The organism is Siccibacter colletis, from assembly GCF_000696575.1.
In the GTDB taxonomy this organism is placed as follows: domain Bacteria; phylum Pseudomonadota; class Gammaproteobacteria; order Enterobacterales; family Enterobacteriaceae; genus Siccibacter; species Siccibacter colletis.
Genome location: NZ_JMSQ01000004.1, coordinates 1 through 195,128, shown reverse-complemented (window position 1 = coordinate 195,128; position 195,128 = coordinate 1). Strand labels below are relative to the sequence as shown.

182 protein-coding genes, 5 tRNA genes, 1 other RNA gene, 3 pseudogenes and 1 other annotated feature are annotated in these 195,128 nt (G+C 55.4%); of the genes and pseudogenes, 71 read left to right on the top strand and 120 right to left on the bottom strand.

From position 1 onward, the window contains the following. The 14 genes from ET34_RS0104310 to tssH form a co-directional block, all read right to left on the bottom strand. The coding region (locus ET34_RS0104310; protein ID WP_152548346.1) for a type VI secretion system Vgr family protein at positions 1 to 2,198 on the bottom strand (2,198 nt) is incomplete at its 3' end. A gap of 16 nt (positions 2,199 to 2,214) precedes the next feature. Beyond that, positions 2,215 to 2,862, bottom strand: a complete 648-nt coding sequence (locus ET34_RS0104305; protein WP_031519773.1) for a hypothetical protein — start codon at positions 2,860 to 2,862, stop codon at positions 2,215 to 2,217. A gap of 5 nt (positions 2,863 to 2,867) precedes the next feature. After that, complete coding sequence (gene tssM / locus ET34_RS0104300) at positions 2,868 to 6,626, bottom strand: type VI secretion system membrane subunit TssM (RefSeq protein WP_031519771.1); 3,759 nt, start codon at positions 6,624 to 6,626, stop codon at positions 2,868 to 2,870. Between the two features lie 8 nt (positions 6,627 to 6,634). After that, positions 6,635 to 8,011, bottom strand: a complete 1,377-nt coding sequence (gene tssL / locus ET34_RS0104295) for a type VI secretion system protein TssL, long form (protein ID WP_031519769.1) — start codon at positions 8,009 to 8,011, stop codon at positions 6,635 to 6,637. After that, positions 8,011 to 9,357, bottom strand: a complete 1,347-nt coding sequence (tssK, locus tag ET34_RS0104290) for a type VI secretion system baseplate subunit TssK (protein ID WP_031519768.1) — start codon at positions 9,355 to 9,357, stop codon at positions 8,011 to 8,013. Before tssK ends, tssL begins: the two co-directional genes overlap by 1 nt. Before the next feature lie 3 nt (positions 9,358 to 9,360). Next, positions 9,361 to 9,951: a type VI secretion system lipoprotein TssJ gene (tssJ, locus tag ET34_RS0104285; RefSeq protein ID WP_201770418.1), complete on the bottom strand. Its 591-nt coding sequence runs from the start codon at positions 9,949 to 9,951 to the stop codon at positions 9,361 to 9,363. 68 nt (positions 9,952 to 10,019) lie between these two features. Next, on the bottom strand, positions 10,020 to 10,505 hold the full coding sequence (locus tag ET34_RS0104280) for an Hcp family type VI secretion system effector (RefSeq protein WP_031519764.1): 486 nt from the start codon (positions 10,503 to 10,505) through the stop codon (positions 10,020 to 10,022). A 173-nt stretch (positions 10,506 to 10,678) separates the two neighbouring features. Further along, complete coding sequence (tssC, locus tag ET34_RS0104275; protein WP_031519762.1) at positions 10,679 to 12,175, bottom strand: type VI secretion system contractile sheath large subunit; 1,497 nt, start codon at positions 12,173 to 12,175, stop codon at positions 10,679 to 10,681. Positions 12,176 to 12,192: 17 nt separating this feature from the next. Next, positions 12,193 to 12,726, bottom strand: coding sequence for a type VI secretion system contractile sheath small subunit (gene tssB / locus ET34_RS0104270; protein ID WP_031519760.1), 534 nt, complete (start codon positions 12,724 to 12,726; stop codon positions 12,193 to 12,195). Between the two features lie 116 nt (positions 12,727 to 12,842). Continuing rightward, positions 12,843 to 13,415: a fimbrial protein gene (locus tag ET34_RS0104265; protein WP_031519758.1), complete on the bottom strand. Its 573-nt coding sequence runs from the start codon at positions 13,413 to 13,415 to the stop codon at positions 12,843 to 12,845. Beyond that, entirely contained in the window at positions 13,403 to 16,021 is a 2,619-nt protein-coding gene (locus ET34_RS21535; protein WP_236633813.1) for a fimbria/pilus outer membrane usher protein, read from the bottom strand. Before ET34_RS21535 ends, ET34_RS0104265 begins: the two co-directional genes overlap by 13 nt. A gap of 87 nt (positions 16,022 to 16,108) precedes the next feature. Then, complete coding sequence (locus ET34_RS0104255; RefSeq protein ID WP_035890874.1) at positions 16,109 to 16,876, bottom strand: fimbrial biogenesis chaperone; 768 nt, start codon at positions 16,874 to 16,876, stop codon at positions 16,109 to 16,111. Positions 16,877 to 16,975: 99 nt separating this feature from the next. Then, complete coding sequence (locus ET34_RS0104250) at positions 16,976 to 17,527, bottom strand: fimbrial protein (protein ID WP_031519752.1); 552 nt, start codon at positions 17,525 to 17,527, stop codon at positions 16,976 to 16,978. A gap of 103 nt (positions 17,528 to 17,630) precedes the next feature. Further along, positions 17,631 to 20,276, bottom strand: a complete 2,646-nt coding sequence (tssH, locus tag ET34_RS0104245) for a type VI secretion system ATPase TssH (RefSeq protein ID WP_031519751.1) — start codon at positions 20,274 to 20,276, stop codon at positions 17,631 to 17,633. A gap of 388 nt (positions 20,277 to 20,664) precedes the next feature. Between tssH and tssF the strand changes: the two genes are divergently transcribed. From tssF to ET34_RS0104205, 8 genes are read left to right on the top strand one after another with little or no spacing between them, the layout of a single operon-like run. Continuing rightward, the gene (tssF, locus tag ET34_RS0104240) at positions 20,665 to 22,545 is read left to right on the top strand and encodes a type VI secretion system baseplate subunit TssF (protein ID WP_031519749.1); all 1,881 of its coding nucleotides are present in this window, start codon (positions 20,665 to 20,667) and stop codon (positions 22,543 to 22,545) included. Next, the gene (tssG, locus tag ET34_RS0104235; RefSeq protein WP_051640464.1) at positions 22,545 to 23,567 is read left to right on the top strand and encodes a type VI secretion system baseplate subunit TssG; all 1,023 of its coding nucleotides are present in this window, start codon (positions 22,545 to 22,547) and stop codon (positions 23,565 to 23,567) included. The genes tssF and tssG overlap by 1 nt, the downstream gene beginning before the upstream one ends. 60 nt (positions 23,568 to 23,627) lie before the next feature. Continuing rightward, entirely contained in the window at positions 23,628 to 24,689 is a 1,062-nt protein-coding gene (locus ET34_RS0104230; protein ID WP_031519746.1) for a type VI secretion system protein TssA, read from the top strand. 6 nt (positions 24,690 to 24,695) lie between these two features. Then, positions 24,696 to 25,697, top strand: a complete 1,002-nt coding sequence (locus ET34_RS0104225; protein WP_031519744.1) for a fimbrial protein — start codon at positions 24,696 to 24,698, stop codon at positions 25,695 to 25,697. A gap of 5 nt (positions 25,698 to 25,702) precedes the next feature. Beyond that, positions 25,703 to 27,058: a GlcNAc-transferase family protein gene (locus ET34_RS0104220; RefSeq protein ID WP_051640463.1), complete on the top strand. Its 1,356-nt coding sequence runs from the start codon at positions 25,703 to 25,705 to the stop codon at positions 27,056 to 27,058. After that, the gene (locus ET34_RS0104215) at positions 27,052 to 27,672 is read left to right on the top strand and encodes a DotU family type IV/VI secretion system protein (RefSeq protein ID WP_031519740.1); all 621 of its coding nucleotides are present in this window, start codon (positions 27,052 to 27,054) and stop codon (positions 27,670 to 27,672) included. The genes ET34_RS0104220 and ET34_RS0104215 overlap by 7 nt, the downstream gene beginning before the upstream one ends. Next, on the top strand, positions 27,660 to 29,249 hold the full coding sequence (locus ET34_RS0104210; protein WP_031519739.1) for an OmpA family protein: 1,590 nt from the start codon (positions 27,660 to 27,662) through the stop codon (positions 29,247 to 29,249). The genes ET34_RS0104215 and ET34_RS0104210 overlap by 13 nt, the downstream gene beginning before the upstream one ends. Positions 29,250 to 29,279: 30 nt before the next feature. Continuing rightward, entirely contained in the window at positions 29,280 to 29,762 is a 483-nt protein-coding gene (locus ET34_RS0104205) for a DcrB-related protein (RefSeq protein WP_031519737.1), read from the top strand. Between the two features lie 24 nt (positions 29,763 to 29,786). Here ET34_RS0104205 and ET34_RS0104200 read toward each other — a convergent pair whose 3' ends face one another. From ET34_RS0104200 to xerD, 8 genes are all read right to left on the bottom strand, one after another. After that, positions 29,787 to 30,386: a helix-turn-helix domain-containing protein gene (locus ET34_RS0104200; RefSeq protein ID WP_051640462.1), complete on the bottom strand. Its 600-nt coding sequence runs from the start codon at positions 30,384 to 30,386 to the stop codon at positions 29,787 to 29,789. 598 nt (positions 30,387 to 30,984) lie between these two features. Further along, positions 30,985 to 31,058: transfer RNA gene (locus ET34_RS0104195), tRNA-Gly, on the bottom strand. Between the two features lie 90 nt (positions 31,059 to 31,148). Continuing rightward, positions 31,149 to 31,889, bottom strand: coding sequence for an amidase activator ActS (gene actS / locus ET34_RS0104190; RefSeq protein ID WP_051640461.1), 741 nt, complete (start codon positions 31,887 to 31,889; stop codon positions 31,149 to 31,151). Between the two features lie 122 nt (positions 31,890 to 32,011). After that, entirely contained in the window at positions 32,012 to 33,529 is a 1,518-nt protein-coding gene (gene lysS / locus ET34_RS0104185; RefSeq protein WP_031519731.1) for a lysine--tRNA ligase, read from the bottom strand. A gap of 9 nt (positions 33,530 to 33,538) precedes the next feature. Then, positions 33,539 to 34,637, bottom strand: a protein-coding gene (gene prfB / locus ET34_RS0104180; RefSeq protein WP_152548345.1) for a peptide chain release factor 2 whose coding sequence is annotated in 2 segments (ribosomal slippage) — positions 33,539 to 34,561 and positions 34,563 to 34,637 — 1,098 coding nt in all. Because the reading frame shifts where the segments join, the coding sequence is not laid out codon by codon here. A gap of 90 nt (positions 34,638 to 34,727) precedes the next feature. Next, on the bottom strand, positions 34,728 to 36,461 hold the full coding sequence (gene recJ, locus ET34_RS0104175) for a single-stranded-DNA-specific exonuclease RecJ (protein ID WP_031519728.1): 1,734 nt from the start codon (positions 36,459 to 36,461) through the stop codon (positions 34,728 to 34,730). Positions 36,462 to 36,464: 3 nt separating this feature from the next. Beyond that, positions 36,465 to 37,175: a bifunctional protein-disulfide isomerase/oxidoreductase DsbC gene (gene dsbC / locus ET34_RS0104170; protein WP_031519727.1), complete on the bottom strand. Its 711-nt coding sequence runs from the start codon at positions 37,173 to 37,175 to the stop codon at positions 36,465 to 36,467. 29 nt (positions 37,176 to 37,204) lie between these two features. Then, complete coding sequence (gene xerD / locus ET34_RS0104165) at positions 37,205 to 38,101, bottom strand: site-specific tyrosine recombinase XerD (protein WP_031519725.1); 897 nt, start codon at positions 38,099 to 38,101, stop codon at positions 37,205 to 37,207. Positions 38,102 to 38,201: 100 nt separating this feature from the next. Between xerD and fldB the strand changes: the two genes are divergently transcribed. Next, the gene (gene fldB, locus ET34_RS0104160) at positions 38,202 to 38,723 is read left to right on the top strand and encodes a flavodoxin FldB (protein WP_031519723.1); all 522 of its coding nucleotides are present in this window, start codon (positions 38,202 to 38,204) and stop codon (positions 38,721 to 38,723) included. Positions 38,724 to 38,772: 49 nt separating this feature from the next. Here the strand turns inward: fldB and ET34_RS0104155 are convergent, their stop codons facing one another. Then, entirely contained in the window at positions 38,773 to 39,189 is a 417-nt protein-coding gene (locus tag ET34_RS0104155) for a protein YgfX (RefSeq protein ID WP_031519722.1), read from the bottom strand. Continuing rightward, positions 39,170 to 39,436, bottom strand: a complete 267-nt coding sequence (gene sdhE, locus ET34_RS0104150; protein ID WP_031519720.1) for an FAD assembly factor SdhE — start codon at positions 39,434 to 39,436, stop codon at positions 39,170 to 39,172. The genes ET34_RS0104155 and sdhE overlap by 20 nt, the downstream gene beginning before the upstream one ends. A gap of 262 nt (positions 39,437 to 39,698) precedes the next feature. Here sdhE and ygfZ point away from each other — a divergent pair, with 262 nt between their 5' ends. Beyond that, entirely contained in the window at positions 39,699 to 40,682 is a 984-nt protein-coding gene (gene ygfZ, locus ET34_RS0104145; RefSeq protein WP_031519718.1) for a tRNA-modifying protein YgfZ, read from the top strand. Positions 40,683 to 40,721: 39 nt separating this feature from the next. On the opposite strand, the gene trhA is transcribed toward ygfZ, so the two are convergent. Then, positions 40,722 to 41,381 carry a PAQR family membrane homeostasis protein TrhA gene (gene trhA, locus ET34_RS0104140; RefSeq protein ID WP_031519716.1) on the bottom strand — a complete coding sequence of 220 codons (660 nt, stop codon included), beginning with the start codon at positions 41,379 to 41,381 and terminating at the stop codon, positions 40,722 to 40,724. Positions 41,382 to 41,692: 311 nt separating this feature from the next. On the opposite strand from trhA, the gene ET34_RS0104135 reads away from it, so the two are divergent. Continuing rightward, the gene (locus ET34_RS0104135) at positions 41,693 to 42,421 is read left to right on the top strand and encodes a MurR/RpiR family transcriptional regulator (protein WP_031519714.1); all 729 of its coding nucleotides are present in this window, start codon (positions 41,693 to 41,695) and stop codon (positions 42,419 to 42,421) included. 163 nt (positions 42,422 to 42,584) lie between these two features. Beyond that, entirely contained in the window at positions 42,585 to 44,018 is a 1,434-nt protein-coding gene (locus tag ET34_RS0104130) for a 6-phospho-beta-glucosidase (protein ID WP_031519713.1), read from the top strand. 37 nt (positions 44,019 to 44,055) lie between these two features. Here ET34_RS0104130 and ET34_RS0104125 read toward each other — a convergent pair whose 3' ends face one another. From ET34_RS0104125 to ET34_RS0104090, 8 genes are all read right to left on the bottom strand, one after another. Next, positions 44,056 to 44,799: an SDR family oxidoreductase gene (locus ET34_RS0104125; protein ID WP_031519709.1), complete on the bottom strand. Its 744-nt coding sequence runs from the start codon at positions 44,797 to 44,799 to the stop codon at positions 44,056 to 44,058. A gap of 58 nt (positions 44,800 to 44,857) precedes the next feature. Further along, positions 44,858 to 47,731, bottom strand: a complete 2,874-nt coding sequence (gene gcvP / locus ET34_RS0104120) for an aminomethyl-transferring glycine dehydrogenase (protein WP_031519707.1) — start codon at positions 47,729 to 47,731, stop codon at positions 44,858 to 44,860. Between the two features lie 118 nt (positions 47,732 to 47,849). Beyond that, positions 47,850 to 48,236 carry a glycine cleavage system protein GcvH gene (gene gcvH / locus ET34_RS0104115; protein WP_031519705.1) on the bottom strand — a complete coding sequence of 129 codons (387 nt, stop codon included), beginning with the start codon at positions 48,234 to 48,236 and terminating at the stop codon, positions 47,850 to 47,852. A gap of 22 nt (positions 48,237 to 48,258) precedes the next feature. Beyond that, a complete protein-coding gene (gene gcvT, locus ET34_RS0104110) occupies positions 48,259 to 49,356 on the bottom strand; it encodes a glycine cleavage system aminomethyltransferase GcvT (RefSeq protein WP_031519703.1) in 1,098 nt (365 codons plus the stop codon). 423 nt (positions 49,357 to 49,779) lie between these two features. After that, positions 49,780 to 50,982: an FAD-dependent 2-octaprenylphenol hydroxylase gene (gene ubiI / locus ET34_RS0104105; protein WP_031519702.1), complete on the bottom strand. Its 1,203-nt coding sequence runs from the start codon at positions 50,980 to 50,982 to the stop codon at positions 49,780 to 49,782. A gap of 10 nt (positions 50,983 to 50,992) precedes the next feature. Further along, a complete protein-coding gene (ubiH, locus tag ET34_RS0104100) occupies positions 50,993 to 52,171 on the bottom strand; it encodes a 2-octaprenyl-6-methoxyphenyl hydroxylase (protein WP_031519701.1) in 1,179 nt (392 codons plus the stop codon). After that, entirely contained in the window at positions 52,168 to 53,484 is a 1,317-nt protein-coding gene (pepP, locus tag ET34_RS0104095) for a Xaa-Pro aminopeptidase (RefSeq protein ID WP_031519700.1), read from the bottom strand. The genes ubiH and pepP overlap by 4 nt, the downstream gene beginning before the upstream one ends. 27 nt (positions 53,485 to 53,511) lie before the next feature. After that, positions 53,512 to 54,090, bottom strand: a complete 579-nt coding sequence (locus tag ET34_RS0104090) for a YecA/YgfB family protein (RefSeq protein ID WP_031519699.1) — start codon at positions 54,088 to 54,090, stop codon at positions 53,512 to 53,514. A gap of 163 nt (positions 54,091 to 54,253) precedes the next feature. Here ET34_RS0104090 and zapA point away from each other — a divergent pair, with 163 nt between their 5' ends. The 3 genes from zapA to ET34_RS0104080 all read left to right on the top strand — a co-directional run bounded on the left by zapA (position 54,254) and on the right by ET34_RS0104080 (position 55,474). Continuing rightward, positions 54,254 to 54,583: a cell division protein ZapA gene (gene zapA, locus ET34_RS0104085; RefSeq protein ID WP_031519697.1), complete on the top strand. Its 330-nt coding sequence runs from the start codon at positions 54,254 to 54,256 to the stop codon at positions 54,581 to 54,583. Positions 54,584 to 54,632: 49 nt separating this feature from the next. Then, positions 54,633 to 54,816: non-coding RNA, 6S RNA (ssrS, locus tag ET34_RS21525), on the top strand. 61 nt (positions 54,817 to 54,877) lie between these two features. After that, positions 54,878 to 55,474, top strand: coding sequence for a 5-formyltetrahydrofolate cyclo-ligase (locus tag ET34_RS0104080; protein ID WP_031519695.1), 597 nt, complete (start codon positions 54,878 to 54,880; stop codon positions 55,472 to 55,474). A gap of 68 nt (positions 55,475 to 55,542) precedes the next feature. Here ET34_RS0104080 and serA read toward each other — a convergent pair whose 3' ends face one another. Continuing rightward, a complete protein-coding gene (gene serA / locus ET34_RS0104075; protein ID WP_031519693.1) occupies positions 55,543 to 56,781 on the bottom strand; it encodes a phosphoglycerate dehydrogenase in 1,239 nt (412 codons plus the stop codon). A gap of 269 nt (positions 56,782 to 57,050) precedes the next feature. After that, the gene (rpiA, locus tag ET34_RS0104070; protein ID WP_031519691.1) at positions 57,051 to 57,710 is read right to left on the bottom strand and encodes a ribose-5-phosphate isomerase RpiA; all 660 of its coding nucleotides are present in this window, start codon (positions 57,708 to 57,710) and stop codon (positions 57,051 to 57,053) included. Between the two features lie 164 nt (positions 57,711 to 57,874). On the opposite strand from rpiA, the gene argP reads away from it, so the two are divergent. Beyond that, positions 57,875 to 58,768, top strand: a complete 894-nt coding sequence (gene argP, locus ET34_RS0104065) for a DNA-binding transcriptional regulator ArgP (protein ID WP_031519689.1) — start codon at positions 57,875 to 57,877, stop codon at positions 58,766 to 58,768. A gap of 48 nt (positions 58,769 to 58,816) precedes the next feature. On the opposite strand, the gene ET34_RS0104060 is transcribed toward argP, so the two are convergent. The 7 genes from ET34_RS0104060 to tkt all read right to left on the bottom strand — a co-directional run bounded on the left by ET34_RS0104060 (position 58,817) and on the right by tkt (position 67,319). After that, complete coding sequence (locus ET34_RS0104060; protein WP_031519687.1) at positions 58,817 to 59,578, bottom strand: oxidative stress defense protein; 762 nt, start codon at positions 59,576 to 59,578, stop codon at positions 58,817 to 58,819. A gap of 103 nt (positions 59,579 to 59,681) precedes the next feature. Beyond that, positions 59,682 to 60,317, bottom strand: a complete 636-nt coding sequence (gene argO, locus ET34_RS0104055) for an arginine exporter ArgO (protein ID WP_031519685.1) — start codon at positions 60,315 to 60,317, stop codon at positions 59,682 to 59,684. Positions 60,318 to 60,458: 141 nt separating this feature from the next. Then, complete coding sequence (gene mscS, locus ET34_RS0104050; RefSeq protein ID WP_031519684.1) at positions 60,459 to 61,343, bottom strand: small-conductance mechanosensitive channel MscS; 885 nt, start codon at positions 61,341 to 61,343, stop codon at positions 60,459 to 60,461. A gap of 188 nt (positions 61,344 to 61,531) precedes the next feature. Further along, positions 61,532 to 62,611 carry a class II fructose-bisphosphate aldolase gene (gene fbaA, locus ET34_RS0104045; RefSeq protein WP_031519682.1) on the bottom strand — a complete coding sequence of 360 codons (1,080 nt, stop codon included), beginning with the start codon at positions 62,609 to 62,611 and terminating at the stop codon, positions 61,532 to 61,534. A 160-nt stretch (positions 62,612 to 62,771) separates the two neighbouring features. After that, the gene (gene pgk / locus ET34_RS0104040) at positions 62,772 to 63,935 is read right to left on the bottom strand and encodes a phosphoglycerate kinase (protein WP_031519680.1); all 1,164 of its coding nucleotides are present in this window, start codon (positions 63,933 to 63,935) and stop codon (positions 62,772 to 62,774) included. A gap of 48 nt (positions 63,936 to 63,983) precedes the next feature. Next, on the bottom strand, positions 63,984 to 65,003 hold the full coding sequence (gene epd / locus ET34_RS0104035; protein ID WP_031519677.1) for an erythrose-4-phosphate dehydrogenase: 1,020 nt from the start codon (positions 65,001 to 65,003) through the stop codon (positions 63,984 to 63,986). A 324-nt stretch (positions 65,004 to 65,327) separates the two neighbouring features. Next, entirely contained in the window at positions 65,328 to 67,319 is a 1,992-nt protein-coding gene (gene tkt, locus ET34_RS0104030) for a transketolase (RefSeq protein WP_031519675.1), read from the bottom strand. Positions 67,320 to 67,597: 278 nt separating this feature from the next. Here tkt and loiP point away from each other — a divergent pair, with 278 nt between their 5' ends. Continuing rightward, complete coding sequence (loiP, locus tag ET34_RS0104025; protein ID WP_031519673.1) at positions 67,598 to 68,371, top strand: metalloprotease LoiP; 774 nt, start codon at positions 67,598 to 67,600, stop codon at positions 68,369 to 68,371. A gap of 89 nt (positions 68,372 to 68,460) precedes the next feature. Here the strand turns inward: loiP and speB are convergent, their stop codons facing one another. The 4 genes from speB to ET34_RS23230 form a co-directional block, all read right to left on the bottom strand. After that, complete coding sequence (gene speB, locus ET34_RS0104020; protein WP_031519671.1) at positions 68,461 to 69,381, bottom strand: agmatinase; 921 nt, start codon at positions 69,379 to 69,381, stop codon at positions 68,461 to 68,463. 219 nt (positions 69,382 to 69,600) lie between these two features. Continuing rightward, a complete protein-coding gene (gene speA, locus ET34_RS0104010; RefSeq protein WP_072001957.1) occupies positions 69,601 to 71,577 on the bottom strand; it encodes a biosynthetic arginine decarboxylase in 1,977 nt (658 codons plus the stop codon). Beyond that, positions 71,570 to 71,782 (bottom strand): acid stress response protein YqgB, encoded by a 213-nt coding sequence (yqgB, locus tag ET34_RS23175; RefSeq protein ID WP_152548347.1) that lies wholly within the window; start codon positions 71,780 to 71,782, stop codon positions 71,570 to 71,572. The genes speA and yqgB overlap by 8 nt, the downstream gene beginning before the upstream one ends. 91 nt (positions 71,783 to 71,873) lie before the next feature. After that, positions 71,874 to 72,017: a hypothetical protein gene (locus ET34_RS23230; RefSeq protein WP_426447450.1), complete on the bottom strand. Its 144-nt coding sequence runs from the start codon at positions 72,015 to 72,017 to the stop codon at positions 71,874 to 71,876. 514 nt (positions 72,018 to 72,531) lie between these two features. Here ET34_RS23230 and metK point away from each other — a divergent pair. Both metK and ET34_RS0104000 read left to right on the top strand, forming a co-directional pair. Continuing rightward, positions 72,532 to 73,686 carry a methionine adenosyltransferase gene (gene metK / locus ET34_RS0104005; protein ID WP_031519667.1) on the top strand — a complete coding sequence of 385 codons (1,155 nt, stop codon included), beginning with the start codon at positions 72,532 to 72,534 and terminating at the stop codon, positions 73,684 to 73,686. A gap of 402 nt (positions 73,687 to 74,088) precedes the next feature. Next, the gene (locus ET34_RS0104000; protein ID WP_031519665.1) at positions 74,089 to 75,483 is read left to right on the top strand and encodes a sugar porter family MFS transporter; all 1,395 of its coding nucleotides are present in this window, start codon (positions 74,089 to 74,091) and stop codon (positions 75,481 to 75,483) included. 45 nt (positions 75,484 to 75,528) lie between these two features. Here ET34_RS0104000 and ET34_RS0103995 read toward each other — a convergent pair whose 3' ends face one another. After that, positions 75,529 to 76,377, bottom strand: coding sequence for a nucleoside-specific channel-forming protein Tsx (locus ET34_RS0103995; RefSeq protein ID WP_081826897.1), 849 nt, complete (start codon positions 76,375 to 76,377; stop codon positions 75,529 to 75,531). A gap of 269 nt (positions 76,378 to 76,646) precedes the next feature. On the opposite strand from ET34_RS0103995, the gene ET34_RS0103990 reads away from it, so the two are divergent. The 6 genes from ET34_RS0103990 to ruvX all read left to right on the top strand — a co-directional run bounded on the left by ET34_RS0103990 (position 76,647) and on the right by ruvX (position 80,918). Next, positions 76,647 to 77,159 carry a SprT family zinc-dependent metalloprotease gene (locus ET34_RS0103990; RefSeq protein ID WP_031519662.1) on the top strand — a complete coding sequence of 171 codons (513 nt, stop codon included), beginning with the start codon at positions 76,647 to 76,649 and terminating at the stop codon, positions 77,157 to 77,159. Positions 77,160 to 77,253: 94 nt separating this feature from the next. Next, entirely contained in the window at positions 77,254 to 77,961 is a 708-nt protein-coding gene (endA, locus tag ET34_RS0103985; protein ID WP_031519660.1) for a deoxyribonuclease I, read from the top strand. 86 nt (positions 77,962 to 78,047) lie between these two features. Further along, complete coding sequence (rsmE, locus tag ET34_RS0103980) at positions 78,048 to 78,779, top strand: 16S rRNA (uracil(1498)-N(3))-methyltransferase (protein ID WP_031519659.1); 732 nt, start codon at positions 78,048 to 78,050, stop codon at positions 78,777 to 78,779. A gap of 68 nt (positions 78,780 to 78,847) precedes the next feature. Further along, positions 78,848 to 79,795 (top strand): glutathione synthase, encoded by a 948-nt coding sequence (gene gshB / locus ET34_RS0103975; protein ID WP_031519657.1) that lies wholly within the window; start codon positions 78,848 to 78,850, stop codon positions 79,793 to 79,795. Positions 79,796 to 79,938: 143 nt separating this feature from the next. Then, positions 79,939 to 80,502, top strand: a complete 564-nt coding sequence (locus ET34_RS0103970) for a YqgE/AlgH family protein (RefSeq protein ID WP_031519655.1) — start codon at positions 79,939 to 79,941, stop codon at positions 80,500 to 80,502. Next, a complete protein-coding gene (ruvX, locus tag ET34_RS0103965; RefSeq protein WP_031519654.1) occupies positions 80,502 to 80,918 on the top strand; it encodes a Holliday junction resolvase RuvX in 417 nt (138 codons plus the stop codon). Before ET34_RS0103970 ends, ruvX begins: the two co-directional genes overlap by 1 nt. Before the next feature lie 130 nt (positions 80,919 to 81,048). On the opposite strand, the gene ET34_RS0103960 is transcribed toward ruvX, so the two are convergent. Further along, the gene (locus ET34_RS0103960; RefSeq protein ID WP_031519652.1) at positions 81,049 to 81,738 is read right to left on the bottom strand and encodes an IclR family transcriptional regulator domain-containing protein; all 690 of its coding nucleotides are present in this window, start codon (positions 81,736 to 81,738) and stop codon (positions 81,049 to 81,051) included. A 53-nt stretch (positions 81,739 to 81,791) separates the two neighbouring features. Here ET34_RS0103960 and ET34_RS0103955 point away from each other — a divergent pair, with 53 nt between their 5' ends. Continuing rightward, entirely contained in the window at positions 81,792 to 84,050 is a 2,259-nt protein-coding gene (locus ET34_RS0103955) for an FAD-dependent oxidoreductase (RefSeq protein ID WP_031519650.1), read from the top strand. 18 nt (positions 84,051 to 84,068) lie between these two features. Here ET34_RS0103955 and ET34_RS0103950 read toward each other — a convergent pair whose 3' ends face one another. Then, positions 84,069 to 85,070, bottom strand: coding sequence for a type IV pilus twitching motility protein PilT (locus ET34_RS0103950; protein ID WP_031519648.1), 1,002 nt, complete (start codon positions 85,068 to 85,070; stop codon positions 84,069 to 84,071). Here ET34_RS0103950 and ET34_RS0103945 point away from each other — a divergent pair. From ET34_RS0103945 to hemW, 5 genes are read left to right on the top strand one after another with little or no spacing between them, the layout of a single operon-like run. Further along, positions 85,069 to 85,788: a YggS family pyridoxal phosphate-dependent enzyme gene (locus ET34_RS0103945; RefSeq protein WP_031519647.1), complete on the top strand. Its 720-nt coding sequence runs from the start codon at positions 85,069 to 85,071 to the stop codon at positions 85,786 to 85,788. The two genes, ET34_RS0103950 and ET34_RS0103945, sit on opposite strands and share 2 nt — an antisense overlap. Positions 85,789 to 85,796: 8 nt before the next feature. Beyond that, a complete protein-coding gene (locus ET34_RS0103940; protein WP_031519645.1) occupies positions 85,797 to 86,351 on the top strand; it encodes a YggT family protein in 555 nt (184 codons plus the stop codon). Then, entirely contained in the window at positions 86,348 to 86,638 is a 291-nt protein-coding gene (yggU, locus tag ET34_RS0103935) for a DUF167 family protein YggU (protein ID WP_031519643.1), read from the top strand. The genes ET34_RS0103940 and yggU overlap by 4 nt, the downstream gene beginning before the upstream one ends. Before the next feature lie 13 nt (positions 86,639 to 86,651). Next, on the top strand, positions 86,652 to 87,245 hold the full coding sequence (locus ET34_RS0103930; protein WP_031519642.1) for an XTP/dITP diphosphatase: 594 nt from the start codon (positions 86,652 to 86,654) through the stop codon (positions 87,243 to 87,245). Next, positions 87,238 to 88,374 (top strand): radical SAM family heme chaperone HemW, encoded by a 1,137-nt coding sequence (gene hemW / locus ET34_RS0103925; protein ID WP_031519640.1) that lies wholly within the window; start codon positions 87,238 to 87,240, stop codon positions 88,372 to 88,374. The genes ET34_RS0103930 and hemW overlap by 8 nt, the downstream gene beginning before the upstream one ends. 93 nt (positions 88,375 to 88,467) lie before the next feature. Here the strand turns inward: hemW and ET34_RS0103920 are convergent, their stop codons facing one another. The 4 genes from ET34_RS0103920 to ET34_RS22450 all read right to left on the bottom strand — a co-directional run bounded on the left by ET34_RS0103920 (position 88,468) and on the right by ET34_RS22450 (position 91,792). After that, positions 88,468 to 89,775 (bottom strand): MFS transporter, encoded by a 1,308-nt coding sequence (locus tag ET34_RS0103920; RefSeq protein ID WP_031519638.1) that lies wholly within the window; start codon positions 89,773 to 89,775, stop codon positions 88,468 to 88,470. Positions 89,776 to 89,900: 125 nt separating this feature from the next. Further along, a complete protein-coding gene (gene mog / locus ET34_RS0103915; protein WP_031519637.1) occupies positions 89,901 to 90,488 on the bottom strand; it encodes a molybdopterin adenylyltransferase in 588 nt (195 codons plus the stop codon). Between the two features lie 107 nt (positions 90,489 to 90,595). Further along, a complete protein-coding gene (gene tal / locus ET34_RS0103910) occupies positions 90,596 to 91,549 on the bottom strand; it encodes a transaldolase (protein WP_031519635.1) in 954 nt (317 codons plus the stop codon). 60 nt (positions 91,550 to 91,609) lie between these two features. Next, on the bottom strand, positions 91,610 to 91,792 hold the full coding sequence (locus tag ET34_RS22450; RefSeq protein WP_031519633.1) for a hypothetical protein: 183 nt from the start codon (positions 91,790 to 91,792) through the stop codon (positions 91,610 to 91,612). A gap of 59 nt (positions 91,793 to 91,851) precedes the next feature. On the opposite strand from ET34_RS22450, the gene yaaA reads away from it, so the two are divergent. Further along, on the top strand, positions 91,852 to 92,625 hold the full coding sequence (gene yaaA, locus ET34_RS0103900; RefSeq protein ID WP_031519632.1) for a peroxide stress protein YaaA: 774 nt from the start codon (positions 91,852 to 91,854) through the stop codon (positions 92,623 to 92,625). 44 nt (positions 92,626 to 92,669) lie between these two features. On the opposite strand, the gene ET34_RS0103895 is transcribed toward yaaA, so the two are convergent. The 7 genes from ET34_RS0103895 to yjjY all read right to left on the bottom strand — a co-directional run bounded on the left by ET34_RS0103895 (position 92,670) and on the right by yjjY (position 99,432). Next, entirely contained in the window at positions 92,670 to 92,954 is a 285-nt protein-coding gene (locus ET34_RS0103895; RefSeq protein ID WP_031519630.1) for a DUF2502 domain-containing protein, read from the bottom strand. 216 nt (positions 92,955 to 93,170) lie between these two features. After that, on the bottom strand, positions 93,171 to 94,460 hold the full coding sequence (gene thrC / locus ET34_RS0103890) for a threonine synthase (RefSeq protein WP_031519628.1): 1,290 nt from the start codon (positions 94,458 to 94,460) through the stop codon (positions 93,171 to 93,173). A gap of 3 nt (positions 94,461 to 94,463) precedes the next feature. Continuing rightward, positions 94,464 to 95,393, bottom strand: a complete 930-nt coding sequence (gene thrB, locus ET34_RS0103885) for a homoserine kinase (protein ID WP_031519626.1) — start codon at positions 95,391 to 95,393, stop codon at positions 94,464 to 94,466. Position 95,394: 1 nt separating this feature from the next. Continuing rightward, positions 95,395 to 97,857, bottom strand: a complete 2,463-nt coding sequence (gene thrA, locus ET34_RS0103880; protein ID WP_031519624.1) for a bifunctional aspartate kinase/homoserine dehydrogenase I — start codon at positions 97,855 to 97,857, stop codon at positions 95,395 to 95,397. A 25-nt stretch (positions 97,858 to 97,882) separates the two neighbouring features. Continuing rightward, positions 97,883 to 98,000, bottom strand: a sequence feature (Thr leader region). Further along, complete coding sequence (gene thrL / locus ET34_RS21515) at positions 97,939 to 98,007, bottom strand: thr operon leader peptide (protein WP_071789318.1); 69 nt, start codon at positions 98,005 to 98,007, stop codon at positions 97,939 to 97,941. (Overlaps the previous feature by 62 nt.) A 202-nt stretch (positions 98,008 to 98,209) precedes the next feature. Further along, positions 98,210 to 98,896 (bottom strand): tRNA/rRNA methyltransferase, encoded by a 687-nt coding sequence (locus ET34_RS0103875; protein WP_031519622.1) that lies wholly within the window; start codon positions 98,894 to 98,896, stop codon positions 98,210 to 98,212. Positions 98,897 to 99,291: 395 nt separating this feature from the next. Further along, positions 99,292 to 99,432, bottom strand: coding sequence for a YjjY family protein (gene yjjY / locus ET34_RS22445; RefSeq protein WP_152548344.1), 141 nt, complete (start codon positions 99,430 to 99,432; stop codon positions 99,292 to 99,294). Between the two features lie 95 nt (positions 99,433 to 99,527). Here yjjY and arcA point away from each other — a divergent pair, with 95 nt between their 5' ends. Beyond that, positions 99,528 to 100,244 carry a two-component system response regulator ArcA gene (arcA, locus tag ET34_RS0103870; RefSeq protein WP_031519621.1) on the top strand — a complete coding sequence of 239 codons (717 nt, stop codon included), beginning with the start codon at positions 99,528 to 99,530 and terminating at the stop codon, positions 100,242 to 100,244. A gap of 59 nt (positions 100,245 to 100,303) precedes the next feature. Here the strand turns inward: arcA and creA are convergent, their stop codons facing one another. Then, complete coding sequence (creA, locus tag ET34_RS0103865) at positions 100,304 to 100,774, bottom strand: protein CreA (RefSeq protein WP_031519619.1); 471 nt, start codon at positions 100,772 to 100,774, stop codon at positions 100,304 to 100,306. A 207-nt stretch (positions 100,775 to 100,981) separates the two neighbouring features. On the opposite strand from creA, the gene robA reads away from it, so the two are divergent. Next, positions 100,982 to 101,851 (top strand): MDR efflux pump AcrAB transcriptional activator RobA, encoded by an 870-nt coding sequence (gene robA, locus ET34_RS0103860; protein WP_031519618.1) that lies wholly within the window; start codon positions 100,982 to 100,984, stop codon positions 101,849 to 101,851. Positions 101,852 to 101,854: 3 nt separating this feature from the next. Here robA and gpmB read toward each other — a convergent pair whose 3' ends face one another. After that, positions 101,855 to 102,502, bottom strand: a complete 648-nt coding sequence (gene gpmB, locus ET34_RS0103855; protein ID WP_031519616.1) for a 2,3-diphosphoglycerate-dependent phosphoglycerate mutase GpmB — start codon at positions 102,500 to 102,502, stop codon at positions 101,855 to 101,857. Positions 102,503 to 102,554: 52 nt separating this feature from the next. Between gpmB and yjjX the strand changes: the two genes are divergently transcribed. Then, positions 102,555 to 103,070, top strand: coding sequence for an inosine/xanthosine triphosphatase (gene yjjX, locus ET34_RS0103850; RefSeq protein WP_035890870.1), 516 nt, complete (start codon positions 102,555 to 102,557; stop codon positions 103,068 to 103,070). Here the strand turns inward: yjjX and trpR are convergent. Both trpR and sltY read right to left on the bottom strand, forming a co-directional pair. Further along, positions 103,061 to 103,393, bottom strand: coding sequence for a trp operon repressor (trpR, locus tag ET34_RS0103845; RefSeq protein WP_031519612.1), 333 nt, complete (start codon positions 103,391 to 103,393; stop codon positions 103,061 to 103,063). The two genes, yjjX and trpR, sit on opposite strands and share 10 nt — an antisense overlap. Positions 103,394 to 103,455: 62 nt before the next feature. Continuing rightward, positions 103,456 to 105,390, bottom strand: coding sequence for a murein transglycosylase (sltY, locus tag ET34_RS0103840; RefSeq protein ID WP_031519610.1), 1,935 nt, complete (start codon positions 105,388 to 105,390; stop codon positions 103,456 to 103,458). A 255-nt stretch (positions 105,391 to 105,645) separates the two neighbouring features. On the opposite strand from sltY, the gene ettA reads away from it, so the two are divergent. Then, a complete protein-coding gene (gene ettA / locus ET34_RS0103835) occupies positions 105,646 to 107,313 on the top strand; it encodes an energy-dependent translational throttle protein EttA (protein WP_031519608.1) in 1,668 nt (555 codons plus the stop codon). Positions 107,314 to 107,351: 38 nt separating this feature from the next. Here the strand turns inward: ettA and ET34_RS0103830 are convergent, their stop codons facing one another. Next, positions 107,352 to 108,248, bottom strand: coding sequence for a LysR family transcriptional regulator (locus ET34_RS0103830; protein ID WP_031519605.1), 897 nt, complete (start codon positions 108,246 to 108,248; stop codon positions 107,352 to 107,354). A 118-nt stretch (positions 108,249 to 108,366) separates the two neighbouring features. On the opposite strand from ET34_RS0103830, the gene ET34_RS0103825 reads away from it, so the two are divergent. Then, positions 108,367 to 109,368, top strand: a complete 1,002-nt coding sequence (locus ET34_RS0103825; RefSeq protein ID WP_031519603.1) for a zinc-binding alcohol dehydrogenase family protein — start codon at positions 108,367 to 108,369, stop codon at positions 109,366 to 109,368. 222 nt (positions 109,369 to 109,590) lie between these two features. Here ET34_RS0103825 and ET34_RS0103820 read toward each other — a convergent pair whose 3' ends face one another. The 4 genes from ET34_RS0103820 to serB form a co-directional block, all read right to left on the bottom strand. Next, positions 109,591 to 110,094: an REP-associated tyrosine transposase gene (locus ET34_RS0103820; RefSeq protein WP_031519601.1), complete on the bottom strand. Its 504-nt coding sequence runs from the start codon at positions 110,092 to 110,094 to the stop codon at positions 109,591 to 109,593. A 141-nt stretch (positions 110,095 to 110,235) separates the two neighbouring features. Continuing rightward, entirely contained in the window at positions 110,236 to 111,468 is a 1,233-nt protein-coding gene (nadR, locus tag ET34_RS0103815) for a multifunctional transcriptional regulator/nicotinamide-nucleotide adenylyltransferase/ribosylnicotinamide kinase NadR (protein ID WP_031519599.1), read from the bottom strand. Between the two features lie 83 nt (positions 111,469 to 111,551). Further along, on the bottom strand, positions 111,552 to 112,934 hold the full coding sequence (gene radA / locus ET34_RS0103810; protein ID WP_031519597.1) for a DNA repair protein RadA: 1,383 nt from the start codon (positions 112,932 to 112,934) through the stop codon (positions 111,552 to 111,554). Positions 112,935 to 112,945: 11 nt separating this feature from the next. Then, complete coding sequence (gene serB / locus ET34_RS0103805; RefSeq protein ID WP_031519595.1) at positions 112,946 to 113,917, bottom strand: phosphoserine phosphatase; 972 nt, start codon at positions 113,915 to 113,917, stop codon at positions 112,946 to 112,948. A 147-nt stretch (positions 113,918 to 114,064) separates the two neighbouring features. Here serB and ET34_RS0103800 point away from each other — a divergent pair, with 147 nt between their 5' ends. Next, positions 114,065 to 114,715, top strand: coding sequence for a YtjB family periplasmic protein (locus ET34_RS0103800; RefSeq protein WP_031519593.1), 651 nt, complete (start codon positions 114,065 to 114,067; stop codon positions 114,713 to 114,715). Positions 114,716 to 114,773: 58 nt separating this feature from the next. Further along, positions 114,774 to 115,790 carry a lipoate--protein ligase LplA gene (gene lplA, locus ET34_RS0103795; protein WP_031519591.1) on the top strand — a complete coding sequence of 339 codons (1,017 nt, stop codon included), beginning with the start codon at positions 114,774 to 114,776 and terminating at the stop codon, positions 115,788 to 115,790. Between the two features lie 12 nt (positions 115,791 to 115,802). On the opposite strand, the gene yjjJ is transcribed toward lplA, so the two are convergent. The 17 genes from yjjJ to ET34_RS0103710 form a co-directional block, all read right to left on the bottom strand. Beyond that, positions 115,803 to 117,131 carry a type II toxin-antitoxin system HipA family toxin YjjJ gene (gene yjjJ, locus ET34_RS0103790; protein WP_031519590.1) on the bottom strand — a complete coding sequence of 443 codons (1,329 nt, stop codon included), beginning with the start codon at positions 117,129 to 117,131 and terminating at the stop codon, positions 115,803 to 115,805. A gap of 129 nt (positions 117,132 to 117,260) precedes the next feature. Further along, positions 117,261 to 118,097 carry a 4Fe-4S binding protein gene (locus ET34_RS0103785; RefSeq protein WP_160165449.1) on the bottom strand — a complete coding sequence of 279 codons (837 nt, stop codon included), beginning with the start codon at positions 118,095 to 118,097 and terminating at the stop codon, positions 117,261 to 117,263. 29 nt (positions 118,098 to 118,126) lie between these two features. Continuing rightward, the gene (locus ET34_RS0103780; RefSeq protein ID WP_031519586.1) at positions 118,127 to 118,960 is read right to left on the bottom strand and encodes a dimethyl sulfoxide reductase anchor subunit family protein; all 834 of its coding nucleotides are present in this window, start codon (positions 118,958 to 118,960) and stop codon (positions 118,127 to 118,129) included. After that, on the bottom strand, positions 118,953 to 119,582 hold the full coding sequence (locus ET34_RS0103775) for a DMSO/selenate family reductase complex B subunit (protein WP_031519584.1): 630 nt from the start codon (positions 119,580 to 119,582) through the stop codon (positions 118,953 to 118,955). The genes ET34_RS0103780 and ET34_RS0103775 overlap by 8 nt, the downstream gene beginning before the upstream one ends. Beyond that, positions 119,569 to 121,947 carry a DMSO/selenate family reductase complex A subunit gene (locus ET34_RS0103770; protein WP_035890858.1) on the bottom strand — a complete coding sequence of 793 codons (2,379 nt, stop codon included), beginning with the start codon at positions 121,945 to 121,947 and terminating at the stop codon, positions 119,569 to 119,571. Before ET34_RS0103770 ends, ET34_RS0103775 begins: the two co-directional genes overlap by 14 nt. 236 nt (positions 121,948 to 122,183) lie before the next feature. Next, the gene (deoD, locus tag ET34_RS0103765) at positions 122,184 to 122,903 is read right to left on the bottom strand and encodes a purine-nucleoside phosphorylase (RefSeq protein ID WP_031519580.1); all 720 of its coding nucleotides are present in this window, start codon (positions 122,901 to 122,903) and stop codon (positions 122,184 to 122,186) included. Positions 122,904 to 122,973: 70 nt separating this feature from the next. Next, positions 122,974 to 124,197 carry a phosphopentomutase gene (gene deoB, locus ET34_RS0103760; RefSeq protein ID WP_031519578.1) on the bottom strand — a complete coding sequence of 408 codons (1,224 nt, stop codon included), beginning with the start codon at positions 124,195 to 124,197 and terminating at the stop codon, positions 122,974 to 122,976. Positions 124,198 to 124,317: 120 nt separating this feature from the next. Beyond that, positions 124,318 to 125,640 carry a thymidine phosphorylase gene (deoA, locus tag ET34_RS0103755; protein ID WP_031519576.1) on the bottom strand — a complete coding sequence of 441 codons (1,323 nt, stop codon included), beginning with the start codon at positions 125,638 to 125,640 and terminating at the stop codon, positions 124,318 to 124,320. Positions 125,641 to 125,694: 54 nt separating this feature from the next. After that, complete coding sequence (gene deoC / locus ET34_RS0103750) at positions 125,695 to 126,474, bottom strand: deoxyribose-phosphate aldolase (RefSeq protein WP_031519574.1); 780 nt, start codon at positions 126,472 to 126,474, stop codon at positions 125,695 to 125,697. A 402-nt stretch (positions 126,475 to 126,876) separates the two neighbouring features. After that, positions 126,877 to 127,662, bottom strand: a complete 786-nt coding sequence (locus tag ET34_RS0103745) for a TatD family hydrolase (RefSeq protein ID WP_031519572.1) — start codon at positions 127,660 to 127,662, stop codon at positions 126,877 to 126,879. Continuing rightward, positions 127,659 to 128,744 (bottom strand): patatin-like phospholipase family protein, encoded by a 1,086-nt coding sequence (locus ET34_RS0103740; RefSeq protein ID WP_031519571.1) that lies wholly within the window; start codon positions 128,742 to 128,744, stop codon positions 127,659 to 127,661. Before ET34_RS0103740 ends, ET34_RS0103745 begins: the two co-directional genes overlap by 4 nt. 151 nt (positions 128,745 to 128,895) lie before the next feature. Then, the gene (locus tag ET34_RS21510; protein WP_072001955.1) at positions 128,896 to 129,057 is read right to left on the bottom strand and encodes a DUF1328 domain-containing protein; all 162 of its coding nucleotides are present in this window, start codon (positions 129,055 to 129,057) and stop codon (positions 128,896 to 128,898) included. 129 nt (positions 129,058 to 129,186) lie between these two features. Further along, entirely contained in the window at positions 129,187 to 129,828 is a 642-nt protein-coding gene (osmY, locus tag ET34_RS0103730) for a molecular chaperone OsmY (protein ID WP_319640958.1), read from the bottom strand. Between the two features lie 375 nt (positions 129,829 to 130,203). Next, positions 130,204 to 131,793, bottom strand: coding sequence for a peptide chain release factor 3 (gene prfC / locus ET34_RS0103725; protein ID WP_031519567.1), 1,590 nt, complete (start codon positions 131,791 to 131,793; stop codon positions 130,204 to 130,206). Between the two features lie 93 nt (positions 131,794 to 131,886). Next, positions 131,887 to 132,564, bottom strand: a complete 678-nt coding sequence (gene yjjG, locus ET34_RS0103720) for a pyrimidine 5'-nucleotidase (protein ID WP_031519566.1) — start codon at positions 132,562 to 132,564, stop codon at positions 131,887 to 131,889. Between the two features lie 21 nt (positions 132,565 to 132,585). After that, on the bottom strand, positions 132,586 to 133,029 hold the full coding sequence (rimI, locus tag ET34_RS0103715; RefSeq protein WP_031519564.1) for a ribosomal protein S18-alanine N-acetyltransferase: 444 nt from the start codon (positions 133,027 to 133,029) through the stop codon (positions 132,586 to 132,588). After that, on the bottom strand, positions 132,998 to 133,417 hold the full coding sequence (locus tag ET34_RS0103710) for a DNA polymerase III subunit psi (RefSeq protein ID WP_031519562.1): 420 nt from the start codon (positions 133,415 to 133,417) through the stop codon (positions 132,998 to 133,000). The genes rimI and ET34_RS0103710 overlap by 32 nt, the downstream gene beginning before the upstream one ends. A 154-nt stretch (positions 133,418 to 133,571) precedes the next feature. Between ET34_RS0103710 and rsmC the strand changes: the two genes are divergently transcribed. The 4 genes from rsmC to ET34_RS0103690 all read left to right on the top strand — a co-directional run bounded on the left by rsmC (position 133,572) and on the right by ET34_RS0103690 (position 135,047). Continuing rightward, the gene (gene rsmC, locus ET34_RS0103705; RefSeq protein WP_031519560.1) at positions 133,572 to 134,600 is read left to right on the top strand and encodes a 16S rRNA (guanine(1207)-N(2))-methyltransferase RsmC; all 1,029 of its coding nucleotides are present in this window, start codon (positions 133,572 to 133,574) and stop codon (positions 134,598 to 134,600) included. Between the two features lie 128 nt (positions 134,601 to 134,728). Then, a tRNA-Leu gene (locus ET34_RS0103700) sits at positions 134,729 to 134,815 on the top strand. A gap of 28 nt (positions 134,816 to 134,843) precedes the next feature. Continuing rightward, positions 134,844 to 134,930 (top strand) — tRNA-Leu (locus tag ET34_RS0103695). A gap of 30 nt (positions 134,931 to 134,960) precedes the next feature. After that, a tRNA-Leu gene (locus ET34_RS0103690) sits at positions 134,961 to 135,047 on the top strand. Between the two features lie 96 nt (positions 135,048 to 135,143). Here the strand turns inward: ET34_RS0103690 and ET34_RS0103685 are convergent. After that, on the bottom strand, positions 135,144 to 135,416 hold the full coding sequence (locus tag ET34_RS0103685) for a DUF1435 domain-containing protein (RefSeq protein WP_031519558.1): 273 nt from the start codon (positions 135,414 to 135,416) through the stop codon (positions 135,144 to 135,146). 212 nt (positions 135,417 to 135,628) lie between these two features. Between ET34_RS0103685 and ET34_RS0103680 the strand changes: the two genes are divergently transcribed. Both ET34_RS0103680 and fhuF read left to right on the top strand, forming a co-directional pair. Beyond that, positions 135,629 to 136,693 carry a GGDEF domain-containing protein gene (locus tag ET34_RS0103680; RefSeq protein WP_031519556.1) on the top strand — a complete coding sequence of 355 codons (1,065 nt, stop codon included), beginning with the start codon at positions 135,629 to 135,631 and terminating at the stop codon, positions 136,691 to 136,693. Between the two features lie 108 nt (positions 136,694 to 136,801). Continuing rightward, positions 136,802 to 137,590 (top strand): siderophore-iron reductase FhuF, encoded by a 789-nt coding sequence (gene fhuF / locus ET34_RS0103675; RefSeq protein ID WP_031519554.1) that lies wholly within the window; start codon positions 136,802 to 136,804, stop codon positions 137,588 to 137,590. A gap of 313 nt (positions 137,591 to 137,903) precedes the next feature. Here fhuF and ET34_RS0103670 read toward each other — a convergent pair whose 3' ends face one another. Both ET34_RS0103670 and ET34_RS22440 read right to left on the bottom strand, forming a co-directional pair. Continuing rightward, a complete protein-coding gene (locus ET34_RS0103670; RefSeq protein ID WP_031519552.1) occupies positions 137,904 to 139,247 on the bottom strand; it encodes a PTS sugar transporter subunit IIC in 1,344 nt (447 codons plus the stop codon). A 13-nt stretch (positions 139,248 to 139,260) separates the two neighbouring features. Beyond that, positions 139,261 to 139,560: a hypothetical protein gene (locus ET34_RS22440; protein WP_152548343.1), complete on the bottom strand. Its 300-nt coding sequence runs from the start codon at positions 139,558 to 139,560 to the stop codon at positions 139,261 to 139,263. Between the two features lie 200 nt (positions 139,561 to 139,760). On the opposite strand from ET34_RS22440, the gene ET34_RS0103660 reads away from it, so the two are divergent. Then, positions 139,761 to 140,219 (top strand): YbaK/EbsC family protein, encoded by a 459-nt coding sequence (locus ET34_RS0103660; RefSeq protein WP_031519551.1) that lies wholly within the window; start codon positions 139,761 to 139,763, stop codon positions 140,217 to 140,219. Positions 140,220 to 140,290: 71 nt separating this feature from the next. Here ET34_RS0103660 and ET34_RS0103655 read toward each other — a convergent pair whose 3' ends face one another. Then, the gene (locus tag ET34_RS0103655) at positions 140,291 to 140,986 is read right to left on the bottom strand and encodes a helix-turn-helix transcriptional regulator (RefSeq protein ID WP_031519550.1); all 696 of its coding nucleotides are present in this window, start codon (positions 140,984 to 140,986) and stop codon (positions 140,291 to 140,293) included. A gap of 340 nt (positions 140,987 to 141,326) precedes the next feature. Here ET34_RS0103655 and ET34_RS0103650 point away from each other — a divergent pair, with 340 nt between their 5' ends. The 9 genes from ET34_RS0103650 to ET34_RS0103605 all read left to right on the top strand — a co-directional run bounded on the left by ET34_RS0103650 (position 141,327) and on the right by ET34_RS0103605 (position 150,020). Further along, positions 141,327 to 142,100: a threonine/serine exporter family protein gene (locus tag ET34_RS0103650; protein ID WP_031519549.1), complete on the top strand. Its 774-nt coding sequence runs from the start codon at positions 141,327 to 141,329 to the stop codon at positions 142,098 to 142,100. Continuing rightward, entirely contained in the window at positions 142,091 to 142,564 is a 474-nt protein-coding gene (locus ET34_RS0103645; protein ID WP_031519548.1) for a threonine/serine exporter, read from the top strand. Before ET34_RS0103650 ends, ET34_RS0103645 begins: the two co-directional genes overlap by 10 nt. Positions 142,565 to 142,615: 51 nt before the next feature. Beyond that, positions 142,616 to 143,071, top strand: coding sequence for a MarR family winged helix-turn-helix transcriptional regulator (locus tag ET34_RS0103640; protein ID WP_031519547.1), 456 nt, complete (start codon positions 142,616 to 142,618; stop codon positions 143,069 to 143,071). An 84-nt stretch (positions 143,072 to 143,155) separates the two neighbouring features. Further along, a complete protein-coding gene (locus ET34_RS0103635) occupies positions 143,156 to 143,584 on the top strand; it encodes an organic hydroperoxide resistance protein (RefSeq protein WP_031519545.1) in 429 nt (142 codons plus the stop codon). Between the two features lie 147 nt (positions 143,585 to 143,731). Then, on the top strand, positions 143,732 to 144,271 hold the full coding sequence (gene dnaT, locus ET34_RS0103630) for a primosomal protein DnaT (RefSeq protein WP_031519543.1): 540 nt from the start codon (positions 143,732 to 143,734) through the stop codon (positions 144,269 to 144,271). Between the two features lie 2 nt (positions 144,272 to 144,273). After that, positions 144,274 to 145,005, top strand: a complete 732-nt coding sequence (gene dnaC, locus ET34_RS0103625) for a DNA replication protein DnaC (RefSeq protein ID WP_031519541.1) — start codon at positions 144,274 to 144,276, stop codon at positions 145,003 to 145,005. Positions 145,006 to 145,013: 8 nt separating this feature from the next. Further along, positions 145,014 to 145,496: a YjjA family protein gene (locus ET34_RS0103620; protein WP_051640460.1), complete on the top strand. Its 483-nt coding sequence runs from the start codon at positions 145,014 to 145,016 to the stop codon at positions 145,494 to 145,496. Between the two features lie 600 nt (positions 145,497 to 146,096). Continuing rightward, on the top strand, positions 146,097 to 148,388 hold the full coding sequence (opgB, locus tag ET34_RS0103610) for a phosphatidylglycerol--membrane-oligosaccharide glycerophosphotransferase (RefSeq protein WP_031519538.1): 2,292 nt from the start codon (positions 146,097 to 146,099) through the stop codon (positions 148,386 to 148,388). A 90-nt stretch (positions 148,389 to 148,478) separates the two neighbouring features. Continuing rightward, positions 148,479 to 150,020: an HrpF/NolX family T3SS translocon protein gene (locus tag ET34_RS0103605; RefSeq protein WP_236633812.1), complete on the top strand. Its 1,542-nt coding sequence runs from the start codon at positions 148,479 to 148,481 to the stop codon at positions 150,018 to 150,020. A gap of 231 nt (positions 150,021 to 150,251) precedes the next feature. Here the strand turns inward: ET34_RS0103605 and tsr are convergent, their stop codons facing one another. The 4 genes from tsr to ET34_RS0103585 form a co-directional block, all read right to left on the bottom strand. Further along, the gene (gene tsr / locus ET34_RS0103600; RefSeq protein WP_031519534.1) at positions 150,252 to 151,916 is read right to left on the bottom strand and encodes a methyl-accepting chemotaxis protein; all 1,665 of its coding nucleotides are present in this window, start codon (positions 151,914 to 151,916) and stop codon (positions 150,252 to 150,254) included. A 407-nt stretch (positions 151,917 to 152,323) separates the two neighbouring features. Beyond that, positions 152,324 to 153,412 carry a DUF2955 domain-containing protein gene (locus ET34_RS0103595; protein WP_031519532.1) on the bottom strand — a complete coding sequence of 363 codons (1,089 nt, stop codon included), beginning with the start codon at positions 153,410 to 153,412 and terminating at the stop codon, positions 152,324 to 152,326. Further along, entirely contained in the window at positions 153,402 to 154,469 is a 1,068-nt protein-coding gene (locus ET34_RS0103590) for an HlyD family secretion protein (RefSeq protein ID WP_031519531.1), read from the bottom strand. The genes ET34_RS0103595 and ET34_RS0103590 overlap by 11 nt, the downstream gene beginning before the upstream one ends. A 4-nt stretch (positions 154,470 to 154,473) precedes the next feature. After that, positions 154,474 to 154,941 (bottom strand): MarR family winged helix-turn-helix transcriptional regulator, encoded by a 468-nt coding sequence (locus ET34_RS0103585; RefSeq protein ID WP_031519529.1) that lies wholly within the window; start codon positions 154,939 to 154,941, stop codon positions 154,474 to 154,476. 295 nt (positions 154,942 to 155,236) lie between these two features. On the opposite strand from ET34_RS0103585, the gene ET34_RS0103580 reads away from it, so the two are divergent. Both ET34_RS0103580 and ET34_RS0103575 read left to right on the top strand, forming a co-directional pair. Continuing rightward, on the top strand, positions 155,237 to 155,728 hold the full coding sequence (locus ET34_RS0103580) for a hypothetical protein (protein WP_031519527.1): 492 nt from the start codon (positions 155,237 to 155,239) through the stop codon (positions 155,726 to 155,728). Positions 155,729 to 155,834: 106 nt separating this feature from the next. Then, a complete protein-coding gene (locus ET34_RS0103575) occupies positions 155,835 to 157,112 on the top strand; it encodes a DUF445 domain-containing protein (protein WP_031519526.1) in 1,278 nt (425 codons plus the stop codon). Between the two features lie 111 nt (positions 157,113 to 157,223). On the opposite strand, the gene ET34_RS21220 is transcribed toward ET34_RS0103575, so the two are convergent. The 6 genes from ET34_RS21220 to ET34_RS0103545 all read right to left on the bottom strand — a co-directional run bounded on the left by ET34_RS21220 (position 157,224) and on the right by ET34_RS0103545 (position 160,829). Continuing rightward, positions 157,224 to 157,712 carry a DUF943 family protein gene (locus tag ET34_RS21220; RefSeq protein ID WP_051640459.1) on the bottom strand — a complete coding sequence of 163 codons (489 nt, stop codon included), beginning with the start codon at positions 157,710 to 157,712 and terminating at the stop codon, positions 157,224 to 157,226. Positions 157,713 to 157,823: 111 nt separating this feature from the next. Continuing rightward, positions 157,824 to 158,360 (bottom strand): DUF943 family protein, encoded by a 537-nt coding sequence (locus ET34_RS0103565; RefSeq protein WP_031519522.1) that lies wholly within the window; start codon positions 158,358 to 158,360, stop codon positions 157,824 to 157,826. 162 nt (positions 158,361 to 158,522) lie between these two features. Continuing rightward, positions 158,523 to 158,771 carry a hypothetical protein gene (locus ET34_RS0103560; RefSeq protein ID WP_031519520.1) on the bottom strand — a complete coding sequence of 83 codons (249 nt, stop codon included), beginning with the start codon at positions 158,769 to 158,771 and terminating at the stop codon, positions 158,523 to 158,525. A gap of 36 nt (positions 158,772 to 158,807) precedes the next feature. Next, positions 158,808 to 159,074, bottom strand: a complete 267-nt coding sequence (locus ET34_RS0103555) for a hypothetical protein (protein WP_031519518.1) — start codon at positions 159,072 to 159,074, stop codon at positions 158,808 to 158,810. Between the two features lie 14 nt (positions 159,075 to 159,088). Further along, a complete protein-coding gene (locus tag ET34_RS0103550; RefSeq protein ID WP_152548342.1) occupies positions 159,089 to 159,664 on the bottom strand; it encodes a hypothetical protein in 576 nt (191 codons plus the stop codon). Further along, positions 159,651 to 160,829 carry a hypothetical protein gene (locus ET34_RS0103545; protein WP_051640458.1) on the bottom strand — a complete coding sequence of 393 codons (1,179 nt, stop codon included), beginning with the start codon at positions 160,827 to 160,829 and terminating at the stop codon, positions 159,651 to 159,653. The genes ET34_RS0103550 and ET34_RS0103545 overlap by 14 nt, the downstream gene beginning before the upstream one ends. A gap of 487 nt (positions 160,830 to 161,316) precedes the next feature. Between ET34_RS0103545 and ET34_RS0103540 the strand changes: the two genes are divergently transcribed. Then, positions 161,317 to 161,991: a YecA/YgfB family protein gene (locus ET34_RS0103540; RefSeq protein ID WP_031519513.1), complete on the top strand. Its 675-nt coding sequence runs from the start codon at positions 161,317 to 161,319 to the stop codon at positions 161,989 to 161,991. Between the two features lie 37 nt (positions 161,992 to 162,028). On the opposite strand, the gene ET34_RS0103535 is transcribed toward ET34_RS0103540, so the two are convergent. Then, positions 162,029 to 162,757 carry a hypothetical protein gene (locus tag ET34_RS0103535; RefSeq protein WP_031519512.1) on the bottom strand — a complete coding sequence of 243 codons (729 nt, stop codon included), beginning with the start codon at positions 162,755 to 162,757 and terminating at the stop codon, positions 162,029 to 162,031. Positions 162,758 to 163,050: 293 nt separating this feature from the next. On the opposite strand from ET34_RS0103535, the gene ET34_RS0103530 reads away from it, so the two are divergent. After that, complete coding sequence (locus ET34_RS0103530) at positions 163,051 to 163,929, top strand: phosphorothioated DNA-binding restriction endonuclease (protein WP_031519510.1); 879 nt, start codon at positions 163,051 to 163,053, stop codon at positions 163,927 to 163,929. 396 nt (positions 163,930 to 164,325) lie between these two features. Here ET34_RS0103530 and ET34_RS0103520 read toward each other — a convergent pair whose 3' ends face one another. From ET34_RS0103520 to ET34_RS22750, 3 genes are all read right to left on the bottom strand, one after another. Beyond that, a complete protein-coding gene (locus ET34_RS0103520; protein WP_072001954.1) occupies positions 164,326 to 164,601 on the bottom strand; it encodes a hypothetical protein in 276 nt (91 codons plus the stop codon). Then, a complete protein-coding gene (locus ET34_RS21505; protein ID WP_072001953.1) occupies positions 164,588 to 165,769 on the bottom strand; it encodes a PAAR domain-containing protein in 1,182 nt (393 codons plus the stop codon). Before ET34_RS21505 ends, ET34_RS0103520 begins: the two co-directional genes overlap by 14 nt. A gap of 213 nt (positions 165,770 to 165,982) precedes the next feature. Further along, positions 165,983 to 166,258 carry a hypothetical protein gene (locus tag ET34_RS22750; protein WP_201770419.1) on the bottom strand — a complete coding sequence of 92 codons (276 nt, stop codon included), beginning with the start codon at positions 166,256 to 166,258 and terminating at the stop codon, positions 165,983 to 165,985. Here ET34_RS22750 and ET34_RS20825 point away from each other — a divergent pair. Together ET34_RS20825 and ET34_RS21500 are read left to right on the top strand one after the other, a co-directional pair. Next, positions 166,152 to 166,786 (top strand): annotated as a pseudogene (locus ET34_RS20825) (integrase core domain-containing protein). The gene ET34_RS22750 and the pseudogene ET34_RS20825 sit on opposite strands and share 107 nt — an antisense overlap. Positions 166,787 to 166,814: 28 nt before the next feature. Continuing rightward, positions 166,815 to 167,666: pseudogene (locus ET34_RS21500) on the top strand (conjugal transfer protein TraG N-terminal domain-containing protein); the annotation flags it as partial. Positions 167,667 to 167,710: 44 nt separating this feature from the next. Here ET34_RS21500 and ET34_RS0103505 read toward each other — a convergent pair. From ET34_RS0103505 to ET34_RS23080, 6 genes are all read right to left on the bottom strand, one after another. Further along, positions 167,711 to 168,427: a hypothetical protein gene (locus ET34_RS0103505; RefSeq protein ID WP_031519506.1), complete on the bottom strand. Its 717-nt coding sequence runs from the start codon at positions 168,425 to 168,427 to the stop codon at positions 167,711 to 167,713. Continuing rightward, positions 168,414 to 169,568, bottom strand: coding sequence for a hypothetical protein (locus ET34_RS0103500; RefSeq protein WP_031519504.1), 1,155 nt, complete (start codon positions 169,566 to 169,568; stop codon positions 168,414 to 168,416). Before ET34_RS0103500 ends, ET34_RS0103505 begins: the two co-directional genes overlap by 14 nt. After that, a complete protein-coding gene (locus ET34_RS22285; protein WP_152548341.1) occupies positions 169,558 to 170,757 on the bottom strand; it encodes a sensor histidine kinase in 1,200 nt (399 codons plus the stop codon). The genes ET34_RS0103500 and ET34_RS22285 overlap by 11 nt, the downstream gene beginning before the upstream one ends. A 92-nt stretch (positions 170,758 to 170,849) precedes the next feature. Continuing rightward, positions 170,850 to 171,881: an ATP-binding protein gene (locus ET34_RS22280; protein WP_031519501.1), complete on the bottom strand. Its 1,032-nt coding sequence runs from the start codon at positions 171,879 to 171,881 to the stop codon at positions 170,850 to 170,852. Then, on the bottom strand, positions 171,874 to 173,259 hold the full coding sequence (locus ET34_RS21490) for an Eco57I restriction-modification methylase domain-containing protein (protein WP_201770417.1): 1,386 nt from the start codon (positions 173,257 to 173,259) through the stop codon (positions 171,874 to 171,876). Before ET34_RS21490 ends, ET34_RS22280 begins: the two co-directional genes overlap by 8 nt. A gap of 14 nt (positions 173,260 to 173,273) precedes the next feature. Continuing rightward, positions 173,274 to 173,591: an N-6 DNA methylase gene (locus ET34_RS23080; protein WP_201770416.1), complete on the bottom strand. Its 318-nt coding sequence runs from the start codon at positions 173,589 to 173,591 to the stop codon at positions 173,274 to 173,276. Between the two features lie 649 nt (positions 173,592 to 174,240). Between ET34_RS23080 and ET34_RS20810 the strand changes: the two are divergent. The 3 genes and pseudogenes from ET34_RS20810 to ET34_RS22890 all read left to right on the top strand — a co-directional run bounded on the left by ET34_RS20810 (position 174,241) and on the right by ET34_RS22890 (position 176,219). Beyond that, positions 174,241 to 175,061 (top strand): annotated as a pseudogene (locus ET34_RS20810) (phosphorothioated DNA-binding restriction endonuclease). 416 nt (positions 175,062 to 175,477) lie between these two features. Beyond that, positions 175,478 to 175,771, top strand: coding sequence for a hypothetical protein (locus ET34_RS0103475; protein ID WP_031519499.1), 294 nt, complete (start codon positions 175,478 to 175,480; stop codon positions 175,769 to 175,771). An 85-nt stretch (positions 175,772 to 175,856) separates the two neighbouring features. Beyond that, a complete protein-coding gene (locus ET34_RS22890) occupies positions 175,857 to 176,219 on the top strand; it encodes an ArdC-like ssDNA-binding domain-containing protein (RefSeq protein WP_236633811.1) in 363 nt (120 codons plus the stop codon). A 452-nt stretch (positions 176,220 to 176,671) separates the two neighbouring features. Here ET34_RS22890 and ET34_RS0103460 read toward each other — a convergent pair. Next, positions 176,672 to 176,756 (bottom strand) — tRNA-Leu (locus ET34_RS0103460). 229 nt (positions 176,757 to 176,985) lie between these two features. Here ET34_RS0103460 and ahr point away from each other — a divergent pair. After that, on the top strand, positions 176,986 to 178,005 hold the full coding sequence (gene ahr / locus ET34_RS0103455; protein ID WP_031519497.1) for an NADPH-dependent aldehyde reductase Ahr: 1,020 nt from the start codon (positions 176,986 to 176,988) through the stop codon (positions 178,003 to 178,005). Positions 178,006 to 178,081: 76 nt separating this feature from the next. Here ahr and ET34_RS0103450 read toward each other — a convergent pair whose 3' ends face one another. The 4 genes from ET34_RS0103450 to lptF form a co-directional block, all read right to left on the bottom strand. Beyond that, positions 178,082 to 179,719, bottom strand: a complete 1,638-nt coding sequence (locus ET34_RS0103450; RefSeq protein ID WP_031519495.1) for a dihydroxyacetone kinase subunit DhaK — start codon at positions 179,717 to 179,719, stop codon at positions 178,082 to 178,084. A 668-nt stretch (positions 179,720 to 180,387) separates the two neighbouring features. Next, positions 180,388 to 180,885 (bottom strand): hypothetical protein, encoded by a 498-nt coding sequence (locus tag ET34_RS0103445; protein WP_051640457.1) that lies wholly within the window; start codon positions 180,883 to 180,885, stop codon positions 180,388 to 180,390. A gap of 118 nt (positions 180,886 to 181,003) precedes the next feature. After that, the gene (gene lptG, locus ET34_RS0103440; RefSeq protein WP_031519492.1) at positions 181,004 to 182,086 is read right to left on the bottom strand and encodes an LPS export ABC transporter permease LptG; all 1,083 of its coding nucleotides are present in this window, start codon (positions 182,084 to 182,086) and stop codon (positions 181,004 to 181,006) included. Next, positions 182,086 to 183,186: an LPS export ABC transporter permease LptF gene (lptF, locus tag ET34_RS0103435; RefSeq protein ID WP_031519490.1), complete on the bottom strand. Its 1,101-nt coding sequence runs from the start codon at positions 183,184 to 183,186 to the stop codon at positions 182,086 to 182,088. The genes lptG and lptF overlap by 1 nt, the downstream gene beginning before the upstream one ends. Positions 183,187 to 183,454: 268 nt before the next feature. Between lptF and pepA the strand changes: the two genes are divergently transcribed. The 3 genes from pepA to ET34_RS0103420 all read left to right on the top strand — a co-directional run bounded on the left by pepA (position 183,455) and on the right by ET34_RS0103420 (position 188,386). Further along, positions 183,455 to 184,966 (top strand): leucyl aminopeptidase, encoded by a 1,512-nt coding sequence (gene pepA, locus ET34_RS0103430; protein ID WP_031519489.1) that lies wholly within the window; start codon positions 183,455 to 183,457, stop codon positions 184,964 to 184,966. A gap of 100 nt (positions 184,967 to 185,066) precedes the next feature. Beyond that, a complete protein-coding gene (locus ET34_RS0103425) occupies positions 185,067 to 185,525 on the top strand; it encodes a DNA polymerase III subunit chi (RefSeq protein ID WP_031519487.1) in 459 nt (152 codons plus the stop codon). A gap of 5 nt (positions 185,526 to 185,530) precedes the next feature. Further along, on the top strand, positions 185,531 to 188,386 hold the full coding sequence (locus tag ET34_RS0103420; protein ID WP_031519485.1) for a valine--tRNA ligase: 2,856 nt from the start codon (positions 185,531 to 185,533) through the stop codon (positions 188,384 to 188,386). A gap of 132 nt (positions 188,387 to 188,518) precedes the next feature. Here the strand turns inward: ET34_RS0103420 and ET34_RS0103415 are convergent, their stop codons facing one another. After that, positions 188,519 to 189,553 (bottom strand): M48 family metallopeptidase, encoded by a 1,035-nt coding sequence (locus tag ET34_RS0103415; protein ID WP_031519483.1) that lies wholly within the window; start codon positions 189,551 to 189,553, stop codon positions 188,519 to 188,521. Then, positions 189,540 to 190,724, bottom strand: a complete 1,185-nt coding sequence (locus tag ET34_RS0103410; protein ID WP_031519482.1) for a YjgN family protein — start codon at positions 190,722 to 190,724, stop codon at positions 189,540 to 189,542. Before ET34_RS0103410 ends, ET34_RS0103415 begins: the two co-directional genes overlap by 14 nt. A gap of 205 nt (positions 190,725 to 190,929) precedes the next feature. Between ET34_RS0103410 and ET34_RS0103405 the strand changes: the two genes are divergently transcribed. Continuing rightward, complete coding sequence (locus ET34_RS0103405) at positions 190,930 to 191,439, top strand: GNAT family N-acetyltransferase (protein WP_031519480.1); 510 nt, start codon at positions 190,930 to 190,932, stop codon at positions 191,437 to 191,439. A gap of 14 nt (positions 191,440 to 191,453) precedes the next feature. Here the strand turns inward: ET34_RS0103405 and ET34_RS0103400 are convergent, their stop codons facing one another. The 3 genes from ET34_RS0103400 to rraB all read right to left on the bottom strand — a co-directional run bounded on the left by ET34_RS0103400 (position 191,454) and on the right by rraB (position 193,610). Beyond that, on the bottom strand, positions 191,454 to 192,284 hold the full coding sequence (locus tag ET34_RS0103400; protein ID WP_031519478.1) for a hypothetical protein: 831 nt from the start codon (positions 192,282 to 192,284) through the stop codon (positions 191,454 to 191,456). Positions 192,285 to 192,377: 93 nt separating this feature from the next. Then, positions 192,378 to 193,136 carry a tRNA isopentenyl-2-thiomethyl-A-37 hydroxylase MiaE gene (miaE, locus tag ET34_RS0103395; RefSeq protein WP_031519476.1) on the bottom strand — a complete coding sequence of 253 codons (759 nt, stop codon included), beginning with the start codon at positions 193,134 to 193,136 and terminating at the stop codon, positions 192,378 to 192,380. A 45-nt stretch (positions 193,137 to 193,181) separates the two neighbouring features. Further along, a complete protein-coding gene (gene rraB, locus ET34_RS0103390) occupies positions 193,182 to 193,610 on the bottom strand; it encodes a ribonuclease E inhibitor RraB (RefSeq protein WP_031519474.1) in 429 nt (142 codons plus the stop codon). Between the two features lie 51 nt (positions 193,611 to 193,661). Between rraB and argL the strand changes: the two genes are divergently transcribed. Further along, positions 193,662 to 193,802 carry a putative translational regulatory protein ArgL gene (gene argL, locus ET34_RS23170; RefSeq protein ID WP_413783763.1) on the top strand — a complete coding sequence of 47 codons (141 nt, stop codon included), beginning with the start codon at positions 193,662 to 193,664 and terminating at the stop codon, positions 193,800 to 193,802. After that, on the top strand, positions 193,772 to 194,773 hold the full coding sequence (argF, locus tag ET34_RS0103385) for an ornithine carbamoyltransferase (protein WP_031519472.1): 1,002 nt from the start codon (positions 193,772 to 193,774) through the stop codon (positions 194,771 to 194,773). The genes argL and argF overlap by 31 nt, the downstream gene beginning before the upstream one ends. Positions 194,774 to 195,128 lie beyond the last annotated feature (355 nt).

The window sequence follows — 195,128 nt, the reverse complement described above, 5'->3', positions numbered from 1 at the left end:
GTGGGCGCATCCGTCGGCGTCTCGGTCGGCGTCTCGGTCGGCGTATCCGTTGGCGCATCCGTCGGCGCATCCGTTGGCTTCGGCGGTTTTGGCGGCCAGACAGGGTATGGCGGCAGCGGGATCGGCAATGCGATCAGGCCAAATGCTAATCCGGCAAGGCTGGAAAGTGCTGCCAATCCACCGCCGCCGCCGCCGCCGGAACCACAACCGTCACCAGGGTTCAACTGTACCTGCCCCCCCTGAATAACGACCTTGCTGGAGCCAACAATTTTGATCACGCTGGCGCTGATGGTGAGTTCCCCACCGGCGCTCATGCTGATTGCACCGCCTGCGACCAGCGTTGCGGCGCCACCCACCGCAATCTGGTGGGCGCCACCTACCGACATGGCGTTATATCCCCCCACATTGGTGAGATTGGCGCCACCGACATTAAGCGAGTTTGCACCGCCCACTGAGAGTGCATTGGCGGCACCAACGACCGTAGAACGTGCCAGTCCCACTTGCAGCGCGGAAAATCCGCCGATGCATTTGTTGTAATGCAGCCCAACCGATACATCGCGACTCACGCCGACTTTGAGCGTTGAGTTGGCACCGATGGTCTGCACCTCATTATTCTTGGTCAGGCGATCCATGTTGCGTTCGGCCTGTTCCCAGTACTGCTCTCGTCCCGGTTTATCCTCAAAGCGGATGCCGTTGAAGTTAGTACGCCCGCCTCCTACGGTACGGCTGACGATCCCGCTCTGGGTGCTGTTGACCGGCAGATCCCACGGCGGCATGGTGACGTTGTTATAGAGGCTACCAATGATAAGCGGGCGATCCGGATCGCCATTGATAAAGTCGACGATTACCTCGTGACCTACGCGCGGAATATAGATCCCGCCAAAATTGTTGCCCGCCCATGCCTGACTGACGCGTAGCCAGCAGGAATCTGATTCAAGGTTTTTGCCATAGCGATCCCACAGGAAACGTACCTTGACCCGGCCATATTCATCAGTCCAGATATCTTCACCCGGCGGCCCGACAACGATTGCCGTTTGCGGCCCATGCGTGCGCGGACGTAACGTTGTTTGTGGATGACGATAAATTTTCGTGGTCGGCTGAACAGTAAACGCAGCGTCATAATGAAAAGCGTCGACACCACTGGATTGTTGGTTTTCAGTGACCGTTAGCCGGCTCGAAATCACCATGTATTCGCGGTTAGCCTTATCGACCGGACAACCCTTCAGTTCAAAATTGCAGCCGCATACGATGCCACGGATCTCACCCGATCCGACCGCACGCGAGCCGATCGCCCCCCGCTCCTCCGCCCTGATGCGCGCCAGCTGTTCACCAATGGCCGGTTTGTCGTAATCTCCCGGCCAGTGGAAGATCTCCATATCGTTAAAGCTGGTCTTACGTGGTTTATTGTCGAGCGCCATGATATCGGCACGCGACTTCTGAAAGTCGTAATCATTCGTTACCCAACGCCCGCTGGTAATGGTCTCCTGGGTATAAAACTGACTGATGTACTCCTGGTCCGCTTTGGGATCGTCGGATTGATAATGAATGACGTGATATGCCTCGCTGAAATAGGGCTTATGCGCGCCAACATTGTCCACCAGCACCAGCTTATGCTTGTGGTCCTGATGTTCAAAAAACCAGTAAATCCCCCACTCTTCCATCAGGCGCTGAATGAAATCGAAATCTGTTTCTCCGTACTGCACCTGATAATCAAGCTGGGGATAGCTGCCTGACAGGCGCTTTTCGAAGGGAAAGTTGTAGTCGCCCAGGATCGCTTCAATGATTTCCACGACGTTTTTTTGCTGGAAAATTTTGAAGTCCGCCGTGAGATCCGCAAGATAAAGCCACGGACGAATCACTATCTCAAACATCGCCTGATTGGCATCCCGGCCAATGAAGCGCGCCTGCTGCACCAGGCCCGAAATTTCACGCGTGCCTTTGCCTACCCCGCGCGCATCGTCAAGCCCGTTGCCATCCAGCTCCAGCTCGACGGTCATCTCCTTGCCGATAAGCGCTTTCAAATCCACATTCGAGGCGGCCTGCCAGGGAATATCCGGGTTAGCAGGCGTCCTGACCATGATGTGATAGGTATAAAGAGTGGAAAAAGCCTCCTCACCCGTAAGCGTTGAGAGTACCAGCGCAGGCTCGCCCAGAAGCGACGGCATCGCCGGAGAGGTTAAGGTAATAGTACGCGACATCATGACACCTGACTTTTCATTGAAATATCCCTTTTACTGGCACGTGTGCCCCCCTGGTGACGGATAGCGGAACACGGTGTGACGCGACGATCCGCCCATGCTGGTTTTGTTTCCACAGCCACAGATACCCTCCCTTATTGATGCATGCAGGCCAGCCGGCCCACGGCATAAACTGCACCCCGCCACTTTCAGTGGCGCTATAGTCCTCTTCGCAGCAGTCACGGAGCCACGCCAGTAGCGGCGGCGACTGTTTCAGCCCGGCGCAGGCGCGATAGTGCCTTGCTACGTGTCGGCAAACCCGTCCTGACGTGCGTCCGACCATCCGGGGCTGCGCAACCAGCGCGCGGGCCAGCCAGAATGCCAGCGAATGCGGCTCCTGCAGGCACTCCTGCAGCGCAACATCTGACAGCGAGGCGTACAGCACGGTCTCGCTTTGCATGGCGACCGCGCCTGTCAGCGTCTGCGACAGGCCGAGCGCCTCGCCGGGTAGTGCAAAACACCACGGATAGCACTCAGCCTGTAGCCCCTGCTGCGCGCCCTGGGCGATGAGAAATGTCGCGAGTGCGCTACCGGTGGCATCACGCCGGTGAAAGCGATGCGTCCACCGCCCAATCGTCGGCGTGACCGCCTTCACCGCGAGCGGTATTTTTTTGCTGAACAGCATCTCGCTTACCCCTCCTCCGGGCAGCGAAAGTTCTGTAGCAGCGCAATCAGACTGGTATCGCCGTAGCGCAACCCGGAGACCTCAAGATCGATACGTCGCTTATCCAGGTCATAGCTCAGCCGTTCGTTCCCGGAGGGCAGAAGCTCTATATTGACGGCGCGCTCGCGTAGCCGCAGCAGCGCCCATGGGCCGTTAATCTGGAGACGACTGAGCGGGGCGGCAATTTCATCGCCACGAACGGTGACCGGTTTGGCAAACAATCCCGCTCCCGGGCACGGTCCAGGCCACGTCACGTAGAACGGCGTCACCGGGCCATGCGCGTATTTATACTTGTTCCCGTCGACGGCTAGCGTCACTTGCAGCAGTGCGGGCGAAAGGTGCGGAACGGAGAATGTCAGGCCGAGGTTGAGTTTTCGCCCCTCGTCCTGCTGGAAAAAGGCGTTACGGATTTCCGCCGCCTGTTCGAATACGGCCAGGCCGGTGCTGTCAGAGGTGCCTTTGTAGCGCCACGGCGATGAAGAGGTGTCTACTTTTGCGGCCAGATTTTTGGCGAAGTAAGTGTCTACCAGTCCGCCGGCGGCGAAAAAGCGGCTGAAGGCGCTGAGAGTAACCTCCTGCCCATCGTCAGCGAAGGGGTACTTCCCTTCCAGCGTGGCGCGGCAGACGGTACCAATGCCTGTACTGATAGCATCGTTGTTGAGCGCCACCTGCTGTATCTCAACATTGTCGAACGCGCTGGCCAGCAGAGGCTCCACCATCTCCCGGAAGGGATCGGGCCATGTCTGAGCCTCTGCGAGTAACTTTTTTCCAGCGTCCGTTACCGGCGGAGTATCGCCGTCTGCCATCGCATTTTTTGCGATCACCAGCATGGTGTACTGCTCGTTAAGCAGAGCAGTCATGCGATTAAGTGGGGTTACGCCGCCTGTCGCCCCTCCACCGCGTACAAATTCATGCAGTGCGCTGAAATGCTCATCCACTCCGGCACGCACCAGTTTCTTCTCCTGCCGCGCCATCAGCGCATCAAATTTTTTCATGCGCGACAGCGTCTGGCTGCGCGGCGTCACGTTCAGCACGTCGCCGAACGTCTCGCCCGGTTCACTCAGCGTGGTCTGCCGCGCCACTTCTTTGGCAAAATGCGTCAGCGGCGACGGAGAGGAGGCCAACGTACGTAACAGCCAGAGGTCAACCGACAGACCCGATGAGGCGTCTTCCGGGGCCTCGCGTGAAAACGCCAGGTGGACATCGGTCAGGAAACGTTGCCAGTAGTGGGTGTAATCACGCAGATAGCGCGACAGCACCCGACCATAAAGCTCCATCTCCTGAGCAGTTCTGACAGGCTGTCCCATCACCCAACCATTCTCCGTGGCGAAAGAGGCCACCAGCGGTAACCCTTTTTTTTTAACCACGTCGTAATAGCCTTCGAGCGTGAACAGGCCGGGGATGCCGTCCACCCGCAACGTCTCATCTTCCAGCGCAAAGACCGGTGCAGCGTCTTCGCCGCTCAGCGTGGTCAACGTGAGGTTTGGCGGCGCGTCCCGGTAGAGCAGCGTTTTAACCTGCTGGTAGATACGCTCCTCAGGAGTCTGTTGTGCCAGCCGGGCGCGGGCTTCACGAATCAGTACCGGATCGGCGGCCTGACCATACTGCCGCCAGTCGCCAGCACCGAATAAGCGCCGCAAATGCCCGATAAACACCGCAGGGCTACCGTAAGCGTCCATTTTATGGGTGCTTTCCCAGCGTGCTGATAGTCCGTCCTCGACCGTGTCACGATCGAATTTGCCCTCGCCAAACACCATCAGATAAAGCTTCAGCGCCTGATAAAGATCGTCGCCTTCTCCCGTCGCGATTGCATCGCGCAGCGCCTGACTGGTCTGCTGCTCGATCTGCGGCAGCAGTAACTGGTGTAACAGAGACTCATAAAGTCCGGTGGCGTTATCCACCATATGAAAACCGACGTACAGACCGTAGCGCCAGTCCAGGGTTGGATGGTAGACATCCGCCGTCGGTACCTGGGGTAATGCCTGACTGAGCGCCAGTAGCTGCGGCACCAGGCTGTCGCTTTTTGTTTTCAGAAAGCGCGACGCCCTGTCTTCAAGCACGCTGAGCCGACTCTCAACCACGTCCAGGTAATCATCGTTGTGCATGAAGCTGGTCATCATGCCGTTAAACAACAGCGCAGCCAGCAGCAGGCAGAGCGCGTGTCCGGCAATGTTCAGCAGGCGGTTGCGACCAGCCGCCTCCAGGTTGTAGCGCACCAGACCGGCATCCTTGACGATCACCTCGGCAAATAGCTGTTTAAGAAAGTAATGACGTCCGCTCCAGCTGGAAATGAGCATGTCGTCACGATCCGGCCGTTCCATTGTGTCGTGAGAACGGTCAGTGAGCGCCTGGCGCCAACGCTGGATGAGTGTTGAGGGATTGATCAGCGGCGGTTCATTCTGCTGGCACGCGCTGGAGAAATAGATGCCGCGCAGCGTGCTGTAAAACTGAGTCTCGTCGTAGCGTGACGCGAAAAAGATGTTCTGCAGCATAGCGGTAACCCCTTCTGCAAGGGTGCGGAAATCGAGCGACAGGGCGTACATCCGACGACGTTCGCCCACGGCATACTCCTCTTGCTGACGCGCGGCGATATTACCGTCAATACGCGATGCCAGCAGCGCAAGCTCGTCTCCCACTTTTCGCTCTGCCAGCGTGGCGCTGATTTTTTCGCCCCAGGGAAAGGTCACTCCCCAAATCTGCTCCCGCGCCTCGGCGGTGAGATCCCGAAAATAGGCTTCAAAACCTGCCAGCCGATCCATACCGGTGACGATCACATAGGCCGGAAAGCGGATGCCGAGCGTTGTGCGAATGTCGTTCAGCCGCTTACGCAGCTGTGCGCTCATCTCTCGCAGTGCGCTTTTTTCAGCCCCCATGATGTCAGCCGCGCTGATAGCAATGATCACGCCATTAATCGCGTTAACCGGTCGATATTTGCCGATGGCGTTCAGGATGCCTTGCCACTCCGGATGCGCGTCCCCTGCGTCAGAAATGAAGCGGCCCGCGGTATCCACGAACAAGGCATCGTTGGCATACCAGCATTCGCAGTGTGACGTCGGTACTGTCCTGGCCGTAGTGCGCGCCAGTTGTTCAGGCAGCGGAAACTCCTGCCCTGAGGAGACGATAAGCGACGTTTTTCCCGCCTGCTCGTTGCCAATAACCATAAACCAGGGGAGCGCATCCTGAGAAAACATGAAAAAGCGGCGCCAGCGTGATACCCCGGTGCGCACGCCCCGCGTACGCACCGCGGCTTTACGGATGATGCCTGCCACTTCCGTCATCTCGCGGGCAGGCTTGACCTTACCTTTGCGAAATTTATGAAAATCATCCAGCAAATGAGGATTGCGGGACAGTGCCAGCAGGAGCAGCCAGCCGGCATAGATCAGCGTCACGAATGCGATAACAGCCACGATGACCAGCCGGCGCAGCGTACTGGTGAGCGGCCATGTATCGCCGAGCAGTATAAAGGGCCCTAACTCCCAGACCAGCACGCACAGTGTGACGGCAACCAGCACAAAGAAAGGAATGCGCCAGAACAAACGTGCAAACCACCCAAGCGCCAGCAAAATGAACACCACGCGCGTTTGCACGCCCTCCAGCGGCCGCGTTTTGCCGAACCCGATAAACGGGCCCAGATACCAGATAGCCGCCGCCAGGGTAATAAAGCAGGCGAACAGCAACAGGGTTTTTAACGATCGCCCCGAAAAAAGCCGGTTTACATAAAACATGAAGGCACTCATTTGTAGGTCACGAAAATTTCAACGCGCCGGTTCGACGCACGTCCCTGGGCATCATCGTTCTGGCTAACAGGCTGGCGATCGCCCATACCTTCCACGCGTATATAAGATGCGGGCACCCCTTGTGCTTTCAGCACGTTTGCTACGTCCGCTGCGCGCATTTCAGAGAGGATTTGGTTATTCGCGATACCGGGTTTATGAATAGGCAGCGAATCGGTATGGCCGACAATGGCTACGCGCCCGTTGACCCGCCGTATTTCCTCTGCCACCCGTTTCAGGATGCCCATCATCTCCGGGCGGACTCTGGCCGAACCGACCGGGAACATTGCATCGCTATGGAAAATCACTTTGCTCCGGCTGGTGCTCTCATCCACCGAGACCAGTCCCTGTCGAATCTCTTCTTTCAGCAAAATGGCTAGCCGCAAACGCTGGGCTGGCGGAAGCGCAAAACCCCGCAATTCGCTCAGCGCATCGATACGCAACCGGGCCACGCTTTCACGCGACGCAAGCAGATAACTGGCGGTGATAAACGTTCCGGCGACCAGCAACGCGGCAAACAGGGCGGTAACACGCACCGGGAGCGCATAGCGCAGCCGCTTGCCGCCCTCACGCTGAACGCGGGCATGCGGTGAGAGCGCAGCCGGCACGGAGTCACGGGTACTTTGCAGCAACGTGAGCAACTGCTGCCGGATTTTAGTGAGCTGCCGCTCGCCGTTTTCAATAATGCTGTAGCGTCCTTCGAGGCCTAACCCCAGGATACGCAGCATGATCTCCAGCACGTCGGCATAGTCATGCGGGTTCACCGACAGACGACCAACCAACAGGAAAAATTTATTACCGCCGTCGTTATCACCTTCGAAATGGTTTAGCAGATTGCTGCGTGACCAGGCGCAGGCGATCCCCCATGGCGTTGCATGCGCTGCCTCGTCCAGAGCGGTACAGAGGCAATAGCGCACAATGGCCATTTTTTTCCACGGGATGTTGGTTTCATCACACACGACGCTGAAGAGATTGATCTCATTGATCAGGGTCCGCTTCAGCACGCCGGCATGAGCGGGTGAACTTACCGACTCCGGCATTTCACTCAGAGCCCGCAGCAAGGGCTGGGCAGCTTCCAGCAGCGGCATCGCCGCAGCCGCCACCGCATTAACCCGTTGCCGCACGCTTTCGGTTTTAACGATAACTTCCTGCCCGGCACCGGCGAATATCTCTGCCTCAGGCGTGGTCGCTGCCGACGTCGTGGGTGACGTAGCGGAGGAAAAACTTTGCGACTCACTCATCAGAAATTTACCCAGCGCCTGGAGACTGTCATCGTCCTGCGGCGTCAGGTCTGACGCTGGTGAGATCGGTGAATCGGTCATCGGGACGTCACTCATTACTCACGGATCCCCCACATTTCCATGCGCAAGCCCGGGAAATCTCCGGCTACGTGAAGTGCAATCGCGCCGGTGGCAGCGATGTGCTCCCAGAAGGTTCCGTTTTTTTGCAATTCAAAGTAAACGTACCCGGCGCTATACGGGATCTGTCGCGGCGGCACCGGCAAACTTTGCAGCAGCAGTCCGGGCAGATGCGAGCGAACCAGATCCTGCAGTTGCTGCGGCGCGCTGATTTTGACCTGGGCGAAAAACTGCTGCTGCAGTACGTCAGCGTGAAGCTGCGCGTTCACCGCCAGCACCAGGTTCGAGAAGGAACGCAGCTCGTGCGGCATTACTGAGGCGGACCAGATACCGTGCCCTTTTTCATACAGCGGAATCACCTGTCCGGCGCGTACCAGAATCTGATTGAGCAGATCGTGAATCTCCTCCACCAGCGGGCGAATCGATGGATAAAGCCGCGCATGATCGTAACCCGGTGCCGCTTTTGGGCGACGGGTCTGGGTACGCAGAAAGGTGGACAGCTCGCCGGCAAATTTGGCCAACTCCTGATAGAGCACAATCGGCGGCATCTCAGGAATGGTGCGCAAATGATTGAGAATGGGTTCGTACTTATTAAAAATTTGCAGCAGCAGATAATCGACGATTTCTGCGCTGGCACTGGCCTTGCCGGTACTGCCGGTCAGATGCCCCGCCAGCATCCCGGCGCGGATTTTTACCAGTCCGCTAAGATGCGTCAGCCATTCGGCAAGCAGCGGGCTGGCTGCGTAACCGGTGACGGGCGGAATGAAATCGTCCTGATGCAGCAGCACGCTGCCATCTGGCTGCAGTGCGCGAACCCGGGTCAGCGGCAAACCGATCCAGGATTCCGTCATCTCCCGTTCGCACACCAGACACAGGCGAAGCTGCGCCAGCTGAACCGGTTTTGGTCCCTGACGGATCGCGTTGGTATCGGTGATCTCATCTTCAAACGCGCAAAAACGGGCCAGTGAACGCGTGTCCCAGGGATCAAAAATCGTCTCGTCGCTGTTGTCCAGCCGCAGCGGCACAGCAAGACAGATAACCTGACCAAGGTGTTCAGGAGTAATGGTTAAGGGTTCCGGGCTTTCGGCATGACCGGGAAAATCGAAAGGTGTCCCGTCAGGCAGTACGCCCCGACCAGAGCGCAACACCAGTTTGCCGTAGGCAAGCGCCTCCTGATCGATTTCATATTGAGCAAAGCCCCAGAAAAACGGAGTGATTGTCGCTGCGCGCTTATGGGCAAAATATTCAAAATAGCGCTCCTGCTGCTGGAAAAGCTGCGGGCGCAGAAATAATCCTTCACTCCAGATAACTTTATTTGTTCTCACGGCTTATTCCACTTCCTTGACAGAGAGAGCTAACGATCCGATATCTACCTGTAATGCCGGCGAGGGAGGTGTAAACCACCGGCTATACCAGGCACGTTCATCATTGCGATTGACAGGCCAGGCCGTTACGGCTTGCGCATGATTAATATCCCGATATGCCGCCACAATACCCAGCGCCACGGCATCTGCCGCGGGCGTTATTTCCAGCTCGCGTTTTTCGCCCGGTTTAATCATTACGTCGGACACTTTTTTAATTTGCGTAAGCAACTCGGGATCGCTTCCGTCTGTAATAGTGAAATAGTCACTCATCGCAAAAGCGTCAGTACCTGTTAATTCATAAATACGAATACCAACCGGGCTAGGCTGCCCTTTTTCATTCGGGTTAACTTTCTTGTCGGCGACAAGCGTAATATCAACCTTATTTTTCTCCTGCGGCTCAACGGAATGGCAGGAGGATAAAAAAATGGCCAGAGTTAAAATTTGACAGTAGTTAAAAGCCAGGCAGCTACGCCTTACTCTTATTTCCATATATCGATATTCTCCATGCGCAGAAGCGCCATCCGCAATGCGAGGCCAGCTGAGCGCACCATCCATTGCGTGATAGAGCCTGAGTAGCGCTCCCGTCAGCATGCGCGAAACGGAAGCGCTTCAGACGTTATTTATTAACCGTGCAGGTTAGCTTTAACATCATAAGTAGCAGAAATAACGCCTGCTTTATGCCCTTCAGCATTCTGCATAACGTAGTCCTGCGTCATCTTCGTAAAGGAGAAACGCACCTGCTCGCGCGGGCGCGCTTCATCTTCAAGCGAGCCTTGCATACCGACATGGGTAATAATGACATCGGTGAATTTGATGATTAAATATTCCAGCGGATCGCCACCTGCTTTACGGATCACGAACTGAATATTCTTGATATGCTTACCGGTCAGACAGTAATTAAGCAGATTCGGGCTCGCTTTATCCGTATAGTGAACGAAAATAAAGTCCTCAACGGTGGCACGACCAGAGCCGCCGCCGGAACCGCTGTGCATATTAGAATGTTGTGAAACATCCCATTTCCAACTCAGAACCTGAATTTCATTTTTATGAGTGGCATCTAAAGACTCCCCTTCGATGCCATCAATTTTAATAAACATATCTTGTGCCATAAAATCCTCTTAAGCACTAATTTGGTGTTCAGTTGACAACCACATAAATAGAGGAAAAGCGAATAAGGATATTATTCGGCTAATCCTTTCCCATTTGTAATACTGCTATTACAAACACATGGCTATCCAAACGACGTCCGAAAGGACCTCGTCTGACAGCTCGCTATTCGTTATTACGCTTCTTTAAGCGATGGCAGTTTGGCGACCATACGCAGCGAAACGGTCAGCCCTTCAAGCTGGAAATGCGGGCGCAGGAAGAACTTCGCCTGGTAGTAACCCGGATTGCCTTCCACATCCTCTACAACCACCTCTGCGGCTGCAAGTGGACGACGCGCTTTGGTTTCCAGCGTTGAATTCGCCGGGTCACCGTCCACATAGTTCATTACCCAGTCGTTGAGCCAGCGCTGCATCTCATCGCGCTCTTTAAAAGAGCCGATCTTGTCGCGTACGATGCACTTAAGGTAGTGCGCGAAACGTGAACAGGCGAACAGATAGGGTAGTCGTGCGGATAAGTTCGCATTCGCCGTTGCATCGGCATCGTAGTACTCAGTCGGTTTTTGCAGTGACTGCGCACCAATAAAGGCCGCGTAATCGGTATTTTTACGATGAATGAGCGGAATAAAGCCATTCTTGGCCAGCTCCGCCTCACGGCGATCGGAGATAGCGATTTCTGTCGGGCATTTCATATCCACCCCGCCGTCATCGGTCGGGAAAGTATGGGATGGCAACCCTTCAACAACGCCTCCGCTCTCTACCCCGCGGATCAGGGTGCACCAGCCATACTCTTTGAAAGAGCGGTTGATATTTGCTGCCATGGCATAGGCGGCGTTAGACCAGACGTATTTGTTATGGTCGGCGCCATCCGTGGTTTCTTCAAAATCAAAAGCATCGACCGGATTCGTACGCACGCCATACGGCAAACGCGCCAGGAAACGAGGCATGGCAAGCCCAATGTAGCGGGAATCTTCGGACTGACGCAGGGAGTTCCAGGCCGCATACTCCAGGTTTTGGGTAAAAATCTTGGTCAAATCGCGAGGATTAGAGAGTTCTTGCCAGGAGTCCATCTGCAGAACGCTGGGGGCAGCACCAGTGATAAAAGGAACGTGTGCGGACGCCGCGACTTTCGCAATAGATGACAACAGATCGACATCCGGTGCGGTGTGATCGAAGTAGTAATCGGCCACGAGGCAACCATAAGGCTCACCACCCAACTGACCATATTCCTCTTCGTAGACCTTTTTAAACAGCGGACTCTGATCCCATGCCACGCCTTTGTAGCGCTTCATATTGCGGCGCAGCTCGTTTTTGGAAATATCCATAAAACGCAGCTTAAGCTTTTCATCGGTCTCGGTATTGGTAACCAGATAATTCAGCCCGCGCCAGGCGCTTTCCAGCGACTGAAATTCACGATGATGCAGGATGAGGTTTATTTGCTCGGTTAATTTACGATCGATTTCCGCAATGATAGCAGCGATGCTCTTATAAGCATCTTCAGAGATCGTAACGGTATTTGCCAGAGCCTGTTCGGCAAGCGTTTTCACCGCCCCTTCAACGGCCGTTCTGGTTTCATCGGTCTTAACTTTGAACTCCCGGGAAAGCAGGGAGTGAAAGTCGTTATGTTCAGCTACAGCAAGCGCCGCTTGTTCTTTAATAGTTTGAGCAGTAGACATGGTTATTCTCTTCTTAATTATTCTTCATCTGAGGTATCAGCGGCTTGTTGAATAGCCTTCGGCGCAGATGCAAGCGTATTAAGCAGAGCTTTATCCTGAAGCAGTTTCATAACCAGTTCTTCTGCACCCGCTTTGCCGTCCATATAAGTTTGCAGGTTGGCAAGTTGGGTTCTCGCTTCCAGTAAACTTGCCAGCGCATCCACTTTGGTGGCGATAACGTCCGGGGAAAAATCATCCATGCTTTCGAACGTCATATCGACCATTAGCTGCCCTTCACCCGTCAATGTATTAGGCACGGCAAAGGCAGCGCGTGGTTTCATCGCTTTCATTCGTTCATCGAAATTGTCGATATCAATATCAAGGAACTTTCTGTCAGCTACGCTGGGAAGTGGCTCAAGGGGTTTACCAGACAGGTCAGCCATGACCCCCATAATAAAAGGCAGCTCGACCTTTTTTTCAGAGCCGTAGATTTCTACGTCGTACTCAATCTGGACGCGAGGTGCACGGTTTCGTGCAATAAACTTTTGCGAACTACGTTTATTAACAGCCATGATGGTCCTTTTCACTGTGTAATTTAAAAATTCACAGTATCGTCAGGAAGTTGAAGATACTGTGAACAAATATTCCTCTGAATAAATATTTCAGAGAGAAATACTAAAAGCCGCCATTAACGATACGTCAAATTAATACTTGCCAGAGAACTCACTAATCCAGGGGTAACGGCCGCAGCCCCCTTAGCGTAATACATTGCCTGATAGTCATGCGCAATATCGCCGCCAGCCGACGGAATAATATAATCCTGAGTGCTATTTCGATCGTTTACTATCATTTGCGCTCCCGCTGCATTACGTAAACGCACCTGGACATTGCTACTGTATTCAGCGCCTGTAGCATTAACAAGATTGCCAGTTGTACTGTCTGCATCAGTACTGGCAAACCATAACGAAATAGTTTTTGCTGTCGGACATCCTTTCAAAAGAATAGTAAACGTTACGCTGCCCGCTTCTGCGCCATCGGACTTCAGCGTAGCCGTGGAGAGTACCGGCAGCGCGACTTTTTCCGATGATGAGCCATTGTTGATCACAACGTCACAGGTATCCTCCAGATAGGTTCCTTTGAACAGCACCTCGACCTTACAATTTGTCCCCGAACAGGATTCAGCGCTGGCAACGGAGCATAACCCCACCGCACCCGCCAGCAGCAGGCAGCACGCCTGCACACTTTGCATTACTGGATACATGTCATCTCCCGCTGTTCAATAGTGCTGCTTTCAGCGCTCATCAACGAAGGGCGCGTACTACTGTTCACTAAACGGCACCGTGTACGCCCGCCGTTCAGTACAGCAAACAGTGACTGTGATAGCGGGTCCCAGCCGCGAATGAATGCCATCCCCCCCTGGCCGATTACGCTTTGGGGGATGTTTTTATCATCAACCAGCGGCGTGCCGATGGGTAAAAACGCATGCTGCTCATTTCGCGCGATGATAATGACCGGTTTGCCGACCAGCGTTTCCATTTTTACGCCAATCGCTGACCCCATACGAGGCACAACGACTTTCTGGTTCTCCATCACGTCCACGTCAGACGGCAAACCTTTGGTATCCACCATTACCGTATTTTCACGATACGGCGTCAGAGATGGCATGATGGCGTACCCGTTACCGTCGATATGCGTTCCGTAACCATTCATGACGGCAGCCCCTTCGGCCCCTTCTGCGTGAATAATGGCAAAGGGGAAATCGCCCAGCTGTGAGCCGGCAGTAATTCCCCCGCGGTGCGCAACCAGACTGCCATTGGCGGAAAGTGATACCTGACGTGACGACGTATTATTTGCCGATGCGGTTATGCCGAACTGGCCAACCGGCGTACGGTAATTCATATTGCCCGAAAGCGTCTCCTGCCCATCCGAGCCATGAATCCCGGACGCTGCCGTACCGATGCCATACGTTAATTCACTCTGCTCGCCCTGGCTTCCGTTCGCGTTGAGCTGGAACGTATCCCGCCCATCAGAATCATGACTGACGGTAGAATAAATAGAACTGAACAATGGTTGTGACGTTAGTGAATCACCAATCGGGATATTAAGCCCTAGCATGATGCTGTCGTCGTACTCGCCCTCACCGTCGTCACTACGCATGGCCGTTAACGACCAGGAAAAATAACGCTGCGCTTTATTGAAGGTGACGGAATACTGTTTGCCAGTCTCTCGCGAATCCCAGTAGTCATACAGGCTGGCTGATAATGCCAGCGAGCTGTTAGCCCACAGTTGCTGGGATAAATTTGCGGTAAACCGTTGCTTAGTGCGATAGTCAACCGCGAGGTTATCTTCATCAAGATTATTCCCGTAACGCTCAAGGGTTGCGTCTCTGAAGGTATAAAACCCTTCTGAGGAGTAGCGATAAGCAGCCAATGTCATATTGGTATCTGTTTGATTCAGATATTTTGTATAACCCACACTGATGCTATTACCTGACGCAGTTTTACCCGTGCTTAATTCACTCTCCGCATGGGTGATATCAAATGAAACACCCCCAAATGGAGTGTTAATGGCATTACCCACCGCAGCCGATTTATAATGTTCTGCGATTTGCATACCGGCATAGACGGTATAATTATTCCCGATACCGTAGTGATACACGCCCTGTAGTATCTTTGCTTTTTCACGCACCGTATCGTCGTGCAACTCGCCGACAGACACACTGAAACGGGATATGCCTTCGTGTAACAGCATCGGTGGTGCTGAAAAAGGAATAGTCTGTACGCGCTGCCTGCCATCGGCCTCGGTAATGGTCATTTCCATGTCGCCGCCATACCCCATGGCACCGACATCATCCAGCCTAAAGGGGCCCGGCGGGACGACAGTTTCATACACTTTTTGGCCGTGCTGAGTAACCGTCACCCGTGCGTTCGTTTCTGCTGTGCCTTGTAAAACAGGGACATAATTACGTAGCCCCTCAGGCAGCATGCGATCGTCAGACTGCAGCTGAGCCCCACGAAGACCATAGCTGTCAAAGAGTTCGCCGGGCGTGTTGGTATCACCGATCGTGAGACGGCTACGCATAGCAGTTATATCTCGTTCGGCATAACCCAGCAGGCTTTGTGTACGTCTGTCGTCGCCTTTAATCCAGCTACTATTGATGCGTTTACGTAAACGCCACTCACCTGCATTGAATCCCATCAGTAAACCTATATTACCGCTGTAATTCTCCTTTTGAGCGTCTGAGCTGGCGTTATAGATATTAGCGTTATAGTCAATAAACCCGGCGGTTTCCCCGGACTCCCACCGCTTTGGGTCGATATAGCCGCGAGGAACCGCAACCATATTGGCCTGAGGTATAATAATATTAAGTTCCAGATCGCCGTCGTTATAAACTACCCTGGCGTCAGAAATAAGCGAATCCAGACGAGCACACGGCTCGTTCTGCGCGTTTTCTTTATTTTTCTGGCCTTTTTGAGTCAGCTTGATACCCAGCGCTGTAAGATCATCTTTAGAGAAGCACGCAATACCGCTTTGGCTGTCTCCTTCAGTAACAAAATTAATATCATGTTTGCCTCTATTATCGCCATTAACAATAGCAGTGACGGTATGAACTCCTGGCGTTACCAGATTGCCCTTTTCATATTGGCTAACATCAATGCCTGAGCCATGAACAAACCCTGCATTATATTCCACATCCGCTGGTGACTGGCCATTGTCTCTATATTCCGGAGATACTGCCCAGCCCCGCTGAATTAATAAAAAAGAATAAAAAACTGTACATGCAAAGCGCCTGGATGGACGTTTCGGAAAAAATAGCAGGTGATTATAATTTATTATTTCTTTATCAGTTTTATTGAAGCGATTCAATTTTCGTTTCCTTCCTGACAATACCGCTGCAAGTACGATGCAGAAAGCGACAACTTCCTTATGCCGCCAGTGTTAATCAGCGCATGACTATTTATTATTCGCGCTAAGCTTCAGGGTATTTGACGATGCGCTTTTTAGTTCTCGAACCATTGCCGCCCCGTAATCATTTATGATCCTGAAAGTCGCATCGCTGACCGGGCTGCCAGCTGGCATAGCGGGTTTCGCATAAAACTCTTTGGTTTCGAGAGGGGCAAGCATATCAAGATCGATCTTCCATATCTTGCCATTTGCTTTAAATTCACCGCCGTCAAAATTCATATAATATGCGGTAGGATTACTCACTTTTACGCCGCGACCGTACTGTGGATTATCGATAAGTTGCCAGGCAACATTATCCAACTTCCCTACGCCACTGTATCCCAATGATGAGGGGCGATATATTATTTTTATACGTGTACGGAATGCCAGTTCGAGCCGATTTTTATTTTCCGAGTTAATGGCCTGGACAGGAGGTATTTCTAGCATATTGAACCAGTAGAGCGATTCACGATCCTGTGGAAGCGGCATGCCATTATAAATAACACGGACCGTCTGGCCTTTACCCGGTTCAACACGATAAATCGGCGGCGTGACTATGAATGGTACCTTCATATTATTCACATCGCCTGTGGATTTCCCATCATCAACCCATACTTGCACCAGCGGCGGATGATCACCTTTATTGTTCGTTCTGACGCTAACTTCTTTCTGCCCGCCGGGAAAAATGATACGCGTACCGCTGATTGTCATCGCAGCAGACACTGAAAATGATAACATTACTGATAATACTGCTACAGCAATTTTGCTAGTCGACATAAACAGCGCCTTAATTAACATGTGTTAAATACACACCAGTTAAATATACGAACTACGTTATGAATGTATGCCCCGCTATTATTTAGCGGGGCATGATCCTTATGGATACGCCAGGGTATAAGTAACCTGTGCTTTCACATCGCCTGCAGTAGCTTGTGCAGTGGCATAGTAACCACCCAGATATTCCATTGTTGCAGCCTGAGTCGTACTATCAACCGGGAACGGTTTACCTGTTGAACCGATACGGATTTGAGTTGAATCGGTATTGTACAGACGAACCTGAACCTTCGTCGCAGAGTTATCTGGATCGTCAACTTCTAACTGGTTGATCAGGTTACCAGTGGATGCATCGTACTCGCTGTTTAATACTTCAAAATGGGCGGCTACCTGAGTGATGGCCGCCGGGCAATCTTTCACTTTAATCTGAAAAGATTTTGAACCCGCTTCAACCCCTGCAGCATTCAGTGTTTTTGTAGAAAGAGTCGGCAACTGAACGATGATATCTTTAAAACCATCCTCGATAACGCAGGTTTCATCAATGAGTTTACCATTGAAGGTGACAGTACCCTGCCCAACGACATCTGCTGCGTTGACGCTTACAGAAGCAAGAGATAAAGCGATGGCGCACACAGCAACTTTCATTTTTGACATAACATCTATTCCTTAGAATGTCGTATAGTTTATATCAGTAAATCTTACCGATTTACTGTTTTCCCAAAGTGCTAGTTAATCACTGCTAATTTTGCGACTCCCCTTAAACTAAGCGTAATCGCAAATTCTTTTTTGCATCCAGCCCAACATTTAATTTTTTATCAGAAAGTAATTCATTTTGCTTAAGAATAAAAGCACCTAATTGCGGCATGATGTTTTTTTCAATATAGCGCACGAGTGTTCTTACGCCGGTTTCAGCAACAGGAGCATGTTCAATGATATGTAATACGATGTTCTCTGAATACTCAAAGGTCACTTTATAATGATCGTAGAGTCGCTTACCTAATCGATTTAGATGCAGCGCGACGATACTTTTCAATGAGGTCGTATCCAACGGCTTATAGGGAATAACACTCACTCTTCCCATAAATGCCGCAGGGAAAACTGTCATAAGTTCAGCCTGTAAGGCCTCGTTTATCTTTGCCTCATCCGGTATGGCATTTTCATCACTCCAGGCACTACTCAGGAGCTCACTTCCCGTATTACTTGTTAACAGGATGATGGTATTTTTAAAATCTATATAACGCCCTTCGCCATCTTCCATCCAGCCTTTATCAAAGACTTGATAAAATAACTCATGTACATCAGGATGCGCTTTTTCAATCTCATCAAGAAGCACGACGCTATAAGGTTTGCGACGTACGGCTTCGGTCAAAACGCCTCCTTCACCATAACCCACATAGCCCGGCGGCGAGCCTTTTAAAGAAGAGACCGTATGCGCTTCCTGATATTCACTCATATTAATGGTGATAAGATTTTGCTCACCACCGTACAGACTTTCTGCAATAGCCAGAGCGGTTTCCGTTTTACCTATGCCTGAAGGACCGACCAACATAAATACGCCGATTGGCTTTTGTGGATCCCCCAGACCTGCGCGCGCCACCATAATGCTTTCGCCTATCTGGCTCAGCGCATGATTTTGTCCGATAACGCGAGCCGCCAGACGCTGCGGGAGTTCCATCACTGCACGAACGTCATCTTTAAGCATCTGTCCAACCGGAATTCCGGTCCAGTCCGCCACAATACCTGCTATGACGTCAGCATTAACCTCAGCCTGCACCAGCGTTTGCTCTCCCCGTAAAGATAAAAGCTCCGCCTCGACTCGAGAGAGATCCTCTTTTAAACCTGTAACAGATTTATGATTCTCAGCTTCATTATGAATCGCTTCGTAGAGCGTATTACGCGTTGTGATGAGTTGCTGCACTAATACATTTTCTTGCTGCCAACGGCTCTCAAGCGCCTCAGCTTCGCACTGGTAATCAGCAAGTTGCTGTCGAAGCAACGTGCTGCGTGACACATTTTCCTTCCCAAATTGCTGTGCTTTTTCCAGCAAAGACAGCTCGTTCTGGATAGTTTCCATTCGGAACTTCATATCTTGTAAGGCTGCCGGTAGCGCATGTTGCGCCGCTGATACACGCGCACAAGCTGTGTCGAGAAGGCTAATTGCTTTATCAGGCAACTGACGCGCCGGTATATAACGGTGTGATAAACGCACCGCCGCCTGAAGGGCTTCATCCATAATCCAGACGCCATGATGACGTTCAAGCACAGGGACAAGACCGCGTAACATGGCGGCGGCAGTCTCTTCAACAGGCTCGTCGACCTGAAGAACCTGGAAGCGGCGCGTCAGAGCCGGATCTTTTTCGATATGCCGTTTAAACTCGCTCCAGGTTGTGGCGCCAATCGTCCGCAACTGACCGCGCGCCAGCATGGGTTTCAAAAGATTAGCCGCATCACCAGTACCGTTTGCTCCGCCAGCGCCGATCAAGGTATGCACCTCATCAATAAACAGTACAATCGGATCTTTAGACGAACAGGCTTCTTCAAGTACCGATTTCAGGCGCGCCTCAAATTCGCCTTTCATACTGGCCCCGGCAGCCAGAGCGACAATGTCCAGTGCCAGCAAACGTACCTGAGCAAGGGCTGGAGGCACATTGCCCGCAATAATGGCCAGCGCAAGCCCTTCAACTACAGCAGTTTTACCCACCCCCGCTTCGCCAGTTAATAACGGGTTGTTTTGACGACGGCGCAGCAAAATATCGATCATGGTGCTAATTTCGCGATCGCGCCCCAGAACCGGATCGATTTTTCCTTCCCGCGCCATCGCTGTCAGATCGGTTGAATAGTTTGCCAGGTTTCCACTCTGGTGGACTGAGATCGCCTTAATTGACTCACCTGGGGCGAGGCCATTTTCCTGCGCGGTCTCGAAAACTTCAGGTGATGAAGCTGTTATGGATGAAAATTCGCGGTCGAGCGTATCAAGCGTAATGCGGTCTAACGATGGTGCGATGGAAAGCATTGCGCGACGCAATTCCGGATTCTCAAGTATCGCAAGAATAAGCTGTCCGCTACGGATACGTGACTCTTCGCACTGAAGACTTGCATAAATCCATGCGCGTTCTATTACCTGTTCAATTTGCCAGGAGAAATCGACGATTTCATTTGCGCCGCCGGGCAGGCGTGTAAGCGCCCCAACCAGTTCTCGCTCAAGTGTGTTGCTATCAATATGAAACCAGGAAATGATAAGTTTAAAGTCGTTATTTTGTTCCTGATTCCATAACTGATTAAACCAATGGACGAGCTCAACATAGGGATTTCCTTTGAGTTTACACAGCGCAGTAGCACTCTCAATACTTCTGAAGAGCGTGGTATTAAGCTTACCAAACAAATTTTTCCTTGTAATAGCCATGCGCGTACCTGAGCGTCCTTTTTAAAATGAGAAATCAATCAAAAAATCTATTTCAGCCATAAGCGATCAGGGTGAAGAGTAGCGACAAACAAACTGAAACAAAAGCCTAATCATTTACCCCAACAAATATTAAGAATAATGATCGATGATATTTCCGTTAATCCACAAAAGAGAGCACCGGAAGGCATTGAAAGGAAAAGAAAACAACTAAAATCGGGACGTATAATTAGTTTGATAATTTGAAAACGCTAAACATGGATGAGATAGTAGCCAGTAATAAGTGGGATAACGCTATTTTCAAAGATCATCTTTCAGTTGGTATAACACAACAAAATATAATTACAAAATATATATCAATTTGATTTAAGCAGGCTAATAAGGTAGTAAAATGAATCAGACCTTCCTGGATTATTACAATAAAGAACTCACATTTATGCGCGAAATGGCAGGTGAGTTCGCTGAAAAACACCCTAAGATCGCGGGGCGTTTGGGCATGCATGGTATTGAAGTCGCCGATCCGTATGTAGAGCGGCTGATTGAAGCGTTTTGCTTCATGTCTGCACGTACTCAGTTAAAACTGGATGCTGAGTTTCCGCACTTCACGCAACGCCTGCTTGATGTAATTTATCCTGGATATAATTCCCCTACACCTTCAATAGGCGTAATCAAGCTTCATCCGGACGTAAAGCAAGGGGACCTCACGCAAGGGTATAATGTTCGTAAAGGCAGCGCATTCTGGTCCCGAATCTCGCCTGGCGAAGCAACACGCTGCGAGTTTCGCACGGGTCAGGACGTGACGTTATGGCCGTTGGAAATTATTGATGCACGCCTGACTTCATCTCCACCGGATATTCCGGCAATGGAACCGTGGCGAATTAAACAAAGCACACTGAAAGGCGCATTACGTATCAGGCTCAAAGTGCCGGGAGATTTAGTGTTTGCTCAGTTAGCAGACTTTGACCGGTTGCCAGTCTATATACATGGCGATGAACGCATCGTTTCGCATATATTTGAGCTAATACACGCGCACACGATCGCAATGATAATTCGTTCAGGTAAAGAGGGCTCGTCACAGGATGTCGTCATCAATAAAACGCCATTGATGTTCGAAGGCGTGGACCCTTCACAAAGCCTGCTGCCGGTATCATGGAATATTTTCCATGGACATAATCTAGTTCATGAATACTTTGCCTGCCGTCAGCGCTTCTATTTTTTCACCCTTACTCAACTCAAGAAGGGATTAAGTAAAAATAACAGTAATGAAGCTGAAGTGATTATACTACTTGATCATCTCACGCCGGAACTTGTTGGGCACGTTGATGCTTCTCGCTTTTCCCTATTTTGTACGCCAGCAATTAATCTTTTTCCCAGACGCCTTGATAAAATTGAAATCAATCGGGCGCTGAATGAATTCCATGTGGTTCCCGACCGCAGCAGGCCTCTTGATTACGAAGTCTATTCTATTGAAAAAGTAAGAGGCCAACAGGCCGAAAGCAGCGAAGAAATTGTATTCAACCCGCTTTTCCAAACGCGCCAGGAAGATAATGGGAATTATGGGCGTTATTTTTCGCTCACCCGTAAACCCCGCGTTAAGGATAAAAATCAGCGAAAATACCAGACCCGGACGCCTTACACAGGCACCGAAGTTTTTATCTCACTGGTGGATCAACTGGAAGCACCCTACAGCGATCATATTCGTTACCTTTCAGTAGATGCGATGGTTTCCAATCGGGATTTACCCCAGCTGATTGCCCATAGCAGCGGCGTGGATCTGACGACGTCGGATGCTGCGCCTCTGTCAGGCGCAACCTTCATTTGTTTGCCGGGTGCGCCTCGCGCGCCGTTTGCCGCTGGCGAAGCAGCGTGGCGGCTAATACGACAACTCAATTTCAACTATCAACCTCTGTCGCATATTGAACATAAACCCGGCGGCGAGGCGCTACGGAGTATGTTGCGCTTATTTGTTGATACCGCCGATCAAGATTCCAATCGGCAAATCAGCGGGCTGGTAGGGTGTAAAACAGCACCAGTTGTGCGTCGCCTGCCGGGGGACGGTTTATTGATCTATGGTCGCGGCATTCGCTGTGAGCTCACAGTTGACGAAGAGTGCTTCTCTGGCATAAGTCCTTATTTGTTTGGACTCATTATGGAAAATTATATTGCCAGGCATGCCTCAATCAACGTTTTCACCGAGATGGAACTGCGCTCTATGCAGCGCGGGATTATTGGCACATGGCAAGCACGCCCGGGAAGGCGAGGGGCAGCTTAATGAAAGGGCGAGTTTTTCCGTATGACATCTCATCTGGTGAGATGCCCCCGTGGTGCTTCAAGAGCGAACCCTGGCGTACAGGTTTTATCAGCATGATGCGTATGATTGCTGCCAGAACGCCAGCGTTCCCACCGCCGGGGAGAGCAAGCTTACCGGAGCAAGAATGTTTCCGAATCGGTCAGCAGGCGCATATGGTATTTCCTCCCCGCGAGGTGGCTCAGTTAAGCCTCGAACAGGACAAAATTAATATCATGCTGTTCGGCCTGGGTGTGTGGGGCCCTCAGGGTGCGATGCCGCTTCATATGACAGAGCAGGCTTATACTCGCTCAGAGCTTCACGATCAGACGCTGATTGATTTTCTTAATATTTTTCATCATCGCTCCTTATCGCATTTATACAGAGCATGGTTTGTAGCGCAGGATACCGCATCGCTTGACCGGCTGGATGATGAACGCTTTTCGCGTTACGTAGCGAATCTTGTCGGGCTGAATCCTGAGGAGTACAGCACCAGCCCCTTACCTGGTCATGCTCGCCTGGCTTCGTCGGCCCATCTGGTAAGGGAGTCGCGTAACCCTGAAGGGCTATCTGGTGCACTTCATTACTACTTTGGTATTCCGGTCATCATTGAGGAGTTTTCACCACAGTGGATATTCCTTGATGCAGTCGATCAATCGGAACTCGGAAACAACGAAACCTCACTGACGCTGGGTGAGACGGCGATTCTTGGTAATACCGTTAAGGATAAACAACATAAATTCAGGCTCATTTTGGGGCCGTTAACCCTGAAGCAGTACATGCGTTTTAGTGTATGGGGACAAGATCTTCCCGTACTTCGTGAATGGGTAAGAAACTTTGTCGGATTTGAATATGCCTGGGACGTAAAACTCATTCTGGCCTCCGACGAAGTGCCAGAAGCAACGCTAAACGGTTCACATCAGTTGGGATATGCCACCTGGCTTGCCAGAGAGACATCTGACGAACCCGTATCTGGTATGAGTTTCGAACCGGAACTCAGCCTGTAGCAATGCCCTATCAGCAGGCCCAATGGAATCGGCGCGCTAATAAATAGTAAGGAAACGCCAGTGAATAACCAAAACAACAACCTGTCGCCCTATTATCAGACAATCTTAAACAGCTTCTGTGGTTCTGCACCGTGCGGGGAAAGTCTTGAGTATGATCCCGCATTTTTACTGTTGCAATCCCGACTACAGCCTCGAATGGAAGCCGAGTATGGTGACTTTATCGAAGCAGCTGAACCCATCAACTGGAGCGAGGTTGAGCGAGACTGCCGGACGCTGCTGCTTAAGTCCCTGGATGTAAGGCTTATCATCACGTTGATCCGCTGCCGTATGCGGCAGCATGGTGCCGTTGAACTCGCCGCAGGGCTCAATATGCTGAACATGCTGTTGCAGACCTGGCCTGACGATCTTCACCCTCAGTTGATGGACGAAGGCGACTATGAACCCCTGATGCGTGCCAATGCGTTTTCAGAGCTCAATGACAGCGAAGGATTTATCGCTGATGTTCGCAATCTTCCGTTACCAACCCGCTCCGGGCTATCGGTCAACGTCAGAGAGTTTGAAAAGGCCTGTATCGGTCCCCGGGATGGCAGCGCCCTGCCTGAAGCGGCTATTGCGGCGCTTCGCCAGGAGTGGCAAGAAAATTGGTGTAATGACATCGCCGCGTTTAGCTTCGCCCAGGACGAGTTAGGCATGCTCCGACAGCTGTTGAGCACGTTGCCTGATGATATCGCACCCGATTTCGATCGACTGGCGCAAATACTGGCGCTGTTCTCCCAACAGAGTATTCATTCAACCTGCGACGAACACTTATCACCCGCGCCCAGCGTGCTGTCGATGGTTGAGCCAGAAGCTACCTCAGAAACTGCCGCTGCTGTTATCGAACGGGCAGACACAATGCCCGTCGCCAGTGCCCCAGTCCCATCGAGATCAGTACCCGTTAACAGAGATGATGCGCTGGCGCGTCTGCGAGAAGTTCGCGCCTGGTTTCGCGCGGTAGAACCCAGCAGCCCAATCATACTGCTGCTCGATTTTGCTGAGAAAACGGCGGGAAAAAGCTTTGCCGAATTAATACGCGTTATCCCTACGGATATGGTTTCTCAATTAGAGAACGACAAGGAGTAAACTGACATGCATAAAACAATAATTATGATGGCCGTGTTGTATTCCCTGGCAGCAAACGTACAGGCAGAGTGTGATTTAGACCCTGCCAGCCCAGGCGGGCCGTGGATTGCCAATATCCCTGCAGCGCTGATAACCATCGATGCCAGCCTGCCTGCTGATACTGTTAATCCCATTGCACAATTTGATAGCCCGGTACAAGGCTATAATCAGGAGTATATCGACTGCCATAAAGGCACCCCATATGGTAAAAGCGCTTACGGGTTATCTGGGCAGGACTCCAGTACTCGAATTTATAAAACCAATATTGATGGCATCGGTATAAAACTGTTATGGAACAATGGCGGAGCTTTTGGACAGTATCCATCAAATCAGACTTACACGCCTTCTGACGGCGCGAACGTCGGCAGATTTATTTATCCATCAGCCTCTTTTTTCCGGGTGCAATTTTTTAAAACCGCGGATTCGCTTATGCTTACAAACCCTGATGGCGAGCAGGCATTGCCTGCGGGTGAAATAGCGTATAACTGGCTGGTTAATAATTCACCTGCGCAATATACCCAGCAATTAAATATCGGGCGAATCACCGTCATTAGTACCCCTTCATGCATTTACACGCCTTCACAGACGGTAGATTTCGGTACCGTAACGTCGAATACGTTAACCACAGAGGGTATACAGCGTCCGCTGCCTTTCGAAATTAATTGTCGCACCGATTACGGTTATTACTCGGCCAGCGCAACGCTGACCACCAGCACGCCGTCATCTGATAACAGCTATATAAAAGTGATGGATGCGGGTGGGCATGACGATCGTATGGGGATAAAAATTCGCAATGCACAGGGTCAGGATATGAAAGTGGATGGCTCATCCAGCGAAAATATCAGTAATAAAGCCAGTATGATCCCAGCCCAGTTTAACTGGACCGCGATATTAATTCCGACAGGGAGCTCTCATCCGACCGACGGTGATTTTACCGCCCGGGCTGAAATCATTTTGCAGCTACGTTGATTATTATGCCTATCCATAACGTCGTTACACCACAGCCAGACTCGATTTTTGTCAGTATCGCCAGCTATCGCGATCCGGAACTGATACCTACCCTGCGGGACATGATTGCCCATGCGGCAAATCCCGCTGCGCTGCATATTGCAATATGTTGTCAGCATGACAGTGATGTTTCACCCTTCATTGACTTCGGTATGAAACTTCTGCACACGGAGAAAATTGAGAGTTATGACGTCTCTTTTTTTGAATACCGTGATGCGCGTATTAGCGTGATCAGCTTGCATTATTATGAAAGTAAGGGGGCTTGCTGGGCTCGCCATATGGCGGAGCGGTTATATCGTAATGAGGCGTGGTTTTTACAAATTGATTCTCACTGCCGTTTTGCGCCTGACTGGGACCGTGAAGCTATAGCCATGCTTCGTGAACTACAGGCTGACGGTACGTCACCAGTATTATCCACCTATCCCCCCGCCTACGATCCTGAAGATGAAAGTAAACGCACGCAGTTTATCAGCCGGCTGGTATTTCGGGAGTTTTCTGCAGATGGAATTCCGATGCTGAGTTCAACACCACTAAAAAGCGATAAACCTGCCCGCTGTGGTTATCTGGCTGGAGGTTTCATTTTCGCACCCGGCAGTTTTGTACGCGATGTGCCTAACGACCCAGATATTTTCTTTGCGGGAGAAGAGATTGCCATGGCGGCGCGAGCCTTTACCCATGGCTATGACATTTATACACCTAATAAAATATTGCTCTGGCATTATTACCAGCGCAGCGATGCCAGTAAAATATGGAGCGATCATACTAACGATGCAAAAAAAACTGGTAGCGTCGATCTTGCCTGGTGGGAACGCGATAAAATATCTAAAAAGCGGGTACGCTCAGTATTAGGCATAGACGCCTCGCCCTACGATTTAGGCTGCTACGGTCATGGCGATATCCGAACCCTGGCGGATTTTGAACAACGACTCGGCGTCCATTTTTTATCGCAGACTGTCATGCCGGACGTTATTGGCCGTGAGCGGGTAAGCTATTTTCCTGGCGAGAGTTTTAGTAAAGAGATGTGGCTTACACAACGCGTCCATCCTAATAAGCGAAAAATAACCTTTACCATTGATGAAATCATGGCTGATATCGATAACGACGGGTGGTGGCACATCGGTGTTTATAGCGAAAATAATACGCTGCTGGAGAAAAAAACTTTCACACCGCAGGAGATGGCGCAACGCTTTAGCGACAAGAAAAATGTCTACGAAATAGAACTGACTTTCACTACGCCCCCTTCACTAAAACCTGCCGTTGTCAGAGTTTGTTCTTATACCCAACGGCAGGGCTGGGGAAAAACCGTGGAGAAAATGTGGTGACGAGCGCTTTCGTCTTTAACAGACTTATCGCTATCGATACGCTGCTGCAGCTGGATGCCGTTATCCCTTCGCTGTCAGATCTTCAGTCGCAACTGATTGATTACCTGCATACGTTCACGCGTGCGCTGGCTGATGAAGGCATACCAGCAGAAGAAGCAAAGACGCTCTCCAGACTCGTATGTATCTGGCTGGACAGCACTATCGAACGGCAACTTACGCGCAGCTGGCTGACCTGGAAACATTACGCCCTGGAGCCGTGTTTTTTCTCTGACCGATGCGATACAGAGGCACAACTCGCGGCGCTTGCGCAGCTATTCGATAGCACCCATGACACCATGCGGAACTATGCATCCGGGATACTGTTACTGCTCTCTTCGGCTTGTGCACATAAATCCGCGTTTGAAACACTGCTGACTACGCATTCATTGCGCAACGCCGCACCAGCACCGCAACATGCTCTTCTCAGCGAGACGGTGCAAACTGAAATGCTTTCGTCCCGAATCCCGTTATCGGCTCATGTAATTATCGATTTCACGCTGTTAACTGGCTTACTGGCCACACTGTGGGTCTGCTGCTCTCATTCTCTGGAAGCACTTTATCAATGTCTGTTTTAAAACATCCCGCCTGTGCCCTGCTGCTGTGGTCTACGTTTCTCATCGCCCTGTTTGCATGCACCCTGCGTTATACCCATCCGCTGACCGCTTTTTTACCGTGGTCGACAGGCGCATTAAGCGGTGCGTTACTGCTTCGGCGTAACTATCTGGCGCGCCGGCAGCCCGTGATTACCACCACGACCAGTGATGAAACGCGTGAAAGTGTGGTTTTTATTTTAGGACCCTGGGCAAAAACCTGGTTTTCCGGCGCGCTGGAAAATGATGGCATTCAATTTGTGAGGGGCAAAGCATGGTTTCTGGTATCCAGCCCCGCTGAATTAACGCGCCATCTGCACCGGCTCGAGAGCCAGCACCCTGAAGTCATCCCTCTGAGTTTTTTCCCGTTGATGCCTGATGCTCACGCAACGTCCGCGCTGACGTATTCACAAATAACCATGTGGAAAAATACGTTCGCCTCGCTTTCACTTGATAAACCGCTACCCTGCACGTTTGCACTGTATGGACAAATGAGCGCAGAGCGGCATGCACAGGACCCTGACGTGGCAATATGGAGCAGCGGCTTTCCGGCGGCAGATGCTCCACAATATGGCTTTTGCGAAGCGCTGACCGCGGCGCTGGCGAACATTGCCTGCCCGGGGGGTAATCACCATGCGCTCCGCCGGTACGCTATTGCCTCGGGATTACACGACTGGATGAAGGATGCCAGATTGCACCATGCGCTGGATACGCTGTTTTCCACACTGCCGCTCAGGCTTAATGGCGTATTGCTGGCCGATTATGGCAGCGGATTTATCCGCCACGGCGCATGGTCGTCATGGTGTGAACAAAACTATGGGCTCTTACCGGGTCTGGCCGCATCGCTCCCTACACCGCCACTACCAGAACCGCCGTCGATTTATCGCACGACGAAAATAACCCGGGTAGACCCGCCGGGCCTCTCCGTCGGTTATAAAAGCGCGTTTGCCGCTATCCTGATTTGTGCTCTGGGGTTAATGACGGTCAGCGGCGAAGCAGCCTTGCGCGCATGGCAAATTGCTCAGCTCATGAATGGGTTGTCAGTAACCGGTGAGTCCGGCGTGCAGGAAAAAGCGCATCTTTATACCGCCCTGGAGCAAGAAAAACGGCAACTCACATCGTGCCATGTGGCAAACCGACTTTGGCCCCATCTGCATCACTGTGAAACGCTTGAGCGTGAAATCGCGCTGCAGCTTCATCCTGAGTCATACATCATCGGACGCGCCGCAGCGGGGATAATTTCGCCGTTTGCTTCCTCCAGCGCCACGCTGCCCCCCGGGCAGGAAAAAACGCTGGCCTCACTCTCGCTGCCGTTACGCCGCGACGACGCAGCGCGTATCGTCATTGTTGGTTACTCAGATAACACGGGCAGCGAAGAACAGAACAACATGTTGTCCGAAGCACGAGCCCGGAACGTACGGGACTGGCTGGTCAATCACAGCGGATTGCCAGCCGCACGTTTTACTCTCTATGGTGCCGGAGCCCGGCATCCCCTTGCCAACAACGAGAGTAAAACAGAGCGGGCAAAGAACCGACGGGTTGAGATATTTATAGTGAAATAGCCGTCATTGATAACACGGAGAGCGTATTACATGGAAAAAAACCTGGCAGCCTATGCTTTATTTGAAGGTTCATTTATTACAGAGGCACCGGTCATTGACAGGACCGTAAACATACTTATGTTCAAAGATCCGGACGACAATGAATATCAGATCCTGATTAATCGAGCCTTGTTAGAGGAGGATCAGACGCCCGATGCCTGGTGTGAACAGCAAATCGACGTCCAGCGCAATCAGCTGCCCGGTTTCAAACCCGAGGGTAAAATGCTGACGCATGAAATAGGCCCGGCAAGGCTCCCGGTTATTCAAATCGCAAATAATTTTCTGCAGGATGGAAAAACCATTCGTCAGGTGCAGTCCATTATTCGCTTACCGTGGCACAGCGATGTTAACCCTGTACAGCGCGGACTTCTTATTTTTACGCTACGAGCCGATGATGAATTCAGCGAGTATCAGCGCAAGCATTACGTTCAGGTGATAAATAGCTTTGATCCACAAACTACCCTTCCTCGCTAAAAAAAGGGCCGCTCAGGCCCTTTTTTATATACATAGGGTAATACCATTGCCTTCTCCATATTTAGCAAGACAAGAGGCGTACTTGTAAAATTCCAGCCGATTTTCCATACCCATTTTCTTGATCGCATTTCGACAATGGGTTCCAATCGTACGCTCGGAGCGATGCAAAAGTCGTGAGATTTCACTGGTATCGTTGCCTTGTCCGGTAAGCAACATGATATTGTTTTCCGTTACGGAAAGCTGTAAATAGCGTTTAAGACCCGCGGATTTGTAGAAATCAGTGTGGGTTGCCGCACCATAGCCAGCGCTGGCCACAAGGAAAATTTTACGCACCTTCATTGCTATCTCTTCTATCGTAAGCCCTCGACAGGTAAAAGGAATATGTATAACCTGTCCTCGCTCTTGCCGCGCCTGGACGTTACGGTAACTCCTGCTGCTTGTCATATTGATAGTAACCATAAAATCCCGAAATATTATATCCGGCACGGTACAGGGATCATGCTGAAAGGAAAAGCTTAATGGCGACGTGTCACCTGTATCATTGCCGCCGGTCATTCCTGCCAGCAGGTTACGTAGACCTGATTTAAAATAAGCATTATTACTAATAATAGTAACTTGTAACATGACTACTATCCCTGATATGAACGAATGAAATGTAGATTCACGCACATGCATTTAATAGATGGCCTGAGCCAGAGGTTAAGGTTTATCAATGTACAGATATTGATAATCAAATCGAAAATATAAACAACAGGAATATACCTGCCTGCATTAATACAAATGCTTTAACTTTCAGATTAATTTAAAGCCTGTGAAGGTTACTACAGCGATAAATAAAAGTGAAACACAGGCGCATTGGCGTATTCTTAAATTTCACTAAAAAAATCAATATATTCATGCTTTTTATAATCCTGAAAAAGCGGGAAGGCTGTAAAAGGTTGTAAGAAGGATTGTCAACAGAGTTCTGTCATTATTCATTCATGCATCTATCTAAAAACAAAGACTGTAATGACAACGTTTATAAGTATGCTGGCTTCAGACCTTACTCCACCTCATTGTTACTACATGGCAACTGATGGTGAACGTCAGGCGACAAAACTGATTGAATGCAGCGGTCACGGGATTGTGATCAGAGCTTACTCATCCTTGAAAGGACAAGTTGATGATGATGTTGGCATCATAATGAATAAAGGATAGGTTCTGAATATGAGGAAAGAAATTCTGGAGCGGGCGAAGGGAATCGAACCCTCGTATAGAGCTTGGGAAGCTCTCGTTCTACCATTGAACTACGCCCGCATAAGGTGCGTAAGGGATTATAGACCTTCAGTGTCTTTAGGCAACCCTTACGCACGCTAACTGATGGATAAATCAGCGTTTGCTCAGCCCTTAACAGGAGGGCGAACGCCCCGGCGGCGGCAGATAACGCTGAGGGTCAATTGCCGTGGCGCGATAGCGGATCTGGAAATGCAGCCGTACCGAGTCTGCGCCCGTATTCCCCATGGTAGCGATCTTTTGACCGGCTTTGACCTGCTGGCCGTTATTTACCTGGGTCGTATCGTTATGGGCATAAGCGGTGATGTAGTCCTCACCGTGTTTGATCATAATGAGATTGCCATAACCACGCAGCTGGTTGCCGACGTAAACCACACGTCCCGCGCCGGCGGCATAGATGGCCTGCCCGCGCTGCCCCGCAATATCGATACCTTTATTTCCGCCGTCAGCATCCGAGAACGGCATGATCACTTTACCCGATGCAGGCCAACGCCAGCAGCGCTGACCGACCGGTGGGGCTGCTGATTTTGCGACCGCTGAGGAGGCGCGGGATTTTGCCGGTGTGGCGCGGGCCATTGCTGTGCTTTTCGCACTACCGCTCCCCTTGACCCTGACTTTTTGCCCGACCTGGAGCGTATATGGTGCCGAAATACCGTTCATTCTTGCCAGGGTTGCTACGCTGGTATTGGTCATACGCGAAATACGATACAGGGTATCGCCGCGTTTGACGGTATACACCGAGCCGCTGAACGTGCCATAGTCTGGCGATTTACTGCCGGAGCAGCCTGCGATAAAAAGCGTCAGGCTCAGACATACCGCCGCGCCCCATCCTGTTAACTGGCCACCCAAACTCAAAGCACATCCTCTACGCTAATTCACTGATTATTCAAGCAGCTTATATTATCAGCATCTGTTCAATCGCCCAAACAGAGCAAAAAAAAACCGCGCGTGCGCGCGGTTTCTGTTATCAACAGGACTTACTTCACCGGACGCATGGCCGGGAACAGGATCACATCACGAATGGTGTGGCTGTTGGTGAACAGCATCACCATACGGTCGATACCAATTCCCAGACCGGCAGTTGGCGGCAGGCCGTGCTCAAGCGAGGTGACGTAATCTTCGTCGTAGAACATCGCTTCGTCATCCCCGGCAGCTTTCGCATCAACCTGATCCTGGAAGCGCTGCGCCTGATCTTCAGCATCGTTAAGCTCAGAGAATCCGTTACCGATTTCACGTCCGCCAATGAAGAACTCGAAGCGATCGGTGATTTCAGGGTTTTCATCATTGCGGCGCGCCAGGGGCGACACTTCTGCCGGATATTCGGTAATGAAGGTCGGCTGGATCAGGTGGGCTTCTGCTACCTCTTCGAAGATCTCGGTCACGATACGGCCCAGACCCCAGCTCTTCTCAACCTTAATACCGATGCTTTCGGCGATTGCTTTCGCAGAGTCGAAGTTATCCAGCTCCGCCATGTCGGTTTCCGGACGGTATTTCTTGATCGCTTCGCGCATGGTCAGCTTTTCAAACGGCTTACCGAAATCAAACATGTAATCGCCATAAGGCACTTCGGTTGTACCCAGCACGTCCTGAGCCAGGGTGCGGAACAGGGATTCGGTCAGTTCGATCAGATCCTTGTAATCCGCGTAGGCCATATAGAGTTCCATCATGGTGAACTCGGGGTTATGGCGCACTGAAATACCTTCGTTACGGAAGTTACGGTTGATTTCGAACACACGATCGAACCCGCCTACCACCAGACGCTTCAGGTACAGTTCCGGCGCGATACGCAGGTACATGTCCAGGTCCAGGGCGTTATGATGAGTGATAAACGGACGCGCGGACGCACCGCCCGGGATCACCTGCATCATCGGCGTTTCCACTTCCATAAAGTCGCGGTTCACCATGAACTGACGGATACCGGCCATAATCTGGGAGCGAATTTTGAACGTTTTGCGGGACTCATCATTAGAGATGAGATCCAGATAACGCTGACGATAGCGCGCTTCCTGATCCTGTAGGCCGTGGAATTTATCCGGCAGCGGACGCAGGGCTTTGGTCAACAGACGCAGCTCGGTGCAGTGAATGGACAGTTCGCCGGTCTTGGTTTTGAACAGCTTACCGCGCGCACCCAGGATATCCCCAAGGTCCCACTTCTTAAACTGCTCGTTATAGATGCCTTCCGGCAGATCGTCGCGCGAGACGTAAAGCTGAATGCGGCCGCCAACGTCCTGCAGCGTAATGAATGACGCTTTACCCATGATGCGGCGAGTCATCATACGACCGGCAACCGCAACTTCGACGTTCAGCGCTTCCAGCTCTTCATTCTCTTTGCCATCGAATTCAGCATGCAGTTGGTCAGAGGTACGATCGCGACGGAAGTCATTAGGAAACGCGACGCCCTGCTCACGCAGCGCTGCCAGCTTCTCACGGCGCGTTTTCAGCTCGTTATTAAGATCTGCTGCTGCGTCAACGCCTTGTGATTGTTGTTCAGACATGTTGGTTCCTCATAACCCTGCTTTCAAACTTGCTTCAATGAATTTGTCCAGATCGCCGTCCAGCACCGCCTGCGTGTTGCGGGTTTCAACACCGGTACGCAGATCCTTGATGCGGGAATCATCAAGAACGTAAGAACGGATCTGGCTACCCCAGCCGATATCGGATTTGTTGTCTTCCAGCGCCTGTTTCTCAGCATTTTTCTTCTGCATTTCCAGTTCATAAAGCTTCGCTTTCATCTGCTTCATGGCCTGATCTTTGTTCTTATGCTGGGAACGGTCGTTCTGACACTGGGTCACGGTACCGGTTGGAATGTGCGTAATACGTACCGCAGATTCAGTACGGTTAACGTGCTGTCCGCCCGCGCCGGAAGCGCGGTAAACGTCGATACGCAGATCCGCCGGATTGATTTCGATATCGATGTTTTCATCCACTTCCGGATAAACAAACGCGGAACTGAAGGAGGTATGACGACGGCCACCGGAGTCAAACGGGCTTTTACGCACCAGACGATGCACGCCGGTTTCGGTACGCAGCCAGCCGAACGCATACTCGCCCTGAATGCGGATGGTCACGGATTTGATACCTGCGACTTCGCCTTCAGACTCTTCGATAATTTCGGTTTTGAAGCCGCGCGCTTCTGCCCAACGCAGATACATGCGCATCAGCATGCTTGCCCAGTCCTGCGCTTCGGTACCACCAGAGCCTGCCTGAATATCGATATAGCAGTCGGCGCTGTCATACTCGCCGGAGAACATACGGCGGAACTCAAGCTGCGCCAGTTTCTGCTCCAGCTGATCCAGCTCGACGACGGCTTCATTGAAGGTCTCTTCGTCGTCAGCTTCAATCGCCAGCTCCAGCAAGCCGGATACGTCATCCAGCCCCTGCGTCATCTGATCGAGGGTTTCAACAATGGCTTCCAGCGAGGAGCGCTCTTTACCCAGCGCCTGTGCACGTTCTGGTTCGTTCCAGACGTCCGGCTGCTCAAGCTCAGCGTTTACTTCTTCGAGGCGTTCTTTCTTAGCATCGTAGTCAAAGATACCCCCTAAGAACGTCAGAGCGCTCCGTGAGGTCCTGAATGCGGTTTTTTACCGGATTAATTTCAAACATGGTTTGCGGATCTTTAAGTTGGCTAGTCAAAATGCGGCATAAGGGCAAAAGTTTACCGGATTCATGCCGCTTTTTATAGCGATTATGGCCTCAGAGCGGCCAGATGTTGTCGATAATAAGCTGAACGCTGCGGTTACCGCGAAACTCATTTACATCAAGCTTATACGCAATTTCTACCTCGCGTACGCCGTTATCCGGCCAGCAAGCGGTATCGATATTGAAGGCGATACCGTCCAGCAACGGGCCGCCACCGACGGGTTCCAGCATCAGCTTGAGATGGCGCTCGCCCACCAGGCGCTGCTGCAGCACGCGAAAACGTCCGTCAAACAGCGGTTCCGGGAACATTTGCCCCCACGGGCCGGCATCACGCAGCATCTCCGCCACGTCAAGCGTCATCTCCTGCGGTTGAAGCGCTCCGTCAGACCAGATTTCGCCCTGCAGCAGCGCCGGATCGAGCCACTCGCCCACCAGCGCGGCGAAGCGCTGCTGAAACTCCTCAAAGCGATCGCTCTGCAGCGACAGGCCCGCAGCCATGGCGTGTCCGCCAAACTTCAGCATCATGCCAGGATAGAGCGTATCCAGCCGCTCCAGCGCATCGCGCATATGCAGCCCCTGGATGGAGCGCCCTGAACCTTTAAGCGTTCCGTCACCTGCCGGGGCAAAAGCAATTACCGGGCGATGGAAGCGCTCTTTGATACGCGAGGCCAGAATACCGACTACGCCCTGATGCCATTCCGGGTGATAGATAGCGATCCCGCCAGGCAGCGCTTCACCGCTACGTTCCAGCCGCTCGCAGAGCGTCAGCGCTTCCGCCTGCATCCCCTGCTCAATCTCTTTGCGGGTCTGGTTGAGCGCATCAAGCTCGCTTGCCAGCATCCGTGCCTGCACGATGTCATTACACATCAGCAACGCAACCCCGACAGACATATCGTCCAGACGACCCGCTGCGTTCAGGCGCGGGCCGAGCGCGAAGCCCAGATCGCTGGCGGCGAGCTTTTGCGCGTCGCGGTTGGCAATCTCAAGCAGCGCACGGATCCCCGGACGGCACCTTCCGGCGCGAATGCGGCTCAGCCCCTGCCAGATGAGAATGCGGTTATTGGCATCCAGCGGCACCACGTCTGCCACCGTACCCAGCGCCACCAGATCCAGATGTTCAGCCAGGTTCGGCATCGCGATGCCCTGCTGTTCAAACCAGCCGGCCTCACGCAAATGGGCGCGCAGCGCCAGCATCAGGTAAAACGCGACGCCAACCCCGGCGAGGCATTTCGACGGAAACGCGCAGTTGGCCAGATTAGGATTGATAATGGCTTCTGCAGGCGGCAGTACGTCACCGGGCAGATGGTGATCGGTGATCACCACCGGAATGCCAAGTTCATGCGCCCGCGCCACGCCACTGTGCGACGAGATACCGTTATCAACGGTCAGGATCAGCTGCGCACCGCGGGCATGCGCCTGATCGACAACTTCGGGACTTAACCCGTAGCCATCATCAAAGCGATTCGGCACCAGGTAATCGACGTTGCCCGTCCCCAAGCTGCGCAGAGCCAGTACGCTCAGAGCAGTGCTGGTCGCGCCATCGGCATCGAAGTCGCCGACAACAATGATGCGCAGGTTTTCACGCAACGCATCAAAGAGAATAGCGACCGCTGTATCCACACCGGCCAGTTGCTGCCAGGGCAGCATGCCCTTCACGCTGCGCTCCAGATCGGCGGCGCTTTTAACGCCGCGGCTGGCATACAGACGACGCAGCAGCGGCGATAGCTCAGCTGGCAGCTGCGCCGTGTCGTCCACCGTTCTGCGGCGGAGCTGTGTTTGCTGTTTCACCCGTTACTGTGCCTGTTTCTTGTGTTCATCCAGCAGCGCTTTCAGCTCTTTTGGCCCCTGGTAACCCGGCACAACATAGCCGTCGTTCAGCACCAGGGCTGGTGTACCCTGCACACCAAACTGCACGCCCAGCGCATAGTGTTTTGCGATATTGATATCGCAACTTGCGGAAGGCACTTCACCATTTTTCATAGCTGCATCAAAGGCTTTGTTGCGATCTTTAGCACACCAGATGGCCTGCATGCCTTTTTCGGCTTCGCTCTGCGGCCCCTGACGTGGGAAGGCCAGATAACGCACGGTGATACCCAACGCGTTATAGTCCTTCATCTCTTCATGAAGCTTGTGGCAGTAACCACAGGTGATGTCGGTAAACACGGTGATAACGTGCTGCTCTTTCGCCGCCTTGTACACGATCATCTCTTTATCGAGCGCGTTAAGACGGGTCATCAGCATTTTATTGGTAACGTTCACCGGCTGCGCGCCGCTGACGTCGTAGAGCGGCCCCTGGATGATGTGCTTACCGTCGTCAGTGACATACAGCACGCCGCTGTTGGTCAACACGCTTTTCATCCCGGCAACCGGTGCTGGCTGGATGGACTCACTTTTCACCCCCAGCTTTGCCAGAGAGGCTTCAATCGCGGCATCATCTGCTTGCGCGGTAAACGTGGAGAGCGACACGGCGAGCAGGGAAAACAGCACGATACCTTTGTTCATTATCTTTCCTTAATCTGTATGTATGACACTCACGCCCGCGGGTGGTGCTGTTGATGGAGCTGCCGTAAGCGCTCGGTTGCAACGTGAGTATAAATTTGTGTGGTGGACAGATCGCTGTGTCCCAGCAGCATCTGGACCACGCGAAGATCGGCACCATGATTCAACAAATGGGTCGCAAAGGCATGGCGCAAAACGTGCGGCGACAGTTTCTCACTGTCAATGCCAGCCTGCGTGGCGTAATGCTTAATGCGATGCCAGAACGTCTGGCGCGTCATCTGTTGTGCACGTTTGCTTGGAAACAGCACGTCGTTGGACTGCCCGTTCAGCAACCAGTGACGCCCATGGGTAAGGTAGTATTCAACCCAGTAAACCGCTTCTTCACCCAGCGGCACAAGACGCTCTTTGTTACCTTTACCCAATACTCTGACCACACCCTGCCGCAGACTGATATCGCTCATGGTCAGGCCGACCAGCTCTGAGACACGCAGGCCGGTAGCATAGAGCACCTCAAGCATCGCTTTATCCCGTAATTCCACCGGCTGGTCAACTACTGGTGCCTGCAGGAGGCGGTCAACCTGCGCTTCGCTAAGATCTTTCGGAAGACGCTGGGGTAATTTGGGCGATGCCAGCATCGCGCTCGGATCGTCGGGGCGCACTTTCTCGCGGTACAGATGCTGGAACAGACGGCGCACGGCGCTGAGCATTCTGGCAGAGCTTGTCGCTTTATAGCCGCCTTCAACCCGCTCGGCGAGTAGCGCCTGCAGGTCAGAGGCCTGCGCCGTTTCAAGCGTAAGGCCGTGACGTTCCAGCCACTCAACCAGGCTTTTTAGATCGCGGCGGTAAGCCTGAAGCGTGTTCTCAGAGAGATTGCGCTCAAGCCAGAGCATGTCCAGAAACTGTTCAATGCGAGCAATATCCTGCTCCACGGTAACCTCCCGATAACTGCCGTTGCGGCATTATGCCTGATTGCGCCGCGATTCTGATACACTAGCCGCTCAGTACAGAATGAGATGAGACGTTATCGTTATGAACATTGGTCTTTTTTATGGTTCCAGCACCTGTTACACCGAAATGGCTGCCGAGAAAATTCGCGACATTATTGGCCCGGAACTGGTTACGCTTCATAACCTGAAAGATGATGCTCCATCGCTGATGACGCAGTACGACGTGCTGATTTTAGGTATTCCCACCTGGGATTTTGGTGAGCTTCAGGAAGACTGGGAAGCGATCTGGGACCAGCTTGATGACATCAATCTCAACGGCAAAATCGTTGCGCTCTACGGCATGGGCGACCAGCTGGGCTACGGCGAATGGTTCCTTGATGCGCTTGGCATGCTGCACGATAAACTGACGCCGCGCGGTGCAACCTTTATTGGTTACTGGCCAACCGAAGGATATGAATTCACCAGCCAGAAACCTGTTATCGCGGATGGTCAGCTGTTTGTAGGCCTGGCGCTGGATGAAACCAACCAGTATGACCTGAGCGATGAGCGTATTCAGGCCTGGTGCGAGCAGATCCTTGGCGAAATGGCGGAGCGTTTCTCCTGAGCAGCAGCGACCACTCGACTGCTGCCTGTCCCGGTAACACCACACCACATTAATAATGGCTGCGCGTCGGCGTTTGCAAAATCAGCCTGCGCAGATTACGCCACTCCCGGTCATCCATACTGTCTGCCGCCAGCCATAAATGTTTACACCGCCGTTTACCCGGCTTACGCAAACGCAGCATCATGCCGCTCTGGATTGTCCAGGGCTCACCGACGATTTCCCATTCCGCTCCCTGCCATTTAAAACGATTCTCCATCAGCAGCTTAACTTCGCCCTGACGCGCATTAATGCGGCGCTGACTGCGAACGCAATCAAATACCACCAGAGAAAGGAGCAGCATCCAGACGGGGGTATAGCTCAGCGGCCAGGGTACGAACAATACGATAGCTGCCACAACGCCATGAAGCAGCAAAGAGAGCCACTGCGAGCGCCATGAAACGCGTAAATCAGAGTGCCACAGGACCACGTTCCTGATTCCGTTTCTGAATTAACAGCACCATCCGCTCTAACTCGGCGTCCGCAGGCTTACCATGATTCATCAGCCAGTTAAACAAATCGGGATCGTCACACTCAAGAAGGCGAACGAAAAGCCGTTTGTCGTCATCGCTCAACGAGTCGTATTCATGCTCGAAAAACGGCATGACAGAAATATCCAGCTCCCGCATTCCGCGACGGCACGCCCAGTGAATTCGCGCTTTATTCGTTATATCCATCTTTATATTCCTGTTTAAGCCGGAAATAAGGTACGGCGACTAGTGTATCGTGTTTTTGACCACGCCATCACAGGATTGTTTTGAATTACGAGGCGTTTTCCTGAAAATTTTCCCACTACTGCAAGTTACAAAAAATCCTTCGAAGCGGTAAGCAAAGCCGTGTTTACCGCACGAATGGCCCTCTTAAAGCGCTTGCAAAGGCTGGCAGCTCTTTTACCATTAGGTTTCATTAATATTGCGAAGTGACATTCGGGACTTAGTTATGGCATCTACACCGTTTCCACCGCGTCAGCCCGCTGCCTCGGCGCGCCTGCCGCTCACGCTGATCTCGCTGGATGACTGGGCGCTGGCCACCATCACCGGTGCTGAAAGCGAAAAATACCTTCAGGGCCAGGTTACGACCGATGTCGCCGCGCTGGCTGATAACCAGCATCTGCTCGCCGCGCACTGCGATGCTAAAGGTAAGATGTGGAGTAATTTACGTCTGTTCCGCGATGGTGAAGGCTATGCGTGGATCCTGCGCCGCAGCCTGCGTGACGCGCAGCTGACCGAGCTGAAGAAATATGCCGTTTTCTCAAAAGTAACTATCGTACCGGACGACAGCCGCGTACTGCTTGGCGTCGCAGGTTTCCAGGCACGCGCTGCGCTTGCTGGCCTGTTCACTACGCTGCCGGATGAACAGAACCAGGTAGTACGCGAAGGTGATACCACTCTGCTGTGGTTCGGTATGCCTGCTGAACGTTTTCTGCTGGTCACCACACCTGCACAGGTGCAGGAATTAACAGAGAAGCTGCAGGGCGAAGCGCAGCTTAACAATAGCCAGCAGTGGCTGGCGCTGGATATTGAGGCGGGCATCCCGGTAATCGAACCGGAAAACAGTGCGCAGTTTATTCCTCAGGCCACTAACCTCCAGGCGCTGGGCGGTATCAGCTTTAAAAAGGGCTGTTATACCGGGCAGGAGATGGTCGCCCGCGCCAAATTCCGCGGAGCGAACAAACGCGCGCTCTGGTTCCTTGCTGGGCAGGCGAGCCGTGCTCCACTGCCGGGCGAAGATCTGGAAATGCAGATGGGTGAAAACTGGCGCCGGACCGGGACGGTACTCACGGCAGCCCAGCTTGATGACGGGCGCGTGCTGGTGCAGGTGGTGATGAATAACGATATGGAAGCCGGAAGCGTATTCCGCGTTCGCGATGACGCTGCGCATACCCTGTCTATCGAACCACTGCCTTACTCTCTCGACGAGTAAAGGCCTGTCAGGTGCGGCTGCGTTTGCCGCACCTGCATCCTACACCTGACCGATATACAGATAGATGGCCAGGAAGTGGCAGACGCTTCCGCCAAGCACAAAGCCGTGCCAGATTGCGTGGTTATAGGGGATGCGTTTACAGACGTAAAAAATCACCCCCAGTGAATACACGATGCCGCCTGCGGCGAGCAGCGTCACGCTGGCCGGAGCCAGTTTGATGACCATCTGGTAAATCACTACCAGCGACAACCATCCCATCGCCAGATAGGTCACCAGCGACAACACCTTAAAGCGATGAGCGAAAGTAAGCTTAAACAGGATGCCCAGCAGCGCGAGGCTCCAGATGACAATCATCAGCCCTTTCGCCAGCAGTGAGTTAAGCCCCACCAGCAGAAACGGCGTATAGGTACCGGCTATCAACAGATAGATGGCGCAGTGGTCGAACTTTTTCAGCCAGATTTTCGCCCGCGCATGTGGAATAGCGTGGTAGAGCGTCGAAGCAAGAAACAGCAAAATCATACTGCCGCCGTAGAGGCTATAGCTGACAATTGCCGTTGCGTTGGCGTTGGCGTCAATGGCCTGGACCAGCAGCAGCACAAGCCCGACGATGCCGAACACCAGCCCGATGCCGTGGCTAATGCTGTTGGCGATTTCCTCAGCCAGTGAATATCCCTGTGTGATGGAGGGTTGACGAACCATGATGCAACTCCTGGAAAGCGACTAAAAGTTAAGCATCACTAGCGTAACTGAGAATGATTTCAGTGAACACCTGTTAGCTGAAATATATTTGGCCTGCGCAACCTGGAACCGGCAGAGGTAGCGGTTCGGGAGCGGCGGCGGGGCCAGTTCGGGGCCGGTAGAGTTGTATGGTCAGGGCTGGCGGCGGGGTCAGAATAGCCGTGCGCCTTACGGCGATTCATTTATCCGTAGCCATGAAAAGGGATGGTTGCTGTAATACATCGTCTGGTAATCTACAGGCGCGCTTAATAAGGGATACCAGCACTGTGACCATGTTTACCCACTCCGCTATTGCCAGCCTGAATAATCTTGAAATGATGGTCTACAACTATGTCATCAAGAACCCTGACAAAGTCATGTACATGACCATCCGCGAGCTGGCGGACGAAGCGGGAGTCTCTACCACCACGGTGCTGCGCTTCTGCCGCAAGCTCAATTGCGAAGGCTATTCCGAATTCCGCGTGCGCTTCAAATTATATTTAGAGCAGAATGAACCGCAGCAAGCGAATTTCGGTGCCAGCGAGATAATGAGCTTTTTCCGAAGCGTAAATAACGAAGAGTTTGATAATTTACTGGATGATGCGGTAAATATTATTCTGCAATCGGAACGTATTATATTTGTCGGAGCGGGCACCTCAGGCGCACTGGCGAAATATGGCGCGCGCTTTTTCTCAAATGTCGGAAAATTCAGCAACCATATTGACGACCCTTATTTCCCGGTCACCAGCGACATGGCGAAAAATGCGCTGGCTATCGTACTCTCCGTATCCGGCGAAACCGAAGAGATCCTGCGCTTTGCCAGCCAGTTCAGCCTGCACCGCTGCAAGGTGCTCTCCGTCACCAGCCATGAAAACTCCTCACTGGCTAAGCTTGCCGACTTCAATCTCTCCTGGCATGTGCAGCCCATGCGCATTGCGGGCGTCTATGACATCACCACGCAAATCCCGGTGATTTATATTCTTGAATCTCTGGGCCGTAAACTGGCACGTCGGCTGGCATAAAAAACATATTGTTTTTTGGGTGTAACAAATCACCGGCTGCGTTATTTGTTATATCGTGACTTTTCATCTTCCTTTGTTAGACTCGTTGGCAGACTTTATTAAAGGCCCGGTAGTAATTGTTTTATTGACATTTATTTACCAACCGACAACGAGACAATGAAATATGAAAAAGCTGACATTACCGAAAGATTTTTTATGGGGCGGCGCGGTTGCTGCACATCAGGTTGAAGGCGGTTGGGATAAGGGCGGCAAAGGCCCAAGCATCTGTGACGTACTGACCGGGGGCGCTCACGGCGTGCCGCGCGTCATCACTGAGCGCGTAGAGCCGGGCAAATACTATCCGAACCATGAAGCTATCGATTTCCACGGCCACTACAAAGAAGATATCAAGCTGTTCGCCGAGATGGGTTTCAAATGCTTCCGTACCTCCATTGCCTGGACGCGCATCTTCCCGAAAGGGGATGAAACCCAGCCAAATGAAGAAGGGCTGAAATTCTATGACGATATGTTCGATGAACTGCTGAAGTACAACATCGAACCGGTCATTACCCTCTCTCACTTCGAGATGCCGCTGCACCTGGTGCAGGAGTACGGCGGCTGGACCAACCGCAAAGTGGTGGATTTCTTTGTGCGCTTCGCTGAAGTGGTATTCGAGCGTTACAAAAACAAAGTTAAGTACTGGATGACCTTCAACGAGATCAATAACCAGCGTAACTGGCGCGCGCCGCTGTTTGGCTACTGCTGCTCCGGCGTGGTCTACACCGATCACGACAACCCGGAAGAGGTGATGTATCAGGTACTGCACCACCAGTTCGTCGCCAGCGCCCAGGCGGTGAAGATTGGTCATCGCATCAATCCGGAGATGAAAATCGGCTGTATGCTGGCGATGGTGCCACTCTATCCGTTCTCCTGTAAGCCGGAAGACGTGATGTTCGCTCAGGAATCCATGCGCGAGCGCTATGTATTTACCGATGTGCAGCTGCGCGGCTACTACCCGACCTACGTGCTGAACGAGTGGGAGCGTCGCGGGTTTACGATCAAAATGGAAGATGGCGACGAGCAGATCCTGCGTGAAGGCTGCTGCGACTACCTCGGCTTTAGCTACTACATGACCAACGCGGTAAAAGCCGAAGGCGGTTCCGGCGATGCGCTTTCCGGTTTCCAGGGCAGCGTGCCGAACCCGCACGTGAAAGCCTCCGACTGGGGCTGGCAGATTGACCCGGTTGGCCTGCGCTATGCGCTGTGCGAACTTTACGAACGCTATCAAAAACCGCTGTTCATCGTTGAAAACGGTTTTGGTGCCTACGACAAGGTGGAAGCCGACGGCAGCATCAACGATGACTACCGCATCGACTACCTGCGTTCCCATGTGGAAGAGATGATGAAAGCCGTCACCTACGACGGCGTGGATCTGATGGGCTATACCCCGTGGGGCTGCATTGATTGCGTTTCCTTCACCACCGGGCAGTACAGCAAACGCTACGGCTTTATCTATGTGAACAAGCATGACGACGGAACCGGCGATATGTCTCGTTCCCGCAAGAAGAGCTTCAACTGGTACAAAGACGTTATCGCCAGCAACGGCGAGCAGCTCTGAGTCCTCATCCTCCCCCTGCTACAGGGGGAGGTCGTCATTACTTCCCGCCAGCCATATCAATAAAGCTCCCGGTCACGTAAGAAGCTTTATCGCTGAGCAGCCAGGCAATTGCCTGGGCCACCTCTTCCGGCTGACCGCCACGCTGCATCGGAATCGCGGTTTTTACCCGATCCACGCGCCCCGGCTCGCCGCCTGAAGCATGCATCTCGGTATAAATAAATCCTGGCCGCACCCCGTTCACGCGTATCCCCTGCCCTGCCACTTCCAGTGACAGACCTGTCGTCATAGCGTCAACGGCACCTTTCGAGGCGGCATAATCCACATATTCACCCGGCGCGCCGAGACGCGAAGCGGCGGACGAGACGTTAACAATCGCCCCACCCTTCCCACCGTGCTGGTGCGCCATGCGCTTCACCGCTTCGCGACAGCACAGGAAATAGCTGGTGACGTTCGTGGTAAGCACCTGATTGATGCGCGCCGCGGTCAGCGTCTCCAGACGGGCCTGCTGAAACAGAATGCCGGCATTGTTCACCAGGGCATCTACCGGGCCGAACAAACGATCGATCTGCTCGAACATCGTCACTACCTGCGCCTCGTCCGATACATCAGCCCTGATTGCCTCCGCCGTACCACCCGCGAGGCGAATTTCATTAACCACCGCCTGCGCAGCCTCTGTGTTAGTGTGGTAGTTCACCACCACGCTGTATCCTTCCTGCGCCAGCAGCAGCGAGGTCGCGCGTCCAATTCCCCGGCTTCCACCGGTCACCAGTGCAACAGTCATCATTTTCTCCATAACAAAAAGGGCACCGAAGCGCCCTCAAATTACAACAGGATAGTTATTACTGGTATTCACTCATCGGCACGCAGGAGCAGAACAGATTGCGATCCCCGTATACGTCGTCAAGGCGTTTTACGGTCGGCCAGTATTTATTGTCGAAGCCTGCCGGGAAGGCAGCCAGTTCGCGGGTATAGCTGTGATCCCACTCGCCAACCAGCTCTTTCTGCGTGTGCGGCGCGTTCACCAGCGGGTTGTCTTCCGCCGGCCATTCGCCTTTTGCTACACGATCGATTTCGGTGCGGATCGCCAGCATCGCATCGATAAAGCGATCCAGCTCAACCTTACTTTCGGATTCCGTCGGCTCAACCATCAGCGTACCCGCCACCGGGAACGACATGGTCGGGGCGTGGAAGCCGTAATCGATCAGGCGCTTGGCGATATCCAGCTCGCTGATACCGGTCGTTTCCTTGAGCGGGCGAATATCGAGGATGCACTCGTGCGCCACACGACCATCGCGGCCGGTATAGAGTACCGGATAAGCCGACTGCAGGCGGCTGGCAATATAGTTGGCGTTGAGGATGGCTACCTGGCTGGCCTTTTTCAGCCCTTCCGCGCCCATCATACGGATATACATCCAGCTGATCGGCAGGATAGAAGCGCTGCCAAACGGCGCGGCAGATACCGCGCCCTGACGGGTGAGCATCCCTTCAATTTGCACCACGCTATGGCCAGGTACGAACGGCGCCAGATGCGCTTTGACGCCAATCGGCCCCATGCCCGGACCGCCGCCGCCGTGTGGAATGCAGAAGGTTTTGTGCAGGTTAAGGTGCGACACGTCTGCGCCAATGTAGCCCGGCGTGGTGATGCCGACCTGAGCATTCATGTTGGCGCCATCCAGGTAAACCTGGCCGCCGTACTGATGCACGATGTCGCACACGTCCCGGATGGTTTCTTCATACACGCCGTGGGTAGACGGATAGGTCACCATGATGCACGACAGCTTCTCCCCGGCCTGTTCGGCCTTCGCGCGCAGATCGGTCAGGTCGATGTTACCCTGCTTATCACAGGCCACCACCACAACCTGCATGCTCGCCATTTGGGCCGAGGCTGGGTTGGTGCCGTGTGCGGAACTCGGGATCAGGCAGATGTCACGGTGGCCTTCATTGCGGCTTTCATGATAGCGGCGAATAGCCAGCAGGCCGGCGTACTCGCCCTGAGCGCCGGAGTTCGGCTGCATGCAGAGGGCATCGTACCCGGTGAGCTTCACCAGCCAGTCAGAGAGCTGACCGATCATCTGATGATAGCCTTCCGCCTGATCCGCCGGGCAGAACGGGTGCAGTTCGGCAAATTCCGGCCAGGTGATCGGGATCATTTCCGCGGCGGCATTCAGTTTCATGGTGCAGGAGCCGAGCGGGATCATCGCCTGATTCAGCGCCAGATCCTTACGCTCCAGGCTGTGCATGTAGCGCATCATTTCGGTTTCGCTGTGGTAGCGATTGAATACCGGATGCGTCAGGATCGCATCATCGCGCAGCATCGCCTGCGGAACAGAGCGGCTGTCGAGCGCCACCTCTTTATCCAGACCGTCGATGTCCAGACCGTGATCGTCGCCCAGCAGCACGTTGAACAGCGTCGCGATATCGTCGCGGGTGGTGGCTTCATTCAGGGTGATGCCAACCGCGTTAAGCACGTCGCTGCGCAGGTTGATCTGCGCAGCTTCGGCGCGCGCCAGCACTGCGGCTTTGTCCGTTGCTTCCACGCACAGGGTATCGAACCAGTGCGCGTGACGCAGTTTCAGGCCGCCTTTTTGCAGGCCCGCCGCCAGAATATCGGTAAAGCGATGAATACGGCTGGCGATACGTTTCAGTCCTTCCGGGCCGTGGAATACCGCATAGAGGCTGGCAATGTTGGCCAGCAGCACCTGGGAGGTACAGATGTTGGAGTTGGCTTTCTCGCGGCGAATGTGCTGTTCGCGGGTCTGCATCGCCATACGCAGCGCGGTGTTGCCCGCCGCGTCGCGGGAAACGCCGATAATGCGTCCCGGCATCGAGCGTTTGAATTCATCTTTGGCACCGAAGAACGCCGCATGCGGGCCGCCGTAGCCCATCGGGACGCCAAAGCGCTGCGCGGAGCCAAAGACGATATCCGCACCCTGTTTGCCCGGCGCGGTTAACATCACCAGCGCCATAAAGTCGGCAGCCACGCTGACGATCACGTTGCGCGCTTTCAGCTCGCCGATCAGCGTGCTGTAATCGTGGACCTCGCCGGTGGTGCCAACCTGCTGGAGCAGCACGCCGAACACGTCCTGATGATCGAGCACCTTCTCAGCGTCATCGACAATGATGTCAAAGCCGAAGGTTTCCGCACGGGTACGCACGACATCCAGCGTCTGCGGATGCACGTCTGCCGCCACGAAGAAGCGGTTGGCGTTTTTCAGCTTGCTGACGCGTTTAGCCATCGCCATCGCTTCCGCCGCTGCGGTGGCTTCATCGAGCAGCGAGGCGGAGGCAATATCCATGCCGGTCAGATCCAGCGTGACCTGCTGGAAGTTGAGCAGTGCTTCGAGGCGGCCCTGAGACACTTCCGGCTGATACGGCGTATAGGCGGTGTACCAGCCCGGATTTTCCAGCATGTTGCGCAGGATCACCGGCGGGAGATGAACCGGGGTGTAGCCCATGCCAATGTAAGACGTAAAGCGCTTGTTGAGCCCGGCGATCGCTTTCAGTTCCGCCAGCGCGGCAAACTCGGTGGTGGCGTCGCCAACCTGCGGCGGCGTGGCGAGCTGAATGTCCTTCGGCACGATCTGTGCAATCAGGGCGTTTAATGAATCCGCGCCAACCGTGTTCAGCATCTCCTGCTGTTGCTGAGCATCCGGCCCGATGTGACGGTCGATAAACGCGCCACGGTTTTCAAGCTGGCTTAAAGTCTGTGTCATGAGCGATGGTTCCTGAAACGTGCGGTGAATAGTGGTCGCCTCTCGCAGCCGGAGAGGTTAAGGGCGAGGGCTGTTTCGCCCCCGCCCAGCCCTCTTCCGACGAAGAGGGAGAAAGCAGTTACTCGTCCAGCAGTGCTTCGTACGCAGCGGCATCCAGCAGCGCAGCAATCTGCGACTCGTCGCTGGCTTTAATCTTGAAGATCCAGCCTTCGCCATAGGGCGCGCTGTTAACCAGCTCCGGCGCATCGCCAAGGGCGTCGTTGACCGCCACAATCTCACCGCTGACCGGCGCATAGATGTCGGAGGCCGCTTTCACGGACTCCGCCACCGCACAGTCGTCCCCCGCGCTGACGGTAGTGCCAACGCCTGGCAGATCGACAAACACCATGTCACCGAGCAGCTCCTGCGCATGCTCGGTGATCCCCACGGTGTACGTGCCGTCGGCTTCTTTACGCAGCCACTCGTGTTCTTTGCTGTATTTCAGTTCTGCTGGAACATTGCTCATTTTTTTTCTCCTGATATCGACATCACTGTGCGACGGCTTTTCCGGCGCGAACGAAAACGGGTTTGGTCACGCGCACCGGCATTTCACGGTTGCGGATCTGGACAATCGCGGTCTCGCCAATGCCCTGGGGTACGCGGGCGAGCGCAATGCTGTAGCCGAGCGTCGGCGAGAAGGTGCCGCTGGTGATGATCCCTTCCAGGGGGTTGCCCTGAGCATCGGTAAAGCGCACCGGCAAACCACCGCGCAGCACGCCTTTTTCTGTCATCACCAGGCCGACCAGCTGCTCGGTGCCGTGTTCGCGCTGAGATTCCAGCGCCTCACGCCCGATGAACTGACGGTCGGCAGGCTCGAAAGCGATGGTCCAGCCCATATTGGCAGCGAGCGGCGATACGCCTTCATCCATCTCCTGCCCATACAGGTTCATCCCAGCCTCCAGGCGCAGCGTGTCGCGCGCGCCGAGGCCGCACGGCTGTACGCCAGCCTTGACCAGCGCCTGCCAGAAGTCGGCGGCTTTTTCATTGGGCAACGCGATTTCATAGCCAGCTTCACCGGTGTACCCGGTGGTGGCGATGAACAGATCGTCGGCCTGGACGCCAAAGAAGGGTTTCATGCCGTCAACCGCCTGGCGCTGGGCCTCGCTGAACAGCGTGCCCGCTTTCTCTTTCGCCTGCGGCCCCTGAACGGCAATCAGCGCCAGATCGTCGCGCACGGTAATTTCAACCCCGTACCCGGCAGCATGTTCCTCGATCCAGGCCAGATCTTTTTCCCGGGTGGCGGAGTTCACCACAAGGCGGAAATAGTCTTCGGTAAGGAAATAGACGATCAGGTCATCGATGACACCGGCGGAAGCGTTAAGCATACCGGTATAGAGGGCTTTGCCAGGGACAGTGAGTTTAGCGACGTCGTTAGCCAGCAGAAAACGCAGGAATTCGCGGGTACGGGTGCCGCGCAGGTCGACGATAGTCATATGGGAGACGTCAAACATACCGGCATCGCGGCGCACCGCGTGATGCTCATCCAGCTGGGAGCCGTAGTGCAACGGCATCATCCAGCCGTGGAAATCGACCATGCGCGCACCGCAGAGGGTGTGCTGTTCATACAAAGGGGTTTGTTGAGCCATCTTTTCCTCGGGTTGTCAGCGGGTACGAACGGGGATGCAGCCCTGAAAAAAGCCCAGGTTAAACCCCACCGCCACGGTCACTCCCGACCGCGACGCAAACGTTACCTTTTGCCTGAACTTATCACCGAAGCCTGGGATTAACCATAAGTAAAAATGGGTCATCAGATTAGCTTATGGCCGTAAAACCCGAAAAGCGCGACAGAGCTTTCGGTTGCCATTAGCGCAGTAAAAAGCTGATAAACAATGAATGCACCGGCCTGGCACCGCGCAATGCAGCATTTATTGTTGAAAGCGGAAAAAATTCACTACATTGCCAAAAACGTCAGATGAGTAAATCTAATCCGAAAAAATGGGTGAAATTAGAATATTTCAAACGAGGAGGATTTCCCTTTCCGCTGTCGGGAAAGGGAAAGTGTGACGCAGTTAACGTAACCACTCAGGCAGATCGTTCAGGCCCATCGCCTGACGGATCAGCTGCGGTTTAACACCCGGGAGAGTATCAGCAAGTTTCAGTCCAATATCGCGCAGCAGCTTTTTCGCCGGATTGCTGCCGGCAAACAGTTCGCGGAACCCCTGCATGCCCGCCAGCATCAGCGCGGCGCTGTGCTTGCGGCTGCGCTCGTAGCGGCGCAGATAGAGGTGCTGACCAATATCTTTACCCTGACGCTGCAGACGACGGAGTTCGTCAATCAGTTCAGCCGCATCCATAAACCCGAGGTTCACGCCCTGGCCCGCCAGCGGATGAATGGTGTGGGCGGCATCGCCGACCAGCGCCAGACGATGAGACGCGAACTGCCGCGCGTAACGGCCGACCAGCGGATAGACCTGGCGCTCACTTTCGACGTGGCACAGCCCAAGGCGGTTATCAAACGCTACGCACAGCGCCTGATTGAAGGCTTCATCGCTGGCCTGCTGCATCTGCTGCGCTTCATCAGGCGACAGCGACCAGACGATCGAGCACAGGTGCGGATCGGCCAGCGGCAGGAAGGCGAGAATGCCGTCACCGTGAAACATCTGGCGCGCCACCTGACCGTGAGGCTCATCGGTGCGAATGGTTGCCACCAGGGCGTGATGGCGGTAATCCCAGTATGTCAGCGGAATATCGGCGCGCTCGCGCAGCCAGGAGTTCGCCCCGTCCGCACCAATCACCAGCCGCGACGTCAGCATCGTGCCGTCGGTCAGGGTGAGAAAGGCGTCGTTCTCGCCGAAGGCAACCTGCTGCATCTGCGCCGGGGCAATGAGCGTAACGTCTGAACAGCGCTGGGCTTTATCCCACAGCGCCTGGTGGATCACCGCATTTTCAATGATATGCCCGAGATGGCTGTAGCCGAGGGATTTATCATCAAAAGCAATATGACCGAAGCTGTCCTGATCCCACACTTCCATGCCGTGATAGGGACTGACACGCCCCTGTTGCAAATCGTTCCACACCCCGAGCTTCGCCAGCAGCGTTTCGCTGGCGGCATTGATTGCCGAGACGCGCAGCGCGGGCGGCGCGTTCGCGGCTAACGGCTCGGGCTCATGCTGCTCCAGCACCGCAACGCGAAGGCCACTGCCCTGCAACCCGCAGGCAACCGCGAGGCCGACCATACCCCCGCCGACAATTGCCACATCTACGCTTTGCACATTCGTCTCCTTAACGTGCGACCCAGCCAAGGGTTCGCTTTGCCAGCGCGTTTCGCGCCGGAGTAAACAGTTCCATCGCCGTCAGACCGATATTGCGGCCTGCCACCAGCGGTGCCCAGCGGTTGGCAAAAAGGTGCACCAGCCCGTCCGTCATGCCGATGGTCGCGGCTTTGTCCGCCTGACGCTGCTGCTGCCAGGCGCTTAATACAGTGTAGCGACCGCAGTCCGGATCGTCGTGTAGCGCGGCGGCCAGACACTCCGCCAGTGAAATCACGTCGCGCAGGCCCAGGTTAAACCCCTGCCCGGCAATCGGATGCAGGCTCTGGGCCGCGTTCCCCACCAGCGCCACGCGATGCGAAATGGGACGGCGTGCGCGGGTGAGCGTCAGCGGATACACGCTGCGGGCGCCCGCATGGACGATGCGCCCCAGTCGCCAGCCGAAGGCACGCTGCAGCTCAAGGCAAAATTGTTCGTCACTCCCGTCGAGGATTGCCTGCTGTTTAGCGCGCGGATGGCACCACACCAGCGAGCAGCGGTTGCCCGACATCGGCAGCAGCGCCAGCGGGCCGTGCTCGGTGAAACGCTCAAACGCCCTTCCCCCATGCGGAATGGCGGTTGTCACATTGGCGATCACCGCCACCTGATCGTACTCGTGCGCTTCATGCACAATGCCGCTCTGGGAACCCAGCGCCGAGCGGGCGCCGTCAGCGGCAACCAGCAGCTGCGCGCTGAGGGTTTCGCCGTTATCCAGCGTGACGCTGACGTGCTGCGGGTCGCGGTCAAACGCCGCCACCCGGGCCGGACAATGCAGCGTGACACCGGGCGCTTTGCGCAGCAGCGCGAACAGGCGCTGGCCGACGTCATGCAGCTCAACCACCTGCCCTAAGGCGTCGATACGGTAATCTTTGGCTTCAAGGGTAACGAAGCCGGCATGGCCGCGATCGCTGACGTGCACGCTATGGATGGGCGTCGCGCGGTCGGCGATCGCCTGCCAGATGCCGGTACGCGCCAGCTGCTGCGTGGTACCGTGCGCCAGCGCGATGGCGCGGGCATCAAATCCGGGGTGGCTTGCCGCGGCAGGATCCCGGGCTTCCACCAGATGCACCGGCAACGTGCCGTTGGTGAGATGCGACAGAGTAAGAGCCAGGGTCGCGCCCGCCATGCCGCCGCCGGCGATAATCACGCTCATGACTGCCGTGCCGCCGCCATCAAGGCTTCAATCTCATCCGCATGTTTCACAACGCTGGCGGTCAGGTTCTCATTACCCGCTTCAGTAATAAGGATGTTGTCTTCGATGCGAATGCCGATCCCGCGGTACTCCGCAGGGACGTCGGCGTCCGGCGCGATATACAGGCCCGGCTCCACGGTGATCACCATGCCCGGCTCCAGCGGACGCGAGCGATCCGCGCCATAAGCACCGACATCATGCACGTCCAGCCCCAGCCAGTGCCCCAGACCATGCATAAAGAACTGGCGATGCGCGTTATCCGCGATGAGCTGTTCAACCTCGCCATGCAGAATGCCAAGCTTCACGAGGCCACGCACCATAATGCGCACCACCTCGCCGGTGACGTCCTGAATAGAAGTGCCGGGGCGGAACAGGGTCAGGGAGGTTTCAAGCGATTCAAGCACGATGTCGTAGACCGCACGCTGCGCCGGAGAGAATTTACCGCTCACCGGGAAGGTGCGGGTGATGTCGCCGGCGTAGCCCTGATATTCGCAGCCGGCATCGATCAGCACCAGGTCGCCGTCGCGCAGCACGCTTTCGTTTTCGGTGTAGTGCAGGATGCAGCCGTTTTCCCCGCTGCCAACGATGGTGTTGTAAGCCGGGTAACGCGCGCCGTGGCGGTTAAACTCGTGGTGGATTTCGCCTTCGAGATGGTATTCGTACATCCCGGCGCGGCATTTTTCCATCGCGCGCGTATGTGCAAGGGCGCTGATCTCTCCGGCGCGGCGCATTACCGCCAGCTCCTCTTCGGATTTGAACAGGCGCAACTCATGCACCCACGGCCGCCAGTCGGTGAGGGTAGCCGGTGCTGCCAGGTTCTGGCGTGAGCCTTTACGCAGCTTGTCCAGCGCGGTGAACACGATGGTGTCGGCATACGGGTATTCACCCTGCGCGTGATACACCACGTCCAGCCCGTTTAACAGCTGATAGAGCTGTTCGTCGATCTCATCGAATGCCAGCGCGCGGTCAACGCCCAGTTTTTCAGGCGCAGCGTCCTGGCCGAGACGACGTCCGAACCAGATTTCAGCATTTTTATCGCGCACGCGGTTAAACAGCACGCTGTGGTTATGGTTGTCATCGCTTTTGATTAGCAGCAGCACGGCTTCCGGCTCATTAAAGCCGGTGAAGTACCAGAAATCACTGCTCTGACGATACGGGTACTCGCTGTCCGCGCTGCGCGGCGCTTCTGGCGCGGCGAAAATCAGTGCGGCGCTTGCCGGAGCCATCTTTGCCAGTAACGCCTGGCGACGTCGACGATATTCCTGGGGTGTCATGACATCTCCTCAAAAGCGATGAAACAATTAGTGTAGCGTGGGTTTCTGCACTTCCGGCGCCGTTGGCGGCTGGCGGTTAAAACGGTCATGGCACAGCAAGGCTGCTACGCGAACGTACTCCACGATCTCTTCGAGCGACATCTCCAGCTCTTCCTGATCTTCATCCTCGTCATAACCAAGCTGAGCAATGTTACGCAGATCGTCGATGGCTTCACCCGCTTCGCCGGTGACCTTATCGAGTTTCGGCTGCGTGACGCCCAGCCCCAGCAGGAAGTGATTCACCCAGCCTGCCAGCGCATCAGCACGGTCAAATACGGTCACCTCGTCGCCATCCGGCAGGTAAAGCTGGAACTGGAAGCCATCATCTTCCAGCGCAATATCCGTGGCGGCGTGCATCTGACGCAGCATCTGTGCCAGGTTTTGCCCGAAAGCCAGCCCTTCGTTGGTCAGATCGTGCAGCAGCGGCTGCCAGGTGCTGTCGTTGTTTCCACCGCACAACATACCGCTGATCAGTCCATGCATTTCCGCAGGTGTTAAGCCGACATCCTGCTGGTTAAGTAACTGGCCAAGTTCCGCGTAGCCAGGTAAATCGGTATTTGTAGACATAGCATTCGTCGTCGTTGGGAGGATAAGATCGTGATATGCTACCACTTTGGACCCTGGTGAACCAGAAAGGGCTTGTGCCATCAAATCAGGGTAGCTATAGTGTCGCCCCTTCGCAGCCCAGCCCGGCGGCGAGCGACGCGCAGTCAAACAGCAGGAAGGTGTCATGTCTGCACAACCAGTCGATATCCAAATTTTTGGCCGTTCTCTGCGGGTGAATTGTCCTCCTGAACAGAGAGATGCGTTAAATCAGGCAGCAGAAGACCTGAATCAGCGGTTGCAAGATCTGAAAGTTCGCACTAGAGTCACAAATACAGAACAACTGGTCTTCATCGCCGCACTTAACGTTTGTTATGAGCTGGCACAAGAAAAGACTAAAACCCGCGATTACGCCTCCAGCATGGAACAGCGTATTCGGATGCTACAGCAGACCATTGAGCAGGCATTGCTTGACCAGGGTCGCATTAGCGAAAGAACGGGTCCAAAGTTCGAATAACGGATAACACTTCAGGGTTCTTTATGTTAGAGTGACCGTGAAGTACAAAATTTCTCTGAGATGTTCGCAAGCGGGCCAGTCCCCTGAGCCGATATTTCAAAAAAACAGAATGTGTTGCTCCACGGTTGGTGAGCATGCTCGGTTCGTCCGAGAAGCCTTAAAACCGTGACGACGCATTCACCTTGAACCACGGGTTCAAGGGTTACAGCCTGCGGCGGCATCTCGGAGATTCCTTCTCTTTTCACCACACGTTTGTTATTGCGCTTCGCGCGACCTTTCAGATAAGCGTATAACATGACGCAACATCCTCTCCCTGCTTCATCCCGACAAGAAATACGCAAACATATCAGGCAATTACGCCGTGCTCTGACCGCTGAACAGCAAACCCATTTTGCCGAACAGGCCGCCGACCGCATGATGGCTTACGCCCCGATGCTACTCGCACATACCGTGGCAGTATTTCTGTCGTTTGATGGCGAACTGGATACCCGCCCGCTGATCGATCGCCTGTGGCGCGCCGGAAAACGGGTTTATCTTCCGGTGCTGCACCCGTTCAGTCCCGGCAATCTGCTGTTTCTGCATTACCATCCCGAAAGTGAGCTGGTGGTCAATCGTCTCAACATCAGCGAGCCTGAGCTCGACGTGCGCGACGTGCTGCCGCTGGAGCGCCTGGACGTGCTGGTGACGCCGCTGGTGGCATTCGATACGCAGGGGCAGCGGCTGGGCATGGGCGGCGGCTTTTACGATCGCACGCTGCAGAACTGGCAGCAGCATGGTTTGCAGCCGGTAGGTTATGCGCATGATTGTCAGCAGGTTGATGCCCTGCCAAGCGAAGAGTGGGATATACCGCTTCCGGCGGTGGTTACGCCTTCGCGCCTCTGGGTGTGGTAATCAAAAAAAGCCCCCGCATCGCGAGGGCTTTTCTGTTTTCAGCGCGTATAAATGTGAAACAAAACTAATCAATACAGCAGGCGTGCACGGATAGTGCCCGGAATAGCCTTCATGCTCTGCAGCGCTTTTTGCGCTACGTCCTCTTCGGCATCAATATCAATGACTACATAACCCATCTGCGGCGTGGTCTGCAGGAACTGGGCTGCGATGTTGACGCCCTGCTCGGCGAAAATCTGGTTGATGGCTGTCAACACGCCCGGACGGTTTTCGTGGATGTGCAGCAGTCGGCTCACGGTCCCACCGTGCAGCGGAAGGGATACTTCCGGGAAATTCACCGCTGAAAGCGTAGAACCGTTGTCGGAGTACTTCGCCAGCTTGCCGGATACTTCAATGCCGATATTCTCCTGCGCTTCCTGAGTCGAACCGCCGATATGCGGCGTCAGGATCACGTTGTCGAACTCAATCAGCGGCGAGGTGAACGGATCGCTGTTGGTGGCCGGCTCTTCCGGGAAGACGTCAATGGCTGCGCCCGCAAGGTGTCGGGTGCGCAGCGCATCGCACAGCGCAGGGATATCCACCACGGTGCCGCGTGCGGCATTAATCAGCAGCGATCCCGGCTTCATCAGCGCCAGCTCTTCGGCACCGATCATATCTTTGGTAGAGGCATTTTCCGGCACGTGGAGACTCACCACGTCGCTCATGTTCAGCAGGTCGGAAAGATGCTGCACCTGGGTCGCGTTCCCGAGCGGCAGCTTGCTTTCGATGTCGTAGAAGAAGACATGCATACCGAGGGATTCCGCCAGAATACCCAGCTGGGTGCCGATATGCCCATAGCCGATGATGCCAAGCTTCTTACCGCGCGCCTCAAAAGAACCGGTGGCCAGCTTGTTCCAGATGCCGCGGTGCGCTTTGGCGTTCGCTTCCGGAATGCCGCGCAGCAGCAGCAGCAGTTCACCGATCACCAGTTCTGCGACCGAGCGGGTGTTGGAGAACGGGGCATTAAATACCGGAATACCACGGATCGCGGCGGCGGTAAGATCGACCTGATTCGTGCCGATGCAGAAGCACCCCACCGCCACCAGCTTTTCAGCCGCGGCGAAAATTTCTTCAGTCAGATGGGTACGGGATCGGATACCGATGAAATGCGCATCGCGGATCGACGCTTTCAGCGCCTCGCTGTCCAGCGCGCCTTTATGAAACTCGATGTTGGTGTAACCCGCGGCGCGCAGGTTATCGATTGCTTTCTGGTGCACGCCTTCCACCAGCAGGAACTTAATTTTGCTTTTATCCAGCGATACTTTTGCCATTTCCCGACCCTGTTTGTCTGTACTGATAATGTGCTGAGCTTGTAACCAGCTTTGTTTCAACATATCAAAAAAAACTATTGCAGCAATATGAACGTTTGCGCGGGCCGCGTGAGGAAACGTCATGCAGCGCAGCTCAGTAGCACAAAACACTGGTCCGAAGAAACTAAACGGAATGAATTTGAGAAAGGGAGGCAAGGTGTGACAGATGTCACCAAATTAAGCGATAACGAATTTTTTTACTGGGGGAGCGCCGCAGCGCTCCCTTCAGATCATTTTACGATGGTTTTTACACCGTCTGCGCTGCCGATAAGCGCGATGTCTGCACCACGGTTGGCGAACAGCCCGACGGTTACCACGCCCGGCAGACCGTTGATCGCATTCTCCAGCGCGATCGGGTCGAGGATTTCCAGACCGTGCACATCAAGAATGATATTGCCGTTGTCGGTGACCACGCCCTGACGGTACTCCGGACGACCGCCCAGCTTCACCAGCTCACGAGCTACCGCGCTGCGCGCCATCGGGATAACTTCAACCGGTAGCGGGAAACTGCCGAGGATTGCCACCTGCTTGGAGGCATCCGCGATGCAGATAAACTTATCGGCGACGGAGGCGATGATTTTCTCACGGGTCAGCGCCGCGCCGCCGCCTTTGATCATCTGCATCTGCTCATTGATTTCGTCGGCACCATCGACATAAATGCCCAGCGAATCAACGTTGTTCAGATCGAACACCGGAATACCGAGGCTTTTGAGTTTTTCGGTAGAGGCATCCGAGCTGGAAACCGCGCCCTCAATCTGGTGACGCACGGTACCCAGCGCATCAATAAAATGTGCCGCGGTGGAGCCGGTGCCGACACCAACGATAGTACCTGGCTGCACGTACTGGAGCGCCGCCCAGCCAACGGCTTTTTTCAATTCATCCTGGGTCATGGTTTGTTATGCCTGTGGTGAGAAAACTGCCGCGGATTATACCCCCATCCGCAGGGACATTCCCGCCTGGAATCGCCGCAGTGTGATTTGACCGAAAGGGTCTGTATCAAAGGCAAATTTATGTCATAGTGCGGGGCATAATAAAATCAGGAGTGCGCAGAGCAATGAAACGCCCGGATTACAGAACATTACAGGCGCTGGATGCGGTTATCCGCGAGCGTGGATTTGAACGCGCGGCCCAGAAGCTGTGTATTACGCAGTCCGCGGTCTCTCAGCGCATCAAACAGCTGGAAAACATGTTTGGTCAGCCGCTGCTGGTGCGTACCGTGCCGCCACGTCCGACCGAGCAGGGTCAGAAACTGCTGGCGCTGTTGCGTCAGGTCGAGCTGCTGGAAGAGGAGTGGCTGGGCGACGAACAGACGGGTTCCACGCCGCTGCTGCTGTCGCTGGCGGTCAACGCCGACAGTCTGGCGACCTGGCTGCTGCCGGCGCTGGCCCCGGTGCTGGCCGATTCCCCTATTCGCCTCAATCTGCAGGTTGAAGACGAAACCCGCACCCAGGAGCGGCTGCGTCGCGGAGAAGTGGTGGGTGCGGTGAGTATTCAGTCTCAGGCGCTGCCAAGCTGCCTCGTGGACCAGCTCGGCGCGCTCGACTACCTGTTTGTCGGCTCTAAAGCCTTTGCCGATCGCTACTTCCCGAACGGCGTTACCCGCTCGGCCCTGCTGAAAGCGCCAGCCGTCGCCTTCGACCACTTAGACGACATGCACCAGGCGTTTTTACAGCAGAACTTTGACCTGTCGCCGGGCAGCGTGCCCTGCCACATCGTTAACTCGTCTGAAGCCTTTGTGCAGCTCGCCCGCCAGGGCACTACCTGCTGTATGATCCCGCATCTGCAGATCGAAAAAGAGCTGGCCAGCGGCGAGCTTATCGACCTGACGCCGGGCCTGTTCCAGCGCCGGATGCTTTACTGGCATCGGTTTGCGCCGGAAAGCCGCATGATGCGCAACGTCACCGATGCCCTGCTCAGCCACGGCCATCGGGTTTTGCGTCAGGACTAATAACAAAAAAGCCCCGCCAGACTGCGCGGGGCTTTTTTTATCCGGCAATTACTGCGCCGGCGTGGTTGCAGGCGTGGCCGGGGTTGCGGCAGTGTTGCCGCTCTGGCCTGGCTGCAGCTCAAACACCACATCCACCTGATCGTCAAACTGAATCGTCGGCTGCTCGTAGCTCTCCTGGGCAGAAGCCGGTGCGGCGTCGGCTTTCATCATGCGCACCATCGGCTGCGGCTGATAGTTGGAGACGTGATAGCGCACGCTGTAGACGTTGCCCAGCTTGCTGTTAAAGCCGGAAGCCAGCTGCTCAGCCTGGTGCATCGCGTCCTTAATTGCCGCTTTACGCGCCTCATCCTTGTAGGTTTCCGGCTTCGCGACGCCCAGCGAGACGGAGCGGATTTCGTTCAGGCCTGCTTTCAGCGCGCCATCCAGCAACGCATTCAGCTTATCCAGCTCACGCAGGGTAACTTCAACGGTGCGCACCGCGCGGTAACCTTTGAGAATGCTTTTCCCGTCCTGATAGTCGTAGTCAGGCTGGGTACGCAGGTTGGCCGAGGCGATGTCTTTCTTCTCGACGTTATTTTTTTGCAGGAAGGTCAGGTATTGCGCAACGCGGTCATCCGCCTGCTTTTTCGCGGACGCGGCATCTTTCGCTGCCACGTTCACTTCGATGGTCAGGGTCGCGATATCCGGTACGGCATCAACGCTTGCTGTGCCGGTAGTAACAATATGCGGGCCGTTTGGCAGTTCGTTTGCCAGCGCCGGGAAGGTGCTCAATCCAATCACGGCCGCGAGGGCCATCATCTTAAACTTCACTGTTATTTCTCCTTGCTGTGTGCCGGGAAATGCAGCTCGTCGCAACAGACGAGCCTCTGCGCAGAGAGTAAATCCTGCGCAGGTTAAGTCTATCGGATTAAGATTAGTTAATTAACGCCGAAAGGTGTGAGAAACCGTCCTGCGCAAGCTTAATGGCGATGACCCACATTACGATGCCGACCAGACCGTTGATGATGCGCTGCGCCGTGACGGTGCGCAAACGCGGGGCAAGCCAGGCGGCGAGCAGCGCCAGACCGAAGAACCACAACACCGACGCGCTGATGGTGCCGAGGGCAAACCAGCGCTTTGGCTCCTCCGCCATCTGTCCGCCCAGACTGCCCAGCACCACGAAGGTGTCCAGATAGACGTGCGGGTTGAGCCAGGTCACCGCCAGCATGGTAGCAATCAGCCGCAGCCGCCCCTGCTTCAGGGTTGCAGCATTCTCCATTTCAATATCCCGACTGAACGCGGTACGCAGCGCTCCCCAGCCATACCACAGCAGAAACGCCACCCCACCCCAGGTGACCGCCGTTAACAGCAGTGGCGACTGCATCAGCAGCGCGCTGCCGCCAAAAATACCGGCGCTGATGAGCAGGATATCGCTGAACGCGCACAGCGCCGCGATCATCAGATGATACTGACGACGAATCCCCTGGTTTAATACAAAAGCATTTTGCGGCCCCAGCGGAAGGATCATCGCGGCCCCTAAGGCAAGCCCTTGAAAATAATATGCAATCACAGCCAATACTCTGAATAAGGAAAACTGGAGCAGACTATAACGCCGTAAGGTTATTAGCGGAAATTGATAATTTTAATCATTAATCAGTATTGCTAATAATAAGAGTTATAAAAAAGCCGACGCGATGTCGGCTCTGCGTAATTAATGGTTAACCGGCGTATGTTCGGCGTCGTCCTGCGGTGCCTTAACGCGTTTAAAATTAACGTCCATCTGCGGATACGGGATGCTGATACCGTTGGCGTCGAATGCCTTCTTAATGCGCTCCAGTACGTCCCAGTAAACTGCCTGTAAATCACTACTGTTGCTCCAGACGCGGATCACAAAGTTTACCGAAGAGGCGCCCAGTTCGTTCAGACGCACCGTCATTTCACGATCTTTAAGAATGCGTTCGTCAGACTCGATAATTTCGGTCAGGATCTGCTTCACCTGATCGATATCTGCTTCGTAAGACACCCCGATAATAAATTCGTTGCGGCGCACCTGCTCGCGCGAAAAGTTGATGATGTTGTTGGCGATAATTTTCCCGTTCGGGATCACCACGATACGTGCGTCCACGGTGCGTAAAGTGGTGGAGAAGATCTGCACATTAAGCACCGTACCGGCTACGCCGCCAAGATCGACATACTCACCGGCACGGAACGGGCGGAAGGTGACCAGCAGCACGCCGGCAGCCAGGTTTGAGAGCGAGCCCTGCAGCGCCAGACCGATGGCCAGACCGGCGGCACCCAGCACGGCGATCACGGACGCTGTCTGCACGCCGACGCGACCCAGGGCGGCAATCAGCGTAAAAGCGATGATACCGTAGCGCACCAGTGCCGACAGGAAGTCTGCGACCGTAGCATCAATGTGCCGTGCACGCATCACACGGTTAACGCCGTTAGCCACGGCCCGGGCGATAATCATCCCGATGATGATGATGGCGATGGCGGCCACGATGTTAACCGCGTAGCTCAGCAGCAGCGCCTGATTCCTCACCAGCCAACCACCGGCGTTATTGATGCTGTCTACCACGTTCAAATCATCCATTTACTGTTCCTTCAAACTGGCCCTTGTGGGCAAAAAATATCCGCGCCAGGCGCGGTATGTGCAGGTATTTAAAGGGTAAACAAAAAGCGTGGAGTTTGCCAAACCAATGGCGGGATTAGCTGTTACAGAGCGTGAGCAAATAAAAAAGGCCCGCGAATGCGGGCCTTAACGTCAGGACAGAAAGCAGATTACAGTACGTCTACCGCGTTCAGCTCTTTGAATGCCTGCTCCAGACGAACCACCATGCTGGCCTGCGCGGCACGCAGCCATACGCGCGGATCGTAGTACTTCTTGTTCGGCTGGTCTTCGCCTTTCGGGTTGCCCAGCTGAGCCTGCAGGTAAGCTTCGTTCTCTTTGTAGTACTTCAGAATACCTTCCCAGGTTGCCCACTGGGTGTCGGTATCGATGTTCATTTTGATCACGCCGTAGCTTACGGAGTCTTTGATTTCCTGCGCAGAAGAACCGGAACCGCCGTGGAACACGAAGTTCAGGCTGTTGTGCGGCAGGTTGTGTTTCTTAGAAACGTATTCCTGAGAATCACGCAGGATGGTCGGGGTCAGTTTTACGTTACCCGGCTTGTAAACGCCGTGTACGTTACCGAAGGACGCCGCGATGGTGAAACGCGGGCTGATAGCGTTCAGTTTGGTGTACGCGTAATCAACGTCTTCCGGCTGGGTGTAAAGTGCAGACGCGTCCATATGGCTGTTGTCCACGCCGTCTTCTTCACCACCGGTGCAACCCAGTTCGATTTCCAGGGTCATGCCCATTTTGGACATACGCTCCAGGTACTTAGAGCAGATCTCGATGTTCTCTTCCAGAGACTCTTCAGACAGGTCGATCATGTGGGAAGAGAACAGCGGCTTACCGGTTGCAGCGAAGTGCTTCTCGCCCGCGTCCAGCAGACCATCGATCCACGGCAGCAGTTTCTTGGCGCAGTGGTCAGTATGCAGAATAACCGGAACACCGTAGTGTTCAGCCATCTGGTGAACGTGATGCGCACCGGAGATAGCGCCCAGGATTGCAGCACCCTGAGGAACGTCAGTTTTAATGCCTTTACCGGCGATGAACGCCGCGCCACCGTTAGAGAACTGTACGATAACCGGCGCTTTTACTTTCGCTGCGGTTTCCAGAACGGCGTTGATGGAGTCAGTGCCCACGCAGTTAACTGCCGGCAGTGCGAAATTGTTTTCTTTAGCTACCTGGAATACTTTCTGAACGTCATCACCAGTGATCACGCCAGGTTTTACGAAATCAAAAATTTTAGACATATTCGTTGTCCTGTATCTTCGGCCGTTATACCCGTTGTGTTTCGTGTTGAAGCCGCATCAATGTCGCGCTGTAACGAGCGTCGCTGGTGTGCCTGCAATCCGAAACCCATAGGGTGGAAAAGGTGTAAACATCAGGCGAGTCGCCTCGCCTGATGAAGGATTACTGCTTAGCGCGCTCTTCGAGCATCGCAACCGCCGGCAGAACTTTGCCTTCCACAAATTCGAGGAACGCGCCGCCACCGGTGGAGATGTAGGAGATCTTGTCCTGAATGCCGAACAGATCGATTGCGGCCAGCGTGTCGCCGCCGCCAGCGATAGAGAAGGCTTCGCTGTCTGCGATAGCGCGGGCAACGATTTCGGTGCCTTTACGGAAGTTCGGGAATTCGAACACGCCAACCGGGCCGTTCCAGAGAATGGTTTTGGCATTCTTCAGGATTTCAGCCAGTTTCTCAGCGGACACATCGCCCATATCCAGAATCTGCTCTTCATCTTTAATTTCGGAGACAGATTTCAGGGTTGCCGTCGCGGTTTCAGAGAACTCGGTTGCAACACGCACGTCGGTCGGCACCGGGATATCACAGGTAGTCAACAGGCGCTTCGCTTCTTCAACCAGATCCGCTTCGTACAGGGATTTACCCACGTTGTGGCCCTGAGCCGCCACGAAGGTGTTGGCGATGCCGCCGCCGACGATCAGCTGGTCAGCGATTTTGGACAGGGAGTCCAGCACGGTCAGTTTAGTGGAAACTTTAGAACCGCCCACGATGGCAACCATCGGACGTGCCGGCTCTTTCAGCGCTTTACCCAGCGCGTCCAGCTCTTCTGCCAGCAGCGGGCCTGCACAGGCGATATCTGCAAATTTGCCCACGCCGTGAGTAGATGCCTGAGCGCGGTGCGCGGTGCCGAACGCGTCCATTACGAATACGTCGCACAGCGCGGCATATTTTTTAGACAGGGTTTCGTCGTCTTTCTTTTCGCCTTTGTTGAAGCGAACGTTTTCCAGCACAACCAGTTCACCTTCTGCGACTTCAACGCCGTCGAGGTAATCTTTTGCCAGACGAACCGGGCTGGAGATTTTGTCTTTCAAATAGTTAACTACCGGCAACAGAGAGAATTCTTCGTTGTATTCACCTTCGGTCGGACGGCCGAGGTGGGACGTTACCATCACTTTCGCACCCTGTTTCAGGGCCAGCTCGATGGTCGGCAGCGAGGCGCGGATACGAGCGTCAGACGTTACTTTTCCATCTTTAACCGGCACGTTCAGATCAGCACGGATCAGAACGCGTTTACCAGCCAGATCCAGATCGGTCATCTTAATTACAGACATGGTGAATCCTCTCGTTGATTCTAAAGTTTTGCAGACGCAACCCGCGTCCTACCTGAAACCTTGAGCGGCCATTGCTAACGTTGTGTCGAGCATACGATTCGCAAAGCCCCATTCGTTATCGCACCAGACTAGCGTTTTAATCAGGTGCGCTCCACTAACCCGCGTCTGCGTGCCGTCCACAATGGCACTGTGCGGATCGTGGTTAAAATCTGTTGAGACCAACGGTAATTCCGTATAGTCAACTATACCATGAAATGTATCCAGCGCCGCTTTTTGCAGCAACTGGTTGACATCACTGGCTTTTACTGAATTCTTCACGGTGACGCTCAGGTCAATCGCCGTCACGTTAATGGTGGGTACGCGCACCGCAATTGCTTCAAATCGGTCATTAAATTTCGGAAAAATACGAGTTATACCCGCTGCAAGACGGGTATCGACCGGAATAATCGACTGGCTCGCGGCGCGGGTACGACGAAGATCCGGGTGCCAGGAGTCGATAACCTGCTGATCGTTCATGGCAGAATGGATGGTAGTTACCGTACCTGAGTCAATGCCGAACGCATCGTCGAGCAGTTTGATAATGGGGATGATGCAGTTGGTGGTACAGGAAGCGTTAGAGACGATGCGATGTTCTGGCCGCAGTTCGTCGTGGTTCACACCATATACCACCGTGGCATCAAGATCGTTGCCGCCCGGATGTGAAAACAGCACCTTCTTCGCGCCAGCTTCAGAATGCGCCACCCCATCGGCGCGGCTACCGTAGACGCCGGTACAATCGAGCACCACGTCAACACCAAGTTCACGCCACGGCAGGTTTTCGATCTCAGGTTCGTGAAGCAAACGAATGATATCGTCGCCAATCCACAGCTGCTCGCGCTCCTGGCGTACATCCCAGGCGAAACGTCCGTGAGTGGTGTCATATTTCAACAAGTGCGCCATGCCCGCAGCATCTGCCAGCTCATTGATTGCCACCACGGTGATCTCCGCCCGTCGTCCGGTCTCGTACAGAGCCCGAACCACGTTACGTCCGATGCGACCGAAGCCATTTATCGCCACGCGTATCGTCATATTACTCCTGCAAGATGTACCCATTTCGCCAGTGGCAAACAGAGTAATGCAGCCTCTGGCGGAGGGAAACCTCGCCCGTCACAAACTCTCGCTGTCCGGTCAGTTATCGAACAAATGTTCAACTGAAACGCTTCAGCTAGCATAAGCGAAGCGTGGAATAAAAGAAACGTTGCCACCGCCTGATGAGCGCAGCTTCATGACGCAGGTCACATTTTTACTGGAATAATTGCAGGAAATTACACGGGAAAGATGAATAAAAAAGCAAGGCAGGAAAGAACCGGATAAAAAAACGGGCCGCCTGAGCGACCCGTTTCAGTGACGTGATTAGAGCAGCGCTTTCGCCTTGCTCACCACGTTATCGACGGTGAAACCAAATTCTTCGAACAGCAGCTCAGCCGGTGCAGACTCACCGAAGGTGGTCATGCCAACGATAGCGCCATTCAGGCCGGTGTACTTAAACCAGTAATCGGCGATGCCGGCTTCGATAGCCACGCGTGCGCTGACGGCTTTCGGCAGTACGGCCTCGCGGTAAGCGGCATCCTGCTTGTCGAATGCATCGGTAGACGGCATGGAAACCACGCGCGACTTGATGCCTTCGGCAGCGAGTTTGTCCCAGGCAGCCACTGCCAGCTCAACTTCAGAACCGGTAGCGATGAAGATCACCTGCGGCTGACCGTCGCAATCTTTCAGGATGTACGCGCCGCGCGCGATATCCGCCAGTTGCTGCTCGGTACGATCCTGCTGCGCCAGGTTCTGGCGAGAGAAGATCAGCGCTGTTGGGCCATCGTGACGCTCGACCGCGTATTTCCACGCCACTGCAGATTCAACCTGGTCACACGGACGCCATGTGCTCATGTTCGGGGTTACGCGCAGCGCGGCAAGTTGTTCTACCGGCTGGTGCGTCGGGCCATCTTCACCCAGACCGATAGAGTCGTGGGTATAGACCATCACCTGACGCTGCTTCATCAGCGCAGCCATACGCACCGCGTTACGGGCATATTCCACGAACATCAGGAAGGTAGAAGTGTACGGCAGGAAACCGCCGTGCAGTGCAATACCGTTGGCGATAGCGGTCATACCGAATTCACGCACGCCGTAGTGGATGTAGTTCCCGGCCGCGTCTTCGTTGATGGCTTTCGAACCAGACCAGATAGTCAGGTTGGAAGGTGCCAGGTCCGCAGATCCGCCGAGGAACTCCGGCAGCAGCTTGCCAAACGCTTCGATCGCGTTCTGAGAGGCTTTACGGCTGGCGATTTTCGCCGGGTTTGCCTGCAGATTCGTAATGAACGCCTGCGCTTTCTCCGCGAACTCCGCCGGCATTTCACCCTTCATACGACGGGTGAATTCCGCGGCTTCCTGCGGGAAGGCTTTGGCGTAGGCAGCGAATTTCTCATTCCACGCGGCTTCTTTCGCCTGGCCTGCTTCTTTCGCATCCCACTGCGCATAGATGTCCTGCGGGATCACGAACGGTTCGTGTTTCCAGCCCAGCTGTTCACGCGTAGCGGCAACTTCCGCCTCGCCCAGCGGCGCGCCGTGAGAGTCGTGGGTGCCCGCTTTGTTCGGGGATCCGAAGCCGATGATGGTTTTGCACATCAGCAGGGACGGCTTATCGGAAACGGACTTCGCTTCTTCAATGGCGCGTTTGATGGCGTCGGCATCGTGACCGTCTACGCCACGCACCACGTGCCAGCCGTAGGCTTCGAAACGTTTTGCGGTGTCGTCAGTGAACCAGCCTTCAATGTGACCGTCGATGGAGATGCCGTTGTCGTCGTAGAACGCCACCAGCTTGCCGAGGCCCAGGGTACCGGCCAGAGAGCACACTTCATGGGAGATGCCCTCCATCATGCAGCCATCGCCGAGGAAGGTGTAGGTGTGGTGGTCGACAATCTCATGACCCGGACGGTTGAACTGCGCCGCCATTGTGCGTTCCGCAATCGCCATGCCCACCGCATTAGCGATGCCCTGACCCAGCGGCCCGGTGGTGGTTTCAACACCCGCGGTGTAACCCACTTCCGGGTGACCCGGCGTTTTCGAATGCAGCTGACGGAAGTTTTTCAGCTCTTCAATCGGCAGATCGTAACCGGTGAGGTGCAGCAGGCTGTAAATCAGCATTGAGCCGTGGCCGTTAGAAAGTACAAAACGGTCGCGGTCAGCCCAGGACGGGTTCTGCGGGTTGTGGTTCAGAAAATCACGCCACAGAACTTCGGCGATGTCTGCCATGCCCATCGGGGCACCCGGGTGACCGGATTTAGCTTTCTGTACGGCGTCCATGCTGAGCGCACGAATAGCATTGGCAAGCTCTTTACGAGAGGACATTTTGACTCCAGATCGGATAGTTGAAGGCCACGTCTGATTATCGACTTGACGACTACGCGTTATGGGCTACGCCCGAAAAAAAGTGCCATCAATGTAACCCAAGCGGCAAGTCATGTACATGGAGCATCCTTGCGCCGCGTAAGAAATCTCTGGATCGTGCTCGCAGGTTGCGCAAGTCTCTCGCCTGCGGCTCGTTATCTTCTTTATACTTAGCCCCACGCGCGGCTCAGTCGGCTGCAAAATGTTATTGTCGTCAATTAATTGCGGAAGCTACCTCCATGAAAATGCGTGCCATTTTACTCAGCCTCGGTACGGCTGCCCTGCTGACAGGCTGTCAGAATATGGACTCCAACGGCCTGCTCTCCTCTGGCGCGGAAGCTTATCAGGCTTATTCGCTCAGCGATGCGCAGGTAAAAACCCTGAGCGATGAAGCCTGTAAAGAGCAGGACAGCAAGGCGACACTTGCGCCGGCCAGCAGCAACTACACGCAGCGGCTGAATAAAATTGCCGCCGCGCTGGGCGACAACATCAATGGCCAGCCGGTGAACTACAAGGTGTACGTGACCAAAGACGTCAACGCCTTCGCCATGGCAAACGGCTGTATACGCGTCTATTCCGGGCTGATGGACATGATGACCGACAACGAAGTGGAAGCGGTTATCGGCCACGAAATGGGCCACGTTGCGCTCGGCCACGTGAAGCGCGGCATGCAGGTTGCGCTTGGCACCAACGCCATTCGCGTAGCGGCAGCCTCTGCGGGCGGCGTGCTGGGTAACCTTTCCCAGTCACAGCTTGGTGAACTCGGCGAGAAACTGGTGAACGCGCAGTTCTCCCAGCGTCAGGAAGCCGAAGCGGATGACTATTCCTACGATCTGTTGCGCAAGCGCAACATCAATCCGTCAGGTCTGGTGACCAGCTTCGAGAAACTGGCGAAGCAGGAAGCGGGTCGTCAAAGCTCAATGTTTGACGATCACCCGGCGTCAGACGCGCGCGCCCAGCACATTCGCGAGCGCATGAAAGCCGACGGGCTGACGCCGCCAGCGGCGCAGTAATTCGCAAAAAAAGAAGGCTCCCGCGGGAGCCTTCTTTATTACGTGGTGGAGCAGAAGTGCGCTATCGCCCTCTTCTCTCTCACCCGCGTTTATTCGCCTTTCTTCGCCGCCTGGATGTACAGCATTTCCAGCGCCAGCGTCGCCGCCGCCAGGGCGGTGATTTCAGACTGGTCATAAGCCGGCGCGACTTCTACCAGATCCATACCAACGATGTTGAGATCCTTCAGGCCGCGCACCAGCTTCAGCGCCCGATCGGAGGTCAGGCCACCGATAACCGGCGTACCAGTACCCGGTGCAAATGCCGGATCCAGGCAGTCGATATCGAAGGTCAGATACACCGGCATATCGCCAACAATCTGTTTAACCTGGGCCAGGATGTCATCCACGGTGCGGTCGTTAACCTGCGCCGCATCCAGCACGGTGAAGCCATTGTCTTTATCGAACTCGGTACGAATACCGATCTGCACCGAATGGTTCGGATCGATCAGGCCTTCTTTCGGCGCGGTGTAGAACATGGTGCCGTGGTCAAACTCGCAGCCGTTGGAATAGGTGTCGGTGTGGGCATCAAAGTGCACCAGCGCCATCTTACCAAAGTGCTTCGCGTGGGCGCGCAGCAGCGGCAGCGTAACGAAGTGGTCGCCGCCGAAGGAGAGCATGCGCTTCCCGGACGCCAGCAGTTTTTCCGCGTGGGCCTGCAGCCTTTCGCTCATTTCACGCGCGTCGCCGAAGCTGTACACCAGATCGCCGCAGTCCACCACGTTCAGGCGTTTGCGCATGTCGAAATCCCACGGGAAGCGGTTGCCTTCCCATGCGAGGTTGGTAGACACCTGGCGAATCGCCGCCGGACCGTGACGGCCACCGGCGCGACCGGAGGTCGCCATATCAAACGGAACGCCGGTGATGACCCAGTCAGCGTCAGATTCGTACGGCTGGAAATTCAGTGGCAAACGCAAAAAACCGAAGGCGTTAGATACCAGGGAGTTATCGTACTGATGGCCTAAGGTGCTCATGAGCGAAACCTCTCGTCAGAAAAAGATGTAAAAAAAATCCCCTCCGCGTCGTTGGCCCGACGAGGAAGGGATTGATTCGTGTACAGCATGTTGGCGCGAATTATCGCCGTATTTTCAGCCGGGTTCAAGCCTGTAATAGTCATGTTCAGCACTACAGAACCTGCCCGGCATGGGGCGGCATTTGCGGCATTACGCTCCGCAAACATCGCCCTTCAGTCCTTACTCATCTTCCAGATAGGTGTAGCCGTACAGACCGGCTTCGAACTCTTCGAGGAACTGCTGCTGCAGCGCTTCGTCGAGATCGGTCTGCTTCACCTGATCGCGGAAGTGGGTCAGCAGCGTGTTCGGGTCGAGCTGCACGTACTGGAGCATATCCGCGACGGTATCCCCTTCGTCCGACAACTCCACTTCCACGTTGCCGTCCGGGAAGACAAACACGTCCACCGCTTCGGTATCACCGAACAGGTTGTGCATGTTGCCGAGGATCTCCTGATAGGCACCTACCATGAAGAAGCCCAGCGGCGGCGGATTCTGCGGATCGAAGTCCGGCATCGGCATGGTAGTAGCAATGCCGTCACCGTCTACGTAGTGATCGATAGCCCCGTCGGAGTCACAGGTGATGTCGAGCAGCACGGCGCGACGTTTTGGTGCCTGGTCCAGACCTTCCAGCGGCAGTACCGGGAACAGCTGATCGATGCCCCACGCGTCCGGCATGGACTGGAACAGCGAGAAGTTCACGTAGACTTTATCCGCCATGCGCTCCTGCAGCTCGTCGATGATCGGACGGTGCGCGCGGTTGCTTGGGTCAAGCTGCTTCTGCACCTCGTGGCACATGCCAAGATAGAGCTGCTCGGCCCAGGCGCGCTCCTGCAGGCTGAACGTGCCGGAAGAGTAGCCGATATGCACGTCGTGCAGGTCCATCTGGCTGTCGTGCAGCCATTCGCGCAGCGAGCGGCGGTTGCCCGGCTCGTGCATCTCCTGCCAGGTTTCCCACATGCTCTGCAGCGCGCGCGCTGCATCTTCCGCAGGCGCTTCCGGCTGGGTGAATTCGTTACGCTCCACGCCGATGATATTCGAGACCAGTACGGTATGGTGCGCGGTGACAGCGCGGCCGGACTCGGTGATCACGGTCGGATGCGGCAGGCCGTTCTCTTCACAGGCATCGCCGATAGCCCAGATAATGTTATTCGCGTACTCGTTCAGGCCGTAGTTCACCGAGCAGTCGGACTGGGAGCGCGTGCCTTCATAGTCCACGCCCAGACCGCCGCCGACGTCGAAGCATTCGATATTGACGCCGAGCTTGTGCAGCTCAACGTAGAAACGCGCCGATTCACGCACGCCGGTGGCGATATCGCGAATGTTCGCCATCTGCGAGCCGAGGTGGAAGTGCAGCAGTTGCAGGCTGTCGAGACGGCCCGCTTCACGCAGCGTCTCAACCAGCTGCAGCACCTGCACCGCCGCCAGGCCGAACTTGGATTTTTCGCCGCCGGAGGACTGCCATTTGCCGGAGCCCTGGGATGCCAGACGCGCACGCACGCCGAGGCGCGGGATCACGTTCAGGCGCTCGGCCTCTTCCAGCACGATGTCGATTTCAGTCATCTTTTCGATAACCAGATAGACCTTATGGCCCATCTTCTCGCCGATCAGCGCCAGACGGATGTACTCGCGGTCTTTATAGCCGTTACAGACGATCACCGAGCGGGTCATACCGGCGTGAGCCAGTACCGCCATCAGCTCGGCTTTCGAGCCGGCTTCCAGCCCCAGCGGTTCGCCAGAGTGGATAAGGGATTCAATCACGCGGCGATGCTGGTTGACCTTGATCGGGTAGACCAGGAAATAGTCGCCGTTATAACCGTAGGACTCGCGCGCGCGTTTGAACGCGGCGTTAATCGAGCGCAAACGGTGTTGCAGGATCTGCGGGAAGCAGAAAAGCGCGGGCAGGCGCTGCCCCTGCGCTTCACGCGCCTTAACCAGTTTGGCAAGGTCGACGCGGGCGTGGGGAACGTCCGGGTCCGGGCAGACGGTAATGTGCCCTAACTCGTTGACGTCATAGTAGTTATTGCCCCACCAGGCAATATTGTACGTGCGCAGCATCTGGCTGGCTTCCTGGGAGCTCATCGCAACCTCCTGCATGGAACGTAGTACACCCTGTTCGCCCGCTGACGAAGGCGAAGAAGAAGAAATGTCGTCAGACATAGCGAACCTCAATTGTTGTCGAAAGTGTAGACCCTTTGGATTTCAGACTGCCGTGCGCTGACCGCGCATCCGCACCCTGAAAGACGACGGGTGTAAAACAGTTGACTACTATCGCAGCCCAAAGTTGCGATAACAACCCATAAACAGTCCGACTTTCCAGCACATAGCGCTGAAACCCCGACTGAGCGACCGGTTTCTGATTCATATCATTGTAAAACACGTATCCGAACCCTGTATGACGGGACGGCGAAACCACGAGAAAACTCTTGCGGTGCAAGAGCGCCCTTGTTCAGTCCTCACTGAGCCAGACCGGCCCTGGGATCCTGAGAAGCGCCGAGATGGGTATAACATCGGCAGGTGTGCAAAACAGAGATGCTGATTACGGGGGACAAACGCGCGCCAGAACGGTGCGGCAGAGTATGCGGAACAGTGTGGTTCATTATCTGGTATCACCTCCACGCCAGCCGTTTCATGACCAGCGACAAGCCAAAGCTATCAGTCGTTTAACCCGGCGGGAAGTGGCAACAGGACGAACTCGTTAATCACCGTTGCGTACCTTATTTCGCGTCCGTGATAAGAGCGTTATCAGCAGACGACGGGTACAAGCCGCGCGCGCCGTTTTATACCGGGAACAGGGGTAAAATGCAAAATATAATTGGGCAACTTACCGGGGATGTCAGGAAATACGTTTGGCTGCCGATAAAGGAAGTGTGCACTACATCAAAAACTGCTGGAAATGGGGTTAAGAATTAACCTAGAATAGCCGTCCAGATGTTAATCCATCTAAATACCTGACGGATGTCAGGCTACTGCCTCGTGGCACCGTAGCCTGATCCGCGTAGTTATGCTGATTAACACTTAACGGCTGCGTCTTAACCTGCACGCCAGAGGGATGTCGTTCAGACATCCCCATAAACCGTTGAGCTTACCGATTTATCCAGGGTGACAGAGAACATGGCAAAACACCTTTTTACCTCCGAGTCCGTATCCGAAGGGCATCCCGACAAAATCGCTGACCAGATTTCCGATGCGGTGCTGGATGCGATCCTTGAGCAGGACCCGAAAGCGCGCGTGGCGTGCGAAACCTACGTCAAAACCGGTATGGTGCTGGTTGGCGGCGAAATTACTACCAGCGCATGGGTTGATATCGAAGAGATCACCCGTAACACCGTGCGTGAGATTGGTTATGTTCATTCCGATATGGGCTTTGACGCCAACTCCTGCGCAGTCCTGAGCGCGATTGGCAAACAGTCTCCGGACATCAACCAGGGCGTTGACCGCAGCGATCCGCTTGAGCAGGGCGCGGGCGACCAGGGTCTGATGTTTGGTTATGCGACCAACGAAACCGACGTGCTGATGCCGGCCCCGGTAACCTACGCACACCGTCTGGTGCAGCGTCAGGCTGAAGTGCGCAAGAATGGCGCGCTGCCGTGGCTGCGTCCGGATGCGAAAAGCCAGGTAACCTTCCAGTACGACAACGGCAACATCGTCGGTATCGACGCTGTCGTACTCTCCACCCAGCATTCCGAAGAGATCGCCCAGAAAGATCTGCAGGAAGCGGTGATGGAAGAGATCATCAAGCCGGTGCTGCCGACCGAGTGGCTGAACGAGTCCACCAAATACTTCATCAACCCGACTGGCCGTTTTGTTATCGGTGGCCCGATGGGCGACTGCGGTCTGACCGGCCGTAAGATCATCGTTGACACCTACGGCGGCATGGCGCGTCACGGTGGCGGCGCGTTCTCCGGTAAGGACCCGTCTAAAGTTGACCGTTCTGCGGCTTACGCGGCGCGTTACGTGGCGAAAAACATCGTTGCTGCGGGTCTTGCCGACCGCTGCGAAATTCAGGTCTCCTACGCCATCGGCGTCGCAGAACCGACCTCAATCATGGTAGAAACCTTCGGTACCGAGAAAATCGCCACCGAACAGCTGACCCTGCTGGTGCGTGAGTTCTTCGATCTGCGTCCGTACGGCCTGATTCAGATGCTGGATCTGCTGCACCCAATCTACAAAGAAACCGCAGCCTACGGTCACTTTGGTCGCGACCACTTCCCGTGGGAAAAAACCGACAAAGCCCAGCTGCTGCGTGATGCTGCCGGCCTGAAATAAGCCGCCGTTCGCACAGCAAAAAAGGTCAGCCGCGCGCTGGCCTTTTTCTTTTTTTAGCCCCCGCCGCCCTTTTTTCTCCTCATGGCTATACTTCCCTTCACGTTCTGACCGCGTTTATTTGAAAGCGATTACATTTGATTTAATTAGCTATTTTCCATTTTATTAACGGACACTCGCGATAAACACCGCTTTTTGTTACATCCCCGTTCGGTATAGTCTGATTTTGTAACACTCCGCTTCGCTTCCTGTATAATAAGCAGCTGTATTACAAGCGTATTTCAGGATTTTGGAAAACATACACAGTGTAACCGATTACACCTATGTGATTAACTTCACATAACTTTACGCTGCGCTAACCTACCCTTTACACCGACATAAGTGATAACCCAACTGGAGGGCACAATGCCTGACAATAAAAAACAGGGGCGTTCTAACAAGAGCATGACGTTCTTTGTCTGTTTTCTCGCAGCCCTGGCGGGACTGTTATTTGGCCTGGATATTGGCGTCATTGCCGGCGCATTACCCTTCATTACTGAAGATTTTCAGATCACACCGCACCAGCAGGAGTGGGTGGTCAGTTCAATGATGTTCGGCGCCGCCGTTGGTGCCGTCGGCAGCGGCTGGCTCTCTTCACGTCTTGGACGTAAGTACAGCCTGATGATTGGCGCGGTGCTGTTCGTTATCGGCTCTCTCTGCTCTGCCGCTGCGCCGAACGTCGAAGTGCTGATTATCTCCCGCGTGCTGCTCGGCCTGGCTGTAGGTATCGCCTCCTACACCGCGCCGCTCTATCTCTCTGAGATCGCGCCGGAGAAAATCCGCGGCAGTATGATCTCCATGTATCAGCTGATGATCACCATCGGTATTCTGGGTGCCTACCTGTCCGATACCGCGTTCAGCTACAGCGGTGCATGGCGCTGGATGCTGGGTATCATCACGATTCCGGCTCTGCTGCTGCTCATCGGCGTGTTCTTCCTGCCGGACAGCCCGCGCTGGTTCGCTGCAAAACGTCGCTTCCACGACGCAGAGCGCGTGCTGCTGAAGCTGCGTGATTCCAGCGCTGAAGCTAAACGCGAGCTGGAAGAGATCCGTGAAAGCCTGAAGGTAAAACAGAGCGGCTGGGCGCTGTTCAAAGAGAACAGCAACTTCCGTCGTGCGGTGTTCCTCGGCGTGCTGCTGCAGGTGATGCAGCAGTTTACCGGGATGAACGTCATCATGTATTACGCGCCGAAAATCTTTGAACTGGCGGGTTACAGCAACACCACCGAGCAGATGTGGGGTACGGTTATCGTGGGTCTGACTAACGTGCTGGCAACCTTCATCGCTATCGGCCTGGTAGACCGCTGGGGCCGTAAGCCGACGCTGATTCTGGGCTTCATCGTGATGGCTTCCGGTATGGGTATTCTGGGCACCATGATGCACATCGGCATTCACTCCGCCACCGCCCAGTACTTCGCGGTCGCCATGCTGCTGATGTTTATCATTGGTTTTGCGATGAGCGCCGGTCCGCTGATTTGGGTACTGTGCTCTGAGATCCAGCCGCTGAAAGGCCGCGATTTTGGTATTACGCTCTCCACCGCGACCAACTGGATTGCCAACATGATCGTCGGTGCTACCTTCCTGACCATGCTCAACACGCTGGGTAATGCCAACACCTTCTGGGTGTATGCTGGCCTGAACCTGTTCTTTATCGTGTTGACTCTGTGGCTGGTGCCGGAAACCAAGCATATCTCGCTGGAGCACATCGAACGCAACCTGATGAAGGGGCGTCGCCTGCGCGATATCGGTTCTCGCGATTAACGTTAACAAGGGATGCTCAGGCATCCCTTTTTTTATCCGCGCAGCTTAAAACGCATACCCCACCGTAAAGTATCCGGCCCATCCGGTCGCATGAACGCTAAACTCCCCGTCACCGAAATTGAGCGTCGCATTATTTTTCCACTGGCCACCATTATGGAAATAGCGCGCCGTTACGGCCGTTTTCCAGTGCGTCCAGTTGAGGGCCAGAATATGGGACGACGCGATGGAATCATTGGTGCGTGCACTATCCCTGTCACCTAATTCCGAGCCAAAATCAAAATTGGTGAAGCCAATATAGGAAAACTGCGCGCCCCACAGGGTGCCGATGGGAATGCCATATTTAACTTTCACCCGATACCCATCCCACTCATTCTCATTGGCGGCGGCATAGTTTTGCCATTGGTATTTGGCATACACGTTTAGCGCCAGCGTCATCGGCAACCCGGTAGCGATATCGGTGCCTAACCCCATGTACCAGGTGCTTTGCCTGGAGGCCTGGTTATCCCCCATGTCATAAACGTAGTCGTTCGCAATATACCACTCTTTAAACGGGCCGAACGCCAGCAAGGTGCCGGTGAGTTTATCAATAGAAAAACGCGGTTCAATTTCCAGGAACAGCGGCGAGCCGTCATCCCACGCCCCGTGGTCCGGGGTATTGCCAACGCCGAAGAATTTAGGAATATCGACGTAGCCGTAAAAATCAAACCACTCCTTTTTACCAAATGCGGTGTATTCCGGATACAGATCGTTAGTTAATATCGGGCCGAAGCGGGTATGGTAGCGGCCAATAACGTTCAGGCTCTGGTGCCACCAGTCAGAAAGGTACTCATCCGCTATCGCCGCAGGCGAGCTCCCTGAAATAATTAATGCCAAAAGCCATCCTCTTATTTTCATAAATATCCCTTAACGTTTCCTGTTAATTACAATCACAGATATTTTGCGCCCACCCATTTAATTAAACAGCCCTGATATTTACTGTGACTTTTCACGCAAAATATTAATAGCCACCCCGCCTCATTAATTACATGAACGCCTACAATGTTAATGAATATTATTAGTCCAGGGTTTAAAAAGAACGATCCTGATTAATTATCGGCAGCGCACAAATCGCTACTAATAACGGAGATTGTCAATATGCGCACGAGACGTTATTCTCCCTCGCTATGAAAACGCCTCGTCTTCCCATCGCGCTTCAGCAGGCCGTTATGCGCAGCCTGCGCGAAAAGCTCGCCCTCGCCAATCAGCATCTGGGGCGCAACTATCCTGAACCCAGCGTGGTTTATCAGCAGCGCGGCACCGCTGCGGGCACCGCCTGGCTGGAACCCTATGAGATTCGCCTTAACCCGGTGCTGATGCTGGAAAATCAGCAGGCGTTTGTTGAGGAAGTGGTACCGCACGAGCTGGCGCACCTGCTGGTGTGGAAGCATTTTGGCCGCGTGGCCCCGCATGGCAAAGAGTGGAAGTGGATGATGGAGAGCGTGCTCGGCGTGCCTGCGCAGCGCACTCATCGTTTCGAAGTGGCGTCAGTACGCGCGAATACCTTCCCCTACCACTGCGGCTGCCAGCTGCACCAGCTGACCATCCGTCGCCATAATCGCGTGCTGCGCGGCGAAACCGAATACCGCTGCACCCAGTGCGGCAACCGTCTTACCCCCCATTCCGACGAGGCGTCATAACGCCGCCTCCGATCTGGAAATTTTCAGCGGTTATTGATTGCAACAAACGCCGTCTGTGGTTACGGTGCGGGCTCGTTTTGACAAGGAGTCTGCCATGTTACGTATCGGCATTTCTGTTCTGGCGTTATCCGCCACACTCTTCGCTCTCCCGGCCCTCAGCCAGGGGATTAACAGCTTCTCTCAGGCCAAAGCCGCCGGGGTAAAAATCAACGCCGACGCGCCGGGGGATTTTTACTGCGGCTGTAAAATTGACTGGCACGGCAAGAAAGGCGTCGTCGATCTGGCGTCCTGCGGCTATAAAGTGCGTAAGAACGCCAACCGCGCCAGCCGCATCGAGTGGGAGCACGTGGTACCGGCATGGCAATTTGGTCACCAGCGCCAGTGCTGGCAGGACGGCGGGCGTAAAAACTGCGCCAAAGACCCGGTTTACCGCCAGATTGAGAGCGATATGCACAACCTGCAGCCTGCGGTCGGCGAAGTAAACGGCGATCGCGGCAACTTCATGTACAGCCAGTGGAACGGCGGTGAAGGCCAGTACGGCCAGTGCCCGATGAAAGTGGACTTCAAAGCGAAGCTGGCTGAGCCGCCGGCCCGCGCCCGTGGCTCCATCGCCCGCACCTACTTCTATATGCGCGACCAGTACAAACTGTCGCTCTCGCGCCAGCAGACCCAGCTGTTTACCGCCTGGGATAAGCTCTACCCGGTGAGCGCCTGGGAGTGCCTGCGTGATGCGCGTATCGCTCGCGTGCAGGGCAACCATAACCCTTATGTGCTGCGGGCTTGCCAGGCGCAAAAGGGGTAACCTACACTAGCGTCCACTTTGATTAACTGCGCGCCGGGGCAGCATTGCCTTCCGCCCCGCGCCTTTCGACACGGATAACAGACGCCATGCGCATTCCCCGCATCCATCACCCGGAGCCGCTTACCGTCGGCGCTGAGATCGCCCTGAGCGATGACGCCGCTAACCATGTAGGTCGCGTCCTGCGCATGAGCGCCGGGCAGGCACTGCAGCTGTTTGACGGCAGTAATCAGGTTTTCGAGGCGGAGATCGTACGCTCGGATAAGAAAAGCGTGCAGGTGAAGGTGCTGAGCGCCGCGCTGGACGACCGGGAGTCCCCGCTGCATCTGCATCTGGGGCAGGTGATGTCCCGCGGCGAAAAGATGGAGTTCACGATTCAGAAATCGATTGAGCTGGGCGTGGACGTCATCACTCCGCTGTTCTCCGAACGTTGCGGTGTGAAGCTGGACGCCGAGCGCCTGAATAAGAAGATCCAGCAGTGGCAGAAGATTGCCATCGCCGCCTGCGAGCAGAGTGGCCGCAACCGCATTCCGGAAATCCGTCCGGCGATGGATCTGGAAGCCTGGTGCGCCGAGCAGGACGATGCCCTGAAACTGAATCTGCACCCGCGTGCGCAGGCAAGCATCAACACCCTGAGCCAGCCGGTGACGCGGGTACGCCTGCTGATCGGCCCCGAAGGCGGCCTGAGCGCCGATGAAATTGCCATGACCGCAGAGCATGCGTTTACTGATATTCTGTTAGGACCACGCGTTTTGCGCACAGAGACGACCGCGCTCACCGCTATTACCGCGCTACAGGTGCGGTTTGGCGATCTGGGCTGAACCTGAACGTCAGGCGCGGCGCGCTGCAACCGTGACGCCTTACGCTTCAGCTTTACAGGAGAACAACAATGATTAAGCTCGGCATCGTGATGGACCCCATCGCTTCCATCAACATCAAAAAAGACTCAAGCTTCGCCATGCTGCTGGAAGCGCAGCGTCGCGGCTACGAGCTGCACTACATGGAGATGGCGGATCTCTGGCTGAACGATGGTGTGGCACACGCTCGCACGCGCACGCTGAGCGTCGAACAGAACTACGATAAGTGGTACGAATTCACCAGCGAGCAGGATGTGGCGCTGGCGGATCTCGACGTCATTCTGATGCGTAAAGATCCGCCGTTTGACACCGAGTTTATCTACGCGACCTACATTCTTGAGCGCGCGGAAGAGCAAGGCACGCTGATCGTCAACAAACCCCAGAGCCTGCGCGACTGCAACGAAAAACTGTTCACCGCCTGGTTTGCCGACCTCACGCCGCACACCCTGGTGACGCGCAATAAGGCGCAGCTGAAAGCGTTCTGGCAGCAGCACGGCGACATCATCATGAAACCGCTGGACGGCATGGGCGGCGCGTCGATCTTCCGCGTCAAAGAGGGCGACCCGAACATCGGCGTGATTGCCGAGACCCTGACCGAGCTGGGAACCCGCTACTGCATGGCGCAGAACTATCTGCCAGCCATTGTTGATGGCGACAAGCGCGTGCTGGTGGTGGATGGTGAGCCGGTGCCGTACTGCCTGGCACGTATCCCGCAAGGCGGCGAAACCCGCGGTAACCTGGCGGCAGGAGGGCGTGGCGAAGCCCGTCCGCTGACCGACAGCGACTGGGAGATCGCCCGTCGCGTTGGTCCGACGCTGAAAGCCAAAGGCCTGATTTTTGTTGGCCTCGACATCATCGGCGATCGCCTGACCGAGATTAACGTCACCAGCCCGACCTGCATCCGTGAAATCGAAGCCGCGTTCCCGGTTTCCATCACCGGCATGCTGATGGACGCCATCGAAGCGCGTCTGGCGAAGTAACCCTTTCAGACGCGGCTTACAGGGCCAGAATGCCAGCCATGCTGGCCCTTCCGCGTCGTCTTAGCGCTGGCTAGTGACATACCGCTGCTTTCCCCGCATACTAAACTGTCGTTTTTTCAACCGGGACTACTGAACCTGTGACAATGAATTTACAGCATCACTTTCTTATTGCCATGCCTGGCCTCCAGGACCCGCTATTCAAACGTTCCGTGGTTTACATTTGCGAATACAACGACGACGGTGCGATGGGCATCATCATCAACAAGCCTCTGGAAAACCTGAAGGTCGAAGGGGTGCTTGATAAGCTGAAGATCAAACCCGAAGGGCGCGATCCGGCGATTCGCCTCGACAAACCGGTGTTTGTCGGCGGCCCGCTGGCGGAAGATCGCGGCTTTATACTCCACACGCCGCCGGATAATTTCTCCTCCAGTATTCGTATCTCTGACAACACCATCATCACCACCTCGCGCGATGTGCTGGAAACCCTGGGTACGCCGACGCAGCCTTCGGAAGTGATTGTTGCGCTTGGCTATTCGTCGTGGGAGAAAGGACAGCTTGAGGAAGAGATTCTGGAAAACGCCTGGCTGACCGCCCCGGCAGATCTCAACATCCTGTTTAAGGTGCCAATTGCCGACCGCTGGCGCGAGGCGGCAAAACTGATTGGGATTGATATTCAGACGATGCCCGTCGATGCAGGTCACGCCTGATGAGCGGTACTCTGCTGAGCTTCGATTTTGGTACCAAAAGTATTGGCGTGGCGATTGGCCAGCGTATCACCGGCACCGCCCGCCCGCTGACGGCGCTGAAAGCCAACAACGGCAACCCCGACTGGACGCAGATTGAAAGGCTGCTTAAAGAGTGGCAGCCGGACGAAGTGATCGTCGGCCTGCCGTTGAACATGGATGGCACCGAACAGCCGCTTACCGCCCGCGCCCGCACCTTTGCCAATCGCGTGCATGGCCGTTTTGGCGTGGCCGTTACGCTGCACGACGAGCGCCTCAGTACTGTGGAAGCGCGCGCCGGCCTGTTCGAAAACGGCGGTTTTCGCGCCCTGAACAAAGGCAGCGTTGATTCCGCTTCGGCGGTGGTTATCCTCGAAAGCTATTTCGCGCAGCACGCCTGATCCTCAACCGGGCCGTTGCGCCCGGTCAATTCCCGATAAAAGCCCGCGCTGGGATCACAAATTCAGCGCGGGCGTTTTGCTTTTGCCATAATGTTTCTATAAAAGAAACATTATGACTACCCGCGATGCGTTATGTTTCACCCAGCCGGGCGCTGAGCGCCAGCAGTTCGCTAAGCCGATCGTTGAGAGTGTGCTCCGGGATGTTCCACATACCGGCTAACGCCAGGGCTGCTTTATGAGCCCCCAATGTCGTCGCCATGGAGACTTCGCCATCGTCGTGTCGCCAGATGACGTGCCCGGTGGCGCGCTGCTGTTCAAGGTGCGGCTGCAGGTGCTGCCACTGCTCCGGGCTAAATCGCGCCTGTAGAGCGTCATCCGGCTCGGCGGCCAGCAGCGACATGCCGATCACCGACTGCCACGCCGGCAGCATGTGGAATCCGGCCAGCGCCTGGCTGACCTGGGAGCCGGGTTCAGAGTGATAGATGTAGATGACCTGGTCCTCCCACAGCACGCCCATCGCCACGACGACATCTTTTGGCGCGTGGCGCTCAAGCAGCGGCAGCGCCTGGGAAAACAGCGCCGAGCCGCGAATGGCCTGAGCGGCAAGCGCATGAATACCCGGCCCCGGCAGATAGCGGCGCTGTTCGTCCTGGGTAGTGAGACCGATAGAAGCCATGCTCATCAGCAGGCGGTTAACGCGGGTGGTATTGATGCCCATCAGGCGGGCAAGTTCGCGGCAGCCGATAGCCCTGCCGCTGGAAACCAGGTACTGCAGGCAACGGATACCATCAATCAGACTTTGGTTTGGTTGTGATGACATAGCGGGCTTCGCGTAACGGGTACATGTTTAACCAGTCCAGAGGATACCAGTTTATGAAAATCTTTCAGCAAACCGATGCCCGCCATTTTCCGCGCCAGCGTCTGAAGGCCGATCTGCTGGTTGCCGGTGGCGGACTTTCCGGGCTGTGCGCGGCTCTCGCCGCCGCGCGCGATGGCCTGGAGGTGGTGCTGGTACAGGACAGGCCGGTGCTCGGCGGCAACGCCTCCAGCGAAGTGCGGCTCTGGGCCAACGGGGCCACCTCTCACATGGGTAACAATAACCGCTGGGCACGCGAAGGCGGCATTATGGGCGAGATCCTCGAAGAGAACCTGTGGCGCAACAAGGAGGGCAACCCGGTGATGTTCGACCTGGTGCTGCTCGACCTGGCACGCAGCCAGCCCGGCCTGACGCTGCTGCTCAACACCGCCCTGTTTGAGGTCGTTACCGCAGGCGAACGCATTACCGGCGCCTGCGGCTTCAACCCCATCAATGAGACCTTTTACGATATTGAGGCTCTCCAGTTTTGCGATGCTACCGGCGACGGCGTGCTCGGCTATCTGGCGGGTGCTGAATACCGGGAAGGTGCAGAAGAACAGGCGGAGCTGGGCGAGAAGATGGCACCCGGCGACAGCTTCGGCCATAAGCTCGGACACTCCATCTACTTTTACACGAAACAGACCTCCGGCCCGGTCAACTTTGTCCCGCCCTCTTTCGCATTGCAGGACATCACCGCTATCCCGCGCTATAAGCGGCTAACCTCGACCCTCAACGGCTGTGACCTGTGGTGGCTGGAGTGGGGAGGACGCCTCGACACCGTGCATGAAAGCGAAACCATCAAGTGGGAGCTGTGGAAAATCGTCTGGGGCGTCTGGAACTACATTAAAAATTCCGGTGACTTCCCCGAAGCCGACAACATGACGATCGAGTGGGTGGGCGCTATTCCCGGCAAGCGCGAAAGCCGCCGCTTTATGGGCGACCATCTGCTGTGCCAGCAGGACATCATCGAGCAACGCGACCACTATGATGCCGTCGGCTACGGCGGCTGGTCCATCGACCTGCACCCGGCAGACGGGGTCTACAGCACCCACGATGGCTGCCGTCAGTTTCACAGCAAAGGTACCTACACTATCCCGTTTCGCAGCCTGTACAGCCGCTCGCTGAGCAATCTTTTCCTCACTGGCCGCCTCATCTCCGCCAGCCACGTCGCCTTCGGCAGCGCCAGAGTGATGTGCACCTGCGGGCTGCTGGGGGAAGTGGTGGGCCGCGCCGCCGCGCTGTGCCATCAGCAGCAGATCTCCCCGCGCCAGCTGGCTGAGCCAGCACGCATTGGCGACCTGCAACAGCACCTGCAGGCGACCGGGTGTTTCATACCCCGCCAGCGCTTAAACAATCCGGCGGGCCAGGCACGGGTCACCACCAGCAGTGAATACGCGCTTTCGCACCTGGAGGCTAACGGTAGCTGGCTGGCTCTGAGCGAGCGCATGGCGCTGCTGCTACCGGTTAAAGCCGGAGAGCGCCTGCCCGTCATCGGCCTGACGCTGCGAAGCCGCATCCTCCAGACGCTCACCGTCAGCCTGCTTGCCAGCGAGCGACCGGGAAACTTCACCCCGGAACATACTCTGGCCAGCCAGACGCTGCAGGTCAGCGGGGAACAGCGACTGCCGGTTGATTTCAACATGGTGAGCGAGCGCGACCAGTACCTGTTTCTCGCCTTCGGGGCGCAGCCAGACGTCGAGATTGCCCTTACCGATACTGCGCTTCCCGGCCTGATGACGGTGTTTAACAGCCTCAATGCCCGCGTGGCGAAACATACCCGCCAGATAGCCGACGGTGACTACGGCGTGGATGAGTTTGACTTCTGGCTGCCGCGCCGCCGCCCGCATCAGGTTATGCCCGCCCTGACCTTTGACCCGCCGCTGCGCTGCTACGCTGCAGAGCATCTGCTCAATGGGCATCTGCGGCCCGAGCAGCATACCAACGCCTGGGTACCGGCCGACGATGACCGCGCGCCCACCGTCACCTGGCGCTGGGATGATCCGCCCGTCGTCCAGACGCTGACGCTGATCTTTGACAACGACTTCGACAACGCGATGGAAACCGTGCAGATGGGGCATGACAGCGCGGTTACTCCCCACTGCGTGAACCGCTATCGCCTGTGGCTCAATGGCGCACTGATTGTCGAGGTCAATGATAACCACCACTCGGTGCGCGAGCATCGCCTGGTGCACCCCGAACCCGCGCATGAGATCAAACTGGAGATCCTCGCCAGCGCCGGCGCGTTACCGGCGCTCTACTCGCTCAACCTGCGCTAGCTGAACAAGACACGGTAGTCAGGCCATTTTACCTTGATGGCGGCGCTGCGCCAGGCTGCCTTCGAAGGTTTGCATCCCCGCCTGCTGCCCGGTCTGTAGTACCCCGGGCAGCTGATGGGTTTTTCCTTCGCGGATCAGGCTGGCGACAGCGGTGGTATTGATCAGCAATTCATACAGCGCCACGCGCCCTCCCCCTGTCGCGGGCACCAGCTTCTGCGCCAGCACCGCATTCAGGCTACCGGCAAGCTGCGTGCGCACCAGGCTCTTCTCCTCTGCCGGAAAGACATCCACCAGCCGTTCCACCGCCTGGGCCGCTCCCCGGGTATGCAACGTTGCCAGCACCAGGTGCCCCGTTTCTGCAGCGGTAAGCGCCAGCCGGATGGTGGCGGTATCGCGCAGCTCGCCAAGCAGGATAATATCGGGATCTTCACGCAGCGCAGCGCGCAGCCCCTCGGCGTAGCTCTGGCAATGGACGCCAATCTCCCGCTGCTGGATCAGGCAGCGTACCGAGGTATGAACAAACTCCACCGGATCTTCCAGCGTCAGGATATGCCCCGACAAACGCTGATTAAGCCAGTCCACCATCGCGGCGAGGGTGGTGGATTTACCACTGCCGGTGGCACCGGTAACCAGGATGATGCCGTGCTGCGCCGTCAGCCGTTCGGCCAGCGCGGGCGGCACATCCAGTGTATCGAGGGTTGGACAGCGTTCAGGCAGCAGACGCAGCGCCAGCGACAACCCGGCCTGCTGCTGGAATGCGTTGGCGCGCAGCCGGGCGCCGCTCGCAAGGGTGACAGCAAAATCGAGCTGGCCTGCAGCGGTAAAGGCTGCCTGCTGTTCGGGGCTAAGCCAGCCCGCCAGCAGCCTCTGAGGATCGGGAGCGGTGCCGGGCAGCGGCTCAAGCACACCGCTGCGTCGCCAGCGTGCGGGCCAGGCGCTGCACAGGTGTAGATCCGAGACGTTATGCTTTACACTAAGGGCCACAATTTCTTCCATTTCCGCAGACCATCCTTGAACCATGAGTGAGATAACGCATAACCTGGCACAGGTCAGGGAGAAAATCGCGGCTGCTGCTGAGCGTTGCGGCCGGGCTTCAGAAGAAGTTACGCTGCTTGCAGTGAGCAAAACCAAGCCTGCGAGCGCTGTCGCAGAAGCGGTCGAGGCCGGGCAGCGCGCATTTGGGGAAAACTATGTTCAGGAGGGGGTGGAAAAAATCCGTCACTTCCAGGATGTCGGTCAAACCGGGCTACAGTGGCACTTTATCGGTCCGCTGCAGTCCAACAAAAGTCGTCTGGTGGCAGAACATTTTGACTGGTGCCATACCGTTGATCGCTTGCGTATTGCCACCCGCCTCAGCGAGCAGCGCCCGGCTCATCTGCCGCCGCTCAACGTGCTGATTCAGGTCAATATCAGCGATGAACAGAGCAAATCCGGTATCACCCTGAGCGAACTGGATGCGCTGGCAGCGGAAATAGCCGTGCTGCCGGGGGTACGCCTGCGCGGTCTGATGGCGATCCCGGCGCCGGAAACGGCATACGACAGGCAGTTTGCCGTCGCCCATCAAATGGCGGTAGCATTCCGTGCGCTAAAACAACAGTATCCGTCCGTGGATACCCTTTCTTTAGGCATGACCGATGACATGGACGCCGCGATTGCCGCAGGCAGCACCATGGTACGCATCGGAACCGCCATTTTTGGCGCGCGCGATTACGCTGCTCGCCCTAACGTTAACTCCTGAGGAATGCCATGCTGACGTTGACTTTCCTGGTCAAAACCATAATTGAGCTGTACGTGATGGTGCTGCTGTTACGTATCTGGATGCAGTGGTCGCGCTGCGATTTTTACAACCCGTTCGCCCAGTTTGTGGTGAAGGTGACCCAGCCGGTGGTGGGCCCGCTGCGTCGCGTGTTACCGTCGCTCGGGCCGATCGATACCGCTTCGCTGCTGCTGGCGTTTATCCTCTGCACCATCAAATATCCGCTGCTGCTGCTGATTCAGGCAGGCGTAGTGTCACTCGATCCGCTTAACCTGCTGGTGGGTTTACTGTCGCTGGTGAAAGCGGCCGGCACCATGGTGTTCTGGGTAATCATCATCCGCTCCATCATGAGCTGGGTCAGCCAGGGCCGCAGCCCGATTGAGTTTGTGCTGATGCAGATGACCGAGCCGATGATGGCACCGATTCGCCGCTTCCTGCCGGCAATGGGCGGCATCGATTTCTCCGCGATGGTGGTGATCCTTATTCTCTACATGCTGAACTATCTGGGCATGGACCTGTTCCCGGGGCTGTGGTACCAGCTTTGAGCGCAGTAGACATGTTGCCTGACGGGCTGGTGCTGCGGCTGTACATTCAGCCGAAGGCCAGCCGCGACAGCATTGTTGGTTTACATGGCGACGAACTGAAGGTCGCCATTACCGCCCCGCCGGTGGATGGTCAGGCCAACGCCCATCTGGTGAAGTTTCTGGCGAAGCAGTTTCGCGTGGCGAAAAGCCAGGTCGTGATTGAAAAAGGCGAACTGGGCCGCCATAAACAGGTCAAAATTATTCATCCTCAACAGATCCCGACTGACGTCGCGGCACTGACTTCGTGATCAAGGATTTACTATGCAAAACGTTGTCCTCGCTACCGGTAACGCCGGTAAAGTGCGTGAACTCGCCTCTCTGCTGGCAGATTTTGGCCTGGATGTGGTCGCGCAAACCGAACTGGGCGTGGAGTCCGCTGATGAAACCGGGCTGACGTTCATTGAGAACGCCATCCTGAAAGCGCGTCACGCGGCGCAGATCACTGGTCTGCCCGCTATCGCCGACGATTCCGGCCTCGCCGTTGATGCTCTCGGCGGCGCGCCGGGGATCTACTCCGCGCGCTACGCCGGAGAAGACGCCTCCGATCGCCAGAACCTGGAAAAACTGCTGACGGCGCTGGACGCGGTGCCGGACGGCAAGCGCCAGGCACAGTTCCACTGCGTGCTGGTTTATCTGCGTCATGCGGACGATCCAACGCCGCTGGTTTGCCACGGCAGCTGGGCGGGTGAAATTACCCGCGCCCCGGCAGGCGACGGCGGCTTTGGCTACGATCCCATTTTTTACGTTCCGTCCGCCGGTAAAACCGCGGCGGAAATGAGTCGTGAAGAAAAAAGTGCCGTTTCCCATCGTGGGCAGGCGCTGAAACTTTTACTGGAAGCAATGCGTAATGGCTAATTTGCCACCCCTGAGTCTCTATATTCATATTCCCTGGTGCGTACAGAAGTGCCCCTACTGCGATTTCAACTCTCATGCGCTGAAGGGCGAAGTGCCGCACGACGACTACGTGCAGCACCTGCTGGCGGATCTGGATGCCGATGTGCACTACGCACAGGGACGTGAGGTAAAGACCATTTTCATCGGGGGCGGTACGCCGAGCCTGTTGTCGGGCGAGGCGATGCAAACCCTGCTGGACGGTGTACGGACGCGGCTGTCGCTGGCGCACGACGCCGAGATCACCATGGAGGCCAACCCTGGCACCGTCGAGGCGGATCGCTTCGTCGAGTATCAGCGCGCCGGGGTGAACCGTATCTCCATTGGGGTGCAGAGTTTTGACAACGCAAAGCTCACGCGGCTGGGGCGTATTCACGGTGCGGACGAAGCGAAACGCGCCGCGCAGCTGGCTCAGGGGCTTGGCCTGCGCAGTTTCAACCTCGACCTGATGCACGGTCTGCCGGATCAGACGCTGGAAGAGGCGCTCAGCGATCTGCGTCAGGCTATTGCCCTCAACCCTCCGCACCTCTCCTGGTATCAGCTCACCATCGAGCCAAATACCCTGTTCGGCTCACGCCCGCCGGTCTTGCCGGACGACGACGCGCTGTGGTCCATCTTTGAACAGGGTGACCAGCTGCTGCGCGCGGCAGGCTACCAGCAGTATGAAACCTCCGCCTATGCGAAGCCCGGCTATCAGTGTCAGCACAACCTGAACTACTGGCGTTTCGGCGATTATCTCGGCATTGGCTGCGGGGCGCACGGCAAGGTGACGCTGGCGGACGGGCGCATTGTGCGGACCGCGAAAACCCGCCATCCGCGCGGCTTTATGCAGGGGAAATATCTGGATAAACAGCACGACGTCGCCACGCAGGATAAGCCGTTCGAGTTCTTTATGAACCGTTTTCGCCTGCTGGAAGCCGCGCCGCGTGAGGAGTTTACTCGCTATACCGGGCTCGACGAGGCGGTGATCCGTCCGCAAATTGATGCGGCGCTGGCGAAGGGCTATCTCACCGAAACCGCGCAGCACTGGCAGATCACCGAGCACGGCAAGCTGTTCCTCAATTCCCTGCTGGAACTGTTTTTGAGCGAGTGAGGGTTACGGCGGGTGCGCGAGCTTACCCGCCGTGAACAGAGTCACCGTCCAGGGTGGGTAAGCGCAGCGCACCCACCACTACGACGCCAGAAATTACCGCGTTCCCACCGCCTGCAGCGCCACGTCATCTTCATGATGCAAATCCTGACGCAGCAGAATGCCGAGCGCCAGTCCCACCAGCGAAAGCGCCAGTACGTACCAGCCGGGAGCCAGCGGAGACACGGCCATCAGCCCCGTGACCAGGATCGGCGTGATGCCGCCGAAAATCGCGTAGGAAAGATTGTACGAGAACGAAATCCCGGTGAAGCGCACCCCGGCCGGGAACGCCCGCACCATGACAAACGGCACCGCGCCCACCACGCCCACGCTCAGCCCCGCCAGACCGTACAGCAGGAACAGCTGCTCCGGGTGCGTCCCGGCGTAGTGATAAAACATCCAGCTGCACACCGCCAGCAGCAGGCTGCCGACGATCAGGGTTTTGCTGGCGCCAAAACGGTCCGCCGCCAGCCCGGCAAGCAAGCAGCCGATGCACAGCATAACGATGGCGATACTGTTGCCCTGCAGCGTTAACGCGGGCGCAAAGCCGTGCTGCTTTTGCAGCCACACCGGCGACATCAAAATCACCACCACAATCCCCGCCGACAGCAGCCAGGTCAGCAGCATCGACACGGCGATCGCTTTTTTATGGTTCATTACCACCGTTTTTATCGGCAGCTCGTCCGCCAGCGCTTTGCGCTGCTGCATCTCAATAAAGACGGGGGTTTCGCGCAGCCAGCGGCGCAGGTACATCGCCATCAGGCCAAACACCCCACCCAGCAGGAACGGAATGCGCCAGCCGCCATCGTGCAGAGTTTGCGGCGTCATGCTGGTGTTAATCACCGTTGCGACCACCGAACCAAGCAGGATCCCCACCGTCAGGCCCGCGGTAAGCGTACCGCAGGCGATGCCGATACGGCGGGCTGGCACGTGTTCGGCAACAAACACCCAGGCGCCTGGCACTTCACCGCCAATTGCCGCTCCCTGCAACAGGCGCATCGCCAGCAGCAGCAGCGGAGCCAGAATGCCCAGAGTAGCGTAGGTTGGCAGCAGACCAATCGCGAGGGTGGGCAGCGCCATCAGCAGGATGCTCAGGGTGAACATCTTCTTGCGCCCTACTTTGTCGCCAAAGTGCGCCATGATGATGCCACCCAGCGGGCGTGCCAGATAGCCGGCAGCGAAAATACCGAAGGTTTGCAGCTGGCGCAGCCATTCGGGGATGTCCGGCGGGAAGAAGAGTTCGCCCACCACCGCCGCAAAGAACACAAAGATGATGAAATCGTAGAACTCCAGCGCGCCCCCCAGGGCGGCCAGCGTCAGCGTTTTGTAATCCTGACGATTGAGTTGGCGGGTTACGTTCGGCATAAATGACTCGAGTAAAGAGGAGTATTGAATTTTGTTTTCGATACAGGTGTAAACAGATAATTACTATATCGTCAAAAAAACAATACTCCACCGCCACATCAGGTTATGCCATACAAAACATATTTTTAGTCATTACTCTGGCGAATTGCACTTTTCGGGCGAAAAGCTGCTACCACGTCGGCTGCCGTTTCGATATACGGCCCGTCAAGCAGCTGTACACAATACGGTACACTGGCAAAGATGCCTGCCACGACGACCTTGCCCTGCTCGTCCTTCACTCCTTCCAGAGTTTCCTGAATAGATTTCGGCTGGCCCGGCAGATTGAGAATTAGCGCCTGCTTGCGGATCGCGCCCACCTGGCGCGACAGGATCGCGGTTGGCACGAAGTGCAGGCTGATCTGACGCATCTGCTCGCCGAAGCCCGGCATTTCGCGGTCGGCGATGGCAAGGGTAGCATCGGGCGTTACATCACGGCGGGCGGGGCCGGTGCCGCCGGTGGTCAGCACCAGGTGGCAGCCGGTTTCATCCACCAGCTCACATAACGTTTGTTCGATCATCGGCTGTTCATCGGGGATAAGACGGGTTTCCAGCGTGAAGGGCGTGGTCAACGCGCGCTGCAGCCAGGCTTCAAGCGCCGGGATGCCTTTATCCTGGTAAACGCCGCTGGAGGCGCGATCGGAGATGGAAACTAAGCCAATGCGTAAAGTATTCATATCGATTCCGGTCAATCAGTACAGTTTGCCGAATGATACACGCAGGCGGGGCTGGCAGACAGGGTGAAACGCGGGAAGATGTGGCCGGCGAACCGGCCACAGCGACATTACAGCAGGGCTTCGACCATTTTTTCCAGTTTTTCCTGGTCAACGGCAAACTTGCGGATACCGTCCGCCAGTTTGTCCACCGCCATCGGATCCTGGTTATGTTCCCAGAAGAACTGGGATTCGGTCATACGCTCAGGACGCGCTTTCACCTCGCCGGCGAAGGAGAGTTTACGCTCTACCGCGCCTTCGCTTTCCGCCAGCTCTTTCAGCAGCGCCGGAGCGATGGTCAGGCGGTCGCAGCCGGCCAGCTCAAGGATTTCGCCGACGTTACGGAAGCTTGCGCCCATCACCACGGTCTCGTAGCCGTGCTGCTTGTAGTATTCGTAGATTTCGGTCACGGATACCACACCCGGATCTTCCTGCGGGGCGTACTCTTTCTTGTCGGTGTTGGACTTGTACCAGTCGAGGATACGGCCCACAAACGGGGAAATCAGGTACACGCCCGCTTCAGCACAGGCGCGCGCTTGGGCGAAGGAGAACAGCAGCGTCAGGTTGCAGTTGATGCCCTCTTTTTCCAGCTGCTCAGCGGCACGGATGCCCTGCCAGGTGGAAGCCAGCTTGATCAGGATACGATCGTTGCTGATGCCGGCATCGTTGTAGAGCTTAATCAGGTGCTTCGCTTTGGCGATGCTGCCTTCGGTATCGTAAGAGAGACGCGCGTCCACTTCGGTGGAGATACGGCCCGGGATCAGCTTGAGGATTTCCAGACCAATGTTGACCGCCAGTTTGTCGGTCGCATCTACTACCTGCTGAGCGCGATCGCTGCTCTGGCTTTTCGCCCAGGTCACGGCATCGTCAATCAGCTTACGGTACTCAGGAATTTGTGCGGCATTAAGGATGAGAGAAGGGTTGGTGGTGGCATCCTGCGGCTGGTACAGCTTCATTGCCGCGATGTCTCCGGTGTCAGCCACGACTGTGGTGAACTGACGCAGGGAGGTCAATTTATCCGTCATGATAATGAGTCTCTTAGAACTGCTTGTTAGGGAGATGTAATCGGTCTGCCCCCGATGATATCACGCCGCATCGCCAGCGCAACCGCGGAGGGCACGCCAGAAAAAATGCCCTAAGCGATGAAAATTCATAGGCTTTATCCGCGTCAGCGCCATGCTGCCGGGGGATTTACGCATCTTCGCCAGCGTATTGCGCAACCGAATCAGGACGATTCCGGCAAAAAAATCACGATTAATCGCAGCCATCGGCCAGGCCGTGACTGTTTTTTGGTAAAGTCAGGCAACTTATTTTTCGGGATACGACGATGCTGATTCTGATTTCACCTGCCAAAACGCTGGATTACCAGAGCGAACTTGCTACCACGCGCTACACCCAGCCCGAGCTGCTCGATTACTCTCAGCAGCTGATTGCCGAGGCGCGCAAGCTCTCTGCCCCGCAGATCGCCTCGCTGATGAGCATCAGCGATAAACTCGCCGATCTCAACGCCACCCGTTTCCACGACTGGCAACCGGACTTCACCCCGGAGAACGCGCGCCAGGCGATTCTGGCGTTCAAAGGTGATGTGTATACCGGTCTGGAAACCGAGACCTTCAGCGAAGAGGATTTCGATTTCGCCCAGCAGCATCTGCGTATGCTTTCCGGGCTGTATGGCGTGCTGCGCCCGCTCGATCTGATGCAGCCTTACCGCCTGGAGATGGGCATTCGTTTTGCCAACGCCAAAGGCAAGGATCTCTACAGCTTCTGGGGCGAAATCATCACTGACAAACTCAACCAGGCGCTGGCCGCTCAGGGCGACAACGTCGTCGTTAATCTGGCGTCCGATGAGTACTTCAAAGCCGTGAAACCGAAGGCGCTGAATGCGGAGATTATCAAGCCGGTATTCCTTGATGAGAAAAACGGCAAGTTCAAGGTCATCAGCTTCTACGCCAAAAAAGCACGCGGCCTGATGAGCCGCTACATCATTCAGAACCGCCTGACCAGCCCGGAGCAGCTGACCGGCTTTGATCTTGACGGCTATCAGTTTGACGAGGCGGCGTCGAAAGGCGCGGAGCTGGTGTTTACGCGCAGCGAGCGTTAATTACGCACCACAGCGAAAAGGCGGACCGGGTCCGCCTTTTTTTGTTAGTGCCGGTGCCAGCCGCGATCGTGACGATGGTCGCGGTCGTGATGGCGTTCCGGGCCACGCCCTTCGCGGTGGCCGTGCGGCTGCCAGCGGTGGTCGCGCCACTGATAGTGCGATTGCCACCAGTCATGGTCGCGCCAGCGGCCGCCGTCCCAGCGGTGCCCCCGGTTATCGCTGTCACCAATCTGTAACTTCACCGACGGTAACAGCGTGATGTCTGCCGCCTGTGCCATCACGGGCGTCATGAGCATGACGGATAAAGCCAGTATCACAGGTTTCAGCATAATATTTACTCCTCGCTACACTCCCCACTGCGGGGCTGATGAAGCAAGCCTACGCGTTACCCGGCTGCCGGGTTATCCGGTGGCGTCCTAATTGCTAAGTGCCCGCATTTATTGGGAAAACCTCCTTTTTTCCTGCCACTTTCCTGCTTATTTTCTTCACATTTGGGCATAAAAAAAGGAGAAGCCATGCTTCCCCTTTGTGGTTGCAAATGTGCCTTAGTCGCGTGGCTTCATCATCAGCTGACGCAGCGCGGCGTAATCGGCTGGCAGGAACTGCGACAGCAGCGGCAGCTCGGCGCGTTCGGCCAGCGCCTCTGGCAGATCCAGCGTCTGGCCGAGGATCTCCTCCACGCTCTCTTTAAACTTCGCCGGATGGGCAGTGCCGAGGAACAGGCCGTACTCGCCAGGATGAAGCTGGTCGCGCAGCGCGCGGTAAGCGATGGCGGCGTGTGGCTCGGAGACATACCCGGCGTCGTTCAGTTCGCGCATAGTGGAGGCGGTGGTTTCATCATCCACCGCAGCATAACCCAGCTCGTTGAGGCGCCAGATTTTACGGCGGAAAATCTCTTCCACCCGTGGCCAGTTGTTCGGCTGGCTGACGTCCATCGCATTAGAGAGCGTGGCGCGGGTGCTGTCTGGTTCCCACTTGCCGTTTTCCAGATAGCGCGGCACGGTGTCGTTGGCATTGGTGGCAGCGATAAAGCGTTTTACCGGCAGGCCAAGCGACTTCGCCAGCAGACCGGCGGTGAGATCGCCGAAGTTGCCGCTTGGCACAGAAATCACCAGCTGATTACGCGCTTCCTGCGGCAGCTGGGCCACCGCTTCAAAGTAGTAGCAGATCTGCGCCAGCAGGCGGCTGATGTTGATGGAGTTAGCGGAGTTGAGGCCGAGCTGGGTTTTCAGCTCTTCGTCATTAAACGCCTGTTTGACCAGCGCCTGGCAGGCATCGAAGTCGCCGTCGATGGCGACGGTTTCGATGTTGTCGCCGAGGGTGCAGAACAGTTTTTCCTGCAGCGGGCTGATTTTGCCGCGCGGGTAGAGGATCACCACGCGTACGTTTTTCAGGCCGTAGAAGGCGTGCGCGACGGCGGCCCCGGTGTCACCGGAGGTGGCGGTGAGGATGGTGACCGGTTTGTCGCCGCTGATGTGGGTCAGCATCTGCGCCATAAAGCGGCCGCCAAAGTCTTTAAACGCCAGCGTCGGGCCGTGGAACAGCTCCAGGCAGCCGATGTCGCTCTGCACTTCCTTCACCGGGGCCGGGAAGGTAAAGGCGTTGCGGATGCGGGTTTCGAGGATCTCCGCCGGAATTTCATCGCCGATAAACGCCGACAGGATCTTGCTGCTGCGGGATACGAAGTCCATCTCCAGCATGTCGTCCACTTCGGTCAGGCTGAACTCGGGCAGGTCATGCGGGAAAAAGAGGCCCTGCTGTGAGCCAAGACCCTGCGTTACCGCCTGTGCGAAGCTGACCTGTTCGTTATGATCTTTAAGGTTGTAGAGTTTCATTCGTTATCCCAGTACTCGTGCGCCAGCCGTGTCCAGACGGCAGATGTGGACGAATCCGTCCTGATTTTGAAGATAGTGCTGACCGAGCCAGTCCGCCATCCGCTGCGCCGTTTCCGGGTTATCGCAGACGGCAAACAGGGTCGGCCCGGAGCCGGAGATGCCGCACGCCAGCGCGCCGATATCTGCGGCAGCGCTGCGCGCTTCGCTGAAGCCCGGCAGCAGTTTGGTGCGGTACGGCTCCGCAATAACATCCCGCATCAGCTTCGCGGCCAGCGCGGGTTGTCCGGTATGGCAGGCATGGATAAAGCCGGCCAGATGACGCCCGTGGCTGATGCAGTCCTGACGGCGGTACTGCGCCGGTAGGATGGCGCGCGCTTCGGCGGTGGAAACCTTAATGCCGGGGTATGCCAGCACCCACAGCCACTCATCAAAGCCTGGCACCTCCTGGCTGATAATGCCGTTTTCTTCGATCATCAGTTGGATGCCGCCTAAGAAACAGGGGGCGACGTTATCATAGTGGATGCTGCCGGAAATGCGCCCTTCCAGCTCGCCCATCAGGGAGAGCAGACGGGTATCGCTCAGCGGCTTGCCGCAGTGCTCGTTCATCGCCATTAACCCGGCAACCACCGAGCAGGCACTGGACCCCAGCCCGGAGCCGATCGGCATGTTTTTTTCCAGCGTCATGGCGACCGGGATCTCCCTGCCAATTTCCTGGCAGAAGCGCTCCCAGCACTGGTAGACGATGTTTTCCCGCGGCGCGTCCGGCAGCTTGCTGGCGAAACGCCCGAGGTTTTGCAGACTGAAGCGTTCGGCAGCCTCAACGGTGACGTAATCACCCAGCAGCGAGCCGTCTATCGGCGTCACCGCCGCACCCAGCACATCAAAGCCGACGCTCATATTTGCGCTGGAAGCCGGGGCATATACTTTAACCATCTTAAACTCCTAACTTCCATGAGAGGGTGCGCAGCAGGTCGGCGAAGACCCCGGCAGCGGTTACGTCGTTGCCAGCGCCGTAGCCGCGCAGCACCAGCGGTAGCGGCTGGTAGTAGCGGCTGTAAAACGCCAGCGCGTTTTCGCCGTTCTTCACTTTATACAGCGGATCGTTACCGTCCACGGCAGCGATTTTCACGCGGCAGACGCCGTCCTCTTCGATATTGCCGACGTAGCGCAGCACTTTCCCTTCATCACGCGCCTGAGCGACGCGGGCGGCGAACTCGTCATCAAGCTGCGGGAGACGCGCCATAAAGGCGCTGACGTCGCCGGTGCTGTCGAAGCTGGCCGGCAGGACCGGCTCCACCACGATATCCGCCAGCTCAAGGCTGCGGCCGGTTTCACGCGCCAGGATAAGCAGCTTACGCGCCACGTCCATGCCGCTCAGGTCGTCGCGCGGGTCCGGCTCGGTGTATCCCATCTCGCGTGCCAGAGTGGTAGCCTCCGACAGGCTCATGCCTTCATCCAGCTTGCCGAAGATGAACGACAGCGACCCGGAAAGAATACCGGAGAAGCGCTGTAGCTCATCGCCGGCATTGAGCAGGTTTTGCAGGTTTTCAATCACCGGCAGACCGGCACCGACGTTAGTGTCATACAGGAACTTGCGGCGCGATTTTTCCGCCGCGCGGCGCAGCTCGTGGTAGTAGTTCATCGACGAGGTGTTGGCCTTCTTGTTCGGCGTCACCACGTGGAACCCCTCTTTCAGGAAGTCGGCGTACTGATCGGCCACCGCCTGGTTGGAGGTGCAGTCTACGATCACCGGGTTGAGCAGGTGGTACTCTTTAACCAGGCGGATCAGGCGGCCAAGATTGAACGGCTCTTTCGCTTCCGCCAGTTCCGCCTGCCAGTTTTCCAGATCCAGCCCGTGCACGTTGGTCAGCAGCGCGCGAGAGTTCGCGAGGCCGCAGACGCGTAAATCGATATGCTTCTGCTTCAGCCAGCTCTGCTGACGCTTAAGCTGCTCGATCAGCGCCCCGCCGACGCCGCCGACGCCGACCACAAACACTTCAATCACCTGATCGGTGTTAAACAACATCTGATGGGTGACGCGCACGCCGGTTACCGCGTCGTCATTGCTGACCACCACCGAGATAGAGCGCTCGGAAGAGCCCTGGGCAATCGCCACGATGTTGATATTGGCGCGGGCCAGCGCAGCAAAGAACTTCGCCGAGATGCCGCGCAGGGTGCGCATACCGTCGCCCACCACTGAGATGATCGCCAGCCGGTTCATCACCGCCAGCGGCTCCAGCAGCCCCTCTTTCAGCTCCAGGTAGAACTCCTCTTCCATCACCCGGGTGGCGCGTTCGCTGTCGCTCTGCGGGACGCAGAAGCTGATGCTGTATTCCGAGGAGGACTGAGTGATCAGCACCACCGAGATCCCGGCGCGGGACATGGTAGCGAAGACGCGCGCCGCCATGCCGACCATTCCTTTCATGCCCGGCCCGGAGACGCTGAACATCGCCATGTTATTGAGATTACTGATGCCCTTCACCGGCAGGCCGTCATCCTCGCTGGTCGCGCCAATCAGCGTTCCCGGCGCCTGCGGGTTGGCGGTGTTTTTAATCAGGCAAGGGATCTGGAACTGGGCGATGGGGGTGATGGTGCGGGGATGCAGCACTTTAGCACCGAAATAGGACAGCTCCATCGCTTCCTGATAGGACATAGACTTCAACAGCCTGGCGTCCGGCACCTGGCGCGGGTCGCAGGTATAAACGCCGTCGACGTCGGTCCAGATTTCGCAGCAGTCGGCGCGCAAACAGGCCGCCAGCACCGCCGCCGAGTAGTCGGACCCGTTGCGGCCCAGCACCACTAACTCGCCGTTTTCGTTACCGGCGGTGAAACCGGCCATCAGCACCATATGATCCGCTGGAATACGGCTGGCAGCGATGCGGCGCGTGGACTCAGCGATATCCACGGTGGATTCGAGGTAGTGACCTACCGCCAGCAGTTTTTCTACCGGGTCGATAACGGTGACCTTGTTGCCGCGCGCCTGCAACAGCGCAGCCATGATGGCGATGGAAAGCTTCTCACCGCGGCAGATCAGCGCCGCGTTGATGCTGTCCGGGCACTGACCGAGCAGGCTGATGCCATGCAGCACGTGTTTGATCTGGGCGAACTCCTGCGCGACGACCGCTTTCAGCCCGGCAAGGTCGAAGCCCGGCTGGGCCTGCGCCAGCCCGTCCAGCAGCTGGGCGAAAATCTGCTCGGCGTCGCTGATGTTGGGAATAGCGTCCTGGCCGGCGATGGTTTTCTCGATCATCGCCACCAGGTGGTTGGTAATTTTTGCGGGTGCAGAAAGAACGGTCGCTACCTGCCCTTGCCTGGCATTGCTTTCCAGAATGTCGGCAACGCGCTGGAACCGCTCCGCGTTTGCCACTGATGTACCGCCGAATTTCAACACTCTCATGGTGGTTGCCCTTTGATTTTTAGTCGAAAAAAAAGCCCGCACTGTTCAGGTGCGGGCTTTTTTCAGTATTTCCTGTACGCGTCAGCCCGCACCGTTACCTGTGGTAATGGTGATGGTTGTAATAGTGGTGGTCAGGCTGATGCGAATCATGGATGTTGTGTGCTCTGAATCTTTTTGTGTGTTCTGTATTGGTTAAAGTATCCGCCGGGTGAAGTCAACGCATTTCTGTTTTTGGCTATTTATTAACCACAACCGCGGTTCGCTGTACGGCAGAGGCTTTCCAACCATAACCACTGCTTATGGTCGTAGCATAGCGATATTCTGCACGGCCATGGGTCCATTAAGCAGCAGGTTATTCTGGAAATTTTTTTTCGATATCGTGCAGCAGTCGATGCAGCATCGCGGTGTCGCGCTGCTTCAGCAGTCCCAGACGCTGGCTCAGCCAGTCCGCCATTTTCACGTCATCGCTCACCTCCAGCCTTTCCAGTAACGAAGTGACGCGCAGACGCAGCGCCTGCAACTGGTTCACTTCCCCGGACGGAACGCTGACGGGCGCAAGCTGCATCAGCGAAGAGAGCTGATAGCAGTAAACCATCACCGCCTGGCCAAGGTTAAGCGAGGGGTAATCCGCCACCATAGGCACGCCGGTGAGAACATCCGCCAGCGCCAGCTCGTCATTGGTCAGGCCAGAATCTTCCCGCCCGAATACTAGCGCGCAGCGCGTCAGCCACTGGCGCTTCTCTTCCAGCAGCGGCAGTAACTGTTGTGGGGTGGCGTAGTAGTGAAACTTCGCTCTGCTGCGCGCGGTGGTCGCGATGGTAAAGTCGACGTCAGCCAGCGCATCGGCCAGAGTGTCGAAGGTTTCCACGTTATCCAGAATATCCCCTGCGCCGTGCGCTACGCGCCGGGCAGCTTCATCGCGCCACGCGTCGCTGGCGACAATACGCAGCCGGGTAAAGCCCATGGTTTTCATCGCCCTGGCTGCCGCGCCAATGTTTTCAGCGCGGGCAGGCGCTACCAGTACAACAGGAAACTCCATATTTTTCTCTTCTCTGCATTACGCGTAACCGGATAGATTTACACCCTCTTATTACGTCGTAAAAAATTACATTACAGCAACAATTAACAGGCGATCACGCCGAAAATATATAAACTTTGCTTATGGATTTATCCGAGTTGCTGGCCGCTTTGTTATGAGGATACCGCATGTTATCCTTATGTTTATCATGAATAAACCCGATGAAAATATCGCTTGTTATTTCTATTCACCTTGTTTATTAGTTAGAGGGTGAAACGACATGATTGATTATAAAATTGTGACCGAATCGCGTTCTGTGAGACGTCAATTTCATGAAACGCTCGACGTGCTACAATTGAACTTGATATATGTCAACGAAGCGTAGTTTTATTGGGTGTCGTAGCCGCCCTGGTCTGTTATGTTGCTGTTAAAATGGTTAGGATATCAGCCGTTTTTGACACCGTCGGGTCCACAGAAAAAGTACCCAAGACCAGGCTAATGATGTTGTTGACGTAGACGAATAGTGCATCAAGAACGCCATTACGTACTTTAGTCATGTTACGCCCGGCATGTTAATTTATATCATGCAGCAGGCAGGTCAGGGACTTTTGTACTCCTGTTTCGATTTAGTTGGCAATTTTAGGTAGCAAACATGCAGACCCCGCACATCCTTATCGTTGAAGACGAGTTGGTAACACGCAACACGTTGAAAAGTATTTTCGAAGCAGAAGGCTACGATGTTTCTGAGGCCACCGATGGCGCTGAAATGCATCAGATCCTCTCTGAGAATGACATCAACCTGGTGATCATGGACATCAACCTGCCGGGTAAAAACGGCCTGTTGCTGGCGCGAGAGCTGCGTGAACAAGCTAACGTTGCCCTGATGTTCCTGACCGGTCGCGACAATGAAGTCGACAAGATCCTTGGCCTCGAAATCGGCGCCGATGACTACATCACCAAGCCGTTCAATCCTCGCGAGCTGACGATTCGCGCGCGCAACCTGCTGTCGCGTACCATGAACCTCGCCGCCGTCAGCGAAGAGCGCCGCAGCGTTGAGAGCTATAAATTTAACGGCTGGGAACTGGACATCAACAGCCGTTCTCTGATCGGCCCGAATGGCGAACAGTACAAGCTGCCGCGCAGCGAGTTCCGCGCCATGCTGCACTTCTGTGAAAATCCGGGCAAAATCCAGACGCGCGCCGAGCTGCTGAAGAAAATGACCGGTCGCGAACTGAAGCCGCACGACCGTACCGTTGACGTGACCATTCGTCGCATTCGTAAGCACTTCGAATCCACGCCGGACACGCCAGAAATCATCGCCACTATTCACGGCGAAGGTTACCGCTTCTGCGGCGACTTACAGGAATAACTCCCGGTTACGTAAAAAAGGGCAGCTGACTGCCCTTTTTTCATTTCTGGCGCCGGGGGTTACTTCCAGGGCATCACCGGAACCGCGCTGAGCGCATTTTTCGGTGAGCCTTCCACCACTTTGTCTGAGTACGCGAGGTACGCCAGCGTGTTGCGTTTAGCATCATAGAAGCGCACCACCTGTAGCTTCTTGAATATCAGCGATGTGCGTTTCTGGAACACCACATCCCCCTGCGCTTTACCCGCTTTGATCTTCTCGCTAATTTCGATCGGCCCTACCTGCTGGCATGAGATCGCTGCATCTGACGTATCCTCCGCCAGACCCAGTCCACCCTTGATACCACCGGTTTTAGCGCGGCTGATGTAGCAGGTAACGTTTTTTACGTCCGGATCGTCAAATGCCTCAACCACAATCTTATGATCCGGCCCGAAGATCTTGAATACCGTGTCGACCGATCCGATCTCCTCTGCCGCAGCGTGGAAGCTGAAAAGCGAAAGCAGCGCGGCAAAAGTTAAGTGTCTATATTTCATATTGTTACCATTTTTAAAATATTGCCTGGTGTGATTATTACACTGTGTTGAAAAAAGTTTAATTATCACTGCGTTACACGCCTGACGCGAATTTTGTAGAAAAAAAGCCTCAGGCGTGGCAAAAAACACAGAATGCTAAAAAAACAAAAAATGCTATTATCCGCACCTTAGTTTCAAGCACTCTCTCATGCTGGATGAGGATATTTTATGGATCAGGCTGGGATCATTCGCGACTTGCTTACCTGGCTGGAAAGCCACCTGGATCATCCCCTCTCTTTAGATAACGTGGCGGCTAAAGCGGGCTATTCCAAGTGGCATTTACAACGGATGTTTAAAGACGTTACCGGGCACGCAATTGGTGCCTATATACGCGCGCGCCGGCTGTCAAAGTCAGCGGTGGCGCTTCGCCTCACCGCGCGTCCCATTCTCGATATTGCCCTGCAATATCGATTCGATTCGCAGCAAACTTTTACCCGCGCGTTTAAAAAACAGTTTTCCATGACGCCAGCGCTCTATCGCCGCTCGGCCGACTGGAGCGCGTACGGTATTCGCCCGCCGCTGCGGCTGGACAGCTTTACGCTCCCGGAGCATAAATTCGTTACGCTGCCGCCGATGCACCTGATTGGTCTCACCCAGAGCTACAGCTGCGCGCTGGAGCAGATTTCCGACTTCCGTAACGAGATGCGCATCCAGTTCTGGCGCGCGTTTCTGGAACACTGCCCGACCATTCCACCGGAGCTGTACGGGTTGCACGAGCCGCGCCCCAGCATCGAGCGGGATGACGAACAGGAGGTGTTTTACACCACCGCGCTGCCACCGGAGCTGGCTGAAAACTGCCTGCCGAATGCCCACGCGGTTACCCTGGATGGCGGTGACTACGTGCAGTTCGATTATGAGGGGCCGGGAACCGGACTGCAGGAGTTCATCCTGACGGTGTACGGCACCTGTATGCCTTCGCTCAACCTGACCCGTCGTAAGGGCCAGGATATTGAACGCTTCTTCCCGCGCGACGAAACCAAACACCAGGAGCCGCCGCGCTATCTGCGCTGCGAGTACCTGATTCCGATTCGCCGCTAACGGCTAACGCTGCATTTCATCCAACGCAGGGGCGTCCAGATGTGAGACGTCGCCTGCGGTTTCCACCACCCAGCCTGATGCCAGCCACGGGCTTTGCTGGTAATCAACGCGGGAAAGCGAACAGTTGCGCAGGCGCAGGCGGCGTTCCGCCCAGGCGGGTAGACCGAGAATGGTACTGACCAGACAGCCCAGCGCCATGCCGTGACTCACCAGTAGCGGACGACTCCCTTCCGGCAACTCCAGACACGCATTCAGCGCGCTCTGCATGCGCTCGCTCAGTTCCACCATCGACTCGCCGTCCGGAATACGTCCGTCGGGAGTGCCGTTCACCAGCTGACGACGCCAGCCCTCTTCTTCCTCGGTCAGACCGTCGATATGGCGCTGCTCCAGCACGCCCATATCCAGCTCGCGCAGGCGCGCGTCGAGCGTCACGTCACACCCGCAAGCCTGAGCAATAATACTGGCGGTCTGACGCGTTCGTCCCAGATCGCTGGAGATGATATGGGTGATGCCCAGCGCTCTGGCGCGTTCAGCCACCTGCTGCGCCTGCTGCTCACCCTTTTCGGTCAGGGCGCTGTCAGACTGCCCCTGAATGCGTCGCTCGGCGTTCCACTGCGTTTCGCCGTGGCGAACAAGGTATACCTGTAACATACTTTTTATCCGTTATACTGCTGCACACGTTTTATCAGAATGTTAAATGATTATGCACCAAGTTATCTGTGCCACCACTAATCCCGCCAAAATTAAGGCGATTCTGCACGCGTTTGAGGCCATTTTTGGCACCGCATCCTGCCATATCGAATCTGTGGTCGTCGAGACCGGTGTGCCCGAGCAGCCGCTCGGCAGCGAAGAGACCCGCGCCGGGGCGCGTATTCGCGTTCAGAATGCGCGGGCGCTAAAACCCGAGGCGGATTTTTGGGTTGCCATCGAAGCCGGCATTGACGAAGGCAGCACCTTTAGCTGGGTGGTGATTGAACGTGGAGATAAGCGCGGCGAAGCGCGATCCGCCACGCTGCCGCTGCCTGAACCTATTCTGGAGAAAGTGTATCAAGGTGAACCGCTGGGGCCGGTGATGTCTGCCCTGACCGGCATTGACGCCATCGGCCGCAAAGAGGGTGCCATCGGCGTATTCACCGGCGGGGTGCTGACCCGCAGCAGCGTTTACCACCAGGCGGTAGTGCTGGCGTTAAGCCCGTTCCATAACGCGATTTACGACTGATCGCCCTTGAGCAGCACCTGCTCCAGCCAGACGCGCAGCTCAGGCGGGGCGGCTTTCAGGCTGTTAGAGCCGCGAGTGATGGTGGCGATGCCAGCGCCCAGCTCATTTTTGAGTTCGCGCTGGCTCATCTCGCCGCGCAGCAGCTCTTCGATGATACGCACGCGAGTGCCGAGCGCCTCACGTTCGTCAGGGGTCAACAACAGCATCATCAGCGGAAGATGCAGATCGCGATCGAACGCGTTTTTCAGCAGCTCCACGAAACGAAGCCACTCCCGATTGTGCTGTTCGGCCTGCTCTGCAGACCAGGGCGCGTGTTGGGTCATGTTATGCCGCCATCCGGAATACTCATTAACTAGTACAGCAGCATAACATACCCGACGTCAAATCAGTAACGGCGCTGCCATTCGCTGCTGGTCAGCAACGCTGGCTTATCCCCCATGAAGTAACGGTAATACGCGTCATGAGCCAGCACGTTTTTCACGTAGCCGCGGGTTTCCGAGAATGGAATGCTCTCGATAAAGGCAACCGCATCGAGGCGCCCGGCGCTGTTGCCAAGCCACGTCCGTACTCGCCCCGGCCCGGCGTTGTAGGCTGCCGACGACAGGATGCGGTTATAGCCGAACTGCTCATAAACGCTTTGCAGATAGGTAGTGCCGATGTTGATGTTCATTTCCGGATCGAGCAGCTGATTACTGCTGCTGTAACCCGGAATGCCAAACTTCGTCACCGTGTGGCTCGCGGTAGCGGGCATCACCTGCATCAGGCCAGACGCCCCCACCGGGGAGCGCACCTTCGGGTTCCAGGCGCTCTCCTGACGGGCAATCGCCATCGCATAGCTTTTCGAGATGTCTTTGTTGCTGACGTAACGGTCGAACGTGCTCTGCCAGGCCAGCGGGAAACGCTCTTCCAGCTGATCCCACAGCTTACCGGCGATGGTGGCCTGCACGCTGAGATCCCACCAGTCCTGGTCGAAGGCATAGCGCGCCAGCGCCGCCTGCTCGTTTACCGGACGGCTGACCACCAGATTCGCCCACTCGCTGCGCGCCGTGTTGTCCATGCCCCAGTACATCAGCTCGCGCACACGGGCCATCTCCGGCCCCTGGAACACGGCACCGTTAACCTGCGGGGCTTTGTCGACGCGCAGCGGGTAATCCTCGCCGAGGCGCTGGGCCGCGACCATCGGATAGAAGCCGCGGGTCTGCATCAGATCGCGCAGAATGGTTTTGGCCTCTTCTTCACGCCCGCGCTCCAGCAGCAGATCGGCCTGCCAGTAGCGCCATTCGTCTTTCTCTTTCGCTTCCATCGGCAGACGCGCCAGCCAGGTGTTCAGACCACCGCGATCGCCGGTTCCCAGCGCCATACGCACGCGGCGCTCAATCAGCGAGATGGACTGGGAACGCATGATAACGTCGTCACGCCAGTGAGCCTCCTCAGCGGTGATATCATTGCCCATCAGCCGCCAGGCCACCAGCTCGTTCAGCTCTTGCACCTGATCGGCATTGAGTTTCTGCGCCTGGGTCAGAGAGGAGATCATCATGCGCGCGTTGTCCGCATCCTCACGGGCGACGCTGGCAAAGGCTACTGCCACCAGCTGGCGGGTAAAGTCGGTCGCTCCCACCGTCTGCGCGAAGCTCAGCACGCTGTCAGGGTTGTTGGCGAGGCTTATCAGCGATGAAGAGAGCGTCTGATACTGCGATGGCATCTCTACAGCCAGCTGCCCCACCAGACGGGTATTGCCCTCTTTCATCGCCAGGCGAATGCGCTCAAGGTAATCTTCCGGCTGCTGCGTGCCTGAGCTGCGCCAGGCCGAGAACAGACGGTCGCAGGCCGACGGCAGATTTTTCCCGGTCAGCCACAGGCGCTTCGCCCCAATCCAGGCATCGCTGGTCTGACCGGTGTTGTATTTCGCATAGTAGAAATTACATTTCGCCTCGGTGGTGCCCGGCTCGGTAGGGCTGAAGGCAAGCAGACCGCGCCAGTCCTCGCGCCGCGCCAGCTCGTTCACAAAACGCGATTTCAGCGCGCGTGCCGGCGGCAGCGTCGGGTTCTGCTGGATAAACTGGCTCACCGCCAGCGCCGGCTGGTTCATCAGATCGTCAGTCAGCTGACGGTACTGCAGATAGGGATAGAGCGGATAGTCGCGCAGGCCGGGCATCATCTGCTCCACCACCGCCATCTGGCGGCTATCCCACGCCTGTTTAATCTGGGTGTAGCGGCTGCGTTGTTCATCCAGTGAATCGGCACGCGCCAGGCTGCTTACGGTCATCAGACACACGCTGGCCGCAAGCACGCGCCAGACGGCATGTTTGGCTTTTCCCACAGTGACTCCTCAATATCGTTGTTCCCGCGGCAGCCTCATGCCGCCCCTGAGCCGGTGTGCTTACAGCACAACCTTTTCATGCTAACCAGGCATGCCCGGTTGCGCCATGATATGAACATTTTTTTACGCTTTGTGTGGCGGCCTGCGCGACATAACACGCCGGGCGTTGATGGCTGGGCTTGGGCCATGAAAAAGGCTACACTTCGCATCTGATACGAACCAGTTTACTCACTATAAAAGAGGCGAAGTCGCAACGTGGCTCAATTCGTTTATACCATGCATCGTGTCGGCAAAGTCGTACCGCCGAAACGTCATATTTTGAAGAATATCTCGCTGAGCTTTTTCCCGGGCGCGAAAATCGGTGTGCTGGGTCTCAACGGTGCCGGTAAATCTACCCTGCTGCGCATCATGGCTGGCATCGATACCGAAATCGAAGGCGAAGCCCGCCCGCAACCCGGCATTAAAATCGGCTACCTGCCGCAGGAGCCGCAGCTCAACCTTGAGCACACGGTACGCGAATCCGTTGAGGAAGCGCTGTCTGAAGTGGTCACCGCGCTGAAGCGTCTGGACGAAGTCTATGCGCTGTATGCCGACCCGGATGCCGATTTCGACAAACTGGCCGCCGAACAGGGCAAGCTGGAAGAGATCATCCAGGCGCACGACGGTCACAACCTGAACGTGCAGCTGGAGCGCGCCGCTGACGCTCTGCGCCTGCCGGACTGGGATGCGAAAATCGCTAACCTCTCCGGGGGTGAACGCCGCCGCGTTGCACTGTGCCGCCTGCTGCTGGAAAAACCAGACATGCTGCTGCTCGACGAACCGACCAACCACCTGGATGCGGAATCCGTGGCCTGGCTGGAACGCTTCCTGCACGACTTCGAAGGAACCGTAGTGGCGATTACCCACGACCGTTACTTCCTCGACAACGTGGCGGGCTGGATCCTCGAACTTGACCGCGGGGAAGGTATTCCGTGGGAAGGCAACTACTCCTCCTGGCTTGAGCAGAAAGATCAGCGTCTGGCCCAGGAAGCCTCTCAGGAAGCGGCGCGCCGTAAATCCATTGAGAAAGAGCTGGAGTGGGTGCGTCAGGGTGCTAAAGGCCGTCAGTCCAAAGGCAAAGCGCGTCTGGCTCGCTTCGAAGAGCTTAACAGCACTGAATACCAGAAGCGTAACGAGACTAACGAACTCTTCATTCCGCCGGGACCGCGTCTGGGCGATAAAGTGCTGGAAGTGTCGAACCTGCGCAAATCCTACGGCGATCGCGTACTGATCGACGATCTGACTTTCTCTATCCCGAAAGGGGCGATCGTCGGTATCATCGGTCCGAACGGCGCGGGTAAATCTACCCTGTTCCGTATGCTGTCCGGTCAGGAACAGCCGGATGCGGGCACCATCGATCTCGGTGAAACCGTGAAGCTGGCGTCGGTGGATCAGTTCCGTGACGCGATGGACAACAGCAAAACCGTGTGGGAAGAAGTGTCCGGCGGACTGGACATCATGAAGATCGGCAACACCGAAATGCCAAGCCGCGCTTACGTAGGCCGCTTCAACTTCAAAGGTGTCGATCAGGGCAAACGCGTGGGCGAGCTGTCCGGCGGTGAGCGCGGTCGTCTGCACCTGGCGAAGCTGCTGCAGGTTGGCGGCAACATGCTGCTGCTTGATGAACCGACCAACGACCTGGATATCGAAACCCTGCGCGCGCTGGAAAACGCCCTGCTGGAGTTCCCGGGCTGTGCGCTGGTTATCTCGCACGACCGCTGGTTCCTGGACCGTATCGCGACCCACATCATCGATTATCAGGATGAAGGTAAAGTCGAATTCTTCGAAGGTAACTTTACTGAGTACGAAGAGTACAAGAAACGCACCCTGGGCGCGGAAGCGCTGGAGCCGAAGCGTATCAAGTACAAGCGTATTACCAAGTAATCGCACCACTCAGAGAAGGGCACTCGCCCTTCTCTTTTTTATCCCAGATAGAAATCCTTAATGTCGCGGAATGCCATCGCAAAGTCGATGTAGCTGGCCAGCGCCGGCGAGTTCAGTTTGCGGCTCGGATAGACCAGATAAAGATCGTTCCCCTCCGCCTGCCACTGCTCCAGCACCGGCACCAGCACGCCCCGCTCAAGGGTATCCTCCAGCAAAAATGACGGCAGCAGCGTCACCCCCGCCCCGGCCACAGCGCACTCGCGGGCATACAGCAGGTTATCAGTAAGATGCTGCCTGGGCAGGATGCAGCGGTAATACTCCTGCTCGCGATGCAGCACCCATTCCGCCCACGCCCGATGCGTGATACAGCGGTGCGACGCCAGCTGGCCCGGATGCGTCAGCGCAGGATGCTGCGCCAGATAGCCAGGCGCGGCGAGCAGATGACGCGGGCAGTGGCCAATCAGACGGCCTATCAGCGACGAGTCCTGCGGCTTACCGGTGCGCAGCGCGACGTCAAACCCCTCCAGCACCAGATCCCGGATATCATCCGACACCGAAACCTCCAGCATGACGTCGGGATACGCCTCCTGGAAACGGGCATTCATGCGCGCCAGCAGCGTTGCGCCGATCCCCGCCGGACTGGTAATGCGCAGCCGTCCGCTGGGGTTTTGCCGCAGCCGCTGGATAGCGTGGTCCGCGCGCTCGCTGGCGGTGAGCATTTCACGGCAGTGCACCAGATAATGCTCGCCGGCAAAGGTCAGGTTAAGCGTGCGGGTGGTGCGGTTGAGCAGGCGGATGCCGAGGCTGTTTTCCAGCTGGCTGATGCGCTGACTGACGCTGGACTTGGGCAAGCCTGCCCGCCGGGCGGCAGCCGTGAAGCTCCCGCACTCGGCCACCAGCGCGAACAGCGCCATATCCTGAAGCGACTTAAACATGATTGTTCACCTGAGACGAACACGCCATTCTTGATTGTCCATCTTATCAGCTTAACAACCCAGGCATAGACTACATTGAATACAACAGCCTGAACGTCTCACCCATTGAGGAAAAAATATGTCTGTGAAAGCGATTGCCGTTAACCCGCAGGATCCTAAGCACTTTATTGAGATTTCCCAGCAGGAACCGACGCCGGGCGACTACGATCTGCTGGTAGAGGTGAAAGCCGCCTCCGTGAATCCGGTGGATACCAAGGTCCACAAAGGGCTGGTGAAAAACGGCCTGCAGGAGCCGCGCGTGCTGGGTTGGGATGCCAGCGGCATCGTCAAAGCGATGGGCAGCAAGGTGACCGGCTTTAAAGCAGGAGATGAAGTCTGGTACGCCGGGGACATCACGCGTCCGGGCAGTAACACCACCCATCAGCTGATTGATGCCCGCATTGTCGGCCACAAGCCGCGCACCCTCGACTGGGCCGCCGCCGCCGCCCTGCCGCTTACCGCCCTGACGGCCTGGGAAGGTCTGTTCGAACGTCTGAACATTCAGGATGCCGGAGCGGACAAAACCCTGCTGATCATCGGCGGCGCGGGCGGCGTAGGTTCTCTCGCCATCCCGTTTGCGAAGCACCACAGCAACATCAGGATTATCGCGACCGCTTCCCGGGAAGACTCTGCACAGTGGTGCCGCGATCGCGGTGCGGATCTGGTGGTGAACTATCAGGATCTGCCGGGCGAGCTGGCGAAGCACGACATCACGTACGTGGATTACATCTTTATTCTCAATGATACCGATGGCCACTGGGCTAACGTCAGCAAGCTGATCGCCCCGCAGGGCCATATCTGCACCATCGTAGAGAACGAGCATCCGCTGGATCAGAACGAGCTGAAGCTGAAATCCGCCGCGCTGCACTGGGAGTTTATGTACACCCGCAGCATGTACCAGACCGCCGACATGGCGCGTCAGGGTGAGATCCTCAATGCGGTGGCGAAGCTGGTTGACGACGGCGTGGTGGAAAGCTCACTCAGCAAAACGCTGCACGGCCTGAGCGTTGAAACCCTGCAGCAGGCACACGATGCCGTGCTCGACGGCCATATGCGCGGGAAAGTTGTTATCGCGTACTAAGCCTGTGGCGGGTGCGCGCCGCTTACCCGCCCTACGATGGGGTAACGTTTTTGTAGGGTGGGTAAGCGTAGCGCACCCACCTTCAGCACAGCGGCATTTGTAGGGTGGGTAAGCGTAGCGCCCCCACCTTCAGCACAGCGGCATTTGTAGGGTGGGTAAGCGCAGCACACCCACCTTCAGCACAGCGGCATTTGTAGGGTGGGTAAGCGCAGCACACCCACCTTATTCACGTTCTCCCGCGCGTATATCCGCCATCTCCCCACCCCAATCCAGCGGGTATAATCCCGCCGCCACATCCCGATGAAACGATGACCAGGGCCAGTCCTGCACCCTCTTCGCCCATCCATGTTTAACCGGGTTGATGTAGACATAATCTTTGTGACGCCGTAAATCCTCCTCATCACGCAGGCAATGTTCCCAGAAGCACCGTTGCCAGATCGTATCTGCAAGGCCGGCAGAGCCCAACGCACGGGTGAATCCCTTTTTAATCTCCCGCCAGCGCCCTGAATAATCGGTATCGTTTTCCGGCAGCGTCCAGATGCAGTGCATATGTTCCGGCAGAACCACCCAGGCATTGATAATAAAAGGCCTGCGCGATTTAACACGTGCCACCTGATGGCGGAGGAGATCGATGTGGCGACATAGTAGATCGCTCTTACGCGAGCGCAGGTTGACAGTAAAGAACCAGCTGCCACCGGGAAGATAACTGCGACGATATTGGGACATAAAACGTTCTCCTTCCTTGAGACGTTTGATATAGATTTTTGCGGCGGGTGCGCTGCGCTTACCCGCCCTACGATAGGATAATGTTTTTGTAGGGTGGGTAAGCGTAGCGCACCCACCTTCAGCCCCACCTTCAGCTCCAGGCTATCCCTGCTCACCCATCATTTTTTTGACCAGTTCGACGCAGCGCAGGAAACGGCTGTCGTAATCGGACTCCTCGACATGCACGTACTCGACGTTGTTGGCCTCAAGCATCTCCACCAGCATGCTCTGAAATTCCGTGCGATCCACAGAGCTGCCAAGGCTGCGCAATCCGTCGGCAACCCAGGGCGTGTTGTTTTCCAGCAGGATCACCAGGTCGAAGCGGTACTCGTCGATGAGCGCCTGTACGAACGGATGCTCGCGCCCCTCGTACTTCTTACAGAACGCCTGTGTGGTGACAAAATCGGTGTCAATGAAGGCCACTTTGTTGGCGTACTTCACCGCGAAGTCGATGTACTGGGCATGACCGAGCGCGATCTTGTCGTAATCGGAGTACTGCAGCGCCATCTCGTCACCACCAAGGTGGGAAAAAACATAGTCGCGCCCGTACTCCCAGGCGCTCGTGGTGTTGAAGATATTGGCGAGCTTGTTCACCAGCGTCGATTTACCGCTCGACTCGCCGCCCAGCACCGCCACGGTGCGCACGAAGAACGGCTTCACTTCCGTAGGGATGTATTCCCAGTAGCGGAACGGGTTTTCGCGGATCTGCGCCCCGCTGATGTTCATAAAGGTGCGTTTCGGATCGATAAGCACCGTTTCAATGCCGAGATGCTCCAGATACTGCGGGGCATCGGCCTCTTCCGAGGTGTAAATCCAGTCAGGCGCAATGCCCTTCTCTTGCATGAAGGTTTTGATGCCGTTGCTCCAGACGTCCCAGCCGTGCGGATACGGCTCCATATCCTCTTCGTTAAACGCATGAATACGGATATTTTTCTGGTATTTAAATGTCTGGAGCAGCCAGCGCAGACGGTCAGGCACCGTAGGCTGCTGGGACATGGCGCTGGCTTCAAACAGCGCGCGGTCGCGCTTCTCGTCGTAGCCCATGATGATATGCAGCTCATCCACCTGGCTACAGGCGCGTTGGATCAGATAGATATGCCCGGTATGCAGCGGATAAAACTTGCCGAATACCACGCCGATATTCTTCTGCGTGCGCGGAAACTCAAGGCCGAGGAAACGGTGCAGCGCCTCAAGCTTTTGCGCGCTCGGACTCTTGATTTTGGCGTTCAGCAACTGGCTGAGATAGCCCTTTGTCATGCCGCAGGCTGCCGCGACCTGCTGAAGGGTACATCCCTTCTGACGGATCGCGGTTTTCAGATACTCGAATGATGACAAGGTGCCTCCTGCCTCCCGCTGTTGCTCGCCTCCGGACGCTGCCGGACGCGAACAACCGGGTAATTAACCGATTGAATTGCTAATTATAAATCGTCAAAAACGTTTAGCGCATCAGAAAGCTTTTTCACGCCAAAGATTTGCATTCCCTCGGGGATTTTTTTCGGCACGTTGGCTGCCGGCACAATCGCGCGGCGGAAACCGTGCTTCGCCGCTTCGGAGATACGCTCCTGCCCGCTCGGCACCGGACGGATCTCACCGGCCAGCCCGACTTCGCCGAACACAACAAGGTCCTGCGGCAGCGGACGATCGCGCAGGCTGGAGACCATTGCCAGCAGCAGCGCCAGGTCGGCACTGGTTTCGGTGACCTTCACCCCCCCCACCACGTTAACGAAGACGTCCTGATCGGCCATCTGCAGGCCGCCGTGACGGTGCAGCACCGCCAGCAGGATCGCCAGACGGTTCTGCTCCAGGCCGACAGCAACGCGTCTCGGGTTGCCCATCATCGACTGATCCACCAGCGCCTGGATCTCTACCAGCAGCGGACGCGTGCCTTCCCAGACCACCATCACCGAACTGCCGGAGGTGACTTCATCGCCGCGGCTCAGGAAGATGGCGGACGGGTTGCTGACTTCACGCAGCCCCTGTTCGGTCATGGCGAATACGCCCAGTTCATTGACTGCGCCGAAACGGTTTTTGTGGCTGCGCAGGGTGCGGAAGCGGGAATCGGCGTCGCCGTCAAGCAGCACCGAGCAGTCGATGCAGTGCTCCAGTACTTTTGGCCCGGCCAGCGAGCCGTCTTTTGTCACATGGCCAACCATGACAATCGCCACGCCGCGGGTTTTGGCGAAGCGCGTCAGATAGGCGGCGGTTTCACGCACCTGCGCGACGCTGCCCGGCGATGACTGGATATCCGCCATGTGCATCACCTGAATGGAGTCGATGACCATCAGTTTTGGCTGCTCCTCCTCGGCAATCATGCAGATCTGCTCGATGCTGGTTTCGGAGAGCATATTGAGATTGTTAGTCGGCAGCCCCAGACGATGGGCGCGCATCGCCACCTGCTGGAGCGACTCCTCACCGGTGACATAGAGCGTTTTCATCTGCTCCCCGAGTTTGCACAGGGTTTGCAGCAGCAGCGTGGATTTGCCGGCGCCAGGGTTACCACCAATCAGAATCGCGCTGCCCGGCACGACGCCGCCGCCCAGCACGCGGTCAAACTCTTTAAAGCCAGTGGAAAAGCGCGGCAGCTCTTCCAGGCTGATGTCGGAAAGCTTCTGCACTTTCGCCCCGCCCGCGCTGCCGGCATAGCCGCCGAGGCGTTCGTTGCGCGCCACCGTCGGCGAGGCGGCGATACGCACTTCGGTGATGGTATTCCAGGCATGACAGGCGCTGCACTGCCCCTGCCAGCGCGGATAATCCGCACCACATTCATTACAGACAAATGCGCGTTTTGGAGCTTTCGCCACCTTGTACCTCGTTATTTCTTATTCAGACTGCCTGAGAGAATGCAGAACACGCCCATCAAATCAGCGTGACGGATCGTCACTTCGGTTTTTTCATTTACTTTCGGCTTGGCGTGGTAGGCAATACCCAGCCCCGCCGTCTGGATCATTGGCAGATCGTTGGCACCATCGCCCACGGCAACGGTTTGATCCATCGGGATATCATACTGCTCGGCCAGCCGCTTCAGGGTTTTTGCTTTGTACTGCGCATCGACGATGTCACCGGTCACGTTGCCGGTCAGCTTCCCGTCCATGATCTCGAGTTCGTTAGCGACTACCGCATCAAGATGGAGTTTGTCGCGCAGGTATTCAGCGAAGAAGGTAAAACCGCCGGAGGCCAGCGCCACTTTCCAGCCCAGGGACTGTAGTTTCAGCACCAGCTGAATCAGGCCGGGCATCAGCGGCAGTGCGTCGCGCACCTGGCGCATGATAGAGGCATCCGCGCCCTTCAGCGTACCCACGCGTTCGCGCAGGCTGGCGGTAAAGTCGAGTTCGCCGCGCATCGCGCGCTCGGTGACTTCCGATACCTGCTCGCCGGTACCAGCAAGCTTTGCCAGCTCGTCAATGCACTCAATCTGGATCACCGTGGAGTCCATATCCATGACCAGCAGACCCGGGGTGCGCAGATGCGGGATCTTGCCGAGCGGTGCCACGTCCAGCCCGGCGTCATGTGCCAGACGCGTAGCGCGTGGCGTGAGCGAGCCTGCGAGACGAATTACCTGATAGTCTTCGACGCACCAGGCGGTAACGATCACCATCGCGGCGCCAAGCTTGTGCTGATATTGGGTCAGTTGTGCTTTATCCAACCCCCGACCGTACAGAAGCCAGCCGCTGCGGCCTGCGTGATAATCCAGCGGCATTACCTCATCACCACTCAATGAAAGCGGCAACCCTGGCCAGTGAGAAACATCGTCTGGCAGATCGCACCAGGTCAGACTGTTTGGCATTACTGCTCCTGTATAAAATCGTCGGGCTGAAAAAGAGCCTGACATTGCGCGCCCGGAGGGAATGTCTCGGCTAAAAACAACGCCTGAGGCTACCCTGTCCGCAGCGCTTCTGGCAACATTAAGCTTCAAATTTTCAGCAGGTGGAATATGGCTCGCGCAAAACTGAAATTCCGGCTTCATCGTGCAGTCATTGTGCTGCTCTGTCTCGCATTATTAGTGGCTCTGATGCAGGGTGCATCCTGGTTCAGCCAGAGCCACCAGCAAACCCGTAATTTACAGCTGGAGGAGCTGGCGCAGACCCTGGCCCGGCAGGTGAGCTACTCTCTCGCGCCGCTGGTGGCGACCGACAACCCTGACGAAAAGCGCATCACCGCCCTGCTCAACAACCTCACCGACAGCAGCCGCATTCTCGATGCCGGGGTATATGACCTGCAGGGCGATATGATTGCCCGCGCTGGCGAAAAGGTCTCTCTGCGCGACCGGCTGGCGCTGGACGGCAAAAAGGCGGGTAGCTATTTCAATCAGCAAATTGTTCAGCCCATCGAGGGGAAAAGCGGCCCGGTTGGCTTCCTGCGTCTGACGCTGGATACGCATACGCTGCCCACCGAGGCGAAGCAGGTTGATAACACCACCAACATCCTGCGCCTGATGATCCTGCTGGCGCTGGCTATCGGCGTAGTGCTGGCCCGTACCCTGCTGCAGGGAAAACGCAGCCGCTGGCAGCAGTCGCCGTTCCTGCTGACCGCCAGCAAAGCGGTGCCGGAAGAGGAAGAGCACGAGGAGAAAAAAGCCCCGTGATCGTCGGGCGGCGGGTTCGTGTTAACATGGCCCCCCGCTCCGGTAAAGGAAATCCGCTATGCCAACGCTTCGCCTGCTGCTCTCCGACTCCTTTGATCCCTGGTTTAATCTGGCGGTAGAAGAGACCATATTCCGTCAGATGCCTGCCACCCAGCGCGTGCTGTTTCTCTGGCGTAATGCCGATACCGTGGTGATTGGCCGGGCACAGAACCCGTGGAAAGAGTGCAATACCCGGCGCATGGAAGAGGATAACGTGCGTCTCGCCCGGCGCAGCAGCGGCGGTGGCGCGGTGTTCCACGATCTCGGCAACACCTGCTTTACCTTTATGGCCGGCAAACCCGAATACGATAAAAGCGTCTCCACCGCCATCGTGCTCAACGCCCTGACGGCGCTTGGTGCGACGGCAGAAGCGTCAGGACGCAACGATCTGGTGGTGAAAACCCCGGACGGGGATCGGAAAGTGTCCGGCTCCGCCTACCGGGAAACGCCGGATCGCGGCTTTCATCACGGCACGCTGCTGCTTAATGCCGACCTCAGCCGTCTGGCCAACTATCTGAATCCGGACAAGAAAAAGTTACAGGCCAAGGGAATTACCTCGGTGCGCGGCCGCGTCGCCAATCTCAACGATCTGTTGCCGGGCATTACGCACGAACGTATTTGTGAAGCGGTCACGGAGGCGTTTTTCGCATACTACGGCGAGCGCGTCGAAGCGGAAGTGATTTCACCGGACGCGTTCCCGGATCTGCCAGGCTTCGCGGAGACCTTTGCGCGCCAGAGTAGCTGGGAGTGGAACTTTGGTCAGGCCCCCGCCTTCAGCCATCTGCTGGACGAGCGCTTTACCTGGGGCGGCGTCGAGCTGCACTTCGACATTCAGAAAGGGCACATCACCCGCACCCAGGTGTTTACCGATAGCCTGAATCCAGCCCCGCTTGAAGCGCTGGCAAACCGGCTGCCGGGCACGCTCTATCGCGCTGATAGGCTGCAGCAGGCCTGTGAAGCGCTGATCGTTGATTTTCCGCAGCAGGAAGCAGAGCTGCGCGAAGTGGCGGCCTGGATCGCAACAGCGGTGCGCTAATGCAGTCTGGCCTTACGCCATTCGTGCGATAAGGCCAGCAGCCTGATGCAGCTTGCCCTGCATCTCCCGCGCAATGATACGAAATGCCTCGCTGATGCGCGGCTCGCCTTCGACGCGCTGCCAGAATCGTTCCGCCAGCATCAGCGCGCGCGACCAGTGCATACGGGCGACTACCGTCTCCGGTACTACATCAATCGCGTTCTCACGCATGCCGCCCGCGCTGTTGGGCGCCCACGCCATTGGCAGCATGTCATATACCGGCGTAACCTGGACCGGGAAATCAGACAGGAAAAAGGAGAGATTCCCGGCATGCATATCGGTATTGCCAATGAGTCGTCCGAATGCCCAGCAAACATCAACACATTCGACCGTCTGCGCCTCTACCCGTTTTTGCGCAGCCAGCTGTTTCACCACTACCGGCCAGTGACCAGCGCCGGCAACAAATTCGCTCTGCAGTGATTCCAGCGAGACGATAGAGCGTCTTCCCTCTTCCCCTTCGCAGTCAAAACGCCGGACCTCCAGAAACGCCTGCCCGTCAGGATGAGTGAACCAGCGCGCCTCACTCGCTGCGATCCCGTCTTTCCGCAGCACATCCAGCGCGATAGCTTCGGCGCAGAGCAGATCGGCCCAGCGCTGGCTTACCGCATTCCGCTGCGGGGCAGTAAATTTCACCAGCACCTGCGCTGGACCAGAATCGGTCATGGCATAGCAGGAAAATTTGGGCTGCTCTCCGCCTGCTGATGAGCCAACAATTTCTCCCGCCAGCGCTTCCTGAGCCAACAGGGCGTAGCGTGTAGGTTTATCCTGCTGCGGGATCGGCTGGCTTCGTTCTGCATGAAGCCAGCGCTGATACGCTTTCTCGCCGATTAACCAGCCGCCCGGATGTTCGCCGTCGGTCATGCTTAGCGCCAGCAGCGCCTCTTCTTCCTGCCATAGCCGGATATCGTCCGGCAGCGCAGCGCGTGCAGCCAGTTTTTTGCCCCATGCCCGCCCCAGGAAACCTTGTGGACGCAGGTCGGTTAAATACCAGGGTAAACCATCGAACCATTGCCACAGCCCGTTTTTCAGGGCAACCAGACAACTTCCCTGCGGCCAACACGGCCAGAGCGTACCAAACGGCCAGACGGTCCCGCGTTCATCTATCTGCCACAGAGGGAACGCCGCTGTTCCGCGGACCGGGCGCAGCAGCGCATAGCGCGTAGCGCGGGCTTTACCGAATGAGACGATCTGCGGTTCGTCGTTCACCAGGCGTGAAAAAGTCGCCTGGCTAATCCCAAGCGAGCCGCGTATATCGGGACCGGAACGTGGCCCGGCAAGCAGAAGGTCAGTCAACGCGCTCATATGAATAGATTCGTGAATAGATACCTGAATAGGTTTATAGCGCTATTTAGCTGATATATAAAACAGAAAAAATAAAAATGGCGCTAACCATGAATAGATACCTGGCGCTATAGCGGGCAACAGATGTCGCTACGCTTCCCGCATGCCGTAGCGATGCCGCTGGCACAGCGGGCATCTAGTGGCGTCCGCCTGCCAGGCGCGAAAGGGCTGCTGACAGGTCCGGCAGAGAGCATGATAAAAAGCAGCGTAACGGGGCGCGACGGCTTGCACGGGTTCAAGCGAGATGGCACCCGGTACGCAAACCACCCTGCAACTCTGACAACCGGTGCAGCGCTCGGGCCGTATTTCGAGCCGGTCTGCCGTAAAGCGCAGCGCGGATTCGGTGCAGACGCGAATGCAGGCGCCACAAAGCGTACAGGCTGCCTGAGCGATAACGGGTTGAAATTCGGCATGTTCGGCAAAGATGCGCCGTCTCGCCCGCCTCCCGGGTGAAACGCTTGTCGGTAGCGAGACGCGCTCCGGCAACCGCAGCCAGCGGCGTCTGGCATTGTGCTGCGTCGCGGGCGGCACAATGGACCAGCCCGGTTCGCCAAGGTCCGCCAGTTTCAGGTTTAGCGCTGCCACCGCCAGCACCCAGCCGGGGTGTTCATCCATCGCCATTTCCACAGCCCGCACACCCTTTTCCCGGTGCCACATCAGCAGCTCATCCACCGCAGGTGCTAGCGCGGCAAGCGGGGCGACCAGCGCGCCGTTCCTGAGATAACGTTCAGGCGCAGCGAGATCCTCAAGCGCATCGACCGGGCAGCTAAACAGGCAGCGCCCACAGTGCAGGCAGCGCGTCGCGTCAAGCTGGATAGCGCCCGGCATCAGCGTTATAGCCTCAACCGGGCATACGCTGGCGCACGCATCGCAGGGATGGGACGGCAGGCGTTTACGCAGGCACGCCTCCCCTGTGCCGGGTGACACGGAGAAGCGTGCGAGGGGGAACAGCTTCATCAGCCGATGCTGAAGAAGACGTAGCGGAACAGCACTTCGCTCAGCACTAACGCCACGGCGGCACAGATGAGCGTCACCCGTTTTTGGTAGCGGGCGTTAATCACCAGCAGCGCCGCGCCGACAAAAGCCAACAACCAGGCGAGAGTGCGCACCGCCGCCAGTGCACACCAGGCCCGCAGCGGCTGATGTGGAAAGGTCACGACATCGCTGAGGCTCATCTGCGCCAGATACTCCAGATAAAATGGCTGGAACAGGGCGCGCACTGCCAGCGCCACCAGCGCTGTTATTGCCCCGCTCCACAGGAGCGTGCTTCGTACCGCCTGCTCCTGCGGATGAGCAACCAGCCAGCTTTGCGCAACCGCGCCCGTCACCCCGACCGAACCAAAAAACAGCAGCCAGGTGGTGTAGTGCGTCCAGGTCATTACCCCGGAGTGGGCGTAGATGGCGCTCATACAGAAGATATCGATAAGCCCCAGCGCAAGCGCAAACGGCATCAGCCAGCGCCACAGCACATGTTTAAGCAGTGCCAGCAGCGTAGCTGCACCCAGCATTGCCAGATAAGCACCGGCAAAAATGATCTCGCGACTCAGCCAGGAGCTGGCGAAGTGGCGAAGCGCATTCAGGGCGTTAAGCGGATAGCCAAGATGCAGCGTGGAGCAGATCAGCCCCACCCCGGCGCTGACGCATCCCACCAGCAGCGGGACAATCATAAGCCGGGTCGTTTTCGCCGTCTCTTCACCACGAAGCAGCAGCAGGGCGAGGGAGATAAACAGCGTTAATCCCACCGACATCTGCATCAGCAGGGTAAACATCAGAAGCGGTATCTCATGCATGATGCTTCTCCTCGCGCTGGGCACCCTGGTGTGGTTTTACAATCAGGTTTGGCCGGGTAATGGCGGCATCGGGTAAGCCCTTCACCTCACTTTGTGTACCAAAAACCTTACGTAGCTCATCGATCGGGCCGAAGTGAATGGCACCCAGCGGACAGGTCGCCACGCAAACCGGTTTTTCACCCCGCGCCTGTAAGTCGATACAGAAATCGCACTTCGACATTTGCCCGGTCTGCGGATTAAACTGCGGCGCGCCGTAGGGACAGGACCAGGCGCAGTAGCCGCAGCCCACGCACCGGTCGGTGTTAACCCGCACGATGCCGTCGCCCGGCCGCTTATGCATCGCGGTGGTCGGGCAGTTTTTCGTACAGGCCGGATCGTCGCAGTGGTTGCAGGAGATGGAGAGCGTGTAAGCGTACACGTCGTTGAGCATGCCGCCCTGCCCGGTGGGAACAAATCCCCCGCCGTTCACTTCATACACGCGACGAAAACGACGGCCCGGTTCGAGATTATTTTTATCTTTGCAGGCTACCTGACAGGCTTTGCAGCCCGAACAACGCGCGCTGTCGATATAAAACCCCAACTGCACCGGGCTGACGGGGGCGTACTCTTTAAACTGACTCATGCTTTGTTACCTCCACCAGCATGGTTTGATGTGAATTCCCTTTCGCCAGCGCGGTAATGCGCGCCGAACTCAGCACGTTGGCGCAGCCGCCGCGGTCGACACCCTGCGCGTCCGGCTGCCACCAGGCCCCCGCCTGCATCGCCACCACGCCCGGAATAATGCGTGGCGTCACCTCGACCACAACCTGACATACGCCGCGATCGTTATGGATGCGTACCGTATCGCCCTGCACCACGCCACGGCGATCGGCATCACGCGGATTGATCCACAGCTTTTGCTGCTGGACCTCCTGCAGCCACGGATTGGCGTATTGCGTGGAGTTGGCGCGATTCTTCCCTTTCCAGGTGATGAGCTGCAGCGGGTATTTCTGGCGCAGCGCATCCTCCGGGCCTTCATGAGCGGGAACGTAGTGCGACAGCGCCGGGATCTCGGGGTGCTGCATGTCATACAGGCGCTGTGAAAAGATCTCGATCTTGCCGGATGGCGTCGGGAACGGATGGTTTTGCGGATCGCGAATGTTCTCTTCGAACGCCACGTAAGGCGCGCTTTTGAAGACATGATGCCGCTGCTGGCGCAGGGTGGCGAAGTCCGGCAACTTCTCCTCCGGTAGCGCCTGACGGGTTTGCTCCCAGATGTGTTCGATCCACTGCTGTTCGCTGCGCCCCTGGCTGAACGCTTCTCCGAGACCAAGCTTGTGCGCAACTTCGCACAACCAGTCGTAGTCAGAGCGCCGCTCAAACTCAGGCTCGATCAGTTTTTCTGAAAGCATCAGGTAGTTACCGGTGCCCCAGGTTTCGCCGATATTCCAGCGCTCCATAAAGCTGGTTTCCGGCAGCAGCAGGTCGGCATACTTCGCGCTCGGGGTCAGGTAGAGATCGCTCACTACGATAAACTCGATTTTTGACGTGTCCTCCAGCACCTTCACCGCCTGATGCAGATCCGGGTTCTGGTTAGCGAGATAGTTACCAGCCAGCGAAAACAGCAGCCGGATATTGCTGTTGAGTTTGTCGCCACCGGTCAGCCCCTGTTCCGGTGTAACCTGCGCAGCGTCATCCGCCGCCTGCACCCAGTTCATCACCGAAATCTTTTCTTTCACCGGATTGTCTGGCATCTCCGGGCCGGTGGTGAATTTACGGTTGCCGATACCGCCGTAGCCAGCGGCCCAGCCGCCCTTCACGCCAACGTTGCCGGTAATGGTCGCCAGCAGCGTCGAACCACGGGCAGTGCGCTCACCGCAGTCATGGCGTTGCGGCCCCCAGCCCTGAATCAGCGCGGCGGGTTTGGTGGTGGCATAGTCGCGGGCCAGCTGGCGAATGGTTTGCGCCGGTACGTGAGTGATCTTTTCCGCCCACTCCGGGGTCTTCGCCACGCCATCTTTTTTGCCGGTAAGCCAGGCAACGAGCGACTCATTTTCCGGCACGCCCGCTGGTATACTCTGCTCATCAAAGCCGAGGGTATAGCGCGCGATAAAGTCTTTATCGTGCAGGTTCTCTGTGATGATGACGTACATCATCGCGTCCATCAGGGCATTATCGGTGGTGGGCAGCAGCGGTATCCACTGGTCGGCCAGCGACGCGGCGGTATCCGAATAGCGTGGATCAACCACCACAAAGCGCGTGCCGTTGCGCTTCATCTGCTGAAAGTAGTGGTTGGTATGCCCGAAGATAGTTTCGTTCGGGTTATGCCCCCAGAGGATCACCAGGCGCGTCTCGGCCAGCGTATCCAGCGAGCTGCCACTGGCGGCGACGCCGTAGGTATAGGGCGTGGCGGCGGCGGTATTGCCCATGCTGACGGAGTGATAGCTCTCCAGATAGCCGCCGTTGAGATTCAACAGGCGGCGTACCATCTTATCGCCAGAGAACGCGCCGCCGGACACCGCGGTGCCGACGTGGACGTAGCGCGATGCCGGGCCATAGGTCGCGGTGATCCGTTTCAGGTTGTCCGCAATAAGCGTTGTGGCTTCATCCCAGCTGATGCGCTCGAATTTTCCCTCGCCGCGTTTACCGACGCGCTTCATCGGGTACTTAAGGCGATCCGGATGATAGACAAACTGGCGGTAGCCGCGGCCTCGGACGCAGGCGCGCATCACCGGCATCTCCGGATCAAGCGCTTCATCAGGACGGGTGCTGATACGCGTCACCACGCCCTCGCTGACGTGGGCGCGAATATCGCATTTGCCGCCGCAGTCAAAGGTACTGCAGGTGGCGACCACCTGTTCTTCTGCGACCGGGGCTACAGTGCCGGAGGATGGGGTATCCGCCCCGACGGCCCTGAGCGACACAAAGGGAAGCACCCCTAACGCGGAGCTGCTTTGCAGGAAGCGCCGACGGGTTATCGCCAGTGGCGTAGTCGTTTCTTTACTCATGCTCACACTTCTTCCGTGAAAAAGGAGCGAGTTTCGGCCATCGCCCCGGCGTCGCGATTGATTTTTATCAAGCCGGATAAGGGTCGCGAAAAACCAGGAATAGAGCGTGGTTTATTGATTATTTATTTAGTGAATTTAATGAGATGAAGAAATTTACGAGGGGAATATCAGCAGCGAAGGAAGGCGTAGAATACCGCCGCGCTTACCCTGATGGCGTAAGCGCGGCGTAACAGCTATTACTCTTTATCGCCCAGCAGAACGGATTCCAGTGCGATTTTGATCATGTCGTTGAACGTGGTCTGACGCTCAGCAGCAGTGGTCTGCTCGTGGGTACGGATATGGTCAGACACGGTGCAGATAGTCAGCGCCCTGGCACCGAATTCTGCGGCCACGCCGTAGATACCCGCGGCTTCCATTTCCACACCCAGGATGCCGTATTTTTCCATCACGTCGAACATGGACGGGTCCGGGGTGTAGAACAGGTCGGCAGAGAAGATGTTGCCCACGCGCGCGTCAACGCCCAGCGCTTTCGCGGCATCAACCGCGTTTCGCACCATGTCGAAATCGGCGATGGCGGCAAAGTCATGATCCTTGAAGCGCAGACGGTTAACTTTGGAGTCGGTGCAGGCACCCATACCAATCACCACGTCACGCAGTTTCACGTCAGCGCGTACCGCACCGCAGGAGCCAACACGGATGATTTTCTTCACGCCGAAATCGGTGATCAGCTCTTTGGTATAGATGGAGCAGGACGGGATGCCCATACCGTGACCCATTACCGAGATTTTGCGGCCTTTATAGGTACCGGTATAGCCCAGCATACCGCGCACGTTGTTCACTTCGCGCACGTCTTCGAGGAAGGTTTCTGCGATGTGCTTCGCGCGCAGCGGGTCGCCCGGCATCAGCACGACGTCAGCGAAATCACCCATTTCTGCATTAATGTGAGGAGTAGCCATTGTATTTATTATTCCTTAAAGCAAGGTCAGGCCAGCGTAACTGCTGGCCTGAGCGGTAGGTATTTTAAAATCAGAACAGCGGTTTGCCGTAGTCCATCTCACTCAGACCAAAGTATTTCGCAATGGTCTGGCCGATGTCGGCAAAGGTGTCGCGGTGGCCCAGCGAGCCGGGTTTCACTTTCGGGCCGTACACCAGTACCGGAATATGCTCGCGGGTATGGTCGGTGCCTTTCCAGGTCGGGTCGCAGCCGTGGTCGGCGGTGAAAATGATGATGTCATCTTCGCCTACCAGCTCCAGCAGTTCCGGCATACGGCGGTCGAACAGCTCAAGGCCGCCCGCATAACCGGCAACGTCGCGACGGTGACCCCAGGCGGAGTCAAAATCAACGAAGTTAGTGAAGACGATGGTTTTATCGCCCGCCGCTTTCATCTCCTGGATGGTGGCGTCAAACAGCGCATCCAGCCCGGTGGCTTTCACTTTTTTAGTGATGCCGACGTTGGCATAGATATCGGCAATTTTACCCACGGACACCACCTGACCGTCCTTCTCATCCACCAGCTTTTTCAGGATGGTCGGTGACGGCGGCTCAACCGCGAGGTCATGACGGTTACCGGTACGCTCGAAGCTGCCCGCTTTGTCGCCAACAAACGGACGCGCAATCACGCGGCCAATGTTGTAGCCGCCTTCGGTCAGCTCTTCACGGGCGATTTCGCACAGCTCGTAAAGGCGGTCGAGGCCAAAGGTCTCTTCGTGACAGGCAATCTGGAACACCGAGTCGGCAGAGGTATAGAAAATCGGCTTGCCGGTTTTCATGTGCTCTTCGCCGAGCTGGTCGAGGATCACGGTGCCGGAAGAGTGGCAGTTACCGAGGTAACCCGGCAGCCCGGCGCGCTCGACCAGTTTATCCAGCAGTTCTTGCGGGAAGCTGTTTTCGGTGTCGGTGAAGTAACCCCAGTCGAACAGAACCGGTACGCCGGCGATTTCCCAGTGACCTGACGGGGTGTCTTTCCCGGAAGAGAGCTCATGCGCCCAGGCGTATGCCCCGGTAATTTCCGCATTTGCGTCCATACCGGCCGGGATAGACCCGGTTGCGCCTTCGTGCGCCTTCGCCAGACCGAGTTTCGTCAGGTTCGGCAGGTTGAGCGGGCCGCTGCGGCCTTTATCGGCTTCGCCTTTAGCACAGGCTTCCGCAATGTGGCCCAGGGTGTCAGAACCGGCATCGCCAAAGCGCTCGGCGTCTTCAGACGCCCCGATTCCGAAAGAGTCCAGCACCATAATAAATGCACGTTTCATAGTTTCTCCGTACGTATTGCGCTGTGAAACTCGTCCCGGCGCACGTTGCGTGATTTGCCGCTAACGGCAACGTGTTCTGGTCGGAGTTAACATAAAAGAGTGATCAGATCAGTATGCCATTTATTGGCTGATTCTGCGATAGACAACCGGTGTCTCTTCGGGCGCATTTTCTGCCACCTGAATCGCGGCCTTCACGGCCAGCGCCGCGTCCTGCCAGCTGGCTTCGCTTTTCGCGTGGATCACCGCCAGCGGACGTTCGCTGTCCACTTTTTCGCCCAGACGGGACATTTCGGTGAAACCAACGCTGTAATCGATGGTGTCGGATGCCTGACGGCGGCCACCACCCATTGATACCACCGCCATGCCCAGCGCGCGGGTATCCATTTCGCTCACATACCCGGCACGATCGGCGTATACCGCTTTGGTGAGCGTCGCCGTTGGCAGGTAGCGGTCGTAATTTTCAATGAAATCGACCGGGCCTTTCTGCGCGGCAACCATGCGGCCAAACACCTCTGCGGCCTTGCCGTTATCCAGCACCGCTTGCAGCTGCCTGCGCGCATCGGCCTCGTCACGAGCCAGTTTGCCGGAGATCAGCATCTCCACGCACAGCGCCATCGTCACCTCAAGCAGGCGTGGATTGCGGTATTCCCCGGTGAGGAACTGCACCGCTTCACGCACTTCCACGGCATTCCCGGCGCTGGAGGCCAGCACCTGGTTCATGTCCGTCAGCAGCGCGGTGGTACGCACGCCCGCACCGTTGGCGACGCCGACGATGGCCTGGGCCAGCTCCTGAGACAGCTCAAACGTTGGCATAAACGCACCGCTGCCCACTTTGACGTCCATCACCAGCGCATCCAGCCCTTCGGCCAGCTTTTTAGCCAGAATAGAGGCGGTGATCAGCGGAATGGAATCGACGGTCGCGGTGATATCGCGGGTGGCGTAGAAGCGTTTGTCTGCCGGGGCCAGCGAGCTGGTCTGGCCGATGATCGCCACGCCCACGTCTTTAATAATTTCGCGGAATCGATTGTCATCCGGGAAGATATCGAAGCCCGGAATGGCTTCCAGCTTATCGAGCGTACCGCCGGTATGACCGAGGCCGCGCCCGGAGATCATCGGGATATAACCGCCGCACGCCGCGACCATCGGGCCAAGCATCAGCGAGGTCACATCACCCACGCCGCCGGTGGAGTGTTTATCCACGATCGGGCCGTTCAGGTTGAGACTTTTCCAGTCCAGCACGGTGCCGGAATCGCGCATCGCCATGGTGAGCGCCACGCGCTCTGGCATGATCATGTCGTGGAAGAAAATGGTCATCGCCAGCGCGGCGATCTGCCCTTCAGAGACGGTGTTGTCGCGAATGCCGTTGATGAAGAAGCGGATCTCTTCTTCACTGAGCGCATGACCATCACGTTTTTTACGAATAATTTCTTGAGCGAGGAACACAGTACCCCCCGGGAGAGATCAGGTAAGAGGCGGCGGTTGCCCGCCGCAAAGAGATCAGTAGCTGCTGGCGCTTTTGCCGTCGCCGTGACCGAGCGCTTTCAGCAGGCTTGCGAGCAGGCTGGACGCGCCGAAGCGGTAGTGACGGGCATCGGCCCAGTCAGCGCCAAACAGATCGTCGGCTATCGCCAGGTACTGCGCCGCGTCTTCCGCAGTGCGCACACCACCGGCCGGTTTGAAGCCAACGTTTTTCTCCACGCCCATATCGCGGATCACTTCCAGCATGATGCGTGCACTTTCTGGCGTGGCGTTGACCGGTACTTTCCCGGTGGAGGTTTTGATGAAGTCGGCGCCGGCTTTGATAGCGATAGCAGAGGCTTTGCGGATCAGCGCTTCTTCTTTCAGCTCGCCGGTTTCGATAATCACTTTCAGCAGCACGCCGGCATCGGCACAGGCGTCTTTACACACTTTCACCAGATCGAAACCGACCTGCTCATTGCCGGCGATCAGCGCACGGTACGGGAACACCACGTCAACTTCGTCTGCCCCGTAGGCAATGGCAGCGCGGGTTTCTGCCAGCGCGATGGCGATATCGTCGTTACCGTGCGGGAAGTTAGTGACGGTAGCGATGCGGATATCCGGCGTACCCTGTTCGTTCAGGGTCTTACGCGCAATGGGAATAAAGCGTGGGTAGATGCAGATGGCGGCAGTGTTACCCACAGCCGTTTTCGCCTGGTGGCACAGGGCGATGACTTTTTCGTTGGTGTCATCGTCGTTCAGGGTGGTGAGGTCCATCAGCTGCAGGGCACGCAGGCTGCTTTTGGTTAAATCGGTCATTGTCTTCTCCAGGAAATAAAGTGGCTTGCGGCGAGAAACGCAACACGGTGAGGCGGTCGTGGTTCCATGAAGAAGAGTGGCATCGCTGCCAGCACGCTGAGATCCATCTCACCGCCAGTCATCGCAGGCAATGTTAAAATTATAACACGCATTACCCGGCTTATTTTGTGTGTCGTTTCACATAATTTTGAAGCAACAGTGCAACAATGAAGCCAGTATATGTGATTAAAATAACAAAACAACGCTATTTACCGGGCGCGACCCGCCTGCCAGCCCGGCGCGCGCAATGCGACTCCCTGCCCGCGCATGTTATAAAAATAACATCCTGACGCAGCGCAAAACGGCTCGTCGGAGCGGCAAGCATAGCGACGAAATATGTACGACGTTTAACAGGCGGGAAAATTAACCTGGCGCGAGCGCAAACAGGCGCTGCGTGTTGGAAAACAGCGCGTCGGCAATGACCTCTGGCGGCTCCGGGCGCAGCTCACAGAGTACGTCGAAAACCAGGGCGGCACGTTCCGGGCGATTGGGCTGGCCCTGATAGCCGTTAAGCGGCATGTCCGGCGCGTCGGTTTCCAGCAACAGCGCATCCAGCGGGAGCTGCGCCATCACATCCCGGGTTTTGCTGGCGCGCGGATAGGTAATGGTGCCGCCAACGCCAATGTAATACCCCAGATCGATAAAACGCTGCGCCTGCTGCAGGCTACCGGCAAAGCCGTGTACGACCCCGGTCCGCGGCAGCGCGTGGCGCTTGAGGTGCATCGCCAGTTTGTCATGGGTGCGGCGCGAGTGCAGGATCACCGGCAGCTGATACTGCTTTGCCAGCCTGAGCTGGGCGTCGAGCATCGCTTCCTGATGCTCAAACATCGGGTTTTCCATATAGAGATCGAGGCCGATTTCGCCGATGGCGACGATCTGCGGATGCTGTTGCTGGAGAAACTGCTCAAGCATGGCCAGCGAGGCGTCGTTATGGCGATGGATCACGATCGGATGCAGGCCTAGTGCGCCGCGCAGGGCGCTGAAGCGCTGCACCAGATCCAGCACGGTAGCAAAGCGATCCGCTTCGATCGCCGGGACGATGATCTGCGCGATCCCCGCCTCCGCCGCCCGTGCAATGCTTGCGGCTTCATCCCCGGTAAACGGCGGAAAGTCGAAGTGGCAGTGGGTGTCGATAAAGCGATATGTCACGCGCTGTCCTCATCGGTAAATGCCGCATCATTGGCTTCGGGCGCCTCAACAAGCGGCGTGACCGTCGCGTCATTCGCCACGGTCGCCGGCGGTACCACCAGCGTAGGTGCCGGTGCGATGGGAGTTGCCACCGGCGTAATGTGCCGGGTGACCGGCGGTGTCGCCGTCAGCAGCTTACCTACTGTCGCCAGGAAGTAGCGCCCGCACAGCCGCCCGGTTTTGTAGTCCTCCAGCAGCGTGGGAATACGGCTGCCAAGCGCCATGCTGGCCAGCGGCTTCGGCGGGTAAATCTCGAAGATGCGCAGCTTGCCAGGCGGCTTCTCAATGAACTGCTGAATGGCGTGGTAGCTGGTTTCATGATGCTGCACCAGATTTAACAGCGGTTGCAGGCTGCTGTCGGTCATCCAGCGCTCCATACGTTTGAACCACTGCGGCGTGTAGTACATCTGCGACGGCACGGTGCGGATCACCACCAGCGTAGTAGCCCCCTGCCGCGCCGCTTCCTGGACCGGGATCGCATCGCTGACGCCGCCGTCGAGGTAGTTGATGCCGTTAAGTGAAACGCCGCTGCGGTAGAAACCCGGTATCGCGCTGGAGGCGCGAATGATGTCAAGCCAGTCGGTGGTCTGCGGCGCGAAGTAGCCCGGCGAGTAGTCGTCGCTGCGACAGGCGCACATGTAGAAGTTTTTTCCCTTATCGAACAGGCGCGCGGCGTTATCCATCGCCAGCGGCATGGCCGCAGCGGTTGCCTCGGTAAGCCAGTCGAGATCGATAAGGTTGCCGCCGCGCACAAAGCGCACCGGGTTAAAGAACTCTTTTGATGTGGTATAGCGCGTGATGACCCGACGGGCGTAACCCGGCTGGTTACAGACGTAGGCCGATAGATTCTGCGCTCCGGCGGAGGTGCCATAGAAGAGATCGAACGGGTTGAATTCGGCGCGCATGAACTCGTCCAGTACGCCGGCGGTAAAGATGCCTCGCTGCCCTCCGCCTTCACAAACCAGCGCGAGAGTACCGGGACGGAACGGTTTTAACGCCAGCGGCGCGATGTTGCCGAGCGTAACGGGTATGCGCTGTCCCACCCTGAATTCCTGTTTTTTGTTGTTATAAGATGAAGCCGTAACGCACTTCATCGGATTTTATTCAAAGGTACAACAATTTCCCGGACGCAGAAACCCAAAAAGCCAGTCACGAGACTGGCTTTCCGGGCGGATAATTGCTTATTCCGACATGTCAGGGGCGACGACGGCCCATGAACAGGCTGACCAGGAACAGGATAATCCCGACCACGAAGACAATTTTAGCAGCGCCGGCTGCGGTACCTGCAAGGCCACCAAAGCCCAGTGCGGCTGCGATCAGTGCAACGACGAGAAAAATAATGCCCCAACGAAACATATGACTCTCCTTTACCATAGTGTTAAGCAAATTGCTCTGTAGTGAGCGCTCAGGTAGCTCACTGGCGATTTATTGGTGGTAATGCTTACCGTCTCGCCCGGGCAACGCCCGGGCTGAGGGGTTCGATAGTTACTTCTTAACTTTCAGATCGTTTTTCACGCTTTTCACGCCATCAATGGCTTTCGCGATGGATTCGGCCCGCTCAGACTGCGCCTGGTTTTCTACGGTACCGGAGAGCTGAACAACGTTGTCGGTTGTTTCAACTTTGATCATACGGGACGGCACGATGTCATCAGCCAGCAGCTTGGCTTTGATTTCGCTGGTGGTAGCCGCGTCACCTGCATAGCCTTTTACCGACTGCTCTTTGCTGTCGCGGACATGCAGCTTATCGCTCACGGAGGAGACACCCTCAACGTTCTTCGCGATGGAAACGGCTTTTTCTGCCTGCGCCTGGCTCTCAACAAAACCACTCAGCGTAACGACTTTATCGTCGGTTTTAACCGAGATATCGGTGCTTTTAACGGTTTCGTCATCTACCAGCGCGGCTTTAACTTTTGCGGTGATACCGCTGTCATCCATGAAGTTACCGACTTTATCTACAGAGTTATCGATTTTTTGCCCTGCGCTGTCTGCCGTAGCGTGTGCTTTATCTGTGGTGGTGCTTTCAGCAAACGCTGAAGAACCAGCCATTACAGAGCCCAACATTACCGCCAGCAGAGTTTTAGAAATCTTAGTCTTATTCATCGATTTATTCCTTTTTGGTTTGCTCATAATTTGAGCTTTCCGCCACACCAAGGCGGCTTGTCAGTCACGCTAACGTGGCCTTTACCGTTGTCTTCTGATGAAGACCGGGTTACCGCTTCCCACCGGTGTGTCGAATTAAGTCAGTGTTAAATTTTGCAATGACGCTAAACTTTTGGATTTACATCCGCGATTGAGTTCATTGCTGGTGTTTATGACCACTCAACATGTCATCACAGTGTTAAATATAGATCACAATGATAAAAACGCCTGGAAAGCTGGTGGAAAAAACACCAACAACGCGCAAAAAGCGGGAAATTAAGAGGAATCCGCAAGGGACTAATATGACAGGGAAATCAGGGAAAATGAGGCAGGACGCGCCTGCTGGCGCGCCCTGTTTAAAGATTAATGCTCGCGGGTTTTGCGGAACTGCACGTCAGGATAACGTTCCTGGGTGAGGTTCAGGTTGACCATCGTCGGCGCGATGTAAGCCAGGTTATCCCCACCATCCAGCGCCAGCTGCACTTCGTTCTTACGTTTGAACTCTTCAAACTTCTTCACGTCGTTGCACTCAACCCAGCGCGCGGTCGAGACGTTAACCGATTCGTAAATCGCTTCCACGTTGTATTCGCTCTTCAGACGCGCCACTACCACGTCAAACTGCAGCACACCGACCGCACCAACAATCAGATCGTTATTGGCGATCGGGCGGAACACCTGCACCGCGCCCTCTTCTGAAAGCTGTACCAACCCTTTAAGCAGCTGTTTTTGCTTCAGCGGATCGCGCAGGCGGATGCGGCGGAACAGTTCTGGCGCGAAGTTCGGAATACCGGTGAACTTCATGGTTTCACCCTGGGTAAAGGTGTCGCCGATCTGAATGGTGCCGTGATTGTGCAGGCCGATGATGTCGCCCGGATACGCTTCTTCAACGTGGGCGCGGTCGCCCGCCATAAAGGTCAGGGCGTCAGAGATGACGACATCTTTACCGGTGCGCACCTGACGCAGCTTCATGCCTTTCTCGTAGCGCCCGGACACCACGCGCATGAACGCAACGCGGTCGCGGTGTTTCGGATCCATGTTGGCCTGGATTTTAAACACGAAGCCGCTGAACTTATCTTCCTCGGCTTTCACTTCACGGGTATCGGTTTTACGCGGCATCGGCGCAGGCGCCCACTCCACGAGACCGTCCAGCATGTGGTCAACGCCGAAGTTGCCCAGCGCGGTTCCGAAGAACACCGGGGTGATTTCGCCGCTCAGGAACAGTTCCTTGTCGAACTCGTGTGAGGCACCCTGCACCAGCTCCAGCTCGTCGCGCAGCTGGGCTGCCAGCTCTTCGCCCACGGCGGCATCCAGCTCCGGGTTATTCAGCCCTTTGACGATACGCACTTCCTGAATGGTGTGACCTTTACCGGTCTGGTAGAGGTAGGTTTCGTCTTTATACAGGTGGTAAACACCTTTAAACAGCTTGCCGCAGCCAATCGGCCAGGTGATGGGGGCGCAGGCAATTTTCAGCTCGCTCTCCACTTCATCCAGCAGCTCCATCGGGTCGCGGATATCGCGGTCAAGTTTGTTCATGAAGGTCAGGATCGGCGTATCGCGCAGACGGGTAACTTCCATCAGCTTGCGGGTACGATCCTCAACCCCTTTCGCGGCGTCGATGACCATCAGGCAGCAGTCGACCGCGGTCAGAGTACGGTAGGTATCTTCCGAGAAGTCTTCATGCCCCGGGGTATCCAGCAGGTTAACCAGGCTTTCTTTATACGGGAACTGCATCACCGAGGTGGTAATCGAGATACCACGCTGCTTTTCCATCTCCATCCAGTCGGATTTTGCATGCTGGCTGGAGCCACGGCCTTTTACCGTACCGGCAGTCTGAATGGCCTGTCCGAACAGCAACACTTTTTCAGTGATGGTGGTTTTACCGGCATCGGGGTGCGAGATAATGGCAAACGTGCGGCGTTTGGCCACCTCTTGTACATAAGGAGACAACGTCATGATTTTGATCTTCTGTGTCTGCGCGCGGGCAGCCCCGCGCGACGGGTGATTCGAAATTTGCGGCTATTGTACTCAAGAGCTATTGGCAGACAATCAATGTTTACACAGGCGCTGCTCCAGTTCGCTTAACGAGGTGACTTGCCAGGTCGGGGCAATGCCCGGCGGCAGTTCGCGACCATGCGGATTGAGCCAGCAGGTAGCAAATCCGGCATTCATGCCGCCCAGAATATCAGACTCTGCGGTGTCGCCCACCATCAGCACGCGGTCACGTGGTGGATTACCCATTTTTTCCAGCGCGTAATCAAACACTCTGCGATCCGGCTTGGCGGCCCCTACCTCTTCAGAAATGACCAGCAGATCGAAGTAGTCGCGAAAACCGGTGCGTTCCAGGCGGATTTGTTGCAGCGCGGTAAAGCCGTTGGTGATGATGCCGAGCTTTACCTCGCCGTGCAGCATGTCGAGCAGCGAGCGGGCGCCGGGCAGCGGGGCGCAGATCTCCGCCATCGCATTTAAAAAGGCGCTGTTGAGGTCGCTGGCACCGACGTTGAGCCTGTCGGCCCAGCCCTGAAAACGCTGATGCTGAAGCTGGAGCGCGTTGATGGTGCCGTTCTGGTAATCAACCCACAGCGGCTTATTCACCGCCTGGTAATCCTGATAATCCTCAGCGGTGAAGGTCACGCTGTAGTCCAGAAACATCCGCTGTAAGCCGCCAAAAGCGTCAAAGGTAAACAGCGTTTCGTCAGCATCAAACAGAATCCAGTCCCAGTTCATTACATCACCTTTTTTATGATTTCACCCCAGCGGCAGCGCCATCACGATGGCGTCTTCACGTCCGCTGGCAGTGGGATAGTAATTGCGGCGAATCGTCGCCTCGTTAAAGCCCAGGCTTTCATACAGCGCGATGGCAGGTGCGTTGGAGGCGCGCACTTCCAGCCAGAGCGTGAACACATCACGCTGCTCCAGCGTCTGAATCAGATGCTCAAGCAGTTCCCGCCCGAAACCGCGGCGCTGGTAAGCCGGGTCAACCGCGATGTTAAACAGCGTCGCCTCATCCAGCACCACCTGCGTGATAGCAAACGCCGCCAGCGTGCCGTCTACGTTCAGCCCCAGATTGAGATAGCGATCGCCCTGGTTGCTGGCGAAGGTCTTTTCGCTCCACGGAAACGCGTGGCTGCGTTGTTCAATGGCGAAGGCCGCAGCCAGGTCACTCGGGGTGAGTAAGGAAATCGTGTTCATGTTCGCAAATTTGTCGCCATAGCGCAGCCCGGGCCGGCGCGCTGTGCTGAAGGTCAGTAAAGGTGGGTGACATAAGCTGCGCACCGTGCAGGGTCGGGGCATCGTCGACTCCAAGACACCAGGTGGCACAGCGGCGGTCGTCATCCCCGGGCAGCATCGCCGCGCGTTCGGGCGTGAGTTGCAACACCTGATCCGGGCTTAAGGTCATCGCGCGCAGAATATCCTGCAACAGCGGCTCGGTCAGCGGCGGCGGTGCATCTGCCACCATCACCAGACGAATATGGGCCGGCAACGTGATGGCGATTTCCCCCTGCAACACGGCAGGACGGCGCAGCGCCCACTGCGTGATACCCAGCAGTTGAAGCTGCCAGTCGCGTCGGGATGTCATCGCGAAACCCTCTCATTTAACAGGGGCGCAAATATAGCAAATCCGCGCTTTACGCGCCATCAATGCCTCCCGGCGGCGATTGCGGTGCGAAGAGCGCTGCAGGGACGTGCTGAACAGGTTATAATCCGCGGCCTGATTGAGAAGGAGTGTTTTCATGTCTGCTTTTACCCCGGCGAGTGAAGTTCTGCTGCGCCACAGTGATGATTTCGAAGCGAGCCGCATTCTGTTTGCCGGCGATCTGCAGGACGACCTGCCCGCCCGACTGGATACCGCCGCCAGCCGCGTTCATACGCAGCAGTACCATCACTGGCAGGTTCTCAGCCGCCAGATGGGCGAGCGCGCCAGTTATAGCCTGGTCGCGGATGCCGCCGCAGTGGGTGACAGCGACACGCTCATTTATTACTGGCCGAAAAACAAGCCGGAAGCGCTGTTCCAGCTAACCAACCTGCTCTCCCTGCTACCGATCGGCTGCGATATTTTCGTGGTTGGCGAGAACCGCAGCGGCGTGCGCAGCGCCGAGCAGATGCTGGAGCAGTACGCGCCGATGAACAAGATTGACAGCGCGCGCCGCTGTGGCCTCTATCATGGCCGTCTTGAGACGAAGCCGGACTTCAGCGCGGATGGCGCCTGGGGCGAGTACCAGCACGACGGTCTGACCATCAAAACCCTGCCGGGCGTGTTCAGCCGCGACGGGCTGGATGTCGGTAGCCAACTGCTGCTCTCCACCTTAACGCCGCACACCAAAGGCAAAGTGCTGGACGTCGGCTGCGGTGCCGGCGTGCTCTCTGTGACCCTTGCCAGCCACTCGCCGAAAGTGCGTCTTACCCTGTGCGACGTCAGCGCCGCAGCGGTGGAAGCCAGCCGCGCCACGCTTGCCGCGAACGGTATCGAAGGCGACGTGCTTGCCAGCGATGTGTTCTCGGACATCACCGGGCGCTTCGATATGATCATCTCTAACCCGCCGTTCCACGACGGGATGCAGACCAGCCTCGACGCTGCGCAAACCCTGATCCGCGGCGCGGTACGCCATCTGAATATCGGCGGCGAGCTGCGCATCGTGGCCAACGCCTTCCTGCCTTATCCGCAGGTGCTTGACGAGGCCTTCGGCAATCACGAAGTGATGGCCCAGACCGGCCGCTTCAAAGTGTACCGTGCAGTAATGGGCCGTAAGGCAAAACGCTAAGCGCGTGAACCGAAACGCCGCTTTTTAAAGCAGTCAGAAAAGCGGCGTTAAATTAACTGTTGACGTGCATCAGAAAACATCTAGAATGCGCCTCCGTGGTTGCAATACTTCTTATGTATTGCTGGTATGCGACGGTGGCGGAATTGGTAGACGCGCTAGCTTCAGGTGTTAGTGTCCTAACGGACGTGAGGGTTCAAGTCCCTCCCCTCGCACCAAAAGACCACAAGATATCTCTCGCACCGGGCGACGGTGGCGGAATTGGTAGACGCGCTAGCTTCAGGTGTTAGTGTCTTAACGGACGTGAGGGTTCAAGTCCCTCCCCTCGCACCAATGCGATGACGATATCAGAAAAAAAGAAATGCGACGGTGGCGGAATTGGTAGACGCGCTAGCTTCAGGTGTTAGTGTCCTAACGGACGTGAGGGTTCAAGTCCCTCCCCTCGCACCACTTCTAAAGTGGTTTTCTTAAAGTAACCTTCCGGTAGTTCCTCTGTTTTATCCCTGTTGTGCTTTCAAACGTTTATCCCAGTGATTTTTATCGTCATCATGGCGCTATCTTCATGATCGCCAGCATCATGGCGCTGGCAAACGCGATGCATGAAGGCAACAACACATAGTGGCGCAGCCGCTTGTGATACAGCATCCCCGCCGTCGCCAGCAAACCCAGCACCACTACCACGCGCCACTGCGCAAACGTCAGATCGCCCAGCGCCAGCGCGGCCACCAGCGATGCCGGCAGCAACACTCCCCATCCACTTTCCAGCGTTCTCTGCAACATGGCGCGCCCTCTCACAGCGATAATGATAACCAATATCATATGATAAATTTTCTCATTATCAAGTTATTGTTATCAGACTGTTGGCTAAAGTTTGTGCATAGCGGATGACAGCGGTTTCAGGCAGTGCTAGATTGGGTGCCAAAATATATTCTTCTGCATTTATTAGTGCGTAATTCGCGCACTATTATTGGCATTATTTTCTTATTGGTTTCACTCACACAATATTATCCTGCTGGTAAGTAACGATATTTATGACCCTGAGTTCCTGGCATTCCCTGACGCACGAGAAATACCGTCTGTCGCTGCGTCTGTTTCTGATCCTCAACGCGCTCTCTGCCACTTTCAGTATGATCAGTCCGCTGTATCACGTGCATTATGTCGCCCCACCGATTCTGCTGATTGGCTTGCTGAGTAGCACGCTGCTGGTTGTTAACGGATTAAATAAAAAAGCAAAAATCGATATTCGCATTATTGCCTTTCTGTTTGGTTCGCTGTGGGCCTGGCATATTGCGAATAAAAGCGGTGTGGTTCCGGATTTTCACTCCAGCTATATAATGATCGCCCTGTTAAGCGTGCTGTTTATTGGCGCGATTGCTTTTACTCATCATCTCAGCGCCTTTGCGTTACATAGCCTGCCGGTGTTCTGCACGGTGATGTGGATTGACCGCGGCGAGCACTGGTTGCAAGTGCTCTATTCGCTCATTGTTCCTGTGGCGGGTATCGCTATTCAGCATCGCATTCAGACCCGCAACGACAGCTTTGCTCAGGGCTTAATGGCGCAGCTGATCCAGGAGAAAGCCAGGCTGAACGATCTGAGCATGCTTGACCCGCTGACCGGCCTGTATAACCGCCGCGGCTTCGATGCCCGGTTCGCCACCCTGCTCGCGTCCGGCAGCAAAAGCCATCATCTGCTGTTGCTGGATATCGATCATTTCAAAGCCTATAACGACCATTACGGCCATATGATGGGCGATCAGGCGCTGATTCGTGTCTCGGCTGCCATTCGTGACGCGGTACGCTCCCGGGATATTGTCGCCCGCTACGGTGGGGAGGAGTTTCTGGCGATCATCACCAGCACTACACCAGAGCTGGCCCGGGACGCCGCCGAGCGTATCCGCCAGCGGGTGTACGATTTGCGCATTCCGCATATGTTTAATCACAGCGTGGCGACGCATGTCACGGTGAGTATTGGTCTCGCCCCGCTGACCGAAGAAGGCATTGAGGCCGCGCTGGAAAAAGCAGACCGCGCGCTCTACAGCGCAAAACATCGGGGCCGCAACCACATCCTCACCAGCGACGACGTCAAAGCCGCCTGACGTTTTCCGGCGGTTAGCTCACATGCGCACGGAATTTACTTGCTATCGATAACCTCTATAGTTAGGATTGGCAATCATTATCATTTAGATTACCGCTAACGTTGCGCTATGGCTTATCGCATAACTCAGATCGTTGATAACCTCGTCTGGCAGCCGGGTATTGTCGCCCCGCAGCCCGGGCTATCCACGATCTTACGCGAGCTGTTTACCGCGCAGCGTCCCTACTTCAACGACATCATTAAGCTGGATGAACCGTCGCCGCGTGATGCGCTGACGCTGTCCCAGTGGTCACGCCCGGCCACGCTGACCAGCCTGATGGCCAGCTACTCCGACCATATCTACCGTAATCAGCCGACCCTCTCGCGGGAGAACAAGCCGCTGAAATCGCTCTGGGCGCAGTGGTATATCGGTCTGATGGTGCCGCCAGTGCTGCTGGCGCTGTTAACGCAGAGCCAGGCGCTGGATGTGGCTCCGGAACACTTCCACGTCGAGTTTCATGAAACCGGCCGCGCGGCCTGCTTCTGGATTGATGTGCATGAAGATCGCGATGCTACGCCGCTGACGCCCCGCGAGCGGGTTGAGAAACTGGTGACTGACGGCATTGCGCCTGTTATCGCTGCGCTGGAGGCCTCCGGCGATATCAACGGTAAGCTTATCTGGAGCAACACCGGCTATCTGATCAACTGGTTCCTCGGCGAGATGAAAGCGGTGATCGGCGACGAAACCGCTGACGCGCTGCGCCATACCTGCTTCTTTGAAAAACAGCTGCTGAATGGCGATGATAACCCGCTCTACCGCACGGTAGTGCTGCGCGATGGGCTACTGGTGCGTCGTACCTGTTGTCAGCGCTATCGCCTGCCGGATGTCGTCCAGTGCGGCGACTGCACGCTGAAATAGGTGTCATCCCTGTTGTAGAGCGGGTATGCCTGCGCACCCGCCACTATGGCGTTCCCCAAAGGTGGGTGCGCTGCGCTTACCCACCCTACAAGTTGAAATAGCCTGTCACCCCCCGTAAAAAACCACCCCGCATGAGAATACCTTACAGTTGACGCGCTACTGGCGTAGGGCGGGTAAGCCTGCGCACCCGCCACCGCGGCATTCCCCAAAGGTGGGTGCGCTGCGCTTACCCACCCTACAAGTTGAATTAGCGTGGCACTACCCATAAAAAACCACCCTGTAGGGTGGTTTTCATGCCTGAAACGCCGGGGCGTTACGCCACCTGCTGCTCCTCTGCTGCGGCTTTTTCCGCTTCCGCCGCCTCCTGCGCCAGCAGCTGCTTCTCATACACTTTAAAGAACGGGAAGTAGATCACCGCCGAGACCACCGCCAGCACTACCACCAGCAGTGCAGCGCGGAAATCCCAGCCCAGCGCCCATGCCGCACCAACCGGCGCCGGGGCGGTCCAGGGCACCACGGAAATGACCCGGCCTATCAGAACCAGCTTCATTACCCCCCAGGCGAGCACCGCATTGACCATCGGTGCTAACAGGAACGGAATAAAGAACACCGGGTTCATCACGATAGGCGTTCCGAAAATCACCGGCTCGTTGATATTGAAAATGCTGGGCACCACGCTCAACCGCCCAATCGAGCGCAGATGTGCCGAGCGGCTGCGCAAATAGCAGAGCACCAGTCCCATCGTCGCCCCCGAGCCGCCTACCACAATAAAGAAGGTCCAGAACGCTTCCATAAAGATGTGCGGCAGCGGTGCGCCCTGCGCCAACGCGCTCTGATTTGCCCCGAGGTTGGTCAGCCAGAACATCTGCAGCATACCTGAGACAATCGCCGCGCCGTGAATACCCGCGAACCACAGCAGGTGACCGATCAGCACCGCCAGCAGAATGGCCGGTAGCGAATCAGCCGCAGAGACCAGCGGTTTGAAGATCGCCATAATGGCCTGCGGGATCAGCATATCGAACTGAGACTGGATCAGCAGGCTGAGCGGATAGAGCGTCAGAACCACCACCAGCACCGGGATCAATAGATCGAAGGAGTTCTTGATCATCGGCGGGACTTCATCCGGCAAGCGGATCCCGATGTTATGCGCCTTCAGGAAACGCATCATCTCAACGCAGTAGATAGCCACCAGGATCGCCGTGAAGATTCCGGTGCCGCCAAGGCTGTCCACCGGCAGCGCGCCGTTGGTTTTCGGTGCCGCCACCAGCATAAAGGCCATCAGCGACAGCATAGCGCACATAAAGGGATCGAGCGCGTGGGATTTCACATAATGCTTGCCGAGGTTATACGCGATAGCCGCACAGATATAGATCGACATGATCCCCATCGTCATATCAAACGGCGTGAGTATCTGTCCTTCAAACTGTTTCGCCAGATCGAGCCAGGCGCGGGCAAATCCCCAGGTGGTGGTGGGTGAAAACGGCGGGTAGGCAAATACCAGTAAAAAGGAGCCAACGATCATAAATGGCATCGCGGAAATAAACCCGTCGCGGATCGCCATCACGTGACGCTGAGCGGAAATACGCCCTGCAACCGGACTGACGTAATTTTCAACGAAACGGAAAATAACATTAAATGCAGCATGATTGGCAGACATAATGACTCTCCTGTCAGGCGACGAATTGCGGGACGCCGGCGACATTATTTTCGCTGTGCGTCATTTTATTATTACCAGCTGGCAACGCCGCAAAGGCGATCGCCGTTTTTGCCGGCGTAATATCGGTATCTGCCGGACCGGAAATATGTCGTCGCGCTGATATACAGCCGCGAGAGAGAAAAGCTGACGTGATAACCGGACGGCGTTCAGACGTATTAACGTGACGCGCATACGTTTTCACCTTCGGCCTTAGTGTGTTCACGTCCACACTGGCAAACCTGCCAGCGGCACAGCACAACAGGATACGCTTCATAGACGACTCTTATTATTGGGTAGGAGGTTACGGGTTCAGTATTATGCTGCGCCTGAGACACTGCAACCGGTTACAGTAACCGGTTGCAGTGATTGTGAAGGAGATCCAGAAAAAGCCCGTCGGGCCAGGAATGCATGAAGAAGTTTACAGCGCGCGTCACGCTGTGCCAGATTTAGCACAGAATCAGCCTGGAGAAAGAAATGAGTCTGGAATCTGTACGCCAGTTTTTTGCCGAGCACGCCCCCGATATCGACATTATCGAGTTGAACCAGAGTACGGCTACGGTTGCGCTTGCCGCCAGCGCGCACAACGTAGAGCCGGGGCAGATTGCGAAAACGCTGTCGCTGAAGGTGAAGAACGACATCGTTCTGGTGGTTGCTAAAGGCGACGCCCGCCTTGATAACAAGAAGCTTAAAACGGTATTTGGTGCCAAAGCGCGTATGTTGAGCTGCGATGAGGTGGTCACCTGGACCGGGCACCCGGTCGGCGGCGTCTGCCCGTTCGGGCTGGAAAATCCGTTGAAGGTTTACTGTGACGTGTCGCTAAAACAGTATCAGGAAGTGCTACCGGCTGCAGGTGCCATCCATAGCGCAGTACGTATCTCCCCGGATCGTATGGCTTCGCTAACCCAGGCCAGCTGGATTGACGTCTGCCAGTAACCGCTGCCGCCCCGCCTGACGATATGATTACGGCACCTGACGGGCTGAAATTACCGCGCCTGTGCCGTTGATTACGCCCCCACCACAGGCGCCGTATCCTTTGGCACCGGCATCAGGCTGAGCATCTTCATGCCTTCGGCGCTGTTAATCCAGGCAAACATCTCCGCATTGCTGCGCAGCGCCAGCCTGCGCATCGCGCTATTTTTCTGCGCGCTGATGGTCTTATTGCTTTTCTTCAGCATTACCGCTATCTGGTTGATACACCAGCCTTTACCAAGCAGGCGCAGCACCTGTCGTTCTGAAATGGTCAGCTTCACCTGACGATGGGTGGCGTTCATGCTGGCCTGCCAGAGCGGTGAAGCGAGGGTTTTACTGATCAGCTCCGGTGCTTCATCGCCGTTGCGTATGGCTTTGATGATGTTCTCAATTGGCTCCACGCGCGACAGCAGCGTACAGCCCGGGCGCATCAGTAACTCAACGGCAATGGGATAGCATTCAGGGGGAACAAAAAAGATGCAGCGTGTGGCATGGGCAGTCAGCAGTGAATAGTAGTGACGGCAGGCCTGACGGGCATTGCCGGATTCTGCACACAGATCGGCGATGATATAATCCGCCTGACGAAACTGCAGCGGATTTAATTCATGGCTGTAATGCAGGAAATTAATAGCCGTTTCCGGGAAATAATCGTGAATGATATTTTGCAATCCACTTTGTACTAATGGGATCTGACTGATGATTACCGCGGTGCTTTTTCGTCCTTTGGGCATAGCGTCCTTCCCTGTATTTGTCAGCTAACGCTGGCTAACGTCAGCGTTAATCCATTATTACTGCTACCGGTAAAAATCCCGTGAATAATAACGGTGGGACAGTCGGTGAATGGCCGCTATTTTATATTCATCCTGACCGTAATTTACCCAGCGAAATATCTGAAAAAATTACGGCAATAAATATCGCACTGCGTTGACGAATATATTTTCCTGGCCTGCCCCTGGTTAACAAGCGCCGTTCCGGGATAATAACTGCATAAAACTTGATCTGACCCCGGTCTGGCGCGATGTCGCCCTGTGTTAAAACTGAAGGCCTTTTGAGTTGTCTGTGGAAGACGTTATGCCGGACCACGCCTTGCAGCGGGATGTCACCCGCTTATGTATTCAGTGCGCTATCTTACTGCTGCAGCACGGTGCGGAGAGCGCGCTGGTGGAAGAGCTTTCCACCCGGCTGGGTAAAGCGCTGGGAATGGAGAGCGTGGAGAGTTCAATTTCAGCTAACGCCATCGTCCTTACCACCATCCGGCACGGCCGCTGCCTGACGTCAACGCGCAAGAATCACGACCGCGGCATCAATATGCACGTGGTGACCCAGGTCCAGCATATTGTCATTATGACGGAGCACGCCCTACTGGGCCCCCACGAGGTGCAGAAACGGCTCGCGCATATCCGGCCTTTTCGCTATCCGCGCTGGCAGGTAGTGGGCATGGTCGGCCTTTCCTGCGCCTGCTTCTGCAAGCTGAACAACGGCGGCTGGGACGGCGCGGCGGTGGCGTTTCTCGCCAGCAGTATCGCCATGTATGTGCGCCAGCTCCTGACGCACCGCCAGATGCATCCGCAGATTAATTTTTGCCTGACCGCGTTTGTCGCTACATCGGTGTCCGGCCTGCTGCTGACGCTACCGGTGTTGCATAACACCTCGACCATCGCGATGGCCGCCAGCGTCCTGCTGCTGGTGCCGGGGTTTCCGCTGATTAATGCCGTGGCGGATATGTTCAAAGGCCACATTAACACCGGCCTGGCACGCTGGGCGATGGCGAGCCTGCTGACGCTTGCCACCTGTATCGGCGTGGTGATGGCGCTGTCGCTGTGGGGGCTGCGCGGATGGGCGTAATCAACGCGCTGTTCAGCCTGGCGCAGGACATGCTGCTGTCGGCGATCCCGGCGCTGGGATTTGCCATGGTATTTAACGTTCCGTCCCGGGCGCTGGCCTGGTGCGCCCTGCTCGGTGCCATTGGTCACGGTAGCCGCACCGTGCTGCTGAGCATGGGGGTGAATATCGAATACAGCTCGTTTATCGCCGCGATGCTGGTCGGCAGCCTCGGCATTCAATGGTCACGCTGGTATCTGGCCCATCCGAAGGTCTTTACCGTGGCAGCGGTGATCCCGATGTTTCCCGGTATCTCCGCCTACAGTGCGATGATTGCAGCGGTGAAACTGGCGCACTTCGGCTACAGTGAAGTGCTGATGGCGTCGCTGGTAATCAACTTTTTGAAAGCGGCGTTTATCGTGGCCGCCCTGTCGATTGGCCTGTCATTGCCGGGTCTATGGCTCTACCGCAAACGCCCGCGCGTGTGAAGCTAAAAATATTTCTTGCAATTAAATTGCGCACTACCTATATTCATCATCATGAAGACGACACCGAAACAAGACACCGCGCAGACGCTTCCGGTCGATGATCAGCTCTGTTTTGCGCTGTACTCCACCAGCCTGGCGCTGAATAAGCTCTATCGCCAGCTGCTGGCACCGCTGGAACTCACCTATCCGCAGTATCTGGTAATGCTGGTGCTGTGGGAGAAAGATGACATTACGGTATCGGAAATCGGCGAACGGTTGTTCCTGGACTCCGCCACGCTGACGCCGCTGCTGAAACGTCTTGAAGCTGCCGGGCTGCTGCGCCGCCTGCGTTCTCGTCAGGATGAGCGTCAGGTTGCAGTCACGCTCACTGAGGCCGGCCAGGCGCTGAAAGCAAAAGCCGTGGGCATCCCGGAATCGATTCGCTGTGCGGCTTCCTGCGATATGGACAGCCTGATGACCATGAAAACGCAGCTGGAAGCGTTTCGCGATAACCTGAATAAGTCGTAAAACGTCACCCTACGGGGTGACAAAAAAACCGCATATAAATAGCGCGCTATTGCATAGCGCTTGATAAACAATGAGGAACCTGCCATGTCTTTAGAAAAAGTGATCTATCGCGCCAAAGCCAAAGCGACCGGAGGCCGTGACGGCCGCGCCACCTCCTCTGACGGTGTGCTGGATGTAAAACTGGGCGTCCCGAAAGAGATGGGCGGCATGGGTGGTGAAGTGACTAACCCGGAGCAGCTGTTTGCGGCTGGCTACTCTGCCTGCTTCCTCGGCGCGATGAAATTTGTCTCCGGTCGCGACAAAATCGACATGCCGAAAGACGCCTTTATTGAAGGCGAAGTGGGTATCGGCCCGCTGCCGACCGGCTTTGGTATTGAAGCACAGCTGAACATCCACCTGCCGGGTATGGATGCAGCAGAAGCGAAGAAACTGGTTGATGCGGCGCACATCGTTTGCCCGTACTCCAACGCCACTCGCGGCAACATCGACGTTACTCTGAACATCATTAACTGATGCTTCCCGGCCTCTCGCATTCTGCGAGGGGCCTTCAGCTTCTGCTCAATTCCCCTGCTCCACTGTGCTACTATGAAGGCAATAACGCCCGGCACCGCTGACACCCTCAGTAGCCAGGCTAACGTATTGTTTTCAGAGATAGTTTTTATGTCTTCCAAAATTCTCACCCCGGATATCATCAGCCTGGAAGCGTTTTGCCGCGAACCGCGAGAAGCTCTCGCCCGCGCCGGACAAGGCACGCTGGCGGTGTTCGATCAGAACGCGCCCGCTTTCTATGCCATCAGCGCTGAGCGACTGGCGCATCTGCTGACGCTGGAAGCGCAGCTGGCAAAACCCGCCTCTGACGTTGCGCTGGAAGCGCCTTTCTTTGACGATGCGGCTCCGGCGGCCCCGATCCCGGCACCGATGGGTAAATTCGCCATGTACCAGGGCTGGCAGCCCGATCCGGAGTTCCAGCGCATGGCAGCGCTGTGGGGTATCACCCTCAGCGCGCCGGTAACGCCGGAGGAGCTGTCCTCCTTCGTGACTTACTGGCAGGCGGAAGGCAAAGTGTTCCACCACGTGCAGTGGCAGCAGAAACTGGCGCGCAGCCTGCAGATCGGGCGCGCAAAACCGGGCGCACAGACCCACGACATCAACGCGCTCGGCCAGCCGGATTACAAAGTATTTAAAGGTTTCAGGGGGTAGCGATGAAACAGCCCGCAGATATCATGTCCCGTCTTAAACGCCTGGTGCCGGAAGGCATAGAGCCGGCGTTTAAATCGAGCGAAGAGTGGATGGCCTGGCAGCAGGAAGAGGGTCGCAAACATGCCCTGTCGCTTGAGCGGGAAAACATAGCCAGAAAAATGGAGCGCCAGTTTGGCCGCTCCGGCATCCGCGAGCTGCATCGCGACTGCTCGTTCGAAAACTATGTCGCCACCACCACGCAGCAGAAAATCGTGCGTGAGAAAGCGCGCCTCTACGCCGTGGACTTTGGTAAGACGATGGCCGGTTTTATTTTTTCCGGTAAGCCGGGCACCGGCAAAAACCATCTTGCCGCCGCCATCTGCAATGAACTGCTGCGCCGCAACAAAACGGTGCTGATTATTTCGGTAGCGGACATCATGTCGGCGATGCGTGAAACCTTTAATAACAGCGATACGGTAAAGACCGAAGAGCGCCTGCTGGACGATCTCAGCCGCGTCGATCTGCTGGTGATCGACGAGATCGGCGTGCAGAACGAATCGCGCTACGAAAAAGTGGTGATCAACCAGATCGTTGATCGTCGCACCTCATCCCGCCGTCCGACCGGAATGCTGACCAACCTCGACGAAGCCGGGATGTATCGTCAGCTGGGGGAACGGGTGATGGATCGAATGAAGCTCGGCAAGAGCCTGAATCTGATCTTCGACTGGGACAGCTACCGCGACAAAATTTACTGAGGATCACCATGACGGCGATAGCACGACACCTTACCGCTGTGGCGCTGGCCGCTGCGATTATCGCTCCGGGCGCGCAGGCTGCCAGCTGGCAGGATCAACTCTCCGCAGCGGCAACGCAGCTGAGTCAGGGTAATGGAACCCAGCAGGACGCCGGATCGCTGACCAGCCTGCTGACGGGCGGCACCCAGGCGCTGGCCGCAGGCTCGATGCCTAACGTGGCAGGCGTGTTTGAGTACTGCGTGAAGCAGAAGCTGCTGATCGCGACCGACCCGGAGAACGTCAGAAATCAGCTGCTGGACAAGCTTGGCCTGAGCACTCCGCAGGAGCAGAGTGAAAAACCGGGTTATCTGGAAGGGTTAACCGGATTGCTGAACACCCGCAACGGCCAACAAATTAATCTGAATACCCTGAGCAACTCGGGCATCGGCAAAAAAATTAAGCTCAAAGCCTGCGATGTCATTCTGAATCAGAGCCTTAGCTTCATCTCTTAGTAAAATGGCGGCCCTGAGGCCGCCACGCTTCTGCTACCTCTACCCTTCATCCCATTCAGGCAGATTTTTTACCCAGACGATAACGCTGGCGATTACTGTGCAGACGTCGCTTATTGCTCTCTTTTCTGTGCATAACGAAACAAAAAATAGCGAACGCAAAGAGCACGATAAAACCAAATACATATACGATCATGATCTTTTCTTTTAATGGATGGTGGGGGGTTAACGCATCGATAGTTCGGTAATCCCGCGCTGTGTAAGCGAGTTACCAGGATATATTATCGCGTTCAGATACATAAGTTAAATCATGAAAGGTAAAAATATTTTTGTTTAAATTCAGCAATCTTTACATTGCGCGCTGTAAAAAAGCAGTATTAACCACCATGAGCGGATTGAAGTAAGCGTTTTTGTAAGGTTTACAGCGCTGAATTAAGGCAGAGATGATGCGACCAGGGTCAAATAATCACATTAATAAACTAATTCTGAACGAAAACACACTTTGATGACACTAGAATTGCAGGGTTGTGGCAGTGCCATTACAGTACGCGCACATAAAACGCATCCCGGCAGGCGCAGCCTGTTTACTGAGAGGATCAGGCGTTGTCAGAGTTGCTTTCGTTTACGCTGTTTATCGCTTCGGTGGCGATATATGCCTTTAAAGCAGGCCGTAATACTTTCTGGTTCATCGCCACGCTGCTGGTGCTGGGCCTGTGCGTCATTTTAAATATCACCCTCTACGCCAGTAACTATTTCACCGGTGAAGGCATCACCGATGCCGTGCTCTATACCCTGACCAGCAGCCTGACCGGCGCTGGCATCAGTAAATACCTGCTTCCCGGTGCCGGCATTGCCGTGGCGCTGGTCGCCGTGTTTGGCGCTCTGGCGTGGATACTGCGCCGCCGTCGGCATCACCCCGGCCACTATGGCTACAGCGTGCTGGCCCTGGTACTGGCGCTGGCCTCTGTGGATGCCAGCCCGGCGTTTCAGCAGATTACCGACCTGGTGAAATCCCAGACCCGGGACGGCGATCCCGATTTCAGCGCCTGGTATAAAGAGCCGCGCGCAACCATTGAGAACCCGAAGCTCAACCTGGTCTACATCTACGCCGAAAGCCTGGAGCGTACGTATTTTGACGATGCCGCCTTCCCGCAGCTGGCCCCGGAACTGGGGGCGCTGAAAAACAGCGGCATCGATTTCAGCCATACCGCCCAGCTGCCCGGCACCGATTACACCATCGCCGGCATGGTGGCCTCCCAGTGCGGCATTCCGCTGTTCGCCCCGTTCGAAGGCAACGCCTCGGCCTCGGTATCCAGCTTCTTCCCGCAGAACGTCTGCCTGGGCGATATCCTCAAGAACTCCGGCTACGAAAACTACTTTATGCAGGGAGCGAACCTGCGCTTCGCCGGGAAAGACGTGTTCCTGAAATCTCACGGCTTCGACCACCTGTACGGTGCCGAGGAGCTGAAAAGCGTGGTCGCCGACCCGGCTTACCGCAACGACTGGGGTTTCTACGATGACACGGTGCTGGACGAAGTGTGGAAAACCTACCAGAAGCTCTCTTCAGAAGGGAAACGCTTCTCGCTGTTTACCCTGACGGTAGACACCCACCACCCGGACGGTTTTATCTCCCGCACCTGTAAACGCAAAAGCTACAGCATCGACGATAAGCCGAACCAGTCATTCAGCGCGGTGACCTGTAGCCAGGAGCACATCGCGGCGCTGATCGAGAAAATCAAAGCCTCGCCGTGGTTTAAAGACACGGTGATCGTGGTCTCTTCGGATCATCTGGCGATGAACAACACCGCGTGGAAATACCTGACGAAGCAGGATCGCAACAACCTGTTCTTCGTGCTGCGCGGTGACCAGCCGCAGCATGATCTGGTGGCGGTGAAGCGCAACACTATGGACAACGGCGCGACGGTGCTGGATATGCTCGGCGGTGATAACTTCATCGGCCTCGGGCGCAGCAGCCTCTCCGGGCAGTCGCTCTCTGAGGTGTTTCTCAACATGAAAGAGAAGGTGCTGGCCTGGAAACCGGACATTATCCGCCTGTGGAAATTCCCGACCCATATCGACGCGTTCACCGTTGATACCGACAAGAAAATGATCGCCTTCTCCGACACCCGTTTCCGCCTGCCGCTGCTGCTGCGGGTATCTGAAACCCGCGTCGAGCCGCTGCCGGAGAGCGAATACTCCGCACCGCTGCGTTTCCAGCTGGCGGATTTCGCCCCGCGCGACCGCTTTATCTGGATCGACGCCTGCTACAAAATGGCGCGCCTGTGGCAGCCCGAGCTGTCACTCTCTACCGACTGGTGCGTCGCCCAGGGTCAGCTTGGCGGTAAGCAGCAGGTGCAGCGCGTGGATAGCGCCCGCTGGCGTGGCAACGCCGCGTTTACCCAGAGCGTTATCGATACCGCTCGCTATCAGCACAACGTCGATGCCCTGAAAGTCGTGGATAACGACATACGCTACAAAGCCGACAGCTTCGTGTTCAACGTGGCCGGCGCGCCGGAAGAGGTGAAGCAGTTCAGCGGCATTTCGCGTCCGGAATCCTGGGGCCGCTGGTCCAACGCCCAGCTTGGCGACGAAGTGAAAATTGAATACCGCACGCCGCTGCCGGAGAAGTTCGATCTGGTGATCACCGCCAAAGCCTATGGCCCGAATGCCGGTAAACCTGTCCCGGTGCGGGTCGGTAAAAGCGAGCAGACGCTGACGCTCTCGGATGAGGTCACGACCACCATCCTGCACTTCGATAATCCGACGCGCAGCAACACTCTGACCATCACGCCGCCGGACCCGCAGATGACAAACGAGGGCAACATTCTCGGGCACGCCCCGCGCCAGCTGGGTATCGGCATGGTGGATATCAAAGTAGTGGCCCGCAACGGATAACGCCCTTCCCTCTCTTAGCGGGAGAGGGGCGATGGAACTTTTTCCCCTCCTCGTCCACACAAGGATCTTCATCCACGAGGAGGGTCACCGATGCGCCTTTCTGGTTTTTCACCATCCACCTTTACCGCCCCCCGCGATGCCGGTCTGCCCGGCAAAGGGGATCCGGCCGCACGCCTGCCCGATGCCAAAAGCACGGGGAGCAACCCGCTGTCAGCCATGATGCCGCTGGCACCGGGGAAGATGCAGACCCCGACCATGCCGGGCAACAACACACCGCCGCTCGATCAGCTGTTTGCCGGCCTGATTACCAGCCTGCTGAGTGGCCTGAACGGCCCGTCTGAATCAGCCCAGCCGCAGCCCCAGGCCACTACGCCGCAGGCCGCGCCAGGCGAGATGCCGTTTGAAGAGGTGGTTTCTACGCTCGGCCGCAACGAAAACCTGCTGAAGAAGCCGCTGGATCGGGAAGGTATTGAGAAGCTACGCGATGACCCTGCCACGCCCAGCGACGCCCGAAAAGCCCTGGATGCGCTGGTGAAAAATCCGGAGATGTTCGCTGCCATCGACCCGGCGAAAAACGGCAAAACCGACGGCAAGATCAGTTCCAAAGACATTCGCGCCTGGCAGGAACTTCCGGCGATGCGGCAGTACGCCGATGCGAAAGCCGAAACCTATACCCATGACTACGTGCCGTCGGATGCCAGACCCGGCTCTCCGGCCCGGGAAATGTCGGGCAATGACGCCATGCGCGAGCTCTATCTCTACTCGGAAAGCCTGCCGAAAAAGGTCAATCTGGAAACCCTGCAGAAGATTGCCGATGGCTCCCAGGATATGGGCAAGTGCCCGCCGCAGGTCGCCGCCGCGGCAAAGTATTTCACGAATAACCCCGGTGAATGGCAAAAATTCACCGGGAAAAACGATCCCAGTGCCTCCGTGTCCCGCGACCGCCTGTGTGACCTGGCGGCACAGAACGTGCAGCTGTCGCCGCAGGAGAATAAGGCGCTGGAAACCATTCAGAATAACAAGGACATCTTCTTCAAGGGCGGCGGTATCAAGCCCGGCAAGCTCGCGGATATCGCCAACGATCCGAAGAACAGCCAGGAGGTACGCGATGCCGCCAACCTGCTCAGCCAGCCGAACTCAATGCTGTTCTCGATGCTGGACAACGGCAAGCACGGCGCGGGCGGCAACTTCTTTAACAAGGCCAACGATCGCAATATCGGCAAGGGCGATCTCGATGCCTTTATCCGCAAAGGCTCAGGCCAGGTCGCCCCGCCACCGCAGCTGGCAAATGCCCCGACCACGCCGCTTGAGATGAGCGCTCAGGAGGATATGGCAGCAGGACAGGAAACCCAGCCGGACCAGAAAAAAGAGAAAGGCGGCGGCATCTTTAAGCTGCTGGATATTCTCGGCTATGTGGCAACCGGCCTCAGCATCCTTATCCCCGGCGTTGGCGCAGCCGGCGTGGCCGCTACGGCAGGACGTGCGGCGATCACCGCTGGCGTGCGCGAAGGGCTGAAACAGGGCGTGAAGGAGGGAGTTCAGGAGGGCGCAGGCCAGGCCGTCAGCGCCGCCCTGACGGCGAAGACCGGCAACCAGGAGATCAACGGCCCGCGCGTCTGGGCACAGGGGTAGTCATGATGGCGGGTGCGCAGGCTTACCCGCCCTACGATATCTAAACGCACGCCGGTCAGCACCCAGCATGTAGGGTGGGTAAGCGTAGCGCACCCACCTTCGGAAAGCCGCAGCGGCGGGTGCGCGAGCTTACCCGCCCTACGATAACTGGCCTTCTCAGCACCTACCTGCCACACACCCACGCATAAAAAAAGGGCGGCTCGCGCCACCCTTTGGTCATCGAGGCAAACCTCAGAAGGTTTCCCAGTTCTCACCGCTGTCGGCAACCACCGGTTTACGGGTGGCCGGTGCCGAAGGAGCTTTCGGTGCGCTGAAGGTGCGCACATCCTGACGGGCATCCTGCTTAATGCGGAATACCGCCACGGACTGGGTCAGGCGGCTCGCCTGCTCTTCCAGCGCCGCTGCCGCTGCTGCGGACTCTTCCACCAGCGAGGCGTTCTGCTGGGTGACGCGGTCCATTTCGGACACTGCCAGACCCACCTGGTCGATACCGCGGCTCTGCTCATCGGACGCCGAGGCGATTTCGCCCATGATGTCGGTCACGCGGGTGACCGCATTAACGATTTCGCCCATGGTTTCACCGGCGCTTTCTACCAGGGTCGACCCTACGTCCACCTTGCTGACGGAGTCGTCGATCAGGCCTTTGATCTCTTTGGCTGCCTGGGCGCTGCGCTGGGCCAGGTTACGAACTTCACCTGCCACCACCGCAAAACCACGGCCCTGTTCACCGGCACGAGCGGCTTCTACCGCAGCGTTCAGCGCCAGGATGTTGGTCTGGAAGGCAATGCCGTCGATTACGCTGGTGATGTCGGCGATTTTCTGCGAACTGCCGGCGATGTCGCGCATGGTCTGCACCACGTTATCCACCACTTTACCGCCTTTCTGCGCGGTCTCAGAAGCGCTCAGCGCCAGCTGGCTCGCCTGACGGGCGTTTTCGGCGTTCTGCTTCACGGTCGCGGTCAGCTCTTCCATGCTGGCTGCGGTCTCTTCCAGCGAGGCCGCCTGCTGCTCGGTGCGGGAGGAGAGATCGTTGTTACCGGCAGAGATTTCGCTCGCGCCGCTGTAGATAGCATCGGCGCCGCTGCGTACGTCGCTGACAGTGCTGACCAGCTCGCCCTGCATGTGGCGCAGGCCGTCGGCCAGTTTGCCCATCTCGTTGGTGCCGTGCACGTCGATACCACGCACCAGGTCGCCGCTGGCGATGTGGCGAATGCTGTCGAGCAGACGATTAAGCGGGGAGATCAGCGCGCTCTGAATACCGAACCATACCGCCACGATCACCGCCAACACCACCGCCAGCACGCCGATCAGGATCCAGATGGCGAGGTTGTAGGAGCTGTTGCTGCCGTCTACCGCCACCTGATACAGGCTGTCGTTCTGAGAGAGGTAGCTGGTGTAGGCTTTCTCAAAACCGTCCTGGTAGCTCTGGGTCGGCTGGTCGAAGAACTCGTTGATTTTGCCCGCGCCCAGCAGCTGGATCAGCTCGGCCAGCGCGCCGTGGTAGATGTCGTAGTTGCGCTTGATTTCGCGCGCCGCTTCTTCACTCTGACGCGGGTCGCGCGGCAGGGCTTCATAGGCCGCCCACTGGGTTTCAGCCTGTTTCAGCATGCCGCTGGCAGTCTGCATCAGATCCTGAACGGTGGCCCCGCTGCCAATACCGGTCTGATCCATCATGTAGCGGATCCCGGCGCGGTTCAGGGTGTTACGGGTTTGCAACAGGCCAACCCAGCTGCCGTTGAGCGTGGACTGCTGCTCACGGATGGTTTGTAAAACGGTGAAGTTTTCTTTGTCATTCTTAATAGCGTTGAAGAACAAGCCTCCGGACGCCATTTGTAAAATGCCAAATACGGCCAGCACAATAAGTAAGCTGGTGACAATTTTTATACGATTTAACATAGTTTCTCATTCTCTATACGACAGATACCAAGGTTGTCGGCCTGCCATAAGAAAACTTTATATGGGAAGGGTTATTTTCTGCGGGGAAAGTGAGCGCTGAAAAAGTGTTCGCGCTATCGCGGGGTTATTGCTGCCACGCCAGTGCCGGCGCGGCCTGCGAGCTATCCTCGCACCCTACGCGGCGGGGAAAATTGCTGATAAAAAAGACAGTTATTACGTCGCGCCTTACTTTTAGCCATAACCTTAGCGTTATTGTTTATATACAAGTTTGAATAAATTAAATAACAGAACATTAATGCTTCGCAGTTGATAATTACCGCCGCGAGTTATCGCGCAGGGAAATTAATCATTAATACCTGGTACAGGAAGAATATATTCTCCGCCGGTCGGCGAACCGGCAGAGAGGATTACCCGTTGACGATATAGCGTGTCGCCGCAAAGCGATTCAGGATCAGATGCACCAGAAACACCATGGTCAACGTCAGCAGCAGCGAGGTGGAGACCGAGACGATGCGGTAGAGATCGCTGAACACCAGGTCCTGCTCCGGGTGCAGGTTCTGGCCGAACATAATACCGATGGTGGTCACGCTGGCAAACCCGACTCCCGCCCCGACCTTCTCCATCACGTGCAGACGCGCGCCAAACCCCAGCCCCAGACCAATCAGCGGCATCATCAACAGCATATGGCTGCTGTGGTTATAGAGCAGCAGCTGCACCACCAGAATGTACAGGCAGCCGAGCGTCACGCCCACCACGCGCCACAGCGAACTGAGCACCGCGCCGCGGTAGTGCATCGGGAACAGCGTCAGCACCGCGGCCATCAGCGCCGACAGCGAATCGCTGAGGTTGCACACCTGGAACACCACAAACACCATCGTCGCCACGCTGCCGGAGAGCAGCGACTCGTGACGCACCCGGGCGGCGTCTTTCTCAATCACCGGCGGGCGCACCCGCGGCTCAACGTCGGGCAGCAGGTAGTTCATCAGCGCGCTGAGGCACACCGCCATGATGCTGCCTTCGATATTGGAAAACAGCAGCACGTGCCAGTCGTTGGCCGGATAGCTCATAAAGTTGAGCATGGTGGTCTGGCACACCACGCCCATCGAGCCGAACAGGAACAGCGGCCCCTGGCTCATAAAGCGAAAGCGCATTACGTAAAGGGCGAACACCACCAGCGTCATGATCACCGGCCACTGCGAAAGGAAGCCGATGATAAACACCATCTCCACGCAGTTGATCGCCGCGCTGAAGATGAACTGCTTCGCCACATGGCGGTTAAACACCGGCACCAGGGACAGCAGCATCAGCGGATAGACCACGTAAAACACCCCGTACTGGGTGTTGTAGAAGCTGGAGATGCTGAGCGCAATCATGCCGCCAAACACGATGCGCAGCGTCTGGCGGAAGTCGTTGGCGGTGAACACCACGTTGTCGTGCGGCGTAAACACCTGTGCCAGCGTGGTGATGGTGCGGTCTGAGGCGCGCTTAATAAACATAGTGCAGCAGGCTGACCAGGTGAATTTGCAGCCCGGAGAAGAAGCTCGCGAACGGCCCTTCGCTGTTATAGAGCTGCACCGTGGCCCGCGCCCCGGTCGGCAGGGTTTTCGGCAGCGGCTGGTCGAGCGCCACGTGAATGCGCATCCGCTGAGCGTCGCGTACCCAGCGGTTGGACTCTTCCGGCTGGGAGAGCTGACCATCCACCGCTTCCTGCCCGGCGAGGATACCGGCATCGCTGCTGGTTACGTGAGCGTGGAACACCTGCCCCGGCAGGGCATCGAACACCACCGCGGCGTCGGTTCCGGCTACGGTATGGCGCAGGCTTTTCTCACGAAAATCGGCCACGATATCGGTTTTGTCATTTACCAGCGCCAGCGCGGCGGAGCCTGCCGACGCATACCAGCCGGGACTGAGCTGGACATTACTCACCGTGCCATCGGCTTCGGCGCGGATTTTGGTCCAGCCGAGATTGAGCTGCGCCTCTTCCAGCGCGTTACGGTACTTTTGCAGCGTCACGTTGCGGCTGTCGTCGCGTTCACCGCGGGCAATCGTCAGTTCGCTGATGCTGGCCTCAATGTTGTGCACGGCCTGCTCGCTGGTCTGCCAGGTGGTGCGCACCTTGTCCAGATCCTGCTGCGACACGTTCTGCATGGCGCTCAGCCGCTGGTAGCGGTCGAAGGTCACCTTATCGTTACGGGCGGTAAGCTGCGCCGTTTTCAGATTAGCGCGCGCGGCCGCAAGCTGGGCATCCAGCTGGTCGTTGGAAAGCTGTGCCTGATGCAACGCAATGCGCGCCGCCTCGACTTTATTGACGAACGGCGTGTCGTCCAGCTCAAACAGGAGGTCGCCCTGCTTCACCTGGCTGTTGTTGTGCACGTGCACGCGCGCCACGTAGCCGGAGACGCGGGCGGACACCGGCGTTACCACGCGCAGCACCGTGGCGTCCGGGGTCAGCGGGATCCAGATATCCGCAACGATAAAGTAGACGAACATCAGCAGAAAACTGCCAATGCTCACCCTTACCCAGCGGGCAAACTTTTGTTCAGGGGTCATCATTTTTTTATTCAGTCTTATTATCTTCTGCGCGGAAGCTCCGCAAATTGCAGGCGAGTTGGTTCAGGGTGGCGCTGAACACGTCCAGTTGTTCGGCAGGAATATTTTCTGTCAGGCGCTGTTGCCAGGTCTGGATCACCTGATTCAGCGTCTCAAGCACGGCTTGTCCGTCCGGCGTGAGCGCCAGCAGGCGAATGCGCTTGTCATAGGGCGACACGCTGCGCACCAGGTAACCGTGCGCTTCAAGGCAGTTCAGGGTGCGCATCAGCGGCGGCAGCTCAATGCCCTGCACCTCCGCCAGCTCGCTGACCGACACGTTGTCTCCCAGCTGATGAAGCTGCATCAGCACCGTCCAGCTCGACTGCGTCAGGCCGGTATCGGTAATGGCGTGGTCAATCACCGCGCGCCACTGCCGCACTACCATCGCCATGCGCATCCCCAGCGGGCGGCGGGCAAACAATTCGTCTTCGGTCATACGTCCCCCTTGATCAGGGCGGCTAAACTAATACTTATCAGGGTAAGCATCAAGAAACGAGGGGCGTAAAGCGCAAGGAATGCGAAAAGGCGGCACCTTCAGGTGAAAAGACCTGGGCTGATGACGGGAAAGGTAGTGCGCTTTTGCGCAGGGTAAAGCATCACCCTGCGTTCATTCAGGGGAAGCGATCCCCCTGGTTAACGGGCACCTGAACCTTATTCTTCATTGACTGACGAAGCCCGGCCGTATTCGGCTTCGTCATTAATGCTGAGGTTATTTAACAAGAGGATCGCTTATGCCAACCATTACCGTTGACCGTTTCACCATCGATTATTCGCTACGCACCCGCCACGATAACGAGTCACATGATATTCAGTTTGGGATGACTTATCGCCTGAGCAATGATTTGGGCTTGCCGATGTGCCAGTTAATCTACCCCGCCACGCAGGTGGGTACTAATTATCCCGGCAGATGGAATATCGATAATCACGCCGCACCAGGATCGCTCTCATCGCTTTATTTTTCGGGTTCAGAGCACGGCACGATCAATGATATTCCGACTGAACTCAGTCATGCGAACAGAGGGATCCTGCACACCTGGTTTTGTGTCTACATCATTAATCCCGACAAGAAAACGCTGTATAAGCAGGGCGTCAAATTCGGCTATGAAATCGATACCGGTAACCCCATTTCCCAGACGCAGTTCTCCGGGTTCCGACGCTTCGATATCTCAAATGAACAGATCCAGCTGGTACAGACCGCCTGCCCTTTTATAAAAATTGATTAGCGTCTTACGCGGCGAAAAGCCTGCTGTCAGGGCTTTTCGGCCGCGTATTTTTCACAGCAGGACTTTTACCCTACCGCCTTCCCGGTATGGGTTATATCCTTACCTCATGGAAAAAATAAACGAACTCAAACGCGCGAAGCGTATTGCGCTGTCGCTCCTGCTGTTGGCCGCGGCGACCTTTGTCACCACCCTGTTTCTGCCGCCGAACGTCTGGGTGGGCGGCGTAAAGGCGATTGCCGAAGCGGCGATGGTCGGAGCGCTGGCCGACTGGTTTGCGGTCGTGGCGCTGTTTCGCCGGGTGCCGATCCCGCTTATCGCCCGTCATACCGCGATTATTCCGCGCAACAAAGATCGTATCGGCGATAACCTCGGGCGCTTCGTGCAGGAGAAGTTTCTCGATACCCCGTCGCTGATTGCGCTTATTCGTCGCCACGAGCCGGCGCAGATGATCGGCGTCTGGTTCAGTAAATCGGAGAACGCTCAGCGCGTGGGGCAGCACCTGCTGCAGGTCATCGGCGGCTTTCTCGACCTTACCGACGACAGCCGCATTCAGCTGCTGCTCAAACGCGCCGTCCATAAGGCAATCGACAAAGTGGACCTTACCGGCACCAGCGCGCTGATGCTGGAAAGTATGACCAAAAACAACCGTCATCAGGCGTTACTGGACGCGCTAATCGCGAAGCTGACCGGCCTGCTGCAACGCGAAAGCACCCGGGATTTCATCGCCCGTCAGATTGTTCACTGGCTGCATACCGAACATCCGCGCAAGTCGATGGTGCTGCCAACCGAATGGCTGGGCGAACACAGCGCGGAGATGGTGTCGAACGCGGTGAATTCCCTGCTGGAAGATATTACTCACGACCAGCGTCACCAGTTGCGGCAGGCGTTTGACAGCGCCACGCTGACGTTTATCGAACGCCTGAAAACCGACCCGGAGATGGCGCAGAAAGCCGATGACATTAAGTCGTACCTGAAAGATGACGAGGCGTTTAACCGCTATCTCAGCGAGCTGTGGGGCGACCTGCGCCGCTGGCTGAAGGCCGATATGCAGTCGGAGGATTCCCGCATCCGGCTGCGCATCGCCGAAGCCGGCCAGTGGTTTGGCGAAACCCTGGTGGCCGACGCCGCGCTGCGTGCGTCGTTCAATGAACATCTGGAGCAGGCTGCACGCAACGTCGCGCCGGAATTCGCGGCGTTCCTGACGCGCCACATCAGCGATACGGTAAAAAGCTGGGATGCCAAAGAGATGTCGCAGCAGATCGAGCTTAATATCGGCAAGGATCTGCAGTTTATCCGCATCAACGGGACGCTGGTCGGCGGTACCATCGGACTGGTGCTCTATCTGCTGTCGCAGCTGCCGGGGTGGCTGGGAGCGGGTATGTGATGGGTCAGACCCGCCGTCGCGCCGTGTTTTTCACGGGATGGCGGCGGGCATGACAGCATTTCCAGAGAGATGATCCTGACGACCTGTAAGCCATACCTGAGTCTTCAGAAGCTACGGAGCGCTGGATGCGATAATTTCGCCATTAGCCTGCTGGCGATAATAATTATCCCCAGCAGTGAGCGTGACGATACCGTCCATTGAGCGACTTACCTCTAATAAGACAGGTTTGTTCACGCAGCGGTTTTCGTATTTAATCTCTGAAAAGCAGAATTGCTCATTCTCAGAGAAATCGAACAAATTATCGTTACGCGCTTGTAAAGCCTGATAGCCACTTCCGATATCCCAGAAACGTATCGTCCATGTTCCATAAGTTTGATCCACATGGGGGGCTTTATAGCGTACTTTTAATTCTTGTTGATGCCCGGACCACCAGTTTATTTTACCTTGCGATGTTAGCGGAAAACCGGACACGACAAAATCGCTGATATCCTGGTGAGTGAATATGTCTATGATGGTTGTTTTTCTGAAATAAAAACAGAGCGCTAAAATCACAACCAATAATGACACAAAAATAGCGGCGAATTTAAATGAACCACGCATAAGAACTCCATTTATGTTAACGCAGCACAGATACAAGCCATATAAAATCATACAATTAACGGTGTGCAGTGACGAGTAAACTTGCCAGGCCCATATACACTATCGATAATTTCAACCTGCGGGACATGAATACCCCTGAGCCTTAATAATTTCGCTTTGACTATTGAGGCAGTAATATCCCGATTCTAATGTAAATAAAATCTTTCCCGTTGACGTTCGTGAAACTATCATAGCAACATCTTTATCAATACATTTTTTGGCATCTGCTATGTCATCAAAGCAGTAAAGCTCTTTATAAAAAGGATTCAAAAAATAACCACCGTCATCCGTATATTGTTTGAAGCCTTCACCATAATTCCAGAATGTGATTGACCATGCTCCGCCCGTTTTTTCTATAGCAGGAATGGCGAATTTCTCTTCTAACATCTTTTTATTTTCCTTCCACCAGGCCAGGCGTCCGGATTCAGTAAACGGGAAATTATCAACCACGATATCGCTTGTGCTCTGCTGACTCCTGACGTAAACAACATTCACAGGTTTCATTAGCAGAACAAGCCGATATACGAATAGTGTTGATAGCGTAATAATCATAAACGCTATTGCGACCTTAAGTTTAAGCTTCAACGGCGTAACCCCATTACCATCCATCTCTGCGTTTCAAATAACGTACAGGGGAGTGTTATTTCTGCCATCGCTCACGACCTTGTGAAATGAGAACTGGAGCCAAAAATACTACGCCGCTTTTTATTTATCGCAACCGCTTATTTATTATTGATTTAATGAATACAAACGAACGTTTTCATCAACACACTAAGCGGTAAATTTGAACGCCAGAACGAAAAGCAAAAAAGAAATTAGATAACCGACGCTGATAAAGAGAAAAGTCGTACCGTCAACATACGCGATCTCTTCGATTGCGCGCAGGCAGGATGGTGTAATAGCGCCGTCGATGTCATACCACCAGTCAAGGTATTTATCCGTAGTGCCAGAAGAAAGCACAGCAATACCAATGCTGAGATAATAAAGCAGGATAATGATGCCACTTAATAATATGCGCACGGGTAGATCGCTTCCTTATTTTTTTAACCTGGAGGGCTAGCGAATCAATTTATAGACGATGCCCGTCAGTATTAAAGCCAGCGGGTAGCCGAATATACCCAGCATCAGGAAGTACGTATACCAGATCCCCAATTCGTCAATGGCACTCGCACAACTTTCGATACCGCCTAGTGGCGTGGAGATATGCTCCACGTAATGCTGGTGAACACGGGTATATCCTGCCCAGGCAACGGCAAGCGCTGCGTAATATACAGCTGAAATGCCAAGCGCGTAGCGCCAGCGCAGAGTGGATTTATTTCGCAATACGTACCTCCAGATTATCTATCCGCGGCGCGCAACTTTTTTATCAGCAGCACAAATAAGAGAAAGGAAACAAGATAACCATATGCGGCGACCTGAATCATTACAACCATTATTTCTGCCATACCATTGAAGGCTCTCATAATAACCACACGATCGATCTCACTCGTAAAAGCCACACCTTTATCCACATCGGCAGTCAGAGCGAATCCCATCTCTAAAAACAGAACACAGAGTAAATATGCCGTGGCAATGAGCACGATAAGAAAACGCCGCGCAAAAATAACGCACTGGCTTTCCGGGCATTCTCGTTTTTGTTTTGACGTCGGGAACAGCTTATAGATAACGGCAATCAGTGAAAACGCAGTGATGTAGCCAAAGAAACTCACCATAAATACGTTGTCGTGAACATAAAAAAGCGTATCAAGCGCTCCCGTTCCCGCTTCAATATTCACCAGGCCTGCGCTGAGCGAACGCTTTATTTCGTTTTCGGCTGCGCTGTATTCCTGCCACGCAATGACCAGCGCAGCATAATAGAGGGTATTGATACCAATAGCACATCCCCAGCGGCGGTATGAGCTATTCAGCGTCACAGATACCTCCGAGAACGCCATCCACGGTTTTACCTGAATACCCCACCGGCGCACCGATGGCAGAGAGGCTTTCCGACATCGCTTTTTCGACGATAGCGCGAGGTTTATATTTATTCACCGTCAGGCTTTCAATGTTCGGATATACCCTTTTAAAGTCATCCGTTACGTCAACCACGTTCATAAACTTAACGCTCCGGGCTTTACGCAGCAGCCAGCGCTGAACAGAGGTGGGAATAGTAAAATCCTGTTCGGCCAGGCCTACGGGATCAATCTCGCGCAGCATAACCTCGGTAGTAAATACCATTGAGCCCGCCGCGCTTATACCCTGCTGGGAGTGGGTTGCGCAGTTACTGCCGGTAACGTCATACCCATCAATAATGCGCCCCCTTTCCTGGGTAACGTTTTTATCCTCGGGAAGCGGCCCTACCTTTTTACCTGCCGCCCATGCCGTCTCGAAAAAAAGCCGGGTTTTTACGATATCCGCATCGGCGATTAAAAATACTCTGGCCTGTTTACGATAAAGCTCATCCCGGTAATTATCGCGCGCGCTTTCCCCCACCAGATAATTCAGCACCCCGTCTCCGGTTAACCCCATGCAGGCGGTCTGCCCGTAGCGCCCATAGGTATATACGTGCGCTACGTTATTCTGATGAACCGAGACAAAGACATGCCCCGCCCCCATCACTTCCGTCCAGACGAATACGCCGTTAGCGAGCGGATTATCCGCCGGGCGGCACAGGTTATCGTTATAAGTAGCCACGGGCGCATCTGCCACGGGACGGACTGACATCAGCGGTCTTTTAAGCTGACTGGCAATGACGCTGCCGAGGCGATGGCGCAGCGCCAGTGGCAAATCCGCTTTGAGCTTATCCTTACCCGCAAACACGCCCTGCAACTCCTGCCCTGAGAACGCGTTTCTGACCAGCACCTGCCGACCATTCCTGATGGAATTAAGAAATTCCCAGGATGAGCCACCGTTGATACCGGGCCAGCGCAGCATCGGCATATTAAAGGAGGCATGGGGCCAGGCTTCCCGCTGGCGCTGATCCTTGATATAGCGGGAGAACTCCCGGGCCGCGACATTCGGGTCCAGAATATAAGCCATATCGTCCAGATAAATATCATCGATATGCCGCAAAGCATAGTCGCCGCGTAATAGCCTCATGATAACGCCCCGGTTTTACGCAGGCGTTATTGTTCACGGGAAATATTATCCCGCGTTGCGCCTGCCAGAGTGGAGAGCACCATCATAGGGCGGCGTATTTCATAACCGCAATATCACTGAATTACAATCAGATTATGGCGTTAAGGATCAGCGTAAAAATATTAATTAACGCCTTGCGGTTACCGTCGCGTAAAATTATCAGACCCAACGGCACGACTAATATTAATAGCCTGAGCAAAATAATATAAATCTGCGACAGATTATAGTGCCTGATAATAGTGTAAATTTCCGTGATACGTTAATCGTGCCGATAAAGGGAATCATCCTCCATCCCGCTATGATAAACTTGGCGCATCCACCCGGCAACGGATTGCGCCAGAACCTGCGTGCCGCTCTCCACGCCGCCGACAAACACATCTCCACCTTACGATACCGCTTACCGGGCTGAATGCCGGATAAGGGTCACTATGCCTGAGGAGGCCATCGTATGAACCAGGGACCCCTGAACGAAAAAGAACTCGAATGGCTCGATGAGCTGCTCGCGAAATACGGCCACGATGCATCCGTGCTGGATGTCTCTGAGCTGGACGGCATGCTGACGGCGATCCTCTCCGGCCCGCGCGAGATTGAACCCGCCGTGTGGCTGATGGCGCTGTGGGGTGGCGAAAAGCACATTCCGCGCTGGACCAACGAGCGCGAGATGACGCGCTTCATGAACCTCACCTTCCAGCACATGAACGACATCGCCGACCGCCTGAACGATGCACCGGAGCAGTTCGAGCCGCTGTTCGGCTATCGCGAGGAAGAGGGCGAAGAGTACATGGTGGTCGAGGACTGGTGCTACGGCTATATGCGCGGCGTGGCGCTGGATGACTGGTCATCCCTGCCGGAAAGCCTGAAGCCGGCGCTGGACGCCATCGCCCTGCACGGCCGCGAAGACAACGTGGCGCAGCTGGAGCAGATGACGCCGGAAGCGTATGCGGAGAGCCAGGCCGCCATCGGCCCGGCCGCGCTGCAGCTCTGGCGCTACTGGCAGGAACTGCTGGAGAACGAACCCGACGCGCTGCGCCAGAAACCCGTCACCGTGGAAGCGAAAGCAGGCCGCAACGACCCGTGCCCGTGCGGCAGCGGGAAGAAATATAAGAACTGCTGCCTGCATTAATAATTAGCGTAACGGCGTGGAGAACACGCCGTTATTTTTATAGCCACACGTACTGCACTACGCCCAATAAAATAAAGATGACGATCATCAGCCCGGAAAAGGCTTTTTTTGGAGCGATAACGTTCACTATCTTGGCGAACTGAATGATACCGACGACCGTAAGGACAGAGAGCGCCATCACGGGAATTGCTATCGCCCAGGTCAGAATATACTGAACAACCAGCGCGAATATCAGAAAGCCACAGAGAATAAACGCCATCGCCCATGTTCCAGGAAGCGGGTCGATGGAAAAACCCAGCTTTGCGAACAGGTAAAATAGCGGCCCCAGGAATGGCGCTAAAACCGGTATGCCCGTTTGCTTTTCAAGTAGCGCCAGCGCAAACGGCGAGACGAGAGTCAGAAAAATCACCCAGCCGGCATTGCCCAGCGTTTTCGTATGCTGCATATACCACGACAGCCCGCCCCAGACCGCAATAGTGCCGAAAAAGCAGTAAATAAACACTGTGCTATACCACTCCGGGTCCATGCTCAGACGCGGCACGGTTATCAGCAGCAGGAAGAAGATAAAGGCGCAGACTCCGGCTAGCTTTCTGAGCAAGCCCATGCCCTCCTGTATCTGCGATTCTCTGATCCTGTTATTCAGATTATGATAGCCATCTTCGACCAGCGATAAAAACGCGTCGAACTTAGGGTTTTGCCTGGCTATGTCCCCCGCCAGATAAATTCCGACAACCACCTGTGAAAATATTACCGTCGCCTTTAACATCCCTGCCTCGTAAATTTACGTGCTACACTAGTTGATTGTTAATAATTACCTGAAGGTAAAATTCGTTTTAATTCTATATTCCTGACAGACACAGCCGTTATATAAAGGAAGTTCAGTGCCTGAAGCAAATATATATTTCGCGGAATGAGACAGAAGTATTAAATATAAACATGGAAAGAAGGAGTACCAGGAAGCGCACAGTCCCTGCCCGCTCCGCACGCTAACGCCTTGATCCTGCCTGCCTTTGCGAGCATCATCGCAGTTTATTTATTTAGCTGATGAATGCTGACGTCATGGCAACTTCCGATACGCTCGACGCCCTTGGCAAAAAACTGTCTGAACCGAAAATCTGGCGCAAGGGCGACCAGCGCGCACCGCACAAGCCTTTGCTGCTGCTCTACGTGCTGTCGCACTATAAACGGGGCCACGGCAGACTGTTCGATTACGGCACCGAAATCCACGATGCGCTATTGAGCCTTCTGGAACGATATGGGCCGACGCGCCGCCAGCATGAACCGACGATGCCGTTCTGGCGCTTGCGCGGCGACGGGTTCTGGGAACTGGAGAACGCCGAGCGCTGCGCTACCACCGGCAGCAAAGAGCCACCCAGACGCGAACTGATTGAGTACAGGGTTGCTGGCGGCTTCGACGCAGAACATTTCGCGTTGATCGACGAGAACAGCGCCGTTATCGACGTGCTGGCAACGCAAATCCTTGAAAAGCATTTCCCGGTCGGCATCCAGCAAACCCTCGCCGATGAGCTGGGCTTCGACATCGTGTTATCCCTCAAACAGCGCGACCCGGCGTTTCGCCTCAACGTGCTGCGCGCTTACAACTACCGCTGCGCCATCTGCGGCTTCGACATGCGCCACGACAACGCCCCGATTGCACTTGAAGCGGCGCATATCCGCTGGAAACAGTTTAACGGCCCCTGCGAGGTGCCGAACGGACTGGCGCTGTGCTCGATCCACCACAACGCATTCGACCGCGGCGCGATTGGCCTGGACTGCGACATGTGCGTGGTGGTGTCGGAAGGCGTAAACGGCAACGGGATGGTGCAGAAACTGTTCTGGGATTTTGCCGGGGAGGAAATTCAGCTACCGAAAGCGGCAGAGAACTACCCAAAAGAGGCGTTTGTGGAGTGGCATCGGCGGGAGGTGTTTAGGGGGTGAGTGCGAAGGGCTGAGCCGAACTTCGGCATAATATAGTCAGAGAATAAAATCAGAAAGTTAGCAGAGTTTCCATTGTGTGACCTTAAAATAACTTTCAGCCATTATCCCCTGACCTAATGATACGAATTAGCATAAGGGCAGCCCCAGCGACAGAGTTCCTGACCGATAGGATCTATAACGTCAACAACTTGCTTTTTGAATCACTTTCTATCTGGTTCACACTTGGGTATTTCATGTTCTTCAGGAAGATAAAGCTTGCGGATTAACAAGCATTTAAAAATCACTTCTTCACCTTTAAAAAGGATCCTGTCAACAATAGCTTAATCATTTACCCCCGGCCCAACACGAAGTAACACCTCACCATCTTTATCAACCTTCCTTTAAAAAAGAAGTGAATCATCTGACCTTTTTAAAAATAATGAGAATAAGCACCATAGCAATTAATGCCCAGCTGAAAGAAACAACAAGTAACTGGTCAAAATACCCTTCGTACAACTCGGCTATAGCTTTGCATGCTTCCGCTGAAACACTCTTCTCATAAAATGACCCTTTGTATTTTATTGTGACACCAAAATCCAGAGCGATTAATAGTATTTTACCCAGGTAAACCCCGATCACTAGCAAAATCATAAACCAGCGGATAAAGAACTTTGTATTATTAGTTAACTTCATAAGATCCTCCGAATGAACCGCCAACTGCATCGCCAGAAATTCCTGTAGACGAACCTATAGTAGATGCGCTACCAGCAGCGGCTTCTTCTCCTTTTTGTAAAATTGATTGAGCACCGGGCTTAAAACCTTCAATATTTGGATATTCTACTCTGAAGAGATCGGTTACTTCGATAACTTTCATAGAAGAAATATCAGCACTCAACCTAGCCAGGTGATTCTGTAAAGAAACCGGCACTGTAAAATCTTCATCTGTTGATATATGAATTTGGGTGGTAGTCGATGTATAACTTGCATTAAAAATATCAGAACCAGCGGCTTTCATGGCTTTTACCGTGTGTGTGGTGCAGTTAGACCCTGTGAGATCATAAACGTCTATCACTCTACCCCGACGCCTGGTTCTTTCTCCCATATCTTTGGTTATGACGGGGTGAGTCCCAGCGTTCCACCACGACTCAAGAACTTGCCGAATCTTTTGAGTCGGTTGTTCAATAATTCTAAATACTCTGGCTTGAGCACCATATAATTCTTCGCGATAGTATAACCGTGCATCGTCACCAATAAGGAAATTCAAAATCCCATCGCCTGTTATTGTGGCGAAACCTTGTCTACCGAAACGACCGTAAGTATAGACATAAATCGAATTATTTTCATGAACAGATATAAATGCATGACCTGCGATCTTTGTTTCGGTCCATATAAACACACCGTTCAAAAGATCGTTATCTTCTGGCTTGCAGATATTAGTGTAATTTTCTGACTTACTATTAAATGGAGAGAATCGCTGTGCTTGAAATTCCGCAGTCTCAGGGTGAGTATCACCTGTGATTCTGGCTTGGGTTGTTGCAAATGAACTAATCGACATTCCAACAGATCCGTTTTCATACCCTATAAACTCGAATGCATCTGGCGAAGCAGTTACCCTGTTAGTCCCTAAAGGGCAGGCACATTCAACAACATCGTTTTCCAGACAAACCAGTTTTCCTTCAGCGTAGACATTGAACGGTCTGGTCTTATTAATTATTCCTGTAGTTTTACATTGAGGGCAAAACGCCATTGAGCCGATAAGTGCCACCAATTTCCCATGGCAGTATACGGTTGATGCTCCATTTTCTACAATTCCGCCCGTAGTAGTTTTATCACCTACGGTAATCACCTTAAGCTTTGACATAACCCTCTTCCTTGAAAGCTACCCTTGTTCCTTAAAACACGCATAGTAGATCCAATTATTTCTTTTGTAAATCCCTGAAAAATCGTAGCGCATAGTCATGTGTAGTTAATATAGCCTACGAGTAACTTATATATAAATGGCATTTTTAAGTTGAGCTTGATCTTTGAATGAATATTTTGCGGACTGGATACTTATCATTATTTCTATATTTTATCATGCTGACATAAATTCAAAATATATGTCCGTGGAAGATGTTTCTAACATTTTCCTTGAAAAACAAACAAATTGCTCTATCCCTATTGATAAATTAACACCGATGTTAGTAATGTTTTCATTAACAACATGAGGGTATTCACTTAAGAAATAAGTTTCCGACAAACAGATCATCAGTTTCCTACGCAAGGCCGAAGCAGTGGTTTCTGCCAGGGAACTCTGCCGCAGGCGCGCTATTTCAGACACCACATTTTTTTCCTGACGCAATGCCCGCATGCTGGCAGGTCTGCCCCTTTCAACCTCCCATTATTTGGTTTAGCGTCCGGCTGCTAGCAAGCAGCTATACGCATCACTGCGCTGACACTTGAACGCCGCCGTTTTGGTTACCGGCGTAATCTGGCAGCTTCGGCGGCGTGAAGGTCTTTGCGTTAATCACAAGCGGTTTTAACTTAATGACCTGAGTGTGAAACGCAGACGACGTCGTAAAGGGCTGATAACGGAACGTCTGCCACTGCTCCGCCCAACGGCGCCCAATTTGACCTGATCGATGGATTTCATCATGGGCGCATTTGCTACCGATCGCAGGATCGAGTGCCTTACCTGTGTGGATGATTTCACGACGGAATGCCTGAATGAGGACTGGTTCACCGATATTGCTCACGTCAGGAAAATCATTAACGACTGGCGGCAGGATTATAACGAGTACCCTCCAAATTCGTCGCTGAATTACCAGACTTCATCTGAGTTTGCAGCGGGCTGGAGAAATAGAAATTAGAAGGTGATCGAACCGACATTACTAACTAATCGTTGTATCTAAGACTGGGTGCAGGTCAGATCATCGTATTTTCTCAACACGGCTGGTTACTTCGATACCGACCATGCGCTTTCGCCGCACAGTGCGTGGCCGTACAACACATCACGCGATGTCGGGCTGGCCGATACGGGCGCAGGCGGCTATCCCTCCTGTAAACAGTGGTGGGCCGATGACACCGTTGGGCTGAAACCCCGGCTCCTGCAACTCCCGGCCCCGGATATCTGGACAGCATTTAAAAAGATCGGCCAGTCACAGGCTGTATATGATGAGGCCGCGTTGAGCTCGCTGGTCAGTGAAAGCAATATGCAGGTATCACAAAACGGACGTGTTTATTCCGGTTATTGCGGCAATGTCGATGGCACCGTCGCCAATACCGCCGCCCGGCTGGCATCCAGCGCTGGGAATATCCTCGGCAGCATAGCGGCGTTCCCGGCATTCGACAGCGTGCGCCAGGTGCTGCCCATGGTGCAGGCGCTGTTGCAAATGGCGCTGGTGATCTGTATTGCGCTGATAACGCTCTGTTCGGCATGGGACGTGAAGGTGGTGATGACGCTGACGTTTGTGCAGTTCGCCTTATTCTTCTTCACCTTCTGGTAGGAACTGGCGCGGTGGCTAGATATCTGGCTGCTGGATGTACTCTACAGCAGCAATACCCACAGTAGCTGGAATCTGGCAGGGATAAAGAATACACAGGATGACGTGATTATTAATCTGGTGATGGGGTCGATGTTTCTGGTGTTACCCACGTTCTGGCTGGGTGCGATGACGTGGGCTGGAGTGAGGGTCGGTGTGGCGGTGAATGGGGCGCTGGCGGGCGGGGTTAAGGTGGCGCAGGATAGTTGGAGACAATTTATTAGTAATAAAAGATAAAGAACTGAAGGTAATGAGGAGGGCATCCATTCCTCCTCGATATTTCATATAAAATGAGGGTTTAATTTTTGAGCCTCACAAATAACAGCTTTGGATATCTCACCTTTGTTATTACGATCACAATGCTCCCAATAGTTAGATATTTTTTCGTAGTAACCTTTCCACCAAGCACGCTGAGCATCTTTAATTATTTTTTTATATTGTGTATCGGCCCTTATTTTACTCCACTCTTTTTTAGGGTAAAAATTTGATATGACAAAATCAATAGCGAGAAAGACATCAAGTGGATGATGCATCACTCTTGGATTATCGAGAATGATGACTTCGCCATAATCATGAAGGCCATTAATATACCGACCACCATGGTGTAAATGGTAGTCTGGGTGCATATATTGCGGTTCCCCTTCATCAACGTGGTAATCCATATGCCAGCACCCTTTACATTCTTTCTCACCATCCTGGCTCAAGCATGTATATTCTATATTAACAATCATTCTTACAGCTGAATTGAACTCAAATCCTTCACGCACTTGAACTTCCGCATTTACTTTCACGCTAAGATCTGAATCCCAAATATCACTCCGGACAAACTCACCTTTTATTTTCTTAAATTCAATCCAAGGAATAGAGTATTTCATAGAGTCATTTTGAAACTGCCTACGAATATTTCTAAATGGCGTTTCATCAGTAATAATGTTCTTTTGGAGCAGAAGACTCCCCACCCTCTCAAGGTTTTCAACTATTTGATCATTCGTTAACATTTGGTTTCAGCCTCGCTAAAAGCTTTTTAACTTTATCTTTATCATCTATATGGATTTTATAATGAGGATGTTCATCATCATCATTTAAAAATGCTCGCAAGTCGATATATTTTGGTTGCTCCCATACTTTTGCTTCAGGATCTCGCACACGCAAAGCGTCATAAGGATCTAAAGCTACTCCAGACAACACACAGTTAACCCATAAATATTCACTTTGCTGTCCATCCGAATAGGAAAGCTCTATAGGATTTAGATGGGATAAAGATAGTTTTTCGATTAATATCCCAACACGTTCCTTAACCGTTAAATTCTGCAATACATTTTCTGGACATAATTCATCCCACCAATCTTCAACTCCGGAAAACCACCATCTTTCTTTTAGATCACAAAATGGTCCATTATATTTATACGCATTTAACCGTTGCTTAACACTATCCCAATCTGAAGAATTTTTACTTATTCCAAGCTTAGTCTGAAGCATTTCTTCTGTAACCAGCATTCCGGCTGATTGAATGAGAGATGAATATATTGAAGCTACTAAACTATGAGTGTCACCTCCCTTAGATTTAATGAAATCTAAGAATCTTGTATCCATATAGTCAATTTGATCTGCATTGCAATTAAAAAGGCGGCATAATTCTTCCTCATTTAAGTCTATACCAATATCCTTTTTTACTGCTCGTGCTTTATCATAAGCTTGAATTAGAGAGTGAAGCATTTTACTCACTCGTAATCTTTTTTCCTCTTGCGCAACCTCATGTTTCTTAATTACAAAATCAAATAGATCATTTGATGAATCATCAGGAATATAGCTTTCAACAATAACATTTTCATTAGAAAGCAAAACCATAGGTATAGGAAGGATATTACCTACAGCCATTTCTGTTCTTAGTTGTTGGGCTAAAGTTGTACCATAATAATCAGCCTTGACACCTTGGTCACTTATCGCTGACAACTTTTGATCAATAATCAATCCATTATATTCATTATTTTTTAATTCACTAACTACATCCGCAGATGTGGGGTAGACTTGTTTATGATGTACCTCAAGCCCATTAACATTGTGCCCACTGATTTGATTTATAAGGGGCAGCAATACTTCCGTTCTTTCATCATCTATATAAAGATATTTAATAGGCATCTTCTGATAACTCCGATTCATCCGCTAAAGGTAAAATAATTTTAATACATGTTTTATACTCTGGCGAAGGCTCAATTATAGATATTTCACCTTGCATTTCCGAGATTATTTCTTCAGTGATAGCTAATCCAAGCCCCATCCCTCGACTATATTCATTATCAGAGCCATATGAGTTCGCTGGCATCGCTGTAGTATAAAGTGGCTCGAATACTTTAGCCCATTTATCTTTAGGTATTCCATCTCCATTGTCTTCGAACAAAATAGTTAGAAATGATTCATTTGTAGTCACATTAATGGATATAATTCCTTCTTTCTTCCCACTTCGCTCAATTGCCTTACAAGCATTTGTAAACAAATTCATAAAAACAGACATTATTTCAGAGATATGTATTTTTTTCGTCCAAACACCCCATTTATCAAAGGTCGCATTGAACTTGTAGCCACGTCTCTTTGTAGTAGGCTCCATCCCTTTAATAAAACGTTTAATTAATTTTCTTAAATCATAATTATTTTTTTCACGATTAGAATTACTACGCATAGTCCCATCGAAGAAATCGGTATAAGCAACCATCATAGAAAGATTTTCTGAAAACTGAAATACAGACTTTTGCAATTCAGCGTTTCCCTCAGATAGCAATTCCAAATTCTGACTTGTTAATTGTAAGTTCAACAAACACAATTGTATCTCATGTGTAAATTCAGAAATAGCAAGACCAAGTGAAGACAGGACTCTATACAGTAGTCGTTCATCAACATATTCTATAAATGTTGTTGTTACATCATTGAGATCGGCGATCAATTGTTGTGCAGTCAAATCTTCTTCTATAAATCCTGAATTATCTAAGACGTCTGAAGTAACATTATCATTTATTTCTACTAAGGATTCTTTCTCGTACTCTTCTTTTACAATTAGTTTTTCTTTTAGTTTGCTAATCTTATCTTGTATTGTGTCTTCTTTGGTTTTTAGATTTGGTGCGTAGCCCTGTTGAGATGACGTTATTTTTTTATTTCTTATTGTTGCAACATGAGAAGCAATTTTCATTGCTATATTTTTGGTAGTATTAACCAAGTCTTTAAAGGCATCATTTTCAATTACACCTTCCCGAGCAGAGGTTTCTTCAAATATGGCACCAATAGAATCAGTAACATAAACATTCCCCAAGAAGTTAGTATTTGAATGTGGTGGCAAAATTAACCTTCTTCGAGAAGATTCATCTAACCCAAGCCAATCATTATATCTCTCACCAAAGGGGGCAACATTAAATCCATTTCGATAAAACTTTATCCCTCCATTGTTGTATAAAAACTTTGCAATGTTCTTGGCTTGGGTGATCCCTTCTCCATTGAAAAATAAAGCCCTTCAAATTTATAATCGAATTCCTTTAGAAGTTCATTATAACCTTCTTTAAATACTAATGTATCCGTAAATTTTTTATCAGTTAATCCTTCAATCTCAATTACTAACTCGGCTTTATCATTCATATAACCTGTGGCTTTTAAGTCTGCATAATCTAAAAACTCAGTGTTATTATCTAATAATATAGCAGAATTTATATTATGTTCTTTATTGACATAGTGAAATTTAACCACAAACCCAGGATCATCCGTTTTTTTTACTTTTATAGGGATTTTAATAATGTTAGATACATAGTTAAATGCCGCTTTGATATTATTATCTGTCCAAGCTTCCCTTACACCTGATATTTTTAGCAAGGTTCCATGTTCAAAATCATATCCTTCATCTATGTAATCAATTTTATTACTGATAAAAGATAAGGGTACACCAGACACAAATTTATCCCAGTCAACCTCCATGCAAATGTGGTGTTTTTCACCTTCTTTTTTTGTGATCAGCTCTAATTTTGAGCCCAATTTTTGAGCTGAGAATCGTCCAATACCTTTCTTTCCGGCTTTTGCTCGTTGATATTTGAAAGAGGTTGGATTGGTTATCTTATCCGAGGTACTAATTGTCATGAACCCACGGAGTAAATCACGATGATCCATCCCATGACCATCATCCCGAATAATTATCACTCCCCCTGGTTCTTCGGTTCCAATAAAGTCAACGTTTACTGAAGATGCATCAGCATCATAAGCATTTTTAATCAATTCGCTTAATGCTGTCGTTTTTTTGGCTACAAGCTGCTCACCTAGCCTTTCAACTATTTTCGCGTCTACAGAAAATCTAATGTTGCTCAAATCTTCTGAAGAAAGATCTGTTGCAACTTCTAGCAGTTTATTGTAATTAACCTGCCCATCTGAGTTCATGAACAGTTTAGAAATTTTATCTTTTAATTCCTTATCATTACTCATGATATTTTTTTACTCCTTTATAACGTTCAGAGCGTAATTGGTCGATTCCTAAGGAAAATCTTTCACAATCTGATTCTGTGATTATATTGTTGTCTATAAGTACATTATCTACTAATTTCCTTATCTCTTTATGTTCTTCTCTATCGAGCAGTTCTTCTATTTTGTTAGTTAGTGAGTACAAAGGATCAATAATTTTTTCATCCATTAATACATTGATGGATTTCCCAGCCGTTGGTTCTATTTTCAAAACACCAGAACTATAGGCACGCCCAACAATTTCAGCCGAAAGTTGTGAATAACTTGATAGCAAAGATATAGATATGGCTATTTTATTTTTATAACTTATGCTCTTATCTCGAAAGAAGACCTTATGAACAGAGTTAGTACAATTTATATTACTCTGATTGATGACTAATCTCGGTCCCCGGTGTATCATATAGCTTAAAAAAGCATCAGGAATAATTGAGTCAATGCCATGATTTGGTTCAAACCAGTTAGGCCTTTTCTGGAAAGTTTTATTTTTATTTATTTCATAAGAAGACAAGGAATATATATAATCACGAACAGATTCATAGCATGATAATTGTTCATAATTTGGCGAAAGCAGATATGACCTATCGTTCCTTTCAAAAATCTTCTTATGCTTTATTTGATTATGCCTCACCCCATTTAAATAAGAGAATCTTGCGACAATAGGATATAAAACCTTGCTTGGTATGGAGTACTTATTTATAGTTTCTTTATTGAGAATAAAGAAACTATTTGCTCCGCTAACCAGACCTATTTTTATCAAGCATATATCACCAAACTTAATCGAACTCGGGTTATTAGTAATAGAAAGATATGCATCCTTAATATCTTTGGATATTAATTCAAACTTAAACTCATCTATATTTTTAATATTATTTGAACTCTTTTTATTTAACTCTCTTTCTAAATCATTGACATTATTGACAGAAGAAACGGTTAAATTCCCTTTTGCTTCACCATATTTATTAAAACCAGATGCGGTTAAAATTACAGAAGTTTCTTGGGCTCCCTCTTCAACAAAAAAACGTTCTGCCAGTTTAATTATATAAATATGTTTAAAATGATTGCAGAATATGTCGAGAAGTTTTTTAGCATAATCCGCGTGTAAAAGACTACTAGGGAGAACCCATGCAACTCTACCACCACTTTTTAAGAAGCTTAAGCTATGTAACAGGAAAAATGACCATAAACTAGCGTTCCGTCCAATAGTCTTACCTGAAAAAGAGGAATTATTCAGAATCTCACTACATGACTGACGCTGCAAATCGGTCATGTTATGCATAGATACATATGGAGGGTTCCCTAATATAACATCAAATCCTTCAACATTAAAGTCGCTGGGTTTCACCGAGATAAAATCAGCTAAAATAAAACTTTTTTATTTTTTTTATAAAATGGGAACTTATTGTATAACGTATCAAAAGCGTGTTGATCTATATCCACACCATATAAGTTATTGAGTGGTTTGTTGTTCCCTAAATATTCTAAGCGTTCAATACAGCTAGTAAGAAAACCACATCCACCAAAACTCGGCTCTAAAACAGTCTGTGACGCACAAGTAATACCCCAATCGGCTAGAACCTTACTTAGTTCCGGGGGAGTATAATAAGCACCCAATTCTCTCTTTTTTTGGGTTGAATGTGGATTCATGTTGCAATTTCTCGTAATTTCATTTTCCATACGGACATAATGCCGTATTGTACAGTAAATTTTTCATTTCACATACAAACGATGTGACGCCATCGATAGAGCCTTTATTTTTGTGCATTTAAATCAAAGAGATATAGAAAGGCAAACAAAACTTGACTTACACAACTGAAGCCTGAATCCCACCTTCCTGCATGTCATCAGCAAAGCCAGCCAGCAACTACTATGTGTTGAATGGCTCACGAAGCACCATGCCCTACACTTCAAAGGAGCTCATCAAAACAAGCATTTTCAATTCGTTGATAATATTTATGAGAGTTTACTATACCAACCTATTTACATCAGCAGCGAGTCTTCTATTCTTTTTTTGTCAATTTCATCAACACGAACACTACCTACGCTCCCTCTTTGAGAGGCTGTTCGGTATTTAATTTATAGATGTTATTCATCCCTCCTTAATTTTTAAATAACTAATTTTTCCACATAAAAAAATGCAACCAGAAATCTCACGCTGCTACACAATATATAATTCGCTATAACAATAAATAATCAAAACAACTTCTCAAAGTTATAGACATTAAATCTCGGTTGCCCCCTAACCAATGTGAAGAGCAACAATTGAATTTCACCGCTTTTGCGAGCATGATCGCAATAACATCAGCCTGTTACCCGGTTCATTCATCTGATATCTCTCGAAGCGCTGCAATCGGCCATCTCCAACGTCTCTATATGGCGTCAGGGGGATGTATGCGCACCGCATAAGCCGTTACTGCTGTTGTATGTGTTGTCGCAGTACAAAGCAGGACACCCGCGCCTGTTTAACTACAGCCTTGAGATCCACGAACCGCTTACCCGCCTGCTGAAAGAGTTTGGTCCTAAGCGACGCATTGACTACCCCAATATGCCTTTCTGGCGACTCAGAACTGACGGTTTCTGGGAAATCACTAACGCGGAAAGCTGTAAACCCCGTAGAGGCAACACCCAGCCGACAAAAAAGAGCTGATTGATAACCATGTAGCGGACGGCTTTGATGAAGCTGCCTACCAACAGTTACTTGCACACCCTGAAGTGATCGACCAACTGGCCCAGCAAATCCTGATGGATCGCTTCCCCGAAAGCATTCAGCGAATCCTCGCCAAACAACTAGGCTTGGATTTTATTGACCGCTCAAAGAACCGCGATCCGCGCTTCAGGGATATCGTGCTCCGGGCTTACCACTCCCGATGTGCTTTCTGCGGTTACGATCTACGGCTGGATGGTGCGTTGGTTGGTATTGAAGCCGCCCATATCCACTGGAAAACCTATGGCGGACCGTGTGTTGTAAACAACGGTCTGGCGTTGTGTTCACTGCACCATGATGCTTTTGATATGGGCACGTTCGGGCTGGATGAAAACCTTACCATTCGCATCTCCGGCGGCGTCAGCCGTAGCCCTGTGGTGGACAACCTGTTCTGGCAACGAAACGGCCAGCCGTTGCATCTTCCTCATGACAAATCACTATGACCTACCGAACAATACGTCGGCTGGCATCGTAAGCAGATCTTCAAAGCCTGAGACAGTGAACTTTGCAGGTATCATCGATTGCCCAATATGCTTTATCCCCTGTAGAGGACAAATTTCTTTTAACCCCCATAGCGGATAAATCGCGCGCCAGACTGAATTCCAGAATAACGACTCCCGAACTCTCTTACTGAACAGCCTGACTCTTGATTATTATTGATACCGTATTGATCTGTACGAAGTTCAACCCGTAACCAGAGTCTTCAGGTTGCCACCTTCCCGGTGAGGCTCGCCTTTTCGGCCGTTCCGTATCATCCTCGCGGAAAGCGCTTAGCGCCTGATACATCCTCTACCCCACCATGCAGGGAATCCCTCCCTGCTGGGCGGCGTTTCTCTGATTTCATAACTGGAGAAACGCTATGCCTACTTCATCTTGCCCTGAAGCAAAATACTTATCGCTGTCTGTCTCATCTGAGGCCTGGGAAAAGGTAGTCAGTTTTCCACCCGCTCCCTCTCAGGAAGACGACCGTCTCGAAAACCTGATTGTCGCCACCATGCTGACATTTAAAAGCGCAGGCCCGCACCGTAAGAGCATCAATTTCGGTCTGTACTGTTTGCCCTCTGACGGCAGCAGCAATGTACCGCTGATGACACCGCTGCGCTTAACGCTTGAAGATAATCACCTGTTGGTTACTGCCCTTCATACCTGCTGATTGCCTCAGCATCCTTCACTCCCCGTACTGGGCGACCCCCGACCGGGAGCGCTGTACCCGGCTTCTTTATCATGAGGTTACGCTTATGAACAGAAGTAACGATCTTTACCAGAAAGTCACCGATGAAATTATCGCCGCGCTGGAGAAAAGCCTGATCCCCTGGGTTCGCCCGTGGCGGGAAGGGGAACCGTTGGTGCCGATGAATGCCTTATCCGGGCGGTTTTATCATGGCATCAACATTCCTCTACTCTGGAGCAGCGCAGAGCAACAGGGATATGAGAGCGATCGCTGGCTGAACTTCACACAAATCCGCAATACAGGCGGTAATGTACGCAAAGGCGAAAAATCGACACTGGCCGTGTTCTATCTGCCCCAGCAGCGCGAGGTTGTGGGCACCGTCGGAAACACCGTTCTTGATACTGCCGGCAACCCCGAAGTGACTTCTTAGGCTGTGGTACGCGAATTCGGGCTGTTCAACACGCAGCAATGTGAAAGTCCGCCGGTGGAATTTTCACAGCTTGTCGTGATAGGGGATGACCCTATTGCCGTTACAGAACAATTTGCCCGGCAAACGGCGGTAACGATCACTCACTGACGCCAGAATCGGGCGTATTACTCGTCGGGGCGTGACTGCATCATCATGCCGTATCCTGAGCAGTTCAGAATATTACAATACGCTATTGTATGAACCAGGATGAAGTTCTCAGAAAGGACACACTTTTGGCTATTCACTTTATTCTTTCGCAGAATTATGCCGAAACGCTTAGAACTTTTGGGGTTAAGTATGCAGAGGAGATGAATAAAAATATCTTGCCCAAAGCTTTTAGCAGCGCCGTCAAAATTATGCGCTAGCATACAATGCTCTGATTATACTCTTTTTCTTAATATCATCATTGTCGATGGTGCCGAAGGCCGGACTCGAACCGGCACGTATTTCTACGGTTGATTTTGAATCAACTGCGTCTACCGATTTCGCCACTTCGGCACTGAAGGGGATGCGGAAACGTTGTGGATTATACCTGTCAGCGGCCACCTTGCAAGCTGCGCGGTGGCTAAGTCCCGTTGAGTGCTGAAAATTTCAGCGCTGCGCTGGTTCCTCTGCTCTGCTCGCCTGCAAACGTCTCCGTCCCTTCCCCCACCGCACCAATCGCAACCCGCTTCCAGGTGTGGCATGTTCTACACTGCATGTCAGAGCCACCAAAAAGGAAACTGTGATGTCGAAAATCAAAAGTTACGCCGCGCCGCAGGCCGGTGCCGAGCTTGAGCTGTATGAGTACGACGCGGGCGAACTGAAGCCGGAAGACGTTGAAATCCAGGTAGAGTACTGCGGTATCTGCCACTCGGACCTGTCGATGATCGACAACGAATGGGGCTTCTCGCAGTATCCGCTGGTTGCGGGTCACGAGGTGATTGGCCGCGTACATGCGCTCGGCAGCAGCGCGCAGGACAAAGGCCTGAAAGTGGGTCAGCGCGTCGGTATCGGCTGGACCGCAGACAGCTGCGGGCACTGCGATGCCTGTATCAGCGGCAGCCAGGTGAACTGCGTGGAAGGCAGCGTGCCGACCATCATCAACCGCGGCGGCTTTGCGGATAAGATCCGCGCTAACTGGCAGTGGGCCATCCCGCTGCCGGAATCCATCGACGCGGCGTCCGCCGGTCCGCTGCTGTGCGGCGGTATTACGGTGTTCAAACCGCTGCTGATGCACCATGTCACCGCCACCAGCAGGGTGGGCGTGATCGGTATCGGCGGTCTGGGGCATATCGCCATCAAACTGCTGCGCGCGATGGGCTGCGAAGTAACAGCGTTCAGCTCTAACCCGTCTAAAGAGCAGGAAATCCTCGGTATGGGTGCCGATCGCGTGGTGAACAGCCGCGATCCGGAAGCTCTGAAAGCGCTGGCGGGCCAGTTCGATCTCATCATCAATACCGTGAACGTATCGCTGGACTGGATGCCGTACTTCCAGGCGCTGGCGTATGGCGGCAACTTCCACACCGTAGGTGCAGTAATGAAGCCGTTCGAAGTGCCGGCGTTCTCGCTGATTGCCGGGGACCGCAGCATTGCCGGCTCCTCTACCGGGTCACCGCACGAACTGCGCACGCTGATGAAGCTGGCTGGTCGTGCCAAAGTGGCGCCGCAGACCGAAGAGTTCCCGATGTCGCGCATCAACGAGGCGATCCAGCACGTGCGTGACGGCAAAGCCCGCTACCGCGTGGTGCTGAAAGCGGATTTTTAATCCCGCGCTGAAATAACAAAGGCTCCGTGAGGAGCCTTTGTTGTGGGCGCTTACTTACCCGGAAGGATAAGCGCGGTCACTTCGCCAGCGCGGTCAGCACTTCCGCCACCGCCATCGCGCCCGGATCGGTCACGCCGTCGAGGTTCTGGCTGTTGATGTAGGACGAACGCCCCGCACCGGCCTTCTGCATCTGCGCGGTGCTGTCGGCCCCCTTCTGTGCGGCCATGGCAGCAGCCTGAATGCCCCCCTGCGCCAGGGCTTCCAGCGCCGGTTGCAGGGCGTCGATCAGGGTACGGTCGCCGAGATCGGCCCCGCCGTAACGCTTCATCTGTTGCAGGCCGACCTGCAGCGCCTGCGGCAGGGCATCGCCCTCGGCGACGCGCTGGCCCGCGGCGGTGAAGAAGATCGACATCAGCACGCCGCTGGAGCCGCCCATCACCGTTGCCAGCCGCTCGCCAATCAACTGTAACAGCTGCCCGGTGTTGTTGAGCGGTAGCGCCTTGTTCACCAGCAGCAGGGCAATGTCCTGCGCGCCTTTGGCGAAGGTCGAGCCGGTATCACCGTCGCCCACTTTAGCATCCAGCGCGTTAAGGCGGTTCTCCAGCTCGATAAGCGTGGTGGTAGCGATAGCGAGGGTGGTCTGCACCTGCGCGTTCTCCGAGGCGTGATACTCGACGCTGTCGTGCACCATGTTCTGCTTCTGGGTTTTCATCGGCGCGAATGCCACCGCAGGCTGCCAGCCGCTGGTCTCCACCGGGGCGGTGAGCGCGGCGATAAACTCGTCGTTCAGGCGCAGGGCGCTGAGCGAGAAGCCCTTCATATCAAGGGCGCTGACCAGCGGGGCTGGGCCGACAAGATAGTCGATCTGCTCGCGCAGCGCCGAGTGCGCCAGCTCTCTGGTGAGCAGGGCCATCTCCAGCGCCGAGGTGCCGCCGAGGTTATTGATCAGCACCGCCAGGCGCGCGTCCGGGCCTGCCTGCTGCTGGAGCTGTTCCACCAGGGTGGCGACCAGCTCGCGGCTGTTGTGGCTGGCGACCACGCTGGCGCCCGGTTCGCCGTGAATGCCGAGGCCCAGTTCCACCTGGCCCGATTTGATGCGGCTCTCTTCGTCACTGCCCGGCAGGTTGCAGGTCTGCATCGCGAGGCCAAGGCTCCAGAGGTTATCGCACGCCTTCTGCGCCATATCGCGCACTTCGCTGAGGGATTTCCCCTGTTCGGCGGCGTAGCCGGCAATCTTGTGCACCAGCGCTGTCCCGGCGATGCCGCGCGGCTGTTTGTTGTCCGGCAGGGCGATGTCGTCGCCGACGATGACCATCTCAACCTTCAGGCCGTAGCGCTTGGCTTTCTCCGCCGCGAGGCCGAAGTTAAGGCGGTCGCCGGTGTAGTTTTTTACCACCAGCAGGCAGCCGCGATCGCCGGTGACGGCGACAATGGCGTTCAGTACCGCGTCCACGCTCGGCGAGGCAAACAGGTCACCGCATACCGCGGCGGTGAGCATCCCTTTCCCGACAAAACCAGCGTGCGCCGGTTCGTGGCCCGAGCCACCGCCGGAGATCACCGCGACTTTGCTTTTATCCCAGTCGCTGCGCGCCACGACGCGAATGGCCGGGTCGATATCGAGTTTTGTCAGGTTGCCGAAACGGCTGCTGAGAATGATGCCTTCAAGGGCGTCGTCGACGAGGCGGGTGCGCTCGTTATAGAAAAATCTGGACATAGCTTCCCACTATTTTTTGAAACGTAGTACACAGCATAGTCCCTGTGTCGTCCCGCGGAGAAAAGGCAGATTTTGCTGAAAATGGGTGAGTGGTGAATGGTGGGTGGTAAACGGTGAGTCTGCGGTAAACGGTGGGTGCGCTGCGCTTACCCACCCTACAACTACTGGAAATGGCTGCACGGTAAACGGTGGGTGCAACGCCCGTCCTGAAACCGGTAGGGTGGGTAAGCTTGCGCACCCACCATAAACGCAGAAGCCGAAGCGTGGCCCGTCCGGCATCAAAACCGCCGCGGCGCAGGCGTTGAGTCCGGGCTGGCGGTCGGGAACCGCCAGAGGGCGCGAGCCCCGGGATGGGGTATCGCGCCCGACCGGAAGCGAAACGCCGGAGGCAAGGGCAGCCCAACGGGCCGGTTTTGTTGGCCGGGAGCCGGGATAGTGAAGGGGGTGGCGGCGAGCCCCCTTCACCCGTTCACGTGCAGCAGCGTTCCCATGTAAGTGCGGTGCTCTGGTGAACGGAACCATCACCGTAATCCCATAGACCTCATGCCCTAACGGTGGGTGCACTCCGTTTACCCACCCTACCCAGCTTCGACCCGTAGGGTGGGTAAGCTTGCGCACCCACCATGAACACAAGCCGAGGCGTGGCTCCGTCCGGCATCAAAACCCCCTCAGGCATGCCGGGTGTATTCCCCATACCCACGTTCTTTCCTCATCCGATTGAGTCGACGCGACAGACGGAAATAAGTGACAGCCAGAATTAACACCCAAAGATGGTGGCACCACAGGGCCCACCGGTAGTCAATCATTGCAAAGCTCAGACAAAAGGCAGGAAAAAGAAGTGCCATGAGCAATGCATTAACCCGCTCAGTGAGATCAAACAGAAACAAGACGCGATCGGCTTCACGCTCCATTGGGGACCCAATGCGTACCGTGCCGACTTGCCTGGAGTCGCGATCGGTTTTACGCATTAACCAGAGCAACAAAAAAGTCAGAATAATAAAAACGATGACTTCGAGTAGATAAAAATACCTCAGGTCATGATGAAGCAAAGCACCTGCCACGAGGAGCCCGCCGCACCATGCTTCTGCTCTGAAGCAGCTCATCGCCAATGATTCGAAAAATTGCAGCGTTATCCAGCGCCGCGTTTTGATGAAAATATCTTTCATACGCCATTATCCTCCGTGACTATGCAAAGCCCTTCCTTGAGGGTGTTGTCTCTATATCGGCAGCGGTCCAAAAAAAAAGAGAGGTCATCGCCTCTCTTTTACGTCCATCACTGCACTATCAATTTCGTCGCATCATCAGCCACAGGCTGATCAGGAAGAAGGTGGCACTTGGCAGCAGCGCGCCGATGATGGGCGGGATGTTATACACCAGGCTCAGCGGGCCAAAAATCTGGTCCAGCACGTAGAACACGAAGCCACAGCTGATCCCGGTGACCACGCGCACGCCCATCGGTACGCTGCGCAGCGGGCCGAAGATGAACGACAGCGCCATCAGCATCATCACCGCCACGGAGAGCGGCTGGAAGATTTTGCTCCACATGTTGAGCTGGTAACGCCCTGGGTCCTGGCCGCTGGACTTCAGGTAGGTCACGTAATCACGCAGGCCGGTAATCGACAGCGCATCCGGGTCCAGCGCCACCACGCCGAGCTTGTCCGGCGTGAGGTTGGTTTTCCAGGTGCCGGTCACGGTCTGGGTGCCGGTGATCTGCTGCGGATTTTGCAGGTTGGATTCATCCACCTGCGACAGACGCCACGCTTTCTGCCCGGCATCAAACTTCGCGGAGGCCGCGTAGCGCACCGACTGCAGGCGACGCTCGTCGTTGAAGCTATAGATGCTGATACCGCCCAGCTCGTTATCACCCTTCACGCGTTCGATATAGACGAAGTTGTTGCCGTCTTTCGCCCACAGCCCTTGCTGAGTGGAGAGCAGCGAGCCGCCGTACATCATCTGCGCGCGGTAGTTACGCGCCATCTGTTCGCCCTGAGGGGCAACCCACTCGCCGATGGCCATTGTCAGCAGCACCAGCGGAATAGCGGTTTTCATCACTGCCAGCGCCACCTGCAGGCGGGTGAAGCCGGAAGCCTGCATCACCACCAGCTCGCTGCGCTGGGCCAGCATCCCCAGTCCGAGCAGCGCACCCAGCAGCGCCGCCATCGGGAAGAAGATCTGGATGTCTTTCGGCGCGCTCAGCAGGGTATACATACCCGCGCCAAGCGCGCTGTAGTCACCCTGCCCGGCCTTCTTCAGCTGATCGACAAACTTAATGATCCCGGAGAGCGACACCAGCATGAACAGCGTCATCATGATGGTGTTGAAAATCGTTTTACCGATATAGCGGTCAAGTACACCAAAACCAGGCATCACACCGCTCCTTGACGTGCGAATCGGGCACGCAGTTTACGCATGGGCACGGTATCCCACAGGTTGAGGCCCACCGCCAGCGCCAGATAAAGCAGGTTCACCAGCCACATCCAGATCAGCGGGTCCAGCTTGCCCTTCGCGCCGTTGGAGCGCAGCGAGGTCTGCAGCAGGAAGAACACCAGATAAAGCAGCATCGCTGGCAGCATCGAGAGCACACGGCCCTGACGCGGGTTGACCACCGACAGCGGCACTACCATCAGCGCCATCACGATTACGGCGAACACCAGCGTCAGACGCCAGTGCAGCTCGGCGCGCGCGCCGGGAGAGTCATTGCTCAGCAGGGTGCGCATGTTCATCTGCGCGCTGTCGTCAGGGTCGAGCGCCACGGTCTGGTGGCCGACAATCGCCTGGTAATCCTGGAAATCGGTAATGCGGAAGTCGCGCAGCATCGCGGTGCCTTCGAAGCGCGTGCCCTTATTGAGGGTCACCACCTGCGAACCGTCAGCGCGCAGGCTCAGCGCGCCGGAATCGGCCACCACCACGGAAGGACGGGCGCTGCCTTTCGGGCGCAGCTGCGCGAGGAACACGTCGTTGAACTGGCTGCCGTTAACGCTTTCGATGAACAGCACCGCGTTGCCGTCGGTGGCCTGCTGGAACTGGCCCTGGGCCAGCGCCGCCATGCCGGGGTTAGCTTTCGCTTCGGCCAGCACTTCATCCTGATGACGAGACGACCAGGGGCCAGCCCACATCACATTTATCGCCGCGACAATGCCGGTGAACAGCGCGAGGATCATCGCCGCTTTAACCAGCACCGCTTTGCTCAACCCGCAGGCATGCATGACGGTGATCTCACTCTCGGTATAAAGTTTGCCGAGGGTCATGAGCAGGCCGAGGAACAGGCTTAATGGCAGGATCAGCTGCGCCATTTCAGGCACACCCAGACCGAGCAGGGAAAGCACCAGATTTGTCGGGATATCGCCGTCAACAGCGGCCCCAAGAATCCTTACCAGCTTCTGACAGAAGAAGATCAGCAGCAGGATAAAAAGGATTGCCAGTTGGCTCTTGAGCGTCTCCCGGACCAGATATCTTATGATTATCACATTAATTACGCCTGTGAAAACGAGTCTTTTTGCAGGAAAATCGCTTGTTTCAAGGCTTAAACGTCATTTATTCTCTTGAGTCGTTGAAAACGTCGCAAAGATTGGCTCATCCAGCGAATTCGCGACCCAGAACTTGTTCTGACGTGCCCGAAACGTAAACACGTTAAGATTAACACGAAGTCATCGCAACAGCGGAGTGCGCGTTACGAAAGGTTGCAATTCTAACCGTCGCCACCGCCGTTGTCTTTAAGATTCAGGAGCGTAGTGCATGGAGTTCAGTGTAAAAAGCGGTAGCCCGGAGAAACAGCGGAGTGCCTGCATCGTTGTGGGCGTGTTTGAACCGCGACGCCTCTCCCCCATCGCCGAACAACTCGATAAGATCAGCGACGGCTACATCAGCGCCCTGCTTCGTCGCGGTGAGCTTGAGGGAAAACCGGGGCAGACGTTGTTGCTTCATCACGTTCCTAACGTGCTGTCAGAGCGTATTCTGCTGATTGGCTGCGGCAAAGAGCGCGAGCTGGACGAGCGTCAGTACAAGCAGGTGATCCAGAAAACCATCAACACCCTGAATGACACCGGATCAATGGAAGCCGTCTGCTTCCTGACCGAGCTGCACGTCAAGGGCCGCAACACCTACTGGAAAGTGCGCCAGGCGGTGGAAACCGCGAAAGAGTCGCTCTACAGCTTCGATCAGCTGAAAACCAACAAGAGCGAGCCGCGCCGTCCGCTGCGTAAGATGGTGTTCAACGTGCCGACCCGCCGCGAACTGACCAGCGGCGAGCGCGCCATTCAGCATGGTCTGGCGATTGCCGCCGGTATTAAAGCGGCGAAAGATCTCGGCAACATGCCGCCGAACATCTGTAATCCGGCCTATCTGGCTTCCCAGGCGCGCCAGCTGGCGGACTCCTGGAGCAAAAATATTGTTACCCGCGTTATCGGCGAGCAGCAGATGAAAGAGCTGGGCATGCACTCCTACCTCGCGGTGGGTGCCGGCTCGCAGAATGAATCCCTGATGTCGGTTATCGAATACAAAGGCGACCCGACCGCCGAGGCGCGTCCGATCGTGCTGGTGGGCAAAGGGCTGACCTTCGACTCCGGCGGCATCTCCCTCAAGCCTGGCGAAGGCATGGACGAGATGAAGTACGACATGTGCGGTGCGGCAGCGGTCTACGGCGTGATGCGCATGGTGGCTGAGCTGCAGCTGCCGCTGAACGTCACCGCGGTGCTGGCGGGCTGTGAAAACATGCCTGGCGGGCGCGCCTATCGTCCGGGCGACGTGCTGACCACCATGTCCGGCCAGACCGTTGAAGTGCTGAACACCGACGCCGAAGGCCGTCTGGTGCTGTGCGACGTGCTGACCTACGTCGAACGCTTCGAGCCGGAAGTGGTGATTGACGTCGCCACCCTCACCGGTGCCTGCGTGATCGCGCTGGGCCACCACATCACCGGCCTGATGTCGAACCACAATCCGCTGGCGCACGAGCTTATCGGTGCGTCCGAGCAGGCGGGTGACCGCGCGTGGCGTCTGCCGCTGGGCGACGAGTACTACGAGCAGCTCGACTCCAACTTTGCGGATATGGCGAACATCGGCGGTCGCCCGGGCGGGGCTATCACCGCCGGCTGCTTCCTGTCGCGCTTCACCCGTAAGTACAACTGGGCGCACCTCGACATCGCCGGTACCGCATGGCGTTCAGGAAAAGCGAAAGGCGCAACCGGTCGTCCGGTGGCGATGCTGTCCCAGTTCCTGCTCAACCGTGCCGGGTATAACGGCGAAGAGTAAGATAAAATCCCCCTCGCCCTGACGGCGCTCTCCTTCACCACGAGGGAGAGCGCCGGGCTGAGGGTGCATGATTTACATCCATCACAAGAAGCCCCATATCATGAAAAACGCAACGTTCTATCTGCTGGAAAACGACACCCATCAGGATGGCCTTAACGCCGTCGAACAGCTGGTGTGTGACCTTGCCGCAGAACGTTGGCGCAGCGGGAAACGCGTGCTGGTAGCCTGTATCGACGAAGCCCAGGCGGTGCGTCTGGATGAGGCGCTCTGGCAGCGGGATGCCAACAGCTTTGTGCCGCACAACCTCGCGGGCGAAGGTCCGCGTGCCGGTGCGCCGGTTGAGCTGGCCTGGCCGCAGAAGCGCGGCAGCGCGGCGCGCGATGTGCTGATAAGCCTGCTGCCCGAGTTTGCAGCTTTTGCCACCGCTTTCCCTGAAGTGATAGACTTCGTACCTCACGAAGATTCTCAGAAACAACTGGCGCGCGAACGCTATAAAGCCTATCGCGTCGCCGGTTTCCACTTGACTACGGCCACCCCGCCGGTGCCCGGAACGACATAGCAGACATGGAAAAGACATATAACCCACAAGATATCGAACAGCCGCTTTACGAGCACTGGGAAGAGCAGGGCTACTTCAAGCCGAATGGCGATGAGAGCCAGGAAAGCTTCTGCATCATGATCCCGCCGCCGAACGTCACCGGCAGTTTGCATATGGGTCACGCCTTCCAGCAGACCATCATGGACACCATGATCCGCTACCAGCGTATGCAGGGCAAAAACACCCTGTGGCAGGCGGGGACGGACCACGCGGGTATCGCCACCCAGATGGTGGTAGAGCGCAAAATCGCGGCTGAAGAGGGTAAGACCCGCCACGATTACGGCCGCGACGCGTTCATTGATAAAATCTGGCAGTGGAAGGCGGAATCCGGCGGCACCATTACCCGCCAGATGCGCCGTCTCGGCAACTCCGTGGACTGGACGCGTGAGCGTTTCACCATGGACGAAGGCCTGTCCAACGCGGTGAAAGAAGTGTTCGTGCGCCTGTATAAAGAAGATCTCATCTACCGCGGCAAACGCCTGGTGAACTGGGACCCGAAACTGCGCACCGCGATCTCCGATCTGGAAGTGGAAAACCGCGAGTCGAAAGGCTCGATGTGGCACATCCGCTATCCGCTGGCCGACGGCGCGAAAACTGCCGACGGTAAAGATTATCTGGTGGTAGCAACCACCCGTCCGGAAACCCTGCTGGGCGATACCGGCGTGGCGGTGAACCCGGAAGATCCGCGCTACAAAGATCTTATCGGCAAATTCGTGATGCTGCCGCTGGTCAACCGCCGTATTCCGGTGGTGGGCGATGAGCACGCCGACATGGAAAAAGGCACCGGCTGCGTGAAGATCACTCCGGCGCACGACTTCAACGATTATGAAGTCGGCCGTCGTCACGCCCTGCCGATGATCAACATTCTGACCTTTGACGGCGATATCCGTGAAAGCGCAGAAGTGTACGACACCAAAGGCAACGAGTCTGACGTCTACTCCAGCGACATCCCGGCAGAGTTCCAGAAGATGGAGCGTTTTGCGGCACGTAAAGCTATCGTTGCGGCGGTAGACGCCCTCGGCCTGCTGGAAGAGATCAAACCTCACGACCTGACCGTACCGTACGGCGATCGCGGCGGCGTGGTTATCGAGCCGATGCTGACCGACCAGTGGTACGTGCGTGCCGACGTGCTGGCGAAGCCGGCGGTGGAAGCCGTAGAAAACGGCGACATCCAGTTTGTGCCGAAGCAGTACGAAAACATGTACTTCTCATGGATGCGCGATATTCAGGACTGGTGCATTTCCCGTCAGCTGTGGTGGGGTCACCGTATCCCGGCGTGGTACGACGCGGAAGGCAACGTCTACGTGGGCCGCAGCGAAGAGGAAGTGCGTCAGGAAAACAACCTGAGCGCCGACGTGCAGCTGCGCCAGGACGAAGACGTGCTCGACACCTGGTTCTCCTCCGCGCTCTGGACCTTCTCTACCCTCGGCTGGCCGGAAAACACCGACGCGCTGCGTCAGTTCCACCCGACCAGCGTGATGGTTTCCGGCTTCGACATCATCTTCTTCTGGATTGCGCGCATGATCATGATGACCATGCACTTTATCAAAGATGAAGACGGCAAGCCGCAGGTACCGTTTAAGACCGTCTACATGACCGGCCTTATCCGCGACGACGAAGGCCAGAAGATGTCCAAGTCCAAGGGCAACGTGATTGACCCGCTGGACATGGTAGACGGCATTTCGCTGCCGGACCTGCTGGAGAAGCGCACCGGCAACATGATGCAGCCGCAGCTGGCTGAGAAAATCCGCAAGCGCACCGAGAAGCAGTTCCCGGACGGCATCGAACCGCACGGCACCGACGCCCTGCGCTTCACCCTGGCGGCGCTGGCCTCGACCGGTCGCGACATCAACTGGGATATGAAGCGCCTGGAAGGCTACCGCAACTTCTGTAACAAGCTGTGGAACGCCAGCCGCTTCGTGCTGATGAACACCGAAGATCAGGATTGCGGCTTCAACGGCGGCGAGATCGCGCTGTCGCTGGCGGATCGCTGGATCCTCGCGGAGTTCAACCAGACGGTGAAAGCCTACCGCGAGGCGCTGGACAACTTCCGCTTCGACATCGCGGCCGGCATTCTGTACGAGTTCACCTGGAACCAGTTCTGCGACTGGTATCTGGAGCTGACCAAGCCGGTCATGAACGGCGGCTCTGAGGCCGAGCTGCGCGGCACCCGCAATACGCTGGTGAACGTGCTGGAAGGTCTGCTGCGTCTCGCGCACCCGATCATTCCGTTCATCACTGAAACCATCTGGCAGCGCGTGAAAGTGCTGAAAGGCATTGATGCGGATACCATCATGCTGCAGCCGTTCCCGGCGTATGACGCTGCGCAGGTTGACGCAGCCGCGCTGGCCGATACCGAGTGGCTGAAGCAGGCAATTATCGCCGTGCGTAACATCCGCGCCGAGATGAACATCGCGCCGGGTAAACCGCTGGAGCTGTTGCTGCGCGGGTGCAGCGCTGACGCCGCGCGTCGCGTTAACGAAAACCTGAACTTCCTGAAAACGCTGGCGCGTCTGGAAAGCATCACCGTGCTGTCTGCCGACGATAAAGGTCCGGTTTCCGTGACCAAAATCATCGACGGCGCCGAGCTGCTGATCCCGATGGCGGGCCTGATCGATAAAGCGGCCGAGCTGGACCGTCTCGCCAAAGAAGTGGCGAAGGTCGAGCAGGAGATCGCCCGTATCGAAAGCAAACTGAGCAACGAAGGCTTTGTGGCGCGCGCGCCGGAAGCGGTAGTTGCCAAAGAGCGCGAGAAGATTGAAGGCTATCAGGACGCGAAAGCGAAGCTGATTGAGCAGCAGGCGGTTATCAGCGCGCTGTAAGAGAAGCGATAACAAAAAACCGGGCCAGGCCCGGTTTTTTTATGGGTGTTATGCGGTGGGTGCGCTGCGCTTACCCACCCTACGGGGTTTCTGGGGAATAAGGTGGGTGCGCGGCGCTTACCCACCCTGGGTTTACCCTCCTGATGCTTCCCTGATGCGCTCAAGGCGGGCTTCCATGTTCGGATGGGTGCTGAGCCAGTCGGGCATCATCAGCCCGTCATCGTCGGGATGCTCATCCTTCAGCGCGGCAAAGATCTGCACCATCGCCTGTAGCGAACGGCCCTGCTGCTTCATTTCGGCAATAGCGAATTCGTCGGCCTCATTCTCCATCCCGCGCGAGAAGCGCATCTCGTTGACGAATACCGCCGACTGCAGCAGCGTATCGCCAATGCCGTCCACGTCCCCCACCACCAGCATCATCGACAGCGTCATCAGCGACGAGCGCACCAGCATCTGCAGCGAGTGCCGGTAGCGGTAGTGACCCATCTCATGCAGCATTACTGCGGCCAGTGCATCGTCGCTTTTCGCCAGCGCCACCAGCTCATCGCTGAGGATCATGGTGCCGTTCGGCAACATCAGCGCGTTGGCCCCTTCCGGGAAGTGCATGATAAGCAGGCGCAGCCCGCCTTTATCGCGCATCTCAGCCGGGGTAACCGCGCTAAACAGCGCCTGCAGCTGCGCCTGACGCGCCGCGCTCAGGCTGCTGTTGCTGAACCCCTGCTCGACCAGCAGCTGCTCGCTGACTTCACCCAGCTGCTGCTCCACCGCCACCGGCAGATGATACGCAATCGTCTCGCTCAGCCAGGGCAGCAGCACCGCCACATAGAACACCGCGGTAAGCAGCGTGCCGATCAGCGCCGCCGCAATGCCGCTTTTGCGGCGCTCCAGGGCATTGATCAGCGGCGGTTTGCGGTGGCGGTTCTCATACCAGTGACGAAAAGCGGCAGGGTTAGCGGGCATAAAGCGCCCGCCGTCCGGGAAAGTAATGGCCTGCGGGACGCCTTCCGGCGCCGGGCGGATCTCCAGCTGGGAGAGCGTAAACAGCCGCTCCCCGGCATCCAGCCGCAGCGTCAGGGAGGCGTCGCGAAAGGTGATACGGGCCGCCTCCCTGGCAGCCTGCCCCGGATACTGGTAGTAGCCGTCACACTCAAGTTCAGATGCCGACATTGAGATCCAGTTCCTGCACCAGCTCTTCCGCCAGCGCGCTCTGCGCGGTGTCGGTGTGCGCCTGCACCGCCAGGGTGTCGATGTCGCCTTCCACTTCCAGCGTCTCGACCATGTAACGGGCATGACGCAGCTGCGCGAACGGCGTGGCGAGGCCCGCCGAGAAGAAGATAATCAGGGCATTAACAAACAGCAGCCAGAGGTACGGCAGCAGCTTCATGCTAGAGTGCAGGGAGATTTTCCCGTCGTTGAGCGTGGTCTGGTTGAACATGTAGTTGCGATGGGCGACGGTCAGGTATGCGCGCGTCATCATGCCCCATACCAGCATCATCAGGTAGGTGAGAAGGAAGCTGCTGACATTTGCCCCCACCATCTCACCCATCGCTTCATCGCTGACACCGTACTCGCTCATCGTCACCATCGTCATGGTGAGCGCCCCCATCAGCATACCGATCAGCACGATAAACGGCACCGCCAGCAGCAGCGAGATCAGCGAGAACTTCACGAAGGCCGCTTTTTTCATCACGCCTTTGAAGGCGGAATTGCCGAAGAACATGTTATTGACGTACAGGTCATGCTGCACGGCGCTCAGGACGCCATTTACCGCGACAAAACCGGGGATGATGAACAATGCCACCAGCGCCACAGCAAGGAACTGCATACCGGTGACCGCCACCAGCCCGTACGCCATGCTCAGCAGGATAAACAGCGTCAGATATGCCAGCACCGGCCAGACCAGGAACGTCATGTAGGCGCGGCCAACATGACAGCGGTAGTTAAAGCGCACGCCGCGATAGCTCGACATGATGGCTTCAAAGCGCCAGCTGCGCACGATGATCCAGGGCAGCAACGCCAGGAAAGCAAGCAGCATTGCGCCCCCCAGCGTCGGAGCCAGCAGGGTACAGATATAAAACACAATAATGCCGGCGATAGTTAACATGCGTCCCAGCAGGATCTGCATCGGCTTTGCATGATAATCAAAGTGGTCGCCAGCCAGTTCGGTATTACCGTAGAAATAACGGTACGTGCGTACTTTCGCCCAGGCGGAATAAATACCGAAGGTAATAAACGATAAAAGTAAATTAACCAGCCAGATACCGTACCAGGTATCGGCAGTGCCATGAAATTTGAGTTTGTGACGCTGTGTGTTGGTCTCACTCGACAGTGAATTCATACGCTTTCATCCTGAAAGAAATAAAAAACCCTGAAATCAGGGGGAGTTATTAAAACGCAGGTTGCGCCTGCGCGGTTATAGGCTGCCAGTAAAAAATGGCAGCAAGGTTAATTCGATAACGCAGCGGGTTTTTATTTTTCATCTGCGATACGTTTGTTTTATATTGGTCGCTCGCGTGTTTTCCAGCTAATAACCAGGTCAGACCATGCAGAGCAGTCCCTCAGCGAGCAGCGAATTACGACTTCGTCCGCTCACCGCACATGATAATCCTGCTATTGCGCGCGTTATTCGCGCCGTATCCGCGGAATTTGGCTTAACGGCAGATAAAGGCTATACCGTTGCCGATCCCAATCTTGATGCCCTGTATCAGCTCTACAGTCAGCCGCGCCACGCCTATTGGGTGGTGGAATATAACGGCGAGGTGGTCGGCGGCGGCGGGCTTGCGCCACTCGCCTGCAGCGAACCGGGTATCTGCGAACTGCAAAAAATGTATTTTCTGCCTGCGGCGCGCGGTAAGGGGCTGGCCCGCCAGCTGGCGCTACAAGCGCTGGACTTCGCCCGCGAACAGGGTTTCACCCGCTGCTATCTGGAAACGACCGCGTTTCTCCGGCAGGCCATCGCCCTCTATGAAAGCCTGGGCTTCGACCACATCTCCGCCCCGCTGGGCTGTACCGGCCACGTGGACTGCGAAGTGCGGATGCTGAAAAACCTGTAGCACTGCGGGCCGGTTTACTGGCCCGTCATTTCCATCGACAGACGAATAATGCCCGCCGCGCGATCCGCCGGCAGCTGTAACACTTCCCGCCACAGATCCTGCACGATATTGCATACCCGCTGCTCTTTGCCGATCGCCTGCTGCGGCGTAGCCATCAGCGAGAAATCGCTGCCGTAGCGGTCGGTAAGCTTTTGCAGGATCGGCTGTACGTCACGCTGCGCCCGCTGGCGCTCGGCCTCGGTCACCGTATGCTTCGTTTCACCCCAGGCGGCACGCATCATCTCCGCATCCACTTCCATGCGGTGCAGCGTTACGTCCTGCGGCAGCAGCCGGGCAGCGTTAATTCCGCCCTTCACCCCCGGAAACAGAAAGCGGAAGCAGGCATCGTCGCTCTCTTTTTGCACCAGCGCGGTTTGCTGCATATTGGCCTGCATAAATGCCACCACGTTGGCATCCGGCGCGGATTGCAGACGCTTGATCTGCAACGTCATGATCTCGGGCTGGATGGCGTCGATAATCTGCTGCTCCGACTTGCCCTCTTTCTGCATCGCCAGCGAGCGATCGCGCAGCTGCGCCATAAACTGCGGCTCCTGCTCTTTCAGCACGCCGTAGATCGGCAGCTTCGCAAAGGCCGCATCGAATCGCTCCGCCTCGCTTTGCGTCTGCACACTCTGGCGCTGCGGCATGAAATAGCGCGCGTCCAGCACGTTCCAGAGGGCAATTGCCGCCAGCGCCAGCACCACCGCGCCCGCCTTGCTTACCCAGCCTTTTTTACGCAGCAGGGTTACCAGCAGCGCAATAACCGCGCCCGCGTAGCCTGCAACAATAATGTGCGTCCAGTTCATAGAGCTCCTTGTTGGTCGATGCAGCCGATACGTTTTACCAGCCTGAGGAAATATTGCACCTCCTCAGGCTGACAACTACCAATATTAGGAGAGTCAGGCAGGAACGCCGCTGTGAAAACGGAATTCGCTGTCGGGTGTGGTAATCAGCGCGGCTTCCACGTCGCCGAAGTGGCGCACGCGCGGGGTGATGTCGTCATCGGAAATCGACTGCGCCAGCGTCAGGTAGTCCTGATAGTGACGCGCTTCCGAGCGCAACAGCGACAGGTAAAACGCCTGCAGCTCCTCATCAACGTGCGGTGCCAGCGCGGCGAAGCGTTCGCAGGAGCGCGCTTCGATATACGCCCCGCAGATCAGCTTATCGATAAGCCGCTGCGGCTCCCAGGTGCGGAGATCGCGGATCAGCCCGCGCGCATAGCGACTGGCGGTGATCTTCACGTAGGGGATATCGCGCTTCATCATCACTTCACGTACCTGCCAGAAATGGTGAAGCTCCTCTTTGATCAGCAGCACCATGCTGTCGATCAGCTGCTGGCCCCAGGGATCCTCGGTGTGCGGCATCACGCTTTTGCCGATGCGCTTATGCAGCGCGACAAAATCTGGCTCCGGGCCACCGCCATAGGTAAAGGATTCATAGGGTTTCAGCCAGCTCAGCAGCGCTTCACCGCCGCGCTGGTCGGCGACATATTTGCGGATCAGCAGCATCGCGGTCTGGGCCGCTTTCAGTTCGCAGATCATGTGGTCGGTGAGCAGCAGCGGCAGGTTTTCCGGCTGTCTGGCTTTTTCAATCCAGGCATCGGGGGTCGGGCAGTGGAGGAAATCGAGTATCGGGGCGAGTAATTGCGGGTAGTTCATGTCCGGTCCTTGCGGTGCGGCAGCGGGGGCTGCCGCACAGGTTACTTAGTGACGAATGCCGTCGTCGTCCTCGTCGTCCACCAGCTCGTCATCGTCGCCGTCGTCACCCTCTTCGCCGTTCGGATCTTCGAAGTAGGTGCCCCAGCCGTCATACTCGACGCCAAACTTCTCGGCGAGGTTCAGCAGCTGCTCAACCTGCGCATCGATAAGCTCGGCGTTCAGCGCGCTTTCACTCACCACGTCGCAGCAGATGACGGTATCGCCCTCTTCCACTTCCAGCTCTTCCGGATCGGTCACTTCATACCCCAGTTTGAACGCTTCAACCGCCGCCTTTTCCAGGGTTTCGAAATCATCTGCCGAAAGATGATGTTCGATGGTGTACAGCGCGTCCGGATCGCTGCCGTCTTCCAGTAATTCTTCAATAATCAAACGCGTTTCTTCGCGCTGTTCTTCCAGGAGTTCCGGGTTTGCCATGATGGGTTCCTCATAGGTGGCAGATACTCTTATTTTCACACACGCCGGAGAATGCCTCCACCTTTCACAGTAAAGATTTCTGCCTCAGGGTTGCAAATGAATATTCATACATATAAATTGAATTTTAATTCAATTAGTGGCGTCAGCCATGTGAGGGAACTATGTCTGATTTTTCTGGTAAGCACTTCCTGAAACTGCTTGATTTTACCCCTGCGCAAATCACCCACCTGCTCGGTCTTGCCGCCACGCTCAAGCGCGACAAGAAAAACGGTAGCGAAACCCCGCAGCTGACGGGCAAAAATATCGCGCTCATCTTCGAAAAAGACTCAACCCGCACCCGATGCTCTTTCGAAGTTGCCGCTTTTGACCAGGGCGCGCGCGTCACGTACCTGGGGCCGTCCGGCAGCCAGATTGGCCATAAAGAGTCCATCAAAGACACCGCCAGGGTGCTGGGCCGCATGTATGACGGCATTCAGTATCGCGGTCACGGACAGGAGATTGTGGAAACCCTCGCGCAGTATGCCGGCGTGCCGGTGTGGAACGGGTTAACTAACGAATTCCACCCCACCCAGCTGCTGGCGGATCTGCTCACCATGCAGGAGCACGCACCGGGTAAAGCGTTGCGCGACATGACCCTCGCCTATGCGGGCGATGCGCGTAATAACATGGGCAATTCGTTGCTGGAAGCAGCGGCGCTGATGGGCTTCGACCTGCGGCTGGTAGCACCGAAAGCCTGCTGGCCGGAAGAGAGCCTGGTGGCAGAATGCCAGGCGCTGGCAGCGCATAACGGTGGACGTATTACCCTCACCGAGGACGTGGCGTCCGGCGTGAGCGGGGCTGACTTCATCTATACCGATGTCTGGGTGTCGATGGGTGAGGAGAAGGCGAAGTGGGCGGAACGTATCGCGCTGCTGCGGCCGTATCAGGTTAACAGCGCGATGCTGGCGTTAACCGGTAATCCGCAGGTGAAGTTTTTGCACTGCCTGCCGGCGTTCCACGATGACCAGACCACGCTCGGCCAGCAGATGGCGCAGGAGTACGGCCTGCACGGCGGAATGGAAGTAACGGATGAGGTGTTTGAGTCGGCGCACAGCATCGTGTTCGACCAGGCGGAGAACCGCATGCATACCATCAAAGCGGTGATGGTGGCGACGCTGGCGTAACGGGTTGTAAGGCGGGTGCGGTTTTAATGGTGGGTGCGCTGCGCTTACCCACCCTACGATTTTGCACTCGGTTTTATGGTGGGTGCGCTGGCGCTTACCCACCCTACGATTTTGCACTCGGTTTTATGGTGGGTGCGCTGGCGCTTACCCACCCTACGATATTGCACTCGGTTTTTATGGTGGGTGCGCTGGCGCTTACCCACCCTACGATTTTGCACTCGGTTTTAATGGTGGGTGCGCTGACGCTTACCCACCCTACGATTTTTATCCACCCTACGGGATAGTTTGTAGGGCGGGTAAGCGCAGCGCACCCGCCAGCAGCCATCAACCTCACGCCACCAGCATTTTCACCACG

Excerpts from the sequence above, each read along its gene's own strand:
- ET34_RS0104305 (WP_031519773.1), bottom strand. The coding sequence starts at position 2,862 with ATGCTGTTCAGCAAAAAAATACCGCTCGCGGTGAAGGCGGTCACGCCG.
- tssM (WP_031519771.1), bottom strand. The coding sequence starts at position 6,626 with ATGTTTTATGTAAACCGGCTTTTTTCGGGGCGATCGTTAAAAACCCTG.
- tssL (WP_031519769.1), bottom strand. The coding sequence starts at position 8,011 with ATGAGTGACGTCCCGATGACCGATTCACCGATCTCACCAGCGTCAGAC.
- tssJ (WP_201770418.1), bottom strand. The coding sequence starts at position 9,951 with ATGGATGGTGCGCTCAGCTGGCCTCGCATTGCGGATGGCGCTTCTGCG.
- ET34_RS0104280 (WP_031519764.1), bottom strand. The coding sequence starts at position 10,505 with ATGGCACAAGATATGTTTATTAAAATTGATGGCATCGAAGGGGAGTCT.
- tssC (WP_031519762.1), bottom strand. The coding sequence starts at position 12,175 with ATGTCTACTGCTCAAACTATTAAAGAACAAGCGGCGCTTGCTGTAGCT.
- tssB (WP_031519760.1), bottom strand. The coding sequence starts at position 12,726 with ATGGCTGTTAATAAACGTAGTTCGCAAAAGTTTATTGCACGAAACCGT.
- ET34_RS0104265 (WP_031519758.1), bottom strand. The coding sequence starts at position 13,415 with ATGTATCCAGTAATGCAAAGTGTGCAGGCGTGCTGCCTGCTGCTGGCG.
- ET34_RS0104255 (WP_035890874.1), bottom strand. The coding sequence starts at position 16,876 with ATGTCGACTAGCAAAATTGCTGTAGCAGTATTATCAGTAATGTTATCA.
- ET34_RS0104250 (WP_031519752.1), bottom strand. The coding sequence starts at position 17,527 with ATGTCAAAAATGAAAGTTGCTGTGTGCGCCATCGCTTTATCTCTTGCT.
- tssH (WP_031519751.1), bottom strand. The coding sequence starts at position 20,276 with ATGGCTATTACAAGGAAAAATTTGTTTGGTAAGCTTAATACCACGCTC.
- tssF (WP_031519749.1), top strand. The coding sequence starts at position 20,665 with ATGAATCAGACCTTCCTGGATTATTACAATAAAGAACTCACATTTATG.
- tssG (WP_051640464.1), top strand. The coding sequence starts at position 22,545 with ATGAAAGGGCGAGTTTTTCCGTATGACATCTCATCTGGTGAGATGCCC.
- ET34_RS0104225 (WP_031519744.1), top strand. The coding sequence starts at position 24,696 with ATGCATAAAACAATAATTATGATGGCCGTGTTGTATTCCCTGGCAGCA.
- ET34_RS0104220 (WP_051640463.1), top strand. The coding sequence starts at position 25,703 with ATGCCTATCCATAACGTCGTTACACCACAGCCAGACTCGATTTTTGTC.
- ET34_RS0104210 (WP_031519739.1), top strand. The coding sequence starts at position 27,660 with ATGTCTGTTTTAAAACATCCCGCCTGTGCCCTGCTGCTGTGGTCTACG.
- ET34_RS0104205 (WP_031519737.1), top strand. The coding sequence starts at position 29,280 with ATGGAAAAAAACCTGGCAGCCTATGCTTTATTTGAAGGTTCATTTATT.
- ET34_RS0104200 (WP_051640462.1), bottom strand. The coding sequence starts at position 30,386 with ATGTTACAAGTTACTATTATTAGTAATAATGCTTATTTTAAATCAGGT.
- lysS (WP_031519731.1), bottom strand. The coding sequence starts at position 33,529 with ATGTCTGAACAACAATCACAAGGCGTTGACGCAGCAGCAGATCTTAAT.
- dsbC (WP_031519727.1), bottom strand. The coding sequence starts at position 37,175 with ATGAACAAAGGTATCGTGCTGTTTTCCCTGCTCGCCGTGTCGCTCTCC.
- fldB (WP_031519723.1), top strand. The coding sequence starts at position 38,202 with ATGAACATTGGTCTTTTTTATGGTTCCAGCACCTGTTACACCGAAATG.
- sdhE (WP_031519720.1), bottom strand. The coding sequence starts at position 39,436 with ATGGATATAACGAATAAAGCGCGAATTCACTGGGCGTGCCGTCGCGGA.
- ygfZ (WP_031519718.1), top strand. The coding sequence starts at position 39,699 with ATGGCATCTACACCGTTTCCACCGCGTCAGCCCGCTGCCTCGGCGCGC.
- trhA (WP_031519716.1), bottom strand. The coding sequence starts at position 41,381 with ATGGTTCGTCAACCCTCCATCACACAGGGATATTCACTGGCTGAGGAA.
- ET34_RS0104135 (WP_031519714.1), top strand. The coding sequence starts at position 41,693 with ATGTTTACCCACTCCGCTATTGCCAGCCTGAATAATCTTGAAATGATG.
- ET34_RS0104130 (WP_031519713.1), top strand. The coding sequence starts at position 42,585 with ATGAAAAAGCTGACATTACCGAAAGATTTTTTATGGGGCGGCGCGGTT.
- ET34_RS0104125 (WP_031519709.1), bottom strand. The coding sequence starts at position 44,799 with ATGACTGTTGCACTGGTGACCGGTGGAAGCCGGGGAATTGGACGCGCG.
- gcvP (WP_031519707.1), bottom strand. The coding sequence starts at position 47,731 with ATGACACAGACTTTAAGCCAGCTTGAAAACCGTGGCGCGTTTATCGAC.
- gcvH (WP_031519705.1), bottom strand. The coding sequence starts at position 48,236 with ATGAGCAATGTTCCAGCAGAACTGAAATACAGCAAAGAACACGAGTGG.
- gcvT (WP_031519703.1), bottom strand. The coding sequence starts at position 49,356 with ATGGCTCAACAAACCCCTTTGTATGAACAGCACACCCTCTGCGGTGCG.
- ubiH (WP_031519701.1), bottom strand. The coding sequence starts at position 52,171 with ATGAGCGTGATTATCGCCGGCGGCGGCATGGCGGGCGCGACCCTGGCT.
- pepP (WP_031519700.1), bottom strand. The coding sequence starts at position 53,484 with ATGACACCCCAGGAATATCGTCGACGTCGCCAGGCGTTACTGGCAAAG.
- ET34_RS0104090 (WP_031519699.1), bottom strand. The coding sequence starts at position 54,090 with ATGTCTACAAATACCGATTTACCTGGCTACGCGGAACTTGGCCAGTTA.
- zapA (WP_031519697.1), top strand. The coding sequence starts at position 54,254 with ATGTCTGCACAACCAGTCGATATCCAAATTTTTGGCCGTTCTCTGCGG.
- ET34_RS0104080 (WP_031519695.1), top strand. The coding sequence starts at position 54,878 with ATGACGCAACATCCTCTCCCTGCTTCATCCCGACAAGAAATACGCAAA.
- serA (WP_031519693.1), bottom strand. The coding sequence starts at position 56,781 with ATGGCAAAAGTATCGCTGGATAAAAGCAAAATTAAGTTCCTGCTGGTG.
- rpiA (WP_031519691.1), bottom strand. The coding sequence starts at position 57,710 with ATGACCCAGGATGAATTGAAAAAAGCCGTTGGCTGGGCGGCGCTCCAG.
- argP (WP_031519689.1), top strand. The coding sequence starts at position 57,875 with ATGAAACGCCCGGATTACAGAACATTACAGGCGCTGGATGCGGTTATC.
- mscS (WP_031519684.1), bottom strand. The coding sequence starts at position 61,343 with ATGGATGATTTGAACGTGGTAGACAGCATCAATAACGCCGGTGGTTGG.
- fbaA (WP_031519682.1), bottom strand. The coding sequence starts at position 62,611 with ATGTCTAAAATTTTTGATTTCGTAAAACCTGGCGTGATCACTGGTGAT.
- pgk (WP_031519680.1), bottom strand. The coding sequence starts at position 63,935 with ATGTCTGTAATTAAGATGACCGATCTGGATCTGGCTGGTAAACGCGTT.
- epd (WP_031519677.1), bottom strand. The coding sequence starts at position 65,003 with ATGACGATACGCGTGGCGATAAATGGCTTCGGTCGCATCGGACGTAAC.
- tkt (WP_031519675.1), bottom strand. The coding sequence starts at position 67,319 with ATGTCCTCTCGTAAAGAGCTTGCCAATGCTATTCGTGCGCTCAGCATG.
- loiP (WP_031519673.1), top strand. The coding sequence starts at position 67,598 with ATGAAAATGCGTGCCATTTTACTCAGCCTCGGTACGGCTGCCCTGCTG.
- speB (WP_031519671.1), bottom strand. The coding sequence starts at position 69,381 with ATGAGCACCTTAGGCCATCAGTACGATAACTCCCTGGTATCTAACGCC.
- speA (WP_072001957.1), bottom strand. The coding sequence starts at position 71,577 with ATGTCTGACGACATTTCTTCTTCTTCGCCTTCGTCAGCGGGCGAACAG.
- yqgB (WP_152548347.1), bottom strand. The coding sequence starts at position 71,782 with ATGAATCAGAAACCGGTCGCTCAGTCGGGGTTTCAGCGCTATGTGCTG.
- ET34_RS23230 (WP_426447450.1), bottom strand. The coding sequence starts at position 72,017 with ATGAACCACACTGTTCCGCATACTCTGCCGCACCGTTCTGGCGCGCGT.
- metK (WP_031519667.1), top strand. The coding sequence starts at position 72,532 with ATGGCAAAACACCTTTTTACCTCCGAGTCCGTATCCGAAGGGCATCCC.
- ET34_RS0104000 (WP_031519665.1), top strand. The coding sequence starts at position 74,089 with ATGCCTGACAATAAAAAACAGGGGCGTTCTAACAAGAGCATGACGTTC.
- ET34_RS0103995 (WP_081826897.1), bottom strand. The coding sequence starts at position 76,377 with ATGAAAATAAGAGGATGGCTTTTGGCATTAATTATTTCAGGGAGCTCG.
- ET34_RS0103990 (WP_031519662.1), top strand. The coding sequence starts at position 76,647 with ATGAAAACGCCTCGTCTTCCCATCGCGCTTCAGCAGGCCGTTATGCGC.
- endA (WP_031519660.1), top strand. The coding sequence starts at position 77,254 with ATGTTACGTATCGGCATTTCTGTTCTGGCGTTATCCGCCACACTCTTC.
- rsmE (WP_031519659.1), top strand. The coding sequence starts at position 78,048 with ATGCGCATTCCCCGCATCCATCACCCGGAGCCGCTTACCGTCGGCGCT.
- gshB (WP_031519657.1), top strand. The coding sequence starts at position 78,848 with ATGATTAAGCTCGGCATCGTGATGGACCCCATCGCTTCCATCAACATC.
- ET34_RS0103970 (WP_031519655.1), top strand. The coding sequence starts at position 79,939 with ATGAATTTACAGCATCACTTTCTTATTGCCATGCCTGGCCTCCAGGAC.
- ruvX (WP_031519654.1), top strand. The coding sequence starts at position 80,502 with ATGAGCGGTACTCTGCTGAGCTTCGATTTTGGTACCAAAAGTATTGGC.
- ET34_RS0103960 (WP_031519652.1), bottom strand. The coding sequence starts at position 81,738 with ATGTCATCACAACCAAACCAAAGTCTGATTGATGGTATCCGTTGCCTG.
- ET34_RS0103955 (WP_031519650.1), top strand. The coding sequence starts at position 81,792 with ATGAAAATCTTTCAGCAAACCGATGCCCGCCATTTTCCGCGCCAGCGT.
- ET34_RS0103945 (WP_031519647.1), top strand. The coding sequence starts at position 85,069 with ATGAGTGAGATAACGCATAACCTGGCACAGGTCAGGGAGAAAATCGCG.
- ET34_RS0103950 (WP_031519648.1), bottom strand. The coding sequence starts at position 85,070 with ATGGTTCAAGGATGGTCTGCGGAAATGGAAGAAATTGTGGCCCTTAGT.
- ET34_RS0103940 (WP_031519645.1), top strand. The coding sequence starts at position 85,797 with ATGCTGACGTTGACTTTCCTGGTCAAAACCATAATTGAGCTGTACGTG.
- ET34_RS0103930 (WP_031519642.1), top strand. The coding sequence starts at position 86,652 with ATGCAAAACGTTGTCCTCGCTACCGGTAACGCCGGTAAAGTGCGTGAA.
- hemW (WP_031519640.1), top strand. The coding sequence starts at position 87,238 with ATGGCTAATTTGCCACCCCTGAGTCTCTATATTCATATTCCCTGGTGC.
- ET34_RS0103920 (WP_031519638.1), bottom strand. The coding sequence starts at position 89,775 with ATGCCGAACGTAACCCGCCAACTCAATCGTCAGGATTACAAAACGCTG.
- mog (WP_031519637.1), bottom strand. The coding sequence starts at position 90,488 with ATGAATACTTTACGCATTGGCTTAGTTTCCATCTCCGATCGCGCCTCC.
- tal (WP_031519635.1), bottom strand. The coding sequence starts at position 91,549 with ATGACGGATAAATTGACCTCCCTGCGTCAGTTCACCACAGTCGTGGCT.
- ET34_RS22450 (WP_031519633.1), bottom strand. The coding sequence starts at position 91,792 with ATGGCTGCGATTAATCGTGATTTTTTTGCCGGAATCGTCCTGATTCGG.
- yaaA (WP_031519632.1), top strand. The coding sequence starts at position 91,852 with ATGCTGATTCTGATTTCACCTGCCAAAACGCTGGATTACCAGAGCGAA.
- ET34_RS0103895 (WP_031519630.1), bottom strand. The coding sequence starts at position 92,954 with ATGCTGAAACCTGTGATACTGGCTTTATCCGTCATGCTCATGACGCCC.
- thrC (WP_031519628.1), bottom strand. The coding sequence starts at position 94,460 with ATGAAACTCTACAACCTTAAAGATCATAACGAACAGGTCAGCTTCGCA.
- thrB (WP_031519626.1), bottom strand. The coding sequence starts at position 95,393 with ATGGTTAAAGTATATGCCCCGGCTTCCAGCGCAAATATGAGCGTCGGC.
- thrA (WP_031519624.1), bottom strand. The coding sequence starts at position 97,857 with ATGAGAGTGTTGAAATTCGGCGGTACATCAGTGGCAAACGCGGAGCGG.
- ET34_RS0103875 (WP_031519622.1), bottom strand. The coding sequence starts at position 98,896 with ATGGAGTTTCCTGTTGTACTGGTAGCGCCTGCCCGCGCTGAAAACATT.
- yjjY (WP_152548344.1), bottom strand. The coding sequence starts at position 99,432 with ATGACTAAAGTACGTAATGGCGTTCTTGATGCACTATTCGTCTACGTC.
- arcA (WP_031519621.1), top strand. The coding sequence starts at position 99,528 with ATGCAGACCCCGCACATCCTTATCGTTGAAGACGAGTTGGTAACACGC.
- creA (WP_031519619.1), bottom strand. The coding sequence starts at position 100,774 with ATGAAATATAGACACTTAACTTTTGCCGCGCTGCTTTCGCTTTTCAGC.
- robA (WP_031519618.1), top strand. The coding sequence starts at position 100,982 with ATGGATCAGGCTGGGATCATTCGCGACTTGCTTACCTGGCTGGAAAGC.
- gpmB (WP_031519616.1), bottom strand. The coding sequence starts at position 102,502 with ATGTTACAGGTATACCTTGTTCGCCACGGCGAAACGCAGTGGAACGCC.
- yjjX (WP_035890870.1), top strand. The coding sequence starts at position 102,555 with ATGCACCAAGTTATCTGTGCCACCACTAATCCCGCCAAAATTAAGGCG.
- trpR (WP_031519612.1), bottom strand. The coding sequence starts at position 103,393 with ATGACCCAACACGCGCCCTGGTCTGCAGAGCAGGCCGAACAGCACAAT.
- ET34_RS0103830 (WP_031519605.1), bottom strand. The coding sequence starts at position 108,248 with ATGTTTAAGTCGCTTCAGGATATGGCGCTGTTCGCGCTGGTGGCCGAG.
- ET34_RS0103825 (WP_031519603.1), top strand. The coding sequence starts at position 108,367 with ATGTCTGTGAAAGCGATTGCCGTTAACCCGCAGGATCCTAAGCACTTT.
- ET34_RS0103820 (WP_031519601.1), bottom strand. The coding sequence starts at position 110,094 with ATGTCCCAATATCGTCGCAGTTATCTTCCCGGTGGCAGCTGGTTCTTT.
- serB (WP_031519595.1), bottom strand. The coding sequence starts at position 113,917 with ATGCCAAACAGTCTGACCTGGTGCGATCTGCCAGACGATGTTTCTCAC.
- ET34_RS0103800 (WP_031519593.1), top strand. The coding sequence starts at position 114,065 with ATGGCTCGCGCAAAACTGAAATTCCGGCTTCATCGTGCAGTCATTGTG.
- lplA (WP_031519591.1), top strand. The coding sequence starts at position 114,774 with ATGCCAACGCTTCGCCTGCTGCTCTCCGACTCCTTTGATCCCTGGTTT.
- yjjJ (WP_031519590.1), bottom strand. The coding sequence starts at position 117,131 with ATGAGCGCGTTGACTGACCTTCTGCTTGCCGGGCCACGTTCCGGTCCC.
- ET34_RS0103780 (WP_031519586.1), bottom strand. The coding sequence starts at position 118,960 with ATGCATGAGATACCGCTTCTGATGTTTACCCTGCTGATGCAGATGTCG.
- ET34_RS0103775 (WP_031519584.1), bottom strand. The coding sequence starts at position 119,582 with ATGAGTCAGTTTAAAGAGTACGCCCCCGTCAGCCCGGTGCAGTTGGGG.
- ET34_RS0103770 (WP_035890858.1), bottom strand. The coding sequence starts at position 121,947 with ATGAGTAAAGAAACGACTACGCCACTGGCGATAACCCGTCGGCGCTTC.
- deoD (WP_031519580.1), bottom strand. The coding sequence starts at position 122,903 with ATGGCTACTCCTCACATTAATGCAGAAATGGGTGATTTCGCTGACGTC.
- deoB (WP_031519578.1), bottom strand. The coding sequence starts at position 124,197 with ATGAAACGTGCATTTATTATGGTGCTGGACTCTTTCGGAATCGGGGCG.
- deoC (WP_031519574.1), bottom strand. The coding sequence starts at position 126,474 with ATGACCGATTTAACCAAAAGCAGCCTGCGTGCCCTGCAGCTGATGGAC.
- ET34_RS21510 (WP_072001955.1), bottom strand. The coding sequence starts at position 129,057 with ATGTTTCGTTGGGGCATTATTTTTCTCGTCGTTGCACTGATCGCAGCC.
- osmY (WP_319640958.1), bottom strand. The coding sequence starts at position 129,828 with ATGAGCAAACCAAAAAGGAATAAATCGATGAATAAGACTAAGATTTCT.
- prfC (WP_031519567.1), bottom strand. The coding sequence starts at position 131,793 with ATGACGTTGTCTCCTTATGTACAAGAGGTGGCCAAACGCCGCACGTTT.
- yjjG (WP_031519566.1), bottom strand. The coding sequence starts at position 132,564 with ATGAACTGGGACTGGATTCTGTTTGATGCTGACGAAACGCTGTTTACC.
- rimI (WP_031519564.1), bottom strand. The coding sequence starts at position 133,029 with ATGAACACGATTTCCTTACTCACCCCGAGTGACCTGGCTGCGGCCTTC.
- ET34_RS0103710 (WP_031519562.1), bottom strand. The coding sequence starts at position 133,417 with ATGACATCCCGACGCGACTGGCAGCTTCAACTGCTGGGTATCACGCAG.
- rsmC (WP_031519560.1), top strand. The coding sequence starts at position 133,572 with ATGTCTGCTTTTACCCCGGCGAGTGAAGTTCTGCTGCGCCACAGTGAT.
- ET34_RS0103685 (WP_031519558.1), bottom strand. The coding sequence starts at position 135,416 with ATGATATTGGTTATCATTATCGCTGTGAGAGGGCGCGCCATGTTGCAG.
- ET34_RS0103680 (WP_031519556.1), top strand. The coding sequence starts at position 135,629 with ATGACCCTGAGTTCCTGGCATTCCCTGACGCACGAGAAATACCGTCTG.
- fhuF (WP_031519554.1), top strand. The coding sequence starts at position 136,802 with ATGGCTTATCGCATAACTCAGATCGTTGATAACCTCGTCTGGCAGCCG.
- ET34_RS0103670 (WP_031519552.1), bottom strand. The coding sequence starts at position 139,247 with ATGTCTGCCAATCATGCTGCATTTAATGTTATTTTCCGTTTCGTTGAA.
- ET34_RS22440 (WP_152548343.1), bottom strand. The coding sequence starts at position 139,560 with ATGAAGCGTATCCTGTTGTGCTGTGCCGCTGGCAGGTTTGCCAGTGTG.
- ET34_RS0103660 (WP_031519551.1), top strand. The coding sequence starts at position 139,761 with ATGAGTCTGGAATCTGTACGCCAGTTTTTTGCCGAGCACGCCCCCGAT.
- ET34_RS0103655 (WP_031519550.1), bottom strand. The coding sequence starts at position 140,986 with ATGCCCAAAGGACGAAAAAGCACCGCGGTAATCATCAGTCAGATCCCA.
- ET34_RS0103650 (WP_031519549.1), top strand. The coding sequence starts at position 141,327 with ATGCCGGACCACGCCTTGCAGCGGGATGTCACCCGCTTATGTATTCAG.
- ET34_RS0103645 (WP_031519548.1), top strand. The coding sequence starts at position 142,091 with ATGGGCGTAATCAACGCGCTGTTCAGCCTGGCGCAGGACATGCTGCTG.
- ET34_RS0103640 (WP_031519547.1), top strand. The coding sequence starts at position 142,616 with ATGAAGACGACACCGAAACAAGACACCGCGCAGACGCTTCCGGTCGAT.
- ET34_RS0103635 (WP_031519545.1), top strand. The coding sequence starts at position 143,156 with ATGTCTTTAGAAAAAGTGATCTATCGCGCCAAAGCCAAAGCGACCGGA.
- dnaT (WP_031519543.1), top strand. The coding sequence starts at position 143,732 with ATGTCTTCCAAAATTCTCACCCCGGATATCATCAGCCTGGAAGCGTTT.
- dnaC (WP_031519541.1), top strand. The coding sequence starts at position 144,274 with ATGAAACAGCCCGCAGATATCATGTCCCGTCTTAAACGCCTGGTGCCG.
- ET34_RS0103620 (WP_051640460.1), top strand. The coding sequence starts at position 145,014 with ATGACGGCGATAGCACGACACCTTACCGCTGTGGCGCTGGCCGCTGCG.
- ET34_RS0103605 (WP_236633812.1), top strand. The coding sequence starts at position 148,479 with ATGCGCCTTTCTGGTTTTTCACCATCCACCTTTACCGCCCCCCGCGAT.
- tsr (WP_031519534.1), bottom strand. The coding sequence starts at position 151,916 with ATGTTAAATCGTATAAAAATTGTCACCAGCTTACTTATTGTGCTGGCC.
- ET34_RS0103595 (WP_031519532.1), bottom strand. The coding sequence starts at position 153,412 with ATGTTTATTAAGCGCGCCTCAGACCGCACCATCACCACGCTGGCACAG.
- ET34_RS0103590 (WP_031519531.1), bottom strand. The coding sequence starts at position 154,469 with ATGATGACCCCTGAACAAAAGTTTGCCCGCTGGGTAAGGGTGAGCATT.
- ET34_RS0103585 (WP_031519529.1), bottom strand. The coding sequence starts at position 154,941 with ATGACCGAAGACGAATTGTTTGCCCGCCGCCCGCTGGGGATGCGCATG.
- ET34_RS0103580 (WP_031519527.1), top strand. The coding sequence starts at position 155,237 with ATGCCAACCATTACCGTTGACCGTTTCACCATCGATTATTCGCTACGC.
- ET34_RS0103575 (WP_031519526.1), top strand. The coding sequence starts at position 155,835 with ATGGAAAAAATAAACGAACTCAAACGCGCGAAGCGTATTGCGCTGTCG.
- ET34_RS21220 (WP_051640459.1), bottom strand. The coding sequence starts at position 157,712 with ATGCGTGGTTCATTTAAATTCGCCGCTATTTTTGTGTCATTATTGGTT.
- ET34_RS0103565 (WP_031519522.1), bottom strand. The coding sequence starts at position 158,360 with ATGGATGGTAATGGGGTTACGCCGTTGAAGCTTAAACTTAAGGTCGCA.
- ET34_RS0103545 (WP_051640458.1), bottom strand. The coding sequence starts at position 160,829 with ATGAGGCTATTACGCGGCGACTATGCTTTGCGGCATATCGATGATATT.
- ET34_RS0103540 (WP_031519513.1), top strand. The coding sequence starts at position 161,317 with ATGAACCAGGGACCCCTGAACGAAAAAGAACTCGAATGGCTCGATGAG.
- ET34_RS0103535 (WP_031519512.1), bottom strand. The coding sequence starts at position 162,757 with ATGTTAAAGGCGACGGTAATATTTTCACAGGTGGTTGTCGGAATTTAT.
- ET34_RS0103530 (WP_031519510.1), top strand. The coding sequence starts at position 163,051 with ATGGCAACTTCCGATACGCTCGACGCCCTTGGCAAAAAACTGTCTGAA.
- ET34_RS0103520 (WP_072001954.1), bottom strand. The coding sequence starts at position 164,601 with ATGAAGTTAACTAATAATACAAAGTTCTTTATCCGCTGGTTTATGATT.
- ET34_RS21505 (WP_072001953.1), bottom strand. The coding sequence starts at position 165,769 with ATGTCAAAGCTTAAGGTGATTACCGTAGGTGATAAAACTACTACGGGC.
- ET34_RS22750 (WP_201770419.1), bottom strand. The coding sequence starts at position 166,258 with ATGCGGGCATTGCGTCAGGAAAAAAATGTGGTGTCTGAAATAGCGCGC.
- ET34_RS0103505 (WP_031519506.1), bottom strand. The coding sequence starts at position 168,427 with ATGTTAACGAATGATCAAATAGTTGAAAACCTTGAGAGGGTGGGGAGT.
- ET34_RS0103500 (WP_031519504.1), bottom strand. The coding sequence starts at position 169,568 with ATGCCTATTAAATATCTTTATATAGATGATGAAAGAACGGAAGTATTG.
- ET34_RS22280 (WP_031519501.1), bottom strand. The coding sequence starts at position 171,881 with ATGAGTAATGATAAGGAATTAAAAGATAAAATTTCTAAACTGTTCATG.
- ET34_RS23080 (WP_201770416.1), bottom strand. The coding sequence starts at position 173,591 with ATGGAAAATGAAATTACGAGAAATTGCAACATGAATCCACATTCAACC.
- ET34_RS0103475 (WP_031519499.1), top strand. The coding sequence starts at position 175,478 with ATGCCTACTTCATCTTGCCCTGAAGCAAAATACTTATCGCTGTCTGTC.
- ET34_RS22890 (WP_236633811.1), top strand. The coding sequence starts at position 175,857 with ATGAACAGAAGTAACGATCTTTACCAGAAAGTCACCGATGAAATTATC.
- ahr (WP_031519497.1), top strand. The coding sequence starts at position 176,986 with ATGTCGAAAATCAAAAGTTACGCCGCGCCGCAGGCCGGTGCCGAGCTT.
- ET34_RS0103450 (WP_031519495.1), bottom strand. The coding sequence starts at position 179,719 with ATGTCCAGATTTTTCTATAACGAGCGCACCCGCCTCGTCGACGACGCC.
- ET34_RS0103445 (WP_051640457.1), bottom strand. The coding sequence starts at position 180,885 with ATGAAAGATATTTTCATCAAAACGCGGCGCTGGATAACGCTGCAATTT.
- lptG (WP_031519492.1), bottom strand. The coding sequence starts at position 182,086 with ATGCCTGGTTTTGGTGTACTTGACCGCTATATCGGTAAAACGATTTTC.
- pepA (WP_031519489.1), top strand. The coding sequence starts at position 183,455 with ATGGAGTTCAGTGTAAAAAGCGGTAGCCCGGAGAAACAGCGGAGTGCC.
- ET34_RS0103425 (WP_031519487.1), top strand. The coding sequence starts at position 185,067 with ATGAAAAACGCAACGTTCTATCTGCTGGAAAACGACACCCATCAGGAT.
- ET34_RS0103420 (WP_031519485.1), top strand. The coding sequence starts at position 185,531 with ATGGAAAAGACATATAACCCACAAGATATCGAACAGCCGCTTTACGAG.
- ET34_RS0103415 (WP_031519483.1), bottom strand. The coding sequence starts at position 189,553 with ATGTCGGCATCTGAACTTGAGTGTGACGGCTACTACCAGTATCCGGGG.
- ET34_RS0103410 (WP_031519482.1), bottom strand. The coding sequence starts at position 190,724 with ATGAATTCACTGTCGAGTGAGACCAACACACAGCGTCACAAACTCAAA.
- ET34_RS0103405 (WP_031519480.1), top strand. The coding sequence starts at position 190,930 with ATGCAGAGCAGTCCCTCAGCGAGCAGCGAATTACGACTTCGTCCGCTC.
- ET34_RS0103400 (WP_031519478.1), bottom strand. The coding sequence starts at position 192,284 with ATGAACTGGACGCACATTATTGTTGCAGGCTACGCGGGCGCGGTTATT.
- miaE (WP_031519476.1), bottom strand. The coding sequence starts at position 193,136 with ATGAACTACCCGCAATTACTCGCCCCGATACTCGATTTCCTCCACTGC.
- rraB (WP_031519474.1), bottom strand. The coding sequence starts at position 193,610 with ATGGCAAACCCGGAACTCCTGGAAGAACAGCGCGAAGAAACGCGTTTG.
- argL (WP_413783763.1), top strand. The coding sequence starts at position 193,662 with ATGCCTCCACCTTTCACAGTAAAGATTTCTGCCTCAGGGTTGCAAATG.
- argF (WP_031519472.1), top strand. The coding sequence starts at position 193,772 with ATGTCTGATTTTTCTGGTAAGCACTTCCTGAAACTGCTTGATTTTACC.